This window comes from Variovorax sp. OK212, from assembly GCF_900112425.1.
In the GTDB taxonomy this organism is placed as follows: Bacteria; Pseudomonadota; Gammaproteobacteria; order Burkholderiales; family Burkholderiaceae_C; genus Variovorax.
Genome location: NZ_FOLP01000011.1, coordinates 1 through 223,802 on the forward strand (window position 1 = coordinate 1; position 223,802 = coordinate 223,802).

Sequence of the window (223,802 nt, forward strand, 5' to 3'; positions counted from 1 at the left end):
ATGTCGGAGATCTGGGCCACGTCCAGCTTGGCGGCCACGCGCGGGGCGACGTTCTTGCCGTTGGCGGTCGAGGGGAACAGGATGTGGCTGTAGTTGCCAGCGATGGCGAGGACTTGGGCCGCAACGTTCTCGGCGAGGTTTTCAGCCAGGCTCGGGCTGTCTGCGGCGATTACCTTGGTCACGCCGGCGATCTGCGCTGCGGCCTTGGCAGCTTCGGCTGCATTGGCGCCTGCGACAAGAACGTGCACTTCACCACCGCACGCCAGTGCAGCAGTCACGGTGTTCAGGGTCGCCGGCTTGATGCTGGCGTGGTCGTGTTCGGCAATAACAAGTGCGGTCATGTTCAGATCACCTTCGCTTCGTTCTTCAGTTTGTCCACCAGCGCTGCAACGTCAGGCACCTTGATGCCGGCACCGCGCTTCGGCGGCTCGGCGACCTTCAGCGTCTTCAGGCGGGGCTTCACATCCACGCCGAGGTCTTCGGGCTTGAAGACATCCAGCTGCTTCTTCTTGGCCTTCATGATGTTGGGCAGCGTCACGTAGCGTGGCTCGTTCAGGCGCAGGTCGGTCGTGATGACGGCCGGAAGAGTCAGCGACAACGTTTCCATGCCGCCGTCGACTTCGCGAGAGACGGTGACCTTGTCGCCAGCGACTTCGACCTTGGAGGCGAAGGTGGCCTGGGGCAGGTCGGCCAGCGCAGCCAGCATTTGGCCGGTCTGGTTGGCGTCATCGTCGATGGCTTGCTTGCCGAGGATGATCAGCGACGGCTGCTCCTTGTCGACCAGCGCCTTGAGCAGCTTGGCGACCGCCAGGGGCTGCAGCTCTTCGGTCGTCTCGACCAGGATGCCGCGATCCGCGCCGATGGCCATCGCCGTGCGCAGCGTTTCCTGGCACTTCGCATCGCCGCAGGAAACCGCGATCACTTCCGTGACCACGCCCTTTTCCTTCAGCCGCACGGCCTCTTCGACAGCGATCTCGTCGAAGGGGTTCATGCTCATCTTCACGTTGGCAATGTCCACCCCGGTGCCGTCGCTCTTCACGCGCACCTTCACGTTGTAGTCGACGACCCGCTTCACGGGCACAAGAATCTTCATGGTGATGGCCTCACAGTTTGAAAAGGAAGTTCGTGTTCATTCGGTGCCCAGCTCCTTGATGACCGGTGCGAAGGCGCCGATCTCGCGGGCGATGCGTTCGCTGTAGGCCTTGCCGTCCAGCGGTGCGGCCTCCATGCCCATGGTCGCCAGCTGTTGCCGAAGGGCCGGGTCCGACAGCGCGGTGGTGAAGGCATGGCCGATCTTCTCGACCACGGCCGGCGGCGTGCGTGCCGGCGCCACCAGACCGGTGTAGACCACGGCATCGAAACCCGGCAGCGCCGACGCGATGGGCGGCACGCCCGGCACCAGTGCGCTGGGCCCGGCGGTGGCCACGCCCAGCGCCTTGATGCGGCCGTTCTTCAGGTAGTCGTTCATCGGCCCCGAGAGGATGGTGAGCTGCACCTTCACCTCGCCGGAGAGCAGCGCGGTGGTCGTCTGCGCATTGCCCTGGTAGGGCACGGGCAGCATGCGCACGCCGGCCTGCCGCTGGAACAGCGAGGTCGCCACGTCGCCATAGGCGCCCTTGCCGACCACGGCGTACTCGAGCTTGCCGGGGTTGGCCTTGGCGTAGTCCAGGAACTGGCGCAGGTCGGCCACGGGCACCGACGGGTGCACCAGCAGCACCGACGGCGCGCTCGACAGCCCCGCCACGGGCGCGAAGCGCCGCTGCGGGTCGATGCCCGCGCTCTTCTGAACGAAGGGCGTGATGGCGATCAGCCCGGTGTTCACCACCAGCACCGTGTAGCCGTCGGCCGGCGCGTCGGCCACCAGGCGCGCGGCGATCATGCCGGCCGCGCCGGGCCGGTTGTCGATGATGACGGGCTGCCCCAGGCTGCGGCCCACGGGCTCCTGCAGCAGGCGCAGCATGGCGTCGGTCACGCCGCCGGCCGCGAAGGGCACGACGATGCGAACGGGCTTGTCAGGAAATGCGGGCTGGGCCGCCGCTGGCGTGGCCTGAACCAGCGCCAGGGCCATCGCCCCGGTGCCGGCCAGCCACGCGATCGTGGTGGTGTTCATTGCGTCTTGTCTCCATGGCCTTGTGACCTTTTTTGTTTTCTTGGCGGTTCGCTCGCGTGCCGTGAGAGGAGCTATCCGCCCAGCACGCCCGCCTCGCGCAAGCGCGCGATGCCGGCCGTGTCCTTGCCCAGCAGCTCGCCGAGGATCGCGGGGCCGTCGGCGCCGAGCACCGGCACATGCGCGCGCGGCCCGGCGTTGCCGTGCGCCATGCGAAAGGGCGTGCCCGCCACCATGAAGGGGCCGGCGCCGTCGTCGATCTCGCACATGGTTCCGCGCTCCTTCACCACCGGCAGCTGCATCGTCTCGCCGATGTTCAGGTAGCGCGAGCAGGGCACCTGGTGCGCGTCGAGGATGCGTTCGCACTCCTCGGCGGTGTGCTGCAGGGCCCACTTGGCGAGTTCCGCCAGGAAGGCGTCCCAGTGCACCTGCCGGCCGCGGCCGGTGGCGAAGCGTTCGTCCTCCAGCCATTCGGGGTGGCCGGTGGCCTTGCACAGCGCCACGAAGTTGTCTTGCGTGGTCGGCGCCACCACCAGGTGGCCGTCGCGCGCGGGCGTGGGCTTGTAGACGAAGTGCAGCGGCTGCTCTGGGAACTGCGCCTCGCCGACCTCGCACACCAGCAGGCTCACCATCGCGTCGAGCAGCGACAGGTCGACCAGGTCGCCCTTGCCGGTGCGCTGGCGCTGCACCAGCGCGGCCTGGATGCCGCCGAAGGCCAGCGAGCCACCGAGCACGTCGGCCACGAAGATGCCGGTGTTGGGCGGGCGGCTGGCGTCGTCCTGGTAGCCGCGCATGGCGTCGTCGAAGCCCGAGAGCGCGTGCAGCGTGGGCGCATAGGCACCCTTGCCGTCGCCCGACTTGCCCTGGCCGAAGCCGGAGATCGAGCAGTACACCAGTCGCGGGTTGATCTCGCTGAGCGCCTCGTAGCCCAGGCCCAGGCGCTTCATCACGCCGGGGCGGAAGTTTTCCACCACCACGTCGGCCTGCTTGACCATGTCGTGCACGATGTCGCGCGCCTCGGGGCTCTTCAGGTCGAGCACGATGCTGCGCTTGCCGCAGTTCAGAGACGCGTAGTAGCTGCTGCGCCCGTCGCGAAACGGCGGCCGGCTGCGCGTGAGGTCGCCGTTCTTCGATTCGATCTTGATGACCTCGGCGCCAAGGTCGGCCATGAGCCGCGTGCAGTAGGGGCCCGACATCACGAAGGTGAAGTCGAGCACGCGAATGCCGGTGAGCGCGCCGGGCGTGCCGGCGGGAACGGTTGCCATGGGGCTGCTCAACGGAAGCCGAGCGCGCGGCGCGCGATGACCATGCGCTGGATCTGGTTGGTGCCTTCGTAGATCTGCAGCACCTTGGCGTCGCGCATCATGCGCTCCACATGGTTGCCGCGGATGTAGCCGTGCCCGCCCAGGATCTGCACCGCGTCGGTGGTCACCTTCATGGCCATGTCGGTGCAGAAGCACTTCACCATGGAAGCCATTTCGGTCAGGCGGTCGTGCTGGCCGGCGTCGATGGCGCGGGTGCACTTGTAGAGCAGGGCGCGCGCCGCCTCGATCTGGATGTGCATGTCTGCCAGCATGAACTGCAGGCCCTGGAACTCGCCGATGGCGCGGCCGAAGGCCTTGCGCTCCTTGGCGTAGGCCACCGCGATGTCGAACGCGCCCTGCGCCACGCCCACCGCGCTGGCCGCCACGGTGGGGCGGTTCAGGTCGAGGATGTGCATGCACGAGATGAAGCCGCGGCCTTCCTCGCCCATGCGGTTGTCCACCGGCACGCGCACGTTGTCGAAGAAAATGTCGGCATGCGGCGTGCCGCGCTGGCCCATCATCTTCTCGCTGCCGCCCAGCGTGATGCCGGCGGACTTCATGTCGACGATGAAGCAGCTGATGTTGTCCACGCCGCGCTTGTTGACGTCGCCGGTCTTGGCGAAGAGCGTGATGTAGTCGGCCAGCGGCGCCATGGTGATGAAGCACTTCTGGCCGTTCACCACGTAGTGGTCGCCGTCGCGCACGGCGCTGGTCTTCATGGCGCCCACGTCGGAGCCCGCGTGGGGCTCGGTGATGGCCACCGAGCTCACCACGCCGCCCTTGGCCACCAGCGGCAGCCACTTCTGGCGCTGCGCGTCGGTGCCGAAGTGCAGCAGCGGCAGCACGAAGGAAATGGTGTTCTGGTTGATGAGCTGCGCGCCGGTCATCGAGACCCGGGCCACGAGTTCCTTGGCCATGCAGGTGGTGGTGAGGTCGAGGCCGGGGCCGCCGTATTCCTCGGGCACGCGGGCCTGCATGAGGCCCATTTCTCCGAACACCTTGATCAGGTGCTCGGGAAACTTCTCTTCCTCGTCCATCTGCTGGGCGATGGGCGCGATTTCCTTGTCGACCACGCGTTGCAGGCTGTCGAGCAGGGCGGCCTGCAGTTCTGTGCGTTCTTCCATGTTGTCTCCGTATCGGCCGTATCGGCGGTGGGGAACGGCGTGCGGCGAATGCCGCTGCCGGATGCCGATATCGTGCGATCAGGGGGAGGGGATGAAAAGAACGCGGGCTGCACATCATCTGTGAATCTGCTTCACGACTGGACGCATCCCATCATGCGGCGCAAACGGGCCGCGGGCGCAGCGGGTCAATCCGATTGACGCATGTCGTACGCATGTGTAAGGTTGTTGACGCATATCAAAAGCAACTGCGAATTCAACCAACGGCGACCGGATCGCCCCACCTAGGAGACGCTCTCTTGGACTACCAGTTCCCCCCCGAGATCACGGCCAAGCTCGCCGAACTCGATGCCTTCATCGAAGCCGAAATCAAGCCGCTGGAACGCGAGCACATGCAGTTCTTCGACCACCGCCGCGAGCATGCGCGCACCGACTGGGAGAACGACGGTTTCCCGCGCAAGGAATGGCACGATCTGATCGCCGAGATGGAGCGCCGCGCCGACAGGGCCGGCCACCTGCGCTACGGCCTGCCCAAGGCCTGCGGCGGGCAGGCGGCCTCCAACCTGGCGATTGCGGCGATCCGCGAGCACCTTGCGGCCAAGGGCCTGGGGCTGCACAACGACCTGCAGGACGAGTCTTCCATCGTCGGCAACTTCCCGATCGTGCCTGTGATCAACGCCTACGGCACCACCGAGCAGAAGCGCTACATCGACGGCATCATCAAGCGCGACCGGCACCTGTCCTTCGGACTGACCGAGCCCAACCACGGCAGCGACGCGACGTGGCTGGAAACAGTGGCGGTGCGCGAGGGCGACGGCTGGGTCATCAACGGCATGAAGCGCTTCAACAGCCAGGTGCAGCGCGCGCACGCCAACCTGGTGTTCGCGCGCACCTCGGGCAAGCCGGGGGACGCGCTGGGCATCACCGCCTTCATCGTGCCGACCGACACGCCCGGCCACCGCATCGCCTACAACCACTGGACCTTCAACATGCCCAGCGACCACGCCGAGGTGGAGCTGAAGAACGTGCGCGTGCCGAACAGCGCGATCCTCCACGAGGAAGGGCAGGGCCTGGTGCTGGCGCAGCGCTTCATTCACGAAAACCGCATCCGCCAGGCGGCGGCCAGCGCCGGCGCGGCGCGCTACTGCATTGCGGAATCGGCCAAGTACGCGGTGAACCGCATCGCCTTCGGCGAGCCGCTGTCGAAGAAGCAGGCGATCCAGTTTCCGCTGGTCGAGCTGTATGCGGAGTGCGAGATGGTGCGCAACTTCATCTTCCAGGTGGCGGCCCGCATGGACCAGCAGGACCCCCTGGAAATCAGCGACCTGGTGTCGATCTGCAACTTTCGGGCGAACCGTCTGTGCTGCGAAGCGGCGGACCGCGCGATTCAGGTGCACGGCGGCATCGGCTACACGCGAGGCTTGCCGTTCGAGCACATCTACCGCCATCACCGCCGCTACCGCATCACCGAGGGCTCCGAGGAAATGCAGATGCGCCGCGTGGCACAGCACCTGTTCGGCTTCGCGGGCAAGCGCGCGACGGCATGAGCGCGCCGGTGGAAGCCGCGGCGGGGCGCGGCATCGACTTCAACCCCGAGCGGCTCGACGAGTACCTGCGCGAGGCGCTGCCCGCCGAGGGTGGCGCGCTGGAGGTGGAGCGCACGGTCGGCGGCATGTCGAACCCGACCTACTTCCTGCGCCGGGGCGCATGGCAGGCCGTGCTGCGCAAGCAGCCCAACGCCACGCTGATGCCGTCCGCGCACGCCATCGACCGCGAGTACCGCGTGCTCACGGCCCTGCGCGACAGCGCGGTGCCGGTGCCGGCGCCGCTGCTGTACTGCACCGACCGCGAGGTGGTCGGCACGCCGTTCTATTTGATGGAGCGCGTCGACGGGCGTGTGTTCGACGGCTTCGAGATGGCCGGTGTGCCGCCGGCCGAGCGGCGCGCGATGTACGAATCGATGGGCGCCACCATGGCGGCGCTGCACAGCCTGGACTTTCGCGCGCTGGGGCTGGGCGACTACGGCCGGCCCGGCAACTACTTCGCACGGCAGCTCAGCCGCTGGTCGCAGCAGTGGACCCAGTTCCGCCGCGGCGATGACGACAACCCCGAGCTCGACCGGGTGGTGGCCTGGCTCGCGCAGCGCGTGCCGGAGAGCGACACGCTGGCGCTGTGCCATGGCGATTTCCGCATCACCAACATGATGTTCCACCCGAGCGAGCCGCGCGTGGTGGGCGTGCTCGACTGGGAGCTGTCGACGCTGGGCCATCCGCTGGTGGACGTGGCCTTCAACAGCCAGGCCTGGCGCATGGCGACCGACGAGAACGGCGGCCTGCTCGGGCTGCCGCTGGCGGAGATGGGCATTCCCACGGAAGAGGACTACCTGGCGCGTTACTACCGCCTGGCCGGGTCGAAGGAGCGCATGACCACCTTCCACCAGGTGTTCGCGATGTTCCGCGGTGCCGTGGGCAGTGCGGGCGTGGCCGTGCGAGGGGAGGCCGGCAACGGCTTCCTGCCCGACGCCGCGCGTGTCGGCCGCAAGCTGGCGCAGGCTTACGCGCGGCGCGGCGCGGCGTTGATCGACGGCCGTTGAATCCAACCCTGATTTCCTTTTCTTCTCATGCTCTCTGTCGACGAAGCCATCCTCCAGCGGCGCTCCGTGCGCGGCTTCCTGCCTGAAGAGGTGCCGCAGCGCACGCTCGACGAGGTGTTTGCCATCGCGCAGCGTGCGCCGTCCAACTGCAACGTGCAGCCGTGGGTACCGCATGTGGTCTCTGGCGAGGCGCTGCGGCGGTTGCGCGCGGCGCTGGTGGCGGCAGGCACGCAGAACGAGCCCATCAGGCCCGACTGGCCGGCCGAGTCGAAGTTTCACGGCATCTACCGCGACCGGCAGGTCGACGCCGCCGCGCAGCTCTACGGCGCGATGGGCGTGGAACGCAGCGACCTCGTGGGGCGGCGCGCCGCCTACGTGCGCAACCTCGATTTCTTCGGTGCGCCGCATGCGGTGTTCGTGTTCATGCCGCACCCCTTCGACACGCGCGAGGCGACGGACATCGGCATGTATGCGCAGACGCTGATGCTGGCGCTGACGGCGCGCGGCATCGCGTCGTGCGCGCAGGGTGCGCTGGGCCTGTACCCCGGCATCGTGCGCGAGGTGCTGGGCTTGCCTGAAGAACAGCGCCTGCTGTTCGGCGTGTCCTTCGGCTACGAAGACCCGGCCAACAAGGCCAACGCGGCGCGCGTGGGGCGTGCCGCGTCGCACGAAGCGGTGCGCTTTCACCGCTAGCGGCGTACACCGCCATCGGTCGTCGCCAAGGCGACTCCGTACTTACGATAAGTAGTACGCATGCATATTGTCTTGTATGCTGATTGTATAAATCGGCAGCATTGACCGCCACCCGCCGCCGCCCCAAGTGGAGACAAGCCGCACACCATGAATCTGCAGAACGTCATCGCGCGCCGCTTCGCGCCCGCGGTACAAAGCTACGACTGGCGCGATTCGGCGCTGTATGCGCTCGGCTTGGGCATGGGCTCCGACCCGCTCGACGAAGACGAGCTTCTTCACGTCTACGAGGGCCGCGGGCAGCGCGCCGTGCCCAGCCAGTGCATGGTGCTGGGCTGGCCTGTGTTCTGGCATGCGGACCCGGCCACGGGCATCGACTGGGTGAAGATCCTGCACGGCGAGATGCGCTTCGAGCTGCACCGCCCGCTGCCGCACGAAGGCGCCGTGCGCGCCAGCTACGGCATTCGCGCGGTGCAGGACAAGGGCGTTGGCCGCGGCGCGCTGATTCATTTCGACACCGAGATCACCGATGCAAACACCGGCGAGGCATTGGCCAGCCTGCGTTCCGTCGAGTTCCTGCGCGGCGACGGTGGTTGCGGCAGCCACGGCACAGCGCCATCGGGCACGCGCGCCTTGCCTGAAGGCGCCGTGCCCAGCGCGCGCATCGACTACCGGACCGCACCCCAGGCGGCGTTGCTCTACCGCCTGGCGAGCCGCGACTACATGCCGATCCACGCCGACCCCGAGGTGGCGCGCCGCGCGGGCTTCGAGCGGCCGATTTCCCACGGGCTGAACACCATGGGCCTGGCCTGCCGCGCGCTGCTCAAGCACTGCAGCCCGCGCCGCCCGGAGCGCCTGCACTCGATGGCGGTGCGCTTCGCCCAGCCGGCGTACCCGGGCGAGACCATCCGCGTCGAACTCTTCGAAGAGGGCGACACCGTGCGTTTTCGCGCGCTGGCCGTCGAGCGCGGCGTGACCGTGCTCGACCGCGGCGAATGCCGCTTCATCGACCGCTGACCCGGAGCCGACCCCATGGACTTTTCACAGGCACTCAACATCGCGCAGCTGGCCAACGCCCTGGCGCTGGCCTCGCTGCTCACCATCCTGGCGAGCGGGCTGGCGCTGATCTTCGGGCTGCGCGACGTGATGAACTTCGGCCACGGCGCGCTGTTCATGCTGGGCGCGTACCTGGGCTACACCTTCTCGGGGCTCTTCAACTTCTGGGCGGCGCTGGTCATCGTGCCGCTGCTGCTGGCGCTGCTGGGCGTGCTGTTCGAGTACGCGGCCATTCGCCCGTTGCAGCGCCGCTCGCACATGGACGTGGCGCTCGTCACCTTCGGGCTGGCGTTGATCCTGAGCCAGGTCGTCATCAAGGTCTGGGGCACGGCGCCGCTGTCGGTGTCGGCACCGCCTTCGCTGGCGGGTTCGCTCGACCTGTTCGGCCATGCCTATCCGGCGTACCGCATCTTCCTGATTGCGATGGGCTTCGGCACCTGCGTGCTGCTGGCGGCGTGGCTCAAGTGGACGCGCTCCGGCATGCATGTGCGCGCCGTGAGCCAGCAGCCGATGGTGGCGCGCATGATGGGCGTGAACACCGACCGGCTGAGCCTGCTGGTGGTGTGCCTGGGCACCGGGTTCGCCGGGCTGGCCGGTGTGCTGGCGGGGCCCTACCTGTCGGTGGACCCGGCGATGGGCTCGTCCATTCTCATCAGCTGCCTGATCGTGGTGGTGATCGGCGGGCTGGGCAGCATCGGCGGGGCGATTGCCGCGGCGGTGGTGTTCGGGCTGATCCAGGTGATCGGCGCGCTGATCTCGCCCACGCTGGCGGTGATGGCGCCTTACCTGTTGCTGTTCATCGTGCTGCTGTGGCGGCCGCAGGGCCTGGGCCGCGGGAGGGTCGCATGATGGCAGCGGTACCTGTTTCGCCCGCGGTAGCGCCGCGTGTATCCGGTGTTTCGCAAATGGCAGGCGCTGCATCGGCTGGAAGCACGAAGGGCGCCGGGCTGCTGAAGCCCGGCCTGGTGGTGGCGGTGCTCATCGTGCTCGGGCTGTTCGTGCCGAGCGTGCTCAAGAGCACCTTCTATCTCGGGCTGCTGGTCAACGCGATCACGCTCGGCATCGCGGCCCTGGCCATCGGCTTCCTGGCGCACCAGAGCGGGCTGATGATGTTCGGCGCGGCCGCCTTCACGGGCAGCGCGACCTACCTCTTCGCCATTGCCGTGACCCGCTTCGGCTGGAACGCCATGACGGCGGCCGTGTTCACGCTGGTGGCCGCGACGCTGCTGTCCGCGCTCATCGGCATGCTGGTGGTGCGGGCCCGGCCATTGCCGTTCGCGATGCTCACGCTGGCGCTCGCGCAGATGCTGCGCTCGATGGTGATGATCACCGACTTCCGCCCCATCACCGGTGGCGACGACGGGCTGGCGCTGAATTTCAGCGGGACCTTCTTCGGCCTCACGCAGGCACAGCTCTCCAAGCCCGAGGGCTTCTGGCCGGTGGCCTGGCTCGCGCTCTGCGGCGTGATGCTGCTGGCCTGGGCGGTAGGCCGCTCGCGCACCGGCAGCGTGTTGCGCGCGATTCGCGCGAACGAGGAGCGCATGCGTTTCTCGGGTTTCAACACCTACCTGCCGCGCGTGCTGGCGTTCACGCTGTCGGGCTTCATCGCGGCCGTCTCGGGCCTGTTGACGGGGCTGTACACGGCCTTCGCATCGCCCGAGCTGCTGGACTTCGCGACGGGTGGCAACGGGCTGGTGTCAACGCTGATCGGCGGCGTCAGCACCGTGGCCGGGCCGGTGCTGGGCGCGCTGCTCTATGTGATCGGGCAGGACCAGTTCGGCGCGACCGGGCACCTCGAGTTGCTGACGGGCCTGGGCGTGGTGCTGGTGATCGTGGCGTTCCCGGAGGGGATCATGGGTTTCATCCGCAACGCCATGGCGCGGCTGTTCAAGCGCGGCGCCGCGGCGGGTGCCAACGAAGGGAGCGGCCATGCTGCGCGTTGAAGACCTGAGCGTGTCCTACGGCAGCGTGAAGGCGCTGGAGGGCGTGAACCTCGAAGTGGCGCAGCGCGGCGTGCTGCACGGCGTGATCGGGCCGAACGGGGCGGGCAAGTCCACGCTGATGGACGCCATCACCGGCCGGCGCAAGCCGACACGTGGGCGTGTGTTTGTCGACGGGCAGGACATCACGAACCGCTCGGTGGCGCAGCGCCGCCGCCTGGGCATGTCGCGCTCGTTCCAGCGCACCAGCATCTTCCCGGGCGTGCGCGTGGGCGAGCAGCTGGAGCTGGTCGCCTCGCAGCTCGGCGAACCCGACCTGGCGGGCATCGTCGACACGCTGGCGCTGGGCCCGGTGTACGACGAGATCGCCGACAGCATTGCCTACGGCGACCAGCGCCGCGTGGACATCGCGCTGGCGCTGGTCGGCCAGCCCACGCTGATGCTGCTCGACGAACCGGCCGCGGGCCTGTCGACCAGCGAGACCGTCACGCTGTTCCAGCATCTGGCCACCGTGGTGCGCCAGCGCAACGTGACCGCGCTGGTGGTGGAGCACGACGTGGACGCCGTCTTCCGTTTCTGCGACACCATCACCGCGCTCGACCTCGGGCGCCTGCTGGCCAACGGCTCGCCCGCGCAGGTGCGCAGCGACCCGAAGGTGATTGCCGCCTACCTGGGGACCGCCGCATGAGCTTCATCGACGTCAAGGGACTGCGTGCCGGCTACGGCAAGTCGGTGGTGCTGCGCAATGTCGACCTGCAGGTCGAAGAGGGCGAGGCGGTGGCCGTGGTCGGCAAGAACGGCGCGGGCAAGTCGACGCTGCTGCTGTCCTTCTTCGGCGGCACCACGGTGAGCGGCGGCAGCATCGAGGTGGGCGGCGTCGCGCTGCAGAAGCTGCCGGCCTACCGTGCGGCCATGCAGGGCGTCACGCTCTCGCCGCAGGGCCGGATGATCCTGGCGCACCTCACGGTCGGCGAGAACCTGCGCCTGGGCATGGCCTGCGGCCGCAAGGGGCACTGGACCATGGACACCGTCTACAAGCTCTTTCCCGTGCTGCACGAGCGGCGAGACCGCATGGGCAACGAGCTCAGCGGCGGGCAGCAGCAGATGCTGGCGGTGGGCCGGGCGCTGCTCGGCAACCCGCGCGTGCTGCTGCTCGACGAACCTTCTGAAGGGCTCTCGCCCGTGCTGGTGGACGGCCTGGCGGACGTGTTCAACAAGATCCGCGCGGCCGGCACCGGCGTGCTGATGGTCGAGCAGCACCTGAACCTGGTGCGCCGCGTGAGCCAGCGCTTCGTGGTGATGGCCAAGGGCGAAATCATCGACCGCGGCCGCACCGCCGACATCGACACCGAGCAGCACCGTGCTGCCCTGGCCTTTTGAACCGAGACAAGGAACGCAGATGATCAAGAAGTTGCTGGCGGCCGTGGCCGCCGCCCTGGTGCTGCAGGGCGGCGCGATGGCGCAGAACACCATCAAGCTCGGCGTGGTGAACATCGACACCGGACCCTTCGCGGTGAGCGGTGCGTACGTGAACGACGGCGCGGCCTTCGCGGTGGAGCAGCTCAACGCGCAGGGCGGGGCGCTGGGCCGCAAGTACGAGCTGGTCACGCAGAACCATGCGGGCACGCCGGCCTCGGCCATCGCGGCGGCAACGCGGCTGGTGGAGCAGCAGGGCGTGTCGTTCTTCACCGGCCTCAACCCCTCGGGCACTTCGCTGGCCATCGCGTCGAAGATGCCGGGGCTGAACGCCCTGTTCATCGACGCCACGGCCGCCTCCGACGACCTGACGGGCAAGAACTGCGGCGCCAACTACTTTCGCGTGGGCATCACCGACGGCATGATGGTCAACAGCTTCCGCGAGCAGACCAAGGCCAGCGGCATCAAGAACTGGGACCTGCTGATGGCCGACATCGCGGTGGGCCACGACACCGCGAAGCGCTTCACCGCCGCCATGCAGGAAAGCGGCGGCAAGGTCAACAAGACGCTGTTCGCGCCCATCACCGCATCGGACCTCGGCAGCTACATTGCGCAGCTGCTCGACAAGCCGGCCGAAGGCCTGCTGATGTACTACCCCTCGTCGGGCGGCATCGCGCTGGTGAAGCAGCAGCAGGCGTTCAAGCTGTTCGAGAAGTACAAGACCGTGCTGTCGGCCTCGATGGTCAACGAGATACTGATCGGCGCGCACGGCGATGCGAGCGTGGGCCTGTGGTCGGCGCAGAGCTACTTCTGGACCATGCCGGGGGAGCGCAACGCCGCGTTCGTGAAGGCCTTCGAGGTGCGCTACAAGCGCAAGCCGACCTACATCGACGCGGACGCGTACATGTCCTTCGAGTTGGTGCACCAGGCGATCCTGAAGGCCAAGTCGGCGGACGTGGCGGCGGTGCGCACGGCGCTGTCGGGGTTGAAGACCACGACGGTGGTGGGCGATGTCGAGATGCGCGCGGCGGACCACCAGCTGCTGCGCCCGCTGGTGGTCGTGCAGGCTGCGAAGGCCGGTGAAGGCAAGGGCGAGATCGTGATGAAGTCGATCGAGCCGACGGCGCAGGTTGCGCCGCCGGTGAATGCCGAATGCAAGATGTAGGAAGCGCGACGCGGCCCGCCACGCAGATCGAGGAACTGCTGTCGCAGGACTTCGGCACGGTCGCGCAGCTGATCCACGCGCACGCGCTGCGCGAGCCGGCGCACACCGCGCTCTTCCTCGAAGGCGAGGGCCTCGGTTACGCGGCGCTCGACGCGTGGATGGACCGCGTGGCCGCCGCCCTGCAGCGCGACGGCCTCCGGCCAGGCGACGTGGTGGCCATCAGCGCGACGACGTCGCTGGCCTACGCCGCGGTGTTCCTCGGGAGCGTGCGCGCCGGCGTGGTGGTGGCGCCTCTTGCGCCAGATGCCACGCCCGAAGGGCTGGCCGCGATGGTGGCCGATTCGGGCGCCAGGCTGTTCTTCCTGGACCATGCGGTCGCGCAGTCGATGGGCGATGTGGCGGCCAGCGTGTCCGCGCGCCTCGTCGCGCTGGACGACGCCGACCACGCCACGGCGCTTTCCGCCTGGCTGGCGCCTGCCGGAGCGACGCCCGAAGCGGTGACGCTGCACCCCGAGGCGCCCTTCAACATCATCTATTCCTCGGGCACCACCGGCACGCCGAAGGGCATCGTGATGCCGCATGCCTTCCGCTGGGCGCAGGTGAAGCTGTTCACCTCGCTGGGCTACGGGCCGGACGCGGTCACGCTGGTGTCGATTCCGCTGTACTCGAACATGACGCTGTCGAGCTTCCTGCCGGCGCTGTCGCTGGGCGCCAAGGTGGTGCTGATGCGCAAGTTCGACGCGGCCGGCTACCTCGCGCTGGCGCAGGCGCATCGGGTGACGCACAGCATGATGGTGCCGGTGCAGTTCCAGCGGATCATGGCGCGGCCGGATTTCGGTGCGTACGACCTGTCGTCGTTCCGCATGAAGTCCTGCGGCAGCGCGCCGTTTCCGGCGGCGCTCAAGGCCGACGTGCTGGCGCGCTGGCCGGGCGGCCTCACCGAGTACTACGGCATGACCGAGGGCGGTGGCGTGTGCGCGCTGCCCGCGCACGACAGGCCCGACAAGCTGCACACCGTGGGCCAACCCGCGCCGGGCCACGACATGCGCGTGATCGACGAAGAGGGGCGGGAGCTGCCGCGCGGGGAGATCGGCGAGATCGTCGGGCGCTCCGGCACCATGATGGTCGGCTACCACAACCTGCCGGCCAAGACCGCCGAGGCGGAATGGTTCGACGGCGAGGGCCGGCGCTTCATTCGCAGCGGCGACACCGGCCGCTTCGACGAAGACGGCTACCTGGTGCTGCTGGACCGCAAGAAGGACATGATCATTTCGGGTGGCTTCAACGTGTACCCGGTCGATCTCGAGGCGGTATTGCGCGGCCACCCCGACGTGGCCGAGGCAGCGGTGTTCGGCATCGCCTCCGCGCAGTGGGGCGAGTCGCCGATGGCTTGCGTGGTGCTGCGCGAGCAGGCGGCGGTGACGGCCAGCGCCCTGATGGCATGGGCCAACGAACGCCTGGGCAAGGCGCAGCGGCTGGCGGACCTGCGCGTGGTCGACAGCCTGCCGCGCAGCGACATCGGCAAGGTGCTCAAGCGCCAGCTGCGCGACACCTACGCCGCGGCGCGCTGAACCTCCGTTCATCGAGACAACCGGAGCGAAACCCATGGGACCCCTGCAAGGAATCAAGGTCGTGGAGATGGCCGGGCTCGCGCCCGGTCCGTTCGCCGCGATGATGCTGGCCGACATGGGCGCCGAGGTGCTGCGCATCGAGCGGCCCGCGCAGGCCGTGCCGCCGGGGCACCCGCGCGTGGCCTTGCTGGACCGCAGCCGGCGCGCCGTGGCGCTCGACCTGAAGTCGCCTGCCGGCGCCGCCACGCTGCACCGGCTGCTGGGCGGCGCCGACGCGTTCATCGAAGGCTTTCGCCCGGGCGTGATGGAGCGGCTCGGTTTCGGCCCCGACACCTGCCTGGCCGCGAACCCGCGCCTGGTCTATGGCCGCATGACCGGCTGGGGACAGGACGGCCCGCTCGCGCAAGCGGCGGGCCACGACATCAACTACATCGCGCTCACCGGCGCGCTGCACGCGATCGGCCCCAAGGGCGGCGCGCCCGCGGTGCCGCTGAACCTGGTCGGCGACTTCGGCGGGGGCGGCATGTACCTGGCGTTCGGCATCGTCTGCGCGCTGCTGGAGGCGCGGCGCTCGGGGCAGGGGCAGGTGGTCGACGCCGCGATGGTCGACGGCGCGGCCTCGCTCATGACCTACATGCACGCCTCCCGCGCGACCGGGCAGTGGAGCGACACGCGCGGCGAGAACGTGCTCGACGGCGAGACGGCCCCCTGGTACGGCGTGTACCAAACCGCCGACGGGCTGTACGTGAGCATCGCGTCGGCGGAGCCACAGTTCTATGCCGAACTGCTTCGCCTGACCGGTCTTGCAGGCACGGCGTTGCCCGACCAGCTCGACCGCGCCAGCTGGCCCGCGTTCCGAGAGAAGCTGGCCGGCGTGTTCCGCGGCAAGACCCGCGCCGAGTGGTGTGCGTTGCTGGAAGGCAGCGATGTGTGCTTCGCGCCGGTGCTCACGTTGGACGAGGCCGTGGCGCACCCGCACAACCGCGCGCGTGGCACTTTCGTCGAGGTGGGTGGCGTGGTGCAGCCCGCGCCGGCGCCGCGCTTCAGCCGAACGGTGCCCGCCACGCCGACCTTGCCCGAGGCAGCCGCCGAAGACCCGTCGCAAGCGCTGGCAGCTTGGGGCATCGATGCGCGCGAGGTGGCCGCCTTGCGTGCCGAAGGCGCGTTCGGACCGCCCAACCCGCTCAGGGCGTCGACTCGTTGAGCGTGCGCACCCGCGCGTCGTCGAGCGAGGCGCCGACGACCCGCGTCACCGAGCAATGGTCGAGCGAGAAGGTGTCGGTGCCGGGCATGCGCATGGCATGCGCGACCAGCGTCTTGATCGGCATGCCGTGGGAGAACACCGCAATCGTGCTGCCCCGCGCGTCGGCCAGCAATGCGGCGAAGGTGTCGAGCACGGTCTGGCGGAAGGCGTCGGGGTCGATGCCCAGGAAGCGCGGCGGCGACGCGAGAAATTCGGCCCAGCGGTGCGGCTCCTCGCGGCGGATGGTGTCCGGCGAGCGATAGCGGCTGGTGTGGCGGTCGCACTCCGCGAGGCCGTCGATGACTTCGATTTCCAGCCCCAGCAGGCGCGCCAGCGGTGCCGCGGTGTCCAGCGCGCGCTGCTGCGGGCTGCACACGATGCGGTCGATCGGCTCGAACGCCAGGCGGCGCAGGGCCAGCGTGCGGGCCTGCGCGTGGCCCTTGGCATGCAGCGGCGGATCGCCGGGCTGCAGCGCGTGGCCTTCGTCGGGCAGGCCGTGCCTGACGAGAAGAAGCTGTTTCATGCGTGTGTCGTGAACCGGCCCGCGCTCAGGCCATCGTGACGACGAGCTTGCCGAACTGGCTGCCGTCGGACAGCGCGTCGAATGCCGACCGGATGTCGTCGAGCGCAAAGCGGCGGTCGATCACCGGGCGCACCGCCCCGCTGGCGAACAGCGCAATCAGCTGCCGGCATTCCTCGACACTGCCGCCCGTGGAGCCGTACACCTCGAGCTGACGGATGAAGATGCGCTGCAGATCCGCCGGGGGGTTGGACCCCGTGGTCGCGCCGCAGGTCACGAGGCGGCCGCCGCGGCGCAGCGAACGCAAGGAGTCGTCCCAGCTCGCGGCGCCGGAGCTGTCGATGACCATGTCGACGCCTTCGCCGCCGGTCATCTCCAGCACGCGTTTGGCGACCTTCTCGCGCCGGTAATTGATGGCGCCGCTGGCGCCCAATGCTTGCGCGCGCGCCAGCTTCTGGTCGCTCGACGATGTCACCAGCACCCGCGCGCCCGCGTGCACCGCGAGTTGCAGGCAGGCCACGGCCACGCCGCCGCCCACGCCGGCCACCAGCACGGTTTCGCCGGGGCGCAGCGCGCGCTTGCCGAACAGCATCCGCCAGGCCGTCAGGTATGCGGCCAGCAAGGCGCCGGCCTCCGCCAGGTCGACGTGGTCCGGCAGCGGCAGCACGCAGCGCGCGGGCATTGCCACGTACTCGGCGAACCCGCCGTCGCGGTGCTCGCCCATGATGTGCGCGCGCAGGCACAGCGGCTGGTCGCCGGCCAGGCAGTAGCGGCACTGGCCGCAGAAGGCGTTCGAGTAGATGACGGCCTTCTGCCCGGGCACGAGCCCGCTGTCGGCGTCGGCTTCCACGACCACGCCCGCGGCCTCGACGCCCAGCGTCTGCGGCAGGCTGTGCGTGATGCCGCTGCCGTTGTCGCGCATGTACAGGTCGACGCGGTTCAAGGCCGCGGCGTGCACACGCAGCAGCACCTCGCCGGCGCGGCGCACCGGCACGGGAACGTCGCGCACGCAAAGACCGTCTCGGCCTCGCTCTCGAAGAACAGCTGCTTTCATCATCGTCAGCATATAGACCGTTCACTACCATACGAATAATGGAAAACACCGAACACAAGCCGATGCGAAGCGGTTGACCTCCGGTCTTCGCCGTCTTCATAATCGATTTGGTACGGTAGTGAATCAATTCGAAGGAGCTGCGATGTCGGGACCGCTCAGCGGAGTTCGCGTGCTGGAGCTGCCAGCCATCGGCCCTGCGCCGTTCTGCGGTGCATTGCTGGCCGACATGGGCGCCGATGTGGTGCGCATCGACCGCGCCACCGCCATCGACCTCGGCACACCGGTGCCGCCGCAGTTCGACTTCTACAACCGGAACAAGCGCTCGGTGGCGCTCGACCTGAAGGCCCGGCCGGCCGTGGAAGCCGCGTTGCAACTGGCGCGGCACGCCGACATCCTGATCGAAGGCTTTCGCCCTGGCGTGGCCGAACGGCTCGGTCTTGGGCCCGAGCCATGCCTTGCCGTGAATCCCCGGCTCGTCTACGGCCGCATGACCGGCTGGGGCCAGCAAGGGCCGCTGGCGCAGGAGGTCGGCCACGACATCAACTACCTCGCGCTCAGCGGTGCGCTGCATTGCATCGGCGAGAAGGGCAGGCCGCCGGTGCCGCCGCTGAACCTTGCGGCCGACCTTGGCGGTGGCGCCATGTACCTGGCCGTGGGCGTGCTCGCGGCGCTCACCGAGGCGCGGCGTTCGGGCCAGGGGCAGGTCGTCGATGCCGCGATGGTCGACGGACTCGCGAACCTGATGTCGGCCTTCTCTGCGTTCCGCCAGATGGGCGAGTGGACGGCCGATCGCGGAGAGAACGTCGTCGACGGCGGCGCGCCGTACTACGGCACTTACGAGACGCGCGACGGCAAATACATTGCGGTGGGCGCCATCGAGGAGCGTTTCTACCGGGCATTACTTGCGGGCATGGACCTCGACGCGACGCAACTTCTCGCGCAGAACGACCGCACCCATTGGCCCGCGATGCGCGAACGTTTCGCCCGGGTCTTCAAGACACGCTCGCGCGACGAATGGATGGAGGTCATGCGCGGACGCGATGCCTGCTTCTCGCCCGTGCTGGACCTCGACGAGGCCCCCGCGCACGCGCACATGCAGTCGCGAGAGGTCTTCACGCGCTTCGACGGCGTGCGACACGCCAGCCCCGCGCCGCGCTTCACGCGCACGCCGTCGACCTTGCGCCGGCCAGCGCCCGCGAGCGGGCAGCACAGTGGCGAAGTGCTCGCGGAATGGGGCGTAGCGGCGGCCGACATCGCGGCCCTGCGCGACAGCGGCGCGATGCTGCAAGCCGGAGCACAGGCGCAATGACGGAACCTGCCGTGCCGGTAGCGCGCCGCCTCCTGGGCACTGTCTGCGTGGTGACCGGCGCCGCGCGCGGCATCGGGCTTGCGATAGCCGAGCGTTTCGCCGCGGAAGGCGGGCGCATCGCGTGCCTTGACGTCGGCGCCGCGCGGCTCGACACGGCCGTGGAGAAGCTGCGCGAGTCGGGCGCCGAAGTGCGGGGCTACACGGCCGACGTGGGCCGCAGGGAGTCGGTTGCCGCGGCATTCGAAGCCGTCGAACGCGACTTCGGCGCGCCGGTCGGCGTGCTCGTCAACAACGCGGTGTGGGCGCGCTTCCAGCCGCTGGCCGATGTGGACGAGGAGAGCGTCGGCCGCATGTTCGACGTCGGCCTGAAGGGCCTGATCTGGACCACGCAGGCCGTGGCGCCGCAGATGAAGCGGCGCGGCGGTGGTGCCATCGTCAACCTCAGCTCCACGTCGGCGCTGCAGGCGCTGACGCACTCCATCGCCTATGCCGCCATGAAGGCCGGCGTGCTGGGCCTGACGCGGGCGTCTGCCGTCGAACTCAGCCCGCACGGCATTCGTGTGAACGCGATCGTGCCGGGCATGGTGGGCACGCCCGCGTCGGTGGCGCAGTTCGACGAGGCCACCGTGGCGGCGCGCCTGTCGGCCATGCCGCTCGGTCGCTTCGGCGAGCCGGGCGAGATCGCGTCGGTCGCGGCCTTCCTGGCGAGCGACGACAGCCGGTACGTGCAAGGCGCGGAGATCGTGGCCGACGGCGGCTGGACCATCGCCACGCGCTGAAGCTCTTTGCCGGCACGCATTCGTTCATTCAATTCGAAGAGGTGGCCATGAACAGACTCGAAGGCAGGCGCGCGGTGATCACCGGCGCGGGCAGCGGCATCGGCCGCGCGAGCGCGCTGCGCTTTGCGCAGGAGGGCGCCGCGGTGCTGGTGGTCGGGCGCAGCAGCGGCAATACCGAAGAGACCGCGGCGCTGGTGCGCGCGGCAGGCGGGCGCGCCGAAGCGATGGTGGTCGACGCCACGGTCGAGGCCAATGTCGAGGCCATGGTGGCGCGTTGCGTCGCCGCCTTCGGCGGGCTCGAGGTGTTCTTCGCCAACGCCGCCACGCCCGGCACCAACACACCGTTGCTCGAGCAGAGCGTGGACGAGTGGAACGAGGTCTGGCGCGTCAACACGCTCAGCTGCTTTCTTGCGGTGAAACATGCGGGGCGCCACATGACGGCGCAGGGCAGCGGCTCGATCATCCTCACCTCGTCGGCCGCATCGCTGAGGGCCAATGCGGGCGCCATCTCGTACAGCGCGAGCAAGGCGGCTGTCAACAGCCTGGTGCAGACCTCGGCCAACGCCTTCAGCGGCACCGGCGTGCGTGTGAACGCGATCCTGCCGGGCCTGGTCGAGACGCAGATGACGCGCAAGGTGTTCGAGCAGGCGCGCGAGCGCGGCGTGGAAGCGCGCATCGGCCACATGACGCCGATGAAGCGCGCCGGCCGGCCCGAGGAGATTGCGGCCATGGCCGCGTTCTTGGCGAGCGACGACAGTTCGTTCGTCACGGGCCAGTGGTATGCGGTCGATGGCGGCGTGAGCAGCACCCACCCGCACGGACGGATCGCGCTCTAGCTTTCCTGCAAGGCGCCGCGCTCAGTGGCCTTCAGTGACGCTGGCCCGGCATCGGGTGGCTGAACAGGATGTCGCAGAACGCCACCGCGGCCGGGCTCAGCTCGCGGCTCTTGCGGTGCGTGCAGTAGATCGGCCGCACCATGCTGTGCGACTGAAGCCGCACGGCCACGGTCGGCAGCAGGCTGAACTGGGGCAGTGAGGCTTCCGGCGACAGGCAGACGCCGAAGCCGGCCGCCACCAGCCCGGCCAGCGTGGAGAGGTTGTTCACCTCGAGCCCGGTGTTCACCACGCCCGCCTTGAGCAGCACCTGCTGCGCCATCTCCAAGCCATTGGCGGTGCGCACCAGCATGCCGCTCATGCCGTTGAGCTGCAGCAGGCGTGCACCGCGCAGGGCCTGCAGCGACAGGCTCCTGCGCTTGGCCAGGGCGTGATCGAGCGCGCACACCACGTACATCGGTTCATCGAAGAGATGGCGCGCCTGCAGCTCACCGGGGCGGCCGGGCAAGGAGTTGAGCGCGATGTCGACCACGCCTTGCTGCACGAGCTCGTTGCAGCGCACGGAGGACACGTCGTGAAGCTGCACGCCCACGCCCGGGTACTGCCCGCGAAAGTCATGCAGCACGCCGGGCAGCCACGTGCCCGCGAGCGAGGGCACCACGGCCATCGACACATGGCCTGTTCGCAGGTTGGCCACGTCGCGCAGGTCTTCGAGCGCATGGTCGAGTTCGAGCGCGATGCGCCGGGCGCTCACCACGAAGCGGCGGCCCGCGTCGGTGAGCGTGGCCGAGCGGTTGCCCCGGTCGAAAAGCCGTACGCCCACACGCTCTTCCAGCCGCGAAATCATCTGGCTCAACGCCGACTGGGTCAGGTGGCAACGTTCCGCCGCCGCGGTGAATTGACCCGTCTCCGCAAGGGCCAGGAAGCAGCGCAAGGCGTGGTCGGAGACGTGCATGAATATTCTTAATGGGTCGGCCTGGAAAATTAATTTTACGAGTCATCGCGAGATATCCAGAATCCCTTGCATGACGATTTCTCCTCGCGATGCACATGTGCAGGGGCCGCTCGCCGGTACCCGGGTTCTCGATCTTTCACGCGTGCTTGCGGGCCCGTTGTGCGCCCAGTACCTCGGCGACATGGGGGCCGATGTGATCAAGGTCGAGACGACCGGCGCGGGCGACGACACGCGCTCGTGGCCGGAGTTTCGCGCGGGCGCCGAAGGACATCGCGTGTCGGGCCCCTTCCTCAGCGCCAACCGCAACAAGCGCAGCATCGCGCTCGACCTGAAGAGCGACGCCGGCCGCGAAGTCGTCCACAAGCTGGCCGCGAACGCGGACGTGGTGATCGAGAGCTTCGCGCCGGGTGTGGCCGCGCGGCTGGGCGTGGATGCCGCCGCGCTGCGCGCGATCAATCCGCGCCTGGTGTATTGCGCGATCTCGGGTTTCGGTTCGGTCGGGCCGATGCGCGAGGGCAAGGGCTACGACCTGATCCTGCAGGCCTTCAGCGGCATGCTGTCGATCACCGGCGATGCGAACAGCCCGCCGATGCGCAGCCCCTTCTCTCCGGTGGACCAGGGCACCGGCCTGCATGCGCTGATCGGCATCCTGGCCGCCTTGCTGCGCCGCAGCACGACCGGCGTGGGCGGCACGGTCGAGGCGTCGTTGTTCGACACGTCCGCCGCCTTCCTGGGCTACTTTCTCCAGAACTACTGGGAGACGGGCCGCGAGCCGGTGAAGGCCGGCGTGGGCCATGCGTCGCTGTGCCCCTACGGCGCATTCGAGACGGCCGACAAGCTGCTGATCGTCGGTGTGGCGAACGATGTGCTGTGGGCCAAGTTCTGCGCCATCACCGGCCTGGACAACAACTTCGCGCTGCGCGTGCTGGCCACCAACGCCGAGCGCGTGAAGCGGCGCGCCGAAACCGAGGCGCTGGTGCGCCAGGCGTTGAGCACGCACGAGCGCGCCCACTGGATACCGCTGCTCGACGCGGCCGGCATTCCGTGTTCCGCGGTGCACAACCTGGGCGAGATGTCGGCGCACCCGCACTTCGAGGCGTCGGGCATGCTGATGCGCCACGAGCACCCGCTGTTCGGCCAGCTCAAAGGCGTGGCGCAGCCGCTGCGCTTCGACGGCGAGCGCGGCGCGCAGCGGCGGCCGCCGCCGTTGTGCGGCGAGCACACCGTCGAGATCCTGCGCGAGATGGGAATGCCCGCGCCCGCCATCCAGGGCCTGCTGGACGAGGGCGTCGTCTCCGTCCCCCGCGCCGCCGCCGTGCCAGCCGACGCCACCGCCTGAAGCCTGAACCGGACGCCACCATGAACACCCTTCGCCGCCTTCTTTCGCGACTTGTCCCGCGCCTTCTTTGCCTCGCCGTGCTCGGCAGCACCGCGCTGTGGGCCCATGCCGAAACCTACCCGAGCAAATCGATCCGAATGATCGTGCCGTACGCGGCCGGGCAGGGCACCGACATCGCCGCGCGCTATGTGGCCGACGCGCTCGGCAAGGAGTTGAACCAGCCCGTCTACGTGGAGAACCGTGCCGGTGCGGGCGGCAACATCGGCGCCCAGCTCGCGGCGCGCTCGGCGGCGGACGGCTACACGCTGTTCGTCGGCACCAACGCCACGAACGCGGCCAACTTCTTCCTGTACTCGCGGCCCGGCTACGAGCCCGGAGACTTCGAGCCCGTGGGCATGATCGGCATCCTGCCGCTGGTCTTCGTGGCGAATGCCGGCAGCAAGATCAACGATGTCCAGGGCCTGATCCAGGCGGCGAAGGCGCGGCCCGAGAAGCTCGACATTGCCGTCTCGACCACCACCAGCCGGCTGGCGTACGAATCGCTGAAGCGAGACGCGGGCGTGACGATGTTCCCGGTGGACTTCAAGGGCAGCGGCGAGGCGGTCACGGCCGTCATCGGCGGCCAGCTGGAGTTCATGGTCGACACCATCACCTCGCTGCGGGGCGCGATACAGGCGAAGCAGGTGAAGGCGCTCGGCATCACCGCGGCGCATGCCAGCAACCTGCTGCCGGGCGTCAAGTCGGTGGCGGAGCAGGGTGTTGCGGGCTACGAGCTTTTCGGCTGGACGGTGGTGTACGCGCCGAAGGGCGTGCCGGCCGAAACGACGCGGGTGCTGTCGGCCGCGCTGGCCAAGGTGCTGGGCAAAGAGGCGGTGCGCGAGCGCTTGCTGGGGCTGGGCATCGACCCCGTGGTCAAGTCGGGCGAGGAGCTCAAGGCCTTCGGCGCGGCCGAGAAGCAGAAGTGGGGGCACCTGATCCGCAGCGCCGAACTGCCGGTCAACTGACGCGCGGCGTGCCCGTGAAGGGCGATGTCAGGGCAAGGGCTTGACGCGCCCCAGGCGGAGCGCGCCTTTTCGCTCCAGCCGCCGGATGATGGCCGCCAGCGTCGAATAAGGAATGCCGAGGTCCCTGCGCATCAGTTCGAGCACGGCGGCCGTGGGGGTGTGGCATTCGGTCGGGAGCGTCGACACGGCATTCAGCACGATGAGTTCTCGTGCCTGCAACGAGGGACGCAATTGAATGAACTGGTCGCCTTGCCTGGAAGCTTGAGCGCGCTTCGGTCCGAGCAAGGCACCCCGGTGGTCGCCCGGATTTTTCTGCGGCTTGTTCGGCGTGGTCATGCCCGGAACTGTGCTTGGCCGACCTGAACGTTTTCTGAATGCTTGCGTAAGCGACCCCTTCGAAGCACTTACAAAATGTCGCGGCCGTGTCCGATATTCCGGTAACGGATCGGGGCGAAGATGGCATGGCCCACACCATGGCACCGCCCCGGTTGCCGTTGTGTTCGGGAGTTCCAAGATGTCCGATTCCACCGTCGTCCGCGGCTGTTCTGGCAGGGCTGATTCGCCCGGGATTCGAAGGGCGCCGCTGTGGGCCACGGCAATGGCGCTGGTGCTGGCCTGGCAGGTCTGCGATGCCGGGCAGGACCGCAGCATGGCCGACGAAGCCGCGCTGCAGCAGGAAGCGGACTACCGCGTGATCGCGGCGCGATGCGGCACCCCGGGTTACGAAAAGCAGTTCTACAAGCAGTCCAAGGCGGCCGTTGCCGCGGGTCTCGTCGCGGGTGACAAGGACCTCGAGAAGGCAGAAAAGTCGATCGAGGCGCGCCGGCGCAATCCGCTGCTCGTCGTGGCCACGACGGCCGACTGCGGCGAGAAGCTGGTGACCTTGAAAGCATTGCAGAAAGACCGTGCCGGCCGGCTTGGGCATCGGCGCCGTTGACGCGCGCGGCGTTGGGCGCGTCGCTGCTGCGGCGGACGCGGACGCTCAAGGAACGTCGAGTTCGATCCAGGCCGGCGCATGGTCGCTCGCGCCGGTGCGCCCCCGCACGTCGCGGTCGACACCGGCCGCGCGAAGCATCGGCGCGAGTTCGGCGTTGAGCAGAAGGTGGTCGATGCGAAGCCCGGCGTCGCGTGGATAGCGGTTGCGCCAGTACGTCCAGAAGGTGAAGGGCGCGCGCTCCGGATGGCAGGCGCGAATGGCATCGGTCCAGCCCTGCTTCAGCAACTGCGCGAACGCCTCGCGGCTCTCGGGTTGCAAAAGCGCGTCTTCGCGCCACGAGGCCGGGTTGTAGATGTCGGCATCGGTCGGCACGACGTTGTAGTCACCCGCCAGCACCACGGGCATGCCGCTTGCAAAAAGCTTCTTCGCATGCCGGTTGAACGCCTTGAACCATTCGAGCTTGTAGTCGAACTTCGGCCCCGGTTGCGGATTGCCGTTGGGCAGATAGAGGCAGCCGACCAGCACGCCGTTGACCACCGCCTCGATGTACCGGCTCTGCGGATCGGCTTCCATGCCGGGCAGGCCGCGGCCGGTCTCCACGGGTTCGCGTCCGCGCGCGAGGATGGCGACGCCATTCCAGGCGCGCTGGCCGTGGGCGACGACGCCGTAGCCGGCGCTTCGGATCGCATCGAGCGGCAGCTTCTCGTTCGGCGACTTGAGTTCCTGCAGGCAGGCGACGTCGGGCTTCGTCTGTGCCAGCCATTCGAGGAGGCGTTCGAGCCGGCTGCCGATGCCGTTGACGTTGAAAGTGGCGATCTTCATGGGAGCTGACCTGCGGGCGCCGTGCTGCCCCGGCGTTGCGCTACGGCGAGCAACACATCGTCGGTGTTCAGCACGATCTCGCGCGCGCGGCGCGCGGTGTCGTACTGATGCAGCACCGAGCGCATCCGCGGCTCGCTGGCGACGGCGTCCCACACGGGCGCCAGGCACGCCGCGTCCGGCGATGCACCGGCGCCGATTGCCGCGGCGAAATGCAGGCTCGCAGCGTCGGCCAGCAGCAGGGTCTTGCTCGACGCGTCGAGCACCGGCGTGCGTGGCTCCACCGGCGCCGAACACAGGTAGATGACCTGGGAGGGAACGGCTTCATCGCTCGGCTGCAGCGCCCGCAGCGAGCTGCCGCTGAGTCGCACGTTGCCCTCGTCACAAGCGAAGGCATAGGCGGCACCTGCCTGCGCGTTCGCAAGCTGTGCCAGGCCGCGCACAAGCCGGGACAGGTCGGTGGTGGCGGCCGTGGGCGCCGCCTTGACTTCGGCCATCAGGACGAGCTCGTTCACGTCGGTGCCCATGTTTCTCACGATGGCCACGTCCCACTCTTCCTTGGCGTACGGGGCGCCGTCCGTCAACTCGCGAGGGGTGCGAAGGCTGCGCAGCACGCGGTAGGGCGCATGGCCATGGTCCGCACCGGCGTTCAGGAAGTCTGCTGCCTGTTGCATCGCAAGCGCAGCCGCCTCTTCGGCCTGCTCGCCTTCGTGGGCGGCGGCCCGGCCGCGCGCCAAGGCGGCGTCGCTGCCCGCTGCCGGTGTGCGCTGCGCACGCAGGGCCTGGTAGCGCCGCACCGCTTCCGATGCGGCCAGCACTTGCGCCTGGCCTCGCCGCTGCAGCAGGGCGCTGTCGACAAGCGCTTGCTTGCTGGCACGTAACGAGGGGTCGCCGGCCGGCGTGGCCGCGAGGGACCGGGCCTTGGCGGCGAGCCCGAGCCAATCGCCGGCACGGGCCAGCGCATGGAGGCCGGCAAGCGCCTCCAGACCCGGGCCCTGCGGCATCTCGTGCAGCTTGCCCGGATGCGCGAAGGCATCCACCAGGCCGCGCACATTGCGAGCGTCGCTGATGGCGAATGCTTCGAGTGCCAGCCATTGCTGGACCTGTGCGTCCTGCGACTGCAAGACCGCGGCCTGGAACATGGGATCGCCGTGCGCCGGTGATATTGCGCGCCGAATGGTGGCCGCAAGCGCAGCTTCGAACGCTTCGCGCAGGTTCGTCGCGGGTGCGGCGCCTTGCGACACGGCGACCCGTGCCGCCTCGAGTGCGAAGGCGATCGTGGCGTCGTTGCCGGTACGCACGGCGGCAGCCAGGTCGGGCGGCAAGGCCGGCATCCGATACCGGCGCGGCAACGCAAGCAGGCGTTCCACAAGCGCGCCGGCCGCGGCATCGGGTGGGTTGGTCATGCGTGAATTCTGCGGCCCGCCGAGGGCGTCATCGAACGCACATCAAGCGGGCATCAGTCGTTCTCTTCGTCTTCGGGCTCGCCGTCTGTGTCCGCCAGGTCCGCGGCGCTTGCCGCTTCGGGGTCTTCAGGGGACGTGGCCACTTCCGATGCGGCATCGGGGAACACGCCCACGCGGTCGGGGAGGATGTCCGCGTTCGTCGCTTCCTCGAGCCCTCCCTCTGAAGACGCACGGTCTTCGGTGCCCGCGGCGTCGCTGCCGCTGTCGCTGGAGTCGCTCGGGCCCAGGCTGTCCACGCCGGTGCCCTTGGGTTCGTTGGGCGGAAGATCGCCGCCCAGGATGCTGCTGGTTGCCATGTCGCAAGTTCCTCGATGGGTGAGTCGTCTGCGAAGAGTGGCCGCATCCGAATGCGAGCGAAGTAGGCGCAGGGCGCGTCCGGAACGCCGGCGTGTCTGCGCCGCGGCACTCAGCCCGTCATCACTGTGCCGAGGGGTGCAAGCTGTGGGCCAGGAAGAAGCGGATCATTTCGCCGCTCGCGTCGATGCCGCCGGGCGCCGTGTAGCTGCCCTGTGCGCTGCCGCCCGACCATGCGTGGCCTGCCCCGTGAAGGCGCCAATGCTCGGCATCGCCTTGGCCCGGGGCGGCGGCGTATGTCGTCCGTGTGTAGCGCTGGCCCGCCGGCGACTGGCCTTCGGCGGCTTCGCCCGGCTGCGCGCCCGCCAGGATGGCCGTTCCGTTGCTCGCGTGAACGGTGGCGTCCGCATCGCCATGAAAGACGATGACGGGCGGCGAGACCGATGCGGGGTCTGGCGCGGGGTCTGACGGCGATGCGGGCGAGCCCGCCCGCATCGCCGTCAGCGCGCTCATCATGTCGTGCGCCGCCCCGTGCGGAAGCCCCGAGTGCACGCCGACCGCGGCATACAGGTCGGGGTAGCAACGGCCCAGCACATGCGCCATGGCGCCGCCCGCCGACAGGCCCGCCACGTAGATGCGCGCGCGGTCCGCATGCTGCTGCTCCGCGATGTGCAGGGTGAGGGCGGCCAGCAGCGCGGGCTCGCCCCGGCCGCGTTGCTGATGCTGGGTCTTGAACCAGTTCCAGCATTTCTGGGCATTGGCCCGCTGTACCTGTTCGGGGTAGAGCACCATCGCGCCGCATGCGCGGGCGTGCGCGTTCATGCGCGTGCCCGCCGCGAAGTCCGCGGCGTCCTGGGTGCAGCCGTGCAGCATCACGACCAGCGGGCGCGGCGTGGCGGGCTGCCCGGCCGGGCGCGCCGGCACGAAGAGCATGTAGTCGAGGGTGCGGCCCTGGTGGGCGAAGGTGCCCCTGGTCCATTGGTCGACACCGTCGGGCTCGGGCGGCATGGAGGTCTCACGCTCGGTCTCGATCACGCGCGCCTCGATGTCGATCACGTCGGCATCGGCCATGGACGGCGCTGGCGCGGCAGGCGGTGCCGGCTGGGGCTCGGCCTCGCCCCGCAACGCGCGCTGGATCGCTTCGGTGGCCTCGCTCAGGCGCCCGTTGCGCGTGAGGTGGGCCGCCTCTTTCATCAGCCCTGCAAAGAGTGGATTCATGTGGGGCCTCAAGGGTTGTCGGGTGGTCAGCGGATGCGCTCCGCCAGGGCGGCCTTGACGGCCGGCGACGCGTGAAGGGCGCCGAGCACGGTGAGCGACTCGATGGTCGCGGCGGCGAGCGCGGGCGGCACGTCGGGCGCGATGACGGCGAGGCCGAGAACGCGGATCTGCAGCGTCTCGCCCGCGGCGCGCACGGCCTCCAGGTCTTCGACCGAAAAGCTCTGCAGCCCCAGCACCAGCATCTTTCGCGACACCGCCTGGCGCAGCACATCGGCGTGCTGCGCCAGGTGGGTGCGGATGGCGGTGCGGATGAAGTCGGTCCGGTTCGAATAGAAGCCTTCCGCCACCAGCAGGTCGATGTTTCCCAGGTCGACGAAGCCCATGTTGATGGTGATCTTCTCGGACTCGGGGGTCTTGGGGGCGACGGGTGCGGGCGGCTTTTTGGCTGGCATGCGCCATCCTATCACCATCTGTGTGGATGGTAATGGGATGGTTGATGGATTCCCTCAGGATGGCAGGGAGTTCATGGCGCCGCGACAGGCGCGCCTACTTGCTCGTGAATACCAGCACCGAACGCCCCGTGACCAGGTAGTCGCCGACGCCTGCTGCTTCGTCGGTGCCCAGCGCCGGGTCGGCCGTGTCGAGCTTCAGCGTCCAGGCCCCGGCGGGCGCCGGCGGCAGCACGAAGGGCACCGGGTCGTGCCAGGCGTTGAACACCAGCAGCACGCTGGCGTCGTGCGCTTCGACCGGAATCGCGGAGACGGGCGCGCGGCCGTCGAGCAGCAGCGCGAACGAGCGCGTCTGTGGATCTTCCCAATGCGGCGCCTGCATTTCCTCGCCCGCCGGCGTGAACCAGGTGGCGTCCTTCGCGCCGATGCCTTCGTAGTAGGCGCCGGCCAGGAAGCGGCTGCGGCGCAGTGCGGGCAGTTCCTTGCGCAGCGCCAGCAGCCGTGAAGCAAAGCCGGCCAGCGCCTGCGCCGCCTCGCCCTGTGCAGCGGTCCAGTCGACCCATGAAATCTCGTTGTCCTGGCAGTACGCGTTGTTGTTGCCCTGCTGCGAGCGGCCGAACTCGTCGCCGGCCAGCAGCATCGGCGTGCCTTGCGACAGCAGCAGCGTCGCGAGCAGGTTGCGCTGCTGGCGCGCGCGCAGGGCGAGCACGGCTTCGTCGTCGGTGGGGCCTTCGACGCCGCAGTTCCACGAGCGGTTGTCCGAATGGCCGTCGCGGTTGTCCTCGCCGTTGGCCTCGTTGTGCTTGTCGTTGTAGCTCACGGTGTCCGCCAGCGTGAAGCCGTCGTGCGCGCTGATGAAGTTGACGCTGGCCCACGGGCGGCGCCCGCGCTGGTTGAAGCGGTCGCCGCTCGCGGTCAGGCATTGCGCGAGCTTGCCGGCCATGCCTTCGTCGCCTTTCCAGTAGGCGCGCACGGTGTCGCGGAACTGGTCGTTCCACTCGGCCCAGCCGGGCGGGAAGCCGCCGACCTGGTAGCCGCCGGGGCCGATGTCCCAGGGCTCGGCGATCAGCTTGACGCTGGAGAGCACCGGGTCCTGCCGGCAGCTCTTGAGGAAGCCGCCGCCTTCGTCGAAGCCGTGCGGCTCGCGCGCGAGGATGGTCGCCAGGTCGAAGCGAAAGCCGTCCACGCGCATCTCGGTGACCCAGTAGCGCAGGCTGTCCATCACCATCTGCAGCACGCGCGGATGGCTCAGGTTCACGGTGTTGCCGGTGCCCGTGTCGTTGATGTAGTAGCGCGGCCCCGGTCCGTCGCCATCGGGCAGCAGGCGGTAGTAGCTGGCGTTGTCGATGCCCTTGAACGAGATCGTCGGGCCGAGCTCGTTGCCCTCGGGCGTGTGGTTGTAGACCACGTCCAGGATCACCTCGAGCCCGTGCGCGTGGAAGCGGTCGACCATGTGCTTGAACTCGTCGATGTGCGGCCCGTCCATGTAGCGCGGGTCGAGCGCGAAGAAGCCGATGGTGTCGTAGCCCCAGAAGTTGGTCAGGCCCTTCTCGAGCAGGGACGACTGGTTGAGGAACATCTGCACCGGCAGCAGCTCGACGCTGGTCACGCCCAGCGCGCGGATGGGCGCCAGCACGTCGTCGCGCGCCATGCCGGCGAAGGTGCCGCGAAAGTGCTCCGGCACCGCGGGGTGCCGCATGGTGAAGCCGCGCACGTGGGTTTCGTAGAAGACGGTTTCCTTCCAAGGCACGCGCAGCGCGTCGGTCTGCGTCCACTCGAAGCGCGAATCGACCACCACGCACTTGGGCATGAAGGGCGCGCTGTCCCGCTCGTCGAAGCTGAGATCGGCGTCGGCATGGCCCACCGTGTAGCCGAACACCTCGGGGCCCCATTTGAGCTCGCCCATGTAGGCCTTCGCATACGGGTCGAGCAGCAGCTTGTGGTGGTTGAAGCGATGGCCCTTCTCGGGCTCGTACGGGCCGTGCACGCGCAAGCCGTAGCGCGCACCGGGCTGCAGGCCCGGCACGAATCCGTGCCATATCTCGTCGGTGTACTCGGGTAGCGTCACGCAACCGACCTGGGTGGTTCCGGCCTCGTCGAAGATGCAGACCTGCACCTTCGTGGCATGGGCCGAGAACACGGCGAAGTTGACGCCGTCGCCGGTGAAGCTCGCCCCCAGCGGGTGCGAAGAGCCCTCCAGTACCGTCAGGGAAGGAGGGCTGGATGTTGGAGCAGGCATGGGGTGGGACAGGCTTGGTAGGTTGCAGGAGGGGACAGCAGAGTCTCCACACTTGCATGTCGCTACCGCGTAGTAGTTTGCGCAGCCGGATGTAGGCGGCTTGCCGTACGCGCTTGGCTGGCGCGGCCTGATGGCGGTGGCCTACACCGGCCGGCGTGCGGAATCGGGACAGTCAGCGGCGCCACATGAGGCGCTGTTTCGACACCGGAGTTCAAGCCATGCAAGAAGACCCCAATCCCGCCTTCCTGGCCTGGATGACCGCGGAGACCGAGGCGTACACCGCCGTCCATCGGCTGCACCAGTTCACCTGCGGAGGGCGCAAGGCGGTTCCTCTCCTGGAGATCGAAAGGATCATGGGATTGCGCAAGGAGGCCGACACCCGCTTTGCCGCCTTGCGAGGCGAGTTGGGCGTTCCCGCGGCTTCGGTTGCCCCGATCGTTGCCACCGCCACCCGGCTGCGCAAGGAGCCGATGCTGGATCTGCTCGCTACCGCGCACCTGGCGATGAACGCCTCATCTGCGAACGCATCGGCGCGATCGACGACGTCTTGATCGCCAAGCCGGCCTTGTCCGGTCGACGCTGAATCCGGCAGCGTCGGCGGTGCGAAAAAATATTTGCACCGCGCATCGCTTTCAAATGAGAAGTATTTGCATTTGTTGTAAGATACGTTCATCGAAAGACGCAGCGGCTTCGCTGCCTTTCCATCGCTTTCATCGTGGGGCGACCCGAGACCTTCAAACGTCTCCAAGGTCGTTTTTTGCTAGCCATCGGTTCTCCGGCCAGCCATGCATTTTTTCCACGCACCCTCCCCAGCGTTTCCTTCCCTTTCCTCCTGCGCGACCGACCCCCATGGAGCACGCCGACAGACTCAAGCACACGGGCCTGAAGGCCACGCTGCCGCGGATGAAGGTGCTCGAGCTCTTCGAGCGCAGCGAGCAGCGCCACCTGGCCGCCGAAGAGGTGTACCGGCAGATGGTGATGGTGGGCATCGACTTCGGCCTGGCCACCGTCTACCGGGTGCTGGCGCAGTTCGAGCAGGCGGGGCTCCTGAAGAAGAGCCAGCTCGGCGCGGGCAAGGCCGTGTACGAGCTCAACGACGGCGAGCAGCACCATGGCCACCTGGTGTCGTTGGCCGACGGCGCGGTGCACGAGTTCTTCGACCCGCGCATCGAGGAGCGGCTCGCGGCCATCGCCGGTGAAAAAGGCTTCGACCTCGACGGCTACGTGGTGACGGTGTTCGGCCGGCCGCGCGCGTAGCGGCCGCGCAAAAAAAAACGGCCAGATCGCTCTGGCCGCTTCTTCATTCCCGGGCGCTCAGAGCGCGCTGATGTTCTTGTCCTTGGCGATCTTGGTCCAGCGCGCGCGGTCGGCCGCGAGGCGCTTGCGCATGGCTTCGGCCGGCTGGTAGGCGGCAATGGCGCCAGCGTTGACCAGCTTTTCCTGCACTTCCTTGTCCTTGGAGAGGATGTCGGCCAGTTCCTTGTTGATGCGCGTCACCACGCTGGCGGGCGTGCCCAGCGGCGCGATGAGGCCGCCCCACGAATCGAAGTCGAAGTTGGGGAAGCCCTGCGCCGAGACCGTCTTCACGCCGGGCAGCAGCACGTTGGCACGGGCCGAGCTGACGGCGATCGCGCGCAGCTTGCCGCTCTTGATGTGCGGCAGCGCCGCGACCACGTCCGCGAACATGATGCCGAGCTGGCCGCCGAGCAGGTCGGTCACGGCCGGCGCGCTGCCGCGGTACGGCACGTGCTGCATGTCGAACTTGCCCAGGTCCTTCAGTTGTTCCATGGCCAGGTGGCCGAAGCTGCCCGCGCCCGAGCTGGTGTAGTTCAGCGGCGTCTTGGCGGCCTTGGCCTGCGCGATGAGGGTCTGCACCGAGTCCACGCCCGGCATCACCGTTGGGTTGACGACGATGGCCATCGGCAGGTCGTACACGGTGGCCACGCACATGAAGTCCTTCTCCACGTCGTAGGCGTTGTTGCCGTACAGCAGCGGCGCCAGCAGCGCGGGCATGCCGAACATCGACAGCGTGTTGCCATCGGCCGGCAGCTTGATGAAGGTGGCGGTGCCGATGGAGCCCGATGCGCCGGGACGGTTGTCGACCATGATCGACACGCCCAGGCGTTCGCCCAGCTTCTGCGACACGATGCGTGCGGCGGTGTCGGTCGGGCCGCCCGCGGGGAAGGCCACGACCATCTTGATGATCTTGCCGGGCCAGGCGGCGTCGGCGTCGGCGGCGAAAGCCGGCAGGCCGAGGGTCGAGAGCGCGCCTGCGGCACCGGTGGCCAGCATCTGGCGGCGGGAGTATTGAGCTTGTGTCATGTCTGTCGGTCTGTCTGTCTGCGTGAAAGTCGGGTTCGAAAAGTCGTGATCAGATGGCCTGCTGCGCGCGTGCCGCGGCAATGGCCTCGTCGTCCATGGCGAGCACCTCGCGCAGCACCTCGTCGGTGTGCTCGCCCAGGTGCGGCGGCACCCTGCGCACGGGGGCGCGTTCGCCGTCCAGCACGTAGGGCGGTGCAAGCACGCTCTGCGGGCCGGCCTCGGTGTCCTCGAAGCGGTGCAGCAGCTTGGCGTCGCTGGTGCGCGCGGAGCTCAGTGCCTCGTACATGCCGAGCACTTCGCCGCAGGGAATCTGCGCGTCGCTGAGTTTCGCCAGCAGCTCGCGGCGGCCGAACGCGCGCAGCGCCTCGCGCACCAGCGGCAGCAGAATTTCGCGGTTGGCCGAGCGCGCGGTGTTGGTGGCAAAGCGCTCGTCGGCCGCCCACTCGGGCTTGCCCAGCACCTGTTCGCAGAAGCGCACGAACTGGCCGTTGTTGCCCACCGTGATGACCAGCGGGCCGTCGGCGGCATCGAACACGCCGTAGGGAACGATGGATGGGTGCGCGTTGCCGAACTTGGGCGGGTCGCCGGCCTTCAGCATGGCTTCCATGCCGTAGTACGAGGTGATCATGAGGCCGCTGTCGTACAGCGCCATCTGCACGTGCCGGCCGCGCTGGGTGGTGTGGCGCTCGTACAGCGCCGCAAGAATGGCCTGGCCCGCGTACATGCCGGTGAACATGTCGACCGCCGCCACGCCGAACTTCAGCGGGCCCTGGCCGGCCTCGCCGTTCATGGCCATGATGCCGGCCTCGCCCTGCACCAGCAGGTCGTAGCCGGGCCGCTCGGCTTCCGCGGTCATGCGCGAATAGCCCGAGATCGAGCAATACACCAGCCCGGGGTTCGCGGCGCTGAGCTGCGCGTAGCCCAGGCCCAGCTTGTCGGCGCCGCCGACCTTGAAGTTCTCGATCACCACGTCGGACCGCGCGGCGAGGTCGCGTGCGATCTCCACGCCCGTGCTGGACTGCAAGTCGATGGTGATGGAGCGCTTGTTGCGGTTGGCGCTGTTGAAGTACGAGGTGTTGCGCGTGCCCACGCGCACGCCCCAGTCGCGCGTGTCGTCGCCGCGGCTGGGGTGCTCGACCTTGATGACGTCCGCGCCGAGGTCGGCCAGCGCCATGGCGCACATTGGCCCGGCCAGCACGCGGGAGAGGTCGAGAACACGCAGGCCGGCCAAAGGCTGGACCGAAGAGGCTTGGGACATGGACACGTGGGGGGAGGTGGGGGTCGGAACGAGGGATGCGCACCCCGTTTCCAGGAATGCATGCGAACTGCTTACTGGGTACGAATTATTCGCATGTTCATGGGAATTGACAATCGTGCAGAATTTGCAGCCACTGTGTAAACCAAGAATTGACAATGGATGTTCAAGCCCTCGGCCTGCTGGTCGACATCATCGAAGCGGGCAACCTGAGCAAGGCGGCGGCCAAGCTGGGCATGAGCCGCGCCAACGTGAGCCAGCGCATCAACCGCTTCGAGCGCGAGCTGGGCGCGCAGCTGCTGCGGCGCACCACGCGGCAACTGGAGCCCACCGAGCTCGGGCGCAAGCTCTACGAGCACGGCCTGGCCGTGCGCCACGAGGTGAAGGCGGCTTCGGAGGCCGTGAGCAGCCTGGGCAAGGGCCTGCGCGGCATGATCCGCCTGAGCGTGCCCAGCGGCTACGGCCAGTTGCGCATGTCGGGCTGGCTGGCGGAGTTCATGCAGCTGCACCCCGAGATCACGCTGCACGTGATCTTCGACAACGACATCGAGGAACTCATCAAGGGCTCGGTCGACTTCGCCGTGCGCGTCATGGCCGATCCGCCGGCGCACTTGGCGGCCCGCGCCCTGGGGCAGGTGCGCTACGTGGCGTGCGCCACGCCCGCCTTCATCGCGCAGAACGGCCGGCCCGAGAACCTGGACGACCTGAAGCAGCTGCCGCTCATCACCTCGCCGCAAACCGGCGAACGCGTGATCACCGCGGGCACGCACGAGGGCGGCCACCGCTACCTGCGCATCCGGCCGCGGCTCATCTCCACCAACTTCCACTTTCTTCGCGATGCGATCGCCCAAGGCCTGGGCGTGGGCCTGGTGCCCGACTACATGGTGGCCGCCTCGCTCGCGCAAGGAGAACTGCAGGCCTTCCCGCTGAAGAAGGGCGAGCTCGACTTCCTGGCCACGCAGAAATTCCTGCTCTACGTTCCCAGCCGCTTCCAGACGCTGGCGGTGCGCACGCTGGTCGACTTTCTCGTGGAGAAGGAGCGCCAGTAGCGCAGGCTAGGCATGCAGCCCCTGCGCGTCCCCGGCCAGCGCCTGCACCCGCGCGGCAAGTTGCGTGCGGTTGTCGACGTGCAGCTTGCGGAAGGCATTGCCCAGGTGAAAGCGCACGGTGGGCAGGCCCACTTCCATGCGCTTGGCGATGAGCTTGTCCGGGCAGCCCGAAAGAACCAGCGAGGCGGCCTCGGCCTCGCGCTGGCTCAGCGACGACTTGCGCTGCAGCAGTTCGCTCACGCCCTCGCGGATCACCGCCGTCGAGGCGCCCTGCGCCTGCCAGCGCAGGCGGCCGAGCGCCGCGGCGAACACGGGCTCCACCATGCGCAGCACCTCGATGTCGTTGGCGTCGAAGTTGCCGCGTTCGCGATGGCGCCAGATCCGCATGTCGCCCGTGCAGTCGCCGTTGGCGAACACATACACGTTCACGCCCCAGTGCATGCGGTCGCGCGCAAGAAAGTCGTTGAAGAACTCGGTGCGCGAAAGGTCCTGCTGGCAGAGGATCTGCGTGGCCAGCGTCGGGTGCTTGCGCGCCATCATCGGGAACGTGAGCGGGTCGATGAAGCGGTAGTACTCGTCCCAGCTGCGCAGGTTGTCGATCGACATGTTCAGCGCCTGCACGCGCCCGAAGCGCTGCGCCGCGCCGTCCCACGCGAACGACACATAGGTGTCGGCGCGCATCAGGTCGAGCATGGGCAGCGCCAGGTCGTTTCGCAACGCATCGGCGTCGTTCGCTTCGACCAGCAGACGCATGACGTCGCCCATGGCGCGGGTCTGGGTGGTGGAGAGATACATGGCTCCGGCGAAGCAAAGATCGTGCAAGGTTGGCGAGAGGCCGATGCTAGTCGGCATGCATGGCTTGCCTATCGGTGCCGACCCTAGACACCCCTATCAATCGTGCTAGGTGTGCCGGCGCGCAGCGCTTCCTAGCATCCGTGTCACTGACAGGGGAAGCTCATGCACATCACTGAACTTGGCGTTGCCGGCCTGCGGCGCGCCTTCCGAAGCGGCTCGCTGACCAGCGCCGAACTGGCCGAGGCGCTCATCGCCCGCACCGGCGCGCAAGCGGCGCTCAACGGCTACGTGGCCTTCGACGCCGACGCGCTGCGGGCCCAGGCACGCGCCGCCGATGCGCGCATCGAGGCCGGCGAAGACCTGCCGCTGCTGGGCGTGCCGATTGCGCTGAAGGACAACATCGACGCCGCCGGGCTGCCGTGCTCGGCCGGCACGCGCGCCTTGCTGGGCCTGCATCCGCCGCGCGACGCGGAACTGGTGCAGCGGCTGCGCGATGCCGGTGCGCTGATCGCCGGCAAGGCGAACATGCACGAGCTCGCCATGGGCATCACCACGCACAACGAAGTGACCGGTGCCTCGCGCAACCCGTGGAATCCCGAGCGCATTCCGGGCGGCAGCAGCGGCGGCTGCGGCGTGGTGGTGGCGGCGGGCCTGGTGCCGGCGGCCATCGGCACCGACACCGGCGGCTCGGTTCGCGTGCCCGCCGCGCTGTGCGGGCTGGTCGGCCTGCGGCCCACGGTGGGGCGCGTGTCGGGCCGCGGCATTGCGCCGATCTCGCTGACGCGCGACACCGCCGGCCCCATCGCGCGCAGCGTGGAAGACTGCGTGCTGCTCGACAGCGTGCTCACCGGCAGCACGCAGCCCGTGGTGCCGGCGTCCTTGCAGGGCGTGCGGCTGGGCCTACCGGGGCCGGGTTTCTGGGACGACCTCGAGCCCGGCGTGCGCGACGTGGCGCAGGACGCGGTCGAGCGGCTGCGTGCCGCGGGCGCGCAGTTCGTCGAAGTGCCGCTGCCGGGGCTCGCGGGCTTCAACGAGGCCGCGGGCTTTCCGATTGCGCTGTACGAGTTCGTGCGCGACATGGGCGACTACCTGCGCAGCGCGGAACGCGGTGTCGACCTCGCGAGCCTGGTCGAGGCCGTCGGCAGCCCCGACGTGGCCGCCATCGTGCGCCCGCTTGTCGGCAGCGGCGCGGTGCCCGCCGCGGTCTACAGCCAGGCGCTGCAGGCGCGGCGCGAACTGCAGGCGGTGTACGCACAGGCCTTTGCCGCGCACGGCGTCAGGGCGCTGGTGTTCCCGACCACGCCGCTGACTGCCGCGCCCATCGGCCACGACGAGACGGTGCGGCTCAACGGGCGCGACTGCCCGACCTTCCCGACCTTCATCCGCAACACCGATCCCGGCAGCAACGCCGGCATTCCGGGCGTCACGCTGCCCGCCGGCGTGGCGGGCGGCCTGCCCGTGGGGCTCGGCCTCGACGGGCCGGCGCACAGCGACCACGGGCTGCTGTCGCTGGCGCTGGCGGTCGAGGCCGTGCTGCCGCGGCTCGCGTCCGCGCCGTGGATGCGCTGAGCGCGTTCGCCCCTTTTTCCCGCTAGCCGATTCGCTGTCGTCCAAACCAGGAGTTCACATGGACCGTCGTACCTTCCTCCACGGCATTGCCGCCGCGGCCGCCGCCAGTTCCACGGGCGTGCGAGCGGCATCGCCGCTCAACGTGGCGGTCATGCTGCCCATGAGCGGCCCCGCCGGGCTGTTCGGCCCGTCCGCCAAGGCCTGCGCCGAACTGGCGGTGCAGACGCTGAATGCGCGCGGCGGCATCCTCGGGCGCAACATCAACGCGCTGTTCGGCGACGCGGGCCTGCCGCCCGCCGAAGCCTCGCAGACCGCGCTCAAGCTCTGGAAGGGGCAGGGCGCGCAGGCGGTGATCGGCATGCACGACAGCGCGGTGCGCGGCGCGCTCGTGGGCCTGTTCAAGGGGCAGCTGCCGTACTTCTACACGCCGGTCTACGAAGGCGGCGAGTGCGCGCGCGGCACCTACGTGAACGGCGAGACGCCGCAGCAGCAGCTCGCGCCGGTCATCCCCTGGCTGGCCGCCGAACGCAAGCCGAAGAAGTGGTACATGATCGGCAACGACTACATCTGGGGCCGCAACACCAACGCGGCGGCGCGCGAGTACATCCTGAAGACCGGCGCGCAGGTGGTCGGCGACGAGTACCTGCCGTTCACCGCCGACAACTTCGACTCCAGCCTCGCGCGCATCCGCGACAGCGGCGCCGACGCCGTGCTGGTGTCGCTGGTGGGCGGCGCGTCGGTCACCTTCAACAAGGCCTTCGCCAGCTTCGGCCTGGCCGACAAGGCGATTCGCCTGGGCAGCCTGATCGAGGAGAACACGCTGGCGGGCATCGGCCTGGCCAACGCGCGCAACCTGTATTCGAGCGCCGGCTACTTCGCCAACATCGAGACACCTGCGGCCAGGGCCTTTTCCGACGCGTACTTCAAGCGCTCGGGCGCGCAGGCGCCCGCGCTCAACGGGCTGGCCGAGTCGGTGTACGAAGGCTTCCTGATGCTCGAGGCCATTGCCGCGCGCGCCAAGTCGCTCGAGGTCGCGAAGATGGAGCCGGCCAGCGAAGGCGCGAGCTACAACGGCCCGCGCGGCGCCGTGACCATGCACGCGCGCCATGTCGACCAGGACATCTACCTGGCCGACGTGGGCGAGAAGGGCTTCCGCGTGGTCAAGACCTTCCCGCACATCGCGTCGGGCCAGAGCTGCAAGGTCTGACGGCGCCATGGACACCAGCTGGCTGCTGCATGCGCTGAACCTCGCCTACGCGCTGGCGACGCTGGGCCTCACCACGCTCGGCCTGGCGGTGGTGTTCGGCATGCTCGGCGTCATGAACATGGCGCACGGCGAGTTCGTGATGCTGGGCGCCTACGCGGTGGTCACGGTGCAGTCGTGGGGCTGGCCGATCGCCACCGCGATGCCGCTGGCCATGCTGGTGTGCGGCGTGCTGGGCTACGCGGTCGAGCGCTGGCTGATCCGCCCGCTCTACGCACGGCCGTTCGACACGCTGCTCGCCACCTGGGGGCTCGCCATGGTCATGCGCAAGACGGTGGAGGCGGTGTACGGGCGCGACTACCGCAACATCGAGAGCACGCTGGGTTCGCCGGTGTCGCTGGGCGACGTGCAGTACCCGGGCTACCGGCTCGCGCTGATCGCGCTGGCCGTCGTGCTCATGGTGGCGCTGGCGCTGTGGTACCGGCGCAGCACCATGGGGCTGCGCGTGCGCGCGATGACGGGCAACCCCGTGCTGGCACGCGCGCTGGGCATCGACACGCGCCGGCTGGCCTCGCAGACCTTCGTCATCGGCGTGGTGCTGGCCGGCGCGGCCGGCGTGCTGCTGGCGCCGCTGGTGCGCATCGAGCCCGGCATCGGTGTCGACTACCTGCTCGATTCCTTCTTCGTGCTGGTGGTGGGCGGGCTGGGCACGCTCGGCGGCTTCGGCGGCGGCGTGAGCGTCATCGGCGGCACGCAGTCCGTGGTGAGCAGCATCGCGGGCCAGACCAGCGGCTATGCGGTGGTGCTGATTCTTTCGATCCTCTTTCTCTGGCTGAAACCGAATGGACTCTTTGGACGCCGTTGATTCTTCGCTGGCGCCCCTCGGTGCCGCGGCCGCAGCCGCGCCCGCGCGGCGCTGGCGCCTGCCGCCCGCGGGGCCGTGGCTGTTCGGCGCGGCGCTGGTGGCGGTGCCCTTCGTGTCCAGCGATTTCGTGGCCTACCAGATCGCGCTGTTCCTGATCTACGGCATCGCCACGCAGGGCGTGGCGCTGTGCTGGGGACGGCTCGGCTTCCTGCCGCTGGGGCATGCGCTGTTCTTCGGGCTGGGCGCGTACCTGGCCGGCGGCACGCTCAAGGCCGCGCAGCAGCAGCCCGGGTGGTTCGCCGCGCTGCCGCTGGCACTGTTGCTGCCCGCCGCGCTGGCCTACCTCACGGCGCGGCTGGTGTTCGCGCGCAGCCACCGCAGCGGGCCGTTCTTCTCGCTCATCACGCTGGCCATGACCATGCTGGGTTTCCTCGCGGCGCAGCAGTGGAGCCCGGTCACGGGCGGCTTCAACGGCATGGCCGACATTCCCGAGCTGCCCGGCACCGAGCGCTACAGCACCTTCTACTGGGCGGTGGCCGCATGCGCGCTGTGCACCACGCTGCTGCTGGGCGGCGTGCTGCGCCGGCCGCTCGGCCTGCTGTGGAGCGCGCTGGCGCAGAACGAGGAACGGCTGCAGCTCTTCGGCTACGCCACCGACCGCATCAAGGCGGTGGCCTTCGCGTGCTCCGCGATGCTCGCGGCGCTGGCCGGCATGCTGTTCGCGCTGCACCAGGGCATCGTCACGCCGCTGACCATGGGCTTCGTGCTGTCGACCGAGTTCGTCATCTGGGCCGCGGTGGGCGGCAAGGCCAGTCCGCTCGGTGCCTTGCTGGGCGCGGTGTTCGTCGGCTATGCCTCGTCGGAGCTGCGCGACCACTTCGCCTACTGGGAGGTGCTGGTCGGCGCGATCTTCATTGCGGTGGTGCGCTTGCTGCCGGAAGGGCTGGCCGGCCTTGCCAACCTGGTGGCCAAGGGCCGGCGTGCCGCGCCGCCGCCAGCTGCACACCCCCGCACGCCGGCGCCGCCGGTGCGCGTGCCCGACGGCGAAGTGAGCCTGGCGTTCGAGCAGGTGGCCTCGTCGCAGGGTGGCGTTCGCATCCTCGACGGGCTGAGCTTCGACCTGCGCGGCGCCGGCCTGCGCTGCGTGATCGGGCCCAACGGTGCCGGCAAGACCTCGGCCTTCAACGTGATGACCGGGCGGCTGCCGCTGCGCGCGGGGCGCATCCTGCTCGACGGCGCGGACATCTCGGGTGCCACCGCCTGGCGCGTGGCGCGCCAGGGCGTGGGCCGCAAGCTGCAGATTCCTTCGGTGTTCCCGGGTCTGAGCGTGAGCCAGAACCTCGACGTGGCCCTGTGGGCCGGCCGCCTGCACCCTGCCGCCTCGCTGCGCCGCGAGGCGCTCGGCTGGGACAGCCCGCTGCGCGGCGAACTGCTCGCGCTCTTTCCCGCGCTGGCGCGCCAGCTGCACGCGCCGGCGGGCAGCCTGTCGCAGGGCGAGCGGCAGGCGCTCGAATTCGTCATGACCATGCTGCCGCAGCCGCGCCTGGTGCTGCTCGACGAACCGTGCGCGGGTCTTTCGCCCGGCGAGACGCACCACATGATCGACGCCATCAAGACCGCCACGCACCGGCTCGGCGCGGCCGCGCTGGTCATCGAGCACGACATCAGCGCCGTGGCGTCCATCGGCGGCGAGGTCTACGTGCTGCACCAGGGCAAGCTGCTCGCGCGCGGCGCGCTCGCGCAGATCCAGGCCGATCCGGCGGTGCGCGCCGTCTATGCCGGAGCACGCAAGTGAACGCGCAAGTGAACACGCAAGTGGACGCGCAAGCGCGCATGCCAACGAACCCGCAACTCTTGACATTCACCGACGTGGTCTGCGGCTACGGCGACACCATGGTGCTGCGCGGCCTGAGCGGCGGCGTGGCACCGGGCCGCGTGCTCGGCGTGCTGGGCCGCAACGGCGTCGGCAAGACCACGCTGATGCGCGCGCTGACCGGGTTCCTGCCGCTGCGCAGCGGCCGCGTGCTGCTCGGCGGCGGCGACCTGGCGCGCGTGCCGCCGCAACAGCGGCTGGCGGCCGGCATGGCCTATGCGCCTCAAGAGGACGTGGTGTTCGGCGACCTCAGCGTGGGCGAGAACCTGTGGCTGCACCTGCGCGCGCGCGACAGCACGCGCTATGCGGCCTGCCTCGAGGCGTTCCCGCGGCTGGCCGAGCGCATGCAGCAGCGCGCCGGCTCGCTCAGCGGCGGCGAGCGCAAGCTGCTGTCGTTCACGCGCACCCTCGGGCTGGGCGCGGCGCTGAGCATCCTCGACGAGCCGACCGAGGGCGTGCAGCCCGAGAACATCGAGCGCATGGCCATGCTGGTGCGCGCGCGCAAGGCGGCGGGCGCGGCCTTCGTCATCGTCGAGCAGAACCTCGAGTTCCTGCTCGCCGTGGCCGACGACCTGCTGGCGGTGGACCACGGCGAATGCTCGCTGTCGGGCGCGGCGGCCGACCTGCCGCGCGAGACGCTGGAGCGCCACCTGGTGGTTTGACCCGAGGCCGCGGCGTGCGCCCCTGTGGCACATTCCAGCCTCGCCCCACGGCAAGACCCATGAGCCACCTCGACCTGAATCTCGTTCGCGTGTTCGTCGCGATCTACGAAACGCGCAGCGTGACCCATGCGGCCGAGCGGCTCGACGTCACGCAATCGACCGTGAGCTACGGGCTGGCCAAGCTGCGCAAGGTCTACGTCGACCGCCTGTTCTCGCGCGGCAGCGACGGCCTGGTGCCCACCGGCATGGCCGAGCAGCTGTTCCAGCGTTTTCGCGAGGCGCTCACCACCGTCGAGGGCACGCTCGAGCAGAACACCGCCTTCGACCCGCAGCGCTCCACGCGGCGCTTCCGCCTGGCGATGTCGGACATCGGCGTGCTGTATTTCGTGCCGCCGCTGCTGCGCCGCTTCCAGGAGGCGGCGCCGCGCATCGAGATCGACATCGTGCAGATCTCCGACACGCTGGGCGAAGACCTGTCGACGGGGCGGCTGGACATGGCCATCGGCAACATTCCCTCGCTGGGCTCGCCGGTGCACAGCGCGCTGCTGTTTCGCGAGCACTACGTGTGCCTGATGTCGGCCAACCACCCGACCATCGGCGACAGCATGAGCCTGGAGGCGTTCTCGGCGGCGCGCCACGTGATGGTGTCGTCGCCGCGCTCGGGCCATTTCCTCATCGAGGACGCGCTGGCCGAGCGGGGCATCAACCGCAACATCGTCGCGCGCGTGCCCCAGTTCACCGTGCTGCCGCAGCTGCTGTCGCAAAGCGACCTGCTGGTGCTGCTGCCTTCGCGCGTGGCCAGCCTCTACGTGCACCAGGGCGGGCTGAAGGCGCTGGCGCTGCCCGTGCCGCTGCCCGACTTCCAGGTGCAGGCGCACTGGCACGCGCGGCACGAGTACAGCGCGGCGCACCGCTGGCTGGTCGAGGAGATCGTGCCCACGCTCGGCAAGCTCTGAAAGTCGGATGGGCTGAAGCGCCGGCGTCGGCAGGCCGGGAGCGCAGCTACACCAGGTAGCGCCGCACCGCGTCCTCGTTCCACGCGATGCCCGTGCCCGGCTCGGCCGGCGCCGTGGCCATGCCGTTCTCGAAGGCCAGCGGTTGCGCCAGCACCGGCGCCGCCAGGTCCATGCGCTCGAGCAGGTGGCGCGTCGGCGTCACGGCCAACAGGTGCACGCTGACCTCCTGGAAGATGTGGCTCGACATCGGCACGCCGTGCGCCTGCGCCAGCGCCGCGGCGCGCAGCCAGCCAGTGACGCCGCCGATCTTCATCGCGTCGGGCATCGCCAGGTCGCAGGCGCCGGCCTGCAGCGCCTTGGCCATCTCGTCGGGCCCGCACCAGTTCTCGCCCATCTGCACCGGCAGGCGCACGCGCTCGCGAATGCGCGCGTGGCCCGCGTAGTCTTCCTGCAGCGTGGGCTCCTCCACCCAGCCGATGCCTTCGCCTTCGAGCGCATGGATGCGGCGCACCGCCTCGGGCACCGTCAGGCCCTGGTTGTAGTCGACCAGCAGCTGCGTGCCGTCGCCGATCACGCGGCGCAGCGCGCGCACCACCTCGAGGTCTTCGCCCAGCGTGGCGTAGCCGACCTTGGTCTTGATGGCGCCGAAGCCCTGTTCCATGGACAGCGCGGCGCGCCGCACGCCGAGCGCAACGCCGTCCATGCTGTGGCTGTCGTAGGCCGCCACGGGGCGGCGCGTGCCACCCAGGAGCTCGACCAGCGGCACGCCGCGCACCTTGGCCAGCGCGTCCCAGGCGGCCATGTCCAGCCCCGCGCTGGCCATCTGCGCGATGCCGGTGCGCCCCAGCAGCCGCAGCCGCTGCGCCAGTGTCTGGTCGAGGTCGAAGGGTGCCAGCGGCTGGCCCGCGAGGGCGCCGCCCAGCGTCAGCAGCATGCGCCGCGTGGCGCGCAACGCCAGCGGCGTGTAGGTGAAGACGTAGGCCCGGCCCACGGTGCCGTCGCTGGCGTACAGGTCGACCAGCACCAGCGGCGCCGTGGCCACCACGCCCACGCTGGTGCGCACGGGGTGCTCGAGCGGCACGTTGACGCAGCGCGCCTGCACGTCGGCCACCAGCAGGCCGGTATCGGGAAGGGTGTTCATGGGTGTGGTTCCTTCACAGGCCGAGGTAGGCCGCCTTCACGCGCTCGTCGCCGAGCAGTTGCGCGGCCGGCCCGCCGAGCGCGATGGTGCCGGTCTCCAGCACGTAGCCCCGGTCGGCCACCGACAGCGCCGCGTGCGCATTCTGTTCCACCAGCAGGATGGGGATGCCGCGCGCCTTGAGCCGCGCGATGACGTTGAAGATCTCCTTCACCAGCAGCGGCGCCAGGCCCATCGAGGGCTCGTCGAGCAGCAGCACCTTGGGCTCGCTCATCAGCGCGCGCGCAATGGCCAGCATCTGCTGCTGGCCGCCCGAGAGGGTTCCGGCGGCGAGCAGGCGCTTCTCCTCGAGCACCGGGAACAGCGCGTACATCTCGGCCAGCCGCTCCTGGCGGCGCGCGGGGCGGGTGTAGCTGCCCAGCAGCAGGTTGTCCTGCACCGAAAGCGGGCCGAACACCTGCCGGCCCTCGAGCACCTGTGACAGCCCGGCGCGCACGCGCGCGTCGGCGCTGTCGCGCGCGATCTCGCGGCCGAACAGCGTCACGCTGCCGGCGCCGGCGCGAATGAGCCCCGACACCGCGCGCAGCAGCGTGGTCTTGCCCGCGCCGTTCGCGCCCACCAGCGCCACCAGCTCGCCCTGGCCGACGCGCAGGTCGATGCCGTGCAGCGCCTCGATGCGGCCATAGCCCGCGAACAGGCCCTTCACCTCGAGCGCGGCGCTGCTCATGCGGCCTCCGCTTCGGTGCCGAGGTAGGCCGCGATCACCTGCGGGTTGGCACGCACCTCGGCGGCCGTGCCTTCGGCGAGCTTGCGCCCGTAGTCGAGCACCAGCAGGTGGTCGGAGATGTTCATCACCAGCTTCATGTCGTGTTCCACCAGCAGCACCGTCACGCCCGAGGCGGCGATGCCGCGGATCAGTTCGGTGATCTCCTGCGTCTCGGTGTCGTTCAGGCCGGCGGCCGGCTCGTCGAGCAGCAAGATTCGGGGCTTGCTCGCCAGCGCGCGTGCGATCTCCAGGCGCTTGAGCAGCCCGAACGACAGCTGCGTGGCGTGCGCATGGGCATGCCGCCCCACGCCCACGCAGTCGATGAGCCGCAGCGCCTCCTCGCGCAGTGCGGCGTCGGCGCGGCGCGTGGCGCCGGTCATGCCGCCCAGCAGCGAGCTGCGCGTGTGCAGGTGCGCGCCCAGCATCACGTTCTCGCAGGCGGTCATGTTCATGCACACCTGCAGGTTCTGGAAGGTGCGGCTCATGCCGCGGCGCGCCAACTGCTCGGGCGCCATGCCGGCCACGTTCTCGCCGTCGAGCAGGATCTCGCCGCGCGTGGGCTCGTAGACGCCGCTGATCAGGTTGAACAGCGTGGTCTTGCCCGCGCCGTTGGGCCCGATCACCGAATGCACCGAGCCGCCGCGCACACTGAAGCTCACGTCCTGCATGGCGTGCACGCCGCCGAAGGACTTGCCGAGGTTCTTCACTTCGAGCATCTCAACCTTTCCTGCGCAGCCGGAGCGCGAGCGTGGGCACCAGCCCCTTGGGCAGGAACATCATGGTGAGCATCAGCACGAGGCCGAAGAACACCATCTCGTAGCCGTGCAGGCCGCCCAGCAGCTGCGGCAGCGCCGTCAGCAGCGCGGCGCCCAGCACCGCGCCGAAGGTGGAGGCCATGCCGCCGAGCACCACCATGGTGGCCAGCTCCACCGAATGCGTGAAGGCCGCGAGCGACGGGCTGATGAAGCCCAGGTAGTGCGCCGTGAGGCTGCCCGACACGGCGGCGAACACGGCCGAGACCACGAACGCGCGCACCTTGAAGCGCGCCACGTCCACCCCCATCACGCGGGCCGCCACCTCGGAACCGTTGAGCCCGCGCAGCGCGCGCCCCGCGGGCGACTGGTGGAGGTTGAGCGACAGCAGCACCGACAGCCACAGCAGCACCGCGGCCAGCGCGTACCAGTGCAGCACCTTCGCGAAGGTGAAGCCAGCCACCGCCAGCGGCGGCACGGCCATGCCGTCGGGCCCGCCGGTCCAGTCGACCTCGTTGATCAGCACGATGTTGACGATCACGCCCAGCCCCAGCGTGGCCATGGTCAGCGAATGGCCCTTGAGCCGCAGGATGGGCTTGGCGATGAGCCAGGCCACCGCCGCCGCGCCCACGGCCGCGCCGCAGATCGCCAGCAGCGGCGGCCAGCCGAAGCGCACCGTGACAATGCCGCTGCCGTACGCGCCGATGGCCACGAAGGCCGCGTGGCCGATGCTGATCTGCCCGGCGAACCCCATCAGCAGGTTCAGCCCGATGGCCGCAATGGCCGCCAGCGCGATGCGCACCGCGACGTCGGCCACGTAGTTGTTGGGCATGGCCATCGGCAGCAGCGCGAGCACCAGCGCCAGTACCAGCAGGGAAGGGCGCAGCAGCGCATGCGAGCTCGCCTTCATACGCGCTCCGCCGCCTTGCTGCCGAACAGGCCGTGCGGCATGACCAGCAGGATGAACACGATCAGCACGAACGGCACCGCGTCCTTGTAGGCCGACGACACGTAGCCCGCCATCAGCGCCTCCAGCAGCCCGACGATGAGCCCGCCCACCACCGCGCCGCCCGCGCTGCCGAGCCCGCCCAGCGTGGCCGCGACGAAGCCCTTCATGCCCAGCATCAGCCCGATGTCGTACACCGTGGTCGTGATGGGCGCGGCCACCACGCCGGCCACCGCGCCCAGCAGCGCCGACAGCCCGAACGACAGCTGCAGCACGCGCGAGGTGGGAATGCCCACCGCGCGCGCCGCCAGCGCATTGGCCGCCACCGCCAGCATCGCCTTGCCGACCATCGTGAAGCGGAAGAACGCGAAGCACAGCGCGACCAGCACCGCCGCCGTGCCCAGCACCCACAGGCTCTGCGGCAGCACGTAGGCGCCGAGGATCGACAGCGACGCGTCGCCGCTGAAGGCGGGCAGGGTCTGCTGGTTCTTGCCGAGCACGATCTGCACCACGCCCTGGATGAAGATCGACGCGCCGATGGTGATGATGATCAGCGACACCACGCTGGCTTCGCCCGCGGGCTTGATGGCCAGCCGGTACAGCAGCAGCCCGGCCGCCACCGTGGCCAGCACGCCGCCCGCCACCGCGATGCCGTACGGCATGTTGGCGCCGAGCAGGGCGGCGGTGATCATCGCGCCCAGCATCAGGAAGTCGCCCTGCGCGAAGTTGATGACGCCGCTGGCGTTGTAGATCAGCGAGAAGCCCAGCGCGGCCAGCGCGTAGATCGCGCCGGTGGTGAGCCCCGAGAAGACGAATTGCATGAAGTCAGCCACGGCGGTCTCCGGTCTGAATGGCCTGGGCCGTTGAAAGAGGGGTGAGCAGGTGCCGCGGCGACACGTCCGCCACGCGGTCGGCACCGATCAGCACCATGGTGCGGGCGATGTCGTCGGCGAGGCCGGCAAGCACGCCGCGCGCGCCCGCTTCGCCGCCGGTGGCCATGCCCCACACCGCGGCACGGCCGACGAAGGCCGCGGTGGCGCCGGCGGCCAGCGCCTTCACCACGTCGCTGCCGCGGCGAAAGCCGCCGTCCACGAACACCGGAATGCGGTTCGCCACGGCGTCCACCATGCGCGGCAGCACCGAGATGGTCGAGGGCGCCGCGTCGAGCTGGCGCCCGCCGTGGTTCGACACCACGATGGCGTCGGCGCCGTGGTGCACGGCCAGCGCGGCGTCGTCGGGGTGCAGCAGGCCCTTGACCACCAGCGGGCCGTCCCACAGGCGGCGCAGCCAGGCCAGGTGCTCCCACACCAGGGTGCGGTCCATGGTGCGCGACAGCAGCGCGGCCTGCAGCTGGGGCGAGGTGGCGCCGTCGTCGGCCTCGCTGAGGTTCACGAACGACGGCGAGCGCCCCTGCAGCGCCATGCCGAGCGACCACGCCGGGTGCAGCGCCAGGTCGAGCAGCGTCGACGGCGTGAAGCGGAACGGCAGCTTGAAGCCGTTGCGCACGTCGCGCTCGCGCTGGCCGCTGACGGCGGCGTCCACCGTGAGCACCAGCGCGCCGTAGCCGGCCTCGCGGGCGCGGCGCACCAGCTGCTCGGCAATGGCGCGGTCGCCCATCACGTAGAGCTGCATCCACTGCAAGGCCGCGGGGTTGCGGCGCAGCGCGGCCTCGCGCACCGCCTCGAGCCGGTCGTTCGACGGCGTCGACAGCACGTGCGGCACGCCCGCCGAGGCGGCGGCGCAGGCCAGCAGGGTGTCGCCGTGCGGGCGCACCAGGCCCGAGAAGCCGACGGGCGCCACGCCCAGCGGCGCCGACCAGCGCTGGCCGAACACGGTGATGCCGGTGTCGCCATGGCTTGTGTCGCGCAGCGCGGTGGGCACCAGGTGCAGACCGGCCAGGTCCGCGACGTTGCGGCGCAGGCAGTCTTCGTTTTCCGCGCCGCCGTCGACATAGTCGAAGACGAAGCGGGGCAGCCGCCGGCGTGCATGCCGGCGGTGGTCGTTCGCATTGAGCTTCATGCGCTTCCTTGGGTGACGCGCGCCGCTTCAGCGAACTTCCGCGAACTTGCCTCCCTGCACCTCGACCATGCGGAACGCGGACACGTCCAGGCCCATGTGGTCGGTGGCCGACATGCGGTAGATGCCGCTCACGCCGACGAAGTCTTTCGTGGCTTCGATGGCGTCGCGCACCTTCTGCTTGTCGGTGCCGCCGGCGCGCTTGATCGCATCGACCAGCAGGAACAGCGCGTCGTGGGCGTAGCCGCCGAAGGTGGACACGTCCATCTTCGCGGTGCTCTCGTAGTCCTTCGCGTAGCCCACGCTGACCTTCTTCTGCGGGTCGCTGTCGGGCAGCGCCTGCGCAACGAGCAGCGCGGGCGAGGGCATGCGGATGCCTTCGGACGACTTGCCCGCGATGCGGATGAACTCGGTGGAGGCCTGGCCGTGCGAGGTGTACAGCGGCTGCTTCATGGCCAGCTGCTGGTAGTTGCGCGCGATGATGGCCGGCGCCTGGCCCGTGCCGAACACGAAGATGGCCTGCGCGCCCGACGACTTGATGCGCGTGAGCTGCGGCGTGACGTCGGTGTCCTTCTCGCCGTAGGTCTGGTCGTCGGACACCTTCAGGCCGAGCGTTGCGGCGAGCTTGAGCGTCTCGGTGCGGCCCGACTTGCCGAAGCCGCCGGTGTCCGACAGCAGCGCGAACTGCGTGAAGCCGCGCTTCTTCATTTCGCCGAGCACCTTCTCGGCCGCCATGCGGTCGGAGTGCGGCATCTTGAACACGTAGGGCTTGACCGGCTCGACGATGACCGAGGCCGCGGCCAGCGAGATCATCGGCACCTTCGACGCCTCGGCCTGCGGCAGCATCGCCATGGTGGAACCGGTGGTGGACGCACCGAGGATCACGTCGACCTCGTCCTGCATGATCAGGCGCCGCGTGAAGGCGTTGGCCTTGTTGGCATCGCTGGCGTCGTCGTACAGCACCAGCTCGAGCTTGCGGCCCAGCACGCCGCCGGCCGCGTTGATCTTGCCCACGTACATCTCGAGCGTCTTCTGCTGCGGGTCGCCCAGGAACGAGGCCGGGCCGGTGGCCGAGACCACGGCGCCGATCTTGATCGGGTCGGCCGCATGCACCAGCGACCCCAGCGACGCCAGTGGCAGCAGCAGGGTGGCCGCGAGCAGCGAGTTCACGGCGCGGCGGCCGAAGGGTGTGAAGGTCGTGAGGGGGATGGAAGTCTTCTTGTGTTTCATCGTCTTGTCTCCTGTCGTTCTAGGTTGAAAAATCGCTCGGCTCAGCGCGCCGGCCTTCGCCGCACGATGTGGATCGGGTGCACGCGCGGCGCGGGCGCCGGCAGGCCGAGCGCGCGCGCCAGCGTGCGGCCCTCGGGGTCGGCCAGCGCGGCTTCGCGCGCGGCGCGCACACGGGCCGCGGCCTGCTCGAGCGCGGCGGCATCGCGCACCGGCGGTGAAAGCACGGCCTGCATGTCGTCGAGCACCGCGCCAAGGTTGCGGTGGCCGCGTTCGCTGGTCTCGCCGTAGCCTTTCACCAGGTTGCCGCACAGCGCGAGCTCGTAGGCCAGCCGCGGGCTCATCGCCAGCGCGCGGCGCACCGTGTCTAGCCAGCGCTTGATCATTTCCTGCTCGGCGGCGTAGCGCGCGCTGCCGCGGCGTATCACGCGCAGCGAGCGCAGGCCGCACAGCATCGCGAAGCCCAACACCGTGTCGGTGCGCATGTGCAGCCCCACGTTGAGCTTGTGCGCCTTGTGCGCCAGCCGCTTGCGCAGCCAGGCCGAGGCGCCCGGCGGCAGCAGCGAGCAGACCTCGTCCAGGCCCGGCTTGAGGTATTCGGTGAGCCGCAGCGGCTCGTTGCCGCGCGCGCCCACCTCGTCGCGCACGCGCTGCAGGCGCTCGCCGCGCGTCTTGAGGTCGGCCACGCGGATCACGTCCTCGTAGCTCATCCACAGCGCGAGGTAGCGCGCGGTCTCGCGCGTCACGGGCAGGTCGCCGCCGAAGGGCTGCTCCAGCGCCAGCACCGATTCCACGCGCTGCATGTAGAGCTCGCCGTAGCGCGCGTCCTGGTAGTCGGCGACCTGCTGCAGGCCGTGGCCTGCGAGCTCGCGCAGCGGCTCGGGCAGGGCGGCGATGCGAGGGTGCACCGGCGTGGCGGCTGGCGCCTTTGCATCGTCGGCGGGTGCTGCCGCGGCCACCGCCGCACCGGTCACATGGTCGAAGCCCGCCGCGAAACCTTTCAGGCTGGCCTCCACCGCCTTGCCCGATTCGCGGATCGCCTGTTCGCAGGTCTCGCGCGAGAACGGAATGGCGCCGCTGCCGGCCATGGCGCCGAACATCACGGTGTTGATCACCGTGCCGTTGCGCCATGCGAGCGCGCGCATGTCGAACAGGAAGCTGCGCTGCGCGAGCTCGGTGGCCGCGTCGATCACGCGCTGGCCGTCGTAGCGCCCGTCGCCCATGGCGGACTTCTCGACCACCGCGTATTCGCGGTGCGTGGAAGCCGCGAGCGTGGTGCGCCGCGGATGCACGAAGCCGCCCTGCAGCATGCGGCCGGCCTCCACCAGTTCGGAGGCGGCGACGATGTCGACGTCGCCCGGGTTCGGCGTGAGCGAGAACACCGGGCGTGCACCGCCCAGCTGCCCGGCCGGCACGGGGTAGATCTCGATGTAGTAGTTGGTGGCGCCGGTGCGCTGCGCCACGCCGGGCACCGAGGTGCTCTGCACCGGGAAGCCGCAGGCCGTGGCCGCGGAGATGAGCCAGTCGGCCAGCACGCCGCCGCCTTCGCCGCCCATGGCGGCCACCAGCACGGTGACGATGCGCGGTGTTGCCGCGCCTGCGGGTGTCGTCGTGTTCATGCCGCCAGTGCCTCCGAGCGGTCGCGCGCCTTGCCGGCCATGAGGCCGATGACCCCGCCGCGCAGCCGGTGCAGCAGCCGCTCCCAGGTGCCGGCGTTCTGCACGATCTCGGCCTTGTAGAACGACGGGCAGAGAATGGCCGCGTGCGCGTTCTCGCCGCACAGGCCGCAGCCCACGCAGCCCTGGTTGACGGTGGCCACCGGGTCGGTGCGCAGCGCGCTGGGGTTGGGCTTGACGGTGAGCGACGGGCAGCCCGACAGCCGGATGCACGAGTGGTCGCCGGTGCACACGTCGTCGTCGATGCCGAAGCGCGTGCGCACCACGCGTTCGCCGCGCTTGAGCCTGGCGGCCTGCACCGGCTTGATGCGGCGCTGCCGCTCGAGCTGGCATTCGCCGTCGGCAATGATCACCTTGAGGCCGCCTTCTTCGGTGGTCATGGCCTCCTGCAGCGTGTCGCGCATCTCGGCGACGCTGTAGCTCCTGACCTTGCGCACCCAGGCCACGCCCACGCCCTTGAGCGCGGCCTCGATGTCGAGCGTCAGCGGCTTGGCCGCGGGCTGCGTGGGCGAGGAGGGAATGGCCTGCGTGCCGGTGGCCGAGGTGTAGCCGTTCTTCAGGATCACCAGCACCGAGTCCTGGTTGTTGTAGACCGCGTTCACCACGCCGCTGGTGAAGCCGTTGTGCCAGAAGCCGCCGTCGCCCATGATGCTCACCACGCGGTTGCCCATGAGCGGCGCGATGCCCGACGAGCTCGCCAGCCCCAGGCCGTAGCCCAGCACCGTGCTGCCCGTGTTGAAGGGCGGCAGCGTGCCGAAGGTGTGGCAGCCGATGTCGGCGCTGACGTGCACCGCGCCCAGCTCCTTCTGCATCAGCTTGATGGCCGCGAACACCGGGCGCTCGGGGCAGCCGATGCAAAAGCCCGGCGGGCGGTTGGGCACCGGCACGCCCAGCGCGGCCACGGCCTGCGGCTTGAGCGCGCCCAGCGGCGCGGCGGCCTCGACCACCTGCAGCGCGCCGTCTTCGCCCAGCGCCTGCGGGCGGGCCTGGCGGATGAACTCGGCCAGGCTGCGCACCAACACTTCACCGGTGTATTCGCCGGCCATGGGGAAGATGTCCTTGCCGTGCAGGCGCGTGTCGCAGCCGGCCTTGCGCAGCATCGCGTGCAGCGCGTCTTCCAGGTAGTTGGGCTGGCCTTCCTCGACCATCAGCACCGCGCGCTTGCCGCTGCAGAAGCCGACCAGCTCGTCGGGCACCATCGGGTAGACCACGTTGAGCACCTGCAGCGGAATGCGGCTGTTGCCGAACGCGTCGGCCAGGCCGAGCTGTTGCAGCGCGCGGATCGTGCCGTTGTAGAGCCCGCCGGGCAGGATCAGGCCGATGTCGTCGCAGTCGCCGTCGAAGCGCTCGTTGAGCTTCTCGCGGCGAATGAATTCCAGCGCGGCCGGCCAGCGCGACTCGATCTTCATGCGCTCCTGCGCGTAGATCGACGGCGGCAGGTTGATGTTGGCGAAGTCGAAGTGCGGCTGTGCGATCGACGCGCGCGTGGAGATGGCCGGCGCGCGGTTGTCCTTGCACACGAAGCTGCCGTGCACGTGGCAGGCGCGGATGCGCAGCTGCAGCATCACCGGCGTCTGGCTCGCTTCCGACAGCTCGAAGCTGCGCTCCACGGCATCCACGATGGACGGGAGGTTGGGCCGCGGGTCCATGAGCCACATCTGCGACTTCATCGCGAAGGCGTGCGTGCGCTCCTGGATGATGCTGGAGCCCTCGCCGTAGTCTTCGCCGAGGATGATCAGCGCGCCGCCCTTCACGCCGGCCGACGCGAGGTTGGACAGCGCATCGGACGCGACGTTGGTGCCCACGGTGGACTTCCACGTCACCGCGCCGCGCACCGGGTAGTTGATGGACGCGCCGAGCATCGCGGCCGCGCCGGCCTCGGAGGCGCTGTTCTCGAAGTAGATGCCGAGCTCGTCGAGCAGGCCGCGCGCATCGCCGAGCACGTCGATCAGGTGCGACACCGGCGCGCCCTGGTAGCCGCCGATGTAGCTCACGCCCGACTGCAGCAGCGCCTTGGTGACGGCGAGGATGCCCTCGCCATGAAATTCCTCGTCGGCGCCCAGCGAAAGGCGTTTGACTTCTTCGGCGAAAGATCGCTCCATGGCTTTTGTGTCTCCGGCTGGCGCCCGGTCGGGGCGCTGGCTTGTGTCGTGGGATGGCTTGCGGGGTTGGACTTTAGGGGGGTACTTTCAGCAATCCAATCGATGCGACTGGCGTTACACATCGATGAATTCGATGCAGCTGTCGATCGACAGCGTCGATGCGTAACACCGGCCGGCTCGATAGGACTGGCGCGGGGGCGAACCTAGAGTCGCGATTCCCACAACGAAGAACCCAGGACCGATGCCATGACCGCTTCACAGAAAACCCGGTACAAGGTTGCCGTCGTCCAGGCCGCGCCCGCGTTCCTCGACCTGGCCAGAGGTGTCGACAAGGCCATCGGCCTGATCGAGGAGGCCGCGCGCAACGGCGCTTCGCTGGTCGCGTTTCCCGAGGTCTGGTTGCCCGGCTATCCGTGGTGGATCTGGCTCGACTCGCCGGCGTGGGGCATGCAGTTCGTGCAGCGCTATTTCGAGAACGCGCTGGTGGTCGACAGCCCCGAATGGGAGCGCCTGAAGGCCGCCGCCGCGGCGAACCGCATCCACGTGGTGCTGGGCTACAGCGAGCGCGCCGGCGGCTCGCTGTACCTGGCGCAGGCCATCCTGGACGACCACGGCCAAGTGGTCGCCACGCGCCGCAAGCTCAAGCCCACGCACGCCGAGCGCACGGTGTTCGGCGAGGGCGACGGCAGCCATATCGCCGTGCACGAGACCGCGCTCGGGCGCATGGGCGCGCTGTGCTGTGCCGAGCACATCCAGCCGCTGACCAAGTACGCGATGTTCTCGCAGCACGAGCAGGTGCACATCGCCGCATGGCCGAGCTTCTCGGTCTACCGCGGCGCCGCGTTCCAGCTCAGCGCCGAGGCCAACAACGCCGCGAGCCAGATCTATGCGCTGGAAGGCCAGTGCTTCGTGCTCGCGCCGTGCGCCACGGTGTCGAAGGAGATGCTCGACATGCTGATCGACACGCCCAACAAGCGCGACCTGCTGCTGGAGGGCGGCGGCTTCGCGATGATCTACGGCCCCGACGCGAAGCCGATGTGCGAGCCCTTGCCCGAGACAGCCGAGGGCCTGCTGTACGCCACGCTCGACCTGGGCCTGATCGGGCTCGCCAAGGCGGCCTACGACCCGGTCGGCCACTACTCGCGGCCGGACGTGCTGCGCCTGTTGTTCAACAGCAAGCCGGCGCCGCGGGTGCATGCCTTCGAGCCGGACCCCGTGGAACGCTCGGCGCTGGCGGGCGATTTCCAGTCACCGGACGGACAGGATTCGCCTGGGGTGTGAGCCGCGTCCGGCAAGGGGAGGAGAACTCTCCTAATGGGCGCGCGCCGAACCCCGCGCACCCTGCCTGCGGCCGAGGTAAGGCTGCACGAACAGGTAGAGACCCGTGAACAGCAGCAGCGCCAACGGAAGCAGGGGCGCGTACGTGATCCAGGGCGGCGGTGCGCCGGGCCTGGTGGCCATGGCCACGAAGTTGGCGATGACGGTCAGCGTGAACGCGATGGACACCCAGCGGTGGAAGGTCCGAATGCCGGTGCCGGTGCCGGTGCCGGCGTTCGCGGCGTGAATGCCGCTCATGCCTTGCTCCCGGGCGCCTGGATCATCTTCCAGCCGTTGCCCGCCGGGTCGCGAAAGCTCGCGTCCACGCTGCCGAAGCGGCTCACAGGCTCCTGCGTGAACTCCACGCCACGGTCGCGCATCTGCAGGTAGGCCGCATGGCAGTCGGCCACGTTCAGCACCAGCGGCGGCATCGCGCCCTTGGCCACCATGCTGCGCAGCGTTTGCGCGGTGGCCTCGTCGTGCACCGGCGGGCCCGGCTTGAACAGGCCGAGCTCGAACGACGGCTGCTCGGGGTGCAGCACGGTCAGCCAGCGGTAGTCGCCGTTGCGCACGTCGGCCTTCACACGGAACCCGAGCTTGTCGACGTAGAACGCAAGCGCTGCGTCCTGGTCGTCCACATACAGCCCCACCACACCCACACCCGCACCCACACTAATACCCTGGCTCATCGCGACATCTCCTTGGTTGAAAGCCGCTTTGTACCGTCGGCCCCGCGGCGGCGCTTCTCCGAAACTGCTTCGGTGAGATCGGGCCGCTGCGCGGCCTTGAGGAAACAGGGCGGCACGCGCTCGAGCTGCTGCGCCGCGGCCCGCAGGCGCGGGCGCAGCGCGCTGGGGTTTTCGCCGGTGATGTCGCGGAAGGTGCGCCCGAAGGTGCCCAGGCTTTCCCAGCCGGTGGCGAAGGCGATCTCGGTGACGGACAGCTCGGTGTCGCGCAGCAGCGCGGTGGCCTGCTCGATGCGGCGCGTCAGCAGGTAGCGGTGCGGCGGAATGCCGAAGGCCTGCTTGAACGAGCGCGCGAAATGCGCTTCGGACACCCCGCTGACCTCGGCCAGCCGCAGCACGGGCCAGGCCTCGTGCGAGGCGGCGTCCATGCGGTCCTTGGCGCGCAGCAGGCGGCGCAGCAGTTGCGGGTCTTGAGAGGCCACGGTGCTGGCCGAAGCGACGGCTGGCGTATGAGGGTCTTGGCGGGATGGCATGGGTTCGAGGTGGGGCTTGCGCAGCTTAGCCGGACTGCGCACTCGTTGCGCTTGTCCAGTCGATTCGACAGTAAACGTCGAAATGACGTGGTTTGAAGGGGAGTCAATTTGACGTTGAAGCGCGCCAAGCCATTGATTCATAAGGGTTCACGAGCCGGCACGCCGGTTGCAATGAGCAAGGCACCCAAATCAACGATTCACCGAGGTTCCATGATCACCGCCGCCCAACGCGCCATCGTCTCGTCCACCGTGCCCCTGCTCGAACAGGGCGGCGAAGCCCTGACCACCCATTTCTACAAGATGCTGCTGGCCGAGCATCCCGAGGTTCGCCCCTTCTTCAACGAGACCCACCAGGCCAAGGGCGACCAGCCGCGTGCGCTGGCCAACGGCGTGCTGATGTACGCCAGGAACATCGACCGCCTGGAGGCGATGGGCCCGCTGGCCACGCAGATCGTCAACAAGCACGTGGCGCTGCAGGTGATGCCCGAGCACTACCCGATCGTCGGCGGTTGCCTGCTGCGCGCGATCCGCGAGGTGCTGGGCGCCGAGATCGCGACCGACGAAGTGATCGAGGCCTGGGCGGCCGCCTACGGTCAGCTCGCCGACATCCTCATCGGCGCCGAGAGGCAGCTGTACGACGCGCAGGCCGCGGCGCCCGGCGGCTGGCGCGGCGCGCGCGCCTTCACGGTGGCGCGCAAGGTGGCCGAGAGCGCGGAGATCACCTCGTTGCATTTCGCCCCGGCCGACGGCGGCGCGCTGATGGGCTTCGCGCCCGGCCAGTACATCGGCCTGCTGCTGCGGGTGGACGGCAAGGACATTCGCCGCAACTACTCGCTGTCGGCCGCGCCCAACGGCAGGACCTACCGCATCAGCGTGAAGCGCGAACCCGGCGGCGTGGCCTCGAACTGGCTGCACGACCACGTGCAGGTGGGCGACACGCTGCAGCTGCTGCCGCCCTCGGGCGAGTTCGTGCTGGCCGAGAGCGGGCGGCCGGTGGTGCTCATCAGCGGCGGCGTCGGCATCACGCCGACGCTGGCGATGCTCGAGCAGGCGCTGGCCACCGAGCGCGAAGTGGTGTTCATCCACTGCGCGCGCAACGGCGACGTGCATGCGTTCCGCGAGCAGATCGAGGCGGCCGCGGCGCGCCACCCGCAGCTGCAGCGCTTCTATTGCTACGACGAGGTGAGCGACGCGGCGGCACCCGCGCCGCACGCGGTCGGCCGGCTCGACCTCGACCGCCTGAACGAGTGGCTGCCGTCGCACACGCGCGACGTCGACGCCTACTTTCTCGGGCCGAAGCCTTTCATGCAGCAGGTGCGCCGCGGGTTGCGCAGCTGGGGCGTGCCGGACGCGCAGTCGCGCTTCGAATTCTTCGGACCGGCCTCGGCGCTGGAGTAACCGCGAACCAGGTCGCGGGCCTCAGGCCCGCGCGACACCCAGCCGCTTCGCCATGCGCGCGAGGTTGGCCGGGTCGATCTGCAAGGCCCGCGCGGCGGCCGCCCACTGGTTGTCGTTCTGCGCGAGCGCATGCAGCACCATGCGGCGCTCCAGGTCGCTCACGGCGTCGCGCAGGCCGAGGCCTTGGGCCTGCACGGCGGCTGCGATGTCGGCGCTCGCGCCCCTGGGCTGCTGCGCGCTTGCATCGCCGGCCGTGCCCGCTGCACCGAGCCCGAGGTCGTCCGCGCCCAGCGTCAGGATGCGCGGCCTTTGCGCATGCCGGCCCAGCGCCTTCACCACGCTGCGGCCCAGCAGGTGCTCGAGCTCGCGCACGTTGCCGGGCCAGTCGTAGGCCAGCAGCGCGGCCTGTGCGCCGGCATCGAGCCGCACCGCGCCCAGGCCCATGCGCGAGCGCGCCTCCTCCAGGAAGAAGCCGCCGATCGGCAGCACGTCGCGCCCGCGCTCGCGCAGCGGCGGCACCACCAGCGGGTACACGCTGAGCCGGTGATAGAAGTCCGCGCGCAGCCGGCCCGCGCGCACCTCGTCGGCCAGGTTGCGGTTGCTCGCCGCGATCACGCGCACGTCGACGCGGTGCTCGCGGTCGGAACCCAGGCGCTGGAGGTGGCCGCCCTGCAGCACGCGCAGCAGCTTGGCCTGCACCTGCAACGGCAGCTCGGCCACTTCGTCGAGGAACAGCGTGCCGCCATCGGCCAGTTCGAACTTGCCGCGCCGGTCGCCCACCGCGCCGGTGAAGGCGCCGCGCACGTGGCCGAAGAGCTCGCTCTCGACCAGGTTGTCGGGCAGCGCCGCGCAGTTGATGCTGACCAGCGGGCGCTTCGCGCGCGCCGATGCGGCGTGCAGCGCCTGTGCCACCAGTTCCTTGCCGGTGCCGGTCTCGCCCTGGATCAGCACGCAGAGGTCGGTCGGCCCGGCCAGCGCGATTTCTCTGAGCAGCCGCTTGTGCGCGGCGCTGTGGCCGATCAGCTGGCGCGGGCCGTGGCCCGTGGCCTGCGCATAGCTGTCGGCGCGCAGGCGTTCGTCTTCCGCGCGCGCGGCCAAGCCGTGCATGCGCGTGGCCAGCCCGACGGTGGCGGCCGACAGGCTCGCGAAGGCCTGCAGCACGTCGAGCTCCACGCGCGAGAAGCGGCCGACCTCGAGCGCGTCGAGCGTCAGCACGCCCCAGGGGCGGCCGTCGACCTGCAGCGCGCAGCCCATGCAGTCGTGCACCGGCAGGTGGCCCTGCACGCCGTCGACCAGGCCGTCGAAGGGGTCGGGCAGGCCGCAATCGGCCGGGAAGCGCACGGGGCCCGGTGCCGCGAGCAACTGCTCGAAGCGCGGATGCTCGGACACGCGAAAGCGCCGGCCCAGCGTGTCGCCGCTCAGGCCATCGACGGCCAGCGGCACCAGCCAGTCGCCGTCGAGCCGCAGCATGGCGGCGGCGTCGCAGGGCAACAGCACGCGCAGGGTTTCGAGCAGGCGCCGGTGGCGCTCGGCCTCGGGGAGGTCCTGCGCCAGGTCGGCCATCAGGGGAAGCAGGGCGGTGAGCAGGCTGGGCGGGGTCATGGGCCGGTCATTTTGACTGCCATGAAGAGTCCCCGTTCGCCGCACTGTCAGCCACCGGGCGTGGCGAGGCGCCGCACCCGCCCGCCCGCCCGCCGCGGCTTACTTCGCCGCGACCTTCACGAACACCGGGTTCGAGTAGAACCACAGGTCGCTGTAGTTGCGCACGTTGATGGCGTTGAAGCGCGCCACGTTGTCGGTGCCGGTGCTCTGCGCATCGAACAGCGGCTCGCCGCCCGCGGTTTCGTTGGGCACGTCGGTGCCCAGGTTGGTGCCGCGCAGGCGGAAGTACTGGTTGTTGCCGGCCTTCACCGTGTAGCTGACGGCGAAGTAGCCGTCGGCGTCGAGCTTCCAGTCGCTGTGCGTGAAGCGCTTGAGCACCCGGGTCGACGCGTTGGTGTCGCGCGCATAGCCCGGCGTGCCCGGCGCTTCCGCACCGGTGACGTCGCCCACGATCAGGTCGACGTGGTCGACCACCGGCTTCACGTTGGCGAAGTTGCCGCTGCCCAGCTGGTACTCGAAGTTGTTGCGCTCGGGGCTCTTGAAGCGGATGGTGATGGTCAGGTCTTCGCCCGAGGTGGCCGCCACTTCGGAACCCATGTCGCCCGCGCCCTTGGCGCTCTTCACGTTGAAGTCGAGCGCATCGATCAGGTCGCCGTTGACCGCGAAGAGCTTGCCCGAGCGCATGGCGGCAAGCAGCGACTTCGGGTCCTTCACGTCGCCCCACAGGTGGTTCTTGGCGTACTCGCCGGGCGCGTAGCCGCTGCTGTACAGGCCCTTGGAGGTGGTGAAGTGGTAGTCGGAGTCGGCCACGTTCCAGATGTGGCGGCCTTCTGACAGCAGCGCGTCCCAGGTGCCGCCGAGCTTGGCGACGAGGTAGTCGACGCCGCCGTAGGTGCGCGAGGGCAGGTTGGCCGGAATGTAGGCGCTGGTGTAGCCGCCGCGGTCGGGCTCCATCTGGTTGCCGACCATGCCTTCGAGCGAGAACACGATGTTCGGCGCGAGGTCGTTCATCTCGCGCAGCTGGGCGGCGGTGTACTTGCCGGGGTTGCGCGAGGGGTGGTTGATCTGCAGGTAGCTGCTGTCGGGGTAGTTCGCCTTGAGCCAGGCGATGGCCGCGAGCGTCTCGGCGTGCGTGCTGTAGGTGGTGCCGGCCTTCGCGCCCCAGGCCGCGACGTCGCCGGCCGGGAAGAGGGCCGCCGCGCGGTCGGTGAAGAGGTACTCGAACTGGCTCACCGCCTTGAGTGCCGCGTCCGACATGGGCTTGTCGCTCAGGATGCCCACGTTGCCGTGGTCGTGCGAGGGCATGTCCCACTCGAAGGCCGCGAAGATGGTCTTGTCGGCGTACTTGCCCGCGGCCTGCAGCGCCTTGATGCGCGGCACCTGGTACTTGGCCATGCCTTCGGAGAACGGAATGGCCGCGGCCAGCTTGTTGCCGTCGTTGTCGTAGTTGGACAGGCGCAGGTGGTCGGAGATGGCGGCCCAGTCGAGGCCGAACTGGTCGAAGGCCTTGGCCAGCACCTGGTCGAGCGTGGAGATCTGCTGGGTGTCGTCGGACTGCATCGTGTGGATGTGCAGGTCGCCAACGGTCCAGCGGCCGGCCGGCGCCACCGGGGCGGGCACCGGGGCCGGTGCCACGGCCGCCGGGGGTGCGGGTGCGGGCACTATGGGCAGGAAGGCGGCGCCGTTGGAGCTTCCGCCGCCGCAGCCGGCCAGCATCAGGGTGCCGAGGGCGAGGGTCGAGAGCAGGGTCCGGGCAAAGACCGGAGGAAGGGCGGAAGGAAGGGCCGAAGGAACGGTCGAGGGCGTCTGGAGATGGGAGGACATGGCAGGCAAAAAAAGACGCGCACGTCTCGCACGCGTCGAAGCAAAGCGGCCGAGTCTGGATTCCGGCGATGACGTCTGGATGAAAGACAAACGAAAGTTCGTTGTTCCGCCCCCCGAAATTTGCGTGCCGCGGGCGGGAACGGGGCTCGGAGCCTCGCGCCGTCTATAAACTGTGACCCTTCCATGAATGCCCGCGCACCCACCCCTTCGCTCACCGCTTCCGTCGATGGCGATGTGCTGTACCGCATGGTGCGCACCGACCAGCTGGTGGTGGTCCGCCGCAGCGTGATGTCGGCCATTTCGATCAATGTGGTGCTGAGCTTCACCGCGACGCTGGTGGCCCTCAACGCGGGCCGGGCCTTCGAAGGGCTGATCTGGCTGCTGCTGTCGCTCGCGGTGAACGGGGCGCGCAGCTACATCTGCCGCTGGCCCTTCGCCCCGTCGCCCGGCGTGATCGTCGAAGAGGGCGTGGCCGTGTCGCCCACCGGTCGTCCGGTCGAATGGCACCTGCGGGTGGCGGCCACGATGGCCGCGGCCTCGGGCTGCGTCTGGGCGCTGATTCCGCTGCTGTGCAACGGCTACTCGTCGCCGCAGGCGATCTTCTATCTGACGGTGGTGTGCGGCATCTGCGCCGGTTCGGTCACCTACGGCATCGCCTACGCCTTCGTGCCCATCAGCTTCATCACGCCGGCGCTGCTGTCGGTGGTCGGCTGCCTCGTGTATGCGGGCGGCTTCGACAACGTGGCCCTGGCCGCGATGGTGCTGCTCTATCTTGGTGCGCTGGCGCGCGGCGCGCTGCAGAGCGACAAGGCTTTCCGCGAAGGCAGCCGCCTGAAGAACGAGGCCACGGCACTGGCCTCGCAGCTTCGCCAGGTGCATGCGCTGTCGCTCGACGCGACGCAGCAACTGGCCTTCCGCGCCTCGCACGATTCGCTCACCGGCCTGCTCAACCGCGAAGGTTTCACCGAGGCGGCCACCTTGCACATCGCCGTGCCCGACGGCCGCCAGCACGGGCTGCTGCTGCTCGACCTGGACGGCTTCAAGGCGGTGAACGATGCCTTCGGCCACAAGATCGGCGACCGCGTGCTGCAGGACGTGGCCGGCTGGCTGCAGCGCGAGCTCGCCGGCATGAACGCGACGCTCGGGCGCTGGGGCGGCGACGAGTTCGCGGTGCTCTACACCCTGCGCGCCGACCGGCAGGCGCCCACAGCCATCGCGCAGGCGCTGATCCGCTCGATCTCTTTCGCCACGGCGCACTACGGCGGCCACCTGGGCGTGAGCATCGGCATCTCGGTGGCGGGCGACGCCGACGTGGCCGACATGATCAGCTTTGCCGACGAGGCGCTCTACGAAGCCAAGCGCACCGGGCGCAACCGCTTCCAGATGTTCGACAAGGCGCTCAACCAGCGCCTGGCCACGCGCCGCGACGTCGAGCGCGACCTGCTGCACGCCATCGAGGCGCGCGCCATCGGCGTGTGGTACCAGCCGATCATGGCCTGCGACAGCAACGAGGTGCACAGCCTGGAAGCGCTGATGCGCTGGCACCACCCGCGCCACGGGCACATCTCCCCCGAAGAAGTGATCTTCGCGGCGGCGAACACCGGCCTGGCCGAACCGCTGCTGCGCCACCTGGTCGACGAGGTCTGCCGCGGCATGCGCCAGTTCGAAGCCGCGGGCTCGAGCCTGGCGGCGGTGCCGGTGGCCATCAACGTGTCGCCGCGTGAAATGGCGCAGCTGGCGGTCGACGACATCGTGCTGGGCATGCTGAAGTCACGCGGCATCGCGCCGCGCCGGCTGCAGATCGAGATCACGGAAGAGGTCGCGCTCGACACCCACGCCACGCGCAGCCGCCTGAGCGCGCTGTCGGCGGCGGGCGTGGCGATCGTGGTGGACGACTTCGGCGTGGGCTATTCGTCGCTGGCGTCGCTGCGCAGCGAGTACGTGCGGCAGGTGAAGATCGACCGCAGCTTCATCCTGGGGCTGTCGTCCTCGCCGGGCAACGTGGTGCTGGTCGACTCCATCGTGCAGCTGGGCCGCTCGCTCAACCTGCAGGTGGTGGCCGAGGGCGTGGAAACGCAGGAAGAACTCGACGCGCTGCGCGCGCTGGGCTGCAAGCTGGTGCAGGGCTACCACCTTGCGCGGCCGGCACCGCTGCCCGACGTGATGGCGTGGGCCGTGTCGCTCGCCGCTGCCGGTGTGGCCGCGGGGGCGGCCTCGGGTGCGGTTGCAGCCACTGCTGCCGTGGCGCCCGCCAACGCGGCCTGAGCCGCACGGCGAAACGCCGGAAAAAACAGGCTCAGGCCAGCAGGTCGCTCAGCGTGCGCGCGATCACCTTGGTGGCGCGGCGCAGGTCTTCGAGCACCACGCGTTCGTCGCTGCGCTTGGCGTGCGACTCGAGCACGGTGCGCGGGCCGGCACCGTAGATCACGCCCGGAATGCCGGCTTCGCCGTACAGGCGCACGTCGGTGTACAGCGGCGTGCCCATGGCCTTGATGGGCTCGCCGAACAGCTCGCCGCCGTGCTTCTGGATCGCCTCGACCAGCGGCTTGTTGCCCGCCAGCGGCTTCATCGAATTGGCCAGCAGCATGCGCTTGATGTCCACCGTGATGCCTTCGCTCTCGGCGGCGGCATCGGCGATCACCTGGCGGATGTTGGCCTCGACCTCGACCGGATTCTCTTCGGGGATCATGCGGCGGTCGAGCTTGAACACCACCTTGCCGGGCACCACGTTGGTGTTGGTGCCGCCTTCGATGCGGCCCACGTTCAGGTACGGGTGCGTGATGCCCGCGACCTTCGACGTCACCTTCCGGTAGAGCGTGTTCTGCGCGTAGAGCGCGTTCAGGATCTTCGTGGCGCCCTGCAGCGCGTCGATGCCGGTGGTCGGAATGGCCGCGTGGGCCATCTTGCCGTTCACCGTCACCTCCATCTGCAGGCAGCCGTTGTGCGCGGTGACCACTTCGTAGCTGAAGCCGGCCGCAATCATCAGGTCGGGCTTGGTCAGGCCGTTCTGCAGCAGCCAGCCCGGGCCGAGGAGGCCGCCGAACTCTTCGTCGTAGGTGAAGTGCAGCTCGACGCTGCCCTTGCTCGGCTTGGCAACGGCCTCGAGCGCGCGCAGCGCGAAGGTGAAGCTGGCGAAGTCGCTCTTGCTCACGGCGGCCGCGCGGCCGTAGAGGCTGCCCTCGGCAATCTCGCCGCCGTAGGGGTCGTGCGTCCAGCCGTCGCCGGGGGGCACCACGTCGCCGTGGGCGTTGAGGGCCACGGTGCGGCCGCCATCGCCCTCCTTGCCGTACTTGCGGCGCACGATCAGGTTGGTGATCGACTCGAGCCCGTAGTCCTTCACGTCCTGCGCGGGCACGGCGTGCTTCTCGGCGTCGAGGCCGAAGTCCTTCAGCAGCTCGGCGGTGCGCTCGGCGTGCGGCGCGTTGTTGCCGGGCGGCGTGTCGGTGGGCACCTGCACCAGTTGCTGCAGGAACTTCACTTCTTCGTCGAAGTGGGCGTCGATCCAGGCGTCGAGTTTGGCGTAGTCGGTCATGGTTGTTCTTCTGTTTGCGTGAATCAGTGGGCGTGCTCGGTGGCGAGGTTGTCCAGCAGGAGCTGGAAGGCCTGCACGGCGAGCTGGATGTCGTCGTTGGTGCTCGATTCGAGCGGGTTGTGGCTGATGCCCGAGTTGATGCCGCGCACGAACAGCATGGCCTGCGGCATCACCTCGTGCAGCTTCATGGCGTCGTGGCCGGCGCCGCTGGGCATGCGGAACAGCGGAAGGCCCAGCGCGTCGACGGCCTTTTCCCAGCGCTGCTGCCAGGCGGGCGCGCTCGGCGCGGCGGCGGCGCGCATGGTTTCCTCGAGCTCGTAGCGCACGCCGCGGCGCTCGCAGATGTCCTTCAGCGCATCGACCACGTCGGTGGCCAGCGCGTCGCGCTGCGCGTTGTCGGGCGCGCGCAGGTCGAGGCTGAACTTGCAGCGCCCCGGCACCACGTTGATGGAGCCGCTGGGCACCTCGAGCATGCCCACGGTGCCGACCGAGTCGCCGTCTTTGGCGGCGCGCTGCTCGGTGTAGAGGATGAGTTCGGCCACCGCGGCCGCAGCGTCGCGGCGGCGGTCCATGGGCGTGGTGCCGGCGTGGCTGGCCATGCCGATCACCTCGCCCACATAGCGCACGCTGCCGTTGATGGAGGTGACGATGCCCAGCGGCAGGTCGAGCTCGGTGAGCACCGGGCCCTGCTCGATGTGCACCTCGACAAAGCCGAGGTAGCGCGTGGGGTCGCGCTGGATCTTCGGGATGTCGGCCTCATCGAGACCCGCATGCCGCATGGCCTCGCGCATGGTGATGCCGTCGGCGTCCTGCTGGTCGAGCCAGCGCGCATCGAAGTGGCCGATGAGCGCGCCCGAGCCCAGGAAGGTGGCCTTGTAGCGCTGGCCTTCCTCCTCGGCGAAGCCCACCACCTCGAAGGCGAAGGGCAGGCGCCGGTTCTGCCTGCTGAGCTCGCGCACGCAGGCCATCGGCACGAAGATGCCCAGGCGCCCGTCGTACTTGCCGCCGTTGCGCACGGTGTCGTAGTGCGAGCCGGTGAGCAGGGTGCGCGCGCCGGGCTGCGTGGCCTCGTAGCGGCCCACCACGTTGCCGACCGCGTCGATGTGCACGGAGTCGAAGCCGCAGTCGCGCATCAGGCCGGAGATCTGCGCGGCGCAGGCGCGGTGCGCGTCGGTCAGGTAGGTGACGGTGAGCTGGCCCTTCTCGGCATAGCCCGGGTCGGTGTGCACCGAGAGCTGCTCCTGCCAGTCCCACACGTCGTTGCCCAGCGTGACGTCGGCGGCGAACTTGTCGTTCAGGCGGATCTCGGCAATGCGGTGGATGTTGCGCAGCGCCTCGCCCAGCTCGAACGACGGGTGGTTGTGCAGCCGGCGCGCAAAGGTGTCGATGATCTCGCGCTTGGCCAGGCCCGTGCCGCGCGGGCCGCGCACCGCCAGGATGAACGGGAAGCCGAACTTCGCGTTGTAGTCGGCGTTGAGCTGCTGGATCTGCGCGAACTCCTCGGGCGTGCAGTCGGTCAGGCCGGCCTTGCTCTGCTCGTTGGTCGACTCGGCCGTCAGCGTCTTGCTGACCATGGCCTTGCCGGCAAGCTCGGGGTGGGCGCGGATCAGGCCGATCTGCTCGTCGGCGGTCGATGCCGCAAGGGCCTGCACCAGCGAGTGCTTGAGGTGCGCGAGCGAGCGGAACGGGCGCGAGGCCAGCGCGCGCTGGGCGATCCACGGCGAGTGCTCGTAGACGCCGTCGAGCAGCGCGACGGCTTCGGCGGGCACGGCCGCGTTGAGTCGGGAGATGGTCAAGCTCATGGTGCGGCTCCGGCGTCAGATGGGTGCGAAGGGATGCGCCTGTTTCCAGTGGCGCGCGATGTCGACGCGGCGGCAGACCCACACTTTGTCGTGGGTGGCGATGTGGTCGAGAAAACGCTGCAGCGCGGTGATGCGCCCGGGCCGTCCGAGCAGGCGGCAGTGCATGCCGATGCTCATCATCTTCGGGCTGTTGTCGCCGGCGGGGTCGCCTTCGGCGTAGAGCGCGTCGAAGGTGTCCTTCATGTACTGGAAGAACGGGTCGGCGTGCGAGTAGCCCTGCGGCAGCGCAAAGCGCATGTCGTTCACGTCGAGCGTGTACGGCACGATGAGCTGCGGCACCACGCTGCCGTCGGTCTTCTGCACCTTCATCCAGAAGGGCAGGTCGTCGCCGTAGTAGTCGCTGTCGTACTCGAAGCCGCCGTAGTCGGCCACCAGGCGGCGCGTGCGCGGGCTGTCGCGGCCGGTGTACCAGCCCAGCGCGCGTTCGCCGGTGAGTTGCTCGATGGCTTCCATGCCCAGGCGCATGTGCTCGCGCTCGGTGGCTTCGTCCAGGTTCTGGTAGTGGATCCAGCGCCAGCCGTGGCAGGCGATCTCGTGGCCCAGTTCCTTGAAGGCCGCGGTGAGCTCGGGGTAGCGCTGCAGCGCCATGCCCACGCCGAACACGGTGAGCGGCAGGCCGCGCTTTTCGAACTCGCGCAGGATGCGCCACACGCCGGCGCGCGAGCCGTACTCGTAGATGCCTTCCATGCTGATGTGCCGGTCGGGGAAGCTCGCCGGGTTGAACATCTCGGAGAGGAACTGCTCGGAGCCCGCGTCGCCGTGCAGCGTGGCGTTCTCGCCGCCTTCTTCGTAGTTCAGCACGAACTGCACCGCGACGCGCGCGCCGCCGGGCCATTGCGCATGCGGCGGGTTGCGGCCGTAGCCGGCCAGGTCGCGGGGGTAGGGCAGGGTGGTGTCGTAGACGGTCATAGGCTTTTCAGGACAGCGCCAGCGAGATGTCGTTGGTCGGGACCTTGCGGTCGAACGTGAGGTTGGCCTCGACATGCTCGAGGTGTTCGGTCATGAGGCGCACGGCGCGCTCTTCGTCGCGCGCGGCCAGCGCCTTCACGATGTCGGCGTGCTCGTCGTTGGAATGCTCGGCCGCGCTGGTGCTCTGGTACATCAGCGTGATGAGGGCGCAGCGCGAGATGAGCTCGCCCAGGATCTGCGCCAGCACCGTGTTGCCCATGAGCTCGGCCATGCGCACGTGGAAGTCGCCGAGCAGCTCGGTGCGACCCGAGATGTCTTCGCCCGACACGGCGGATTTCTCCAGCGCCACGTGCTCCTTCAGCGCCTTGATCTTGGCGGGCGTGACGGTGCGCACGAACTCGCGCGTCATCTCGGCCTCGAGCATGCGGCGCACGGCGAACACCTGCTTGGCCTCGTCGACCGCGGGCGCCGCCACGAAGGCGCCGCGCGCGGGCTCCAGGCGGATGAGCTTGTTCTGCGAGAGCTGAAAGAGGGCTTGGCGCACCAGCGTGCGGGATACGCCGAAGTGGTCGGCCAGCTTCTGCTCGGCCAGCTTGGTGCCGGGCTGAAGCCGGTGCTCGACGATGGCCTTCGTGAGGGCATCGACGATCGAACGGGTGGTGGAGGACTCCATGTTTTTCATGATAGACTCAAAGGCGTGAACTGTATACACTTTTGTCCACCGGAATATCCCGCACCTCCCCATCCGACTTTCGGACTTTTCAAGGAGCCCCCCATGGGCCTGAGCACACACGTACTGGACACGATGCATGGCGGCCCGGCCGCGGGCATGGAGGTGGCGCTGTACACCACCGACGGCGACGCCGCGACGCTGGTGAAGCGCTTCACGCTGAATTCGGACGGCCGCAGCGACGGGCCGCTGTACGACAACCACTCGCTGAAGGCCGGCACCTACCGCCTGGTGTTCGACGTGGCGAGCTATTTCAAGGCCCGCGGCGTGGAGCTGCCGCAGCCGAACTTCCTGAACAAGGTGTCGCTGGACTTCGGCGTGGCGCACACCGACCAGCACTACCACGTGCCCCTGCTCGTGAGCCCGTGGAGCTACTCCACCTACCGCGGCTCCTGATGTGTCAGTCGCCCTGCTGCTGACCTTCGGTCAGCGTGTCGAGCTGGAAGCGCCCGCTCTTGTCCCACAGCCAGGTGTCGGTCCACGTGACCGCGCCCAGGCGGGTGGCGGCGGGGAAGGGCGCGGCCTGCAGCACGGCGCGCTCGATCTCGGCGATGACCTCGGGCGCATGCTGCGGCGCGCGCAGCCAGTGCAGCGAGACCACCTTGCCGCCCGCGTCCAGGTTCACCTGCAGCGTGCCGACCGCGTACAGGATCGGCGGCAGTTGCCCGCCGTAGATGCGCGAGCGGTTGATGTCGTAGATGTGGCGTGCCGCGTCGCGGCGGTACTCGCGCGGCGTGGCGGCGCTCGAGGCGCGCGGCACGCGGCCGGATGCGCCGGCGCCCGGCGCGGACGCGCTGCTCAACTGGCCGGGAACAGCCCCCGGGCCGGTGCTGCCGCAGCCGGCGAGCCACAGGGCGGAAAGAACGGAAGCCGCCAATCCAAGGCGGGCGAAGCGGCGGGGCGTAAGCTGGCGATTCATCGCCGGGTTTATACCGTGAGTCTTCGCGGGCCGGGCAACCGAAGGTATCGACAACGATGAGCGGCGCGGTCGACCAATTGCTGGCGCGTCTTCGCCATGAAGACGGCGTGCTGGTGCGCGTGGCGTCCACGCAGGGCTCGGCCCCGCGCGAGGCCGGCACGTGGATGGCGGTGTGGGCCGACGGCCTCACGGCCACCATCGGCGGCGGGCAGCTCGAGTTCCAGGCCACCAAGGAAGCGCGCGATCTGCTGGCCGGCGCGCGCGCACCGTTCGACGGCATCCAGCGCTATCCGCTGGGCCCGAGCCTGGGGCAATGCTGCGGCGGGGTGATGTACCTGTCTTACCAGCGCATCACGTCGGCCGATGCAACGGCGCTGCAGCGCGAACTTGTCGCGCAGCTCAAGCCCGTGGCGCTGTTCGGCGGCGGCCACGTGGGCGCCGCGCTGGCGCGCCTGCTGGCCGCGCTGCCGTTCGCGGTGCGCTGGATCGACAGCCGCGACGGCGTCTTCCCCGACGCGCTGCCCGCGCAGATCGACACCGAGCATTCCGAGCCCGTGCAGGACGCCGTGGCCGCGCTGGCGCCGGGCAGCCGCGTGCTCATCATGAGCTTCAGCCATGCCGAAGACCTCGACATCGTCATCGCCTGCCTGAAGCGCCTGCGCGAGCGCGACGACCTGCCGTACATCGGCCTGATCGGCAGCAAGACCAAGTGGGCCACCTTCAGCCACCGGCTCGAGGCGCGCGGTTTCACGGCTGGCGAGCTGGCCCGCGTCACCTGCCCGATCGGCGTGCCCGGCATCACCGGCAAGGAGCCCGAGGTGATCGCTGTGGCGGTGGCGGCACAGTTGTTGCAATCGCTGGGCTGAACAGGGTTTTCCCGGCGGCATCGCCTCAAAAAACCATCCCGTCCCTTGCCAAAACTGTATACACTTTCAGTCCACAACAAGCCGCAGCGGAGCGAGGCCCATTTCATGGAGCCTGCGTTCGCGGCACTTTCTCTGCTTACAGTGCCCGCGGTGGTGAGCAGGCTGAAACCCCTCCTTGGCGCTCTCACGCGCCAACAGGGTTGAGAGAGAAGCACATGGAAAGCTACTACCTCGACTGGGCGAACCTGCTGCTGCGCTGGGTCCACGTCATCACCGCCATCGCATGGATCGGCGCCTCCTTCTACTTCGTGATGCTGGACAACAGCCTCGAGAAGCCGCAGGACCCCGAGTCGCTCGACAAGGGCGTGGGCGGCGAGCAATGGGCCGTGCACGGCGGCGGCTTCTACAACATGCAGAAGTACGCGCTGGCGCCCAAGAAGCTGCCGGACCACCTGCACTGGTCGTACTGGGAGAGCTACAGCACCTGGATCACCGGGTTCTCGCTGTTCACCATGTCGTACCTGTGGAACGCGAGCACGTACCTCATCGACAAGTCGAAGATGGACTGGCAGCCCGGCGCCGCCATTGCCGTGGCGCTGGCCTTCTTCGTCGTGTTCTGGATGGTCTACGACGGCATCTGCCAGATCTTCGGGCGCCGCAAGAACGGCGACACCATCGTCGGCGTGCTGATTGCGCTGTTCATCGTCTTCGCGACCTGGCTGGCCTGCCAATGGTTCGCGGGCCGCGCGGCCTTCCTGCTGGTGGGCGCCATGATGGCCACGACCATGAGCGGCAACGTGTTCTTCTGGATCATTCCCGGCCAGCGCAAGAACGTGCAGGCCCTGCGCGAAGGCCGCCCGGTCGACCCGGTGCACGGCCAGCGCGGCAAGCAGCGCAGCGTGCACAACACCTACTTCACGCTGCCGGTGCTGTTCGCGATGCTGAGCAACCACTACAGCTTCACGTACACGCACAAGTACAACTGGATCGTGCTGCTGCTGATCATGCTGGGCGGCGCGGCCATTCGGCAGTTCTTCGTGGTGCGCCACCGCTTCAAGCTGGGCAATGCGGGCAACCCGCTGCCCTACGCGCTGGTCGGCATCGTGGTGCTGGGCCTGACCATCGTCTGGATGAAGCCCGAGCCGGCCGCCGCACCGGCGGTGGCTGCTGTCGCCGCGCCGGCCGTGCCTTTCGCCGACGTGCAGAAGGTGCTGGAGCAGCGCTGCTTCATGTGCCACGGCGCGGCCGTGCAGATGAAGAACGTGCGCGTCGACTCGCCCGAGCAGGTGGCCGCGCATGCGCAGGCGATCTACCAGCAGGTGGTGGTCACGAAGATCATGCCGATGAACAACGCGACAGGCATCACCGACGAAGAGCGGGCGCTGATCAGCCGCTGGTTCCAGGCTGGCGCCAAGACCAACTAGCGCACAGGGACAGACCGCAAGAAGACCGCCATACAGGCCGTACAGGCCGTACAGGCCACCACGGATTGGCGATTGGCGGGCCTACGGCCCGCAGCACAATCGCAGGACTGGAGACAAAGCAGCCATGACCGCACCGACCCCCGCCTTCGGCCCCACCCCCGATCCGCGCGAAGCACCGCGCGCCTTCCTCGAACATCTCTACCGCGTGGCGGTGGACCGCGCACTGCCGCTGTCCACCCTCGGCGCCCACCTGCCGAAGCCGCCCAAGGGGCGCACGGTGGTGCTGGGCGCCGGCAAGGCCGGCGGCTCGATGGTGCAGGCCCTCGAAGCCCTGTGGCCGGCGGATGCGCCGCTCTCGGGCCTCGTCGTCACCCGCTACGACCACATTCCGCCGCGCCCCGAGGGCCTGGCGCAGCGCATCGAGCTCGTCGAGGCCGCACACCCCGTGCCCGACGCGGCCGGCCAGCAGGCCGCCGAGCGCATCCTGGCGCTCACGCAAGGCCTCACGGCCGACGACCTGGTGCTGTGCCTGATCTCGGGCGGCGGCTCCTCGCTGCTGGTGCTGCCCGCCGACGGGCTGACGCTGGCCGACAAGCAGCGCATCAACAAGCAGCTGCTCGAAAGCGGCGCGGGCATCGGCGAGATGAACTGCGTGCGCAAGCACCTGTCGCGCATCAAGGGCGGCCGCCTGGCTGCCGCCTGCGCCCCGGCCCGTGTGGTCACGCTGACGATCAGCGACGTGCCCGGCGACGACCCGGCCGTCATTGCCAGCGGCCCGACCGTGCCCGACGCCACCACCTGCGCCGACGCGCTCGCCATCCTCGACCGCTACGGCATCGAGGTGCCCGCGCCGGTGCGCGCGCAGCTCGAAAGCGGCGCGCTCGAGACGCCCAAGCCGGACGACGCCGTCTTCAAGGGCCACGAGACGCACATGATCGCCACGCCCCAGCAGTCGCTCGAAGCGGCCGCCCAGGCGGCGCGCGAGGCGGGCATCGAGGTGCACATCCTGAGCGACGAGATGGAAGGCGAATCGCGCGAGGTCGGCAAGGTGCATGCCGCGCTGGCGCGCGCCGTGGCGCACCGCGGCCAGCCCTTCGCGCGGCCGTGCGTCATTCTTTCGGGCGGCGAGACGACGGTGACCATCCGCCCGCGCCAGCCCGGCCAGGCCAAGGGCCGCGGCGGGCGTGCCGGCGAGTTCTGCATGGGGCTGGCGGGTGCGCTCATGGGCCAGCCGCAGGTGTGGGCGCTGGCGGCGGACACCGACGGCATCGACGGCGTGGAAGACAACGCGGGCGCCTTCGTCACGCCCGACACGCTGGCGCGCGCCGCGGCCGCCGGGCGCAAGCTGTCGGACCACCTCGACCGCAACGACGCCTACGGCTACTTCGACCCCATCGGCGACCTGTTCGTGACGGGGCCCACGAACACCAACGTCAACGACTTCCGCGCGCTGCTGGTGCTGTAGGGCCCGGCCCGCTCCGGTGGGGACGGGGGCGGCTCATGGCCGCCGGACCGTCACTCCTTGAGGACCATGTCGATGCACATCACCGCCGCCACGATCAGCAGGCGGCGGGCATCGTCGGCCGGCACGCCCGGGTCGATCGACAGCATGTAGTTGTCGGCGGTGGTGAACAGCTCCTTGCCCAGCCCGGCCCATTTCTTGGACACGGCGGCGAGTTCGCTGCTGCCCTGCACGAAGCGGAAGTCCCAGCTGGTCCACTTGCCCTTGAGCGTGCAGGCCATGCGCTCCTGCGCGTCGAGCACGTCGAACTTGCCGCCGATCGAGAAGAGCTTCTGCTTGAAGTAGCCGACGACCTGGTCGTTGCCGTCGAGCACCTCGACCTTCGACAGGAAGATGGACACGCCGCGGCGCACCGACAGCACCTTCTGCCCCTCGGGCGTCGACACCACCACGTCGAACGGCGTGAAGCGCTTGTAGTCGGTGAAGCGCAGCAGCTTGCTGAAGAAGCCGAGGTTGGGCTCGCGGCATTCCAGGATCTTCTGCTGCGAATGCGGCTCGAAGATGTCGTAGTTGTTGGCGGCCTTGAAGATGCCTGCGTGTTCTTTCACGAAGAACAGGTTGTTGCTGAGCGCTGCGTGCATGGATTTCCCTCGGTCCTCTGTTGGTGTTGGTTTGGCGGGGATTATGTTCGGCGCGCATGACCCGCCCGTGCCGCTCCGCTGGCCGTGCCGTGACCCTGCCCGTAACCGGCGGCGGACGGGGTTTGCGAACTCGGGTTAATCTATGCCCCCGGCGGCCTCAAGGCCGCTGTTGTTGCCGTTGTCGCCAGCGCACCCCCGGGTGCCGCGCCGTACACCCAGATTTCCCCTTTTCATCCCCAGTCCTCGAAGGAAAAAGTTCGCCATGACCGCCACCTACACCGACACCCGCCTGCTGATCGACAACGAATGGGTCGACGCCACCGGCGGCAAGACGCTGGACGTCGTGAACCCCGCCACCGGCAAGGCCATCGGCAAGGTGGCGCATGCCAGCATCGCCGACCTCGACCGTGCCCTGGCCGCCGCCCAACGCGGCTTCGACACCTGGCGCAACACCCCCGCCAACGAACGCGCCGCCGTCATGCGCCGCGCCGCCGGCCTGATCCGCGAACGCGCCGGCGACATCGCGAAGCTGCTGACGCAGGAGCAAGGCAAGCCGCTGGCCGAAGCCAAGGGCGAAACCCTGGCCGCCGCTGACATCATCGAGTGGTTCGCCGACGAAGGCCGCCGTGTCTACGGCCGCATCGTGCCCTCGCGCAACCTGGCCGCGCAGCAGCTCGTGCTGAAGGAGCCGCTGGGCCCCGTCGCCGCGTTCACGCCGTGGAACTTCCCCATCAACCAGATCGTGCGCAAGCTCGGCGCGGCACTGGCCACCGGCTGCTCGTTCCTGGTGAAGGCACCCGAAGAAACCCCGGCATCGCCCGCCGCGCTGCTGCAGGCTTTCGTCGACGCCGGCATTCCGCCCGGCACCGTGGGCCTGGTGTTCGGCAACCCCGCCGAAATCTCGAACTACCTGATCGCCCATCCGATCATCCGCAAGGTCACCTTCACCGGCTCGACCCCGGTGGGCAAGCAGCTGGCCGCGCTGGCCGGCTCGCACATGAAGCGCGTCACGATGGAACTGGGCGGTCACGCCCCGGTGATCGTGGCCGAAGACGCCGACGTCGCGCTGGCCGTGAAGGCCGCCGGTGCGGCCAAGTTCCGCAATGCCGGACAGGTCTGCATCTCGCCGACCCGCTTCCTGGTGCACAACAGCCTGCGCGAAGAATTCGCCCGCACGCTGGTGAAGTACACCGAAGGCCTGAAGCTCGGCGACGGCCTGGCCGAAGGCACGACCATCGGCCCGCTGGCCAACGCCCGCCGCCTGACGGCCATGGCCCATGTGCTGGAAGACGCGCGCAAGAAGGGCGCCACCGTGGCCGCCGGCGGCGAACGTGTCGGCGACACCGGCAACTTCTTCGCCCCCACCGTGCTGACCGACGTGCCGCTGGACGCCGACGTGTTCAACAACGAACCCTTCGGCCCCATCGCCGCCATCCGTGGCTTCGACAAGCTCGAAGAAGCCATCGCCGAAGCCAACCGCCTGCCGTTCGGCCTGGCCGGGTATGCCTTCACCAAGTCGATCAAGAACGCGCACCTGCTGAGCCAGAAGCTCGAGCTGGGCATGCTCTGGATCAACCAGCCCGCCACGCCGTCGCCGGAAATGCCTTTCGGCGGCGTGAAGGATTCGGGCTACGGTTCGGAAGGCGGCCCCGAGGCACTCGAGGCTTACCTGAACACCAAGGCGGTTTCGATCCTGGGCGTTTAAGCCGGCTCACTCATCGCTCATTCCTCGGCGGTGGCATTCCAGAAGGCTTGCTGCACGCCGTCGAGCGATTCGAGGTCTTCAATGACACGGTCGAGCTCCGCGGGCTCGACCGCTGTCGCGTACAGCGTCGCACCGATCTCGGTGTCGGCCGGCCCGAACGGGTGCTGGTCGACATCGCGCACCGGGTAGTTCGCGGCTTCGAGCAACAGCAGCAGCTGGTCCATCACCTCGGGCCGCGCCGCGCGTGAGCAGATCACGCGCACCACGTACGTCGCTTCACTCGCTTCCTCGCTGATCGGCTGGCGGTTGATGCGGTTCACCACGGGCCGCAGCAGCGTGTTGCTGGCCAGCACGAACAGCGCCGCAATCACCGCTTCCCCCAGCAGGTCCGCGCCCGCGCAGGCGCCCACCGCGGCCGACCCCCACAGCGTGGCGGCCGTGTTCAGCCCCGTGACGTTGGCGCCTTCCTTCATGATCGCGCCCGCGCCCAAAAAGCCGATGCCCGACACCACGTAGGCCACCACGCGCACCGCGCCGCCGCTGCCGTCGAGCCGGTTGGCCATGTCGACGAACACCGCGGCACCCACCGCCACCAATGTGTTCGTGCGCAGGCCGGCGGTGCGTTGCCGAACCTGGCGCTCCAGGCCGATCAGCGAACCGAGGATGAAGGCGGCCGCCACGCTGATGAAGGTGTCGACCAGCGAGAGCAGGTTGATGTTCTGGATGGCTTGCATCGATGGTTCCCTCTTGTCGTTATGTCTTCATGCCGATGTTCGATCGGCCGGCGGCGGCGTGCCGGCCTGGCTCTGCATGTGCTCGCGCCAGTTGCGCTTCTCGACGCGCCTGACGTTCGGCACGCCCGCCAGGTGCGCCAGGTACGCCGCCAGCAGAGGCAACTCCGCATCGCTCCTGTCGCCCACGAACTCGCGCACCGTCACCAGGTTGCCGTAGCTCCTGGCGTACTTGGCCGGCGTGTCGTCGACCGCAATGATCGATTCGAGCGCATAGCCCCTGGACTTCAGTTTCTGCAGGTTCTTGACGCTCTGGTACTCGCCCGTCGTCCAGTCCCGCGTCGTGGTGCAGCGCCCGCTCGACCAGACGAACTCCAGCGCGCCGGCCGGAAAGATGCGTTCGACGACCTGCGCCGCATAGCTCTCGCCCGACGCGGTCCAGACGCCGACCCTGAACTGCGCAAGCACGGTGCTCACGAAGCCGGCAAGGTGCGGTCGCAGGTGAACGCGGTAAGGCCCGACGCGGAAGTCCTCGTCGTGCGCGAGCGTGCTTTCGGTCGCGTGGATCAGCGTCTCGTCAAGGTCCAGCACGAGCAGTTTGCGGGTCTGAAATGTCATGTGCGTGTCGAAGGGGCTCGCAATGGCGGTCGACGCATATTAGGGGCGATCGGGGCGGGCGCGTCACTGCCACCCGTACCGCCGCGCGTACCACCCCTTCACCGCCTGCGTCAGCAGCGCGTAGCCGACCAGCATCGCGACCAGCCACGGGAAGTACGCGAGCGGCAACGCCTGCAGCTTGAAGTAGTGCGCCAGCGGCCCCATCGGCAGCCAGATGCCCACGGCCGCGATCGCCCCACCCATGATCAGCAGCGGCCACGCCGCGCGGCTTTGCAGGAACGGAATCTTGCGCGTGCGGATCAGGTGCACGATCAGCGTCTGCGACAGCAGCCCTTCGACGAACCAGCCCGACTGGAACAGCGTCTGGTGGTCCACCGAATTGGCCGCGAACACGTACCACATCACCGTGAACGTGAGGATGTCGAACACCGAGCTCAGCGGCCCGAAGAACACCATGAAGCGCCCCAGGTCGGCCGGATTCCAGCGCTGCGGGCTCTTCAGGAATTCCTCGTCCACGTTGTCGAACGGAATCGCGATCTGCGACACGTCGTACAGCAGGTTCTGCACCAGCAGGTGCAGCGGCAGCATCGGCAGGAACGGAAGAAACGCGCTGGCCACCAGCACCGAGAACACGTTGCCGAAGTTCGAGCTCGCCGTGAGCTTGATGTACTTGAGCATGTTCGCGAAGGTGCGGCGCCCCTGGATCACGCCTTGCTCCAGCACCATCAGGCTCTTCTCCAGCAGGATGATGTCGGCCGACTCCTTGGCCACGTCCACCGCGCCGTCCACCGAGATGCCGATGTCCGCGGCGCGCAGCGCGGGCGCGTCGTTGATGCCGTCGCCCATGAACCCGACCACGTGGCCGTTGGCGTGCAGCGCGTGCACGATGCGCTCCTTGTGCGCGGGCGTGAGCTTGGCGAACACCTGGTGCGCCTCGACCACCAGCCGCAGGTCGGCGTCGATCATGTCCTCGATCTCCCGGCCGAGCACGATGCGCCCCACCGCCAGGCCCACGTCGGCGCACACCTTGCGCGTGACCAGCTCGTTGTCGCCCGTCAGCACCTTCACCGCCACGCCGTGCTCGGCCAGCGCGCGCAGCGCGGGCGCGGTCGATTCCTTCGGCGGATCGAGGAAGGCCACGTACCCCAGCAGCGTGAGGCCCGATTCGTCGGCCACGCCGTAGGCCGGCTTCTGCGCCTCGGTCTTCAGCGCGCGGCTGGCCACGGCCACCACGCGCAGGCCCAGCGCATTGAGCTCCGACGCCACGCGATGGATGCGCGCCATCACCTCGGCGTCGAGCGCCAGCACCTCCGCGCCGCGCTCGACCGACGTGCACACCGACAGGATCTCTTCCAGCGCGCCCTTGCAGATCAGCAGGTGCTCGCTGCCGCCGTTGGCCACCACCACCGACATGCGGCGGCGCGAGAAGTCGAAAGGCACTTCGTCGATCTTGCGGTAGGCCGTCTGCAGGCGCGTCTCGAGCTGCATCTCGGCGTGGCTCAGCACCGCCTTGTCGAGCAGGTTCTTCAGCCCCGTCTGGTGGAAGCTGTTGAGGTAGGCGAACTGCAGCACGTGGTCGGAGTCTTCGCCCCACGCGTTGGTGTGGCGCTCGAGCACGATGCGGTCCTGCGTCAGCGTGCCGGTCTTGTCGGTGCACAGCACGTCCATCGCGCCGAAGTTGTGAATGGCCTCGAGCCGCTTGACAATCACCTTCTGGCGCGACATCACCACCGCGCCCTTGGCCAGCGTGGCCGTCACGATCATCGGCAGCATCTCGGGCGTGAGGCCCACCGCGATCGACAGCGCGAACAGCGCCGCCTCCCACCAGTCGCCCTTGGCCACGCCGTTGATCACCAGCACCAGCGGCGCCATCACCAGCATGAAGCGGATCAGCACCCAGCTCACGCGGTTGATGCCCGCCTGGAACGCGCTGGTGCCGCGGTCGGTGGCCGTCACGCGCTGCGCGAGGGCGCCGAAGAAGGTGCGGTCGCCCGTGTGCACGATGAGCGCGGTGGCCGTGCCGCTGATCACGTTGGTGCCCATGAAGAGCAGGTTCTCGCGCTCGAGCACGCCGGCGTCGTGCGCGCCGCGGTCCACCACGAACTTCTCTACCGGCATCGCCTCGCCCGTCAGCGCCGACTGGCTGATGAACAGGTCCTTGGCCGTGAGCAGCCGGCCGTCGGCCGGGATCATGTCGCCGGCCGACAGCGCGATCACGTCGCCGGGCACCAGGTCGCGCATCGGCACCTCGACGCGCACCGTGCCGGTGTGCGCGGTGTCGAAGCCTTCGTCGCTCGCGGCGCCGGCCTTCTGTCCGGGCGCGGGGCGCAGCACCGTGGAGGTGTTGCTCACCATCGCCTTGAGCCGGTCGGCCGCCTTGTTGGAGCGCGACTCCTGCAGGAAGCGCAGCACCGTCGACAGCACCACCATGCTGCCGATGACGAGCGTGGCCTTCATGTCCTCGGTGATGTACGAGACCAGCGCCAGCACCGTCAGCAGCAGGTTGAACGGATTGCGGTAGCACTGCCACAGGTGCTGCCACCAGGGCAGCGGTTGCTCGTGGCGCACCTCGTTGCTGCCGAGGCGCTTGCGCAGCACCTGGGCGTGGCCTTCGCTCAGGCCGCGCGGCGAGCTGTCGAGCTTGACGAGCATCTCGCCGGCATCGGTGCGCGAGGCGGTGCTCAGTGCCTTGGCGATGTCGGGCGGCATGCTGAGCGAGCCGGCGGCGACGGGTTTCGAGCCCAGCAGCGATTGCCAGCGCTCGAAGTGATGCAGCATGTGGCGGCTGCGCAGGAAGCTTTCGAAGAAAGACTTCAGGACGTTTTTCATGGGGTTCTCCTTCGGGGCGGCCGCCGCCCGCCCAGGGAGAACCGCGGGCCTCAACAGGCCAGGGTCAACCCTTTGCGAAGCGCGGCGGCGGGCCGCGGTGTTGCTGCAATCGATCGAAGCGAAGGGGGCGCGCTAAGGCGCCAACAAGAGGCTGGGTCCATGGTGTGCTCCTGGGTTGCTTGCAGGTTGAAGGGAGGCCGAGCGGGCGGGCGGCTCAGCGGCGCGGCGCGCTGGCCGGCTGGAGCACCAGGAAGCTGCGGATGCGGCGCGTGGTCCAGAGCGCGGCGGCCTGGTCCAGCGCGGCATCCACGACCGGTTCCAGCGCGTTCGCGGTGGAAGCGCCGCTCGGCACGTGCGCCGAGGGGCGAACGCGCTGCGGTTCGTGAGGCTGACGACGAAGATGAAAGTGACGCATGACAAGGCTCCTTCGCGTTGAAGGGCCTCGCGCGCGAACACGCCAAGCTGACTGAAAAAGTCAGCAACGAGAACGACGGGAATCGGAAGGGGAGAACCGCTCGCCGCGAAGGGCAAGAGGGTCACGCTGCGTGCACGACGGCAACACAGCGCGAGGGAGCCTGCGCTAGAGAGCCGGGTGTGTCACGCCTGCCGAGGCACGCGTCTTGTCACTGATCCAACTGGCACTGTCCACGCACGGGGCTCCGAAATGAAGATTGCCAATTGTTGCACTGCGGCATGCGTGCGGTCAACCCTTGGGGTGCGGTTCCAGAGCAGGCCGAAAGGTCTTGTCGCGCCTGTCGCACGGTTTGCCGAAGGCACTGAAATCGGATGGCCAGAACCCACTGATGGAACCGTGGCGTTGCTGTCGTTACTCACGATTGCGTCGATGTTGGCGTGGCTTCGAGGGGTACAAAGAATGTCTACAGTCTCTTCCCAGATCGGGACCCAGGCGCTTGCACAGCAGACGCTGAGCGATGTGCAGGGTTCGCCATTGCCGCGCACGACAGTCGTGGCCGGTGGGAACTCCTACGTCTACGACGCTCACGGTCTTATCGCGTCAGGGGCCGACGGCAAGGTCTTCCTTGGCAAGGACGCGCGCGATGGCGATGTCTGCATCAAGGTCGCCAAGGACAGTGGGTTCGCTGCCGCGGGCACTGAATACCGGGCGCTGTCCCTGCTTGCGCCACATGCTTCGATCGTCGCGTCGCTGGACTATGACGAGACTTCGCACACGCTCGTCATCGAAAGATGCGATACCAAGATCGACAAGGCGGAAGAGCTTTCGAAGGGGATCAACGTCAAGGCCGGGTGGATCGCCTCTCTCAAGGAGGGTGTCGACTTCATGCATGCGAAGAGCGTGGCGCACGGCGACCTGAACATGAAGAACATGCTGCTGAAGAGCGATCAGGCCTTGATCGCCGATTTCGGCGGAGCAAAGATTTTCGGTGACCAGCTCTCGTTGACCCTGCCACTGGACCCTTCTCTAGAAGGTCTGGGAATAGATGCGCCGACCATCACGAAGCAACAGGCGATGGAGGACGACAAGAAGGACTTTCTCAAGATGTCCTTCAACATCCTGGCGGCAAGGCTGGGGGACAGAGAGCTGCCCACAGGGGCGGAGCGAGATACGGCCCTGGCAGACTTGCCGAGCTCGGCACGCGAGATCTTCTTCGGCGACGCTTCCGTCAGTGATCGCTACCAGCGCTTGCCTGGGTTGCTGGCGCAGCTGAAATCTCCGCAGGAGGTCGTAGACCTGTCGAAACTGGCATGAGGCCTCGCGGGGCGGCTGGGTCTGCTCCTGTGTGAATGGAGCGCCATGTCGGATCAAGGCGATTGAGGCTTGAGCAAGCGTTGAACCGCTTTCGCTTCCTTCTCGGCCTCGCGGCGCCTGAACTCGGCGCCTGCAAGAAATTCGATGTCGCAGATTGCCAGTTTCGTTGGGCAGATCAGTTGGATCACCACCTCTGCTTTGGCCCATTGGGTGAAATTGCCGTTCGGGTAGCGGCCGGAATCGCTTGGTCCACCAAATCGACGTTCGATCGATGAACTGATCAATGACTCCTGGCTCATGGGCAGCCTTCCGACCGTGACGCTTTCCAGGATTCCCCTCGAGTCGATCGTGAGCTTGGATTCGCCGAGCCCAACCCATGCGGGCGACTTGTCGTCCGGAAGCATGACGCGTCCGCTTTGCTTCTTGTTCTGGTCTACGGATGGCTGAACGAGCCAGCACGCGACGCTGGAAGCCTTGGCATTCCTGGCGCATGACTTGATGGCATAAGGTATCTTTGCTCCGAGCGGGAGTCCGAAGATCTGGAACTGCTCCTGCGCCATTGCCGTGCCAGCTAAACCTGCAAGCGCGATAAGCGCGATGCATCTTGCTACTCTCATCTTTCAGATCACTCTCTGGTTGCGAAAACGCGAACGATTATGTCGTCTCCGACGCGGGCCCCGAGGATGCGAAAGGAATGAGGGCTCAAGCGATGGATCTCGTTGACGTGAAGATACCGCTGCTGCATCTGCAGCTTCTTCGGACTGGTCAAGACTATTGATATTTTCGTTTTTCCGCATGAAAAAGACAGCGATCCTGTTCGTTTGCACAGGCAACATCTGCCGCTCCCCCACAGCCCACACCCTCCTCATGCACAAGGCCCGCGCCGCAGGCTTCGACGTCGAAGTCGACAGCGCCGCCATCTCCGATGAGGAGCGCGGCAACCCACCCGACCGGCGCTCCGTGGCCGAGGCCAAACGCCGAGGCATCGAGATGCATGCCCATGCCGCGCGGCAGGTTCGCAGCTCCGACTTCGCGCGCTTCGACCTGATCATCGGCATGACCGCCCAGCACTGCGCCGCGTTGCGCAGGCTCGCGCCCGCAGGAACGCAAGACACGATCCACCTCTTCACCGAATTTGCCGACGGCATCGAGGGCGACGTGCCCGACCCGTGGTACGGCGGCCAGCAGGACTTCATCGAGGTCTTCGACCTGATCGACCACGGCGTCGACGGCCTGCTTGCGAAGCTGCAGGCCGAAGCACGCTGAAGGCCTACTCGCAGAGCGCCCGGATCGACGGCGGAATCTGCACCGCGCGAATACCACCCCCTTCGCGCTTCGCCCCGAAGATCCGCACCTCCTCGCACTCGAGGATCAGATCGTCCCCGCGCGTCACGCGGTACGTCTGCACGAAGCTCTTCTCGCGCCACTCGGTGATCCGCACTGCAATCTGCAGCGTGTCCCCATAACTCGCCGCCTTCACGAAGCGCGTGTGCGTGTCGACCAGTGGCGTGCCGATCACGCCGAGCGTCTCGGTGGTTTCCTCCCAGCGCGGCACGCCGCACTCGGCGAAGAAATGCCGCGAGGCCGCATCGATCCAGCGGAAGAAGTTGGGAAACCAGACGATGCCGGCGGGGTCGCAGTCGCCGAATTCGACGCGGGCGGTGTAGACGACTTCCTTGATGGCGGTGGTGTTGCTCATCAGCCCATTCTCGTCGGCAGCCACAAGGCAATGACAGGGAACGCGATCAGGATCACCAGCCGCACGATGTCGGTCACGATGAACGGCAGCACGCCCTTGAAGATGGTGGTGAAGCTCACGTCCTTCACCACGCTCTTGATGACGAACACGTTCATGCCCACCGGTGGATGGATCAGCCCCAGCTCCACGGTCATGACGATGATCACGCCGAACCAGATGGGGTCGAAGCCCAGGTGCACGATCACCGGGTAGATGATGGGCACGGTCAGGATGATCATGGCCATCGCGTCCATCAGGCAACCCAGCACCAGGTACATGAGCATGATGAGCGCGAGCACGCCGTAGCGGCCGATGCCCAGGCCGGTGAGGAACTCGGTGAGCTTCTGCGGGCTCTGCGTGATGGTGAGGAAGTAGCCGAACAGCAGCGCGCCGATCAGCACGGTGAACACGGCCGCCGCGGTGCGCGTGGCCGACAGCAGCGCCTCGCGGATCTTCGGGCCGTCGAGCTTGCGCCGCACGAGGCCGAGGATGAACGCGCCGCTCGCGCCCACGCCGCCCGCTTCGGTCGGCGTGAAGAAGCCGCCGTAGAGCCCGCCGATGACGAACACGAACAGCACCAGCGGCGCCCACACGTTCTTCAAATCCTTGAAGCGTTCCGACCACGGCTTGACCTCGCCGCCGGGCAGCCAGTCGGGCCGCAGCTTGACGATGATGGCAATGGTCAGCACGTACATGGCCATCGCCAGGATGCCGGGCACGATGCCCGCCATGAAGAGCTTGCCGATGTCCTGCTGCGTGAGGATGGCGTACACGGCCAGCACGGTCGAGGGCGGCAAGATCGCGCCCAGCGTGCCGCCCGCGGCAATCACGCCGGTGGAGAACGACTGCGGGTAGTTGAAGCGCCGCATCTCGGGGTACGCCACGGCCGAGAACGTGGCGGCCGTGGCCACCGACGAACCGCAGATGGCCGCGAAGCCGCCGCACGCGACCACGGTGGCCACGCCGAGCCCGCCGCGCAGGTGGCCGATCATCGAGTTCGCGGCCTTGAAGAGCTCGCGGCTCACACCCGACACCGACACCAGCGCGCCCATCAGCATGAACATCGGGATCACGCCGAAGGTGTAGTCGGTCACGGTGCGCATCGAGGTCTGGCCCACCAGCTTCAATGCGGGCCCGGGCCCCACGAGGTAGCTGTAGCCGACCACGCCCACCAGGCCCATCGCCATGCCGACCGGCACGCGCAACAGCATCAGGACAAACAGGGCGACGAAGCCCAGCACTGCAACTGCATCGGGGCTCATTCGTCGGCCTTCTGTTCTGCGTGAACTTCTTCGAGTTGTTCGGGGTGAAAGATCAACCGGTAGGTGCGAATGGCGATCAGCAGCACGGCGCACACGTCGCCGGCCCAAGCCACCGCATAGAAAGGCCAGGTCGGAATGTTCAGGTCGTAGGTCTGCACGTTGTCGACGTAGGTGCCGCGCACCTTGTCGAACAGCATGGCGGTCTGCACTGCCACCACGAACAGCAGCACCAGCGTGGCGAACACGTCGATCACGCGCTTCATGCGCGGGCTCGCCGCGGTCCACACCAGGTCGACCGTGATGTGGCCGCCCCGGTAGCTGGTGGCCGCAATGCCCCAGAAGATCAGGATGCCCAGCAGCATGCGGCCGAAGTCGTACGCGTCGGGGATCGAGGTGTCGAAGAACTTGCGCAGCACCACGGCCACGAAGATGTTGAGCGCGACGATGCCCACGAAGATGGCGGCGAGCCATTCGATGGTGTTGATCGCGCGGTCCATGTAGCTGGCAGATCGGCTGGCCATGTGTCTCCGTCTTTCCTGTCTTTCTTGTGTTTCGGTCTTTCCTGCAAAAAGCCCCGCACTCGGCGGGGCGTGAAGCGTCAAAGTGCCGACTTGTATTTGGCGAGGCTGGCCTTCAGCGCATCCATCACGGCCTTCGGGTCTTCGCCGACCTTCTTCACGCTCTCGGCCCATTGCGCCTCCGACGGCGCGGCGGCCTTGCGCCACGCATCGAGCTGCTCCGGCGTGAGCTTGTAGATTTCGTGGCCCGGCAGCGCGGCCATCTTGGCGTGGCCCGCGAACTCGAAGTCGGCCCACGGCCCGGCCACCTTCTGCGCCCATTCGCTGGTGCAGTGGTCGTCGATGACCTTCTTCTGCGCGACGGACATGGCGTCGTACTTGCCCTTGTTCATCACCCACACGAAGGGCGTGACGTACAGCGGCGCGTCCATGTGGTACTTCACCACCTTGTCGATGCCGAACAGGCCGATGGAGCCCCACGGGAAGGTGATGGCGTCGGCCACGCCGCGCTCCAGCATGTCGCGCGACTCGGGCGCGGAGGCCTGCACGTTGGTGCCGCCCAGCGAGGTGATGAGCTGGCCCACGGTGCTGGTGGCCGGGCGCACCTTCATGCCCTTGATGTCGCCGGGCACGGTGATCTTCTTGCGCGCGTGGAAGGTGCCGGGGTCGTGCACGAACGCGAAGCAGTACTTCACGTCCTTCATTTCCTTGGCCGCGTAGTTGCGGTACCAGGCGTCGATGGCGGCGGAGCCTTCCTTGCCGTTGGCGAACAGGAAGGGCAGCGACGCGCCCGCCATCACCGGGAAGCGGCCCGGCTGGTAGCCGGGGTTCACGTACGAGAAGTCGGCGATGCCGTCGCGCGCCATGTCGTAGTGGTCGAAGGCCTTGCCGAGCTGCTCCGACGGAAACAGGATGGCGGTGAGGGTGCCGCCCGATTCCTTCTTGATGTCGTCGGCCCACGCCTGCAGCGCGGGGTTCAGCGGATGCTGCGCGGGCACCCAGCTCGAGAGCTTGAGCTGCACGGGTTTGTCCTGCGCCTGCACGGCGGAGGTGCCGAGCGTGAGCGCGGCGCCGGCTGCTGCAAGCGCAAGGGCCAGCACGGTCGGGTGAGGGTGGCGGGTGGTTTTCATGGTCTCCTTCGTTATGTCTTTTGAACTGGTTGCGCAATCTAGGCAGTCGCGTGCACGGGGTAAATGGAGGGTTTCCCGTGCGTGTTTTCCTTGAGCTGTGCCGCGGCATGTTCTTGTTCGGTGGGCGAACGGATTTCGGGCCGATCGACATGGCGCGGGCCGAGTTCGCGCGTGTGCGTGGCGCCCAGCAAGGTCATCGTGCGTTCGGTTTCCTGCGCCAGCAGCTGCAGCACCGACAGCGCGCCTTGTTCGCCGCCGGACGCCAGGCCGTAGATGGGCGCGCGGCCGACCAGCGCGGCGCGCGCGCCTAGCGCCAGCGCCTTCACCACGTCGCTGCCGCGCCGCATGCCGCCGTCGACCAGCACCGGGATGCGGCCGTCCACCGCCTCGACCATGGCGGGCAGCGCCGCGATGCTGGCCGGTGCCGCGTCGAGCTGGCGGCCGCCGTGGTTCGACACCACGATGGCGTCGGCGCCATACCGCACGGCGCGCTTCGCGTCTTGCGCACCGAGCAGGCCCTTGACGAGCAACGGCCCGTCCCAGAGCTTGCGCAGCCAGCCCAGGCTGTCCCAGGTGAGCGAGCGGTCCATGGCGCGTGACAGCAGGGCGGCCTGTGTCTGCGCCGAAACGGGCGCGCCGTCGTCGTCGGGCAGCAGGTTCGCGAATTGCGGCATGCCACCGCGCGCCAGCCGCAGCAGCCACGCGGGGTGGCGCGCCATGTCGAGCAGTGTGCCGGGCGTGAGCCGCATCGGCACACGAAAACCGTGCCGCAGGTCGCGCTCGCGCAAACCGCTGACGGGCACGTCGACCGTGAGCACCAGCGCTTCGAAGCGGGCGGCGCGCGCGCGGCGCACGATGCGCTCTGCAATGGCGCGTTCGCCCATCACGTAGAGCTGCATCCACAGCAGCGCATCGGGCGCGGCGGCGCGCACGTCTTCGAGGCGCGTGTTCGATGCGGTCGAGAGGATGAACGGCACGCCCGCGGCTTGCGCGGCGCCGGCCAGCAAGGCATCGGCGCGCGGACGCACCAGGCCCGCGAGCCCAATGGGCGCGATGGCGAAGGGTGCGTGCCAGCGGCGTCCGAAGAGCTCGATGCCGATGTCCACCGTGCGGGTGTCGCGCAGGCACTCCGGAACCAGCGGCAGGGCCTCCAGCGCGTCGCGGTTGCGCCGCATGCAGCGCTCGTCTTCCGCGCCGCCGTCCACATAGTCGAACACCAGGCGCGGCAATACGCGCCGGGCGCGGCGGCGGTGGTCCTCGACGTTGAGCAGCAGGGTCATCGCGGCGCTTCCGTGTCAGGCGCCGCCGGTGGGCTTGCGCTTCATCCAGCGGATGGGCTGGGCCTTGACGGGGCGTGCCGGTGCGCCGTGCGCGAGCAGCGTGGCGTCGAGCGCGCGGCCGGCGTCGTCGGCCAGCGCCGCCGTGCGCGCGGCGGCCACGGCCTGCGCGCGTTCGGCCGGCGGCACACCGGCCTGCGCGCGTTCGGCCGGCGGCACACCGGCCTGCGTTGCGAGGTGGTCGGTCACGTGCAGCAGGTTCTCCTTGCCGCGTTCGTTGGTGCTGCCGTAGCCCTTGATGAGCCGGCCGCACAGCGCCACTTCATGCCCCAGCGCCCACGCCTCGCGCGTGCCGGCTTCCACCGCCGCGAGCCAGCGTTCGATCAGCGCCTGCTCCTCGGCGAAGCGGCTGCCGCGCCGGCGCAGCCAGCGCAGCGACGCCAGCAGCCGCAGCGAGGCCATGCCGGCCACCGAGTGGCTGCCCACCTTCAGCGGCAGGGCCCAGGGCGCGCGGCCGCGCGCCTGCCGGCCGCGGTCCCATGCCGTCACGCGGCGTGCGAGCGAGGGCGGCAGCAACGCGGCAAACTCGGCGGCGCCGGGCTTGAAGTGGTCGTAGACCTTCACGATGTCTTCGTCGCCGGCGCGCACTTCCTGCCGCACGCGCTGCGCTCGGCTCGCGCGGCCCTTGAGCGCGGCCACGCGCACGATGTCGTCGAAGGCCATCCACAGCGCGAGCCAGCGCGCGGCCTCGCGGGTGACGGCGAAACCCTGTGCACCGGCCGGGTCGGCGGTGCGCTCGGCGTCGAGCACGCGGCCCAGCCGCTGGGCGTACAGCGCGGCATAGCCGGCGTCCTGGTAGTCGAGCACGCGCGCATGGCCGAGCGTGAGCATGTCGTGCACCGCGGGCGGAAAGCGCCGCGCCAGCTCGGCGGGCAGGGCGCTGGCCGGCGGCGCATCGTGGCCTTCGCTTGCCAGCACACTGCTGACGAAGGCGGCCTGCGCGCGCGGTGCGCTCACGGCATCGAAGGCGGCCGCAAAGCCGCGCAGGCTGGCCGCGGCCATCTTGCTCAGCTTCTCGGGCGCGCGGGTGTCGCCGCCGCGCACCACATGTTCATAGGCTTCGCGCGGAAACGGGAACAGCCCGCTGCCCGCGATGGCGCCCAGCATCACCGCGCTGACCACCGTGCCGCTGTCGCGCGCAATGGCGTTCATGTCGAACACGTGGTGTTCGCGGCTGAAGGCCTTCACCACGTCGAGCAGGCGCTGCGAGTCGGTGCGTCCGTCGCCGGGCTCCATGCGTTCGGCCGTGGTGAAGATGCGCGCCGACGAGCTGATGACCAGCGTGCGCAGCGGCGCGCTCATGCCGTTGCCGATCTGGCGCGTGGTCTCCAGCAGCTCCGACGACACGATCGCGTCGAGCGCGCCCGGCACCGGGCTCAGGCTGAACACCGGCCGGCGCGCACCGAGCTGCGCGAGCGGCACCGGGAACACTTCCAGGTAGTAGGTGGTGGCGCCGGTGCGCTGCGCAACGCCGGGAATCGACGTGCTCTGCGCCGCGTAGCCGGCATGGCGCGCGATGTCGACCAGCCATTCGGTCAGCACACCGCCGCCTTCGCCGCCAAGGGCGCAGACGAGCAGGGTGGTGGGGCGGTTCTGTTCCATGGTGTTGTCGTTCTTTCCGCTCGTGCTGTTCTTCATGCGGGTTGCAGTGCACGCACCACCGCGCCGCGCAGCCCGTGCAGCAGCCGCTCGTGCCACTTCGGGTTCTGCACCACCTCGGCGCGGTAGAAGCTGGGGCACAGCGTGGCCGCATGCGCGTTGGCGCCGCACAGGCCGCAGCCCACGCAGCCGTCGATCACGGTGGCCACCGGGTCCACCTTCAGCGGATCGGGGTTGTCCTTCAAGGTGAGCGTGGGGCAGCCAGACAGGCGAATGCAGGCGTGGTCGCCGTTGCACACGTCTTCGTCCACGCCGTACTTCACGCGCACCACGCGCTCGCCCTTCTTCAGCAGGCCGGCGAGCCAGGGCTTGATGCGGCGCTGGCGTTCCAGCTGGCACTCGCCTTCGGCGATCACCACCTTCAGGCCGTTGAAGTCGCTGGTGAGCGCCTCGGTCAGCGTCTTGCGCATGCGCTCCACGTCGTAGGTGGTCACGGTGCGCATCCATTGCACGCCCAGGCCCTTCAGCGTGGCCTCGATGGTCTGGTTCTTGTCGACCAGGCTCTGCTGCTTGTCGACGGCGCGCTCCTTGATCTCGTCGTCGGGCGTGGAGATGATGTCCTGCGTGCCGGTGGCCGAGGTGTAGCCGTTCTTGAAGATCAGCAGCACCGCGTCGTCGTCGTTGAACAGCGCGCTCTGCACGCCGGTGAGCAGGCCGTTGTGCCAGAAGCCGCCGTCGCCCATGATCGACAGCGTGCGCCGGTTCATCATGGGCGCCACGCCCGCGCGGCTCGCGAGGCTCATGCCGTAGCCCAGGATCGAGTGGCCCATCGAGAACGGCTCGAAGGTGCCGAAGGCGTGGCAGCCGATGTCGGCCGCGATGTGCACCGGCCCGGTTTCCTGCTGCGCGAGCTTGAGCGCGGAGAACACCGGCCGCTCGGGGCAGCCGATGCAGAAGCTCGGCGGCCGGTTGGGCAGCGGCGCGCTCAGCTGGCGCGCCACCGCCTCGCGGCGCTCGCGGTTGCCGGCCAGCCAGGCCTGCGCCGAAGAAGCGGCGTCGCTCACCGCGAGGTACTTCGCGGCAAAGGCCGCGATGCCGCCCGACAGCACCTCCACGCCGTACTCGCCCGCCAAGGGCAGCATGTCCTTGCCGTGCAGCGGGGTCTGGATGTCGCGGCGGCGCAGCAGCGTGGCCATGTCCTGCTCGATGTACTCGGGCTGGCCTTCTTCCACCACCAGCACCGCGCGCTTGTCCAGGCAGAAGCCGGCGATCTGGTCGGGCACCAGCGGGCAGGTCACGTTGAGCACCAGGATCGGAATGTCCGTCTCGCCGAAGGCATCGGCCAGGCCGTGCTGCTGCAGGCTGCGCACCAGCGCGTTGTACAGGCCGCCCTGCACCACGATGCCCAGGTCGGCATGCCGCTGGCCCTGCATCAGCTCGTTGAGCCCGTGCTCGACGATGTAGCGCCGCGCCGCCGGAATGCGTTCCTCGCCCTTGAGCTTCTCGTGGCGGAAGGTGACGGGCGGATGCGCGAGGCGCATGTAGTCGAAGCCCGCCGGCTCGGCCATGAGCGCGCGCGTCGACACGGCAGGCGCCACGTTGTCCTTGCATTCGAAGCTGCCGCGCACGTGGCAGGTGCGGATGCGCAGCTCCATCAGGCAGGGCATGTTCGAGCTTTCCGACAGGCGAAAGCCTTCTTCCACCATGCGCACCATCACGCCCAGGTCGGGCCGGGGGTCGAGCAGGCACATGCTCGACTTCAGCGCATAGGCGTGCGTGCGCTCCTGGATCACGCTGGCGCCTTCGCCGTAGTCCTCGCCCACCACCACCAGCACGCCGCCCGTGACGCCCGGCGAAGAAAGGTTGGACAGCGCGTCGGCCGCCACGTTGGTGCCGACTATCGACTTCCACGTCACCGCGCCGCGCAGCGGGTAGTGAATGGACGCGCCGAGCATGGCCGCGGCCGAGGCCTCGTTGGAGCAGGCCTCCACGTGCACGCCCAGCTCGTCCATGTAGGCCTTGCCCTGGACCATCACGTCGAGCAGGTGCGACACCGGCGCGCCCTGGTAGCCGCCAACGTAGGCCACGCCCGACTGCAGCAGGCCCTTGGTGATCGCGAGGATGCCCTCGCCGTGGAAGGTGTCGCCGGCGCCGAGGCGCAGCATTTCCACTTCCTTGCTGAATGAAACTTCCAAGAGATTCGGCTCCGATGTCTGGTTGATGGGTGTCGCCGAGGGGCGGACTGGGGGGGCGGCGCTTGCCGCTCCCGCGCAGCGGGCGCCTGCCTGGCGTTTATCTGGGGGCGGCCTTTGCGGCGGTGCCGGAAAAACGCGCCACGTAGTACGCGAGGGTGTCGAGGTCTTCCGCCGGGATGCGGCTCACCGCCTCGCTCATCGCCTGCGTGTAGCCCGGCCGCTTGCCCGTGCGGAAACCCTGCAGCGCGAGCTGCAGGTAGTCCTCATGCTGCTGTGCGATGCGCGGCACCTGCTGGCCGCCGCTCATGTCGGCGCCGTGGCAGAGCACGCAGCGGTTCTCCTGCGCGAGCGCCTGGCCGCGTGCCATGCGCGCGGCATCCGGTGCCGCGGCGGGCGCCGGCGCGGGTACCGGCGCCAGGGTGCCGATGAAGTCGGAGAAGCCGCGCAGGTCCTCGTCCTTCATGCCCTTCGCAACGGCCGACATCGCCGGGTTGTCACGCCGGCCTTCGCGGAACAGGAACAGCTGCGTGATCGCATAGAACGAATGCTGGCCCGCGAGCACCGGCGTGCCCGCCATGTCGCCGCGGCCGTTGGCGCCGTGGCAGGACGCGCAGAGCTCGGCGTAGCGTTGCGCGTAGACACCGCCCTTGGCCCCTGCCGGGGCCTTCGTGCCCTCGGCCCCTGCCGGGGCCTTCGTGCCCTGGGCACCGGCCGTACACGCTGTCGCCACGACCCCCGCCGCCAGCGCGCACCGAACGATCAGCAAACGCGCGCCCTTCATCGGCCGCCGTAGCTGATGCGGTAGATCGCGCCGGCGTGGTCGTCGCTCACGAGCATCGAGCCGTCCTTGAGCACGAGAAAGTCCACGGGCCGCCCGAGGTAGGTGTTGTTCTCGACAAAGCCCGTCATGAACGGCTCGACCTTGGCGCCGCCCTTGCCGTCGGGCCAGGCCACCGCGATGTCGGCGTACTTGACGGTGCGGTTCCATGGGCCGTGGCGTGCGATGAACATCGCGCCGCGGTACTTGGCCGGGAACATGGTGCCCTTGTAGAAGTTGAGCCCCAGCGCGGCGGCGTGCGGGCCGAGCAGGGCGGCGGGCTTCACGTAGTCGCTGCAGCTCTTGCCCCAGCCGAATTCGGAGTCGGCGATGTTGCCCTGGTGGCAGTACGGAAAGCCGAAGTGCTGGTTGGGCGCGGTGACCACGTTCAGCTCGTCGTTCGGCAGGTCTTCGCTGAGCCAGTCGCGGCCGTTGTCGGTGAACCAGAGCTGGCCGGTCTTGGGGTCGAAGTCGAAGCCCACCGTGTTGCGCACGCCGCGCGCCACCGTCTCGATGCCGCTGCCGTCGGGGTTCATGCGGAAGATGCGCGCATGCGCGTCGTCGGGTTCGCACAGGTTGCAGGGCGCGCCCACGGCGTAGTACAGCTTATCGCCGTGCATGCGCAGGTAGCGCCAGCTGTGGTCCTGGCCGCCGGGCAGCTTGTCGTTGAGCACCACGGGCGTGCCGGGGTTGTCGAGCTTGTCCTCGATGCCGTCGTAGCGAACGATCTGCTTGTGGGTCGCCAGGTACAGCGCGCCCTTGTGGAACTCGATGCCGGTGGCGAACTCGGTCTTGTCGATGACCGTCTTCGGCTTGCGGTCGCCCTTCTCGGCAATCGCGTAGACCTTGTTGCCCACGAACAGCGTGCTCACGAACACCGTGCCCTTGGCACCCTGGCGCAGCTCGCGCGCGTCGAGCACGCCCGAGGCCCAGGTCTCGACCTTGAAGCCCGGCGGCAGCTTGAACCTGGCGGTGGGCAGCTGGTCGGCCGCGGTGGGAATCGGGAACGAGGGCACCGGCGCCATGCGCGTGGCGGCTTCGTTCTTGGGGCGGCCCTTGGCCCAGCCGGGCTCCTCGGCCGGGGGCTGCTGGGCCCAGGCGGTGACGGCCGCGCAGAGGAGGGTGGCGAGCGCTGCGCGCGCGCTGAACGGTGCGCTGAATGGCGCGCGGAAACGACGAAGTGCACGAATCATGGCCATGTCTTGTCTCCTTCTTGTCGTGGGGCTCGGGTCGCGGCATCGGCAGGGCCGGCCGGCGAACGCCCGCCAGTGTGCGTGGCGCTGCCGCGGCGCTCAATAAAATAATCGAGCTAAGCAATATGAATGGCATGCATATGGAAACACTCGACCTCAACCTGCTGCGCCTGTTCGACGCCGTCTACCGCGAGCGCAACGTGAGCCGCGCCGCCGAATCGCTGGGCCTCACGCAGCCCGCGGCCAGCCACGGGCTGGGCCGCCTGCGGCTGCTGCTGGCGGACGCGCTCTTCACGCGCGCCCCCGGCGGCGTGGCCCCCACGCCGCGCGCCGACCGGCTGGCGGTGGCGGTGCAGGCGGCGCTGAGCACGCTGGAGGAGGCGCTGCACGAGTCCGACCGCTTCGAGCCGCTGGTGTCGCGCAAGACCTTTCGCATCCACATGAGCGACATCGGCGAGGGGCGCTTCCTGCCGGCGCTGATGGCGCGGCTGCGCGAGCTGGCGCCGGGCGTGCGGGTGGAGACCCGGCCGCTGGCGCCGGGCGACATCGCCACCGCGCTGGACAGCGGCAAGGTCGACTTCGCCTTCGGCTTCCTGCCCCGCGTGAAGGACACCCAGAGCGCCCAGCTGCTGAGGGACCGCTACATCGTGCTGCTGCGCCAGGGCCACCCCTTCGTGAAGCGCCGGCGCAACGGGCAGGCCCTGCTGGAGGCGCTGCAGGAGCTCGACTACGTGGCCGTGCGCACCCATGCCGACACGCTGCGCATCCTGCAGCTGCTGAACCTGGAAGACCGGCTGCGCCTGACGACCGAGCACTTCATGGTGCTGCCGGCCATCGTGCGCGCCACCGACCTGGCGGTGGTGATGCCGCGCAACATCGCGCGCGGCTTCGCGGCGGAGGGCGGCTACGCCATCGTGGAGCCGCCGTTTCCGCTGCGCGACTTCACCGTGTCGCTGCACTGGAGCAAGCGTTTCGAGGCCGATCCGGGCAACCGGTGGCTGCGGCAGGTGATCGTGGCGCTGTTTTCCGAGCGGGCCTGAACAGGATGCCAAGATGCCCGATGCGCCCAGTTCATGTCCCGGTCAGGCTCGGCATGCGACCATGCGCGCGCACATGAAAAAACGAATCCCCTCCTTCCTGCGGCACGTGGGCCCCGGCGTCGTCACCGGCGCGGCCGACGACGACCCGTCGGGCATCGCGACCTACACCCAGGCCGGGGCGCAGTTCGGCACCGGGCTGCTGTGGACGGTGTTCCTGTCGCTGCCGTTCATGGTGGCCATCCAGCTGGTGTCGGCGCGCATCGGCCGGGTCACTGGCAAGGGCGTGGCGGCCAACCTGCGCGAGCACATGCCGCGCGGCCTGCTCATCGCGCTGGTGGCGCTGCTGGTGGTGGCCAACACCATCAACATCGCGGCCGACATCGCCGCCATGGGCGAGGCGCTGCAGCTGGTGGTGGGCGGCGGGGCGCACTTCCATGCGCTGGTGTTCGGCGTGGTCACGGTGCTGCTGCAGGTGTTCGTGCCCTACCGCAAGCTGGCCCACATCCTCAAGTGGCTGACGCTCACGCTCTTCGCCTACGTGGCGGCGGTTTTCGTGGTGCAGGTCGAATGGGGCCGCGTGCTGCACGACCTGGTGGTGCCCAGGCTGCAGTGGAAGGGCGACTACTGGATGATGATCGTCGCGCTGCTGGGCACCACCATCTCGCCCTACCTGTTCTTCTGGCAGGCCTCGCAGGAGGTGGAAGAGCTGCGCCTGAAGGGCGGGCGGCGCGGCACCGACGAGCAGGTGCGCCACGACCTGAAGCGCGTGCGGATCGACACCTGGGTGGGCATGACGTTTTCCAACCTCATCGCCTTCTTCGTGATGGTGGTGGGCGCGTCGGTGCTGTTCACGGCGGGCGTGCACGACGTGACCTCCGCCGCGCAGGCCGCCGAGGCGCTGCGCCCGCTGGCCGGCGACTTCGCCTTCTGGCTCTTTGCCGGCGGCATCGTCGCCACCGGCCTGCTGGCGGTGCCGGTGCTGGCCTCGTCGGCCGCCTATGCGGTGGCCGAGGCCTTCGGCTGGGAAGAGGGGCTGGAGCGGCACTGGCGCGAGGCCAAGGAGTTCTACGGGATCATCGCGGTGGCCACGCTGGTGGGCACCGCGCTCGACTTCACCCCCATCGACCCGATGAAGGCGCTCTACTGGAGCGCCGTCATCAACGGCGTGGTGGCCGTGCCGATCATGGCCGCCATGATGGTGCTGGTGACCCGCGAGAAGGTGATGGGCGTGTTCACCTCCGGGCGGCGCACCCGCTGGCTCGGCTGGGGCGGCACCGCGCTGATGGGGTTCGCCGCGTTGATGATGGGCTGGGACCTGATGCGCTGATGCACTGGCGGGCCGATCGGTCTGGCGAGCCTCAGGCCGCGGCCGTTTGCATCTCGGCCGGTGCCATCTCGGCCGTTTCCTGGCGCAGCGCCAGCTCGTTCGCGTCGAAGAAGTGCAGCGCCTCGGGCGCCAGCGAGAGCTGCAGGGTGCGCGGCAATGCGGTGTCGCCGCCCGGCGTCAGCAGCACCAGTTCGCCCAGCGACGAGCGCAGGTAGCAGAACGCGCGGTCGCCCAGCTGCTCCACGGCCAGCGTCTCGCAGTCCTGCAGGTCGAGCACCACCTGGCCCGGCAGCGGCGCGCCGATGCGCACCTGCTCGGCGCGAAAGCCCAGTGTGCGCACGTCGCCGCGCAGCCGCTGCGGCACCTGCAGCGTGGTTGTGCCGATGCGCAAGCGCGTGCCGCCGGTGCCCCGCTCGGCGGCGTCGACCTGGAACAGGTTCATGCGCGGCGTGCCGATGAAGCCCGCCACGAACAGGTTGGCCGGCGAGCGGTACAGCGCCAGCGGCGAGCCGACCTGCTCGATGCGGCCTTTGCGCAGCACCACGATCTGGTCGGCCAGCGTCATGGCCTCGGTCTGGTCGTGCGTCACGTACACCGCGGTGGCCTTCAGCGTGCGCTGCATGCGCGCGATTTCGAGCCGCAGCTTCACGCGCAGCTCCAGGTCGAGGTTGGACAGCGGCTCGTCGTACAGGAACACCTCGGGCTGGCGGATCATGGCGCGGCCCATGGCCACGCGCTGGCGCTGGCCGCCCGAGAGCTGGCGCGGGTAGCGCTCCAGCAGCGGCGTGAGCTCCAGCGTGCGGGCGATCTCGTCCACGCTGCGCTGCTGCTGCGCGGCGTCGACCTTGGCCATGCGCAGGGGAAAGGCCAGGTTCTGGCGCACCGTCTTGTGCGGGTACAGCGCGTAGTTCTGGAACACCAGCGCGCAGCCGCGCTCGGCCGGCGGCACGTCGTTCACCACGCGCCCGCCCACGAGCACCTCGCCGCCGCTGGGCGTTTCCAGCCCCGCGATCATGCGCAGCAGCGTCGACTTGCCACAGCCCGAAGGGCCGAGCAGCACCGTCACCTGGCCGTCGGGCATCGTGAGGTCGAGGCCGGGGATCACCTCGACGTCGCCGAAGCGCTTGCTGATGGATTGAAGCCGGATCTCTGCCATGGCGTGGGGTTCCTGTGCCTTTGTAGGGAAGGCGGTTGCGGAGGTAATTTCGTAAGGGTCAGCTGGAGGCCGCGGCGGCCGACCTGGCCACGCCGCGCTGGATGTTCGACTCGGTCAGCCCGAGCAGTTCTTCCATCGCGCGGCGCGCCTCGGCGGGCTTTCGCGCCCAGATCTGGTCGAGCACGGCACGGTGCAGCGGCAGGCTCTTGCGCGGCGCGCCGGGCTGGCGCGTCGAGAGTTCGAACGAGGTGCGCAGCGCGGCCTCGATGGTGGCGCCGAAGGCCACCAGGAAAGGGTTGCCAGTGGCGGTGAGGATCGCGCGGTGAAACTCCAGGTCGGGCCCGGCGTAGGCCACGGCGTCCATGCCGGCCGCGTCCATCAGCCGGTAGGCGCGCTCGATGGTCGCAATGGCCGCGTCGGGCGCCGAGGCCGCCGCAATCTCGCAGGCCGCGGGCTCCACGATGCGCCGCAGCTGCATCAGGTGCTGCGCCATCTGCACGCGGTCGTTGCCCGACCAGGTCCAGCGCAGCACGTCCTCGTCGAGCATGTTCCATTGGGTGCGCGGCAGCACGCGCGTGCCGGCCTTCTGGCGCGAGGCGATCAGGCCCTTGGCCTTGAGCCGGGTCAGCGCCTCGCGCACCGAGGTGCGCGCCACGCCGAGCTGTTCGGCCAGTTCCACCTCCGTCGGCAACGCCGCGCCATCCCCCCATTCGCCGGCCACCACACGGTGGGCCAGCGCCTCGGTCACGGCCAGCGGGCCACGCCGCGAGGCAGCCGGGCGGGCTTCGATGTGTTCTTTATGGTCGGACATATTATTTATGGAAATAAGGTTATCCCACGTGGATAGCCCTCAAGTTTCGGGTTTTCCATGAGAAATTGAAATCTATTTGTCTGTCATATTCAAGTCCAGACGCCATACGGATGATCCGGAAGAAAGAGACACGACCATGAGCCTCCCGCACTCTCCAGCCATCGACCCGCAGCGCCGCCGCCTCCTGAAGGCGGCCGCCGCAAGCGTAGCCGCCGGCGCCGGCGGCACGCTGGCCTTCCCGGCCATCGCGCAGGCCAAGCCCTTCGCCGGCGTGAAACTGCGCGGCGCGGCCTACCAGCACGGCTTCTTCAACATCCTGCGCAAGTACATCCCCGAGTTCGAGCAGCAGACCGGCATGACGGTCGACCTGCAGCTCTCGGCCTTCCCGGTCTACAACCAGCAGGCCGACCTGGAGCTGTCGTCCGGCGGCAGCGCATGGGACTTCTGCAACGTCACCTTCATCCTGGCCGCGCGCTGGGTGGCGGCGGGCCTGCTGGCCAACCTCAGCGACTTCGCCGCCGACCGCAAGCTCACGCCCGCCAGCTGGAACCCCGACGACTTCGTGAAGGGCGCGCAGCTGCCCTACCTCGACAAGGCCGGCAAGGCCTACGGCTTCGCCTGGGAGGGCGGGGCGATGCTCATGGGCATCAGCCGCACCGACCTCATGAAGAAGCGCGGCGTGGAAGCGCCGCAGACCTTCGACGAACTCATGAAGGTCGCCGAGGCCATCCATGGCCAGGACGGCGGCAGCGGCCCGGTGACCGGCTTCGTCAGCTCCAACCTGCACCACTGGTTCCTGCCGCCGTACGTGCAGGGCTTCGGCGGCGACTTCTTCGTGAACCCGCCGGGCGACATCAAGCCCGCGCTCGACTCGGCCGCGGCGGTGCAGGCGACCGATTTCTACGCAAGGCTCCTGTCCAAGTACAGCCCGCAAGGCGTGCTGGGCTACACCGAAGACCAGGCGCGCGCGGCGCTGATCGGCGGGCGCTCGAACATCTTCATTCACTCCAGCTCGTGGGTCAGCGCCATGCTGACCTCGCCCGACAGCAAGGTGAAGGACACGGCGCGCGTCATGCGCATGCCGGCCGGCCCCAAGGGCGACTTTCCGGCGTCGAACAGCCAGGGCCTGGGCATTCCGAAGAACGCCAAGAACAAGGAGGCCGCCTGGGAGTTCATCAAGTGGACGCTGAGCCCCGAGCTCACCGCGCGCATCGTGAAGGACACCGGCCATCCGTCGATCTGCCGCCGCTCGGTCATCGAGAGCGCCGAGTACAAGCGCATCAACACCATCAACGGGCAGGACCTGGGCAAGCTCTACCTCGAGGTGCTCGAGCAGCCCGGCAAGACGCGCAACTACATGGCCTACCGCACGGTGAAAGAGTTTCCGCTGGTGGGCGACGTGGTCAACAAGGCGGTCGAGCGCGTGGTGTCGGGCCAGCAGCCCGCGGCCGAGTCGATGAAGGCCGCGCAGGACGCGGCGCTCAACGCGCTGCGCCGCGCCGGCGCCAAGGTCTGACGCCCGCTTCCCATGCCCGCTGCTTCCTATGAAGGCCAGCGCCGCCGCTTCGTGCGGATGGCGATCGCGCCCAGCCTGATCTTCCTGCTCGTGGTGGCGGGGCTGCCCACGCTGTTCCTGCTGGTCACCAGCCTCACGCCCGGTGCGCTGGTCAACCCCGGCTCGCTGGGCGATTTCTCGGACCCGCTGCGCAACTACAGGCTGCTGGGCGGCGACGAGCGCTTCGTCGGCTCGCTCGTGGTGCAGGCGCGGCTGTCGCTCTACACGGTGGTGCTGCAGGTGCTGCTGGGCACGGGGCTCGCGCTGCTGGTGCATTCGGGACAAGACCGCTGGAAGTCGCTGCGCCACCTGTTCGTGATTCCGATGGTGCTGCCGCCGATCGTGGTGGCGGTGATCTGGAAGCTGGTCTACACGCCCGACATCAGCCCCATCTACCAGGCCGCGCGCGTGCTCGGCGTGACGCTGCCCGCGCTCACCACGCACGTCGACTTCGCGCTGTGGGCCATCGTGATCGCCGACACCTGGGAGTGGGCGCCGTTCACCTTCCTGATGGTGCTGGCCGCGCTGCAGACGCTGCCGGCCGAGTACGTGGAGGCCGCGCGCATGGACGGCGCCGACGCCTGGCGCGTGTTCGGCCACATCGTGCTGCCCTACATCGCGCCGGTGCTGCTGGTGTGCACGCTGTTCCGGCTCATCGACAGCATCAAGGCCTTTCCGCTGATCTTCCTGCTGACCGGCGGCGGACCCGGCTCGGTGACCGAGGTGACCAACTACTACGCCTACCTGGTGGCCTTCAACTTCGGCGAGCTCGGCTACTCGAGCGCCATCACGGTGGTGCTGCTGGTGGCCACCGTGCTCGTCAGCTGGGGCGCGATGCGCCTGAGCCGCAACGCGGGAGCCGCGGAATGACGCCCACATCACCGGTCCGCAAGACACCGCCGCGCAAAGTGCCCTGGCGCAAGCGCTGGCCGCTCGCGCGCTGGGCCGTGCCGCTCATCCTGGTGCTCATGCTGCTGCCCTTCCTGTGGCTGCTGCAGATGTCGTTCAAGCCGACGCCGTTCATCCTGGAGTTTCCGCCGCGCGTGTTCTTCGTGCCCACGCTGGAGCACTACGTGGGGCTGTGGCAGGCGGGGTTTCCGGAGTCGTTCGTCAACAGCCTGATCACGAGCATCGTGTCGACGCTGCTGGCGCTGCTGTTCGGCATTCCGGCGGCCTATGCGCTGTCGCGCTGGACCGGGCGCGGGCGCTTCGGGCTGGGCCTGGGCATCCTGCTCACGCGCATGGCACCGCCCATCGCGTTCACCATTCCGTTCTTCCTGGCCTACCGCTGGCTCGGGCTGCTCGACACGCGCACCGGGCTCATCATGATCTACATGACCTTCAACCTGCCGCTGGTCATCTGGATGATGCAGCCCTTCTTCGACGCCGTGCCCGCGTCGCTCGAAGAAGCCGCGCTGATGGACGGCGCGGGCTTCGGCACCGTGTTCCTCGAGATCGTGATGCCGATGGCCACCGCAGGCATCGCGGCCACGGCCATCCTGTGCTTCCTCTACGCGTGGAACGACTTCTTCTTCGCGCTCATCCTCACGCGAACCGACGCGCGCACCGCGCCGGTGGCGGTGGTGAACTTCATGAACTACGAAGGCTGGGAGTGGGGCAAGATCGCCGCGGGCGGCTCGCTGGTGATGGCGCCGGTGCTCGTGTTCTCGATGCTGGTGCGCCGCTACCTCGTGAGCGGCCTGACAGCCGGCGCGGTGAAGGGCTGAGGCCATGGTGCCCGTCACGCTCAGCGGCGCCACGCGCCTCGTTCCCATCCTCGCGCACCCGGTCGACCACGTGCGCGCGCCGCGCATCTACAACCCGGCCTTTGCGGCCGCCGGCCTCGACTGGTGCCTGGTGCCGATGGGCGTGCACCCGGGCGACTTCGCGGCCACCGTGGCGCAGCTTGCGCGCGTGGGCAACCTGCAGGGCCTGAACCTCACGATTCCGCACAAGGCCGCGGCATATGCGCTGTGCGCGCGGCGCGGACCCGAGGCGCTGCGCACCGGCGTGGTCAATACCATGCGCATCGACGCCGACGGGCAGTGGTCGGGCGAGAGCTTCGACGGCGTGGGCTTCGTGGAAGCCGCGCGCGCGCACGGCGTGCTGTGGCCCGATCGCCCCGTGGTGCTGGTGGGCGCGGGCGGCGCGGGCACGGCCATCGCGTTCGCGCTGGCCGCGGCCGGTGTGCGCGAGCTGCACGTGATCAACCGCGAGCCCGAGCGCGCCGGGCACCTGGTGGCCGAACTGCGCAAGGCCTTCCCGGGCATCGGCGCGCGCATGCCGCCCGACAGCGACCACGCCAGCGCCCTGCGCCGTGCGGGCCTGGCGGTCAACGCCACCTCGCTGGGCCTGCACGAAGGCGAGCCGATGCCTTTCGATGCCGCGCTGCTGCCGGCCGATGCGGCGCTGTTCGACATCATTGCCGCGCGCGACACCGAGCTCATGGCCGCCTGCAGCGCGCGCGGGCTGCGGGTGGTGGGCGGCAAGCCCATGATCGACCACCAGGTTGCCGCGCAGATCGCGTTTTGGCGCGGCGGCGGCGCGTGAACGCCTGAACAAGGAGACCCGATGAAGAAGTTCGCAACGCTCGTGTTCGCCGTCTGCGGCAGCTGCATCGCCGCGCTGGGCACCGCGCCGGCGCTGGCGCAGCCGAAGGCCGACTATCCGCACAAACCCATCGTGCTGGTGGTGCCGCAGCCCGCGGGCGGCGCCGCCGACCAGTTCGCGCGGCCCTTCGGGCAGGCGCTCTCGCAGCGGCTCGGCCAGCCGGTGATCATCGACAACCGGCCCGGCGCCAACGGCAACATCGCGGCCGCGTACGTCGCGCGCAACCAGCCGGCCGACGGCTACACCGTGTTCTTCGGCTCGGTCAGCACGCTGGCCGTGAACCCGCACCTGTACAAGGCCACGGGCTTCGACGCGCTCAAAGACTTCCAGCCCATCACGCTGACCAACCAGACGCCCAACGTGCTGGTGGTCGGTGCCGGCACGCCCTACAAGACGGTGGCCGACGTGGTCGCCGCCGCGAAGAAGGCGCCCGGCACGCTGAGCTTCGGCTCGGCCGGCAACGGCAACACCATGCACCTCACGGGCCTGCAGTTCGAGGCCAGGACCGGCACGCAGCTGATCCACGTGCCCTACAAGGGCGGACCGGCCGCGCTCAACGACGTGATGGGCGGGCAGATCCCGATGATGTTCCACAACCTCTCGGCCGTGCTCGGCCAGGAGAAGGGCGGCCGCGTGCGGGTGCTGGCCGTGGCCGACACGCAGCGCTCGAAGCTGCTGCCCAACGTGCCGACCATGGCCGAGGCCGGTGCGCCCGGCGTGGTGCAGCTCGCATGGAGCGGCATGCTCGTGCGCGCCGGCACGCCGGCGCCGGTGGTCGAGCGGCTGCACAAGGAGATGGCCGGGATCCTCGCCGACCCGGCGTTCCGCAAGCCGCTGGAGGAGCAGGGTTTCGATGTGCTTTCATCGACGCCGCAGGCCTTCACCGAGCGCCTGAAGGCCGACCACGCCACCATGGGCGAGGTCATCAAGGCCGGCAACGTGCAGATCGACTGAACACACCGCAAGACACAGACACAGGACAACCATGCCTTCACGCAACGCATTCAAGCACGCCCTCGCGGCCAAGGTGCCGCAGATCGGGATCTGGTCGACGCTGCCCGACCCCTACATTTCCGAGCTGCTCGCGGGCGCCGGCTTCGACTGGATCCTGCTCGACGCCGAGCACACCCCCGGCGACCCGACCACCATGCTGCGCCAGCTGCAGGCGGTGCAGGCCGAGCGCGACCGGCCCACCAACGCCGTGGTGCGCCCGCCGTGGAACGACCCGGTGCTGATCAAGCAGTACCTGGACATCGGCGCGCAGACGCTGCTGCTGCCGTTCGTGCAGACGCGCGAGGAAGCCGAGGCCGCCGTGGCCGCCACGCGCTACCCGCCGCACGGCATCCGCGGCATGGGCGGCACGGTGCGCGCCTCGAAGTTCGGCCGCGACGCCCGCTACGTGGCCGAGGCCTCGAGCGAGATCTGCGTGCTGGTGCAGGTCGAGACCGCCGAGGCGCTCGAGCAGCTCGAGGACATCGCCAACGTCGACGGTGTCGACGGCGTGTTCATCGGCCCCGGCGACCTCTCCGCCAGCATGGGCGTGGCCGGGCAGGTCAACCACCCCACGGTGCGCGCCGCGGTCGACAAGGCCATTGCGCGCATCCTGGCCTGCGGCAAGGCGCCCGGCATCCTGATGAACGACGAGCCGCGCGCGCAGGAGCTGCTCGAGCTGGGCGCGCTGTTCGTGGCCGTGGCCAACGACCAGGTGCTGCTGCGCAAGAGCGCAGACGACGTGGCGGCGCGCTTCAAGGCGCGCGGCCTGCCGCCGGCACCGCGCCCGCCCGCCGCGCCCGCCACCTACTGACGCCCCGGCAACCCCCGAGATCCAGAGAAGAACACACCGCATGTCCACAGAAGGCGTCCGCCCCAAGACCGTCGAGCAACTGCGCAGCCAGCGCTGGTTCGCGAGCGACGACATCCGTGGCTTCGCCCACCGCCAGCGCATGCAGCAGCAGGGGCTGGCGCGCGAGGAGTTCATGGGCCGGCCCGTGATCGGCATCGTCAACACCTGGAGCGAGCTCTCGCCGTGCCACGCGCACCTGCGCGAGCGCGCCCAGGCCGTGAAGCGCGGCGTGCTGCAGGCCGGCGGCTACCCGCTGGAGCTGCCCGCGCTGAGCCTGGGCGAGGTGATGGTCAAGCCCACGACCATGATCTACCGCAACCTGCTGGCCATCGAATGCGAGGAGCTGCTGCGCAGCCTGCCGATCGACGGCGTGGTGCTCATGGGCGGCTGCGACAAGACCACGCCCGGCCTCATCATGGGGGCGCTGTCGATGGACGTGCCCGCCATCTTCCTGCCGGCCGGCCCGATGATGAACGACCGCTACAGGGGCCAGGCCGTGGGCGCGGGCACGCACACCAAGAAGTTCTGGGCCGAGCGCACCATCGGCAACATCGACCAGGCCGAGTGGATCCGCCTGGAGTCGCGCATGACGCGCACGCCCGGCACCTGCAACACTATGGGCACGGCCAGCACCATGACGGCCATTGCCGAGGCCATGGGCCTGTCGCTGCCCGGCGCCATGAGCATTCCCGCGGTCGACTCCGAGCACAGCCGCATGGCATGGCGCTGCGGCGAGCGCATCGTCTCCATGGTGTGGGAAGACCTGAAGCCCTCGCGCATCGTCACCAAGGCCTCGTTCGTCAACGCCGTCACCGCCTACATGGCGCTCGGCGGCTCCACCAACGCGGCGGTGCACCTGCCCGCCATGGCGGGGCGCGCGGGCATCGAGCTGAACATCGACGAGCTCGACGCCATCGCGCGGCGCGTGCCCGTCATCGCCAACCTCTATCCGTCGGGCGAGAAGCTGATGGAAGACTTCCACTACGCGGGCGGCCTGCCCGCGGTGCTGAACAGGATCGCCGCGCACCTGGACCTGTCGGCGCGCACCGTCACCGGCCGCACGCTGGGGGAGGACATCGCGAACTGGCCGGCGCAAGACGACGGCACCATCCTCGACCCGGCGGCGCCGCTCAAGCAAGGCACGCCCGAATGCCCCGAGGCCGGCATTGCGCTGGCCGTGCTGCGCGGCAACCTGTGCCCCGACGGCGCGGTCATCAAGCCTTCGGCCGCCACGCCGGGGCTGCTGCGCCACACCGGGCGCGCGCTGGTGTTCGACTCGAACGCCGAGATGCTCGCGGCCATGGCCGACGAAAACCTCGACTGCGACGCCTCGACCGTGCTGGTGCTGCGCAACGGCGGCCCGGTGGGCGGCCCCGGCATGCCCGAATGGGGCAACCTGCCGATTCCGAAGAAGCTGCTGCGCGAAGGCGTGCGCGACATGCTGCGCATTTCCGATTCGCGCATGAGCGGCACGCACTACGGCACCTGCGTGCTGCACGTGTCGCCCGAGTCGGCCATCGGCGGGCCGCTGGCGCTGCTGAAGACCGGCGACACGGTGTGCCTGGACATCGGCGCGCGCAGCCTGAACATGCTGGTGTCCGACGAGGAACTGGCCGCGCGCCGCGCGCATTGGAAGCCGCCCGTGCAGGCCTACACGCGCGGCTACACGAAGATCTTCCAGCACGAGGTGACGCAGGCGCACCTGGGGTGCGATTTCGCGAGCCTGGCCGGCAACGCGCCGACGCCCGAGCCGCCGATCTACTGAGGGCGCACGGCGCGCGGCATCGCGCGCACCGAATCGGGTCGCCCCGCGCCGAATGTCCGACTGCCGGGGCCGGAGTTAGCGCGCCCCGGCAGCGCCGCGCCCGCCGTTCGAGGGACAATGCGGGCCGTGACATCCGGGCCCGTTGCGGCCTCGTGGGTCACGCTCCTCCCTTTTCCCTTGCGGCAGGCCACGGCATCCACCCTGGCCACCACGCCGCGCATGGCGCAGCTCCCGCAGCGGCCAACTGACGATTCATATCCGGTGCAAGCGATTCTTTCCGAAGCCGGCCCCGTGCTGGTCTTCATGGCCTGCGTGGCGCTGGCCACCTACGCGCAGAACCTCACGGGGTTCGCATTCAGCCTGATCCTGCTGGGCCTGGTGTCGGTGTTCCACATCGCCAGCGTGAGCGACACCGCCAACGCCGCGACGGTGCTGAGCCTGATCAATGCCTGGACCTACTTCCGCGCCCGCCCCGGCGTGGTGCCGTGGCAGCTGATGAAGCCGGCGCTCAACGGCAGCACGCTGGGCGTGATCGTCGGGCTGGTGCTGCTCACGTGGCTCAGCGGCGGGGCGGTCAACTGGCTGCGCGGGCTGCTGGGCGTGTCGATCCTGGGTTGCGCGGTGCTGCTGGTGACGCAGGGCCGGCCGCTGCCCGTGGTGTCGGGTCGCACCAGCTTCGCCGTGATCGGCGGGCTGTCGGGCGTGCTGGGCGGGTTGTTCTCCAGCTCGGGCCCGCCCATCGTGTTCCACATGTACCGCCAGCCGCTGGACCGCGAACTGGTGCGCCGCGCGCTGCTGCTGATGTTCGCCTTCAACTCGCTGGTGCGGCTGGTGATCGTGTTGCCGACTGGCAACTTCTCGTGGTACTCGGCGCTGCTGGCCGGCTGCGCGATGCCGGTCGTCTACGTCGCGACGCGGCTGCACCACCGGCTGCCGAACAAGCTGCAGCCGCGCACGCTCAAGTGGCTGGTGGGCGGCCTGCTGGCGGCCGCGGGTTCGACACTGCTGGCCAGCGCGTGGACGGCAATCGCGCAGGGCTGACGCGCGCCGCGGCGGTGCCAGGCTACACGCCGACCACGCCGACCAGCGGAATCTCGACCACGAAGCCCTTGCACGCCGCCAGGTCCGGCGCCACGCCCAGCCCGGGCTCGTTCGACAGCTGCACCCAGCCGTCGTTCACGGTGAAGTTGGGCACCGCCAGCAGTTCGCGCAGCGGGTTCGGGTTGCTGTCGACTTCCACGTAGCCCGGCCCGCCCACGGCGGTCTTCAGGTGCATCGACGCGACAAGGCCGATGCCGCCGCCCAGCCAGTGCGGGCAGTACCACTTGCCGGCCGCCAGGGTCTGCTTCGCCACCTCGAGGCAGCCGCTGAAGCCGCCCCATTTGCCCAGGTCGGGCTGGATGACGGCCATGCCTTCTGTCGCAATGAAGTCGCGGTATTGCGCGAAGCCCGCGAGGTTCTCGCCGCCGGCCAGCGTCAGCGGCTGGCGCTCGCTCAGCTCCTTCCAGCGCTGCGCGGGCTGGTCGGCGCGCAGCGGTTCCTCGAGCCACAGCAGGTCGAAATCTTCCATGCGCCGGCCGGCCTGGCAGGCTTCGTCGAAGTCCCAGGCCTGGTTGGCGTCGACCATCATCGTGGCCTCGCTGCCGAGCGCATCGCGCAGGGCGCGCAGGTTGGCCAGGTCGCGCTCGGCGCCAAAGCCCACTTTGAGCTTGAAGGCCCGGTAGCCCTCGTCGCGCTTGCGCAGCGCCAGCGTCTCGGGGTCGGTCGGGTTCAGGCCCGAGGCATACACCTGCACCGGCCGGGCCTGCGCACCGCCCAGCACCTGCCACAGCGGCTTGCCCTGGCGGCGCGCGTGCAGGTCCCACAGCGCCGTGTCCACGCCCGCCACGATCTGGTTCAGCGTGCCGTGCTCGCCGGTCTGCAGCGCGAGCACCGCGAAACGCTTCGTGAGTTCGTCGAAGCACTCGCGCGGATGCGACCACGCGCGGCCGGTGACGGCCGGGCGGCAGTAGGCCAGCGCCATGCGCGCGCGGTGCTCCGCGCCCACCGTCGGAAAGTTGCACCAGATCTCGCCCCAGCCCACCGCGCCGTCGGCATCGGTGAGCCGCACCAGCACCGCGGGCCGGTCGCGCATGACGCCGAAGGAGGTCTGCACCGGCGGGTCGGCCGGGGCGCGGAACACGAAGACGTCGAGGCGCTCGACGGTGAGGGCGCTGGAGGTGCTGGAGGCCGCGGAATCCGGTGCGATGGATGTCATGCGCCGATTGTCCCGTGCGCGTTTGCCCCGCGCACGCCGTCAGGCATACGCCGCGCAGAGCTCGCCTTCGGCCTTCATGGCATCGAAGGCGCTGTAGTCCGCATGCCAGGCGTTGCCCGCGCGCAGCGTGAGCGCTTCCAGCTCGGCCAGCGTGGCGCTGCCGTCCTTGCGCAGCTGCTCGGCGCACAGCGCGAGGTCGGGGAAGTTCTGCAGCGCCTGCCACCACACCGCGCGGCCGGCCAGGAAGCCGTGCGCGCCCGCGGCGTAGGCGTACTCCATCACCCGCACGAACTGCGGCGAGGTCACGCCGGCCGACAGCATCACCCACGGAATGTCCGCGCCCTTGCAGATGGCGCCCATCTGGTCGAACCAGCCCTGCGCGGCGGTGTGCGCCGCGCCGCCGTCGCGCGCGGGCAGGGTGGCGCCGGGCAGCGGGCTCTCGAGCTTGAACAGGTCGACGCCGTACTCGGGCCTGGCGAATTCGCGCACGCTCTCGATGACCAGCTCGGGCATCTTCTCTGGCGACTCGATGTAGTCCACCGTGTGGCGCTCGCTCTTGGGAAAGGGGTACACCAGCAGCTCGAGCACCAGCGGAATGTCCCACTGGCGGCATTCCTCGCCGATCTTGCGCACGTAGTCCTGCTGGTGCGCGAGCACGTCGGGCTCGGCATCGGGGCGGTACCACGCCAGCACCTTCACGCCGTCGCCGCCGGCGCGCTTGATCTTCTCCACGCTCCAGTCGTTGATGGAGTGCGACAGCCGGCCGCCGGGCGTGTCGCGAAAGCGGTGGTCTTCGAGCGTGACGACCAGGCCGGTGTGCGCGGGCAGCTTCTGCAGCGCGGCCGGGAAGGCGTAGTTCGGGTCGAACAGCATGGCGCTGGCGTGTGCACCGAGCGTGTCGACCAGCGTGCGCTTGACGTCCACCATGTCGGCAAAGCTCACGTCGGCGGGCGCAATGCCGCGCTTGGCGCCGATCAGCTGCGCAATGGGTGGGCGCTGGTCGAGCGCGACCATGGTGAAGTGGCCTTGGGGCGTGGCCATGCGGCGCATGCCCCATTTCTTGCCGAGGTTCAGGGCAGGTGTTGTCATGAGAGGAATCACTCCTTGATGGAATCGACGAGGGACATCGCGGTGGCGAAGTCGGGCACGCCGGCGCGTCCGCCGGGTCGTGTGCACTTCAGGGCCGCCACCGCGGCGGAAAACTGGAGGGCGCGGCGCACGGGCCAGCCGGCGCCCAGCGCGAAGGCGAACGCGCCGTGGAACACGTCGCCGGCGCCGGTGGTGTCGACGGCCGTCACCTCGAAGGCGGGCAGCGCGTGCAGCCCGTCGGCGTCGGCCCAGCGCAGGCCGTGTTCGCCGAGCGTGACCGCGGCCAGGCGGCAGCCGCGCGACAGCGCGAAGTTCAACTGCGCGTCGACCGAGCGCGCGCCGGTGGCATAGCCGGCAAGGCCGGGTTCGGAGAACACGGCGTGGTCGGTGTGCGGCAGCAGCATGTCGAACACGGCGGCATCGGCCACGTCGCCGTCGAGCACGGTGGGCAGGCCGCGCTCGCGCGCCGCGCCGAACAGCGCCAGCGCGCCTTCGGGCCAGCGCGGGTCGGCCAGCACGGCGTCGGCTTCGGCCAGCGTGGGCAGGGGCAGCCATGCGGGTTCGGCGGGCAGGCCGGCGCCGCGGAAGTTGACGATCATGCGTTCGCCGCGCGTGTCGACCACGATGCCCGAGAGCGACGAGCGCGCCCCTTCGAAGAGGCGGAAGTGCACAACGTCGACGCCGAGCGCGGCGAGCTGCGCCTTCATCTCGTGCCCGGCGCTGTCTTCGCCGGCGCGGCCCCAGAACTGCACCGCCGCGCCGAGCTTCGCGGCGGCCGCGGCCGCATTGGCCGCCATGCCGCCGCCGCCTTCGCGCACGTCGCCAGCGCGGGTCTTGCCGCCGCCTTGGGGGAGGGTGTCGACCTGCCAGGTGATGTCGAGGGCGGACAGGCCGAGACAGACGACGCGCGGGGCCGGGCGTTGCGGGTGTCGCGGGTGGGGCGGAGGGTGCGAGGGCGTCATTTCAGCATCGCAGCACGGCACCGTCGGTCGTGCCGAACAGGTGGCTCTTGTCCATGTCGAAGGCCAGCGTGATCGTGTCTTTCGGCCGCACCTGCAGCTCGGGCGCCACGCGCGCCACATGGCGCTTGCCGCCGCGATCGAAGTACACCAGCGTGTCCGAGCCCAGCGGCTCGACCACGCTCACCTGCACGCGCAGGCCGGGCGCATCGGCCGGCAGCACCCGCATGTGCTCGGGCCGCACGCCCAGCACCGCGGGCCCGGTCACGCCCGCGCAGCGCGCGGGCATGGCGAACAGCGTGCCGTCGTCCATGCGCACGTTGCCGGCTTCGGCCTGCACGTCGAAGAAGTTCATGGTCGGCGAGCCGATGAAGCCGGCCACGAACTGGTTGGCGGGCGACTTGTAGACCTCCTCGGGCGTGCCGAATTGCTGCACCACGCCGGCCTTCAGCACCACGATGCGGTCGGCCATGGTCATGGCCTCGACCTGGTCGTGGGTCACGAAGATCATGGTGGTCTTCAGCTGCTGCGAGAGCGCCTTGATTTCGGTGCGCACCTCGCCGCGCAGCTTGGCGTCGAGGTTGGACAGCGGCTCGTCGAACAGGAACACCTTCGGGTTGCGCACCATCGCGCGGCCCATGGCCACGCGCTGGCGCTGGCCGCCCGACAGCGCCTTGGGCTTGCGCTCGAGGTAGGGCTCGATGCGCAGCATGCTGGCGGCGCGGTCGACGCGGCGCGCGATCTCGTCCTTCGGCGTGTTGCGCATCTCCAGGCCGAAGCCCATGTTGTCGCGCACCGTCATGTGCGGGTAGAGCGCGTAGTCCTGGAACACCATGGCGATGTCGCGCTGCGCCGGTGCCACGTCGTTCACGCGCGTGTCGCCGATGAAGAGGTCGCCGCTGTCGATGGGCTCCAGGCCCGCGATGATGCGCAGCAAGGTCGACTTGCCGCAGCCCGAGGGGCCGACGAAGACCACGAACTCCTCGTCGCGGATCTCCAGGTCGAGCGAGGGAATCACGGCCACGTCGCCGAAGCGCTTGACCAGTCCGTTCAGTCGGATGGACGCCATGCCTGTGCGTCCTCAGGCGAAAGCCAGCAGCGGCTTCACCAGCTCGCCCGCCACGAAGCGCCCGAACATCTCGGGCAGTTGCTCGATGCCGAACTGCGCGTCCACCAGCTTGCGGTAGCGCGCCTTCTCGCCGCGCAGCAGCTCCACGTTGAGCGCGAAGTCGCTCTTGGGGAAGTAGAAGGTGCGCACCATGTAGAAGTCCTTGCGGCGGATGGCCTTGTTCTCCTGCACCGGCCAGGGCTTGTCGCTCTCGCCGATGAGAATGAGCACGCCGCGCGGCAGCACGATCTCCATGCCCAGGCTGCGCGCGGCGTGCGCGCCGCTGCACTCCACGATCAGCTTGAAGCGCTTGCTGGCGTCGCCCACCGGATGGCGTTTGGCGCCGAACGACTCGGCCAGCTGCAGCCGCTCTTCCTTCAGGTCGGACACGTACACGTCGGTGTAGCCGATGTTCTGCAGCGCGATGAGCGCGCCGATGCCCACCGGGCCCGCGCCCGTCACCAGCACCGGGCCGGTGGTCTCGGGCGGCACCAGCGGCTTGACGAAGCGGATGCCGTGCGCCGCGGTGCCGATGGTGTCCAGCAGCAGCGGGGCGAGCTCGTCCTCGATGTCGTCGGGCACGGGCAGCAGGCACTGCTCGGGCACGGTCAGGTACTCGGCGTAGCCGCCGGGGCGGTTCCAGCCGACCAGCACCGACTCGTTGAGGCACATCTGCGTGTCGCCCGCGCGGCAAGAGTCGCAATGGCCGCAGTGCACCGGGATGTAGACCAGGCAGCGCTTGCCGTCCAGCGCATGGCCGGGCTGCTGCACCACGCCGAAGATCTCGTGGCCGGGCGTGAAGCTGGCGCCGTTGAACCACAGCTTGGTGTCCGAGCCGCACAGCGCGGTGCGGCGCACGCGCAGCAGCACCTCGCCCGCGCCGGCAACCGGCATGGGCGCCTCGCCGATGGTGATGTTCTTGTCGCCGTGAAAAATGGCAGCTTGCATGAGGAGTCTCCTAACCTTTGACGGCGCCCATGGCCAGGCCCGACACGAGCCTGCGCTGGACGATGAATGCGAGGGCCAGCGGCGGCAGCGCGATGAGGGTGGCCGCCGCCATGAGGGCGCCCCAGTTCGACGCGCCTTCGCCGATGAAGTTGAACGACGCCGCAATGAGCGTCTTGGTGTCGCCGTTCGACAGCACGAGCGCGAACAGGAAGTAGTTCCAGGAGAACACGAACGACAGGATCGACGACACCACCACGCCCGGCATGACCAGCGGCAGTGCAATGCGCCACAGGATGCGCGGCACGCTGCAGCCGTCGACCTGCGCGCTTTCGAGCACGCTGCGCGGAATGTTGTCGAAGAAGGGCAGCAGCACCCAGATGACGATCGGCATGGTGATGGCCGCGTGCGTGAGGATGAGCGCCCAGTAGCTGCCGATCATTCCGGCCTCGCGGAACATCACGTACCACGGCAGCAGGAACAGCGTGCCCGGCGCCATGCGCGCCAGCAGCGTGACCGTGGCCGGCCAGGTGATGCGCGTCCACGAGACCGCGAACGCCGCCGGAATGCCCAGCAGCAGGCCGATGGCGGTCGAGCCCACGGTGATGACCGTGCTGTTCCAGGTGTAGTGCAGGAACGGCGTGCTGCCGAAGAGCGTGCGGTAGTTCTCCAGCGTGGGCGAGAACATCAGCTTGGGCGGGTAGGCCGTCACTTCGGCCGAGGGCTTGAAGGACGACAGCGCCATCCACGCGATGGGCAGCAGGATCAGCAGCGCCACGAAGGCGATCTGCAGCAGGTTGAGGCGTTGCACGAGCTTGTCGTTCACGGCGTCTCCCGTTTCACCACGCCACGCGCTTGCGCGCCTGGGTGAGCACCATCACCGCGCCGAGCACGATGGCCGACAGCGTGATCATCAGCGCGCTCGAGTAGCCGATCTCGAACAGCTCGAAGCCCTTGCGAAAGCCGTAGATGTTCAGCGTGTTCGACGCGTTGCCCGGCCCGCCCTGGGTGGTGATGTAGATGATGTCGAAGAAGCGCAGCAGGTCGACGCTGCGCAGGATGGCCGCCGTGACCAGCGTGGGCATGAGCAGCGGCAGCGTGATGCGCCAGAAGGTCTTCCAGCGCGAGGCGCCGTCGATCTGCGCGGCCTCGTACACGTTGGGCGGCAGCGACTGCAGGCCGCCCAGCACGATCAGCGCGACGTAGGGCGTCCACTGCCAGGTGTCGATCATCGCGACCGTGGGAATCACCCACACGGGCGAGGCCAGCCAGTCGGAGCGCGGCAGCCCCACGGCCTGCAGCAGGTAGTTGGCGGCGCCGATGGACGGGTCGAGCACCACCAGCCACATCATGCCGACCACCACCGGCGGCAGCACGAAGGGCGAGATCATGAGCGTGCGCACGATGCCCGACAGCTTCTTCGAGCCGTGCAGCAGCAGCGCCACCCAGGTGCCCAGCACCAGCTGCAGCACCAGCGAGAGCACATACAGCACCAGCGTGATCTTCAGGCCGTTCCAGAACTCGCCGTCGGCCGCCATCTCGACGTAGTTCATGCCGAAGTTGAGCTTGGGCTTGCCGCCGAAGCTGTACTCGTGCAGGCTGAACCACACGGTGTAGGCGAAGGGGAAGGCGATCATCGCGGTCGTGAAGATCACGGCCGGCAGCGAGAGGAACGCGAGCTGGCCGCGCGTGCCGATGGATTGGCTCGGTGGGCTGGATTGGCTCATGCGTCGCCCTTTGCCTTCAGCCCGCGAGGAAGCCGCCGTCCACCGCGAGCACGGTGCCGGTCACGTAGTGCGCCGCGGGCGACGCCAGGAAAACGGCGCTGCCCGCGATGTCGCCGGGCTGCGCCCACTGGCCCAGCGGAATGCGCGAGCGGATGCGCTCGTAGTGCGCCTGGTCCTGCCGGCCGGCCGCGTTGATGGCGGTCTCCACATAGCCCGGCGCGATGGCGTTCACGCGCACGCCGCGCTCGGCCCAGGCCAGCGAGAGCGACTTGGTGAGCATCACCACGCCGCCCTTGCTCGCGCAGTACGCCGGGATGAAGGGCAGCGCGACGAAGGCGTTCATCGACGCCACGTTGACGATGCTGCCCTTGCTCTTTTCCAGCAGCGGCAGGCTCGCGTTGCACAGGCGGAAGGTGCCGGTGAGGTTGACGTCGAGCACGCGCTGGAAGGTCTCGATCTCGAACTCCTTGAAGCGCGCGAGGATGCCGGCGCAGTTGACCAGCGTGTCGAGCCGGTCGAGCCCGCCGACGAAACCGGCGACCTGCGCGTCGCTCGTCACGTCGAGCGTGCGCAGCGAAAGCTCCGGCGAAATCTCTTGCACAGGCGCCAGCGAACTGGCCGCGAGCGCGGCCTCGTCCACGCCGGTGGCGATGACGCTGCAGCCCATCTCCAGGAACGCGCGCGAGATGGCGGCACCGATGTCTCCGGCGCCCCCGACCACCAGCACGCGGTGGCCTGCGGAAAAGTCGAACACGGCCATCGGGTCAGTCTTTGGCGATGAGCGCGTCGAGCTGCTTGTCGGCGTCGGCGCAGGCCTGCGCCGGGGCCTTCTGGCCCAGCAGCAGTTCGGTGGCGGCCTGGCCGATGAAGTCGCGCGAAGCCGGGTTGGCCACGATGGGGTAGCCCACCTCCGAGGTGCCGGTGCGGCTCAGCTCGTTGACGGCCGCGACCCATTCGGCGCGCACCGGCTGCTCGTCGGTCCAGGCCTTGTAGCCGGGCGCCTTGGCCACGGCCGCGCGCGGCGGCGCCACGCCGTCGAGCGCCAGCCTGGCCTGCACGGCGGGACTGGTGGCCCACTGCACGAAGTACCAGGCGGCTTCCTTGTTCTTGCTGTGCGCCGACACCGACATGGTCCAGCCGATCACGGTCGGGTGCGAGCCGCCGGGGCCGGCCGGCAGCACGGCGACGGCGGTGTCCTTCAGGCGGGCGCCGCCGTCCATCACGTTGCGCAGCTCGTTGGAAGACTCGAAGGCCATGGCCGCCTTGCCCTCCTTGTAGAGCGAGGAGATCTGATAGAAGCTGTAGTTCACGACGCCGGGCGGGCCGTAGTCCTTCAGCAGCTTGGCGTACAGCGCCAGCGAGGCCTGGCCTTCCTTGCTGCACAGCTGCGACTTGCCGTCCTTCATGTACTGGCCGCCCATGTTGTGCAGGAACACGCTGTACGTGAAGGGCAGGGCGGGCTTCAGGCCGCGCGACACGAAGGGCGTGACGCCGGGCTCGCAGCTCTTGAGCTTGGCCGACACGGCCTCCAGCTCGGGCAGGCTCTTGGGCAGCGACACGCCGCACTTCTGGAACAGGTCCTTGCGGTAGTACAGCACCGGGCCCTCGACGTTCATCGGGATGCCGGTGAGCTGCTTGTCGTAGGTGGCGTCCTTGAGCATGCCGGCGCTCAGGTCGGCGAAGTCGTAGTCCTTGGCGCTGGCGCCCTTCACGAAGTCGTTGAGGTCGGCGTACCAGCCGGCCTTGGCGAACTGCATGCCCTCGCGCGAGGGCAGCGACATGAACACGTCGATCTCGTCGCTGCGCGAGTTCATCACCGTCACCAGGCGCTGGCGCATCTGCTGCTCCTGGTAGGAGTCGACCTTCAGCGTCATGCCGGTCTGCTGCTCGAAGTCGCCCTTGTACTTGAGCAGCGCGTTGGCCACGGGGTTGTTGTTGGCCAGGAAGGTCAGGGTCTTGCCCTGGTGCTTCTTCCAGTTGAACTCCTGGGCGAAGGCGGTGCCGGCGCAAGAAGCCGCGGCGAGCAGGGCGACGGCGCGAACGGATGCCGTGGCGCGAAAGGCTTGTCTCATTTCTTTGTCTCCTGTGACGTGTCAAAGGCGAGGTCATCACAGCGTGCGAATCGCCATGTAACCGTTTACAAAATTATCGGAACGAGGCCCATCGATGTCAACGCGGAGAAAGGCCGTTCACAGGAGAAATTGATAGGGGATTTCCCTCAAAATTGGCTGTAAACGGCTACGTATCGCTTCCTGTAAACTGTTTCATCATGAAGCCGAAATCAGTGGGAATCCGGGACGTCGCCAAGCACGTGGGCGTTTCCACGGCCTCGATTTCGCGCACGCTCAACAACCCCGAGTCGGTGAGTCCCGAGCTGCGCATGCGCATCGATGCGGCCATTGCCGAGCTCGGCTACATCCCCGACGCCGCAGCGCGCGCGCTGTCGTCGCGCCGCACGCGCACCATCGGCGCGATCATTCCGACGGTGGACAACGCCATGTTCGCGCGCGGCATCGAGGCGCTGCAGAGCTACCTGTCGCTGCAGGGCTACCTGCTGCTGCTGTCCACCAGCGGCTACGACCCCGAGACCGAGGCGCGCCAGGCGCAGAACATGGCCAGCCGCGGCATCGACGGGCTCATTCTTCGCGGCGACACCCACACCGACGCGCTGCGCCGGCTGCTGGCCTCGCAGCGCATTCCGTTCGTGAACGTGGGCGTATACCACCCCGACAAGCCCTACGCCTCGGTCGGCGGCAACAACGAGGCCGCGGCCTACCGCGCCTGCCGCTACCTGATGGAGCTGGGCCACACGCGCATCGGCATGGTGGCGGCGATCTCGTCGAACAACGACCGTGCCACCGCGCGCGTGTCGGGCGTGCGGCGCGCGCTGGCGGAAAGCGGCCTCGCGCTCAGGCCCGAGTGGTACATCGAGGTGCCCTACCACCTCGACGATGCGCGCCAGGGCGCGCGTGCGCTGCTGTCGTCGTCGCGCGAGCAGTGGCCCACCGCGGTGGTCTGCGGCAACGACGTGATCGCCTACGGCGTGCTGCTGGAGGCCGAGCGCCGCGGGCTCAATGTGCCGAACGACCTGTCGGTGATGGGCTTCGACGACCTCGAATGGAGCCGCCACCTGCGCCCCAGCCTCACCACCATGCACGTGCCGACCGACGAGGTCTGGACGCGCGCCGGCGAGTACCTGGTCAAGTCGCTGGCGGGACGGCCGGCCGCGCTGCACCATGAGGTCGACGTGTCGCTGGTGGTGCGCGAGTCGACCAGCCGGCCCCGCGCGTAGCGCGGTACGCTCCGCCGCACGGTCTGCCGCGCCCGGCATCACGGGCCATGGAGCGCCATGGCGCAAGAATTGCAGCATCCCCGCAAGGGTTTCCCCGTACGTGGCATACCGACCCCCACATACGCGTTATGGGCGACCCCGTATGCGCGACGCCGGACAAGCCGCTAACGTCCATGACTGACCCACAACGGGTCCCCCACGAGCCCAAAAAGCATGAGCACCGACAGCAGCCACCGCAGCCAGATCCAACCGATCCAACCCATCCGCTTCTTCCATCGCGGAAAGATCGTCGACGTCACCGGCGTCCACCCGACCCGTTCCGTGCTCGACTGGCTGCGCGAGGACGCCCGCTGCACCGGCACCAAGGAAGGCTGCAACGAAGGCGACTGCGGCGCCTGCACCGTCGTCATCGGCGAGCTGGCCAGCGACCCGCACGCGCCAGGCGCCGTCGGCGGGCTGAACCTGCAGACCGTGAACGCCTGCATCCAGTTCCTGCCCACGCTGCACGGCAAGGCGCTCTTCACGGTCGAAGACCTCAAGGGCCAGTGCAAGATCGAAAAAACCGCAGAGAAGAAGCCCCACGCCGTGCACACGCTGCACCCCGTGCAGCAGGCCATGGTCGACTGCCACGGCTCGCAGTGCGGCTTCTGCACCCCCGGCTTCGTGATGTCGCTGTGGTCCACCTACGAGCACCACCAGACCGAAGGCACGCAGCCCACCCGCCAGCAGCTGGCCGACGACCTGTCGGGCAACCTGTGCCGCTGCACCGGCTACCGGCCGATCCTCGACGCCGGCCAGCGCATGTTCGACCTGCCCGCCGTGCGGCTCGACACCCAGCCCGTGGTGGCGGCGCTCACCGCGCTGCAGAACGACGGCCTGGACTACGCCGCCCCGCTCGGCGCGCGCATCGACCATTTCCACGCCCCCAGGACCCTGGCCCAGCTCGCCGCGCTGCGCGAGCAGAAGCCGCGCGCCCAGTTGCTGGCCGGCTCCACCGACGTCGGCCTGTGGGTCAACAAGCAGTTCCGCGACCTCGGCGACATCATCTACGTGGGCGACGTGGCGGAGATGAAGACCATTGAAGACAGAGCCGATGAGCTCTACATCGGCGCCGGCGCCTCGCTCGAATCGGCCTTCGCCGCACTGGTCGAGCGCGTGCCCAGCCTGTCGGACGTGTGGCTGCGCTTCGCCTCGCCGCCGATCCGCCACGCCGGCACCATGGGCGGCAACGTGGCCAACGGCTCGCCCATCGGCGATTCGCCGCCGGTGCTGATGTCGCTCGACGCGCAGATCGAGCTGCGCCGCAGCGACGTGGTGCGCCGCATGCCGCTGCCCGAGTTCTACCTGGACTACATGAAGAACCAGCTGCAGCCGGGCGAGTTCGTGCAGGGCATGGCCGTTCCGCATGCCGCCATGCGCCGCCAGGTGCGCGCCTACAAGATCAGCAAGCGCTTCGACTGCGACATCTCGGCGCTGTGCGCGGGCTTCGCCATCGAGTTCGAGGCCGGCTCGGACACGGTGAAGGCCGTGCGCCTGGCCTTCGGCGGCATGGCCGCCACCGTGAAGCGCGCCGCGAGCGCCGAGGCCGCCATCGTCGGCAAGCCCTGGACGCAGGCCAGCGTGGCCACCGCCAAGCTCGCGCTGGCGCAGGACTTCAAGCCGCTGTCGGACATGCGCGCCTCGGCCGACTACCGGCTGCTGGTGGCGCAGAACCTCATCCAGCGGCTGTGGCTCGAAACCCGCGCCGACGACGCGCTGTCGCTCGAAGAAACCAGCGTCTGGAGCGTGATGCCCCACGCCACCTCCGCCACGACCCCGGCCACGGCCGCAGGAGTCTGACCATGAACAAACCCATCGACGCCCGCCTGCTGCAGCCCGCCGAGGCCTTTGCCGACTACCTGACCAACGCCGCCGCGCGCATCGACGTGGGCGCCGAAGCGCTGGCGCACGAGCGCGGCATGCGCGTGGGCATCAGCCGCCCGCACGAGTCGGCGCACCTGCACGTGGCCGGCGAGGCCACCTACATCGACGACATTCCCGAGCTTGCCGGCACGCTGCATTGCGCGCTGGGCCTGTCGCCGGCCGCCAACGGCCGCGTCACGGCGCTGTCGCTGGACGCCATTCGCGCGATGCCGGGCGTGGTCGCGGTGCTCACGGCCGACGACATCCCGGGCACCAACGACTGCGGCTCGATCATTCACGACGACCCCATCCTGCTGCCGGTGAACGACGGCGGAGAGATCCGCTACCTCGGCCAGCCGGTGTTCGCCGTGATCGCCGAGACCCGCGACGCCGCGCGCCGCGCCGCCGCCAAGGCGAAGGACGCGCTGACCATCGAGGCGCAGCCGCCCGTCATCACGCCGCAGGACGCCCATGCGCGCGGCCAGTACGTGGTGCCGCCGATGCACATCGTGCGCAGCGGCGGCGGTGCCAACGGGGGCGACGAGGCGGCAGTGCACGCCGCCATCGCGCAGGCGCCGCACCGCCACAAGTCCACGCTCGACGTGGGCGGGCAGGAGCAGTTCTACCTGGAAGGGCAGATCAGCTACGCCATTCCGAAGGAAGGCGGCGCGCTGCACATTCACTGCTCCACGCAGCACCCGAGCGAAATGCAGCACCTGGTGGCGCATGCCATGCACCTGCAGTCGAACGAGGTGCATGTGGAATGCCGGCGCATGGGCGGCGGCTTCGGCGGCAAGGAGTCGCAGTCGGCGCTGTTCGCCTGCGTGGCCGCCGTGGCGGCGCGGCAATTGCAGCGCCCGGTGAAGCTGCGGCTGGACCGCGACGACGACTTCATGGTCACCGGCCGGCGCCACTGCTTCTGGTACGAGTACGAGGTGGGCTACGACGACGAGGGCCGCATCCTGGGCGCGGAGATCACCATGGTCTCGCGCGCCGGACATTCGGCCGACCTGTCGGGTCCGGTGATGACGCGCGCGCTGTGCCACTTCGACAACGCCTACTGGCTGCCCAACGTGAGCATGCACGGCTTCTCGGGCAAGACCAACACGCAGAGCAACACGGCCTTTCGCGGCTTCGGCGGCCCGCAGGGCGCCATTGCCATCGAGAACATCATGGACTCGGTGGCGCGCGAGCTGAAGCGCGACCCGCTGGACGTGCGGCGCGTCAACTTCTACGGCAAGACGGAGAACAACGTCACGCCGTACCGCCAGACCGTGACCGACAACATCGTCCACGAACTCGTGGCCGAGCTCGAAGCCAGCAGCGACTACCGCGCGCGGCGCGAAGACATCGCGGCCTTCAACAAGAAGAGCACGGTGCTCAAGCGCGGGCTGGCGCTGGCGCCGCTGAAGTTCGGCATCTCGTTCAACGTGAAGCACTTCAACCAGGCCGGCGCGCTGGTCCATGTGTACACCGACGGCTCGATCCTGGTGAACCACGGCGGCACCGAGATGGGCCAGGGCCTGAACACCAAGGTGGCGCAGGTGGTGGCGCACGAGCTGGGCGTGAGCTTCGAGCGCGTGCGCGTCACCGCGACCGACACCACCAAGGTGGCCAACACCTCGGCCACGGCGGCCTCGACCGGCGCCGACCTGAACGGCAAGGCCGCGCAGGACGCGGCCCGCCAGATCCGCGAGCGCCTGGCCGATTGCGCGGCCGAGCGCCACGGCGGCAAGGCCGGCGACGTGCGCTTCGCCAACGACAAGGTCGAGGTCAACGGCCGCACGCTGGCCTTCAGCACCGTGGTGGGCGAGGCCTACCTGGACCGCAAGCAGCTCTGGTCCGACGGCTTCTATGCCACGCCCGGCCTGAGCTGGGACAAGGACAAGATGCAGGGCCGCCCGTTCTACTACTACGCCTACGGCGCGGCGGTGAGCGAGGTGATCGTCGACACGCTCACCGGCGAATGGAAGCTGCTGCGCGCCGACATCCTGCACGACGCGGGCAAGTCGCTGAATCCGGCGGTGGACATCGGCCAGGTCGAGGGCGCCTTCATCCAGGGCATGGGCTGGCTCACCACCGAGGAGCTGGTGTGGCACCCGCAAAGCGGCAAGCTCACCACACATGCGCCCAGCACCTACAAGATCCCGACGGCCAACGACTGCCCGCCGGTGTTCAACGTGCGCCTGTTCGAGGGCCAGAACTTCGAGGACTCCATCCACCGCAGCAAGGCCGTGGGCGAACCGCCGCTGCTGCTGCCGTTCTCTGTGTTCTTCGCGATCCGCGACGCCGTGTCGGCCGCGGGCGGGCACCGGGTCGATCCGCCGCTGAAGGCGCCGGCCACGAGCGAGTCGATCCTTCGCGCCATCACGATGGTGCAGGCAGCATCGGTCGAATGACAGCGGGCCGTGCTCGCACGGTCCGAGCTTCACTTCCAACCCCCGGTTCGCCAAATGCTGCGCTGTATAACTGTTCGCACAGACAAGAAAGGTGTGAACAGCCATGAGAGACCAAGCGCTTTTCGACAAGATCGACCTGCATCTGATCCGGGTGCTTCACACCGTGCTGACCGACCGCAGCGTCTCGCGCGCCGCCATTCGCCTGGGCATGTACCAGCCGGCGGTCTCGGCCGCGCTGAAGCGGCTGCGCGAACTGTCGGGCGACCCGCTGCTGGTGCGCTCGGGCTCGGGCATGGTGCCCACCGACGCGGGGCTGCGCATGATCGAGCCGGCCGCCAGCATCCTGCGTGCGGCCGAGATGCTGTTCTCCGATGCGCGCGGCTTCGATCCGCAATCGGCGGCCACCACCTTTCGCATCGCGGCCAGCGACTACATGGACCCGCTGTTCCTGCCGATGCTGGTGGCGCAGGTCAAGCGCGACGCGCCGCTGTGCCAGATCGAGATCCACGCGCTCTCGCCCGACTCCGACTACCACGGCCACCTGGCGCTCGGCCAGGTCGACCTGGTGATCGGCAACTGGCTCAAGCCGCCGGAAGACCTGCACATGGCGCGCCTGTTCGGCGACGAGGTGGTGTCGCTGGTGAACAAGGACCATCCGGCGGTGCGCCGCGGCTGGGACCTGGAGACCTGGCTGGCGGCCGAGCACATCGCGCCCACGCCCATGCACCCGGGCGGGCGCGGCATCATCGACCAGATGCTCGACGAACTGGGGCGGCAGCGCAACATCACGGCGCGCTGCGCGCACTTCGGCCTCATTCCCGACATGGTGGCCTCCAGCCTGCTGGTGCTGACCACCGGGCGCCAGTACTGCGAGCGCTTCGCGGCGCGGCTGCCGCTGAAGATCCTCGACTGCCCGGTGGCGTTGCCGCGGCTCATGTACTACCAGCTCTGGCACGAACGCACGCATTCGTCGAGCTCGGCGCGCTGGCTGCGCGAATGCATCAAGGACGTGGCGGCGTCGCTGCGCCCTCCGGTTTCCGCGATACCCGGCGGCGCCGCGGCGCGCCCGCCCACGGCGCCTGAAACCTCCGATCCCTGAGAGATCCCGCTCGCGCCGGCGTCGTGAGCGGGGCAACGATGAAGAAACCGCCACTACAACAGCTGGAGACAAGCGAAATGAGTACGTTTGAACAGGCGCCGAAAGGCGCCGAGCCCCGCACGCCGGGGCATGTCGAGTCCGCACGTCCGCGTGCGGCTGTGGGCAGCGCAAGCGGCTCGGGCCTGCTGGAACGGGTGTTCAAGCTCAGCGAGCACAACACCACCGTGCGCATCGAGCTGGTGGCGGGCCTGACCACCTTCCTCACCATGGCCTACATCATCTTCGTGAACCCCAGCATCCTGGGCGACGCGGGCATGCCCAAGGGCGCGGTGTTCGTGGCCACCTGCGTCATCGCGGCCTTCGGCACGCTGATCATGGGCCTGTATGCCAACTACCCGATCGCCATGGCGCCGGGCATGGGCCTGAACGCCTATTTCTCGTACGTGGTGGTGCTGGGCATGGGCTACACGTGGCAGGTGGCGCTGGGCGCGGTGTTCATCTCGGGCTGCCTGTTCCTGGTGGTCACGGTCACGGGGCTGCGCAAGCTGATCATCGACGGCATACCGCACTCGCTGCGAACGGCGATCACGGTGGGCATCGGCATGTTCCTGGCGCTGGTGGCGCTGAAGAGCGCCGGCGTGGTGGCGGCGTCGCCTGCCACTTTCGTGACGCTGGGCGACGTGCATTCGGCCCCGGTGATCCTGGCGACCATCGGCTTCTTCCTGATCGTGATCCTCGACCGCCTGAAGGTGCGCGGCGCCATCCTCATCGGCATCCTGGCCGTGACCGTGGCCTCGTTCTTCGTGGGCGGCAACAAGTTCGAAGGCGTGTTCGCGGCGCCGCCGTCGGTGGCACCCACCTTCATGCAGCTGGACGTGATGGGCGCGCTCAAGGGCGGCATCCTGAACGTGGTGCTGGTGTTCTTCCTGGTCGAGATGTTCGACGCCACCGGCACGCTGATGGGCGTGGCCAAGCGCGCCGGCCTGCTGGTGCCGGGCAAGATGGAGCGCATGAACAAGGCGCTGCTGGCCGACAGCGGCGCGATCTTCGCGGGCTCGCTGCTCGGCACGTCGAGCACCACGGCCTACGTGGAAAGCGCGGCGGGCGTGCAGGCGGGCGGACGCACCGGCCTCACGGCGGTGGTGGTGGCCGCGTTGTTCCTGGCCTGCCTGATGATCTCGCCGCTGGCGGCCTCGGTGCCGGCCTACGCCACCGCGCCCGCGCTGTTCTTCGTCGGCTGCCTGATGCTGCGCGACCTGACCGAGCTGAACTGGGAAGACACGACCGAGGTGATTCCCGCCGCGCTCACCGCGCTGGCGATGCCGTTCACCTACTCGATCGCCACGGGCCTGGCCTTCGGCTTCATCTCGTACGCGATCCTGAAGCTGTTCACCGGGCGGGCACGGGAAGTGCATGTCTCGGTGTGGATCATCGCGGCCGTGTTCCTCTTCAAGTTCGCCTATGTCGGCGCCCATTGACCTGATGTCAAGGCGGATATGACCGGGTGCTGAGGCGCTCGGGCCGGGGGCGGTGTCGCTATTAAACTTATAGCTGTACACCGCCTGCGATGTTGAACGAGACACTCACGAAAAACCCGGCATGACAACCCCCAGACTCCAGCTCGCGCACATCACCAAGCGGTATCCCGCGGTGGTGGCCAACAGCGACATCTCCCTGGCCGTGCAGCCCGGCGAAATCCACGCCGTGCTCGGCGAGAACGGCGCCGGCAAGTCGACCCTGATGAAGATCATCTACGGGTCGGTCAAGCCCGACGAAGGCACCGTCATGTTCGACGGCCAGGCCGTCAACCTGCGCAACCCGCAGCAGGCCAGGGCGCTGGGCATCAGCATGGTGTTCCAGCACTTCAGCCTGTTCGACACCCTCACCGTGGCCGAGAACGTGTGGCTGGGGCTGGACAAGTCGCTGCAGCTGGCCGAGGTCACGCGCAACATCACCGCCAAGGCCGGCGAATACGGCCTGGACATCGACCCCGCGCGGCCGGTGCACACGCTGTCGGTGGGCGAGATGCAGCGCGTGGAGATCATCCGCGCGCTGCTGACCAACCCCAAGCTGCTGATCCTGGACGAACCCACCTCGGTGCTCACGCCGCAGGCGGTCGTCAAGCTGTTCAACGTGCTGAAGAAGCTGTCGTCCGAGGGCTGCAGCATCCTGTACATCAGCCACAAGCTGCACGAGATCCAGGAGCTGTGCAGCGCCTGCACCGTGCTGCGCGGAGGCAAGGTCACGGGCGTGTGCAATCCGCAGAACGAAAGCACGCAGTCGCTGTCGCGCCTCATGATCGGCAGCGAGCCGCCGCCGCTGCAGCACCGCCCGGTGCACGCGGGCGCGGCGGCGCTGCGCGTGAAGGGCCTGACGCTGGCGCGCGAAGACCAGTTCGGCGTGGACCTCGAGGCCATCTCCTTCGACGTGCGCGCGGGCGAGGTGGTCGGCATTGCCGGGGTTTCGGGCAACGGCCAGAAGGAGCTGCTGTACACGCTGTCGGGCGAGGACGTGCGCGCCGACGCGGCCATGGTCCAGGTGTTCGACAAGCTGGCCGGCCGGCTGCGCCCGCGCGCGCGGCGCGCGCTGGGCCTGCACTTCGTGCCGGAGGAGCGGCTGGGCCGCGGCGCCGTGCCCACGCTGGGCCTGGCGCACAACCTGCTGCTCACGCGCAGCGACGCGGTGGGCCGCGGCGGGTGGATCCGCACCGGCGCGCTCGAGCGCCAGGCCAAGGCCATCATCGAGCGCTTCAAGGTCAAGGCCGGCGGCCCCAAGGCGGCTGCGCGCTCGCTGTCGGGCGGCAACCTGCAGAAATTCATCGTCGGCCGGGAGATCGACGCCAATCCCAGGCTCTTCATCGTCTCGCAGCCCACCTGGGGCGTGGACGTGGGCGCCGCGGCGCTCATCCATGCCGAGATCCTGGCGCTGCGCGACGCCGGCTGCGCCGTGCTGGTCATCAGCGAGGAGCTCGACGAACTGTTCAACATCTGCGACCGGCTGCACGTCATCGCCAAGGGGCGGCTGTCGCCCTCCATCGACCGCGCGGCGGCCACGCTGCCGCAGATCGGCGAATGGATGAGCGGCCTGTGGCAAGGCCGGCAGCATTCGGAGGCCACCCATGCTTAAGCTCGAACCCCGCCCGGAGCTCTCGCGCTTCTGGAGCTATGCCTCGCCGATCCTGGCGCTGCTGATCACCGTGTTGATCGGCGTGGCGCTGTTCGCCGCGCTCGGCAAGGACCCGGTGAAGGGCCTGCTGGTGTTCTTCTACGAACCCATCAAGAACGGCTACGCCATCGGCGAGCTGATGGTCAAGGCCACGCCGCTGCTGATCATCGCGCTGGGGCTGGCCGTGTGCTTCCGCTCGAACGTGTGGAACATCGGCGCCGAAGGGCAGTTCGTGTTCGGCGCCATCGCGGCCGGCGGCGTGGCGCTGCTGGCCGACAAGAACACGGGCCAGTGGATCGTGGCGGCCATCCTGGTCGCGGGCATCCTCGGCGGCATGGTGTGGGCGGGCATCGTCGCGTTCCTGCGCGACAAGTGCAACGCCAACGAGATCCTGGTGAGCCTGATGCTGGTCTACGTGGCCACGCTGCTGCTGGGCTACATGGTCTACGGGCCCTGGAAAGACCCGAACGGCTACAACTTCCCGCAGACCAAGACCTTCGAGGCCATCACGCAGATCCCGCGCCTGTTCAAGGGCTCGCGCGTGACGATCGGGCTGGTCATCGCGCTGGTGGGCGCGGGGGCGCTGTGGGTGTTCCTGTTCCGCACGCGGGCGGGCTTCGCGCAGCAGGTCGGCGGCCTGGCGCCGGCGGCCTCGCGCTACGCCGGCTTCTCGGCGCGCCGCGCCGTGTGGATCGCGTTGCTGACCTCCGGCGGCGCGGCCGGCCTGGCCGGCGCGCTCGAAGTGGCCGGCCCGCTCGGCCAGCTCACGCCGTACGTGCCGGCGGGCTACGGCTTCGCGGCCATCATCGTGGCCTTCGTCGGCCGGCTGCACCCGGTGGGCATGGTCTTCTCGGCCATCCTGATGAGCATGTTCTACATAGGCGGCGAGCTCGCGCAGTCGCGCCTCGGCCTGCCCAAGTCGCTGACCGGCGTGTTCCAGGGCCTGCTGCTGTTCACGCTGCTGGCCTGCGACACGCTCATTGCGTACCGCGTGCGCCGCAAGGCGGCCGCCAAGGCCGCTGCCGCCACCATGACGACGGCCTCGCTGCAGGCCAGCACGCCGATCACCGCACCCGTCGCGCGTGCCACCGAAGGGAGCCACTGACCATGGAAAGCTACGCACTCCTGCTCGGCTCCACGCTGAGCGCGGGCACCGTGCTCGCCATTGCGGCGCTGGGCCTGCTCATCAACGAGAAGGCCGGCATCGTCAACCTGGGCGCCGAGGGCCTGATGCTGTGCGCCGCCATCGCGGGCTTTGCCACGGTGGTCGTCACGCGCAACCCCTGGCTGGGCTTCCTGGCCGGCATGGCGGCGGGCGCGCTGCTGGCGGCCTTCTTCGGCGTGCTGGTGATCTGGCTCAACACCAACCAGTACGCGACCGGGCTGGCGCTGAGCCTGTTCGGCGTGGGCTTCTCGGCCTTCGCGGGCATCAACTTCGTGCAGGCCAAGCTGCCCGAGAGCGTGTCGTACGCCATTCCCGTGCTCGGCGACATTCCGCTGGTCGGCCCGGCGCTGTTCCGCCACCACCCGATGGTGTATTTCGCGGTGGTGCTCACCTTCGCGCTGATCTGGTTCCTGTACCGCACGCGCGCCGGCCTGGTGCTGCGCTCGGTCGGCGAATCGCCCGAGTCGGCGCATGCGCTGGGCTACCCGGTGCGGCGCATCCGCTTCCTGGCGGTGATCGCGGGCGGCGCGCTGTGCGGGCTGGCGGGGGCCTACCTGTCCACCGTCTACACCCCGCTGTGGGTCGAGGGCATGGTCGCGGGCCGCGGCTGGATCGCGCTGGCGCTCACCACCTTCGCCACCTGGCGGCCGGTTCGCGTGCTGCTGGGCGCCTACCTGTTCGGCGGCGTGACGATGCTGGGCTTTCACCTGCAGAGCAGCGGCATCGACGTGCCCGTGCAGTTCCTCAGCATGCTGCAGTACATCGCCCCCATCGTGGTGCTGGCGCTGATCTCGCGCAACCCGACGTTCATCCGCGCCAACATGCCGGCTTCCATCGGGAAACCGTTCTACCCCGGCTCATAATCGCGTTCTCGTTTTTCCGCCAACCTGTCCTTTTGAGGATTTCCGACAATGAATGATCTGAACAAGCGCTCCCTGCTCAAGCTGGCCGCCCTCACGGCGGTCGCTTCGGCGGCCCTGATCGGCTGCGGCAAGAAAGAAGAAGCGGCAGCACCGGCCGCGGCGCCCGCTCCGGCCCCGGCACCCGCCGCAGCGGCACCCGCCCCGGCAGCGCCGCTGAACATCGCATTCGCCTATGTCGGACCCGTGGGCGACGGCGGCTGGACCTTCGCGCACGACAACGCCCGCAAGGCGCTCGAGAAGGAATTCGGCGACAAGATCAAGACCACCTTCGTCGAAAGCGTGCCCGAAGGCGCCGACGCCGAGCGCGTGTTCCGCGACATGGTCGGCCAGGGCAACAAGCTGATCTTCGGCACCACCTTCGGCTACATGGAACCCATGCTGAAGGTCGCGGCCGACAGCAAGGACGTGAAGTTCGAGCACGCCACCGGCTACAAGACCGCCGAGAACATGCGCACCTACGACAGCCGCACGTACGAAGGCGCGTACATGGCCGGCGTGATCGCCGGTGCCATGACCAAGAGCAACACGCTGGGCGTGGTCGGCTCGGTGCCGATTCCCGAAGTGCTGCGCAACATCAACAGCTTCACGCTGGGCGCGCAGTCGGTCAACCCGAAGATCACGACCAAGGTCGTGTGGGTGAACGAATGGTTCAGCCCGCCGAAGGAAACCGAAGCCGCCACCGCCCTGATCAACGGCGGCGCCGACGTGCTGTTCCAGAACACCGACTCGCCGGCCGTGCTCAAGACCGCGCAAGAAAAGGGCAAGCGCGCCTTCGGCTGGGACTCCGACATGACCGCCTACGGTCCCAAGGCCCACCTGGCCTCGGCCACCATCAACTGGACCCCGTACTACATCAAGGCCACCCAGGAAGCCCTGGACGGCAAGTGGGCCACCGGCACCAGCTGGTGGGGCGTGAAGGAAGGCGCCATCGACCTCGTGTCGATCGCCGACGACGTGCCGGCCGAAGCCAAGGCCAAGGTCGAGGAAGTCAAGAAGGGCCTGAAGGACGGCAGCTTCGTGATCTGGAAGGGTCCGATCCTGGGCCAGGACGGCAAGGAAGTGATCGCCAAGGATGCCGTGGCCGACGACAAGTTCCTGTCGGGCGTGAACTTCTACGTCAAGGGCGTGGAAGGCAAGGTGCCGGGCGGCGACAAGAAGTAATTCTTCCGTCCGTACGATCCGAGGGCCGCCCGTGGGCGGCCTTTGTCATTTGAAGAAGGAAGAATGCGCACCATGAAATTCCAGGGCATTGCCGCTGCATGCACGGGGCTGTTGTCGGCCTCGTTCTTATCCATCGCCTGCGCTGCACCGGCCGCACCGACTGCACCGGCTGCATCGGCCGTGTTCACGCAAGACGAGCAACCCCTGCGCCAGGCCGTCGAAGACGCCGCCATGTGCTTCCACTTCGCGGGCGAGTTCTCGGGCGACGGCTCCGCGCGCGACAAGGAAGTGGCGCGCGCGCAGCGCAAGGTCTGCAGGAAGGACGGCCAGCGCCTCGTGATGCAGGCCTACAGGAAGAACCCGCGCGACGAGCGCCTGTACCCCGCCGTGCTGATGCTCGACGGGCTGGTGCCCGGGGCGCCGCTGCCTGCCGTCGAGAAGGCGCGCCTGTGCGCCGCCGCGAAGACGGAGCTGGTCTGCGAGTGACGCGCACCGGCGCCAGAAGCAGAGCCAGCACGGGCACCCGCATCGGCGACTAACATGCGCCCCATGCCATCTCCCTCCTGCGGCGACAGCCGCTTCGGCCAGCGCCTGGCGATGCAGTACGGCGTCGACGCCGTGCCCTCGCTCGTCGCCACCTCGCGCTGGGGCTCGGAGCTGGTCATTGCGCACATGCACTACGAGCAGCCGCACCTGTTCGTGCTGCCGCCGCTGCCCGCCGAGGACGCCTTCGTGCTCAGCGTGGAAATCGCCTCGGGCGGCAGCCGGCGCATCCGCAGCGGCGGCACCGAACTGCGGCTGGGCCTGCAGCAGGAGGGCGCCTTCCACATCGCCGACCTGTCGCAGTGCGCCAGCGCCTACGTGTGCAGCCCGTTCCATTCGATGCTGTTCCACCTGCCGCGCACCACCATCGACGCCTTCGCCGAAGAGATGGACGTGCCGCGCGTGGGCGCGCTGCGTTGCGACGCGGGCACGGTCGACCCGGTGGTGGCCAGCCTGGGCCGGGCCATGCTGCCGGCGCTGATGCAGCCCGAGACGGCGAGCACGCTGTTCGTCGACCACCTCACGCTGGCGCTGAAGGCCCATGTGCTGCACGCCTACGGCGGCGTGGCGGGCGCGGCCAGTGCCGAGCCGCGCGGCCTGGCGCCCTGGCAGGAGCGCCGAGCCAAGGCCTTCCTGATGGCGCACCTGGCCGGCGACGTGTCGCTGGCCGAGGTGGCGCGCGAATGCGCGCTGTCGCGCAGCCATTTCAGCAAGGCCTTCAAGCAGACCACGGGGCAGACACCGCACGCGTGGCTGGTGTCGCAGCGCGTGGCGGCGGCACGCCGTCTGCTGGCGCAACCCGAGCTGCCGATCGCGGAGATCGCCGCGGCCTGCGGCTTCTCCGACCAGAGCCACCTGACGCGGGTGTTTTCCGCGCATGTGGGGACGTCGCCGGCACGCTGGCGGCGCCTGAACGCGGATTGAGCGCCGGCTGAGCGCAGGTTGGCGCCGGCTGAGCGCCGATTGGGGCCGATCGAGCTTCGGCTGAACGCCGACCGATTCGCGCATCCGTCTTCCCATGAAAAAGGGATGGGCAGTGTCGCGGGCGGACGGGAACATCCACGCATCACCCCACCTGGCGACTCGCGCGCCGTCCTCTGCCCACCAGTCCATGCACCGCGCCACGCCGAACCTTCGCCGCCTCCTCGCCCTCGCCCTGGTGCTGCTGTGCACCCAACTGACCGGCTGCTTCACCGTCGCCCACGCCGTGCTCGACTCCGCCATCCAGGGCGCGGCCGAGGCCAACATGACGCCCGAGACCATGGGCATCTCCACGAGCCAGTACCGCGGCTTCGACTGCCGGCACCTGGGCGAGCTGGAACGCAACTTCATCGGCGAGAGCAACAGCGCCGCGAACGACGCCATGATGCGCAAGGCCATGGGCTGGCACGTCGACGCGATCCGCCAGGTGCGCCAGGAGCAGGGCTGCGGCGGGGCTTCCGCGACGGCGGGCACTGCGGCCGTTGCGGCCGCGCCCGCCGGCAACGCGAGCACGACCTTCTATTTCTACTGCTACGCCACCGACATGGACCCGAAGGTCCGCAAGACCGTCGCCAGCACCGTGTTCGAGCAATCCGTCCCGGCGATGGACCCCATGGCGCGCTTCAACTACGTCGGTGCCGCCGAAGAAGAGTTCAAGCGCAACGTCGTGCCGCAGCACGGCGTGCCGGATGCGCGTGCGACCTGTGCGGTCGAGGACACGCTGGCCAAGGCCAACAGCAGCCGGGCGCGCTACCGCGGCCTGTTCAGCGGTTTCAACCTGACCTTCATCGACCTGGCCTGGCGGCCCGTTGCCAAGGCCGTGGCGAGCGCCGCGCCAGCCGCGGGGGCGCCACCGGCCGGCCAGGCCGGCGCCGGCGACTCACGCGACTCACGCGGCGTGCGCGGCGCGCTCGGCATCAGGGCCGACGCGGTGAGCGATTCGGTGGGCCGGGCCATGGGCCTGCAGCCGGTTCGCGGTGCGCTGGTCGTCGAACTGGAGAAGGGCGCCGCCGCCGGACTCAAGCCGCTCGACGTGGTGCTCGAAGTTGCCGGCCAGCCGGTGAACCAGCCCGCCGACCTGAGCGCGATCGTGGCCCGCATGCGCCCCGGCTTCAAGGCGCCGCTGCGGGTCTGGCGCGACCGGGCCCTGCACGACGTCGTGGTGGAGGTGGGGTCGAGGGCGCAGTTTGCCGGTGCCGCCGCTGCACCCGCAGCGCCTGCATCGGTGCCGGCCCCGGTGGCGGCCGCCCCCGTCGCGCTCGACCCGGCCGATGTGCCGGGCAAGTACTGCGTCGTCTTCATGATGGCCGACGGCAGCGTGGGCAAGCCGGTCGACGTGGCATCGACGGTCTGGGAAACGCGCGCCGAGAACGACGTGCCGGCGCTGAAGGCCGCGCTGAGCTCCTTTGTCGCCCACATGCGCAGCACGCAACCCGGCGTGTGGCATGCGGACTTCAATGCGCCGGTCTGCTACCAGGACAAGTCGGGCTATTGCCAGGCGCGGGCCGTCCACATGTTCGGCACCTCGCAGGACGCCTACCTGCGGTGCGGCGCGACCCGGCGCGAGCTCGATGCGCGCTTCGAGTCGGAGCTTCGCGATCTGCTGAAGACGGACCCCGCGAAAGCGCAGCGCATCGCGTGGAAGCCCCAGCCCTGAACGGCTGAACGGCTGAACGCCGGCCGGTCAGTAGGCGATCGATCCGGCCTGCGCGGACTGCGCGGCCTGTGCGGCCTGCGTGGTCTTGCTCCGGTCCTGGAAGCGCGCCGCGGCCGCCTCGGCGCCGCGCGCCAGAATCTGCAGGTCCATCGCCACCGCCACGAACAGCGCGCCCAGCGCCAGGCACTCGCGCGCCCGGGCGTCGTCCAGCATCAGGATGCCGGGCGCCTTGCCCCTGGCGCGGATGCAGCGGATGGCGTCGTCGATGGCGCGCCGGACCTCGGGGTGGCCCGGGTCGCCCGGATGCCCGAGGCTGGCCGACAGGTCCGCCGGCCCGATGAAGACGCCGTCCACGCCGTCCACCGCGAGAATCTCCTCGAGGTGGTCGAGCGCCTCGCGCGTTTCCACCTGCACCAGCACGCAGAGCTCGTCCTGCGCGCGCTTCACGTAGTCGCCGATGCGCCCGAAGTTCGACGCCCGCACCGAGCCGCCCATGCCGCGCACGCCGTCCGGTGCATAGCGCGTGGCGCGCACCGCGGCCTGCGCCTCGGCCGCGCTCTGCACGAAGGGCAGCAGCAGGCTCTGCGCGCCGATGTCCAGGTAGCGCTTGATGAGCACCGTGTCGTTCCAGTCGGGCCGCACCACGGCCGAGGTGCGCCGCGCGGTGTCGGCCGGCACCGCGGCGGTCACGGCCTGCAGCTGGTGCAGCATGTGCGGCACGTCGGTGGGCGTGTGCTCGGTGTCCAGCAGCACCCAGTCGAAGCCCGCGCCCGCGACGATCTCCGACACGTACGGGTCGGGCAGCGTCGACCACAGGCCGATCTGCGGCACGCCGGCCGCCAGCGCGCGCTTGAAGTGGTTGGGCAGCACCGGCATGGCGCTCACCCGAAATGGCACGACACCGTGCCGAAGTCGCCGTAGTCGGCCACCACCGTGTCGCCCTTGCCGACCTCGATCGGCCGGATGAACGAGCCCGCCAGGATGACCTGGCCGGCCTGCAGCGTCACGCCGAAGCGGTGCAGCCGGTTGGCCAGCCACGCCACGCCGTAGCCCGGGTGGTTGAGCACGCCCGCGGCCAGGCCGGTTTCCTCGACCTCGCCGTTGCGGCTCACGATGGCGCCGATGCGCCGCATGTCCGCATCGGTCACGGCCGGCTTGAAGGGCCGCCCGCCCAGCACCAGCGCGGCATTGGCCGCGTTGTCGGAGATGGTGTCGAAGACGTTGCGCGTGCGCCCGGTGGCGGGGTCGACGCGCTGGATGCGCGCATCGAGGATTTCGAGCGCGGGCGTCACGTAGGCCGTGGCGTCGAGCACGTCGAACAGCGTGCAGTCGGGGCCCGACAGCGGCCGGGCCAGCACGAAGGCCAGCTCGGCCTCGATCTTCAGCTGCAGGAAGCGCTCGCTGGGAATCACCGCGCCGTCGCGGTAGAACATGTCGTCCAGCAGCGTGCCGTAGTCGGGCTCGGCGATGTTCACCGCGCGCTGCATCGCCTTGGAGGTCAGGCCGATCTTGTGGCCCTTCACCGTGCGGCCGTTGCGCAGCTTCAGCTGCATCCACGCATGCTGGATGGCGTACGCGTCGTCGATGCCCATGTCCGGGTAGTCGAGCGAGAACTGGCGGCACGCCACGCGGCTGTGCTGCGCCTGCTCGAGCCGCTCGGCGGCCTGCGAGAGGGTGGCGGCGTCCAGGCTCATGGCAGCGACTCCTCGGCGCGCACCACGTTGCGCAGCACGCCCACGCCGCTCACCTCGACCTCGACCACGTCGCCGGGCTTCAGGAATTTCGGCGGATCGAAGCGGATGCCGGCACCCGTCGGCGTGCCCGTGGCGATGATGTCGCCGGGCTCCAGCGTGGTGAAGGTCGACAGGTAGTGCACCAGGTAGGCGAAGTCGAACATCAGGTTGGCGGTGGTGTCGTCCTGGCGCGCTTCGCCGTTCACGCGGGTCTGCACGCGCAGCGCGCCGAAGCCCTGCGGGAACTCGTCGGCCGTGACGATCCACGGGCCGATGGCGCCCGACGCATTGAAGTTCTTGCCCTGCGTCACGTTGAACTTGGCGTGGTGCACCCAGTCGCGGATGGTGCCTTCGTTCATGCAGGTCAGCCCGCCGATGCAGGCCAGGGCTTCGTCGCCGCTCACGCGGCGCGCGCGGCGGCCGATGACGATGGCGATCTCGCCCTCGTAGTCGAGCTGCGTCGATTCGAGCGGCTGCTGCAGCGCCTCGCCGTGGCCCACGAAGGACTCGGCCACGCGCATGAAGATGCTCGGGTACTTCGGCAGGTCGCTGCCGTCCTTGTACTCGGCGTTGCGGTGCGCGTAGTTCACGCCGATGCAGAACACGCGCCGCGGCTGCGCAATGGGCAGCTCGAAGCGCACGTCGGCCAGCGCGTGGTCGGCGGCGGCACCTTCGGCCGCGGCGCGGGCCTGGGCCAGCGCGGCTTCACCGCCGGCCAGCAGCGCGGACACCGAAGCGAAGGCGCCCAGGCGGCGCCCCAGGTCGACGACGCCGTTGCCGTCGGCGGTGAGGCAGCCCCAGTGCGAGGCGCCGCCGTGCAGGTAGCTGATGAGTTTCATGCGGTCTCGAATCCAAAGAAGCGGGCGGGGTTGTCGACAAGAATCTTCTGCCGCGTGGCGGCGTCGGGTGCGAAGCGGTAGAGCAGCTCCAGCAGCGCGCCCTCGTTGGGCGGCTGCTTGACCGACACGGGGTGCGGCCAGTCGCTGCCCCACACGCAGCGCTCGGGCGCGGCCTCGATCAGGCGCTGCGCGAGCGGCACCACGTCGTTCCACGGCGCGCCGGTTTTCGAGATCTTCTCGGACAGCGACAGCATCACCCAGAAGTTGCCGCGCGCCAGCAGCTCGCGCATGCGCGCCAGGCTCGCATCGGCGTCGCCCAGCGAGGGGTCGGCGCGGCCCATGTGGTCCAGCAGCACGGGCACGTCGAGCGACTCGAAGGTGGCGAGCTGCTCGGCGATGCCGTGGGGCTCGGGCTGCACCTTGACGTACCAGCCCAGTTCCTTCACGCGGGCGAAGGCCCGTGCCTGCTCGGCCGCGCTCAGGCTGATGCCGAGCCCGCCGCGCGTGAAGCGCGCGCCGCGCACGCCGGCGTCGTGCAGCTTGTGCAGGTAGGCGTCGTCGCGCTCGGTCAGCACGGCGGCGTTGGCGCACGCCATGTAGCGGCGCGGCCCGCCGGCGTTCAGGCCCTCGAGCGCGTCGAGCACCACCGTGTGGTCGGCGCCGTAGGTGGTGGCCTGCACGATCACCCCGCGCTGGATGCCCAGCGTGGCGTGAAGCCGCTGCGCCACCTGCCAGGTGGCGCTGGGCATTTCGTAGGCGGCGTTGGGCCGCACCGGGTATTGCTCGCGCGGGCCGAAGACGTGGAACTGGCTGTCGCACGACAGCGCGGGCGGCAGCGGCACGGGCGCGCGCGGGTGAGGGTCGAAGGGGAGGTAGTCGGCCATGGGGATGAGGGATTGCAAGAGGGGCGAATGGATCGAAAGCGTCGAAAGGATCGAAGGAGGCGAACGGGTCTGTTCAGGCGATCCACGCGGTGAAGCTGCACTCGATGAGCTTCCCCATGTCCAGCTCGGGCGCGATGATCGCGTGGCGCGCGGGCCGCGAGGCGGCGTCGGGGAACATCTCGAGCCAGGGCACGTTGAGCGCGGGGCGCTGGCTGCGGTCCTTCATCCACACCGTGAGCTTCACGATGTCCTGCGTGCCGCCGCCCGCCGCCTCGACGATGCGGCGCACGTTGTCGAGCATGAAGCGGCACTGCGCCTCGATGCTCTCGGCCGGCTTGCCGGTGGCGGGGTCGTTGCCCTGGATGCTGCCGCTCTCCAGCAGCGGGCCGGCGCGGCAGGCCGCCGGAATCGGGTTCTTGTGGCCGAAGCCGTCGATGTAGACGCTGGCGCGCGCGGCGGGCGCGGTGCGCCCCAGGGTGGTGGTGGCACTCATCGGGTGGTCATTCGGCGGTGATGTTGGCTTGCTTGATGACGGGCATCCAGCGCGCGTCTTCCTTGGTCAGGAACTCGGCGAACTGCTTGGGCGTGCTGCCGCGGGCCTCGGAGCCCAGCGTCTGGAAGCGGGCCTGCACGGCCTTGTCGGCAAGGATCTTGCGCAGCGCCTCCGACAGGCGCGTCACCACTTCCGGTGGCGTTGCGCGCGGCGCCAGGATGCCGGTGAAGGTCTCGGTGCTGAAGTCCTTGAAGCCGGCCTCCTGCAGGGTCGGCACGTCGGGCAGCTGCGGCAGGCGCTTGGCCGAGGTGACCGCCAGCGCGCGCGTGCGGCCCTGCTGGATGAAGGGGCCGGCCACCGAGATCTGGTCGAAGTTGAACTGCACCTGGCCGCCCAGCAGGTCGGTGGTGGCGGGCGCGTTGCCCTTGTAGTGCACCGTGGTCCAGTGCGCCTTGCTCTCGCGCTGCAGGTACTCGCTCACCAAGTGGTTCTGCGTGCCCGCGCCGGGCGAGGCCATGGTCAGCTGGTTGCCGGGCTTCCTGGCTTCGGTGAGCAGGTCGGCCACGGTCTTGTACGGCGTGGAGGGGTGCACCTGCAGCACCAGCGGCGTGAACGACACCGAGCTGACCGGCGCGAAGTCCTTCTTCCAGTCGTAGGCGTTGCGCTTGAAGATGGTCGGCGAGAACAGGATCGGGCCGTTCGCGCCCATGAAGAAGGTGTAGCCGTCGGGCGTGGCCTTGGCCACGTACTCCGCGGCGATCATGCCGCCGGCGCCGGGCCGGTTGTCCACGATGAAGGGCTGCTTGAACACGGCCTGCAGCTGCTCGCTGATGATGCGCGCGGCACCGTCGACGTTGCCACCGGGCGGGTAGGGCAGCACGAGCTTCACGGGCTTGTCGGGCCAGGCGTCCTGCGCGGTGGCGGGCAGTGCGGCGAGGGCCGCGCATGCGGAAACCGCAATGGTCGCCGCGGTGGCAAGGGCCGGGAATGTGGCGCTGAAATTCTTCAAGTCATGTCTCCTGATTCGACACCGGCACCGCAAGTTGGCTGCGGTTTCATCGGCGACCCATGCACTCTAAGAATTTGCGCCCGGATGCTGCAATGCAATATCCTCCGGTTGTTCCATATGGTGGACGTTTTCCGAAAGTCCGCGCACGGCGCCGCCGAAGCGCTGCGGACAATCGAGGCCCAGCCACCTCACAAGGCCCTGCCATGTTTCTCGATGCCGGCGACCTGTCGCCCGAAGCCACCTACCGCCTGATGAGCGGCATCGTCGTGCCGCGTCCCATCGCGTGGATCACCACGCTGTCGGAGGCCGGCGTGGTCAACCTCGCCCCGTTCTCCTGCTTCACCTTCGTGTCGAACAAGCCGCCGCTGCTGGGCGTGAACATCGGGCGCAAGGCGGGGCAACGCAAGGACACGGGTGCCAACATCCATGCGCTGGGCGAGTTCGTGGTGAACATCGGCGACGCCTCGCAGATGGTCGCCATCCACGAGAGCAGCGCCGAGCACGCGCCCGACGTGAGCGAGGCCGAGCTGCTCAGCCTGGGCACGCTGGCCTGCCGCACGGTGCGCGTGCCGCGCCTGGCGGACGCGCCGGTCAGCATGGAATGCAAGCTCGAGCGCGTGATCGCCTTCGGCGAGACCGGCGCCGAGTTCATCGTCGGCGAGGTCACGGCCTTTCACATCCGCGACGGGCTGGTGCACAACGGCAAGGTCGACACGCGCGCGCTCGACCCGGTCTGCCGCATCGGCGGGCCCAACTACGCGACGCTGGGCGAGATCGTCACGCTGCGCGGCATGCAGCAGACGCCCAAGGCGGTGATGGATGGCGGCAGCGGCGGATAGGAAGGACACCGGCGCCGACACCTCGGCCACCGCCGGCGCGCAGAGCGTGCGCCGCGCGCTGGCGGTGCTGCGCGTGCTGGCCACCGGCCAGGAGCGCGGCGTTCGCCTGACCGACGTGGTGAGCCACACCGGCCTGAACCGGCCGACCGTGCACCGCCTGCTGAGCGTGCTGGTGGAAGAGGGCGCGGTCGAGCAGGACCTGTCCACGCGGCGCTACCTGGTGGGCGGCGAGGTCTCGCTGCTGGGCCTGGCGCGCGCGAGCCGCTTTCCCATCCAGGCCATTGCCGAGCCGCACCTGCGCTACCTCAGCGAGAGCCTGGGCGACACCGCGTTCCTCACCATCCGCAACGGCACCGACTCGGTGTGCATCGACCGCAGGACCGGCAGCTTTCCGGTGAAAGTGCTGTCCATCGAGATCGGCGCGCGCCGGCCGCTGGGCGTGGGCGTGAGCGGGCTGGTGCTGCTGGCCTCGCTGCCGGCCGACGAGGCGGCCGACGTGGTGCGGCGCAATGCGCGCAAGCTCAAGGCCCTGCACGTGGACCCGGCCGAATTGCTGGCGCGCGCGGTGCGCACCCGCGCGCAGGGCTATGCCTACGCGCCGGTCGGCGTGGTGCCGGGCTCGCGCGCGGTCGCGGTGCCGATCTGCCTGGCCGATGGCCGCACCGTGGCCGGCCTGGCCATCGCCACCATCACCGAGCGCCTGCCCGACGCGCGCGTGGAGAGCGTGGTCGCACAGATGCGCGCGCGGGCCCAGCTCATCGGGGCGCAGGCCGCGGAGCTGGCGCGCAGGAAGTCGGCGCGGAATCCCTGAGTTATGGCCCGCCTGGGCCGCGCCGCGGCGGTTTTCACTGGTTCTAGGGATTGGTGATCACCTGCTGCATCGCTAGCATCGGCACCATGCCGCGCGGCGCGTCTTGCTAAGCTCCCCGGCACCCGACCGCATGCTTCCGTACCCCCCTGAATCGACACCCCATGACCCCGCTTTGGCCCGAGACCCCGCACCGCTCCTTCCAGGGCCTGGCATGCCGCTAGGCGCCGGCGGCGCGGCCGCGCAGGCGCCATCGGCGCCCGAATGGCGCGAGGCCCTGCTGCCGGCGCCGGTGCTCGTGGTGGAAGACGAACCGCTGATGCAGCGGCGCATCCACACCCTGCTGACCCAGTTCGGCTACGAGGACGACGCGCTGGTCTTCGCCGGCACCTTCGCGCAGGCGCAGGCCTGCATGGCGGCCCAGCCGCATGCGCTGGCGCTGGTGGACATCGAGCTGCCCGACGGCAACGGCGTGTCGCTGATCGAACAGCTGCGCGCCGAAGACCCGGGCCTGAGCATCCTCGTGATCTCGGCGTGGAGCACCGAGGACGTGATCCTCACCGCGCTGCGCGCCGGCGCCACCGGCTATGTGCTCAAGGAACGCGACGACATCGAGCTGTCGCTGGCCATCCGCAGCGTGCTGCGCGGCGGCGCGCCCATCGACCCCTTCATTGCCAGCCGCATCCTCGAGCTGGTCCACTCGCCGGCCACCACGCCGGGCCATGTCGATGCCGGCGTGCTCAGCCGGCGCGAGGCCGAGATCCTGCAGCTCGTCGCGCTGGGCCTCACCAACCGGGAGATCGCGCAGCAGCTCTTCCTGTCCAAGCACACCGTCGAATGCCACATCAAGCACATCTACCAGAAGCTCGCCGTGTCGTCGCGCACCAAGGCGGTCTTCGAGGCGCGCTCGCGTGGCTTGCTGGCCTGATCCTTCTCGCCGCGGCCCCCGCCGTGGCCTGGGGCCAGTCGTGCCAGCCGCAGGTCGATCGCATCGAGGCAGCCCAGGCGCGCGCTGACGACGGCGCCCGGCCGGCCGAGGGGTGGAGCCCGGTCACGCTGCCCGACCTCTGGTCGGCGCGCTGGCCCGCGCACGACGGCACGGCCTGGTACCGCATCGACTGGCGCCAGACCTGCGGCGGCACCGCCGAGCCGCTGGCCATTGCCATCGACTACCTCAACATGGCCGGCGCGGTCTTCCTCAACGACGACCTGCTGTGGACCGACCGCCACCTGGCCGAGCCGCTCAGCCGCAGCTGGAACACGCCGCGCTACCTGGTCGTTCCGGCGTCCGCGCTGCGGCCCGGGAGCAATTCGCTGTTCATCAAGGTCGTGGGCAACCGCATCGACGGCGCGGGCCTGGGGCGCGTGCGCATCGGCACGGCCGACGTGGTGGAGCCGTTCTACAGCCACCAGGTGCTGCTGCGCCGGACGCTGCCCGCGATGAACCTCGTGATCTCCATGACGCTGGGCTGCTTCTTCCTGGTGCTGTGGCTCATGCGGCGCAGCGAGCGCTCCTACGGCTGGTATGCCCTCTCCTCGTTCACCTGGCTGCTGTTCGCGAGCAACGCGGTGGCCGCCACGCCGTGGCCCTTCGCCAGCAGCGAGGGCTGGACGCGCTGGATCATGGCGACGCTGCTGGCCTACACCTGCGCGTTCTGCACCTTCCTGTGCCGTTTCGGCGGCCAGCGTTTCGCGCGGGCCGAGGCCGCGCTGTGGCTGTCGTCGGGCCTGCTGGCCGCGGTGGTGGCGTTCGTCGGGCGCGAGGGGCTCGCCGCCGTGGCGGCCTTCGTGTTCATCGGCTGCGGGCTGTTGTTCATGGCGGCGTGCGTGCGCTTCATCTGGCGCGCGCTCTCGACCCGCAAGCCCGAGCACCTCCTGCTGGCGGTCTGCGTGCTGGGCTTCCTGGTGGCGGCCGTGCACGACCTGCTGATGGTGATGCGCGTGCTGGACGACGGCCTGGCCTACACCACGGTCTCGGCGCCGTTGATCATGGTGGGCATGTCCGCCATCCTGGCGTGGAGCTTCACGCGCAACCTGGGGCGCATCGAGCGCTTCAACCTCGAGCTGGAAGAGCGCATTGCCGCCACCCGCCACGAGCTCACCCAGACCCTGAAGCGCGAGCACACGCTGGAGCTGACCAATGCCCGGCTGGGCGAGCGGCTGCAGCTCGCGCACGACCTGCACGACGGCCTGGGCGGCTCGCTGGTGCGCTCCATCGCGCTGGTGGAGCAGTCGGCGCACGCGCTCGAGCCGAACCAGTACCTGTCGATGTTCAAGTCGCTGCGCGACGACCTGCGCCAGGTCATCGACAGCAGCTCCAGCGCGTCGGCGCGCGTGGCGGCCACGCCGACCGAATGGATCGCGCCGATCCGGCACCGCTTCAACCGCATCTTCGAGGAGCTGGGCGTCGCGGGGCGCTGGCAGGTGCCGGCCCGTTGGCCGTGCGAGATCTCGGCCAAGCAGATGCTGGGGTTGACGCGCTTCCTCGAGGAGGCGCTCACCAACGTCATCAAGCACAGCCGCGCGCGGGTCTTCGAAGTGACGCTGCGGGAGCTCGCGCACGACCGCTTCAGCCTGGCGATCGAGGACGACGGCGTGGGGTTCGATGTGGAGGTGATGGCCGGCGGGGGCGCGAGCGTGGGAGGGGGTGCGGGTGCGGCTGCCGTGGCCGGCATCGGCTTGCGCAGCATGGACGCCCGCATCGTGCGCATCGGCGGCACGCTGAGCATCGCGTCCTCGCCCGGGTGCACGCGGCTGGAGGCCCATGTGCGCGTCGTGCCTTCGGACGCGGGCCGATGAACGACGGCGCCTAGCGCTGCCCGTCGTTCGCCGCGATCTGCTCGGCCGCGAGGCCGCCCACCCGCGGATGGATGCGCCCGCCGTTCGACATCACCAGCGCGAACAGGATCTCGTCGGGCCGCGGCGCGTCCTGGATGCCGATCTCGACCGACGAGAAATGGCTGCGCACATAGGCCGCGTGCACATGGTGCAGCGGCACCATCAGCCGGTAGCCGGCACCGGCCACCGCCTTCACCGAAGGCACGATGGCCCTGGGCTCGCCCAGCGCTTCGCGCATGGCCCAGCCTCCGGCCTCGTGCCACACGGCGCCATGCTCCATCTCGCCGTTGACGCCGACGATGGCGGCCTTGCCGTAGGCCTCGACCTGGTCGCGGCCCAGCGAGCGCACCAGCTCTTCGGCCAGGCTTGCGCCGATGGGCTTCACGGCCTCCATGAACGGGAGCAGGTCGGGCTCGAAGCGGCCTGCACAGGGGTTGCGGATGACCGCGCAGGCCGAGGCCACGAGGATCGGCCGGCTCACGCGCGGCCCGCCCTCGTGGAAGATCATCTCGATGTTCAGGCTGCGCTTGCGGATGTCGATGGGCGGCAGGGCGGTGGCGGTCATGGTGTTCATTCCTTGGCCCGCGCCTCGGCGGGCGTCAGCTGCATGGGCATCATGTTGAGGTTGGCGTTGTGCATCACCCAGAGCGAGCCCGCGACCACGATGGCGATGAGCAGCGCGGTGCAGATGAAGATGCCCGTGTTGGAGCGCTGGTCCGGCGAGCTGCCCATGTGAAGGAAGTACACCAGCTGCACCAGCAGCTGCGCCACGCACAGCATGACGATGACGGGCAGGCGCAGCTGGCGCGGCAGCACGTCGAGCATGACCGCGCCGAACGACGCGAAGGTGAGCAGCAGCGACAGCGCGAAGCCGACGGTGTAGCTCTTCAGCGAACCGTGCGAACCGTGCGACCCGTGCGCGCCATGCGAGGGCGAGTCGATCGTCACGCCGCGCGAATCCACGGCAACGGCCGATGCGCGCGACTGCACCGAGATGGCGGGGCCGCGCGGGCGCACGGCGTTGGAAGCGGTCATGTGAACTCTCGCAGGTAGATGAAGGTGAAGACGCAGATCCACACCAGGTCCAGGAAGTGCCAGAACAGGCTCAGGCAGGCCAGGCGGCGGCGCGTCACGGGCGTGAGCCCGAAGTGGTGGATCTGGTGCAGCATCACGGCCAGCCACAGCAGGCCGAAGCTCACGTGCAGGCCGTGCGTGCCCACCAGCGTGAAGTACGCCGACAGGTAGGCGCTGGCCTGCGGCACGGCGCCGCGGTGGATCAGCTCCGCGAACTCGTACGCCTCCATGCCCACGAAGGCCGCGCCCAGCACGAAGGTGGCCAGCAGCCAGCCCGTGCCGTGGCGCAGCTTGCCCGCGTTCAGCGAGAGCGTGGCCAGGCCGAAGGTGAAGCTGCTGAGCAGCAGCAGCATGGTCTCGCCCAGCACGAACTCCAGCTCGAACAGGCCGCGCCCCGTGGGCCCGTTCGCCGTGGCACCCGCGAGCACGCCGAAGGTGGCGAACAGCACCGCGAAGATCAGGCAGTCGCTCATCAGGTAGATCCAGAAGCCCATGGTGGTCCGGGCCTCTCCACCGTGGCTGTCATGGCTGTCATGGCTGTCATGGCTGCTATGGCTGTCATGGCCACCGTGCGCGGCGTGGCCCTGCGTCATCTGCAGCGCGCTCATGCCGCGGCTCCCTTCAGTTGCGCGAAGCGCGCGCTCTCGATGCGCTCCACCTCCGAGGCGGGCACGTGGTAGTCCACGTCCCGGTCGTACGAGCGGAACACGAAGGCCGCGATGGCGCCCGCCAGTGCCGCCGCCGCCACGGCCCACATGTGCCACACCAGCGCGAAGCACATCAGCAGCGCGAACACCGACACGATGACGCCCGCGCCGGTGTTGCGCGGCATGTGGATGTCTTCGTACGCCGTGGGCTGCGCGTAGGCGGTGCCGGCCTCCTTGGCGTCCCAGTGCGGCTCGAGCGAGTCGATGCGCGGCACCAGCGCGAAGTTGTAGAACGGCGCGGGCGAGGCCGTGGCCCATTCCAGGCTGCGGCCGTCCCACGGGTCGCCCGTGAGGTCGCGGTGCTGCTTGCGGTCGCGAATGCTCACGTAGAACTGCACGCCGATCGCCAGGATGCCCATGCCGATCACCACCGCGCCGACCAGCGCCACGATGAGCCAGGGCTGCCAGCCCTCGACCACGTAGCTGTTCATGCGGCGCGTCATGCCCATGAAGCCCAGCACGTACAGCGGCATGAAGGCCAGGTAGAAGCCCACCAGCCAGAGCCAGAACGCGACCTTGCCCCAGTACTCGTTCAGCGTGAAGCCGAACACCTTCGGGAACCAGAAGCTGATGCCCGCGAGGCAGCCGAACAGCACGCCGCCGATGATCACGTTGTGGAAGTGCGCCACCAGGAACAGGCTGTTGTGCAGCACGAAGTCGGCCCCCGGAATGGCCAGCAGCACGCCGGTCATGCCGCCGATGGCGAAGGTCACCATGAAGCCGATCGTCCACATCGTGGCCGAGTGGAAGCGGATGCGCCCGCGGTACATGGTGAACAGCCAGTTGAACAGCTTCACGCCCGTGGGAATGGAGATGATCGAGGTCATGATCCCGAAGAACGCATTCACGTTCGCGCCCGAGCCCATCGTGAAGAAGTGGTGCAGCCACACGAAGAACGACAGCACGCCGATCGACGAAGTGGCGTACACCATCGACGTGTAGCCGAACAGCGGCTTGCGCGAGAAGGTGGCGATGATTTCCGAGAACGCGCCGAAGCACGGCAGGATCAGCACGTACACCTCGGGATGGCCCCAGACCCAGATGAGGTTGATGTACATCATGGCGTTGCCGCCCAGGTCGTTGGTGAAGAAGTGCATGCCCAGGTAGCGGTCCATGGTCAGCAGCGCCAGCGTGGCGGTGAGCACCGGGAAGATCGCCACGATCAGGATGTTGGTGATCAGCGCGGTCCAGGTGAACACCGGCATCTTCATCAGCGTCATGCCGGGCGCGCGCATGCGCAGGATGGTCACGATGAAGTTGATGCCCGTCAGCGTGGTCCCCAGGCCCGACACCTGCAATGACCAGATGTAGTAGTCCACCCCCACCGTCGGGCTGTAGCCCAGCTCCGAGAGCGGCGGGTAGGCCACCCAGCCGGTGGCGGCGAAGTCGCCGACGAACATCGACATCATCACCAGCGCCGCGCCCGCCACGCCGAGCCACAGGCTCAGCGAGTTGACGAACGGGTAGGCCACGTCGCGCGCGCCGATCTGCAGCGGCACGATGACGTTCATCAAGCCCACGATCAGCGGCGTGGCCACGAAGAAGATCATGATCACGCCGTGCGCCGTGAAGATCTGGTCGTAGTGGTGCGGCGGCAGGTAGCCTTCGTTGCCGCCGCTGGCCATGGCCTGCTGCACGCGCATCATGAGCGCGTCGGCAAAGCCGCGCAGCAGCATCACCAGCGCCAGCAGGATGTACATCACGCCGATGCGCTTGTGGTCCACCGAGGTGAACCACTCCGTCCACAGGTAGCCCCACTTGCCGTAATGGGTGATGGCGCCGAGCAGCGCCGCGCCCAGCAGGATCACCGCGCACAGCGTGCCCATGATGATGGGCTCGTGCAGCGGGATGGCGGAGAGGTCGAGTTTTCCGAGCAGGGACATGGGCTTACTCTCCGCCGGCCGGCACGGCTTGGGTGCCCAGGGCACCCAGGTTCACGGGCCGTGCGGCCTGCAGGCGCAGCGGGAACTCCGGCGTCTCGGGGCCGCAGATGTCGTTGGCGGCCATTTCTTCCACGCTCATGCCCATGTACTGGTTGGCAATGGCGTCGAACAGGCCGGTCTCCACCTTCGCGTAGGTGGCGGGCGTGTTCTTCACGCTGGGCACCTCGAGCTTGCGGTAGGCGGCGAGCGACAGCGTTTCGCTCGACGCGCGGGCCTGCGCGAGCCAGCCGTCGAAGTCGGCGCGCGTCATGGCCGCGGCCTTGAAGTTCATGCCCGAGAAGCCGTGGCCGCTGTAGGCGGCGGACATGCCGTCGTACGCGCCCGTGTGGTTGGCGATCAGGTGCAGCTGCGTCTGCATGCCGGGCATGGCATAGACCTGGCTGCCCAGCTGGGGAATGAAGAAGGAATTCATCAGCGAATGCGCGGTGAGTTTGAAAGCGATCGGCGTGTCCACGGGCACGGCCAGCTGGTTGACGGTGGCCACGCCGAGGTCCGGGTAGATGAACAGCCACTTCCAGTTCATGGCCACCACCTCCACGCGCAGGGGAGGCACCTCGGACACGAGCGGCTTGTAGGGGTCGAGCGAGTGCGTGGTGCGCCAGATCAGCACCGCCAGGAAGGCGACGATCACGCACGGAATGCCCCACACCACCACCTCGATGCGCGTGGAGTGCGCCCACTTGGGCGCGTAGGTGGCGCGCGTGTTGGTCTCGCGGTAGCGCCAGGCGAACCACAGCGTGAGCACGATCACCGGAATGACCACGGCCAGCATGATCGCCAGCGCCAGCACGATGAGGTGCTTCTCCTGCGCGCCGATGTCGCCCTTGGGGTCGAACAGCGTCATGCCGCAGCCGGAGAGCAGGAGCAGCGGGGCGAGCAGCCCGAAGCGGGCGAGCTGGGCAAGGCGGTGCGGGGTTGCTGGCCCGCGCCGGGTGGGTTGGGTGCTATTGGCAGGCATACAAGAAGGTCATATGTATGGATTTATATGGGGCTTCTTGTATGCTATTCGTCGCAGCCGACTCTGCGAACTAGGCAAAGTGACTCATACATGACCCATACATGACGCCATCGACTCCCCCCATCGAACGCAGCTGGGCCGAGGTCTTCGCCGCCGGCAAGGGCTCGCGCTACCTGCGCATCCTTTCGCTGGTCGAGCGCTCCGTGGCCGAAGGGCAGCTGCAGCCGGGCGACCGGCTGCCGCCGCAACGCCGCCTGGCCGAGCTGCTGGGCGTGGACCTCACGACCGTGACGCGCGCCTATGCCGAGGCCAAGGAGCGCGGCCTGGTGGAATCGCGCGGGCCCAGCGGCACCTTCGTGTCGGCGCCGGCGGTCGACTTCGCGCCGCGCATCGACCTGAGCATGAACATGCCGCCCGCGCCCGAGGGCTCGAACCTGCTGGCGCTGCTGCAGAAGGGGCTGGCCGAGGTGCTCGCGCGCAACAACGCCGACCTGCTAATGACCTACCACCCGGCCGGCGGCAGCCGCGCCGACCGCATGGCCGGCTGCCGCTGGCTCGCGCCGATGTTCGGCCCGCTGGACGTGTCGCGCGTGGCGGTGTGCCCCGGCGCGCAGTCGGCGCTGGCCGCGCTGGTGCTGGTGCTCACGCGCCCGGGCGATGCCATCCTGGCCGAGCCGCTGGTGTATCCGGGGCTGATCTCCGTCGCGGGGCGCCTGGGCCGCCGCGTGATCGCCGTGGCCACCGACGCGCTCGGCATGCGGCCCGACGCGCTGGCGCAGGCCTGCGGCGCGCAGGGCGCCACCGTGCTCTACCTGAACCCCACCATCCAGAACCCGGTGGCGCGCACCATGCCCGCCGCGCGCCGCCGGCAGCTCGCGAAGGTGGCGCAGCGCAAGGGCCTGCGCATCATCGAGGACGATCCGTACTGGTTGTTCGAAGCGAACCCGCCGGAACCCGTCGCCGCACTCGCGCCCGCGTCGACGTACTACCTGTCGACCCTGTCCAAGTGCCTCACGCCGGGCCTGCGCACGGCCTACGTGCGCCTGCCCGACGCGCAGGACGAGGCGGACTTTCTCGATGCGTTGCGCTCGTTCGCGCTCATGGCCTCGCCGCTGCCCACCGCGCTGGCCACGCAGTGGGTGCACGACGGCTCGGCCAAGCACCTGCTCGAGCAGGTGCGCGCGGAAACCTGGGCGCGCCACGACCTGGCCAGCGGCATCCTGGGCATGCCGCTGAGCGAAGCGGGCCGCGGCATCCACGTGTGGCACGTGCTGCCTCCGCGCTGGACCGCGCCCGAGCTGGCGCGCGCGGCGCTGGCCGAAGGGCTGTCGGTGACGCCGTCGGCATCGTTCGCGGTGGGGGGCGAGGCGCCGAACGCGGTGCGGCTGTCGCTGGGCGCCGTGCGCGGCCGTGCGCCGCTGGCCGATGCGCTGCACCGGCTGAAGGCACTGCTGGAGCGCGAGCCCGTGGTCGAGCGGCGCGTGGTGATCTGAGGACGGTGGGACTGGCGACGGGCGGAGCGAAAGAGAATCCAGGCATGAACATCCCCGCAAGACCGATCGTCGTGTTCGACATCGATGGCACGCTGACCGACACGGTGGTGCTGCACCAGCGCGCGTTCGAAGCCGCGCTTCGCACCTTCAACTTCCCGCGGCTTCGCACCGCGTGGGGCAACTACCGGCACCATTCCGACAGTGCCATTTTTCGGGAGGCGTGGGACGAAGCTGGCTTCGAGGGCGAGCCCCCTTTGCATATGCTGGAAGAACGCTATCGAAGCGAGTTCGACGTGCTGTGCGACGCGACGCCATGCGACGAAATCGCAGGTGCATCGCAGCTGCTGGCAGACGTCGAGCAGGCGGGCTGGATCGCCGCATTCGCCACCGGCAGCCTGCGGCATGGCGCGCATCGCAAGATGGCGCTGCTGAGCCATCCCTTCGACCACGACCTGCTTGCGACCGCCTCGGAACACGAGACCCGCGAAGAGATCGTTCAGGCGGCCATCGACAAGGCCAGGGCGAAGCACGGCGTTCCTTCAGGCGGCAGGGTCGTGTCCATCGGCGACGGCGTGTGGGACCTGCTCACCGCGCGGGCGTTGGGGCTGGAGTTTGTCGGTGTGGGTGACGAGGCGCGCGCGAGGCAGCTGAGGGAGATCGATGCCAGCGTGGCCGTGCATGGCGATCTCGTGGATGTGGGGCGGCTTCTGGGGTGCGTCGCTGACGTAGCCTGACAGGCGCATCCGGACCGCACCGCACCGCACCGCAAGCTAGCCGCCCGCCATCGCCTCGACCTGCGAGATCCAGCGCGACAGCGCAAGCATCTGCGCCGTCACGAATTCGCGCGTCGGCGTGTCGGTGCATTCACCGTTGCTCGAGAACTTTTGCTGTGCGGCACCAATGAAGATCTCCGGTTTGGCCAGGACCTGGGCGTTCATGCACAGCAGCACACGACGCATGTCGTACTGAACGCGTGCACCGCCGAGCGGGCCCGTGCTCGCCGACATCAGCGCGACCGGCTTGCCCGCAAGCGGCTGCGCCTCGCCTCGCGAGAGCCAATCCAGAAGGTTCTTCAGCATGCCCGGCACGGAGAAGTTGTATTCGGGTGTGGCAACGATCAATGCATGGGCGCGGCCGATGCGCTGGCGCAGCGCTTCGACCGGGGCCGGCATGCCCTGCGCGGCCAGCCGGCCGGCGTCGAAAGGCGGCACCTCGCGCCAGTCGAGGATGTCGAGCGACATGCCCTGCGGCATGCATTGCCCCGCCAGCCGCAGCGCCAGTCCGTTCAGCGAACCGGTCCGCAGGCTGCCGCACAGGCCGACGACATCGCGCCTGAAATCGCTTGCCGACGCACTCACTCGACCTTGATCCCGCGTCGCACCACCACGTCGCGCCAGCGCTCGATCTCGGCCCGGACCATCTCCTGCATGGCCAGCGGCGAACTGGGCGAGGCGGCGCTGCCGGCGTTCGCCAGCACCTTCTGCACGTCGGGCTGCTGCAGAAGCTGGCGCACTTGCGCATTGAGGCGTTGGACGATCGCGTCCGGGGTGTGGGCGGGCGCCGCCAGGCCGAGCCACGAGCGCACTTCGAAACCCGGCAGGGTCGCCGAGGCGGAAGGCACGCCGGGCAACGAAGGCCACGGCGCGGCACTGGTCACGGCCAGCGCGCGCAGCCGGCCCGACTGGATGTGCGGCGTTGCCACGGTCAAGGTGTCGGCCAGGACATCCACGTCGCCGGCGATCACGGCCTGTACAGGCGCACCGCCGCCGCGGTACGGCACGTGGAGCAGTTGCACGCCCGCGGCGGCCCCCAGCAGCTCGCCCACCATGTGCTGCGTGGAGCCGACCCCCACGGAACTGAAGCTGACCTTGCCCTTTCGCGCGATGTCGAGCAGCTCCGCGAGCGTTCGGGCGGGGTGCTCGGCGCGCACGGCGATCACGAAGGGAAAGGACGAGACGGTGGAGATGAAGGCAAAGTCTTTCACCGCGTCGTAGGGCAGGTCCTTGCGCAGCGCGGCGGACACCGTGTGGGCGCCCGTGAGCATCGCCAGCGTGCAGCCGTCCGGCGCGGCCTTGGCGACAAAGTTGCTCGCGATGATGCCGCCGGCGCCGCTCTTGATGTCGACCACCACGGGCTGTCGCAGCGGCTCCTGCAGTTTCTGCGCAACCAGGCGGGCCACCACGTCGGCGTTGCCCCCGGCGCCGAAGCCGTGGATGAGCTGGACGGGTTTTGCGGGGTACTTGTCCTGCGCGCTCGCGCCGAACGGCGCCAGCATGCCGGCGCCTGCCAGCAGCAGGTGGCGGCGGTAAAGGGAAGTCGTGGTCATGTGTGTCTCCTTGTCGAATGCGTGCAGCTTCTTTTCAGTCGATGGCTTCGGGGCCGAAGACGAACTGCGCCAGTTGGGCCACCAGGCGTCCCAGTTCGGCGGGGGTGCGGGCGGTCCCGTAGACGTAGCGGTCGGGGCGAACCACCGCCGCCTTGGCATTCAGTCGCTGGCGCGGGCGTAGCCCGTGCTGGCGCCGTAGAGCTTTTCGCGCTGCGACCAGTCGCGCGTTTCGTTCCACAGCGCCAGGACCTGGGGCGCCTCCGCTTCAAAGATGCGGTAGCGCGACGGGTCGCACGTGCGCGTCGTGAGCTCGAGCCGGTGGCCCGATGGATCGAAGAAATAGATCGAGGTGATGAAGTCGTCGTGGTTGGTCGGGCCCACCACGTCGATGCCCTTGGACTGGAGCGCCTGCTTGGCGGCCAGTACGGTGGCCACGCTGTCGACCTCGAACGCGAAGTGCTGGATCCAGTCGGGCGACACCAGGTCCTTCACGTCGCCCGGGTCCTGCGGGCATTCGAAGAAGGCGATGGAGCTGCCGTCTTCCATCTCGAAGAAGATGTGGATGTGCGGGCTGTACTTTCCGGTGGAAGGCACATGGTCCTCGCCCATGGCATGGGCGAACTTGAGGCCGAGCACCTCGGTGTAGAACTGGACGGTCTGCGCTGCGTCTTTGCAGCGGAAGGCGGCGTGGTGGAGCTTCTTGCACAACACGATGGATCTCCTGGGGATGAAAGTCTTGGGGTATCGGTATCCGGCGCGTTCACGCGCCGTGCCACAGCGGCTCGAAGAACGGTGCCGGCAGCAGGATGCGCGAGCTCTGGCTTTGCAGCAGGGGCAGCATGCGGGCCACGTAGCTGCGAAAGCCCGGGTCCTGCATCAGTCGCGCCCGGCGTTCGGCGCGCTCGTTCAGGTCTTCGTAGGCCCACAGATGAACGATCTGGTTCAACTCGCCGATGTCGGTGTGGTAGTAGCCCACCATGCGGCCCAGGATGCGGCGCTGAATGGCGAGGCCCTCGGCCTCGTACAGGGCCAGGTAGTCGCGCCACTTGCCCGGATGGGTGGTGTAGGTTCGTTCTTCGACCAGCATGGCTCAGGCCTCCACCGCCGGCAGCACCGTGGCACGGCATTCGCCGAAACCGATGCGTGCGTAGCCCGGCTTCTCGCAGAAGCCGCTCAGGCAGACCTCGTCGCCGTCGAGCAGAAAGCCGCGCTGTTCGCCCGAAGGCAGGGCCAGCGTCCGGGTGCCGTTGGCGGTGATTTCCAGCAGGCTGCCGAGTGCGCTGTCGTCGTCGCCGGAGATCGTCCCGGAGCCGAGCAGGTCGCCGGTGTCCAGCGCGCAGCCGTTGCTGGTGTGGTGCGCCACCATCTGTGCCACGGTCCAGTACAGCGTGGCGCTGTCCGAGCGCGACAGTCGATGCGCAGGCAGGCCCTGCCGGCGCATCTGCAGCGTGCTCAGGTGCGCGTCGAGGTGAATGCGCAAGGCACCCGAGGCCTGATCGCCCGCGTCGCTCAGGTAGGGCAGGGCGGGTGGGTCACCGGCCGGCCTGGGCGCCGCCGCCGTGCGGAACGGCGCGAGCGCTTCGGCCGTCACGATCCAGGGCGACACGCTGGTGGCAAAGCTCTTGGCCAGGAACGGCCCCAGCGGCTGGTACTCCCAGGACTGGATGTCTCGCGCCGACCAGTCGTTGAGCAGGCAGAAACCGAAGATGTGGTCCCACGCGCCCCCCACCGGCACCGGCAGGCCGGGCTGTGTCGCACGGCCGACGAGCACGCCCAACTCCACCTCGTGGTCGAGTCGCTGCGAGGGGCCGAACACCGGAGCGTCGCCCGGCAAGGCGGGCCGCTGCTGGCCATGCGGTCGCGTCACCGGCACGCCGCCGGGCCGGATGCTGTTGGCGCGGCCGTTGTATGCGATGGGCACGTGCTTGTAGTTCGGCAGCAGCGGTTGGTCGGGCCTGAACAGGCGGCCTGCATTGGTGGCGTGGTGGACCGAGGCGAAGAAGTCGGTGTAGCCCGCGATGCGAACCGGCAGTTGCAGCGCCACGCCTTCCATGGGCAACAGCGCCTCTTCCACCCGGCCGCGCGTCGAGGTCGCGTCCTGTGCCAGCAGGCCGGAGAGCTGCGCGCGCAGCGCCGAGGCGGCCTTCGGGCCGAGCGCCATCAGGTCGTTGAGTGCGGCTGCGCCGCAGGCCCGCGCCGCGGTGGCGGCTTCGCCGGTGAAGAGCGCGGCGAGGCGATGCACGTCGACAACCCGGTCGCCGATGGCTACGCCGCAGCGCGCCGCCTGATGAGGCGCATGGACAGGGAGGAACACACCGAACGGCAGGTTCTGGATCGGAAAATCAGTGCCGGGCGCGTTGGCGGATTCGACCCAGCTGCGCAGGCCCGCGTCGTGGGTGGCATTCAGCGCGCTCACAGGCTGTGCCCTCCATCGATCACAAGCCGCGTGCCCGTGGCCGTCTTCAGGTGCGTGGCGCAGGCCAGCACCGCGCGCGCCACGTCGTCGGGCGACACCACGCGGCCCAGCGGGGTCAGCTCGGCCTTCTTCTGCAGCTCGCTTCGGCTGCGGCCCGCCACGAAGTCCGTGTCCACCGCCGCCGGCGAAACGCTCAGGAAACGCACCTGCGGGCCGAACGCGCGCGCCAGCGACACCGTCAGGGTGTCCAGCGCCGACTTGGCGGCGCAGTACGCCACATTGCTGCCCGCGCCCGTGAACGCGGAGACGGAGGAGATGTTCACCACAAGACCGTCGCCGCTGCCGCGCAGCTGCGCAAGCAGCGCGCGGATGACCGAGAACGGGCCGCCGACATTCGCAACGAGGATCTCGTTGAAGAACGCACTGTCCATTGCGTCCAGGTCGTCGTGCGCCACGCGGCGCGTGTAGCCGGCCGAATTGACCAGGATGTCCACGCGACCGGTTTCATCCGCCAGTCTGCGTGCCAGCAAGGCATGCGCGGCGACATCGTCGAGCGGGATCGCGGCGCTGAGGTGGCCCGACCCGGGCAAGCGAGCGCACAGCGCCTCGGCCCGCTCGCGACCTCGGTGATAGCCGACGACCACCCGGGCCCCTTCATTTGCCAGCGCAAGCACGCAGGCTGCGCCGATGCCGCTGCTGCCGCCGGTGACGACCGCCACCTTGCCCGCCAGGGACTGTGAGTTCATATGCATGGCATGGACTCTAGGTGCCGCCGGCGGCGCTTGTATCGAAGTTGTCCGTTTAGCGGACACGACATTCCAGCCGGAGGATGGACTGCTTTCCCTCTCGTTCAAAGGATCGGATAGCCTCCGCGGATGCTTCAATCGCATGCCTCCGCGATGCGATCCATCCACTCTGTCCTTTAATCGAACATGTCATCTGCTTCCGACGCGGGCTCGCTCAAACGCGGCGTGCTCCTGCTCAAGCTGCTCGCAACTGCAGGTCCGCGCGGTCTTGCGCTCACGGAGATCGCCACGCGCACCGACCTGCCGCATCCCTCGGTGCATCGCGTGCTGCAGCAACTCGGCGCCGAGCGGCTGGTGGACCGCAACGAGGAGCTCAAGCGCTACCGGCTTGGCCCGCTGGCCTTCGAGCTGGGCGTGGCCGGTTCCGCCATGCACGACATCCGCGACCTGTGCGATCCCGCGATGGACGCTCTCGCCAAGGCGACCGAGGACACCGTCTACCTGGTCGTTCGCAGCGGATTCGACGCGGTGTGCATGCATCGGCGCGAAGGCTCCTTCCCCATCCGGACCTTGGTGCTGGAAGTGGGCAGCCGCAGGCCGCTCGGCGTCGGCGCCGGCGGGCTCGCCATCCTGGCGTCGATCGCGCAGCAGGAGCGGGAGGAGATCGTCCGGCGCGTGGCACCGAATCTCGCCGCGTTCGCAAGCCTCACGGCGCAAGCCGTCATCGATGCCTGCCAGCGCACGCACGAGCAGGGCATTTCGCTGATCCGGAACAAGATCAACCTGGGTGTGACGGCAATCGGGCACGCCTTTCGCGACCCGATGGGCCAGTCCGTGGGCGCACTCAGCGTTGCCGCACTGTCGCAGCGGATGACGGCGGCGCGGGTGCGCGCCATTTCCGCGCTGCTGCGCGACGCATGCGCGGATGTCGAGCGCCGTGCGCGCGCCCAGAGCCGCAACGGCTGGACGTCCGGCTAGAGGGGCTTGCGCCGACCCCGGCGCGCCTCGCTCACACCGATCGCGGCAGCAACGCCGGCACCAGCGGCCGGCCCAGCTGCTTCACCCACCACTGCAGCGCCTGCCCCTTGGCGCCGGTCTTCCAGGCCAGCCAGAAGGCCTCGGGCGCGCGCGGCTCCTCGGTCTGCAGCGCGACCAGCGTGCCGCGCGCCAGCTCGCCCTCGATGCACGCGCGCGGCAGGAAGCCGTGCCCCAGCCCCGCCACCTGGCAGGCGATCTTGGCGGTCATCGACGGCACCGCGATGCGCGGCTGGCCCGCCATCAGCCCGACGGTGCGGTCCGACAGCGTGCGCGCGCTGTCGCCCACCACGATGGCGTTGTGCGCCAGCAGGTCGCCGCGCTGCAGCGCGCGGCCCAGGCGCGTGAGCGCGTGCGTGGGCGCCACGCAGAACACGAAGTCGAGGCTGCCCACCGTGACGGCCTGGTAGCCCCCGCCGGCCGGGCCTTCGCCCGCGGCAATGACCACGTCGGCGCGCCCCTCGCGCAGCGCCTCCCAGCTGCCCGTGAGCGCCTCGCAGCCGATGCGCAGCCGCGTGCCGCAGCGCAAGTCCTCGAAGGCGCGCACGTCGTCGATGAGCGCCTCGGTGGGAATGAGCGAGTCGTGCACCAGCCGCAGCTCCGACTCGAAGCCGGTGGCGATCTGCCGCATGCGCGATTCGAGCTCGCTCGCGGCGCCGAGCAGCCAGCGCCCCTCCTTGAGCATCTCGCCGCCCGCGGCGGTGAGCGTCACGCGCGGGCCGTTGCGCTCGAACAGCTGCATGCCCAGTTGCTCCTCGAGCTTGGCCACCGCGTACGAGATGGTGGAGGGCACCTTGTTCAGGCGCGCGGCGGCCGCCGCGAACGAGCCGTGGCGGTCGATGGCGTCGACCACCTCGATGGCTTCCAGGCTGAGTTTGAGCACGCGCTACTCCTTCAGAGAACTTGAGAAACCTTGAAAAACCGATGTTCGAAAAATTCGATCATAGACGGCAAAAGGTTTCGCCAACAGACCCTCCTTGAAGTTCGATGATTCATTCCATGCCTCGGAAACAAGTTCCGAGACGAATTGTGAATTCAATCGAATTCGAACACTGCCAAGGAGTGAATCATGTTGGAAATTCGCAGCGCCACCGACCGCGGTATCGCCGACTTCGGTTGGCTCAAGTCCCGCCACACCTTCTCGTTCGGCCACTACCACGACCCGGAGCAGGAAGGCTTCTCGGACCTGCTGGTGATCAACGACGACCGCGTGACCCCGGGCCGCGGCTTCGGCACCCACCCGCACCGCGACATGGAAATCTTCTCGTACGTGCTGGACGGCGCGCTCGAGCACAAGGACTCGATGGGCACCGGCTCGGTGATCCGCCCCGGCGACGTGCAGATGATGAGCGCGGGCACCGGCGTGCGCCACAGCGAGTTCAACTCGTCGGCCACCGACGCGCTGCACTTCCTGCAGATCTGGATCGTGCCGGGCCGCAAGGGCGTGGCGCCGCGCTACCAGCAGGTGCACTTCGCGCCGGAAGAAAAGCGCGGCCGCCTGCGCCTGATCATTTCGCCGGAAGGCAGCGACGGCTCGCTCGCGGTGCACCAGGACGCCCGCGTCTACGCCGGGCTGTTCGACGGCGCCGAGCAGGCCTCGCTCTCGCTCGATGCCGGCCGCTATGCCTATGTGCACGTGGCCCGCGGCAGCGTGGAGCTCAACGGCCAGCGCCTGGCCGAAGGCGACGGCGTGCGGGTGCGCGACGTGCGCCAGCTCGAACTGGCCCGCGGCGAAGGCGCCGAGGTGCTGGTGTTCGACCTGCGCCCCAACGAGCTGCCCGCGTTCTGAGCCGCGCGACGGCAAATGTCCAAACCGCCTCATTAATCGACAAGACACGCACCCTCGCTCCCACGAGGATGCACGCCACGGGTCGACACCCCACTTTCTCTCTGCACCGCTTTCTCACCGTTCTCTCATCTACGTCATCACGGAGTCATTCATGTCCATCAAAGCCACCCCCACCGCCGGCGCCAAGTTGCTCACCCCCAAGGACCACACGCTGGTCATGATCGACTTCCAGTCGCAGATGGCCTTTGCCACGCATTCGATCGAAGCCATCACGCTGCGCAACAACGCCGCCCTGGTGGCCAATGCGGCCGCCGGCTTCGGCGTGCCGACCATCCTCACGACCGTGGCCGAGAAGAGCTTCTCGGGCCCGATGTTCAGCGAGATCAGCGATGCGTTCCCGGGCCAGAAGATGCTCGACCGCACCTCGATGAACACCTGGGAAGACGCGGCCGTGATCGATCGCATCAACGAGATCGGCAAGAAGCGCATCGTGCTGTCGGGCCTGTGGACCGGCGTGTGCATCGTGGGCCCGGCACTCTCGGCCATCGACCAGGGCTTCGAGGTGTACGTGATTGCCGACGCCTGCGGCGACGTGTCCACCGAGGCACACAACCGCGCGATGGACCGCATGGTGCAGGCCGGCGCGCAGCCCATGACCTCGCTGCAGTACCTGCTCGAGATGCAGCGCGACTGGGCCCGCACCGACACCTATGAAATGACCACCGGCATCGCGAAGAAGTTCGGCGGCGCCTACGGCCTGGGCGTGACCTACGCCAAGACCATGTTCGGCGCGCACGAAGGCTGAAGTCCGCGGTGAGCACGAAGATGAAGCCCTACGTCCTGTCGCTCGCGCTCGGCCTGCTGGTCGGCGTGATCTACGCACTGTTCCAGGTGCGCTCGCCGGCCCCGCCGGTCATCGCCCTCGTGGGGCTTCTCGGGATCCTGCTCGGCGAGCAGATCCCGCCGCTCATCAAGAGCGTGATCAAGCCCGACGCCGTGGCCACCTCGTGGCTGCAGCACCAGGTCAAGCCGCACGTGTTCGGCGAGCTGCCGCAATGCGCCAAGGCCGACCCATCCGCCACCCCCGACGCCCCGCGCAAGACGTCATGAGCGATTCGTTCGACGAACAACGCCGCCGGCTGTGCCTGGGCACGCTCGGCGCCGCCGTGGCCGGCACGGCCATGACCTCCTCCAACGCCCAGACGGCGCCAACCGCAAGAAGGACCTCCGACATGGCAGGCACCACCACCGCACCCGACCTGATCCTCCACAACGGCCGCTTCACCACGCTGGACCGCGCCAACCCCGAGGCCGGCGCCGTGGCCATCAAGGACGGCCGCTTCCTGCGCGTGGGCCGCAGCGAAGACGTGCTGCCGCTGGCCGGCAGCGGCACCCGCGTGGTCGACATGCAGGGCAAGCGCGTGCTGCCGGGGCTGATCGACAACCACCTGCACATCATCCGCGGCGGGCTCAACTACAACCTCGAGCTGCGCTGGGACGGCGTGCGCAGCCTGGCCGATGCCATGGGCATGCTCAAGCGGCAGGTGGCCATCACGCCGGCGCCGCAATGGGTGCGCGTGGTGGGCGGCTTCACCGAGCACCAGTTCGCCGAGAAGCGCCTGCCGACCATCGAAGAGCTGAACGCCGTGGCGCCCGACACGCCGGTGTTCATCCTGCACCTGTACGACCGCGCACTGCTCAACGGCGCCGCCATGCGCGCCGTGGGCTACACCAAGGACACGCCCGCGCCCCCCGGCGGCGAGATCGTGCGCGACAGCGCCGGCAACCCGACGGGCCTCCTGCTGGCCAAGCCCAATGCGTCCATCCTGTACGCCACGCTGGCCAAGGGCCCGAAGCTGCCGCTGGACTACCAGGTCAATTCCACGCGCCACTTCATGCGCGACCTGAACCGCCTGGGCGTCACCGGCGCCATCGACGCGGGCGGCGGCTTCCAGAACTACCCCGAGGACTACCAGGTGATCCAGCAGCTGGCCGATGCCGGCCAGCTCACCATTCGCCTGGCCTACAACCTGTTCACGCAGAAGCCCAAGCAGGAAAAGCAGGACTTCCTGAACTGGACCTCGACCTCCAAATACAAGCAGGGCGATGACTACTTCCGCCACAACGGCGCGGGCGAGATGCTCGTGTTCTCGGCCGCCGACTTCGAGGACTTCCGCCAGCCGCGCCCCGACATGGCGCCCGAGATGGAAGGCGAGCTCGAAGAGGTGGTGCGCGTGCTCGCGCAGAACCGCTGGCCCTGGCGCCTGCACGCCACCTACGACGAAACCATCGACCGCGCGCTCGACGTGTTCGAGAAGGTCAACCGCGACACGCCGCTGGCCGGCCTGAACTGGTTCTTCGACCACTGCGAGACCATCTCGGAGAAGTCGATCGACCGCATCGCGGCGCTCGGCGGCGGCATTGCCGTGCAGCACCGCATGGCCTACCAGGGCGAGTACTTCGTCGAGCGCTACGGTGCCGGCGCGGCCGAGGCCACGCCGCCCGTGAAGCGCATGCTCGAGAAGGGCGTGAACGTGTCCGCCGGCACCGACGCCACGCGCGTCGCGTCGTACAACCCGTGGGTGTCGCTGTCGTGGCTGGTCACGGGCAAGACCGTGGGCGGCATGCAGATCACGCCGCAGCGCAACTGCATCGACCGCGAGACGGCGCTGCGCATGTGGACCGAGAAGGTCACCTGGTTCTCCAACGAAGTCGGCAAGAAGGGCCGCATCGAGGCCGGCCAGCTGGCCGACCTGATGGTGCCCGACCGCGACTTCTTCGCCTGCGCCGAATCGGACATCGCCGACACCACCGCGCTGCTGACCATGGTGGGCGGCAAGGTGGTCTACGGTGCCGGCCCGTTCACCGCGCTGGACGAAGGCACGCCGCCGCCGGCCATGCCCGACTGGTCGCCCGCGCGCACTTTCGGTGGCTACGGCGGCTGGGCCGACACGGCCCATGGCGCAGATGGTGCTCCGATGCAGAAGGTCCTTCGCAACGCCGCCGCCGCCTGTGCCTGTGCCAACGACTGCAACGTGCACGGCCACCAGCACGCCACGGCCTGGAGCAGCAAGCTGCCCATTGCCGACCTGAAGAGCTTCTGGGGCGCGCTGGGTTGCGCCTGCTGGGCGGTGTGATGAAGACGATGCACTGGCAACCTTCACCCGTGCTGCGCTGGGTCGCGCTGCTGCTGCTGTGCGCGGCCTACCTGCAGGGCGGACTCAACAAGGCGATGGACTTCGGCTCGGCCATCGCCGAGATGAACCACTTCGGCGTGTCGCCCGCGGCACCCATGGCCGCGGCCGTCATCGTGCTGGAACTGGGCGCCTCGGTGCTCATCCTCACGGGCTTCTACCGCTGGCTGGGCGCCGTGGCGCTGGCCGCGTTCACGCTGTTCGCCACCTTCCTCGCGCTGCGCTTCTGGCAGATGCCGGTGGGCCAGGAACGCTTCATGGCCGCCAACTCGTTCTTCGAGCACCTCGGCCTGGTCGGCGGCTTCCTGCTGGTGGCCTGGCACGACCTGCAAGGGCGCAAGAATGACTGAGGCCGCGAAGAGCACGCAAGGCGCCGCCGGCGCCAAGGGTTCCGGCGGCTTTGCGCCGCTGCGCCAGCCGGTCTTCGCCGTGCTGTGGGCCGCCACCGTGCTGGGCAACATCGGCAGCTTCATGCGCGACGTGGCCAGCTCGTGGCTGGTGACCGACCTGTCTGCCAGCCCCACGGCGGTGGCGCTCATTCAGACGGCGGCCACGCTGCCTATCTTCCTGCTGGCCATTCCGGCGGGCGTGCTGTCGGACATCCTCGACCGCCGGCGCTTCCTGATCTTCGTGCAGCTGGTGCTGGCCAGCGTGAGCGGCACGCTGCTGGTGCTGTCGCACACGGGCGCGCTCACCGTCGAGTACCTGATTGCGCTGACCTTCGTCGGCGGCATCGGCGCGGCGCTGATGGGGCCGACCTGGCAGTCGATCGTGCCCGAGCTGGTGCCGCGCGCCGACCTGAAGAGCGCGGTGGCGCTGAACTCGCTGGGCATCAACATCGCGCGCTCCATCGGGCCGGCCGCGGGCGGGCTGATCCTCGCGAGCTTCGGCGCGGCCGTGACTTACGGCGCCGACGTGCTGAGCTATGTGTTCGTCATTGCCGCGCTGATCTGGTGGAAGCGCCCGGCCGCGGTCGACAGCGGGCTGTCGGAGAACTTCCTGGGCGCCTTCCGTGCCGGCCTGCGCTACACGCGCGCCAGCAAGGAACTGCACCGCGTGATGCTGCGCGCGGCCGTGTTCTTCCTGTTCGCGAGCTCGGTGTGGGCGCTGCTGCCGCTGGTGGCGCGCCAGATGCTGGGCGGCACCGCCGGCTTCTACGGCGTGCTGCTGGGCGCCGTGGGCGCGGGCGCCATTGCCGGCGCGCTGGTCATGCCGCGGCTGCGCGCGCGGCTGGACGCCGACGGCCTCGTGCTGCTGGCCTCGGTGATAACCGCCGCCGTGATGGGCGCGCTGGTGTTCGCGCCGCCCAAGTGGCTGGCCGTGGTGCTGCTGTTGCTGCTGGGCCTGGGCTGGATCATTGCGCTCACCACGCTCAACGGCGTGGCGCAGGCCATCCTGCCGAACTGGGTGCGTGGACGCGGCCTGGCGGTGTACCTCACCGTGTTCAACGGCGCCATGGCGGCCGGCAGCCTGGGCTGGGGCTTGATCGCGCAGGAAATCGGCGTGCCGTACACGCTGGTGGCCGGCGCCGTCGGCCTGGTGGTCGTGGCCTTGCTGTTCCACCGTGCCCGCCTGCCCACCGGCGAGTCGGACCTGCAGGCCTCCAACCATTGGCCCGAGCCGCTGGTGGCCGAGCCCATTGCGCACGACCGCGGCCCCGTGATGATCCAGGTCGAGTACCGCATCCGCAAGGACGACCGCCCGGCCTTCCTCGACGCGATGAAGCGCCTGTCGCTGGAGCGCCGCCGCGACGGTGCCTACGCCTGGGGCGTGACCGAGCACACCGGCGACGCCGAGCGCGTGATGGAGTGGTTCCTCGTCGAGTCGTGGGCCGAGCACCTGCGCCAGCACCACCGCGTGTCGCACGCCGACGCCGACCTCCAGAGCGAGGCCGTGCGCTTTCACATCGGGCCCGACAAGCCCGTGGTTCATCACTTCCTTTCCCTCTGACGACAGACAGACGGCATTTCGCCCACAACCCGGGCAACGCAGGCAACCAAGGAAAAGCATGGCTACTTCGAAATCCGCAAAGCCCACCAAGGCAGTCAAGGCCGCCAAGACCGTGACCGTCAAGGCCCTGGCCGACAGCACCAAGGCGCGCCGCGTCGCGTCGCTGCACACCCCGAGCGACCTGGGCGCCGACGCCACGCGCGACATCTCCGCGGCGCTGAACGTGCTGCTGGCCGACGTGTTCGCGCTGTACTTCAAGACCAAGAACTTCCACTGGCACATGTCGGGCCCGTCGTTCCGCGACTACCACCTGCTGCTCGACGAACAGGCCGATCAGATCTTCGCGACCATCGACCCCATCGCCGAGCGCGTGCGCAAGGTGGGCGGCACCACGCTGCGCTCCACTGGCCATGCCGCGCGCCTGCAGCGGCTGTCGGACAACGACGCCGACTTCGTGACCCCCATCGGCATGCTGGCCGAGCTGCGCGAGGACAACCAGCGCCTGGCCGGTTTCATGCGCGCCACGCACGGCGTGTGCGACGAGCACGGCGACGTGGCCACCGCCAGCCTGCTGGAGAACTGGATCGACGAGGCCGAGAAGCGCACGTGGTTCCTGTTCGAGTCGGTGCGCCAGAGCTGAACCGTCCCGCACTCACCTGCTTTCCCCCCCACCGCACTCTTCATTCCACAGGAAAACCATGACCACTCTCACCCTGCGCGACGGCACCGAGCTCTACTACAAGGACTGGGGCACGGGCCAGCCCATCCTGTTCAGCCACGGCTGGCCGCTGAGCGCCGACATGTGGGACGCGCAGATGCTGTTCTTCGCGGAACGCGGCTACCGCACCATCGCGTTCGACCGCCGCGGTTTCGGCCGCTCGAGCCAGCCCTGGACCGGCTATGACTACGACACCTTCGCCGACGATATTTCCGAGCTGATCGAAAAGCTCGACCTGAAGGACGTGATCCTGGCGGGCTTCTCGATGGGCGGCGGCGACGTCACGCGCTACATCGCGCGCAAGGGCACGGCGCGCGTCGCCAAGCTCGCGCTCATCAGCGCCGTGACGCCGCTGTTCGTGAAGACGGCCGACCACCCCGTGGGCCCCGACGCATCGCTGTTCGCGGGCATCCGCGCCGGCCTGGCGGCCGACCGCCCGCAGTTCCTGGACGACTTCAGCACGCTGTTCTACGGCACCAACCGTCCGGGCGCCAAGGTGTCGCAGGGCGTGTTCAAGCAGACGCTGCAGATCGCGCTGCAGGCCTCCATCAAGGCCACCATCGACTGCGTGACGGCTTTCTCTGAAACCGACTTCCGCCCCGACATGGCCAAGATCACCGTGCCCACGCTGGTGATCCACGGCGACGACGACCAGGTGGTGCCGATCGAGGCCACCGGCAAGCTCGCGGCCGAGATGATCAAGGGCAGCCAGTTCAAGGTGTACGCCGGCGCGCCCCACGCCACCTGCACCACGCACGCCGACCAGGTGAACGCCGACCTGCTGGCGTTCATCAAGGGCTGAACGGACGGTTGCCCGTGACGGGCGAGCAGGGCGAGCAGGGCGTGAAGGGGGTGAAGGGTGTGAGGAATGCGGCAGGTGCCTATGGCGACCTGCTGGGACGGTGCTTCGAGCTGCCGTCCGCGCCCGCGCTCGTCATGCTGCCGGCGCCCGGCGCGCCGGCCGTGTTCGCCGTCACGCGCATCACCTGCCTGCCCGGCCAGTTGGGCATGAAGCAGGAGATCCCCTGCGAAGACGCCTTTCTCGTCGCGCTGCACCTCGTGGGCATGCGCCACCACGAAACCTGGGTGCGCGGCCGGCCGGCGGTGGTGCGCGGCTATGCGCCGGGCGCGCTGAGCATCGTCGACCTGCGCGACGACGTGGCGAGCTACCTGGGCACGCCGCTGGACGCGCTGCACTTCTACGTGCCGCACGCGCTGGTGCGCGCCGTGGCCGGCGCGCAGGGCATGGCGGGCGTGAACGGCATCGCCTGCGCGCCCGGCCTGGTCGACCCGGTGATGTGCAACCTGGGCGCGGCCGTGCTGGCGCTGTTCGAGCGCCCGCAGCGCGTCGGCGCGCTGGTGCAGCAGCACCTGGCGCTCGCCATCTGTGCCCATCTGGTCCACCGCTTCGGGAACAATGCGCAGGCCGGGGTGGAAACGCCTCGCCTGGCACGGCACCTGCAGCGTTTGCATTGAAGCGGCCTCCACACCAAGAATCTCCCATGACAAATTCTTCTGCTCCTTCCATCCCTCCCACCTCTTCCATCTCTTCCGCTCCTTCCGCTCCTTCCGCCGTCGTGGTCCAAGACAACCCCGCGAAGCACCGCTTCGAGTACGCCGCGCAAGGGGAGCGCGCCGTCGCCATCTATTCGCTGGAAGGCAACGTCATCACCTTCATTCACACGCTGGTGCCCGAGGCGCTGCAAGGCCAGGGCATCGCGAAGCAGCTGGTGCTCGCCGGCCTGGCCTCGGCGCGCGAGCGCGGCCTGCGCGTGGTGCCGCAGTGCCCCGTGTTCAACGCCTACATGCGCGCGCACCCCGAGACGCACGACCTGCTGGCCGACGAAGGCCGCAAGCTGCTCGGCCTCTGAAGGGCGCACCGCACATGACCGCCGACGACCGCCAGCCCGGGCTGCGCAACGCCACGCTCGACGAGATCGCAGGGCGCGCCGTGCCGGGCGCCGAGACCGTCACCGCCGTGATCCAGCAGACCGTGCGGCGCGAGTCCGTCGCCGCCTACGAGCAGTGGCTGAAGAAGGTGGTGCCCATTGCCTCGCGCTTTCCGGGGCACCGCGGCGTCAACGTGATCCATCCGGCCGCGGGCGGGCTGCAGTACACCGTCACCATCCGCTTCGACTCGCTCGCGCATGCGCAGGACTGGTTCTCGTCCGAAGCGCGCCGCCAGCTGGTCGAGGAAGTCGCGCCGCTGCTCGACGCCGACGAGAAGGTGGAAACGCGCAGCGGCCTGGAGTTCTGGTTCCACCCGCCCGCCGGGCAGCCGCCGGCCAAGCGCTACAAGCAGTTCCTGCTGACGGTGTCGGTGATCTACCCGCTGACCATCCTGGTGCCGGCGCTGCTGCACCGCTTGCTGGCGCCGGTGCCCGTGGTGTCCACCTACTGGCTGGAGCACCTGGTGGCCTCGGTGGCCATCGTCGGGCTGATGGTGTACGTGATCATGCCGAGGTACACGCGCCTGATGGCGCGCTGGCTCTACAAGTGACGCGCGGCCGCTGCGGCTGCTGACGCCGGAGGTGCCGCAGGGTCGCCCTCGTGCGTGCTGCGCTGGAGCACCACCGCGCAGGCCGCCAGCACCGGCGGCACGGCGAAGCACCACACGTTCCACCGCGCATAGATGAGCGCCGCCGCCGCGCAGCCCGCGGCGAACCACGCCACCGCGGCCGCCATGCGCCGCATGCGCGCGCGGGCGGCCGCTGCTTCCTCGGGCGCCTGCCCGCCGCGCATCAGGTCGGCCAGGTCGACCATCACCTGCGTGGTGGTGCCCGTCATCAGCGTGGTCGGCGGCGCGCTGCCCAGGTGGATGCGGTGCACCGCGTTCTGGATGGCCATGGCCGACACCAGCACCAGGCCCGTGAGCATCGCGCTCGCGCTGTCGCCGTCGTCGAAGGGCCCGAAATGGATCGCCAGGATGCCGCCCGCCAGCAGCAGCGCGGCCTTGAGCACCAGCATCGTGCGCAGCACCGGCAGGCCCAGGTTCGGCAGGCCGTAGCTCAGCAGCCGCGCGAGCACCACCACCGCGCAGAACACCGGCAGCGCCAGCAGCTTGGTGATCGCGCCCGAGGTGCCATGCACCAGCGCCGCGCCGATGGTCACGAAGTTGCCCGTGACGTGCGCGGTGAACAGGCCGTGCAGCGCGAGGAAGCCGGCGGTGTCGACGAAGCCGCCGTTGAGGCTCATGAGCTGGGGCAGGGTGGGTTTCATGGCAGGCCGTGTCGTGGATCGTGTGGGAGCGCCATGGTGCACCCGGCGCGGCGCGCCGTCTTGTCGGGTTGGGCGCGGCTTTGCACATTCGGGCGCCAGCTACCAGGCGCTCAGGGTGTCCGGTCGGTTCAAAACAGGCCACTCTTGTTCAATACACGCTCGCCCATCGGCCCCACCATCCGGGCGAGACTCGATCCGGGAGATCGCCATGAACAAAGACAACCGGCCGCCCACCTTGACCACCACGGGCGGCGCCCCCGTGGCGGACAGCCGGCACTCCATCACCGCCGGGCCGCGCGGGCCGATCCTGCTGCAGGACTACCAGATGGCCGAGAAGCTGGCCTACCTGGCGCGCGAGCGCATTCCCGAGCGGGTGCTGCACGCCAAGGGCGCCGCCGCCTTCGGCACGCTGCGCATCACCGGCGACATCGCGCGCCACACCCGCGCGCGCGTGTTCCAGCCGGGGCAGCTCACGCCGGTGCTGGTGCGCTTCTCGGGCCTGACCGGCGAGCGCGGCTGCGCCGACGCCGAGCGCGACATGCGCGGCTTCGCCCTGAAGGCCTACACCGAGGAAGGCAACTGGGACCTCGTGGGCAGCCACCTGCCGGTGGCCTGCATCCGCGACCCGCAGAAGTTTCCCGACCTGGTGCGCGCGCTCAAGCGCCACCCCGTGAGCCACCTGCGCTCGCCCACCGCCATCTGGGATTTCTGGTCGCTCTCGCCCGAGAGCATCCACCAGATCCTGATGCTGTTCTCCGACCGCGGCCTGCCGCGCAGCTACCGCCACATGCACGGCTACGGCGCGCATGCCTTCGGCCTGATCAACGAGGCCAACGAGCGGGTGTGGGTCAAGTTTCATTTCAGGACGCGCCAGGGCATCCGCTGCCTGAGCGACGCCGAGGCGCGCGACACCATCGCCGAAGACCGCGAGAGCGCGCAGCGCGACCTGTTCGAGGCCATCGAGCGCGGGGAGCATCCGAGCTGGTCGCTGCACGTGCAGCTCATGAGCGACGCGCAGGCGGACGCGCTGCCCTTCAACCCCTTCGACCCGACGCGGGTGTGGCCGCAGGACGCGTTCCCGCTCGTCGAGCTCGGCCTGCTCACGCTCGACGCCAACCCCGACAACTACTTCGCGCAGGTGGAGCAGGCCACCTTCAACCCCGCGCACATGGTGCCGGGCCTGTGCGTCTCGCCCGACAAGCTGCTGCAGGGCCGGCTGCTGGCCTATGCCGACGCGCAGCGCTACCGCGTGGGCACGCACCACGCGGCGCTGCCGGTGAACCGGCCGCTGTCGCCGGTGCACACGTACCACGCCGACGGGGCCATGCGGCTGAACGTGCCGGCGCGCACCGACGCCTACTACGAGCCCAACTCATTCGGCGGCCCGCGCCCCGACCGCCGGCTGGCCGAGCCGGCGCTGCCGCTGGCCGGCGACGCCATGCGCTTCGACGACCGGCAGGGCCTGGGCGACTACGAACAGGCGAGCGCGCTGTACCGGCGCATGGACGACGGCGAGCGCGCGCGGCTGGCCGCGAACCTCGCATCGTCGATGGCCGGTGTGCCCGAGACCATCCAGCGGCGGCAGGTCGAGCATTTCCGGCTGGTGGACACGGGCTTCGGTGACAGCGTGGAAGCCGCCCTCGCGCGGCGCACGGCGGCCCGCCTGCCATAGGGATTGCTGCAGGGACGGCGCGGCGGTTCATCGCCGAGAATCGCCCGCGCCGTGCACCGCCGCACGAACGCCTTGCCACCCCCGCCTTCATGTCCAAAGACCGATTCCTCTCCGAGGGCCTGCTGCTGCCGCCAGCGCCCGCGGCCCTCGCCCCCGGCATCGTTCACAGCAGTTTCAGCGTGCAGGGCGACGCCCGCGGCAGCCTGCCGGCGTGGCAGGAGCGCATGAGCGTGGTCTACGACGTGCGCCCGGTGTCGCTGCGCGGCGAGCAGGGGGCGTTCGACGCATCGTTCGCGCGCTACTCGCTCGACGACATCACCTTCTTCGACATGCGCACCGGCCCCAACGTGGCCGTGCGCTCGCTGGGGCGCGTGTCCACCGAGAGCGTGCGCGACATTTCCTTCAACCTGTTCCTGGAAGGCGTGCCGGCCGAATTCCGCGCCCACGGCCAGCACACCGGCGCGCACCACCTGCCGCGCGTGCCGAGCATCCTGGCGCTGGACATGGACCAGCCCTGCACCATCCGCAGCCACGAAGGGCGGATGCTGATGTTCTTCGTGCCGCGCGCACTGGTGGAGAAGGCCTTTCCCGATGCCGCCTCGCTGCATGGCCGGAGGGTCGAGGCGACCACGCCGCTGATGTGCGTGCTGGTCGACCACCTGGTGGCGCTGAGCCGGCAGATCGTCGGGCTGGGGCGCGACGAGGCGGGCGAAGCCTTTCGCACCGCGGTGCAGCTGCTGGCGGCGGCGTTCAGCCGCGAGGCGGGGCTGTCGGGCGATGCCCGCGCGGCGGTGCGCGCGGCCGCTTACGGCCAGGTGCGCCGCCATGTCGATGCGCACCTGCACGACCCCGACCTGTCGCCCGAGAGCGTGCTGAAGTCGCTGCACCTGTCGCGCGCCAGCGTGTATCGCCTGTTCGCGCACGACGGCGGGCTGGCCTCGTACATCCGCGCGCGGCGCTTGCGCATGGCGGCCGACGAGCTGGTGCGGTTTCCGCACCTGGCGGTGCAGGACGTGGCCGCGGGGCTCGGGTTCAACAACGCCTCGAGCTTCACGCGGGCCTTCCGGCGCGCCTACGACATCGCGCCGCAGGAGCTGCATGCCTACGCGCCGCTGCTGCGGCGCGAGCAGACGCGCGCCGGGTTCAGGTAGCCCGGCGCCTCAGACGGCCGACACGGCGGCAGCCTGCGCGAGGCGGCTGTCGAACACCGGCGGTGTCTTGACGATCGACCTCAGCGCCGGTTCCGCCGCGCGCAGGGCAGCCAGGTCGGGCCGCGGCCGGCGCAGCGGCGCATGCGCCGAGAACGCCTGCTCCATGGCACGCGCCGCGCCCAGCACCCGGTGGTCGGTGCGAAAGCCGCCCACCACCTGCAGCCCGAACGGCATGCCCGCATGGTCGAGCCCGCAGGGCAGCGTGATCGCCGGGTGCGTGGTCAGCGTGACCACGTAGGTCAGCGCCAGCCAGCGGTAGTAGTTGGCCTGCGCCTCGCCGTTGATGTGGGTGGCGTACAGCTGCGTCCACGGGAAGGGCGAGACCGGCGTGGTGGGCGACAGCACGAGGTCGTAGTCGGCGAAGGTCGCCTGGAAGCGGTTGATGAGGCGGGTCTGCTCGGCCTGCGCCCAGGCGCTGTCGAGCAGGCTCATGCGCGCGCCCATCTCGTAGTTGGCGCGCGGGTTGGGGCCCAGGCTGTCGGGGTCGCGCTCGTAGGCCGCCTGCATGCCCGCCACGAAGGCCTCCGCGCGCAGCACGTCGAAGCAGCGGTGCGCCTCGCCCATGTCGAAGTCGACCCGGTCGCAACGCCGGAACAGGTGCCGCATGGCCTCGATCTTCCGGCGGAAGGTGGCGCGGATGCCGTCGTCCACCGCGCAGGTGCCGAAGTCCTCGGTCCACGCCACGCGCAGGTTGGCGAGGTCGACGTGCGCCGGCGCCAGGAACGACAGCGCATCGAGCGGGTAGCTCAGCGCGTCGCCCGCGTGCATGCCGGCCGATGCGGCCAGTTGCAGGCAGGCGTCGTCCACCGTGCGGCCCATGGGGCCGACGACGGAAATGGGCGTCCAGCCCAGCGGCTTGCGCACGCTGGGCACGATGCCCGGCGACGGGCGGAAACCCACCACGCCGCACTTGGCCGCCGGAATGCGCAGCGAGCCGCCGGTGTCGGAGCCGGTGCACACGGGCAGCATGTCGCAGGCCAGCGCGGCGGCCGAGCCGCCGGACGATCCGCCGGCGTTCAGGTTGGGGTCGAAGGGGTTGCCGGTGGCGCCCCACACGTCGTTGCGCGAATTGGCGCCCGCGCCCATCTCGGGCACGTTGGTCTTGCCCGCGACGATGGCGCCCGCGCGGCGCAGGCGGGCCACCAGCTCGATGTCTTTTTCCGGCACGTGGTCGCGGTACAGCGGCGAGCCCCAGGTCGTGAGCAGGCCTTCGGTCGGCTCCAGGTCCTTCACGCCCAGCGGCAGGCCGTGCAGCAGGCCGAGCGTGTCGCCGCGCACCACGGCGTTTTCGGCGGCCCTGGCCTCGGCGCGCGCGCGCTCGAAGCAGGTCGCGGTGACGGCGTTGACGAAGGGGTTCACGCGCTCGATGCGCGCGATGCACGCCTCGAGCAGCTCGACGGGCGACAGGGCCTTGCTGCCGATGAGGCGGCGCAGTTCGACGGCGGATTTCTCGACGAGTTCGCTGCTGGCGTCGAGCGGGGTGTTCGTGGGGTTCATCGGTTGGCGGGTCAGTTGGCGGGTGAGTCCGCGGGTCAGTCCGCGGTGATGTTGGCGCGCGCCGCCACGGCACGCATCACGGGCAGCTCGCGGTTGATGAGCTCGCTCGCGGCGGCGGAGTTGCTGTACGCCGGCTCCAGCCCCTGGGCGAGCAGCTTGGCGCGCGTGTCAGGGTCGGCGATGGTCACGGCCAGCGCCTTCTCCAGCCTGGCCTTCACGTCGGCGGGCAGGCCCTTGGGCGCGGCCAGCATCAGCCAGGTGTCCATGTCGATGCCGGCGTAGCCGCTCTCGGCCATGGTCGGCACGTCGGGCAGCAGCGCGGAGCGCTTGGCCGTGGTCAACGCGATGGCCTTGATCTTGCCGCTCTTGAGCTGCGGGATCGCCGCGCTCACGGTGTCGATGCTGAAGGGAATCTGCCCGCCCATGAGGTCGGTCATGGCCGGGGCGCTGCCCTTGTAGGGCACGTGCGTCATCTTCAGGCCGGCGGCGTGCAGGATGCTTTCGCCCGCGAACTGCGCGGTGGTGCCGGTGCCGAAGGAGCCGTACGAGTACTTGCCGGGCGAGGCCTTCACGTAGTCGACGAACTGTTTCACGGTCTGCACCGGCACGTCGCTGTTGGCCAGCAGGATCAGGCCGGTGCGCCCGGCGATGCCGATCGGGTCGAAGCCCTTCACCGGGTCGTACGGCAGGTTGGCGCGAATGGCCGGGTTGACGGTGAAGGTGGTGCCCGAACTCACGAGCAGCGTGTAGCCGTCGGGCGCGGCCTTGGACACATAGCTCGCGCCGATCACCGTTCCCGCGCCCGCGCGGTTCTCGATGACCACCGGCTGGCCCAGCTCCTTGCCCAGGCGCTGCGCGATCACGCGGCCGTTGACGTCGGTCGCGCCGCCGGGCGGGAAGGGAATGACGAGCGTGATCGGGCGCGAGGGATAGCCCGTTTCCGCGGCAAGGGCGGCCAGCGGCACGGCGCCGAGTCCGAGGCCGCACAGCAGTGCGATGCGGGCCGTGCGCGTGAGGCGGCTGGGACTCGGGAGAAGGTTCATCGGGGCTCCGGGGTTCGAGAGAGGTTCGAGCGAGTGGGATGGACAAACCCATCCTAGGAGTCGCGACACGATGCTACAAGCGCAATGTTTAGAATCCTGCGTTGCCGAATCGGCAATCGATGCGGTTGCTTCAGCCCTCATCCGGGCCGCGTCAACGGAGAATTTCATGACGCTTCGCGCCTTGCAGGAAACCGCGGTCCGTTACTTTCTCGAGGTGGTGAAGACAGGCTCGGTGAAGGAGGCCGCGCTCAAGCTCAACGTTGCGCCGTCGGCCGTGAGCCGGCAGGTGGCGCGGCTGGAGCGCGAGCTCGACACGCTGCTGTTCGACCGCCATGCGCGCGGCATGGTGCCCAACGCCGCGGGCGAGCTGCTGGCCGCGCATGCCAAGCGGGCGCAGCAGGACATCGAGCGCGTGGCCAACGACATCGCCGGCCTGCGCGGCCTGCGCAGCGGCCATGTGCGCGTGGCGAGCACCGAGGGCTTCGCCTTCGATTTCATTCCCACGCTCATTGCACGTTTTCGCCGCAAGCACGAGGGCATCCGCTTTCACCTGGAAGTGGGCGCGCCGGCCGACATCTCGCGCATGGTGCGCGACGGCGAGGCCGACGTGGGCATCACGCTGAGCGCGGCGCCCGAGCCCGGCATCGAGATCGCGCTGCGCCATCCGAGCCCCGTGCTGGCGGTGATGGCCAAGGACCATCCGCTGGCGCTGCAGCGCCAGCTCTCGCTGCGCCAGGTGGTGGCGTACCCGCTGGGGCTGCCGCAGGAGGACAGCTCGATCCGGCGGCTGCTCGACGCCAGCTGCACGCGGCAGGGGCTGCGCTATGCGCAGGCCATGTCGAGCAACCACGCGAACGCGCTGCTGAGCTTTGCGGCGGCCGGCGGCGGCAGCATCGCGTTCTACGGCGCGCTGTCGATGCGCACGCTGCTGCAGAGCAAGGCGCTGGTCGCCATTGCGTTGAAAGACCGCGAGATGAACGAGCGCCATCTCGAGGTCGAGACCATGGCGGGCCGCTCGCTGCCGGATGCGGGCAAGGCCTTTGTGCGCTACCTGGTCGAGGCCGTGAAGGCGACCTGAGGCAGGGGGCGAGGCTTGCTTCGCTTACTTCAGCGCGCGCTCGATCGCGTCGCGCAGCTGCTGCAGCCCGAACGACACGTCGGTGAACACGCCGTTCACGTAGAACGTGGGCGTGGCGCGCACGCTCAGGCGGCGGCCGAGCTCGACCTGCTCCTGCACGCGCTGGCGGTAGACGTTGTCCTTGAGCTCGTTCTCGAAGCGCGCCATGTCCAGGCCGAGCTGCCGGGCGTAGCCGTCGAGGTGGCTGGTGTCGAGGTGGTTCTGGTGGTTGAAGAGCAGGTCGGCGTACGGCCAGAACTTGCCCTGCGCGCCCGCGGCCTCGGCGGCTTCGGCGGCCATTTCCGCGTGCGGATGCACCTCGCGCAGCGGAAAGTGGCGAAACGCATAGCGCACCTGCGAGCCGAAGTGCGACAGCAGCATCTGCACGGCCGGGTGGGCCTGTCGGCACGACGGGCATTCGAAGTCGCCGAACTCGATGAAGGTGACCTTGGCCGAGTCGGGTCCGACCACATGCTCGGTGGCACGGTCGGGCGTCAAGAGCTGGAGAAGGGTGTTCGCTTGGGGGGCTGCGCTCATGGAAGGCTCCGGTTCGGTAGGGGGGCGTCGGGGGGAGGGTGTTGGGGGTGTCGGTTCACTTGTCCACCCGCATCTTGCGCCGCCAGGTGCCCGGCGGCGTGCCGGTGAACTGGGAGAACACGCGCGTGAAATGGCTCTGGTCGGAGAAGCCGCAGGCCGCGGCCACCTCGGCCAGCGGGCGCTCGAAGTCCATCAGCAGCGCCTGCGCGCGCTCCAGCCGCTGCGCGACCAGCCACTGGTGCGGGGTCTGGCCGGTGGTTTCGCGGAAGGCGTGGATGAAGTAGCTGCGCGACAGGTTGCAGGCGTCGGCGATCTCGGCAATGGAAATGCCGCCGTCCATCTTGCTGCGCAGCATCTCCTTGGCGCGCGCCTCGTGCGAGCGCGAGAGCACGCGGTGGGTGCGGGGCTCGGCCGCCGGCGCGGCCTGGCCGTGGGCGTCGACCAGGTAGCTGGTCATGGCCAGGCAGACCTGGTCGACGAACAGCATGCTGGCCTCGCTGGGGCGCTGCAGTGCCGGTGTCAGCGCGCCCGCGAGGTGGGCGAGCACGTCGTCCCTGACGGCCGTGGCCGGGGCGATGCCGCCCACGCGCGCACCCTGCTTGTCGTCGAAGGCGCGCTGCAGCGCGGCGTGCGAGATCTCGAGCAGCACGAAGTCGAAGCCGGTCTGCATGTCGGCGCGGTAGCGGTCGCAGAAGTCGCGGATGTAGACCGCGCCCTTGCCGAAGTCATGGCACTCGGCGTGGTGCTCGTGGAGCACCTTGCGGCGGTGCCCGTCGCGCAGCGAAATGCCCACCAGCACGCCGCGCCCGCTGGCGTCGGTTTCCACATGCTGGCGCTGCTGGGTGTCCACCGTCTTGCGGTACACGCGCACGCCGTTGGCCGACAGTTCCTGGTCGTTGTGCAGCGCGCCGGCCGAGCAGCCCAGGGTGTCCTGGGGCGGCGCGGCCGGCAGGGGCCGCGCGAGCGCGCAGGCCGGTATGCCAGCAGCTGGGGTTGCAAGGGGCCTGGTTTCGGCGCGCATGAACTGGCGGATGAAAAGCGAAGTGGTCGAGCATCCGATTGGCGATGCTGGGCGCGATTATGGATAGAAGTTTTGCACGTTTTCTTGAAGTTTCTTTGAGGAAATACGTACTTACACCCTTGCGCATTCACCTTGGCCTTCAGGCGAGCCGGTCGAGCAGGCTGTACCAGGCCACGCCGCCGGCCACGTAGAAGCGCTGCAGGCCGTGCATGGGAATCGGCCGGATCGGCGTCACCGGGTACGGAAAATCCGCCTGCGCACCGGCAAGGCGCGCCGCCACGTGCTTGCCCATGCTGGTGGCCAGCGCGATGCCGCGGCCGTTGTAGCCCAGCGCGATCGTCATGCCCGGCGCGGGCGTGTGCACGTGCGGCATGAAGTCGCGCGTGACGGCGATGCGGCCGGCCCAGCGGTACGCGTAGCGCAGCGGGCCCAGCTGCGGGAACAGCAGCTCGAGCGAGCGTTCGAGGTGCGCGAAGTCCGCGGGCCCCGACGGGTCGGCGAAGTGGCCGCGCCCGCCCATCAGCAGGCGGCCCTGCGCGTCCTTGCGGAAGTACAGCAGCAGCCGCTGCGAGGTGGAGGCGGTCTCGCCGCCGGGCAGGATGGCGTTGGCCGCCGCGCCCTTCAGCGGCTCGGTCGCCACGATGAAGCTGTTGGCGGCCAGCACGGTGCTCGAGAGCCTGGGCCACAGCGTGCCGGTGTAGCCGTTGGTGGCAATCAGCACCTGGTCGGCCGTGACGCTGGCGCCGGTCGACGTGGTGGCATGCCACTGCGTGCCGCGCCGCTCCAGCGCCGTGACCTCGGTGCCGCCGTGCACGGCCGCGCCCGCGGCCTGCGCGGCGCGCGCCAGCCCGCGCGTGTAGGCCAGCGGCTGGATGCTGCCCGCGCGGCCGTCGAGCCAGCCGCCGGCAAAGGCCCCGGTGCCCAGCCGCGCGCCGACGGCGGCGCGGTCCAGCTGCTGCGTGGGCACGCCCAGCCGGGCCCATTGCGCGGCGCGCGCGTGCAGGCCGGCCACGTCCTTCTGCGCATAGGCCACCTGCAGCCAGCCGTTGCGCACCGGCTGGCAGTCGATGCCGTGGCGCGCAATCAGCTCGAACACCAGGTCGGCCGAGCGCGACACCGCGTCGATCAGCCGCGCGCCGCGCTCCGCGCCGTGGATGCGCAGCAGCTCGTCGGGGTCGTGCTTGAGCGAAGGGTTCACCTGCCCGCCGTTGCGCCCCGAGGCACCCCAGCCGGGCTCGTGCGCCTCGAGCACGCAGGCCTGCACGCCGGCTTCGGCCAGGTGCAGCGCGGCCGACAGGCCGGTGAAGCCGCCGCCGACGATCAGCACGTCGGCCTTGCGCGATTCGGCCAGCGGCGGCGTCGGTGGCGCGGGGGGCGCGGTGTCGGCCCAGAGCGAGGGCGGCCATGCACCACCGCTCACGGGCGCACCTCCACGGACGCGACGGCACCGGAGGGGTGCAACACGCGCCGCAGGAAGTCCTGCGTGCGCGCCTGGCGCGGCGCGCCCAGCACCTGCGCGGCGGGGCCTTCCTCGACGATGCTGCCGCTGTGCAGGAAGCACACGCGGTCGGCCACCTCGCGGGCAAAGCCCATCTCGTGCGTGACCACGATCATGGTCATGCCCTCGTCGGCCAGCGCGCGCATCACGCCCAGCACGTCGCCCACCAGCTCGGGGTCGAGCGCGGAGGTGGGCTCGTCGAACAGCATGGCCTCGGGCTTCATGGCCAGCGCGCGGGCAATGGCCACGCGCTGCTGCTGGCCGCCCGAGAGCTGCGCCGGAAAGGCCTGCGCCTTCTCGGCCAGGCCCACCTTGGCCAGCAAGGCGAGCGCCTCTTCGCGCGCCTGCGCGGCGTTCTGGCGCAGCACGTAGACCGGGCCTTCCATCACGTTCTCGAGCACGGTGCGGTGCGGGAACAGGTTGAAGCGCTGGAACACCATGCCCATGCGGCTGCGCAGCCGGTGGATGGCGGGCGAGCCGCGGTCCACGCGCTCGCCGAAGGCGCGCACCTCGCCGCCTTCGTACGACTCCAGCCCGTTGATGCAGCGAAGCACGGTCGACTTGCCCGAGCCCGACGGGCCGATCAGGCACACCACCTCGCCCTTGTCCACCCGCAGGCTCACGCCCTGCAGCACGCGGTGCGTGCCGAAGCGTTTCTCCAGTCCTTCGACGTGGATCATGGTTGTTTTCTCCCGGCGGCAAAGCGCCGTTCGAGCCGGCGCAGGCCGTACACCAGCGGCAGGCTCATCAGCAGGTAGAGCAGGGCGACCAGCGTGTAGACCGTCATGTTCTGGAAGGTCGACGACGCGATGAGCTGGCCCGCGCGCGTCATCTCGGCCACCGTGATGGTGGAGACCAGCGAGGAGTCCTTCAGCATCATCACCAGCGTGTTGCCGTAGGGCGGCAGCGCGATGCGAAAGGCCTGCGGCAGGATCACGCGGCGCATGATCAGCGCCGAGCGCATGCCCATGGCCTGCGCGGCCTCGCGCTGGCCCGGGTCGACCGCCTCGATGCCGGCGCGGAAGTTCTCCGCCTGGTAGGCCGAGTAGGCGATGCCCAGGCCGATCACCCCGGCCTGGAAGGCCGAGAGCTGGATGCCGAACTCGGGCAGCACGAAGTAGATGTAGAACAGCTGCACGATGATCGGCAGCCCGCGGATCACGTTGACGATCACCGTGCCCGTCCATGCGAGCGCGCGCACGGGCGAGAGCTTCATCAGCGCGAGCGCGAGGCCGAGCACGCTGCTGAGCACGAAAGCGAGCACGGTGACCTGCACCGTGACCACCGCGCCCTGCAGGAGGATCGGCAGGAAGTCCTGCGCGTTCTGGAGAAAGGAGGCAGCCATGGATGCGATGCCTCAGATGCCCCACTTCTGCACGATCTTCGCCAGCGTGCCGTCGGCCTTGACGGCGGCAATGGCCTTGTTCAGCCGCGCCAGCGTCTCGGTGTCGCCCTTGCGCACCACCAGGCACACGTCGCCCACGTTCACCGGCTTGTAGCTGTCGACCAGCTTCACGCCGGGGAAGGTGTTCTGGCGGATCTGGTAGGCCATGATGGGTTGGTCGCCCAGGCCCGCCTTGATGCGCCCGAGCGAGAGGTCGCGCGTCATGTCGGCCACCGAGTCGTAGCTGCGCACCTCCTTGAAGATGCCCTTCTTGGTGAGCATGTCGAGAAACACAGTGCCCACCTGCGCGCCCACCACCTCGCCCTTGAGCTCGTCGAGCGACACATAGGCGCGCTTGTCGTCGCCCTTCACCAGCAGGCCTTCGCCGTATGAATACACCGGGTCGCTGAAGTCGACCACCTCCTGGCGCGCCGGCGTCTTCAGCATGGCGGCCGAGACGATGTCGATCTTGCGGGCCGTGAGCGAAGGAATGAGCGCGGAGAACACCGTCTGCTGCACGTTCACGCTGAAGCCGCCGGCCTTGCCCACGGCGGTGACGGTGTCGACCATCATTCCCTGGATGCTGTTGGTCTTCACGTCCAGGAAGGTGAAGGGCACGCCGGTGGCGGTGGCGCCCACGTTGTAGCTCGGCGCGGCAGCCTGCGCGGCGGCCAGCGAGGCGGTGCCCGCGATGCACAGGCCCAGGGCCAGGCGATGAAGGTGGCGAACGATGCGGTTCATGGAAGCACTCCTCGAGGAAAGAAGATGAAACGTTGAAAACAAGGCAAGGCAACGAAGAAAACCCGAAGCGGGCGGCTGCATCCGGCGATGCAACATGCATGCCAATAATCGATTCAATCGAATCTTCTTTCAATAAATGAAAACCACTAGTCGAATTGAAAGAATCGATATTCGATATTTCAGTTCGAGATGGCTATACTTCCCGGCCATGGACGCCACACCCCGATCTGCTGCCGATACCCCCGCCGCCCCCCCCGCCGACACCGCCCCCGAGGACAGCCAGAGCCTGCTGTTCAACCAGTCGCTGGAGAAGGGCCTGGCCGTGCTGCGCGCCTTCAGCGCCCGGCGCCGCACCATGACGCTGGCCGACGTGGCCGAGGCCACCGACATCACCAAGAGCTCGGCCCAGCGCATGGTCTTCACGCTCGAGAAGCTGGGCTACGTGCGCAAGCACCCCAAGACGCGGCGCTACCAGCTCACGCCGCGCGTGATGGAAATCGGCTTCAACTACCTGGCGGCCCACTCGCTGATCGACGTGGCCAACCCGTTCCTGTCGGAGCTCACCAAGGTGACGACCGAGACCTCGTGCCTCACCGAGCCCGACGGGCTGGACATGGTCTACGTGGCGCGCTTCGTCAGCGCGCAGTTCGTGCCGGTGCACATGCCCATCGGCAGCCGCATCCCCATGTACTGCACCGCGTCGGGCCGCGCCTTCCTGAGCGCGCTGCCCGAAGAAGAAGCGCGTGCGCTCATCGAGGCCTCCGACCGCGTGGCCCACACCATGCATACCTGCACCGATGTGGACGAGATCCTCCGGACGCTGCGCCAGGCGCGGCAGCAGGGCTTCGCCACCAATGCCGAGGAGCTGTTCCTGGGCGACATGACCATCGCCGCGCCGGTGCTGGGCAGCCAGGGCCGGCCGGTGGCCTCGGTGCACGTGGTGGCGCCGACCAGCCGCTGGACGATGGACGAGGCGGTGCGCAAGCTGGCGCCCACGCTGCTGTTGTTCGCGCGTTCGCTCACCAGCTCGGCGCGCAGCATCGACTGACGGCCGATCAGGCCCATAAGGTTTCGCGCATCGCGCGGGCGGCGGCAGCCCTTATGCTTTGCGGGATCACAACGCAGCAGCATCCGCCGCTCCCCACCATGACCGATTTCCGCCCCACCTACGACACGCGCTTCGACCGTATCGCCGCCGATCGCCTGCCCGACCTGCTGCGCGCCATGCCCAAGGCCGAGCTGCACATGCACATCGAAGGCTCGCTCGAGCCCGAGCTCATCTTCGCGCTCGCGCAGCGCAACGGCGTGTCCATTCCGTACGCCAGCGTCGAGGAGCTGCGCAAGGCCTACGCCTTCACCAACCTGCAGACCTTCCTGGACATCTACTACGCCGGCGCCAGCGTGCTGCTCGAGGAGCAGGACTTCTACGACATGGCCTGGGCCTACCTGGAGCGCGCCGCCGCCGACAACGTGGTGCACACCGAGATGTTCTTCGACCCGCAGACGCACACCGCGCGCGGCGTGGCGATGGAGACGGTGGTCAACGGCCTGCACCGCGCCTGCGTCGACGCGCAGCCGAAACTCGGTGTGAGCGCTTCGCTCATCCTGTGCTTCCTGCGCCACCTGAGCGAGGAGGAAGCCTTCGAGACGCTGGAACAGGCGCTGCCCTACCGCGACAAGTTCATCGGCGTGGGGCTCGACTCCAGCGAAGTCGGCCACCCGCCCGAGAAGTTCGCGCGCGTGTTCGCGCGCTGCCGCGAGCTGGGCCTGCACCTGGTCGCGCACGCGGGCGAAGAAGGCCCGCCGGCCTATGTGTGGAGCGCGCTCGACGTGCTGAAGGTCGAACGTGTCGACCACGGCGTGCAGAGCGCCAAAGACCCGGCGCTGATGCAGCGCCTCGCGCAGGACCGCATTCCGCTCACCGTGTGCCCGCTGTCCAACCTCAAGCTCTGCGTGTTTCCCGACCTGGCGCAGCACAACCTGGGCACGCTGCTCGACGCAGGCCTGGTCGCCACCGTGAACTCGGACGACCCGGCCTACTTCGGCGGCTACATGAACCAGAACTTCCTCGAGACCTTCGCGGCCACCGGCCTGGGCGTGCGGCACGCCTGGCAGCTCGCGGCCAACAGCTTCGAGGGCAGCTTCATCGACGAGGCCGCCAAGCGCGCTTACGTCGACCGGCTCAACGCAGTCTTCGCGAGCTTCTGATCTGAAACCACGGGCCGCGGCACCAGCAGCGGCATCGCCACCAGCGCGCACGCGCTGGCCGCCAGCCACACCAGCGGCCAGCCCTGCAGCGCCAGCAGGTGCGGAATGGAAAACGGCGTGATGAAGCACACCAGGAACACGCTGGTGTTGGCCATGCCCAGCGCGGTGCCGGCGCGCGCCGCGCCGGCCAGCGTGGCGAGCTCGGTGTAGGCCACGCCGTGCCAGGCCGACACGCACACCCCGCTCGCACCCAGCAGCGCCACCAGCGCGACGCGCAGCGCCAGTGAATCGGCCGCGTGTGCGCCGGCCGCCATCGCCAGCACCGCGAGGCCCGCGAACAGCAGCACGCTGAGCGCGCTGCAGGCCCGCAGGTAGGCCGGCCGGTTGCGCCGCCGGTCGGTCCAGCGGCCGCTCCACACGCGCATGACCATCGCGCCGACCTGCACGGACACCATCGTCGCGGTGATCGCCGCCAGGCCCGCGTGGCCGAAGTCGTGCAGGAACACCGTGCCGAAGGACAGCACCGCGAACTGCGGCGCGCAAAGAATGCCGATGCCGGCCACGATGCGCCACACGCGGGGGTCGCGCAGCGGGCCGGACTCGGGTGCCATGGCTCCTGCAGCCTTGGCGTGCGATGCGACCGGCGCGATGGCCGGCTCGTGCACCCAGGCCCAGCTCATCGCCGCGCTCAGTGCGCACAGCAGCGCGAGCAGCCCGTACAGCGTGGCAAAGCCGAAATGCAGCGCCACGAAGGGCAGCACCAGCGCACCGATGCCGCCGCCCAGCGGCACGGCCGTCTGGCGGATGCTCATGGCCAGGCCGCGCTCGCTGGCGTCGAACCAGGTCATCACCGCGCGCCCGCTCGCGCCGTTCACGCTGCCGCCCAGCAGGCCCACCAGCAGCAGGCCCGCACCGAGCCAGCCGAGCCCGGGGATGTGGCCCGCCGCCGGCGCAGCCCACAGTGCCATGGCAACCAGCGCGACGGCCGTGCTGCCCAGGCCCATCAGCAGCACCGGCCGATCGCCCCAGCGGTCGGTCAAGAGGCCCCAGGGCAGCTCGCTCACCGCGATGCCCAGGCCCATGAGCCCGAGCACCAGGCCGAGCGTGGCGTTGTCGAGCTGGTAGCCGGTGCGCATCAGCACGGCGGTCATGGGGATGCCGCTGAAGGCCACCGAGAACGCGGCATTGGCGGCCACGCCGGCGGCCAGCACCTTCCAGCGGTGGCGCGGCGACAGCGCCGTGGAAGCAGGAGAGGAACGAGATGAGGAAGTGGGCGAACGTGTCATGTTGCGGTGCAGTCTCCGCCGTTGCCAAGGTTTTGAAAATCAGAAAATAATGAGTGGATCGTCCTGAAAAACAGGACGGTTGAACCAAAGGAAATGCCATGAGCCAGGTGATGTTCGATCTCGACGTGCTGCGCAGCTTTGCCACCGGCATGGCGCTGGGCAGCTATGCGCGCGCGGCCGACAAGCTGGGCCGTTCGACGTCGGCCGTGAGCGCGCAGCTCAAGAAGCTGGAGTCGCAGGCCGGCACGGTGCTGTTCCGCAAGGCGGGCCGCGGGCTGGAGCTCACCGATGCCGGCGAGACGCTGCTGGCCTATGCCCACCGCATGCTCGAGCTCAACGAAGAGGCCAACGCCGCGATGCGCGGCGTCGATCTGCAAGGCTGGGTGCGGCTCGGGCTGCAGGAAGACTTCGGCGAGACGCTGCTGCCCGCCGTGCTCGGGCGCTTCGCGCGCGCGCACCCCAAGGTGCGCATCGAGGCGTGCGTGGCGCGCAGCGGCGAACTGCGCGAGCGGCTCGAACTCGGCCAGCTCGACCTGGCGCTGGCATGGGACGCGGGCGACCAGCCGCTGTCGCCGTATGCGGAGCGCGTGGCGCGGCTGCCGTTGTTGTGGATCGGGCCCAAGGCGCCCGACCGGGTCGATGCGCCGTGGTGGACCGAGCGCGAGCACCGCGCCCCCGGCGTGCGCCTGCCCAAAAGCAAGGAGCCGTTGCCGCTCATCATGCTGGACGCCCCGTGCCCGCTGCGCGAGATCGTCATCACCGCGCTCGACCGCGCCGGCCTGCCGTGGCGCCGCGCCTTCGGCAGCGCCAGCCTGGCGGCGCTGTGGGCCGCCACGTCGGCCGGGCTGGGCCTCACGGTGCGCACGCCGTTCGGGCTGCCTTCGCATGTGCGCACGCTCGACCGCGCCACGCTGTCGCTGCCGGCGCTGCCGCAGATCTCGCTGGTGCTCTACCGCGCGCAGGCGCACTCCGAGGCGCCGGCGAGCCGGCTCGCCACGCTGCTGCTGGAGGCGGTGCGCCAGCATGTGCAGCCCGTGGCGATGCCGATGCGTGAGAATCCGCCGCTGGAGACCAAGGCAAGAGCAAAAGAAAAGGCGAGACAGCATGGGCATGGGAACGAGCATGGGAACGGCAACGCACAACTTCCTGCATCTGTGGGATGACAGGTTCCTGTACATCACGCCGGCGATCCAGTCGGGCCTGACGGCGCGTTCGTCGGCCACGCTGCTGGCCTCGGTCAGCGGCCACCCCTTCACGCTCGAGGCCGAAGACGGCACCCGCGTGCGCTGCACCGCCGCGCTGATCGCGCCGCACGTCTCGCGCCGGCTCGACGTCGACGGCTGCGGGCTGCTCTCGCTCAATCTCGACCCGGCCTCCAGCGCCTATCGCATGCTGGCCAGGCGCATGGGCGGCCACGGCATCCAGCCGATCGACGCGCGGCGCTTCGGCCGGCTGCGCGACGACTTCGAACCCGCGCAATGCGGCGTGCTGCCCGACGAGCGGCTGCAGGCGCTCAGCGCGCAACTGGTCGAGTCCATCACCGAATGCCCCGAGCTGCAGCCGGCCATCGACCCGCGCATCGAGCGCGTGCTGCAGTCCATTCGCGCGCACGCGGGCCAGATCGCGCTGCCCGATCTCGCGGCCGTGGCCTGCCTGTCGCCCGACCGGCTCACGCACCTGTTCGCCGAGCAGGTGGGCGTGTCGGTGAAGCGCTATGCGCTGTGGACCAAGGTGCGCCGCACGGTGCAGCAGTTCACCGGGCAGAGCTCGCTGACCGAGGTGGCGCTGGTCAGCGGCTTCACCGACGCGGCGCACATGAGCCGCACCTTCCAGCGCTACTTCGGCCTGCCGCCTTCGTTCCTCGCGAGCCAGGTGTGCGTGACGGCGGACGAGCACGCTTCGCATGCGTGGGGCCAGCACGCGCCGCTGCACTAGACGCACATGAAGGCGCACACGTGGGCACACACGTCGGCGCACTCCAGCACGCACTGGCAACAACCCTAGGTCATCGCAGCGGCTGCGTACAAGCCGCGGCCCGACGCGCTGCCTAAGCTCCGGATTGCTCCGCCAATAGAGCATCAACTGGAGACACATCAATGAGACATTCGATCCGTCGCGGCGTGCTGCCGCTGTCGTTGCTCGCGCTCGCCACCGCGGCCGCCATCACCGCCTGCGGAGGAGGAGGCGGCGGCGGCAACGCAGGCTTCACCTTCCTTCCGCCCGCCACGCCGGCCAACCCGCCGCCCGACAGCACCTACAAGGCCGAGATCCGCCGCACGGCCATGGGCGTGCCGCACATCAAGGCCGACAACTGGCCCGGCGCGGGCTACGGCTATGGCTACGCACAGGCCGAGGACGACCTGTGCACCATGGCCGACTCGTTCCTCACCTACCGCGGCGAGCGCTCGCAGTACTTCGGCGCCACGGCCAAGCTGCTGGCCGGCAGCACCATCGGGCAGCCGGTGAACCTCGAGTCCGACTTCTTCCACCGGCACGTGATCTCGGCCGACGTGCTGAAGAAGATGATCGATGCGCAGCCCGACAACCTGAAGAAGCTGGTCGAAGGCTTCACCGCGGGCTACAACCGCTACGTGCGCGACGTGAAGGCCAGCGCCACGGCCCACGCGGCCTGCCGCGGCGAGGCATGGGTGCAGCCCATCACCACCGACGACATCTACCGCCGCATGTACGCGGCCAACCTCGCGGGCGGGTACAGCAATTTCCTGGCGAACATCTCCAGCGCCGAGGCCCCCGCCGTGGTGGGGCCGCTCAAGGTGTCGGCGCGCGGCCGCAGGAAGGCGGCCGCGGTGCAGCTCGCGGCGCTCGACGTCAAGGCGCCCGAGCTGCAGGTGGGCGGCCACGAGGGCGTGGGCAGCAACATGATCGGCTTCGGCACTGCGGCCACCGGCGACGCGAGCCCGCTGCTGTTCGGCAACCCGCACTGGTACTGGCGCGGGCCCGACCGCTTCTACCAGGCGCAGCTCACCATTCCGGGCGAGCTGAACATCAGCGGCACGTCGTTCCTGGGCATTCCGGTGATCCTCATCGGCTTCAACGACAACATCGCCTGGAGCCACACGGTGTCGACCGCGCGGCGCTTCGGCTTCTTCCAGCTCAAGCTGGCCTCGGGCGACCCGACCAGCTACATGCGCGACGGCGCCGCCGTGAAGATGCAGCCCTCGGAAATCACGGTGAAGGTGAAGGGCACGGACGGCGCCACGACACAGGTCACGCGCACGCTCTACAAGAGCGAGTACGGACCCATGGTCAACCTGGCGCCGCTGAACAGCGGGCTGGCGTGGAGCCAGACCATGGCCTTCGCGATCCGCGACATCAACGGCGAGAACTACCGCACCTTCCGCAACTGGCTGCGCTGGAACCAGGCCAGGTCGCTCGACGAGTTCGTTGCCATCCAGCGCGAGGAAGCCGCCATTCCGTGGGTCAACACCGTGGCCGTGGGCCGCGGCAGCGCCAAGGCCTGGTACGCGGACATCGGCGCGGTGCCCAACGTGTCGCCGGCCCAGGTGACGGACTGCACCACGGCCGTGGGCGCTTCGATGCAGGCGACGCTGCCGCGCGTGCCCATCTTCGACGGCTCGCGCAGCGCCTGCGACTGGCAGACCGACGCCGACTCCGCGCAGAAGGGCGCCATCGGCGCGTCGCGCATGCCCAGCCTGACGCGCGACGACTACGTGGCCAACATGAACGACAGCTACTGGCTGGCCAACCCGAAGGCGCCCATGACCGGCTACCCGGACATCATGGGCCCGGCCGGCACCGAGGCGGTGAGCTTTCGCACCCGCATGGGCAACGTGCTGGCGCAGGGCCGCGTCGACGGCAGCGACAGCTACGGTGCGAAGGGCGCGACGCCCGACACCGTCAAGCGCATGGTGCTGAACAGCCGCGTGCTGACGGCCGAGCTGTTCAGGGCCGAGGCGCTGCCGATGGTCTGCGACGGCACGCCGATCGCGGTCGCCAAGGACCCGCTGACCAACGAGGACATCGGCCCGAGCATCGACGTGAGCGCCGCCTGCGCCGCGCTCACGGCGTGGGACGGCACGGGTGTCACTGGCGCAAGGGGCGCGCACCTGTGGGACGAGTTCTGGAGCCGCGCGTCGCGGATTCCGGCGGCCTCGCTCTACAACGTGCCGTTCAGCGCGGCCGACCCGATCCACACCCCGCGCGAGCTGAAGAGCACCGCCGGCACGCTGCTGCGCGAGGCCTTCGGCGCCGCCGTGGCGCGCGTGCAGGCCAGCGGCTATGCGGTGGACGCGGTGCGCGGCGAGTACCTGTTCGCCACGCGCGGCGGCAAGAAGATCCCGCTGTACGGCGGCTGCGGCGGGCCGGGCTACTTCACCATCTCGTGCTCGGAGAACCGGCTCGACAAGGGCGGCTACACGATGGACGGCAACCCGAACGGCAACAGCTACATGCAGGTCGTGCGCTTCCCCGAAGGCGGTGTGGAGGCCCACACCTTCCTCACGTTCTCGCTGTCGGACGATCCGGCCTCCGCGCACAACGGCGACTACACGCGCGCCTACAGCGAGGGGAAGTGGCTCAAGGTGCCGTTCTCGGAAGCGGACATCAAGGCCGACGCGGCTTTCAGCAGCACGGCCATCGCCGAATAGCGCGCAAAGACAAAGGCAAAGACGAGGCGGTGCGCGGCGCGCGGCGCGCCCGTGGCGCCGGTCTTTTAAGATCGGCGCAGAACGCGCCACGCACGCCATGCGCCACGCAGCTGCGTTCCTCCAACCCAACAGGAACACAGCATGCGCGCGAAATCTTCGGGCGGCCTTCGGCCGCTTTTTCTTGTGCCCGTCGTCATGGCCCTCGCGGCCTGCGCCGGCACCGCCGACCGGCAGGCATCGCAGGGCCAGGGCCCGTACAAGGCGGAGATCCGCCGCACCGCCATGGGCGTGCCGCACATCAAGGCCGACGACTGGGCCGGCGCCGGCTACGGCTACGGCTATGCCCAGGCGCAGGACAACCTCTGCACCATGGCCGAGGGCTTTCTCACCTTCCGCGGCGAACGCTCGCAGTTCTTCGGCGGCGACGCGCAACTGCCGGCCAACAGCACCATCGGCCGGCCGAAGAACATCGACTCGGACTTCTTCCACCGGCACGCGATGGCGCCCGACGTGGTCGAGGCCTTCGCGAACGCGCAGCCCGACAGCATCCGCCGCATGGCCGAGGGCTTTGCCGCGGGCTACAACCGCTACGTGAGAGAGGTTCACGACGTGCGCGAAGTGCGCGACGTGCGAGAGCCTCGCGAAGTTCGCGACATGGAGGTCGACGGCGCCGCAGGCAACGCCCATGCGGCCTGCCGCGGCGAAGCGTGGGTGCGGCCGATCACCGCGGTGGACATCTACCGCCGCATGTACGCCACCAACCTGGCCGCGGGCTACAGCAACTTCGTCGCGAACATCGCGAATGCGGTGCCGCCGAACGCGGCAGCGCCGGCCAAGGTTTCCTCGGCCGGCGAACAGGGCGCGCAGCCGTTCGCGCTGGAGGTCGGCGGCAAGGCCGGCGTGGGCAGCAACATGATCGGCTTCGGCACCGCGGCCACCGGCGACGCGAGCCCGCTGCTGTTCGGCAACCCGCACTGGTATTGGCGCGGGATCGACCGCTTCTACCAGGCGCAGATCACGATTCCCGGGCAGCTCGATGTGAGCGGCACGTCGTTCCTCGGCGTGCCGGTGATCCTCATCGGCTTCAACCAGAACGTGGCCTGGAGCCACACCGTGTCGGCGGCGCGGCGCTTCGGCCTCTACCAGCTGCAGCTCGCGCCGAACGACCCGACCAGCTACATGCGCGACGGCCGCCCCGTGAAGATGCAGGCGCGCACCGTCACCGTGAACGTGAAGCAGGCCTCAGGGGCGGTCGAGCCGGTGACGCGCACGCTCTACACCTCGGAGTACGGGCCGCTGCTGAACCTCGGCACCCTCGAGCCGGCGCTGGCCTGGAGCCAGGCCACGGCCTTTGCGGTGCGCGACGTCAATGCCGGCAACTTCCGCACCTTTCGCACCTGGCTGCGCTGGGGGCAGGGGAAGTCGCTCGACCAGCTGATTGCCGCGCAGCGCGAGGAAGCCTCGATTCCCTGGGTCAACACCGTGGCCGTGGGCCGCGGCAGCGCGCAGGCCTGGTATGCCGACATCGGCGCGGTGCCCAACGTGTCGCCCGAACAGGTCGCGCGCTGCACCACGCCCGCCGGCCAGGCCATTGCCGCGGTGATGCCGCGCGTGCCGGTGTTCGACGGTTCGCGCAGCGACTGCGACTGGCGCACCGATGCCGACTCGGTGCAGAAGGGCGCCGTCGGCCCCGCGCGCATGCCAAGCCTGCTGCGCGGCGACTACGTGGCCAACATGAACGACAGCTACTGGCTGGCCAACCCGAAGGCGCCGCTCACGGGCTACCCGGCCATCTTCGGCCCCGCCGGCAGCGAGGCGCAGACCTTCCGCACGCGGCTCGGCCACCTGATCGCGCAGGGCCTGGGCCAGGGCGCGACGCTCGAAGCGGTGGAGCGCGCGACGCTCGGCAGCCGCGCCTACACCGCCGAGCTGTTCAAGGACCGCGCGCTGGCCATGGTGTGCAGCGTGCGCCGCATCGCGGTGAACGGCGATCCGCAGACGAAGGAGGCCTTCTCGCCGCCGCGCAACGCCGACACCGGCCCGGCCTGTGCCGCGCTCAGGGCATGGAACAACACCGGCGTGGCCTCGGCGCGCGGTGCCCATGTGTGGGACGAGTTCTGGGCGCGCGCCTTGCTGGTGCCCGCCGGCCAGCTCTACGCCGTGCCCTTCAGCGCGAGCGACCCGGTCGGCACGCCGCGCGGCCTGAAGACCTCGGCCGCGGCGCAGTTGCGGCAGGCCTTCGGCGCGGCGGTGCTGCGCGTGCAGGCCAGCGGCTACGCGCCCGACGCGCCGCGCGGCGACGTGCTGTTCGCCACGCGCAACGGCCGCAGGATCCCGCTGTCGGGCGGCTGCGACAACCAGGGCTACTTCACGGTGCTCTGCTCGGAGAACCGGCTCGACAAGGGCGGCTACACGATGGACGGCAACCCGAACGGCAACAGCTACATGCAGGTCGTGCGCTTCCCCGAAGGCGGCGTGGAGGCGCATACCTTCCTCACGTTCTCGCTGTCGGACGACCCGGCCTCCGCGCACAACGGCGACTACACGCGCGCCTACAGCGAGGGGAAATGGCTCAAGGTGCCGTTCTCGGAGTCGGACATCAAGGCCGACGCCGCGTACCGCAGCGTGACCATCCGGGAGTAGGCGAGCAGGGTTGAGGTGGGATGGTGGGGCGGGGCGGGGCAAGGCGGTGCAAGGCGGTGCCTCAGCGCCGCTTCGCCAGCCAGTTCCACCCGGCGCCAGCGGCCATCAGCACGCAGGTGCCGAGGAACACGGCGCGCATGCCGATGTGCCCGCCCACGAAGCCGCCCAGCAGCGGCCCGGCCACCTGGCCGGTGTACTGCGCCGAGGTCGAGTAGCCGAGCATGTTGCCGGCCACGCGCTCGGGCACGTTGTGGCGGATCACGCTGGCAATGCACGGCAGCAGCCCGCCAAGCGACAGCCCCATCAGGAAGCGCAGCACCACCAGCTGCCAGCCCGAAGTGACGAAGGCCTGCGGCACCAGCAGCAGCGCCGACACCGCGAGGCAGCCGACGATCACGTTCCAGTGGCCCACGCGGTCGGCCAGCTTGCCCAGCCGCGAGGCCGACAGGATGCTGCCGAGCGCGGCGGCCGACATCACCAGGCCCGCCATCATGGTCACGCGGTTCGGGTCTTCCACCAGCGTGGCCACGTAGACCGTGATGATCGGCTCGATCGACATGTTGGCCAGCATCAGCAGCATGCCGGTGAAGAGCATGGCGACCAGCGGGCGCTTGTCGGGCACGGCGGCCCAGCCGGCGCCGGCGGCCTGGTGCCTGGCCTTGTCGGCGGGCGCCTTCTTTTCTTCGCGGATCAGGAACGCGGTGGCCAGGAAGGCCACGAAGATCATGGCGCCCGCGGCGAAGAAGGTCGCGCGGATGCCGATGAGCGGCGGCAACACGCCGCCCACCAGCGGCCCGACCAGGTTGCCCGCCATGATGGCCGACGACATGGTGCCCAGCGCCCAGCCGGTGCGCGCCTTGGGCGTCTGCGTGGCGACCAGCACCATCGAGCCCGAGGCGTAGCCGCCCAGCAGCCCGGCCAGCAGCCGCAGGCCCACCAGCTGCCACACGTTGCCCGCGAGGCCGATCAGCGCCATCGCCACCGCCATGCCCAGGCTCGCGCGGATCAGCATCGGCTTGCGCCCGTAGCGGTCGGCCAGCCGGCCCCACAGCGGCGCGACCAGCGCCGCGCTGAGAAAGGTGGCGCCGTACGCCGCGCCCGACCACTGCACGATGGCCGCGTGGTCCTTCACGCCCAACTGCTCGACGTACAGCGGCAGGAAGGGCAGCAGCAGCGTCATCGCGATGATGGTGGTGAAGGAGCCGAACATGCACACGGCGAGGTTGCGCTGCCAGTGGAGGTGCGCAGGAGCGGCGGCAGGGGTGGGGGCAGGAGTGTCCGCCTCGGCTTGCGGGGAAGTGCTGGGTGTGGGATGCGTCATGGGGCCGGCCATTGTGTGGCGGCGGGGCCAAAGCCGCGCCTGCCGATTGGCGGTGACGGCCATCGCGGGGAGCGGGGGCGTGGAGGGCGCGGCGAGCGAGAAGGTGGGCGGGAAGGTGGGCGGGAAGGCGGGAAGGAAGGGCTGCCTGCGGCGGCAACAGTTTTCCGACCACCGCGGCTCGTTCCAGATGACCGCGCCAACCGAGTGACTTCCGGATGGAAATCAGCGCGCAGCTGTTCTCCGAGCCGATCGAAGCCGCCCTGGCTTCACAAAGAATCGATCAGCGGTTTCCTGGCGCAATCAACGAACGCAGCTTCCATCTGGCTTCGAGCAAGGTGCACCGCTTGCACCTGCTCTTTGACTTCTTCGTGCCTGCCCGTAGCGGACGAGCGCAAGGTCAGCATGGCGAGCGCGCTGGCCTCGGCTTGGTACCTGGCGGTCAATCGAGCCGCTGCCCGGCCCGCACGTTGACGCGCCTCGTGGCGCCAACCGTGCCGTTTCTTCAGGCTCCCAAGCAAGGCGACCTCGTGTTGAGCGACATGCCCCTCCTCGGCAATTCCTGGCAACGCGGCAACTATTGCCTTTTTCCGAAGCTGGCGCATTTTCAGCGCCAGGATCGCCAGCGCAAGAAAAAGAGGGAGCATGACGGCCACGTAGATCTTGTAGATCATGAAAGGGTCGCCGCTGGCCAGGCCAGCCCAATCCCATACGCCATGCAAAACCGTCGGGAAAATAAATCCCAGAAAAATAAAAGCCATCTGAATGGCGCGATTGCGCATGCCGGCAGCCGCCGCAACCCCCAAGCCAATGAAGGCGACGAAAAAGGAGTGCATGAACGGCACCATCAGTCCTCGCAACAGAAAACTCATGACCAGCGTCGCACCTGCAGCACCGTTTGCCGGGTCGCTCACGAGATAAGTGACCATTATTTTTCCGAAATACATGATCTGTTCGCTGGATGCGAATCCTGCGCCGATCAATCCACCATAAACGATGCCATCGAGCAGCCCACGGATTTGAGTGCGCCGATATACCAACATCCAGATGAGGAAAAGGCCTTTGAACAACTCTTCGGTCACTGGCGTAATAACCAGGGGGCCGAACCAATGGCCGAATTCGCTCCCGACCTGGGTGTCGACCAGGAGCTGCAAGCCCTCTTGTGACCAGATGGCGCAAAAGCCGGCCACGGAAGCGCCCCACGCAAAAGCCGAGAACAGCAGTCCCGGTCTGCCTTGCACCCAGCGGCCAAGCCACAGGAATGTCCCCGCCATTGGAAGCGTGACCAGAGCAGAGAGGTGAAACCCCCATCCCATTCCGGTCGTTCCAATTTTTGTCCAGATCCAGCCCAGAGCAGCAAGCCATGTAAAAAATGCCAGAAATGGCCACCCATACTGGATTTTCGTTTTCTTCATATTGAGAATTTGGGTGTCGTCTGGCTCGCAACTCGAACGAGATAAGTCTTTCATGGGTTGAAAGCTCATGGCGTCACTCATCATCATCCAGCCACGGAAGGTCCCCGGGCGGCCCAAAAATGTAGTTTCCCTGGACATAGAACTGGCCACCCTTCTTGGGTCCCCAGATGTAGAAGGGACCGAATTTTTTAGGGTCGTAGTCTATTTGAAGGTAATAGGCGCCATTGTTTCTCGGCCCGTAGATGTGCCGATTCAGTATGTAATATTTTCCCGACATCCTGGGCCCATAGATATAGCCGCTCTGGATGTAGTACTGCCCGACATTGCGCTGCATGCCTTCTCCATGGCCCGCGACGCAAGCGCAGCTGGAAAGCAACAAGGCCGTACCCAGGTTGAGTGAAACGGCAGCTGGCCTGAAGCGCATGAAAACCTCCGGTGTTATTGGCGCAAAACATCACGGCGCGGCGCTTTAACGGACCTGCCTGGGTGAATCAATTTGCTTGAACTGATAGTACACCATATCGGTCTAAGTTTTACCAGTTTGGTTGGTAATGCCGGAAACTCCAGGTTTGGGCACCTTCCGGTCAAGAAAGCAGTGGTCAGCGGCCGCGCCGGCGGTGTCTCGGTAGCCCCTGGTGCCGATGTGCAGCAGGTCACCAGGGCTTCGTGCTCGCAACGCACGACCGGCTTCGCGGGAACCTGGTTGCTCGGTTCGGACAGGGCTGTCTCGACGACATGGCTCGAACCGCAAGCAGCCTGGTGTCGCCGCGGAGACGATGTGGACAGGGGGAAGGGCTGGCAGGCCACGGGGGGTGTCGGCCACGCAACGGATGCGCACTTTCACGGGCCGGGGCGCACCGATCCTGTGTAATGATGAAATTTGTGAAATTTTTTGCGCTTTGGCGCAATACCAGACCGGCGAGACCGTAGCAATCGTGGCTTATCTGATCGGCCTCCTGATGTTTTTTGCATCGCTGTGCCATGCGCAGACGACGCCTGTCCAACGCCTGCGCATCGTCGGCGGGCTGGGCGGCGTGACCCAATACACCCGGCATGAGGAACAGTTCTGGACCCGGGACCTGGCCGCGCTGAGCGGCGGGCGCTACACCGCCAGCATCGTGCCCTTCGACCGCGCGGGCGTGCCGGGCCAGGAAATGCTCAACCTGATGCAGCTGGGCGTGGTGCCCTTCGGCACCGCGCTCATGAGCCAGATGTCGGTGCAATTCCCGGAACTGGGCGCGCCCGACATGGCCGGCCTGAACCCCGACGTCGCCACGCTGCGCCGCGTGGTGAGCGCCTTTCGCCCCTACCTGAGCGAGGCCCTGCGCGAGCGCTACGGCGTGGAACTGCTGGCCGTCTACATCTACCCGGCGCAGGAGGTGTTCTGCAACAAGCCGATGCGCCAGCTGTCCGACCTGTCGGGCCGGCGCACGCGGGTGTCCGGCGCGACGCAGGCCGACTTCGTCGCGGCCCTGGGCGGCACGCCGGTCTACACCGAGTTCTCGCAGATCATGGCCAACATGAAGTCGGGCAACACCGACTGCGTCATCACCGGCACCATGTCGGGCCACACGCTGGGCCTGCATGAGGTGACCAGTGCCATCTACGCCATGCCGGTGAGCTGGGGCGTGGCCGTGTTCGCGGCCAACCGCGAAAGCCTCAACGCGCTGCCGGCCGACCTGCAGGCCCTGCTGCGCAAGGAACTGCCGCGGCTGGAGGCCGCGGTGTGGGCCCAGTCGGAGTCCGAGACCGAAGAGGGCATCGCCTGCAACACGGGCGCGGCGGCCTGCACCAGGCCGATCAAGGGACGCATGGTGGCGGTGCGGCCGTCGCCGCAGGACGACGCCCGCCGCCGGGAAATCTTCGCCACCCGCGTGCTGCCCGGCTGGGTGGAGCGCTGCGGCCCGGTCTGCGCCACCGTGTGGAACCAGACGCTGGGACCGGTGGTGGGCTTGCGCGCCCAGACAACCCGGTGAAATCGCACTTTCCGCGTCGAGTGACGGCCATCGTGTATGGCGTGGCCGTGCTGTTCCTCGCCACGGTGGCGGCCGTGGCCAGCGCCATCATCTGGGAGGCGCGCCAGAAGGCGATCAGCGACCACGAGAGCCAGGCGGTGCGTTTCGTCGGCGGCTCCGAGGCGGCGCTCAACCGCGCGCTGCTGAGCATCGACATGCTGCTGGCGGGCGCCAACGAGTCGCTGCGCAGCGCCGCCCGCGAGAGCATGGGCACCGAAGCCGGCCAGCGCCAGATCCACCAGGTGCTGGACGACGTGGTGCGGCAGAACCTGCTGGTGCGCCACGTCGCCTTCGTCAACGCCGACGACACCGTGATGGCCTCGACCGACCGGCGCGGCGCACAGCTGCCGCTGGCACTGCCGAGCGGCTTCGTGGCGGGCGTGCTGGCGAGCCCGGTGTCCACGCTGGCGATCAGCCCGCCCGCCTCCAGCCTCGTCACCTCGCAGCGGGTGCTGTTCTTCGCGCGCGCCGTGACGCTCGCGGACGGCGCGCGCGTGCTGGCGGTGGCCGAGGTGCAGCTGTCGCTGCTGACGACCATCATGACGCAGGGCGCCGGCATCCGCGGGCTGGAGGTCACGCTGGAGCGCGACGCCGGCCCGATGCTCACCAGCCTTCCGCCGCGCGACGACCTCATCGGCCGGCAGATCGAGCCGCCCCTGCGCGAGCAGACCAGCGACGGCAGGCCCTCGCGCATGGCCGCGCGCCTGAGCGGCCTGCCGGCCATCGTCGTGGCCCGCCCGACCCTGCACCGCAACCTGCTGATTGTCGCGAGCATTCCCCTGAGTGCCGCCCTGCAGGACTGGCGCCGCGAGCGCGACCTGATCGCCTGGACCGCGCTGGCCATCGGGCTGATGATCCTGGCGGTGGCGCGCTTCACGCACGTGCAGCTGCGCCGCCAATGGCGCGCGCAGATGGCGCAGGTGCGTTCCAAGGCCACGCTCGACCAGGCGCTGGAGTCGATGATCGACGGCTTCATCCTGCTCGACGCCGACACCCGCGTGCTCACCTGGAACCGAAGTTTCGTGGCGATGTTTCCGTGGACCGAGCCCCTGATCGCGCCGCGCGTGCCGTTCAGCCGCATCATGGACGAGACCGCGCAGCACGTGGTGCACCACCGCGGCCCGGCCGACTGGACGGCCCTGAACATGCCGCAGATGAGCCAGCCGCACTCCGAGCAGGAGGCGCTGCTGCAAAGCGGCCAGGTGATCCGCGCCACGCGCAGCCGCACGCCCGACGGCGGCACCGTCTGCGTCTATCAGGACATCACCGAGAAGCGCCGCCACACGGCCGCCATCGTCGAGAGCAAGGCGCAGCTGCAGGCCACGCTCGACGCGCTGCCCGACCTGCTGCTCGAAGTGGGGCTTGACGGCTGCTGCCACGGCTACCACTCGCCGCGCGCGCCGTTCCCGGGTGCCGAGATCGGCATCGGCAACGAGGACCCGGTCGGGCGCATGCTGTCGCAGCTGCTGCCGGTCGACGCGGCGGCCGAAGTCATGAGCGCGTTGCACGAGGCGCATGTCACGGGCTCTTCCAGCGGCCGCCAGTTCGAGCGGCGCGGCCTGCACGACAAGGCCTGGTTCGAGATCTCGGTGTCGCGCAAGTCGGTGGGCGGCGAGATCGACGCGCGCTTCATCGTGATCCTGCGCAACATCACCGAGAGCAAGCTCGCGGCGCGCGAGATCGAGCACCTGGCCTTCTACGACACGCTCACCGGCCTGCCCAACCGGCGGCTGCTGCTGGACCGCCTGAACCAGGCCATCGGCTCGACCGTGCGGCGCTCGCGCCTGTGCGCGCTGCTGTTCCTCGACCTGGACAACTTCAAGACGCTGAACGACGCGCTGGGCCACGACATCGGCGACGTGATGCTCAAGCAGGTCGCGCAGCGGCTGAAGGACTGCCTGCGCGACGGCGACATCGTGGCGCGCCTGGGCGGCGACGAGTTCGTGGTGATGCTGGACGACCTGAGCGCGCAATCGGTCATTGCCACCTCGCAGACCGAGACCATGGGCGCGGCCATTTTGGCGCGGCTCAACCAGCCCTACCAGCTCGGCTCGCAGCAGCACCACAGCACCTGCAGCATCGGCGCGACGCTCTTCAACGCGCAGGACGCGTCGATGGAAGAGGTGCTCAAGCAGGCCGACATCGCGATGTACTACGCCAAGACCGACGGCGGCAACGCGCTGCGTTTCTTCGAGACCGGCATGCAGACCACCATCACGGCCAGGGCCGCGCTGGAAAGCGAGCTGCACACCGCCATCGCCGGTCGGCAGTTCGTGCTGTATTACCAGAGCCAGATCACCTGCGCGGACCGCGTGATCGGCGCCGAGGTGCTGGTGCGCTGGCGCCACCCGGTGCGCGGCCTGCTGCTGCCGCGCGAGTTCATCGACGTGGCGGAAGACACCGGGCTCATCATCCCGCTGGGGCTGTGGGTGCTGGAGACCGCCTGCATGCAGCTGGCCGCGTGGAGCGGCGACCCGCGCCGCAGCGCGCTGCAGCTGTCGGTGAACGTGAGCGCGCGGCAGTTCCGCGAGGAAGATTTCGTCGACCAGGTGCGCCTGGTGCTCAAGCGCAGCGGTGCCGACCCGGCCAAGCTCAAGCTGGAGCTCACCGAGAGCCTGCTGCACGACAAGGTGATCGACACCATCGGCAAGATGGAGGCGCTGGCCGGGCTGGGCATCCAGTTCTCGATGGACGACTTCGGCACCGGCTATTCGTCGCTGTCGTACATGACGCAGCTGCCGCTCAGCCAGATCAAGATCGACAAGTTCTTCGTGCACAGCATCGGGCTGAACCAGAAGGTCGAACTGATCATCCAGACCATCATCGGCATGGCGCGCAACCTCGAACTGGAGATCGTGGCCGAAGGGGTGGAGACGCAGGAGCAGTGCGACTTCCTGGAGCGCAACGGATGCGGCGTGTGGCAGGGCTACCTGTTCGGGTTGCCGCAGCCGCTGGAGACGTACGAGATGGAGCTGGAGCGGCAGTGAGGGGCGCGAGCGCCCGGTCCTGAGGCCTGGCCGGCGTCCACGCCGCAGGCGACGGACTGGCGCGGAACCATGGTGGATGCGGATGCGCTCCGCCCCGCTTCACCTGCATTGCTGCAGGGGCCGGGGCTGTGCGTCAGGCCGCGCCGGGCCGCATCAGTCCGATGGCCTCCAGCGCCAGCGCGTCGATCGAATCGGTCAGCACCACGCCGAGCGCGGCGCGCCGTGACGGCGGTACCGCCAGCGGCAGTTCGGTGCAGCCCAGCACCACGGCTTTGGCACCTTGCTGCACGAGCAGGCGAATGCCCTCGGCCGCCGGCGCGAAGGCCTCGTCGATGCAGTTGGCCTTCACGGCGGCAATGGCGGGCACGCACAGGCGCTGCACGTCGTCGGGCGAAGGCTCGATCGGCTCGTAGCCCGCGGCGCGCAGGTGGCGCTGGTACAGCCCCATGGCAATGGTGGCGGGCGTGCCCAGGATGCCCACCTTGCCGTGTGTCACGCCCTGGCGGCGCAGGTCGGCCACGACCGACTCGACGATGTGGAGCAACCGCGTCGGGCTGGCGGCCTGCAGTTCGTCGAACCACAGGTGCGCGGTGTTGCAGGGAATCGCGATGCAGTCGGCGCCGCCGGCCACCAGCGTCCGGATGCCGCGCAGCATGGCGGGCAGGGGGCTCGGGCCGTCGCCCATGCAGGCGGAGGAGCGGTCGGGAATTGCGGGGTCGTTGCACAGCAGCACGGGAATGTGCTGCTGGTCGCTGTCGGCGGGCGTGAGCTGCACCATGCGCAGCGCAAACGCGGCGCCCGCCAGCGGGCCCATGCCGCCGAGCACGCCCAGGCGTTGCGGCACGGCGCTCATGAGGCGAGCCCGTCGCGGTGCGCGCGGGCCAGCCGGGCCGCCAGTTCGGCGGCTGCCTCGCACGGGTCGATCACGGGCACGCCCACCGCCGCCTCGAGCGGTGCGCGCAGGTCGGCCATGCCGGCGCAGCCGAGCAGCACGACGTCGGCCCCGTCGACGTCGACCAGCAGTCGGGCCGCGGCGATCATCGGTTCGAGCGCATGCGCGGCGTCGCCCGAGAGGTGCACCGGCAGGTCCAGCGGTCGCTCGGCCGCCACGCGCTCGCGCACGCCCAGCGCCTCCCAGTAGCGCAGGTGCCGAGCGATGGCCGCGCTGGCAATGGCGATCACGCCCACGCGCTGGCCGCGCGCCAGGGCGGCGCGCATGCCCGCCTCGCCCAGGCCGACCACGGGCTTGTCGCAGCGCGCGCGCGCCGCGGCCACGCCGGGGTCGCTGAAGCAGGCGAGCACGAAGGCGTCGGCCTGCGCGGCATGCGCGGCCACGTCGTCGGCCGCGATGCGCGCGCCCTGTTCGAAGTCGGCCTGCGTCACGATGCCCGGCGGGCCGTCGTGCGCGGTGACGCAGTCGAACTCGCACTGCGCGGGCGGCACCGTCGCGCGGAAGGCGCGCGCCACGGCATCGGTCACGTTGGTGCTGCTGTTGGGGTTCAGCACGCGCACGCGCGGAGGAACATGCGGGGTGCTCATGGCGTGTCCTCCCCGAGGCCGATCAGCGCCTTCAGCACGCGGCCATGCGAGCGGTTCTGGCGGTCTGTACCCGGGACCGGCGCGCGGCGCGGCAGGTCGGGCGCGCCGCGGCGCAGGTAGGCGCCGCTGCCGCGTTCGGCGTGCAGGGTGTTGTCCTCGACCACCACGCGCCCGCGGCTCACCACCACTTCGGGCCAGCCCTGGATGGTGCGGCTCTCGTAGGGCGTGTAGCCCGCGTTGTCGTGCAGCATGGCGGCCGTGATGGTGGTTTCGCGTTCGGCGTTCCACACGGCGATGTCGGCGTCGGCACCCAGGGCGATGGCGCCCTTGCGTGGCGCCAGTCCGTACAGCTTCGCGTGGTTGGTGGCCGTGAGCGCCACGAACTGGTGGATGTCGATGCGCCCCTTCAGGAAGCCTTCGCTGAACAGCAGCGGCATGCGCAGCTCGATGCCCGGCACGCCGTTGGCCATTTCCTTGAAGGTGGTGGCGTCTCCCTTGGGCAGCTTGCCGGTCTCGTCGAAGCGGTAGGGCGCGTGGTCCGACGAGTAGGTGGCCAGCGTGCCGTCGATCAGGCCGCGCCAGATGGCTTCCTGCGCATCGGCGTCGCGCGCGGGCGGCGAGCAGCAGAACATGGCGCCCTCCAGGCCGGGGCGGTCCATGTCGTCGGCGGTCAGGAACAGGTACTGCGGACAGCTTTCGGCCAGCACGTTGGCGCCCAGCAGCTGGGCCTGGCGGATCACCTCGACCGTGTCGCCGCCGGCCACGTGCACCAGCAGCAGCGGCACGTCGACCAGGCGCGCCAGCGCAATGGCGCGGTAGGCGGCCTCGGTCTCGGCCAGCGGGTCGTGCGCCACGCCGTGGAACTTGGGCGCCGTGTGGCCGCGGTCGATCAGGCGCTGCGCGATCCAGCGGATCATGTCGTTGTTCTCGGCATGCACCATCACCAGCGCGCCCTCGGCGCGGGCCAGGGCCAGCACGTCGAGCAGCTCGATGTCCTCGAGCTTCATGCGGTCGTAGGTCATGTAGACCTTCAGCGAGGTGATGCCGTCGCGGATGGCCGCGGGCAGGTCCTGCGAGAGCGTGGCGGCGTCGGGGTTCGCCAGGATCAGGTGGAAGCCGTAGTCGATCACGGCCTTCTCGGCCGCGCGCTGGCTGTAGTCGGCCAGCACCTCGGGCACCGACATGCCGCGGTGCTGCGCCGCGAACGGCACGATGGTGGTGGTGCCGCCGAACGCGGCGGACACCGTGGCCGAGTAGAAGTCGTCCGCGCACATCATGCCCATGCCCGAGCGCTGCTCGACATGGCAATGGCTGTCGATGCCGCCCGGCAGCACCCAGCGGCCGGTGGCGTCCACGTCGCGCAGGCCCGGCGGCAGCGAGCCGCCGATGGCCGCGATGCGCCCGTCGCGCACGCCGAGGTCGCCCTCGATCACACGGCCGTCGGTGACGATGCGGCCGCCGCGGATCGTCAGGTCGAAGCGTTCCTCGCCGATCAGCGAAGCGATGGTGGTGTCCATGCGGGGCTCCGTGCGTGCGTTCAGACCAGGGGCTCGCCGGCGCCGGTGCGCTCGACGATCAGGCGGTAGTGCTCGGGGCGGCGGTGCTTGGCGAAGTTGAAGACGTGCTGGCGGAAGTACTCGCCCAGCGACATGTCGGCCTTCACGCTGATCACCTCGTCTTCTTCGGTGAGCGAGCGCGCGACGATCTCGCCCGTGGGCGCCACGATGGCCGAGCTGCCGATCATGTGGTGGCCGTCTTCGGAGCCGCACTTGGCCGCGGCCGCCACCCAGATGCCGTTCTGGTACGCATTGGCCTGCAGCGACACCAGGTGCGTGGTGGTGCGCAGGTGCACCGGTTCGTTCCAGTGGATGTTGAGCGACGGCGTGTTGTAGCCGAGCACCACCACCTCGGCGCTTTGCAGCGCCATCACGCGGTAGGTCTCGGGCCAGCGGCGGTCGTTGCACAGGCACATGCCGAAGCGCGTGCCCATGGTGTCGAACACCCGGAAACCCAGGTCGCCCACTTCGAAGAACTTCTTCTCCAGGTGCTGGAAGGGCGCGTCGGGCTTGTGGTCGGAATGGCCCGGCAGGTGGATCTTGCGGTACTTGCCGACGATGGCGCCGGTGCGGTCCACGATGATCGAGGTGTTGTAGCGCGTGCCCTCGGGCGTGCGCTCCGCATAGCCGAGGTAGAAGCCCACTTCGAGCTTGCGCGCCTCGTCGAACAGCGGCTGCACCTGGGCGTTGGGCATGGTGGCCTCGAAGAAGCGGGCTTCGGCCTCGGCCTCTTCCATCCAGTAGCGCGGGAAGAAGGTGGTGAGCGCCAGTTCGGGGAACACCACCATCTCGGCGCCGCGGCCCTTGGCGTCGCGCATCATCTCCACCAAGCGGCGCACGACCGCCTCGCGGGTGTCCGACAGGTGCACCGGGCCCATCTGGGCCACGGCCAGGCCCAAGGTACGTTTGGTTGTCATCTTTGCTTCCTCAATCAGGGTTGGTGGTTGTTGGGGGGGCGGCCTGCTGCATGCGTCATGCGATATGGATCAGGCGGCCTTGGGTTGGGCGCGGCGCTGGCGTTTTTCCAGCCGGCCCAGCAGCACGACCAGCGGCCACAGCAGCGCGAGATAGATCAGCGCGGCCAGCACGATGGGCGTGGGGTTGTAGAGCATCGATTGCGCGGAGCGCGCGGCGTACAGCATCTCGGGCACCGAGACCACGCTGGCGATGGTGGTGAGCTTCACCACCTCGATCATGTTGCTCACCAGGTCGGGGAACACGTTGCGCACGGCCTGCGGAATTTCCACGTACAGCAGGCTGGCCACGCGGCCCATGCCGGTGGACAGCGCCGCCTCGCGCTGGCCGCGAGGCACCGACTCGAGCCCGGCGCGCAGGATCTCGCCGAAGTAGCTCGAGTTGTTCAGCATGAAGCCCAGCGCCACGCAGGCCATGGGCGACAGCTCCACGCCCAGGTAGGGCAGGCCGGTGTACAGGAAGATCAGCAGCACCAGCGGCGGGAACGCGCGAAAGAAGTCGATGTAGATCACCAGCAGCGCGCGCACCAGCCGGTTGCGGATCACGAAGCCGGCCACCGCCAGCACCATGCCGGCCGCCAGGCCGAGCGGGATCACCCAGGCCGACAGCAGCAGCGTGTTGAGCAGGCCGCGCAGGATGTACGGCGTGACTTCGCGCACCACGCCGAGGTTGAAGAAATACTGGAGGATGAGTTCCATGGGGGGCTCCGTTCGGCGGCCTCAGTGGCGGCCCGCGCCGTGGCGCCGTTCGATGTAGCGCCCGGCAATCACCACGGGCAGGAAGATGATCAGGTAGCCCAGCGCGCCGAGCATCAGCGGCGTGGGGTTGCCCGCGAAGCTGGTGGCCGAGGTGGCCTGGTTCAGGATTTCATTCAGCGCGGCCACCGAGCCGTAGGCCGTGCCCTTGGTGATGGCAATCACGCGGTTGGTCAGCGGCGCCACCATCAGCCGGCACGACTGCGGCAGCAGCACATGCACCATGGCCTGCGTGTGCGTGAGGCCGGTGGAGCGCGCGGCCTCCATCACGCCGCGCGGCTGCGACTCGATGCCGGCCCAGAACACCTCCTCGGAGAAGGCCGCGAGCACCAGCGTGAGCGCCAGCCAGGTCGAGGCGAAGGCTCCCAGCGACAGGCCCAGGAAGGGCAGCGCGTAGTACAGCAGGATGATGAGCACCAGCGGCGGCAGCGCGCGAAAGATGTCGACCAGCGTCGACACCGCCAGCGGCAAGCCGCGAATGGGCAGGCTGCGCAGGTAGGCCAGCAGCATGCCCAGCGCCAGGCCGGCGGCGATCACCGCCAGGCCCAGCTCGATCGTCACGCGCGCGCCGTCCAGCACCTGGGGCAAGTAGCGCGCGGCGATGTCGCCGTTGAAGAAAGTGAAGACGAGCTTGTCGAGCTGCATGCGGCGTTTCCGTTCGGGCGCTCAGAGCGCGCGGCTGCCGATGCTGGCAATGAAGGCTTCGGTGCGTGCATGCGTGGGCGCCTCGAACACCTGCGCGGGCGAACCCTGCTCGACGATGGCGCCGCCGTCCATGAACACCACGCGGTCGGAGGCGGCCTTGGCAAAGCCCATCTCGTGCGTGACCACCACCATGGTCATGCCGTCGGTGCGCAGCTCGCGCATGACCTGCAGCACGCCGCCCACCATCTCGGGGTCGAGCGCGCTGGTCGGCTCGTCGAACAGCACCAGCGCGGGCTTCAACGCGATCGAGCGCGCAATGCCCACGCGCTGTTGCTGTCCGCCCGACAGCTGCGTGGGGCGCACGCGCGCCTTGTGCTCCATGCCCACGCGCGCCAGGGCCTGCATGGCGGTGTGCTCTGCCGCGTCGCGCGCCATCTTCTTGACCTTGCGCAACGCCAGCGTCACGTTGCCGAGCACGTCCAGGTGCGGGTAGAGGTTGAAGGCCTGGAACACCATGCCCACGCGTTCGCGCAGCCGGTTCAGGTTGGCGCCCGGCGCATAGATGTCGTGCCCCTCCACGCGCACCTCGCCCCGGGTCGCGTCTTCCATGCGGTTGCAGCAGCGCAGCAGCGTGCTCTTGCCCGAGCCCGAGGGACCGATCACCGAGACCAGTTCGCCCGCCTGCACATCGAGGTCGATGCCGTTGAGCACGGGCACGCTGCCATAGGATTTGTGCAGGTTGCGCACCTGCAGGAGCGAGGAAGGCGTCACGGCGGTCATCGGTGGGTTGGGAAGGGCGGTGGGCGGCGGCGCTGGGCGCTCACTGGCACACGGGCTTGGCGGCGGTGGCCTCGTAGCCGAACAGGCCCGGAATGCCGTGGCCGGCCGGCGAGACGACGGTGGCCGAGTCGGCCGCGGGCGCGGCGCCGAACCACTTGGTGTGCATCTTCTGCAGCGAGCCGTCGAGCTTCATGCACTTGAGCACGTTGCTCACCTGGTCGCGCCCGGCCTTGTCGTCCAGGCGGAACGGAATGGCCCAGACCGAGCCGGTCTTGATGGTGAAGGTGGTCTTGATGGCCGGCGTGCTCTTCACCGCCCAGGCCGACGGCGTGACGCCCGCGAGGTTGGCGTCGCCGCGCCCGGAGATCACGGCCTGCACCGCGTCGGCGTTGGTGCCGTACACGGCGATCTCGTAGCCGTACGTCGCCTGGTTGTTGCGCGCCCATTCCTCGGGGCCCGAGCCCTTGTTCACGGCAATGGTCTTGCCCTTGAGGTCTTCCAGGCGCTGGATGTCGTTGCGGTCCTTCTTCATGACCAGCGTGAAGTTGTTCTCCAGGTAGCCCTCGGTGAACAGCACCGATTTCGCACGCTCGGGCGACACCGTGGTCGGCGCCATCAGGAAGTCGAACTTGCCTGCGTTCAGCGCGGGAATCAGCGCCGAGTACTGCGCGCCCTCGATCTCGATGCGCCGGCCCAGGCGCTTTGCGATTTCCTCGCCCAGCTCGACGTTGAAGCCCTGGTAGCCGCCGCTGAGCTTCGGAAAGGCATGCGGCGGAAAGTTGGGGTCGATGCCGGTGCGCAGCGGCGCGGTCTCGGCGACGGCGGTGCCGAGGGCCATGGCGAAGGCCAGGGGCGCCAGCAGGAACTTGAGGGAACGGGACATGGGCATTTCTCCAGAAAAAATCGCAAGGCGGATGGAGGCGGCCCCGGGGGGCGGCCCGCACCGCAGTGGTGTGCTGCGGCGATGCGATGAATTATTTCGAGGGAGAAAAGCCGCGTCGATTGATGCTTTGTGCGGCGTCGTTACGCGTGTGTTAACACCTGGCCCCGCGCTGGTGCGCCATGTCGGTGCATGCCTATCCGTGGTGCGAAACGCATGCTATTGGGGCATTCCCGGGTAAGACGGGCCGGCCGAAGCCTCGGCCGCGCGATCAGCCTTCCTGCGGTTGCGGCGCGGCCAGCCCGCGTTGCATGAGCACGCTGCGCAGGGTGCGCACGAAGGCTTCGGCGGCCGGCGAGAGCGGGTCGGTGCGCAGGTGAACCAGGTGCGCGACCAGCGGCTCCAGCCCCTCGACCGGCAGGATGCGAAAGCGCGCGTCGGGCCAGGCCTGCAGCGAGAACTCGTCGACCAGCGCGATGCCCGCGCCCAGGTGCGTGAGCGCGCAGGCGTTCTGCGGCGAGCCGACTTCCAGCGTCATGCGCGGCGCGTCTTCCAGCGGCGCGAAGAAGTTGCGCACCAGTTCGCCGAAGGGCGTGCCGCGCGGGTAAGACATCAGGTCGTGCGGCAGCAGGTCTTCGGCGCCCACCGCGTTGCGCGCGGCCAGCGGATGCGTGCGCGGGCAGATGCACACGATGCGGCAGCGCGCGATCGGCACGGTGATGAGGTTCGGGTGGTCCACCGCCTCCAGCGAGATGCCCAGGTCGAAGTGCCGGCTCAGCAGCCGCTCGCGCAGCAGGTCCTGGTTGAGGCACTTGAAGTGCACGCGTGTCTCGGGGTTGGCCTGGTGGTAGTGCGCAATGGCCATCGGCACCAGCATGTGGCCGATGCCGGGGCTCGACACCACGCTGACCAGCCCCGAGCGGCGCGCCATCAGTTCGTGCGTGAGGTCGCTGATGCGCTGCACGCCCTGGTACACGTCCTCGACCTCGTGGTACAGCCGGCGTGCCTCGGCGGTGGGCGACAGGCGGCCCTTGATGCGGATGAAGAGGGGGAAGTTCAGCTGGGTCTCGGTGTGCGAGAGCACGCGGCTGATGGCGGGAACGGACACATGCAGCAGGCGGGCGGCATCGCTGACCGACCCGGTGGCCATGATGGCCCGGAACACTTCGATTTGACGCAGATTCATGGTGTACAACTTTAGCGGCACCCCTTGGGGCGCCACTGGCGCGGGCCGCACGGCGAGGAACGGTGGCCAGGAGCGGTGGCCTGAGCGGCGGGCATGAACGGCGACCTGCGCGCTCAGTCCTGGACCGCCGTGGAGGCCTCGGGGCCTGCCACCTCCCTGCCGGCCACTCGGCGCCTCACACCGCCCGTACCTGCCACGCCGAATCCGGCCCGAAAAGCGCCTGGCACTTCGGGCATTCCTCGGAGAAAAACGGAATCTCCTTCCTGCAGGCCGGGCACACGCCCATGCGCACCGGTGCCTCGAACGCGCTGGCCGTCGACGGGTCGGTGGGCAACCCGGTGAACGCGCCGAAGGACGAAGGGGAAGGGGTCGGTGCCTCGGGCACCAGCGGCTGGAGCAGCCGCGCCCTCAACGCGACGCGCGTCTGCTCGTCGAGGGCTTCGCGCTCCACATAGGCATCGACCGACTTGCGCCGCTTCTCCAGCCACTCCGGCTGGTGCTGCCGCCAGACGGCAAAAGCCTCGGCCAGCACCATGCGCAGCATCGCCGGCGCCAGGCCGGTATAGACGAGATGCAGTTCGCCAAGGTGCGTGACCAGCGAGATGAAGGTCTGTGCGGCCGGCTGCGTGGTGGAGGTGGAGAACTCCTCGTTGGTGGACTGGCCGGAAAGCAGGCCGCCGAAGAGTCCGAAGTCGGGCATGGTGTGGCCGGTGGTCGTGACGGCGGAGTTCGACAGCGTGAACTCGGCCAGTTCGAAGTAGGGCACGGGCACCGGCTCGCGGCCCTCCACCATCAGGACCAGGCAGGTGGTGCCAAGACCCAGCGTGACCTTCTCTTCGCGGAAGAAGCCGTAGCCGGCCGCGCTCATGACGAGGCATTCATGCAGCAGCGGCGTGTTCGGCAGCGATGTGAAGACGAGGTTCAGGTTGAGCGTCATGGGTTGCAGTGCTTGCAGTGGCTGCAGTGGGGTTGAGGGGGCTGGCGGATTCAGCCGGTGGATGTGGAAGTTACCGCAGGCCGGCACACCACCGCATCGCCCACGCGCACCACGCCGCCCTGCAGCACCCGCGCCGTCAGCCCGCCGTGCCCGCGCAGCGCGTTGTACGCGCCGGGCCCGAGCGCCTCTTCCATGCGCGAACACGGCTCGCACGGCCCGCTGATTTCCAGCACCACGTCGGCGCCGATGTGCAGCACCATCGGCTGGTCGCGAAACAGCGGGCGCGCGGCGATCAGGTTCAGGCCGGACACCACGAGGTTGCGGCGCAGCACGTGCGCCCCGACCTGCGCCAGCGCGCAGAGCGAGGCGATGACGGGCAGGTGCTCGGCCTGCAGCAGCGTGACCTGCCGGCGCCCGCCGGGGCGCGCCGCGCTGCTGCTGCGGTCGCCCTGCAGGCCGCGGCCTTCGAGCACCACCGCCTCGTCGACCGGCTGCACCGGGGCACGGTGCGCCGGGCGCAGCAGGATGGTGTCGAGCCGGCCGGGGCGGGGGAACTGGCGGGTCAATTCGCGGAGATCGGGCATGGGGCGATTGTGCGCAAGGGCCGCGCGGAGCCCCTGGCGCCCGCGCGGTCAGGCCGGGGCGGTTAGCCTTGCGTCCGCCATTCAGCAGAAACCTCTTTTCAGGACATCGCCATGAAGCGCATCGGCGTGCTCGTGTTCCCCGGCTTCCAGATCCTCGACCTGGCCGCCATTGCCGCGTTCGAGCTGGCCAACATGCATGCGGGCCAGCCGGTCTACAAGGTCGAGCTTCTGTCCGAGGAAGGCGGGCTCGTGCCCAGTTCATCGGGTGTTTCCACCGACAGCAGGCGCTTCAGTGCGGCGAAGTTCGACACGCTGCTGATGACCGGCGCGCTCAGCGTCGCGCCCACCTCCGAGAAGATGTGCCGCTTCCTGCGCGCCGGGCTGCGCAACGCGCGCCGCGTGGCCAGCATCTGCACCGGCGCCTTCGGGCTGGCCGACGCGGGCGTGCTCGACGGCCGCCGCGCCACCACGCACTGGGCCTTTGCGCAGGAGCTGCAGCAGCGCCACCCCGGCATCAAGGTGCAGCCCGACCGCATCTTCATCAACGACGGGCCGGTGTGGACCTCGGCCGGCATGACCGCGGGCATCGACCTGGTGCTGGCGCTGGTGGAGGAAGACATGGGCGTGGAGGTGGCGCGCTTCATCGCGAAGAAGCTGGTCGTGTACCACCGGCGCGCGGGCGGGCAGTCGCAGTACTCGGCGCTGCTCGAGCTGGAGCCCAAGTCCGACCGCATCCAGCAGGCGCTGGTGCATGCGCGCGCCAACCTGCGCGACACGCTTTCGGTGGAAGAGCTGGCCGAGGTGGCGCACCTGAGCCCGCGCCAGTTCAGCCGCGCCTTCAAGGCCGAGACGGGCCAGTCGCCCGCGCATGCCGTGGAGAACCTGCGCGTGGAAGCCGCGCGCGGGCTGATCGACGAAGGCCGCCTCGCGCTGGGCGTGGTGGCGCGCGAAACCGGCTTCGGCGACCCCGAGCGCATGCGCCGCGCGTTCCTGCGCACGCTGGGCCAGCCGCCGCAGAGCGTGCGCCGCGTGGCGCGCCAGCAGGTGGCCGCGGCCTGAGGCGCTGAGTGCGGGGCGCGTGGCGCTGTGTCCTGAAAGGTGGCTTATATGACATTTACGCCATAAGCTCCCAGGAGGAAACTTCCCCCATGCCACACAACGACGTGGCGACAAAGGAAGTTTTCATGACTGCAACGACCCAGGGCACCGCCCTCATCACCGGCGCATCCTCGGGCATCGGCGCCGTGTACGCCGACCGCCTGGCCCGCCGCGGCTACGACCTCGTGCTGGTGGCGCGCAACGGCGAACGCCTGCGCGCGCTGGCCGACCGGCTCGTCACGCAAACCGGCCGCAAGGTCGAGACGCTGGCGGCCGACCTGACCGACGCGAAAGACCTCGCGCGCGTCGAGGCGGTGCTGCGCACCAACGCCGGCATCACGCTGCTGGTGAACAACGCCGGCGTGGGCGCCACCGCGCCGCTGCTCGCGTCGGACATCGACAAGATGGAAGACATGATCGCGCTCAACGTGAACGTGCTCACGCGGCTCACCTATGCCGCGGTGCCGGCCTTCGTGGCGCGCGGCGCGGGCACGCTGGTGAACATCGCCTCCATCGTGGCGGTCTCGCCCGAGACGCTGAACGGCGTGTACGGCGCCAGCAAGGCCTTCGTGCTGGCGCTGAGCCAGTCGCTGCAGCACGAGCTCGCCGGCAAGGGCGTGCGCGTGCAGGCCGTGCTGCCGGGCGCCACGGCCACCGAGTTCTGGGGCATCGCCGGCCTGCCGGTGCAGCACCTGCCGAGCGAGATCGTCATGACGGCCGAAGACATGGTCGACGCCGCGCTGGCAGGGCTCGACCTGGGCGAGCAGGTGACGATTCCGTCGCTGCCCAGCCAGGAGGAATGGAATGCCTTCGAGGCCGCGCGGCGCGCGATGTCGGGCCGGCTGTCGAGCACCAGGCCGGCCGCCCGGTACGGCGTGAGCGTGAGCGTGGGCGTGGGCGTGGGCGCCGGCGTGGCCGTCTCAGGGTAAGCCTGTCCCCATCGCGGCGGACAGACGCCGCCGCCGCGCCTGCTTACGCTCCCTGTCAGAACTTCGCCCGGCCACGGGCTTCCCCTGACATGGAGCGCGCGTTTGAAAGCAGCAGCTGGCATCGGTGATTTGCAGGACATCCGCGCGATCGAAGCCGCGCCGTACGCAGGCTTCATGCCGCATGCGGACGTGCTCGACGCGCTGGAAGACGCGGCGCGCCGCCACCCGGCGCGGCCCGCCATCACCTACATCCGCAGTGCCGACGCGTCGGTGCCGCCCGCGCGCTGGACGCACGCGGACATGGTGGCGCAGGTGCGCCGCGCCGCGCGCGCATTCCAGCGCCTGTGCGGCGATGCCGAGCCGCGCGTCGCGTTCCTGCTGCCGGCCATTCCAGAGGCCTACTTCACGCTGTGGGGCGCCGAGGCCGTGGGCGTGGCCTGCCCGATCAACTACCTGCTGGGCGAGGAGCACATCGCCGAGCTGATCGACGCCGCGCGGGTCAACGTGCTCGTGGCGCTGGGGCCGACCGCCGAGCTGGACATCTGGCGCCGCGTGCCGGGCTTGCGCCAGCGTTGCAAGTCGCTCGCGCATGTCGTCGCCGTGAACGCCGTGAACGCCATAAGCGCCGTAAACGCCGGCGGGGGCGCCGTGGAAGGCGCGCTCGACTTCGATGCGCTGCTCGCCGCTCAATCGGACGCACCGCTCGAACGCGCGCGGCACCCCGACGCCCACCGCATCGCCGCGCTGTTCCACACCGGCGGCACCACCGGCCGGCCCAAGCTCGCGCAGCACACGCACGGCAACCAGCTGCATGCGGCCTGGGGCGCGGCGCGCATGTACGGCACGTCGGAGCGCGACGTGGTGCTCAACGGCTTTCCGCTGTTCCACGTGGCGGGCTCGTTCGTGTACGGCCTGTCCACGCTGCTCGCGGGCGGCGAGGTGGTCCTGCCGACATTGCTGGGCCTGCGCAACACGGCCTTCATGCAGGCCTACTGGCAGTTCGTGGCGCTGCACCGCGTGACGCTGCTGGCGGCGGTGCCCACGGTGATGTCCACCTTGCTGGGCGTAGCGCCGAATGGCGAAGACCTGTCGCGCGTGCGCTGCCTGCTCACCGGCGGCTCGCCGCTGCCGTCGGACCTGGCCGAGGCCTTCGAGCAGCGCCTGGGCATCGCGGTGCGCAACATCCTGGGCATGACCGAGTGCGGCGGCGTGATCGCCATCGAACCCGCGGGCGCGCCGCGCGTGGCGGGCTCGGTCGGCTGGCCGCTGCCGTTCACCCGCGTGCGCGTGGCCGACGAAACCGGCACGGCGTTGGCGGCGGGCGAGGAGGGCATCCTGCAGATCCAGGGCCCGAACGTGGGGCCGGGCTACACCGATGCGGACAACAACGCCGGCGTGCTGATCGGCGGCGGCTGGCTGGTGACTGGCGACGTGGGCCGCATCGACGCGCAGGGGCGCGTGTTCGTCACCGGGCGCTCGAAGGACCTGATCATCCGCAGCAGCCACAACATCGACCCGGTGGTGATCGAGGACGCGCTCATGGCGCACCCCGACGTGCTGCTGGCCGCCGCCGTCGGCGCACCCGACGAGTACGCGGGCGAAGTGCCGGTGGCCTATGTGTCGCTGCGCCCCGGGCGCACGGTCGGTATCGAACAGCTGGCCGAGTTCGCGCAGGCGCGCATTCCCGAGCGGCCCGCGTTCCCGAAAGCCATCTTCATCCTCGACGCATTGCCGGTCACCGCGATCGGCAAGCTCTACAAGCCCACGCTGCGCGCCATGGCGATCCGCTGGGTGGTGGAAGACCGCATTGCGCGCAGCACGCTGGCGTCGAAGGTGACAGTCGATGTGCGCGCGGAAGGCAAGGGGCTGGTGCTGCACTGCGCGACGACCGATGACGACCCCGGCACCGCCGCGCAAGTGCGAAAACTGCTTGGCGTGTTCGCGCTGACCTGCCGTGTCGGTGCGGCCGAAGGAGCGACGCCATGAGCGACCCCATCCGCTACGAGAAGCGCGGCCACGTCGCCATCCTCACGCTCGACCGGCCCGAGGCACGCAACGCGCTCACGCCGCGCATGCTGTGCCTGCTGGCCGATGCCTTCGTCGACTTTCGCGCCGACGCCGCGTTGCGCGTGGCGATCCTCACCGGTGCGGGCGACATCGCCTTCTGCGCGGGCGGCGACCTCGCGACCACGCTGCCGCTGATGACCGGCGCGCGCGCACCGGCCGACGCTTTCGAGCAGCGCATGCTCGACGACCCGCTGGTGCTGGCGGCATCGTCGCTGCGCGACTTTGCCTTGCACAAGCCGGTGGTCGCCGCCATCAACGGCGCCTGCATGGCCGCGGGCTTCGAGACCATGCTGGGCACCGACATCCGCGTTGCCGCGGAGCATGCGAGCTTCGGCCTGCCCGAGGTGCAGCGCGCGCTGATTCCCTTCGCCGGCTCGATGGTGCGGCTGCCCCGGCAGATCGGGCATGCGCGCGCGATGGAGTTCATGCTGACGGGGCGGCCGATGAAGGCCGAGGCCGCGCTGCAGTGCGGCCTCGTCAACCACGTGGTGCCGGCCGCGCAGCTGATGGCCAGGGCCGAGGAGATCGCCCTGCAGATCGCCGCCAACGGCCCGCTCGCCGTGCAGGCCGTGAAGCAGACGGTGATGGAGGCCAACGGCGTGCCGCTCGACGTGGGCTACCGGCTCGAAGACCGCGCGAAGAAGGCCGTGTTCGCCAGCGCCGATGCGCGCGAAGGGCCGCGGGCCTTCATGGAAAAGCGCAGCCCCGGCTACACCGGGCAGTGAGGACCCGGTGGCAGGCGCACCGGCAAACGCATTCGATTCGAAACCAACGGAGACAAACCCATGAACGACAAGCAGATGACCCGAAGAGGCTGCCTCACTGCCGGCGCCGCGGCGTCCCTGGCGCTGGCCTGCCCGCAGTTCGCCCTCGCGCAGGCCTCGCCGCAGGCGTACCCCTCGCGGCCGGTGCGGCTTGCCGTGGGCTTCGCGCCCGGCACCGGTCCCGACGTGCTCACGCGCGTGCTCGGCCAGCGGCTGGGGGAGACCATCGGCCAGCCGATGGTCATCGAGAACCGCGCGGGCGCGGGCGGGCAGATTGCCGCGCAGTTCGTCGCCAAGAGCGCGGCCGATGGCTACACGCTGCTCATCGCCGACGTGGGCGCCATCAGCATCGCGCCGGCCGCGTTCTCGAGGCTGCCATACGACCCGGCACGCGAACTGCTGCCGGTGTCGGAGGTGGTGCGCACCGACTTCATCCTGGTGGTGCCCAACAGCTCGCCCGCGAAGTCGGTGGCCGACTTCGTGAAGATGGCCAGGGCGGAGAAGGACAAGGTCAACTTCGGCACCTTCGGTGCGGGCACGCCGGGCCACTTCGGCGCCGAGATGTTCGCGGAGCAGGGCGGCTTCAAGGTGGAGCCGGTGCACTTTCGCGCCACCGGCGACGCGGTGACGGCCATCATCGCGGGCGATGTGCAGGCGGCCTTCGTGTCGACCGCGCTGGCCATGGCGCAGGTCAAGGGCGAGAAGATGCGCGCGCTGGCCACCACCGCGCCGCAGCGCTCGCCGCTGCTGCCGGCCGTGCCCACGTTCGCGGAAACGGGTTTCCCCAAGGCCGACTTCTCCGCCTGGTTCGTGCTGTTCGCGCCGGCCGGCACGCCCGAGGGCGTGGTTGCCAAGCTCAACGCGCAGGTGGTGGCCGCGGTGCAGTCGCCCGAGGTGCGCCGCCGGCTGGAGGAGGCCGGCTTCAGCATCCTGGGCAGCAGCGCGGCCGATGCGCGCCGCATGATCGCCACCGACTCGGTGCGCTGGCAGAAGGTGGTGGCCTCCACCGGCTTCAAGGGCGACTGAGCGTGGTGCGCCGCATGCACCTGTCATGGCGTCCCGTCGCGCTCGCCGCGTTCGTTGCGGCCGCCGGGCTGGCGGCCGGCTGCGGCAGCGTCGACCGCGGCGTGCCCGTGCCGCAAGGCCGGGCGGGCACGCCGCTGGCCTGCGCCGGCCTGGCCTCCGCCGTGCCGGCCGGCACGCGGCTCACGCTGAGCGAGAGCGTGCCCGCGGGCGAGATCCAGCTGACCGGCGTGCAGCCCGGCGCGCCCGGCTCGAAGGCGCCGGTGCCCGCGCATTGCCACGTGCAGGGCAAGATCGACGAGCGCACCGGCATCGACGGCAAGCCCTACGCCATCGGCTTCGACCTGCGCATGCCCACTGCGTGGAACGGCCGCTTCTTCTTCCAGGGCGGCGGCGGCACCGACGGCACGCTGCGCGATGCGGTGGGCCAGCTCACCGGCGGCGGCAACACCGGCAACGCGTTGCTGCAGGGCTACGCGGTGGTGTTCACCGACACCGGCCACCTCGACGAGCCGGGCGCCGATGGGCCGTACCGCTTCGGCCTCGACCCGCAGGCGCGGCTGGACAACGGCTACAACTCGATGGCGCAGACCGGCCGCGTGGCCAAGGCGCTGATTGCCGCGCACTACGCGAAGGCGCCCGAGCGCTCCTACTTCGTCGGCTGCTCCAACGGCGGCCGGCAGGCCATGATGATGGCGCAGCGCTACCCCGACATGTTCGATGGCGTGATCGCATCGGCACCGGCGTACCGCGTGCCGCTGGCCTCGGTGCAGGCCGTGTACGACACGCAGCTCTATGCGAAAGCCGCGGCGGAGAACGCGCCGCTGGTCGGCGGCCGGCCCGTGCTCTCGGCCGCCTTCTCGCCCGCCGACATGAAGCTGCTGACGACCGAGGTGCTCAACCAGTGCGACGCGCTCGACGGGCTGAAGGACGGCATCGTCGACAACTGGCCCGCCTGCGGGTTCAGGCCCGAGGCACTGCGCTGCACCGGCGCCAAGACCGCCGAGACCGCCAAGACCGCGAAGATGGCGCGGACCGCGCAGACCACCAAGACGGCCCAGTGCCTGACGGGCACGCAGGTCGATGTGTTGGCGAAGTCGTTCGCCGGCCCCAAGGATGCGAACGGCCGCGCGATCTACAGCGACTGGCCCTTCGACGCCGGCCTGCACTCCGCGGAGTGGACGCGCTGGAAGTTCGGCGATGCTCCGGGCGCTGCGCCGAACGCGCGCAACATCACGCTCATGACCGGCGCGCTGGCCATGGTCTTCAGCACGCCGCCCACGGTCACGGCCGACTTCTACGGCCACGCGCTCGGCTACGACGTGGCGCGCGACAGCGCGAAGGTGTCGGCGGTCGACGCCGCCTTTCCCCAGTCGGCCATGCAATGGGAGGTGCCCGACTCGCCCGACGTCGATGCCTTCGCGCGGCACGGCGGCAAGATGCTGTTCTTCCACGGCGTGAGCGACCCGGTGTTCTCGGTGAAGGACACGGTGCGCTACCTCGGCCTGCTGCGCGAGCGCTACGGCGAGCGCACCGACGCCGTGGCGCGCCTGTTCACCGTGCCCAACATGGCGCACTGTTCGGGCGGCCCGGCCACCGACCAGTACGACGGCCTGAGCGCGCTGGTGAACTGGGTCGAGAAGGGACGGCCGCCCGAGCGCATCGTGGCGCGCGCCCGGCCCGAAAACCGCGACGTGACCACGCCGGGCCGCACGCGCCCGCTGTGCGCCTGGCCGAAGCAGCCGCGCTACAAGGGCAGCGGCAGCATCGACGATGCGGCCAGCTTCGGTTGCAATTGAAGCGGCCTGAACAGGGTCAACCCCGATGGAAGATCGCCCCGCCGCCGGTAGCTTGAGCGCATGGACCTGATTCCCCTCAAGCAGCCACCCGCGCACCGCACGCACGCGGCGCCGGGCGGCGGCGCGCCCGAGCGCGCCAGCCTCGCGCTGGCCGGCGTGATCGGCTGCACCGGCCAGCCCGACTTCAGCGCCAAGGCGCTGGCCGAACTCAACAAGATGCTGCCGATGTGCTGGATGTCGATCTACAGGCTGTACCCGCACGCGCCGCCCGAGAGCTACGGCGGCGGCGCCTTCGGCATTGCCGACGGCACGCGCGATTCCTGGCGCGTGTACCGCCGCGGCCTGTACAGCCGGGACCGCACCTTTCTCGCGGCGCGCGAGGTCACCGAAGGCGGCGATGCGGTCGTCACGCGCTGGCATGCGCGCGAGATCCCGCTGGAGCACCGCAAGGCGATCTACATCCGCCACGGCCTGCGCGAGCGCGTGTCGCTGGTCGAAGGCGACCCGTCGGGCGGGGTGCTGGCGGTGAACCTGTACCGCGGCATGGCGCAGTCGTCGTTCCGCGACGACGAGGTCGACCTGCTGTGCAGCCTGGCGCCGCCGCTGCTTGCGACGGTGCAGCTGCACCTGCGGTTGACGGCGCCGCAGCACGTGGGCGAGCTGCCGGCCGACGACGTGGTGGCGCTCAGCCCCGAGCCTTCGGCGCTGTCCGAGCTGCCGCGCCGCGAGCGCGAGGTGTGCCAGCGGCTGCTGCGCGGCTGGACCTACGACGGCATCGCGGCCGACCTCGGCATTTCGGCCGGCACGGTCAAGACCTACCGCAACCGCGCGTTCGAGCGCATGGGCCTGCACCACCGCAACGAGCTTTTTGCGAAGGCGCTGGCCGAGGTGGCCGCCGCGCCGGGCGTGGCTGGTGCGCCTGCTGCACCGGCTGCACTGGCCGTACCGGCTGTGGCGTAAGGGCCATAAAGCAGGCCGTTTCGGCCCGTTTCAGGCCAATTGGAGGCCCGCAGCGGCCTTGCTGCTCCGATTTCTGATGTGCAATTGTCAACTCGTGAAACAATCTGGTCAGGAAGGGACGTGCATGGCGCGCGGCTCCAAACAGCTAGGCGTGGACGAATCAGATGTTTTCCGGCACAGAATTTCTGGCGCAGGTGTTGATGGCGCACGGCGCATCGGCCGTGTGCGGCTACGACGCCGAGGACCGAGTCACGTTCTGGAATGAGCGTTACCTGGCCTTCTTCCCCGAGGTGGCGCCCTTCCTGCGCGTGGGTACCCCGTTCCTGGAAACGCTGGAGCCCTTCCTGGCGCTGCAGCAGCCCCAGGCCTCGGCGCAGGAACGCGCCGACGCGATGACCAACGCCGTCTTCAGGCACAGCCAGGAGGAAGGTCCCGTGCAGTACCAGCGTGCCGACGGGCGCTGGCTGGAGCTGCGCATGTTCCCGCAGCCGGACGGCGGGCGCTTCAAGGTCTGGTCCGACGTGTCCGCGCAGAAGGCGCCCGGCGCCGAGGGCAGCCTGCTGCAGGGCCTGATGGCCGTGGCCAACGTGGGCCTGATCGTGCACGACGCCGCGGGGGTGCTGCGCTACGTGAATTCGAGGTTCTTCTCGGAGCACTTCATGAGCCTGATCCGGCGGGTGCCGGCGCTCGAGCGCCGCGGCGCGGAGCAGGGCAGCTACTGGAAGAAGTTCGCGGACATCTTCGGCGACGACGAGGCCTACGAGCAGCTGTGCCTGAGCACCGAGCACGGCCCCATTCCGGCACCGCTCACGATGCGCGCGCGCACCGGCCGCTTCTACCGGGTGCAGGAGCAGGCCTGGGACGCGGGCGGCACCGCCTGCGTCTGGACCGACGTGACGGAGCTGATCCAGCGCGAGAACGCCCTGCGTGCCGCGCACCGGGAGCTGTCGCTGCTGAACCGGCGGCTGATCGACCTGTCCGAGACCGACGCGCTGACCGGCCTGCCCAACCGCCGCCGTTTCAACACGGCCATGCAGTCGGCCCAGGCGGTGGTGCGCGGCGGGGCGCATGCGTCCGTGGCCATCATCGACCTGGACTATTTCAAGTCGATCAACGACCGCTTCGGCCACGACGTGGGCGACGTGGCGCTGGTGGAGGTCTCCCGGCGGCTGCGCGCGCTGGTGCCCGGCCAGGTGCCCATTGCACGGCTGGGCGGCGAGGAATTCGGGCTGGTGTTCGAGGCGATGCCGCTGGCGGAGGCCCATGCCTGCGTGGAGGCGCTGCGCCAGGCGTTTTCGGACAACCCGTTCGTGACCGGCGCGGAAACGATGCCGCTCACCATGTCGATCGGCATTGCGCCGTTGAGGGCCGATCGCGACTCGAGCGCGTCGCTCAAGGAAGCCGACATGGCGCTGCTGCGGGCCAAGGCGCGGGGCCGCGACTGCGTGGTGCTCGCGGGCCAGGGTGCCACGACGGGCCGCGAGCATGCATTTGCCGACATGCCGGGTTCGAACACCACGCTCTTCTCGCTGAGTGCCTATGCCGACGAGGTCGCCCTGGACGCCGCCGCCCTGCGCGACAAATACGCCCCCGCCGCGGAGCACCCGGCCTTCGCCCTCGCCAACTGGGAAAAGGCCGTGCGCGACGGCACCACGCTCGACCACTACTGGGGCTGGGTGGAGTACCAGATCTCGGCCAGCCTGCAGGCGCCCGAGATCGACTGAGCCCGGCGCGGGGCTCGTCTTTCGGTCGTTTCAGTTGCTTCAGTCGCTGGGCCCTTCGGTCCTGCGCAACCAGCCGCCCAGCGTGCGCCCCAGCAGGCCGGGGCTGCGCGGGCTGCGCGGGCTGCGTGCTTCCGGCATGTCCCGCAGGCCTTGCCGTGCCTGCGCGCCGTCGTCCGGCGGCATGGTGCGCACCGCTGCCGCCATCGACGAGGCGGCGATCTGCCCGAGGGTCTCGAACAGGTAGCGCTGCGGCGCCACGCGGTAGCCCAGCAGCAGCTCGGTCTGCTGCACCGCGCGCTGCGCCAGCAGCGAGTCGCCACCGAGCTCGAAGAAGTTGTCGCTCGCGCGAATGTCCGAGACGTCGATGCGGATCACGTTGGCCCACACCTGCGCCAGCTTCGCCTGCTCGGGCTGGACCAGGTGCGGCAGCGTTTTTTCGGCAGCGAAGGCCGGCACGTTCTGAGCGCCCACCACGCTCGTTGAATCGACAGGCGCGAGCCGCTGCAGGTATGCCGCGCTGGCCGAGCCCTCGGCGCTGGCGATGTAGGCGAGCGTGGCTTCGGGCCGGTCGGCGGCGCGGTGCAGCAGCTCGAGGTAGCGCTCGCGCAGCTGGGCGCCGGTTTCGCGCAGGTAGAGGCCCGCGTTGTAGACCAGCGCGCCTTCGAGGCCGAGCGGCCCTTCCACCAGCCGCAGCGCGATGTCCTCGGTGGCGCCGCGCTGCATCAGGTGCATCTGCCGCGTCTGCAGGCCGGCGAAGCGATGCGTCGGGTCGCTCGCCGCCCGGAACGAGAACTTCCACGGGCTAGGCGCCATGAACTGTTCGACCGGCGCGTGCTGGTAGTTCGCGAGCGTGAGCAGCTCCTGCTTCACGCCGCGCACGAACTGCGGCAGCGACTGGCGCATGTCGAGGTTCAGCGACACCGGCAGCACGTTGTCGAAGAGGCCCATCACGTCCTGTGCCTCGGGCTGTACGCGCCCTTGCGCCGGGTGGGCGATGGCGATCGCGTCGGCGCCCATCGCCTGGCCCAGGGTGAGCGCGTAGATGCCGAAGGCCAGCTCGCCGAGCGTCACGTCCAGCCCCTGGGCCACGCCGCGCAGGCGCTGCGTGGTGGCGAGGCCGATGTCGATCGGCTGCGTGCCGCCCTGGCCGTTCCTGCCTGCGCGGCGGGGCATGTCGGTGCGGGGCTCGGGCGGGAGGACGCGGGCCGTGCCGTCCGTGCCAGCCGCGGCAACTGCGCCAGCTGCACGTCGGCGCCAGAAGCCGAGCTGTTCCTCGAAGGCCGGTTCCTCCATCCACCGTGCCAGCCATTCCGCATGGTCGCCGGGCGCGAGGGTGATCGGCGGCGCGTGCCCGGTGGCGTCGTAGTGCGCCGGGAGTTCGCGCTGCAGCAGGTCGAACGATCCGTCGTCCCACACCAGGTGGTGCGGCACGAACACGAAGGCGTGGTCTTCCTCGCCGAGCCGGAACAGCGCCGCGTGCGCCATCGGTGCGCGGTGGATGTCGATGGGCCGGTCGGCCAGCTCCTGCATGCGGTCGACAAGCTCGGCCTCGCGCTGGTCGGCCGGCAGGCCGCGCAGGTCGAACGCCGGCAGGGAGAACGCCGCGTGCGGCGCGATCGACTGCATCGCCATGCCGCTGCCCGGATCGACCGCGATGCGGGTGCGCAGCGCGGGCTGGCGGCGGATCACTTCCCGCAGCGCCTGCTCGAAGCGCGCCGCGTCCAGCGTGCCCAGCAGCCGCTGCGCCAGGGGCAGGTTGTGGAACGCGCGGCCGGGGTGCTGCTGTTCCTTGAGGCGAATGCGTTCCTGCGGCGGTGTCAGCGGCGCGCTCTGCCGGCCGGGGCGATAGGTGGGCGAGGGCCGCTGCGCGTGCGATGCCATCGACCTGTCGCGCGGCGCCGCATGCGGCGCCGGCAGCGAGGCGCGGTCGACCTTGCCGTTGGGCAGCGTCGGCAGCGCCGCGAGGGCGACCACATGCTGCGGCACCATGTACGACGGCAGCCGCTCGCGCAGGTGCTGCATCAGCGCGCGGCGCTCGAGCGCGGCACCGGGCACCAGCGCCAGGTAGGCGACCAGGCGCACGTCGCCGGGGTGGTCTTCGCGCGCCACGACCACGCTGCGCGACACGCCCGCATGCTCGTTGCAGCGCGCCTCGATCTCGCCGGGCTCGATGCGGTAGCCGCGCACCTTCAGCTGGAAGTCGAGCCGGCCCATGTGCTCCAGCAGGCCGTCGTTGCGCCAGCGGCCACGGTCGCCGGTGCGGTACACCTGCGTGGCGGTGCCCATGATGTCGACGCTGACGAAGCGCTCCGCGGTGAGCTCGGGGCGCTCCAGGTAGCCCAGCGTCAGGCCCTGGCCGCCGATGCAGATCTCGCCCGGCACGCCGATGGGGCAGGGCTGCAGCGCGGCGTCGAGGATCCACACGTCGGTGTTGGCAATGGGCTGGCCGATCGACACGCCGCGCGACGCCACCACGTCGCGCTGCATGCGCCATGCGGTCGACCACACGGTGGTTTCGGTCGGCCCGTAGAGGTTCCAGAGTTCGCTGCAGCGCTCCAGCAGTTCGAGCGCAAGGCGCGCGCGCACCGGTTCGGCGCCGATCCAGCCGCGAAGCGCCGGGCCGCCGTCACGCACGCCCTGCCATTGCGCCTCGAGCAGCAACTGCCACATGCCGGGCGTGGCCTGCAGGATGGTGATGCGTTCCTGCTCGAGCATCGCGCGCAGGCGGTGGCCGTCCATGGCCACTTCGCGCTGCACCAGCACGATCTGCGCGCCGGCCGCCAGCGGCAGCAGCACTTCGGGCACCGCCATGTCGAACGACAGCGTGGTCACGGCCGCGAGCCGGTCGCCCGGGCCAATGCCTGGCGCCTGCTGCATCGACTGCATCAGGTTGGCCACGGCGCGGTGCGGCACGCACACGCCCTTGGGCTTGCCGGTGGAGCCCGAGGTGTAGATGACGTAGGCGGCGTCTTCGGGCTGGGCGTCCTGCTCGCCCGGTGCGAGCGCAACGGCGGGTGCGGTGCGCCAGCCGGTCTCGCGGTCGATCTCGAACAGGCGGGCGGCCGCGTCGGCGCACCACGAACGCGGTGCGCACGCCACGTCCGAGGTGGTCAGCAGCAGGCTGAAGCCCGCGTCTTCGGCGTAGTAGTCGAGCCGGGCCTGCGGGAAGCTCGGGTCCAGCGGCACATAGGCCGCGCCCGACTTGAGCACGGCCAGCAGTGCCACGAACATGTCGATGCCGCGCTCCAGGCACAGCCCCACGCGCTGGCCGCGGCCGACGCCGCGTTCGCGCAGCGCATGCGCCATGCGGTTGGACAGCGCGTCGAGCTCGCCGTAGCTGCAGCTGCTTTGCCCGTCGCGCACGGCGGGTTGCGTGGGCGCCAGCGCGGCGCGTGCCACGAAGCCGGCATGCGCAAAGGGTTCGCCCACAAGCACAGTGCGCGGCGGCTGCAGCGCGGCCAATGCGAAGGCGGCGTCCTGCGAGAGCACGTCGAGCCGGCCGATGGGCTGCGCCGGGTCTTGCGCGGCCGAGCGCAGCACGCACTCGAACATCTCGAGCCAGCGCTGGACGCTGGCCTCGTCGAACAGGCCGGCGTCGTAGTGCGCCTTGGCCACCAGGCCGGCATGGGACGACCGCAGGTCCAGGAAGAGCTCGAAGTCCGCGCCGTCATCGACGTCCGCGTCGAGGCTGAAGCGCACGCTCATCGGCGACGGCCGGCTTGGAAGCGTGCCGCTTGCCGCCGCATGGCATTCGGCCATCAGCGCGTCGAATGGCAGTTGCGCATGCGTGGCGATGCACACAGGCCGCATGGGCGGCGAGCCCTGCGCTGGCGGCCCTGCCGCGGGAATGCCCACCACGACGAAGTCCTGCCCCGTCAGCCGGTAGAGCGTGGCCACGAAGGCGCCGAGCAGGCCGGTGAACAAGCTGCTCGACGGGCCGCTTGCCGCGTGCACGGCCGCCGCCAGGGTAGGGTCGAGCGCGCGTTGCGTGCGCCGTACGTCGGCAGCAGGTACCGCGGGCCGGGGGCGGTCCAGCGGCAGTTCGAGCACGGGGAGTTCCGTGGCGATGGGGGTGGGGTGTGGAACGGCGCTCATGCGCCCGCCCTCTCATTGAAACCGCTTGCGATCGACACAGACTGATCCTCCATGCGGGTGGACAAGAAGAAACCGGGTGGGGTCTTGAGCACACGCGTCGTCGTGTCGCTCCCTCGTTTTTTCGCATCGTAGGGTGTTTGATACGAAGGATGTACTACTTAGCGAGGGCGTTACATCGAGAAAAATTCCTTGCGGAAACGTACTACCCCGTCGACATGGCCTGGGTACCCGGTGCCGCCCAGCCAAACCCGCGAGAGGGTGGGCGCGGGTCGCGCAGGGCGGTCCGGCCAGCTTCGGGGTTCTGCTTTCCGGCGCCATGCAGAGGAGCGCCATTGCCCCGGAACTGGCGGGTATGGACACGCACACCAGAGTCTTGTCTCCATGGACATGGGGCAGGGCAGGGTCCGGCCAGGAGTCGGCCTTGCCTTGTGACCACCAGCATCGACCTCAGGCTGACTTCGGCCCTTCGGGCAGAAGGCGTGTCTTCGCGAGCAGCGCAGCCCCCGACAGGCAAAGCAACGCGAGCATGAACAGCGCATACCTCGCACCCTGTGTGAACAGCGCAACATCGAATGCCGAAAGCCCTGAGCCACCGTGCCCCAGGACCATGCGCTGCGAGCCCTCGGGCAGTTGCATCATGGCCACGCTCAGCGTCAACGCGGTTCCCACCATGATTCCCGCGTTCTGGAGCGTCGAACGCACACCATTCGCAATGCCTCGACGTTGAGGGCGCACGCTCTGCAGAATCGACGCGTTGTTGGGCGTCACGAACCCCCCTATGCCCCAGCCCAGCATCAAGAGGCAAACGGCGAGCTGCCCCGCGCTGATCGTTGGCTGCAACAGCGCGGCCAGGAGCGCCAGCGCGCATCCGGCAAGCAGCATCGCCGCCACGCAGATCGATTCCGGCCTGAAACGGTGCAGCAGGCTGCCCGAAACCGGCGCAGCCGTCAGCATCCCAAGGGCCACAGGTGCAATGCGCAGCCCGACATCCGAAGCGGAGAGACTCGTGCAAGCCTGCAGATACAGCGCAATCAGCAACAGGGGGGCGGCCTGCGTCATCGACAGAAGCAGGATGCAGACGTAAGCAGTGCGGCGTCGCGGATCGCTGAAGAGCTCCGGGTCGACCAGCGGGCTCGCCGCGCGCTTTTGAACCCAGGCGAACAACAGGATTCCTGCAACACCCGCAAGCAGGAAGGCCCACACGGACATGCTTGCCCACCCGTGGCTCCCCGCCATCGACAGCGCGTAGGTCACGCACCCGATTCCGACAAGGGACAGCACGGCGCCCACCAGGTCGAAGCGCTCGACCCGGACCACTGCCGTCTTCGGAAGAATCCGCCACGACCACACCAGAACGAGAAGGCCGGCGGGAACGTTGAGCATGAAGAGAACCCGCCATCCCCACCACGAGACGACAAACCCGCCTGCCAGCGGGCCAACGACCTGAGCAAGCGCGGCCACCATCGCGAGCACGCCAAGGGCAAGCCCCATCCTGCGGCGGCCGAACGCGTCGCCCACCAGGGCGCTGGTATTCGCCATGACGCCCGCGGCACCCACGGCCTGGCAAACCCGGAAGACGAGCATCGTCTCGGCAGTTGTCGCGACCGCACAGGCTGCGCAGGCGACCACGAAGAGGCCCAACCCCGCAAGGAAAAGGTGCCGCCGCCCCCACAGGTCGGCAAGCCTGCCGAAGCTGAGAATGCACACGGTGCTCACGAGCATGTAGGACAGCAGAATCCAGCTCGCCTGCGCTGGCGACGCCTGCAGGCTGCGCCCTACCGCGGGGAGCACCACGTTGAGCGCGCTGAGATTCAGAAAACACAACAGCGCGCCGAGGCATGCCGCAACGAGCACGGCCCATCCGGCCTTGTCCTCGTCATCGGCGGCCGCCTCGGTGCCCGGATGGCCGGCGATGAATGTGGCCGCCACCGGTTCAGTCTTCGCTCTTGAATCCCGAAGCCTTGACGATGGGGCGCCAATACTCGCGATCCTCGTTCATGACCCGGGTCACTTCCGCGCCGGGAAGCCCGGTCGGCTCAAGGCCCATGCGATCGAGTTGTCCGCGCACCCGAGGGCTGCGAATGGCGGCCAGGAATGCGCTTTCAAGTTTCGCCACCACGTCCTTCGGTGTGCCCGCCGGCACGAACGCAGCATAGGCGGCGTTGGCCCGATCGAACGCGTCGTAGCCCGATTCCTTGATCGTCGGAACATCGGGCAACCAACTCAGCCGCCTGGTTCCCGCGACGCCCAGGATGTGCAGCTTTCCGGCGCGGTGAAGCTCCAACTGGCTGGCCAGCGCGTCGGTGCCGAGCGGCACGTGGTCGCCGATGATGTCCGTCGCAAGCGGCGCCCCGCCCCTGTAAGTGACAGCCGTGAGAGGCACGCCGATGGCCTTGGACAGTTGCAGCACGCTGAAGTGAAGCCCGCCCCCCAGGTTGGTCATGCCCACGCTGGCCTGGCCGGGGTTCTTCTTGAGCCAGGCCACGTATTCGGGAATCGTCTTGTACGGCTGGCCCGCGCAGGCGGAGACGATGCTGGGGACGTTTGCCAGATGGGCGACGGGAATGAAGTCTTTGTCGGCGTCGTAGTTCAGCCGCGCATAGGTCATCGGAAAGAACACGAACGGCGGCGTCGCGCCGATCAGAATCGTGCGCCCGTCAGGCCGTGCGGTCTTGACCGCTTCGATGGAAATGCGGGTGGACGCACCGGGCCGGTTCTCCACCAGCACAGGCTCCTTGAGCGTCGTGCGCAAGTCCTCGGCCACCGCCCGCGCCAGGTTGTCGAGCGCGCCACCCGGCGGGAATCCCACGATCAGCCTGATGGGCGTGTTGCTGTCGGCATGCGCAAAGCTTGCGCTCAGTGCGACCAGCGCACTGAGCACGAATGTCTTTAGGAACGAGGTCATGGTGAGATACCTGCAAGGTTGATTGACGAAAAAAAGGAAGGGACAACGCGTGCTCAGAAGGCCACGACCGGCAGCGGGTTCGCCGGCCGGTGGTTGGCTTCGAAAGCCGACGCGGCCTGCAGCAGATGCAAGTCTTCGCGGAACCTGCCAACGAGCTGCATGCCGATGGGCAATCCGTCGCTGCCTGCGCCGCACGGCAGGCTGATGGCCGGATGCCCGGTGAGGTTGAACGGCATCGTCCAGGGGAACCAGTTGGGACGCACCTCGGCAAACGCCTGGCCGTCGATCTCGATGCTTCCGAAGAGGTCCTGGTCGATCGGCAGCGCCGTGCGCGACAAAGTCGGCGTGAAGATGAAGTCGTGCGTCTCCAGCTGCGCCTGGACCTTTCGAAAGAGCGCTGTCCTCGCGAACATCGCCTGCTGAAAGGCGACCCCGTCGACGTGCTCCACCAGCGCGAGCTGTTGCAGCAGCGAAGGACTCAACTGATCGGCATGCGCCTCAGCCAGCGGAGCGAACCGGCCACGCCAGCTTGTGTGATTGATCACGCGCCACACCGGCTCGACGTCATAGCCCTCGCCCGACATCTCCTCCAGCTCTGCGCCCATCGACCGCAGGGTTGCAAGGGCGGCCTCGAAAGCGGCGGCGACGTCGGCGGCAATCGGCCGCCCCGCCGGCGTTGCGCTGAAAAGAATCCGCTTGCCTCGCAGGTCGCCGCCGGGCTGCAGGTCGTCGAAGTAGCGCTGGGCCGGTACGCCCAACGACCAGGGGTCGGACCCATGGGCACCGGTCATTGCCTGCAGCATGAGCGCCGTGTCTCCCACGTTGCGCGTGGTGGGCGTCACGTAGGTGTAGTTGCCGAACGCGTCCTGCACCTGGCTGTGCGGCACCACACCCAGGCTTTGCTTCAACCCGACCACGCCGTTGCACGCGGCGGGAATCCGGGTGGAGCCGCCCCCATCGGTCGCAATGGCAAGCGGTGCGATGCCAGCCGCCATCGCCGCCGCCGCCCCGCCGCTGGAGCCACCGCTGGTGCGCGCGGGGTCCCATGCATTGCGCGTGGTGCCGAAAAGCGGCGCATCGGTCATGCACTTGGCGCCGAACTCCGACGAGGTCGTCTTGCCGATGAGGATGCCGCCCGCCTGGCGCACGCGCGCCACGGCCAGGGCGTCGTGCGCGGGAACGTGATCGCG

203 protein-coding genes and 1 pseudogene (1 of these 204 running past the window's edge) are annotated in these 223,802 nt (G+C 69.3%); 95 read left to right on the forward strand and 109 right to left on the reverse strand.

The features are described from left to right. From BM004_RS26175 to BM004_RS26195, 5 genes and pseudogenes are all read right to left on the reverse strand, one after another. Nucleotides 1–341: pseudogene (locus BM004_RS26175) on the reverse strand (electron transfer flavoprotein subunit alpha/FixB family protein); the annotation flags it as partial. A gap of 2 nt (nucleotides 342–343) precedes the next feature. Next, nucleotides 344–1,093 (reverse strand): electron transfer flavoprotein subunit beta/FixA family protein, encoded by a 750-nt coding sequence (locus BM004_RS26180; RefSeq protein ID WP_093130120.1) that lies wholly within the window; start codon nucleotides 1,091–1,093, stop codon nucleotides 344–346. Nucleotides 1,094–1,129: 36 nt separating this feature from the next. Next, nucleotides 1,130–2,110 (reverse strand): Bug family tripartite tricarboxylate transporter substrate binding protein, encoded by a 981-nt coding sequence (locus tag BM004_RS26185; protein WP_093217972.1) that lies wholly within the window; start codon nucleotides 2,108–2,110, stop codon nucleotides 1,130–1,132. A gap of 71 nt (nucleotides 2,111–2,181) precedes the next feature. Next, on the reverse strand, nucleotides 2,182–3,372 hold the full coding sequence (locus BM004_RS26190; protein WP_093129254.1) for a CaiB/BaiF CoA transferase family protein: 1,191 nt from the start codon (nucleotides 3,370–3,372) through the stop codon (nucleotides 2,182–2,184). An 8-nt stretch (nucleotides 3,373–3,380) separates the two neighbouring features. Then, complete coding sequence (locus tag BM004_RS26195; RefSeq protein ID WP_093129255.1) at nucleotides 3,381–4,535, reverse strand: acyl-CoA dehydrogenase family protein; 1,155 nt, start codon at nucleotides 4,533–4,535, stop codon at nucleotides 3,381–3,383. Nucleotides 4,536–4,831: 296 nt separating this feature from the next. Here BM004_RS26195 and BM004_RS26200 point away from each other — a divergent pair, with 296 nt between their 5' ends. From BM004_RS26200 to BM004_RS26250, 11 genes are all read left to right on the forward strand, one after another. Beyond that, on the forward strand, nucleotides 4,832–6,079 hold the full coding sequence (locus tag BM004_RS26200; protein WP_218152730.1) for an acyl-CoA dehydrogenase family protein: 1,248 nt from the start codon (nucleotides 4,832–4,834) through the stop codon (nucleotides 6,077–6,079). Continuing rightward, a complete protein-coding gene (locus BM004_RS26205) occupies nucleotides 6,076–7,125 on the forward strand; it encodes a phosphotransferase family protein (protein WP_093217975.1) in 1,050 nt (349 codons plus the stop codon). Before BM004_RS26200 ends, BM004_RS26205 begins: the two co-directional genes overlap by 4 nt. Before the next feature lie 27 nt (nucleotides 7,126–7,152). Next, the gene (locus BM004_RS26210) at nucleotides 7,153–7,818 is read left to right on the forward strand and encodes a nitroreductase (RefSeq protein WP_093217977.1); all 666 of its coding nucleotides are present in this window, start codon (nucleotides 7,153–7,155) and stop codon (nucleotides 7,816–7,818) included. A 147-nt stretch (nucleotides 7,819–7,965) separates the two neighbouring features. Continuing rightward, on the forward strand, nucleotides 7,966–8,832 hold the full coding sequence (locus tag BM004_RS26215) for a MaoC/PaaZ C-terminal domain-containing protein (RefSeq protein WP_093217978.1): 867 nt from the start codon (nucleotides 7,966–7,968) through the stop codon (nucleotides 8,830–8,832). Between the two features lie 15 nt (nucleotides 8,833–8,847). Further along, nucleotides 8,848–9,720 carry a branched-chain amino acid ABC transporter permease gene (locus BM004_RS26220; protein ID WP_093129260.1) on the forward strand — a complete coding sequence of 291 codons (873 nt, stop codon included), beginning with the start codon at nucleotides 8,848–8,850 and terminating at the stop codon, nucleotides 9,718–9,720. Between the two features lie 56 nt (nucleotides 9,721–9,776). Next, nucleotides 9,777–10,814 (forward strand): branched-chain amino acid ABC transporter permease, encoded by a 1,038-nt coding sequence (locus tag BM004_RS26225; protein WP_177206609.1) that lies wholly within the window; start codon nucleotides 9,777–9,779, stop codon nucleotides 10,812–10,814. Beyond that, a complete protein-coding gene (locus BM004_RS26230) occupies nucleotides 10,801–11,499 on the forward strand; it encodes an ABC transporter ATP-binding protein (protein WP_093217982.1) in 699 nt (232 codons plus the stop codon). Before BM004_RS26225 ends, BM004_RS26230 begins: the two co-directional genes overlap by 14 nt. After that, nucleotides 11,496–12,191 carry an ABC transporter ATP-binding protein gene (locus tag BM004_RS26235; RefSeq protein ID WP_093217984.1) on the forward strand — a complete coding sequence of 232 codons (696 nt, stop codon included), beginning with the start codon at nucleotides 11,496–11,498 and terminating at the stop codon, nucleotides 12,189–12,191. Before BM004_RS26230 ends, BM004_RS26235 begins: the two co-directional genes overlap by 4 nt. A gap of 19 nt (nucleotides 12,192–12,210) precedes the next feature. Further along, a complete protein-coding gene (locus BM004_RS26240) occupies nucleotides 12,211–13,392 on the forward strand; it encodes an ABC transporter substrate-binding protein (protein WP_093217986.1) in 1,182 nt (393 codons plus the stop codon). Then, nucleotides 13,380–14,963 carry a class I adenylate-forming enzyme family protein gene (locus BM004_RS26245; RefSeq protein ID WP_177206610.1) on the forward strand — a complete coding sequence of 528 codons (1,584 nt, stop codon included), beginning with the start codon at nucleotides 13,380–13,382 and terminating at the stop codon, nucleotides 14,961–14,963. The genes BM004_RS26240 and BM004_RS26245 overlap by 13 nt, the downstream gene beginning before the upstream one ends. 34 nt (nucleotides 14,964–14,997) lie before the next feature. Next, on the forward strand, nucleotides 14,998–16,167 hold the full coding sequence (locus BM004_RS26250; protein ID WP_093217987.1) for a CaiB/BaiF CoA transferase family protein: 1,170 nt from the start codon (nucleotides 14,998–15,000) through the stop codon (nucleotides 16,165–16,167). Here BM004_RS26250 and BM004_RS26255 read toward each other — a convergent pair. Beyond that, nucleotides 16,148–16,729: a histidine phosphatase family protein gene (locus tag BM004_RS26255; RefSeq protein ID WP_093217989.1), complete on the reverse strand. Its 582-nt coding sequence runs from the start codon at nucleotides 16,727–16,729 to the stop codon at nucleotides 16,148–16,150. The two genes, BM004_RS26250 and BM004_RS26255, sit on opposite strands and share 20 nt — an antisense overlap. Nucleotides 16,730–16,754: 25 nt before the next feature. Further along, nucleotides 16,755–17,735: a zinc-binding dehydrogenase gene (locus BM004_RS26260; RefSeq protein ID WP_256220054.1), complete on the reverse strand. Its 981-nt coding sequence runs from the start codon at nucleotides 17,733–17,735 to the stop codon at nucleotides 16,755–16,757. A gap of 187 nt (nucleotides 17,736–17,922) precedes the next feature. On the opposite strand from BM004_RS26260, the gene BM004_RS26265 reads away from it, so the two are divergent. From BM004_RS26265 to BM004_RS26275, 3 genes are read left to right on the forward strand one after another with little or no spacing between them, the layout of a single operon-like run. Continuing rightward, nucleotides 17,923–19,089: a CaiB/BaiF CoA transferase family protein gene (locus tag BM004_RS26265; protein ID WP_093217990.1), complete on the forward strand. Its 1,167-nt coding sequence runs from the start codon at nucleotides 17,923–17,925 to the stop codon at nucleotides 19,087–19,089. Continuing rightward, a complete protein-coding gene (locus BM004_RS26270) occupies nucleotides 19,086–19,868 on the forward strand; it encodes an SDR family NAD(P)-dependent oxidoreductase (protein ID WP_177206611.1) in 783 nt (260 codons plus the stop codon). Before BM004_RS26265 ends, BM004_RS26270 begins: the two co-directional genes overlap by 4 nt. A gap of 47 nt (nucleotides 19,869–19,915) precedes the next feature. Beyond that, a complete protein-coding gene (locus BM004_RS26275) occupies nucleotides 19,916–20,704 on the forward strand; it encodes an SDR family NAD(P)-dependent oxidoreductase (protein WP_093217993.1) in 789 nt (262 codons plus the stop codon). A 31-nt stretch (nucleotides 20,705–20,735) separates the two neighbouring features. On the opposite strand, the gene BM004_RS26280 is transcribed toward BM004_RS26275, so the two are convergent. Further along, nucleotides 20,736–21,656, reverse strand: coding sequence for a LysR family transcriptional regulator (locus BM004_RS26280; protein ID WP_093217995.1), 921 nt, complete (start codon nucleotides 21,654–21,656; stop codon nucleotides 20,736–20,738). A 70-nt stretch (nucleotides 21,657–21,726) separates the two neighbouring features. Here BM004_RS26280 and BM004_RS26285 point away from each other — a divergent pair, with 70 nt between their 5' ends. After that, on the forward strand, nucleotides 21,727–22,995 hold the full coding sequence (locus BM004_RS26285; protein WP_093217996.1) for a CaiB/BaiF CoA transferase family protein: 1,269 nt from the start codon (nucleotides 21,727–21,729) through the stop codon (nucleotides 22,993–22,995). Nucleotides 22,996–23,015: 20 nt separating this feature from the next. Beyond that, nucleotides 23,016–23,999: a Bug family tripartite tricarboxylate transporter substrate binding protein gene (locus BM004_RS26290; RefSeq protein ID WP_093217998.1), complete on the forward strand. Its 984-nt coding sequence runs from the start codon at nucleotides 23,016–23,018 to the stop codon at nucleotides 23,997–23,999. Between the two features lie 27 nt (nucleotides 24,000–24,026). On the opposite strand, the gene BM004_RS40830 is transcribed toward BM004_RS26290, so the two are convergent. Beyond that, nucleotides 24,027–24,335 carry a BlaI/MecI/CopY family transcriptional regulator gene (locus BM004_RS40830; RefSeq protein WP_143072517.1) on the reverse strand — a complete coding sequence of 103 codons (309 nt, stop codon included), beginning with the start codon at nucleotides 24,333–24,335 and terminating at the stop codon, nucleotides 24,027–24,029. A 178-nt stretch (nucleotides 24,336–24,513) separates the two neighbouring features. Between BM004_RS40830 and BM004_RS26300 the strand changes: the two genes are divergently transcribed. Further along, nucleotides 24,514–24,936 (forward strand): hypothetical protein, encoded by a 423-nt coding sequence (locus BM004_RS26300; protein WP_143072518.1) that lies wholly within the window; start codon nucleotides 24,514–24,516, stop codon nucleotides 24,934–24,936. A 45-nt stretch (nucleotides 24,937–24,981) separates the two neighbouring features. Here the strand turns inward: BM004_RS26300 and BM004_RS26305 are convergent, their stop codons facing one another. The 6 genes from BM004_RS26305 to glgX all read right to left on the reverse strand — a co-directional run bounded on the left by BM004_RS26305 (nucleotide 24,982) and on the right by glgX (nucleotide 31,421). Beyond that, nucleotides 24,982–25,758 carry an exodeoxyribonuclease III gene (locus BM004_RS26305; RefSeq protein WP_093218001.1) on the reverse strand — a complete coding sequence of 259 codons (777 nt, stop codon included), beginning with the start codon at nucleotides 25,756–25,758 and terminating at the stop codon, nucleotides 24,982–24,984. After that, nucleotides 25,755–27,161 carry a hypothetical protein gene (locus tag BM004_RS26310; RefSeq protein WP_093218002.1) on the reverse strand — a complete coding sequence of 469 codons (1,407 nt, stop codon included), beginning with the start codon at nucleotides 27,159–27,161 and terminating at the stop codon, nucleotides 25,755–25,757. The genes BM004_RS26305 and BM004_RS26310 overlap by 4 nt, the downstream gene beginning before the upstream one ends. A 53-nt stretch (nucleotides 27,162–27,214) precedes the next feature. After that, nucleotides 27,215–27,517, reverse strand: coding sequence for a hypothetical protein (locus BM004_RS26315; protein ID WP_093129277.1), 303 nt, complete (start codon nucleotides 27,515–27,517; stop codon nucleotides 27,215–27,217). Nucleotides 27,518–27,638: 121 nt separating this feature from the next. Beyond that, complete coding sequence (locus BM004_RS26320) at nucleotides 27,639–28,733, reverse strand: extracellular catalytic domain type 1 short-chain-length polyhydroxyalkanoate depolymerase (RefSeq protein ID WP_093218004.1); 1,095 nt, start codon at nucleotides 28,731–28,733, stop codon at nucleotides 27,639–27,641. A gap of 26 nt (nucleotides 28,734–28,759) precedes the next feature. Then, nucleotides 28,760–29,185 (reverse strand): CopG family transcriptional regulator, encoded by a 426-nt coding sequence (locus tag BM004_RS26325; RefSeq protein ID WP_093218005.1) that lies wholly within the window; start codon nucleotides 29,183–29,185, stop codon nucleotides 28,760–28,762. A gap of 94 nt (nucleotides 29,186–29,279) precedes the next feature. Further along, nucleotides 29,280–31,421, reverse strand: coding sequence for a glycogen debranching protein GlgX (glgX, locus tag BM004_RS26330; RefSeq protein ID WP_093129280.1), 2,142 nt, complete (start codon nucleotides 31,419–31,421; stop codon nucleotides 29,280–29,282). Between the two features lie 218 nt (nucleotides 31,422–31,639). On the opposite strand from glgX, the gene BM004_RS26335 reads away from it, so the two are divergent. Together BM004_RS26335 and BM004_RS26340 are read left to right on the forward strand one after the other, a co-directional pair. Continuing rightward, nucleotides 31,640–31,972, forward strand: a complete 333-nt coding sequence (locus tag BM004_RS26335) for a hypothetical protein (protein WP_093218007.1) — start codon at nucleotides 31,640–31,642, stop codon at nucleotides 31,970–31,972. 298 nt (nucleotides 31,973–32,270) lie between these two features. Continuing rightward, a complete protein-coding gene (locus BM004_RS26340) occupies nucleotides 32,271–32,678 on the forward strand; it encodes a ferric uptake regulation protein (RefSeq protein ID WP_093218008.1) in 408 nt (135 codons plus the stop codon). A gap of 57 nt (nucleotides 32,679–32,735) precedes the next feature. Here the strand turns inward: BM004_RS26340 and BM004_RS26345 are convergent, their stop codons facing one another. Next, entirely contained in the window at nucleotides 32,736–33,743 is a 1,008-nt protein-coding gene (locus BM004_RS26345) for a Bug family tripartite tricarboxylate transporter substrate binding protein (RefSeq protein ID WP_093129283.1), read from the reverse strand. A gap of 49 nt (nucleotides 33,744–33,792) precedes the next feature. Further along, nucleotides 33,793–35,001: a CaiB/BaiF CoA transferase family protein gene (locus BM004_RS26350; protein ID WP_093218010.1), complete on the reverse strand. Its 1,209-nt coding sequence runs from the start codon at nucleotides 34,999–35,001 to the stop codon at nucleotides 33,793–33,795. 155 nt (nucleotides 35,002–35,156) lie between these two features. On the opposite strand from BM004_RS26350, the gene BM004_RS26355 reads away from it, so the two are divergent. Continuing rightward, nucleotides 35,157–36,047: a LysR family transcriptional regulator gene (locus tag BM004_RS26355; protein WP_093129285.1), complete on the forward strand. Its 891-nt coding sequence runs from the start codon at nucleotides 35,157–35,159 to the stop codon at nucleotides 36,045–36,047. Between the two features lie 6 nt (nucleotides 36,048–36,053). On the opposite strand, the gene BM004_RS26360 is transcribed toward BM004_RS26355, so the two are convergent. After that, nucleotides 36,054–36,842 (reverse strand): helix-turn-helix transcriptional regulator, encoded by a 789-nt coding sequence (locus tag BM004_RS26360; protein WP_093218011.1) that lies wholly within the window; start codon nucleotides 36,840–36,842, stop codon nucleotides 36,054–36,056. A 162-nt stretch (nucleotides 36,843–37,004) separates the two neighbouring features. On the opposite strand from BM004_RS26360, the gene iaaH reads away from it, so the two are divergent. Genes iaaH through BM004_RS26390 form a run of 6 tightly spaced genes read left to right on the forward strand, consistent with a single transcriptional unit; the run spans nucleotide 37,005 to nucleotide 43,971 of the window. Next, the gene (gene iaaH / locus BM004_RS26365) at nucleotides 37,005–38,411 is read left to right on the forward strand and encodes an indoleacetamide hydrolase (protein ID WP_093218013.1); all 1,407 of its coding nucleotides are present in this window, start codon (nucleotides 37,005–37,007) and stop codon (nucleotides 38,409–38,411) included. A gap of 58 nt (nucleotides 38,412–38,469) precedes the next feature. Beyond that, nucleotides 38,470–39,618, forward strand: coding sequence for a substrate-binding domain-containing protein (locus tag BM004_RS26370; RefSeq protein WP_093218014.1), 1,149 nt, complete (start codon nucleotides 38,470–38,472; stop codon nucleotides 39,616–39,618). A 7-nt stretch (nucleotides 39,619–39,625) separates the two neighbouring features. Further along, nucleotides 39,626–40,480, forward strand: coding sequence for a branched-chain amino acid ABC transporter permease (locus tag BM004_RS26375; protein WP_093129289.1), 855 nt, complete (start codon nucleotides 39,626–39,628; stop codon nucleotides 40,478–40,480). Then, nucleotides 40,458–42,275, forward strand: a complete 1,818-nt coding sequence (locus BM004_RS26380; RefSeq protein ID WP_093218016.1) for a branched-chain amino acid ABC transporter ATP-binding protein/permease — start codon at nucleotides 40,458–40,460, stop codon at nucleotides 42,273–42,275. Before BM004_RS26375 ends, BM004_RS26380 begins: the two co-directional genes overlap by 23 nt. 59 nt (nucleotides 42,276–42,334) lie before the next feature. Next, on the forward strand, nucleotides 42,335–43,015 hold the full coding sequence (locus BM004_RS26385; protein ID WP_256220055.1) for an ABC transporter ATP-binding protein: 681 nt from the start codon (nucleotides 42,335–42,337) through the stop codon (nucleotides 43,013–43,015). A gap of 59 nt (nucleotides 43,016–43,074) precedes the next feature. Beyond that, nucleotides 43,075–43,971, forward strand: a complete 897-nt coding sequence (locus BM004_RS26390) for a LysR family transcriptional regulator (RefSeq protein ID WP_177206613.1) — start codon at nucleotides 43,075–43,077, stop codon at nucleotides 43,969–43,971. A 46-nt stretch (nucleotides 43,972–44,017) separates the two neighbouring features. Here BM004_RS26390 and BM004_RS26395 read toward each other — a convergent pair whose 3' ends face one another. The 9 genes from BM004_RS26395 to BM004_RS26435 are packed head-to-tail and all read right to left on the reverse strand — an operon-like array spanning nucleotide 44,018 to nucleotide 54,594. Then, complete coding sequence (locus BM004_RS26395; RefSeq protein WP_093129292.1) at nucleotides 44,018–45,112, reverse strand: enolase C-terminal domain-like protein; 1,095 nt, start codon at nucleotides 45,110–45,112, stop codon at nucleotides 44,018–44,020. 13 nt (nucleotides 45,113–45,125) lie between these two features. After that, nucleotides 45,126–45,836: an ABC transporter ATP-binding protein gene (locus BM004_RS26400; protein ID WP_093218019.1), complete on the reverse strand. Its 711-nt coding sequence runs from the start codon at nucleotides 45,834–45,836 to the stop codon at nucleotides 45,126–45,128. Beyond that, on the reverse strand, nucleotides 45,833–46,591 hold the full coding sequence (locus BM004_RS26405; RefSeq protein WP_093129294.1) for an ABC transporter ATP-binding protein: 759 nt from the start codon (nucleotides 46,589–46,591) through the stop codon (nucleotides 45,833–45,835). Before BM004_RS26405 ends, BM004_RS26400 begins: the two co-directional genes overlap by 4 nt. Before the next feature lies 1 nt (nucleotide 46,592). Beyond that, a complete protein-coding gene (locus tag BM004_RS26410; RefSeq protein WP_093218021.1) occupies nucleotides 46,593–47,537 on the reverse strand; it encodes a branched-chain amino acid ABC transporter permease in 945 nt (314 codons plus the stop codon). Then, entirely contained in the window at nucleotides 47,534–48,406 is an 873-nt protein-coding gene (locus tag BM004_RS26415) for a branched-chain amino acid ABC transporter permease (RefSeq protein ID WP_093129296.1), read from the reverse strand. The genes BM004_RS26410 and BM004_RS26415 overlap by 4 nt, the downstream gene beginning before the upstream one ends. Further along, nucleotides 48,399–49,592 (reverse strand): alpha-hydroxy acid oxidase, encoded by a 1,194-nt coding sequence (locus BM004_RS26420; RefSeq protein ID WP_093218022.1) that lies wholly within the window; start codon nucleotides 49,590–49,592, stop codon nucleotides 48,399–48,401. Before BM004_RS26420 ends, BM004_RS26415 begins: the two co-directional genes overlap by 8 nt. A gap of 27 nt (nucleotides 49,593–49,619) precedes the next feature. Next, nucleotides 49,620–50,819 (reverse strand): ABC transporter substrate-binding protein, encoded by a 1,200-nt coding sequence (locus BM004_RS26425; RefSeq protein WP_093218024.1) that lies wholly within the window; start codon nucleotides 50,817–50,819, stop codon nucleotides 49,620–49,622. A gap of 41 nt (nucleotides 50,820–50,860) precedes the next feature. Continuing rightward, the gene (locus BM004_RS26430; RefSeq protein WP_093218026.1) at nucleotides 50,861–52,435 is read right to left on the reverse strand and encodes an indolepyruvate oxidoreductase subunit beta family protein; all 1,575 of its coding nucleotides are present in this window, start codon (nucleotides 52,433–52,435) and stop codon (nucleotides 50,861–50,863) included. Continuing rightward, complete coding sequence (locus BM004_RS26435) at nucleotides 52,432–54,594, reverse strand: thiamine pyrophosphate-dependent enzyme (RefSeq protein ID WP_093129300.1); 2,163 nt, start codon at nucleotides 54,592–54,594, stop codon at nucleotides 52,432–52,434. Before BM004_RS26435 ends, BM004_RS26430 begins: the two co-directional genes overlap by 4 nt. A gap of 246 nt (nucleotides 54,595–54,840) precedes the next feature. Here BM004_RS26435 and BM004_RS26440 point away from each other — a divergent pair, with 246 nt between their 5' ends. Continuing rightward, on the forward strand, nucleotides 54,841–55,875 hold the full coding sequence (locus BM004_RS26440) for a carbon-nitrogen hydrolase family protein (protein WP_093218027.1): 1,035 nt from the start codon (nucleotides 54,841–54,843) through the stop codon (nucleotides 55,873–55,875). A 30-nt stretch (nucleotides 55,876–55,905) separates the two neighbouring features. Here the strand turns inward: BM004_RS26440 and BM004_RS26445 are convergent, their stop codons facing one another. From BM004_RS26445 to BM004_RS26455, 3 genes are read right to left on the reverse strand one after another with little or no spacing between them, the layout of a single operon-like run. Beyond that, nucleotides 55,906–56,169, reverse strand: a complete 264-nt coding sequence (locus BM004_RS26445; protein ID WP_093218029.1) for a hypothetical protein — start codon at nucleotides 56,167–56,169, stop codon at nucleotides 55,906–55,908. After that, entirely contained in the window at nucleotides 56,166–56,600 is a 435-nt protein-coding gene (locus BM004_RS26450; RefSeq protein ID WP_371270654.1) for a VOC family protein, read from the reverse strand. Before BM004_RS26450 ends, BM004_RS26445 begins: the two co-directional genes overlap by 4 nt. After that, nucleotides 56,597–57,130 (reverse strand): helix-turn-helix transcriptional regulator, encoded by a 534-nt coding sequence (locus BM004_RS26455; RefSeq protein WP_093218030.1) that lies wholly within the window; start codon nucleotides 57,128–57,130, stop codon nucleotides 56,597–56,599. The genes BM004_RS26450 and BM004_RS26455 overlap by 4 nt, the downstream gene beginning before the upstream one ends. Nucleotides 57,131–57,340: 210 nt before the next feature. Between BM004_RS26455 and hmpA the strand changes: the two genes are divergently transcribed. After that, nucleotides 57,341–58,528, forward strand: a complete 1,188-nt coding sequence (gene hmpA, locus BM004_RS26460) for an NO-inducible flavohemoprotein (protein ID WP_093218032.1) — start codon at nucleotides 57,341–57,343, stop codon at nucleotides 58,526–58,528. Nucleotides 58,529–58,549: 21 nt separating this feature from the next. Here the strand turns inward: hmpA and norR are convergent, their stop codons facing one another. Continuing rightward, nucleotides 58,550–60,130, reverse strand: a complete 1,581-nt coding sequence (gene norR, locus BM004_RS26465) for a nitric oxide reductase transcriptional regulator NorR (RefSeq protein ID WP_093218033.1) — start codon at nucleotides 60,128–60,130, stop codon at nucleotides 58,550–58,552. A 99-nt stretch (nucleotides 60,131–60,229) separates the two neighbouring features. Next, nucleotides 60,230–61,846, reverse strand: a complete 1,617-nt coding sequence (locus tag BM004_RS26470; RefSeq protein WP_256220069.1) for a CehA/McbA family metallohydrolase domain-containing protein — start codon at nucleotides 61,844–61,846, stop codon at nucleotides 60,230–60,232. A 291-nt stretch (nucleotides 61,847–62,137) separates the two neighbouring features. Here BM004_RS26470 and BM004_RS26475 point away from each other — a divergent pair, with 291 nt between their 5' ends. Next, complete coding sequence (locus BM004_RS26475; protein WP_093218035.1) at nucleotides 62,138–64,219, forward strand: putative bifunctional diguanylate cyclase/phosphodiesterase; 2,082 nt, start codon at nucleotides 62,138–62,140, stop codon at nucleotides 64,217–64,219. Nucleotides 64,220–64,250: 31 nt separating this feature from the next. Here the strand turns inward: BM004_RS26475 and BM004_RS26480 are convergent, their stop codons facing one another. From BM004_RS26480 to BM004_RS26495, 4 genes are read right to left on the reverse strand one after another with little or no spacing between them, the layout of a single operon-like run. After that, on the reverse strand, nucleotides 64,251–65,486 hold the full coding sequence (locus BM004_RS26480; RefSeq protein WP_093218036.1) for a M20 family metallopeptidase: 1,236 nt from the start codon (nucleotides 65,484–65,486) through the stop codon (nucleotides 64,251–64,253). Nucleotides 65,487–65,509: 23 nt separating this feature from the next. Continuing rightward, nucleotides 65,510–67,288 carry a 2-oxo-4-hydroxy-4-carboxy-5-ureidoimidazoline decarboxylase gene (gene uraD / locus BM004_RS26485; RefSeq protein WP_093218038.1) on the reverse strand — a complete coding sequence of 593 codons (1,779 nt, stop codon included), beginning with the start codon at nucleotides 67,286–67,288 and terminating at the stop codon, nucleotides 65,510–65,512. A gap of 15 nt (nucleotides 67,289–67,303) precedes the next feature. Next, nucleotides 67,304–68,257, reverse strand: coding sequence for an allantoinase PuuE (gene puuE, locus BM004_RS26490; RefSeq protein ID WP_093129310.1), 954 nt, complete (start codon nucleotides 68,255–68,257; stop codon nucleotides 67,304–67,306). Between the two features lie 7 nt (nucleotides 68,258–68,264). Further along, the gene (locus BM004_RS26495) at nucleotides 68,265–68,930 is read right to left on the reverse strand and encodes a GntR family transcriptional regulator (RefSeq protein WP_233101840.1); all 666 of its coding nucleotides are present in this window, start codon (nucleotides 68,928–68,930) and stop codon (nucleotides 68,265–68,267) included. A gap of 102 nt (nucleotides 68,931–69,032) precedes the next feature. Between BM004_RS26495 and uraH the strand changes: the two genes are divergently transcribed. Next, the gene (gene uraH / locus BM004_RS26500) at nucleotides 69,033–69,383 is read left to right on the forward strand and encodes a hydroxyisourate hydrolase (protein WP_093218039.1); all 351 of its coding nucleotides are present in this window, start codon (nucleotides 69,033–69,035) and stop codon (nucleotides 69,381–69,383) included. A 4-nt stretch (nucleotides 69,384–69,387) separates the two neighbouring features. On the opposite strand, the gene BM004_RS26505 is transcribed toward uraH, so the two are convergent. Then, nucleotides 69,388–69,906, reverse strand: coding sequence for a hypothetical protein (locus BM004_RS26505; protein WP_093129312.1), 519 nt, complete (start codon nucleotides 69,904–69,906; stop codon nucleotides 69,388–69,390). 56 nt (nucleotides 69,907–69,962) lie between these two features. On the opposite strand from BM004_RS26505, the gene xdhC reads away from it, so the two are divergent. From xdhC to BM004_RS26520, 3 genes are all read left to right on the forward strand, one after another. Then, a complete protein-coding gene (gene xdhC, locus BM004_RS26510) occupies nucleotides 69,963–70,772 on the forward strand; it encodes a xanthine dehydrogenase accessory protein XdhC (protein ID WP_093218041.1) in 810 nt (269 codons plus the stop codon). A 215-nt stretch (nucleotides 70,773–70,987) separates the two neighbouring features. Next, a complete protein-coding gene (locus BM004_RS26515) occupies nucleotides 70,988–72,196 on the forward strand; it encodes a urate hydroxylase PuuD (RefSeq protein ID WP_093129314.1) in 1,209 nt (402 codons plus the stop codon). A 124-nt stretch (nucleotides 72,197–72,320) separates the two neighbouring features. Beyond that, the gene (locus tag BM004_RS26520) at nucleotides 72,321–73,661 is read left to right on the forward strand and encodes a glycerate kinase type-2 family protein (protein WP_093218042.1); all 1,341 of its coding nucleotides are present in this window, start codon (nucleotides 72,321–72,323) and stop codon (nucleotides 73,659–73,661) included. A gap of 50 nt (nucleotides 73,662–73,711) precedes the next feature. On the opposite strand, the gene BM004_RS26525 is transcribed toward BM004_RS26520, so the two are convergent. Further along, complete coding sequence (locus BM004_RS26525; RefSeq protein ID WP_093129316.1) at nucleotides 73,712–74,299, reverse strand: LURP-one-related family protein; 588 nt, start codon at nucleotides 74,297–74,299, stop codon at nucleotides 73,712–73,714. A gap of 262 nt (nucleotides 74,300–74,561) precedes the next feature. Between BM004_RS26525 and BM004_RS26530 the strand changes: the two genes are divergently transcribed. Further along, a complete protein-coding gene (locus tag BM004_RS26530; RefSeq protein ID WP_093129317.1) occupies nucleotides 74,562–76,004 on the forward strand; it encodes an NAD-dependent succinate-semialdehyde dehydrogenase in 1,443 nt (480 codons plus the stop codon). Nucleotides 76,005–76,021: 17 nt separating this feature from the next. On the opposite strand, the gene BM004_RS26535 is transcribed toward BM004_RS26530, so the two are convergent. From BM004_RS26535 to BM004_RS26550, 4 genes are all read right to left on the reverse strand, one after another. After that, a complete protein-coding gene (locus BM004_RS26535; RefSeq protein WP_093129318.1) occupies nucleotides 76,022–76,738 on the reverse strand; it encodes an MgtC/SapB family protein in 717 nt (238 codons plus the stop codon). 27 nt (nucleotides 76,739–76,765) lie between these two features. Next, nucleotides 76,766–77,353, reverse strand: a complete 588-nt coding sequence (locus BM004_RS26540; RefSeq protein WP_093218044.1) for an HAD family hydrolase — start codon at nucleotides 77,351–77,353, stop codon at nucleotides 76,766–76,768. A gap of 63 nt (nucleotides 77,354–77,416) precedes the next feature. After that, nucleotides 77,417–80,182 (reverse strand): magnesium-translocating P-type ATPase, encoded by a 2,766-nt coding sequence (mgtA, locus tag BM004_RS26545; protein WP_093218045.1) that lies wholly within the window; start codon nucleotides 80,180–80,182, stop codon nucleotides 77,417–77,419. Nucleotides 80,183–80,396: 214 nt separating this feature from the next. Continuing rightward, on the reverse strand, nucleotides 80,397–80,597 hold the full coding sequence (locus tag BM004_RS26550) for a hypothetical protein (protein ID WP_093218047.1): 201 nt from the start codon (nucleotides 80,595–80,597) through the stop codon (nucleotides 80,397–80,399). Nucleotides 80,598–81,056: 459 nt separating this feature from the next. Between BM004_RS26550 and BM004_RS26555 the strand changes: the two genes are divergently transcribed. Continuing rightward, nucleotides 81,057–81,911 (forward strand): protein kinase domain-containing protein, encoded by an 855-nt coding sequence (locus BM004_RS26555; RefSeq protein WP_177206614.1) that lies wholly within the window; start codon nucleotides 81,057–81,059, stop codon nucleotides 81,909–81,911. Nucleotides 81,912–81,964: 53 nt separating this feature from the next. Here BM004_RS26555 and BM004_RS26560 read toward each other — a convergent pair whose 3' ends face one another. After that, nucleotides 81,965–82,528, reverse strand: coding sequence for a hypothetical protein (locus BM004_RS26560; protein WP_177238192.1), 564 nt, complete (start codon nucleotides 82,526–82,528; stop codon nucleotides 81,965–81,967). A gap of 178 nt (nucleotides 82,529–82,706) precedes the next feature. On the opposite strand from BM004_RS26560, the gene BM004_RS26565 reads away from it, so the two are divergent. After that, on the forward strand, nucleotides 82,707–83,177 hold the full coding sequence (locus BM004_RS26565) for a low molecular weight protein-tyrosine-phosphatase (RefSeq protein WP_093218052.1): 471 nt from the start codon (nucleotides 82,707–82,709) through the stop codon (nucleotides 83,175–83,177). A 4-nt stretch (nucleotides 83,178–83,181) separates the two neighbouring features. On the opposite strand, the gene BM004_RS26570 is transcribed toward BM004_RS26565, so the two are convergent. From BM004_RS26570 to BM004_RS26610, 9 genes are all read right to left on the reverse strand, one after another. Further along, nucleotides 83,182–83,610 carry an acyl-CoA thioesterase gene (locus tag BM004_RS26570; RefSeq protein WP_093129325.1) on the reverse strand — a complete coding sequence of 143 codons (429 nt, stop codon included), beginning with the start codon at nucleotides 83,608–83,610 and terminating at the stop codon, nucleotides 83,182–83,184. Next, a complete protein-coding gene (locus tag BM004_RS26575; RefSeq protein ID WP_093218053.1) occupies nucleotides 83,610–84,911 on the reverse strand; it encodes a TRAP transporter large permease in 1,302 nt (433 codons plus the stop codon). Before BM004_RS26575 ends, BM004_RS26570 begins: the two co-directional genes overlap by 1 nt. After that, complete coding sequence (locus BM004_RS26580) at nucleotides 84,908–85,432, reverse strand: TRAP transporter small permease (protein WP_256220056.1); 525 nt, start codon at nucleotides 85,430–85,432, stop codon at nucleotides 84,908–84,910. The genes BM004_RS26575 and BM004_RS26580 overlap by 4 nt, the downstream gene beginning before the upstream one ends. Nucleotides 85,433–85,509: 77 nt before the next feature. Further along, on the reverse strand, nucleotides 85,510–86,559 hold the full coding sequence (locus BM004_RS26585; RefSeq protein WP_093218055.1) for a TRAP transporter substrate-binding protein: 1,050 nt from the start codon (nucleotides 86,557–86,559) through the stop codon (nucleotides 85,510–85,512). Between the two features lie 38 nt (nucleotides 86,560–86,597). Next, nucleotides 86,598–87,839 carry an alpha-hydroxy acid oxidase gene (locus BM004_RS26590; protein WP_093218057.1) on the reverse strand — a complete coding sequence of 414 codons (1,242 nt, stop codon included), beginning with the start codon at nucleotides 87,837–87,839 and terminating at the stop codon, nucleotides 86,598–86,600. Nucleotides 87,840–87,854: 15 nt separating this feature from the next. After that, entirely contained in the window at nucleotides 87,855–89,498 is a 1,644-nt protein-coding gene (locus tag BM004_RS26595) for an indolepyruvate oxidoreductase subunit beta family protein (protein ID WP_093218189.1), read from the reverse strand. A 32-nt stretch (nucleotides 89,499–89,530) separates the two neighbouring features. Then, a complete protein-coding gene (locus BM004_RS26600; protein ID WP_093218059.1) occupies nucleotides 89,531–91,690 on the reverse strand; it encodes a thiamine pyrophosphate-dependent enzyme in 2,160 nt (719 codons plus the stop codon). 97 nt (nucleotides 91,691–91,787) lie between these two features. After that, complete coding sequence (locus tag BM004_RS26605) at nucleotides 91,788–92,420, reverse strand: c-type cytochrome (RefSeq protein WP_177206615.1); 633 nt, start codon at nucleotides 92,418–92,420, stop codon at nucleotides 91,788–91,790. A gap of 47 nt (nucleotides 92,421–92,467) precedes the next feature. Then, nucleotides 92,468–93,706 carry a PQQ-dependent sugar dehydrogenase gene (locus BM004_RS26610; protein WP_256220057.1) on the reverse strand — a complete coding sequence of 413 codons (1,239 nt, stop codon included), beginning with the start codon at nucleotides 93,704–93,706 and terminating at the stop codon, nucleotides 92,468–92,470. Between the two features lie 128 nt (nucleotides 93,707–93,834). Between BM004_RS26610 and BM004_RS26615 the strand changes: the two genes are divergently transcribed. Together BM004_RS26615 and BM004_RS26620 are read left to right on the forward strand one after the other, a co-directional pair. Continuing rightward, nucleotides 93,835–94,740, forward strand: coding sequence for a LysR family transcriptional regulator (locus BM004_RS26615; protein WP_256220058.1), 906 nt, complete (start codon nucleotides 93,835–93,837; stop codon nucleotides 94,738–94,740). 73 nt (nucleotides 94,741–94,813) lie between these two features. Further along, nucleotides 94,814–96,067, forward strand: a complete 1,254-nt coding sequence (locus BM004_RS26620) for an Nramp family divalent metal transporter (RefSeq protein WP_177206616.1) — start codon at nucleotides 94,814–94,816, stop codon at nucleotides 96,065–96,067. 31 nt (nucleotides 96,068–96,098) lie between these two features. Here BM004_RS26620 and BM004_RS26625 read toward each other — a convergent pair whose 3' ends face one another. Beyond that, a complete protein-coding gene (locus tag BM004_RS26625; protein ID WP_093218065.1) occupies nucleotides 96,099–97,223 on the reverse strand; it encodes an ABC transporter ATP-binding protein in 1,125 nt (374 codons plus the stop codon). Between the two features lie 58 nt (nucleotides 97,224–97,281). Then, nucleotides 97,282–98,034 carry a FadR/GntR family transcriptional regulator gene (locus BM004_RS26630; RefSeq protein ID WP_093218067.1) on the reverse strand — a complete coding sequence of 251 codons (753 nt, stop codon included), beginning with the start codon at nucleotides 98,032–98,034 and terminating at the stop codon, nucleotides 97,282–97,284. A gap of 136 nt (nucleotides 98,035–98,170) precedes the next feature. Between BM004_RS26630 and BM004_RS26635 the strand changes: the two genes are divergently transcribed. From BM004_RS26635 to BM004_RS26670, 8 genes are all read left to right on the forward strand, one after another. Further along, nucleotides 98,171–99,550: an ABC transporter substrate-binding protein gene (locus tag BM004_RS26635; protein ID WP_093218068.1), complete on the forward strand. Its 1,380-nt coding sequence runs from the start codon at nucleotides 98,171–98,173 to the stop codon at nucleotides 99,548–99,550. Between the two features lie 12 nt (nucleotides 99,551–99,562). After that, a complete protein-coding gene (locus BM004_RS26640; RefSeq protein WP_093129336.1) occupies nucleotides 99,563–100,459 on the forward strand; it encodes a carbohydrate ABC transporter permease in 897 nt (298 codons plus the stop codon). After that, on the forward strand, nucleotides 100,456–101,316 hold the full coding sequence (locus BM004_RS26645) for a carbohydrate ABC transporter permease (RefSeq protein WP_093129337.1): 861 nt from the start codon (nucleotides 100,456–100,458) through the stop codon (nucleotides 101,314–101,316). Before BM004_RS26640 ends, BM004_RS26645 begins: the two co-directional genes overlap by 4 nt. 4 nt (nucleotides 101,317–101,320) lie before the next feature. After that, on the forward strand, nucleotides 101,321–102,139 hold the full coding sequence (locus tag BM004_RS26650) for a shikimate dehydrogenase family protein (RefSeq protein ID WP_093218070.1): 819 nt from the start codon (nucleotides 101,321–101,323) through the stop codon (nucleotides 102,137–102,139). 21 nt (nucleotides 102,140–102,160) lie between these two features. After that, nucleotides 102,161–103,153, forward strand: coding sequence for a Bug family tripartite tricarboxylate transporter substrate binding protein (locus BM004_RS26655; protein ID WP_093129339.1), 993 nt, complete (start codon nucleotides 102,161–102,163; stop codon nucleotides 103,151–103,153). Between the two features lie 31 nt (nucleotides 103,154–103,184). Then, on the forward strand, nucleotides 103,185–104,003 hold the full coding sequence (locus tag BM004_RS26660) for an HpcH/HpaI aldolase family protein (RefSeq protein WP_093218072.1): 819 nt from the start codon (nucleotides 103,185–103,187) through the stop codon (nucleotides 104,001–104,003). 40 nt (nucleotides 104,004–104,043) lie between these two features. Further along, nucleotides 104,044–105,807, forward strand: coding sequence for an L-arabinonate dehydratase (gene araD / locus BM004_RS26665; RefSeq protein ID WP_093129341.1), 1,764 nt, complete (start codon nucleotides 104,044–104,046; stop codon nucleotides 105,805–105,807). Between the two features lie 261 nt (nucleotides 105,808–106,068). After that, nucleotides 106,069–106,848: a sulfite exporter TauE/SafE family protein gene (locus BM004_RS26670; RefSeq protein ID WP_093129342.1), complete on the forward strand. Its 780-nt coding sequence runs from the start codon at nucleotides 106,069–106,071 to the stop codon at nucleotides 106,846–106,848. Nucleotides 106,849–106,870: 22 nt separating this feature from the next. On the opposite strand, the gene BM004_RS26675 is transcribed toward BM004_RS26670, so the two are convergent. The 9 genes from BM004_RS26675 to BM004_RS26715 are packed head-to-tail and all read right to left on the reverse strand — an operon-like array spanning nucleotide 106,871 to nucleotide 115,964. Next, nucleotides 106,871–108,064 (reverse strand): mandelate racemase/muconate lactonizing enzyme family protein, encoded by a 1,194-nt coding sequence (locus BM004_RS26675; RefSeq protein WP_093218073.1) that lies wholly within the window; start codon nucleotides 108,062–108,064, stop codon nucleotides 106,871–106,873. 39 nt (nucleotides 108,065–108,103) lie between these two features. Beyond that, complete coding sequence (locus BM004_RS26680; protein WP_093218075.1) at nucleotides 108,104–109,153, reverse strand: tagatose 1,6-diphosphate aldolase; 1,050 nt, start codon at nucleotides 109,151–109,153, stop codon at nucleotides 108,104–108,106. 8 nt (nucleotides 109,154–109,161) lie between these two features. Continuing rightward, nucleotides 109,162–110,115, reverse strand: coding sequence for a PfkB family carbohydrate kinase (locus BM004_RS26685; RefSeq protein ID WP_093218076.1), 954 nt, complete (start codon nucleotides 110,113–110,115; stop codon nucleotides 109,162–109,164). 1 nt (nucleotide 110,116) lies between these two features. Continuing rightward, nucleotides 110,117–111,181, reverse strand: a complete 1,065-nt coding sequence (locus tag BM004_RS26690; RefSeq protein WP_093218078.1) for an ABC transporter ATP-binding protein — start codon at nucleotides 111,179–111,181, stop codon at nucleotides 110,117–110,119. 12 nt (nucleotides 111,182–111,193) lie between these two features. After that, nucleotides 111,194–112,168, reverse strand: coding sequence for an alcohol dehydrogenase catalytic domain-containing protein (locus tag BM004_RS26695; protein WP_093218080.1), 975 nt, complete (start codon nucleotides 112,166–112,168; stop codon nucleotides 111,194–111,196). A 10-nt stretch (nucleotides 112,169–112,178) separates the two neighbouring features. After that, nucleotides 112,179–112,991 carry a carbohydrate ABC transporter permease gene (locus tag BM004_RS26700; protein WP_093218081.1) on the reverse strand — a complete coding sequence of 271 codons (813 nt, stop codon included), beginning with the start codon at nucleotides 112,989–112,991 and terminating at the stop codon, nucleotides 112,179–112,181. Nucleotides 112,992–113,004: 13 nt separating this feature from the next. Continuing rightward, entirely contained in the window at nucleotides 113,005–113,892 is an 888-nt protein-coding gene (locus BM004_RS26705; RefSeq protein WP_093129349.1) for a carbohydrate ABC transporter permease, read from the reverse strand. 16 nt (nucleotides 113,893–113,908) lie between these two features. Further along, nucleotides 113,909–114,652 (reverse strand): SDR family NAD(P)-dependent oxidoreductase, encoded by a 744-nt coding sequence (locus BM004_RS26710; protein ID WP_093218083.1) that lies wholly within the window; start codon nucleotides 114,650–114,652, stop codon nucleotides 113,909–113,911. Between the two features lie 4 nt (nucleotides 114,653–114,656). After that, on the reverse strand, nucleotides 114,657–115,964 hold the full coding sequence (locus tag BM004_RS26715; protein ID WP_093129351.1) for an ABC transporter substrate-binding protein: 1,308 nt from the start codon (nucleotides 115,962–115,964) through the stop codon (nucleotides 114,657–114,659). 197 nt (nucleotides 115,965–116,161) lie between these two features. Between BM004_RS26715 and BM004_RS26720 the strand changes: the two genes are divergently transcribed. The 12 genes from BM004_RS26720 (at nucleotide 116,162) to BM004_RS26775 (ending at nucleotide 132,179) form a co-directional block, all read left to right on the forward strand. Next, entirely contained in the window at nucleotides 116,162–117,184 is a 1,023-nt protein-coding gene (locus BM004_RS26720; protein WP_093129352.1) for a LacI family DNA-binding transcriptional regulator, read from the forward strand. A gap of 213 nt (nucleotides 117,185–117,397) precedes the next feature. Then, nucleotides 117,398–119,023, forward strand: a complete 1,626-nt coding sequence (gene xdhA / locus BM004_RS26725) for a xanthine dehydrogenase small subunit (RefSeq protein ID WP_093218085.1) — start codon at nucleotides 117,398–117,400, stop codon at nucleotides 119,021–119,023. Between the two features lie 2 nt (nucleotides 119,024–119,025). Then, the gene (gene xdhB / locus BM004_RS26730) at nucleotides 119,026–121,485 is read left to right on the forward strand and encodes a xanthine dehydrogenase molybdopterin binding subunit (protein WP_093129354.1); all 2,460 of its coding nucleotides are present in this window, start codon (nucleotides 119,026–119,028) and stop codon (nucleotides 121,483–121,485) included. A gap of 103 nt (nucleotides 121,486–121,588) precedes the next feature. Then, on the forward strand, nucleotides 121,589–122,584 hold the full coding sequence (locus tag BM004_RS26735) for a LysR family transcriptional regulator (protein WP_093129355.1): 996 nt from the start codon (nucleotides 121,589–121,591) through the stop codon (nucleotides 122,582–122,584). A 77-nt stretch (nucleotides 122,585–122,661) separates the two neighbouring features. Then, entirely contained in the window at nucleotides 122,662–124,062 is a 1,401-nt protein-coding gene (locus tag BM004_RS26740; RefSeq protein WP_093129356.1) for an NCS2 family permease, read from the forward strand. A 121-nt stretch (nucleotides 124,063–124,183) separates the two neighbouring features. Next, entirely contained in the window at nucleotides 124,184–125,710 is a 1,527-nt protein-coding gene (locus BM004_RS26745; protein WP_093218087.1) for an ABC transporter ATP-binding protein, read from the forward strand. Next, the gene (locus BM004_RS26750) at nucleotides 125,703–126,854 is read left to right on the forward strand and encodes an ABC transporter permease (protein WP_093129358.1); all 1,152 of its coding nucleotides are present in this window, start codon (nucleotides 125,703–125,705) and stop codon (nucleotides 126,852–126,854) included. The genes BM004_RS26745 and BM004_RS26750 overlap by 8 nt, the downstream gene beginning before the upstream one ends. Nucleotides 126,855–126,856: 2 nt before the next feature. Beyond that, nucleotides 126,857–127,777, forward strand: a complete 921-nt coding sequence (locus tag BM004_RS26755; RefSeq protein ID WP_093218088.1) for an ABC transporter permease — start codon at nucleotides 126,857–126,859, stop codon at nucleotides 127,775–127,777. Nucleotides 127,778–127,825: 48 nt separating this feature from the next. Then, nucleotides 127,826–128,998, forward strand: coding sequence for a BMP family ABC transporter substrate-binding protein (locus tag BM004_RS26760; protein WP_093218090.1), 1,173 nt, complete (start codon nucleotides 127,826–127,828; stop codon nucleotides 128,996–128,998). Nucleotides 128,999–129,061: 63 nt separating this feature from the next. After that, the gene (locus BM004_RS26765; protein ID WP_143072519.1) at nucleotides 129,062–129,484 is read left to right on the forward strand and encodes a hypothetical protein; all 423 of its coding nucleotides are present in this window, start codon (nucleotides 129,062–129,064) and stop codon (nucleotides 129,482–129,484) included. Nucleotides 129,485–129,547: 63 nt separating this feature from the next. After that, nucleotides 129,548–130,465, forward strand: coding sequence for an AraC family transcriptional regulator (locus BM004_RS26770; RefSeq protein WP_093218093.1), 918 nt, complete (start codon nucleotides 129,548–129,550; stop codon nucleotides 130,463–130,465). A 187-nt stretch (nucleotides 130,466–130,652) separates the two neighbouring features. Next, nucleotides 130,653–132,179 carry a S1C family serine protease gene (locus tag BM004_RS26775; RefSeq protein WP_093218095.1) on the forward strand — a complete coding sequence of 509 codons (1,527 nt, stop codon included), beginning with the start codon at nucleotides 130,653–130,655 and terminating at the stop codon, nucleotides 132,177–132,179. Between the two features lie 27 nt (nucleotides 132,180–132,206). Here BM004_RS26775 and BM004_RS26780 read toward each other — a convergent pair whose 3' ends face one another. The 6 genes from BM004_RS26780 to BM004_RS26805 all read right to left on the reverse strand — a co-directional run bounded on the left by BM004_RS26780 (nucleotide 132,207) and on the right by BM004_RS26805 (nucleotide 137,137). Then, on the reverse strand, nucleotides 132,207–133,055 hold the full coding sequence (locus BM004_RS26780; protein ID WP_093218192.1) for an HpcH/HpaI aldolase family protein: 849 nt from the start codon (nucleotides 133,053–133,055) through the stop codon (nucleotides 132,207–132,209). Nucleotides 133,056–133,060: 5 nt separating this feature from the next. Further along, nucleotides 133,061–133,873: a 2-oxo-hept-4-ene-1,7-dioate hydratase gene (gene hpaH, locus BM004_RS26785; protein WP_093129364.1), complete on the reverse strand. Its 813-nt coding sequence runs from the start codon at nucleotides 133,871–133,873 to the stop codon at nucleotides 133,061–133,063. Next, nucleotides 133,870–134,751, reverse strand: coding sequence for a fumarylacetoacetate hydrolase family protein (locus BM004_RS26790; RefSeq protein WP_093218096.1), 882 nt, complete (start codon nucleotides 134,749–134,751; stop codon nucleotides 133,870–133,872). The genes hpaH and BM004_RS26790 overlap by 4 nt, the downstream gene beginning before the upstream one ends. After that, nucleotides 134,748–135,635, reverse strand: a complete 888-nt coding sequence (locus BM004_RS26795; protein ID WP_093129366.1) for an amidohydrolase family protein — start codon at nucleotides 135,633–135,635, stop codon at nucleotides 134,748–134,750. The genes BM004_RS26790 and BM004_RS26795 overlap by 4 nt, the downstream gene beginning before the upstream one ends. A 73-nt stretch (nucleotides 135,636–135,708) precedes the next feature. Further along, nucleotides 135,709–136,128, reverse strand: a complete 420-nt coding sequence (locus BM004_RS26800) for a RidA family protein (RefSeq protein WP_093129367.1) — start codon at nucleotides 136,126–136,128, stop codon at nucleotides 135,709–135,711. Between the two features lie 7 nt (nucleotides 136,129–136,135). Then, nucleotides 136,136–137,137, reverse strand: coding sequence for a Bug family tripartite tricarboxylate transporter substrate binding protein (locus BM004_RS26805; RefSeq protein WP_256220059.1), 1,002 nt, complete (start codon nucleotides 137,135–137,137; stop codon nucleotides 136,136–136,138). A 203-nt stretch (nucleotides 137,138–137,340) separates the two neighbouring features. Between BM004_RS26805 and BM004_RS26810 the strand changes: the two genes are divergently transcribed. The 4 genes from BM004_RS26810 (at nucleotide 137,341) to BM004_RS26825 (ending at nucleotide 141,583) form a co-directional block, all read left to right on the forward strand. After that, nucleotides 137,341–137,976, forward strand: a complete 636-nt coding sequence (locus tag BM004_RS26810) for a flavin reductase family protein (RefSeq protein WP_093218098.1) — start codon at nucleotides 137,341–137,343, stop codon at nucleotides 137,974–137,976. Beyond that, nucleotides 137,957–138,787, forward strand: a complete 831-nt coding sequence (locus tag BM004_RS26815; RefSeq protein WP_093218099.1) for an IclR family transcriptional regulator — start codon at nucleotides 137,957–137,959, stop codon at nucleotides 138,785–138,787. The genes BM004_RS26810 and BM004_RS26815 overlap by 20 nt, the downstream gene beginning before the upstream one ends. 211 nt (nucleotides 138,788–138,998) lie before the next feature. Then, nucleotides 138,999–139,712: a response regulator transcription factor gene (locus tag BM004_RS26820; RefSeq protein ID WP_093129370.1), complete on the forward strand. Its 714-nt coding sequence runs from the start codon at nucleotides 138,999–139,001 to the stop codon at nucleotides 139,710–139,712. Between the two features lie 23 nt (nucleotides 139,713–139,735). Further along, entirely contained in the window at nucleotides 139,736–141,583 is a 1,848-nt protein-coding gene (locus tag BM004_RS26825; RefSeq protein WP_256220060.1) for a sensor histidine kinase, read from the forward strand. Between the two features lie 10 nt (nucleotides 141,584–141,593). Here the strand turns inward: BM004_RS26825 and BM004_RS26830 are convergent, their stop codons facing one another. From BM004_RS26830 to cyoA, 5 genes are read right to left on the reverse strand one after another with little or no spacing between them, the layout of a single operon-like run. Next, nucleotides 141,594–142,172, reverse strand: coding sequence for an amino acid synthesis family protein (locus BM004_RS26830; RefSeq protein ID WP_093129545.1), 579 nt, complete (start codon nucleotides 142,170–142,172; stop codon nucleotides 141,594–141,596). A 20-nt stretch (nucleotides 142,173–142,192) separates the two neighbouring features. Beyond that, entirely contained in the window at nucleotides 142,193–142,657 is a 465-nt protein-coding gene (gene cyoD, locus BM004_RS26835) for a cytochrome o ubiquinol oxidase subunit IV (RefSeq protein ID WP_093218103.1), read from the reverse strand. Further along, complete coding sequence (cyoC, locus tag BM004_RS26840) at nucleotides 142,654–143,304, reverse strand: cytochrome o ubiquinol oxidase subunit III (protein ID WP_093218105.1); 651 nt, start codon at nucleotides 143,302–143,304, stop codon at nucleotides 142,654–142,656. Before cyoC ends, cyoD begins: the two co-directional genes overlap by 4 nt. Beyond that, on the reverse strand, nucleotides 143,301–145,280 hold the full coding sequence (gene cyoB, locus BM004_RS26845; RefSeq protein ID WP_093218194.1) for a cytochrome o ubiquinol oxidase subunit I: 1,980 nt from the start codon (nucleotides 145,278–145,280) through the stop codon (nucleotides 143,301–143,303). Before cyoB ends, cyoC begins: the two co-directional genes overlap by 4 nt. Before the next feature lie 10 nt (nucleotides 145,281–145,290). After that, nucleotides 145,291–146,304, reverse strand: coding sequence for a ubiquinol oxidase subunit II (cyoA, locus tag BM004_RS26850; RefSeq protein ID WP_093218107.1), 1,014 nt, complete (start codon nucleotides 146,302–146,304; stop codon nucleotides 145,291–145,293). Nucleotides 146,305–146,405: 101 nt separating this feature from the next. On the opposite strand from cyoA, the gene BM004_RS26855 reads away from it, so the two are divergent. Together BM004_RS26855 and BM004_RS26860 are read left to right on the forward strand one after the other, a co-directional pair. After that, entirely contained in the window at nucleotides 146,406–147,797 is a 1,392-nt protein-coding gene (locus BM004_RS26855; RefSeq protein WP_093218109.1) for an aminotransferase-like domain-containing protein, read from the forward strand. Between the two features lie 44 nt (nucleotides 147,798–147,841). Further along, entirely contained in the window at nucleotides 147,842–148,531 is a 690-nt protein-coding gene (locus tag BM004_RS26860) for an HAD family hydrolase (protein WP_093218110.1), read from the forward strand. A 36-nt stretch (nucleotides 148,532–148,567) separates the two neighbouring features. Here BM004_RS26860 and BM004_RS26865 read toward each other — a convergent pair whose 3' ends face one another. The 6 genes from BM004_RS26865 to BM004_RS26890 all read right to left on the reverse strand — a co-directional run bounded on the left by BM004_RS26865 (nucleotide 148,568) and on the right by BM004_RS26890 (nucleotide 153,285). Then, nucleotides 148,568–149,155, reverse strand: a complete 588-nt coding sequence (locus BM004_RS26865) for an NADPH-dependent FMN reductase (RefSeq protein WP_093218112.1) — start codon at nucleotides 149,153–149,155, stop codon at nucleotides 148,568–148,570. Then, nucleotides 149,152–150,123: a tripartite tricarboxylate transporter substrate binding protein gene (locus BM004_RS26870; RefSeq protein ID WP_093129378.1), complete on the reverse strand. Its 972-nt coding sequence runs from the start codon at nucleotides 150,121–150,123 to the stop codon at nucleotides 149,152–149,154. The genes BM004_RS26865 and BM004_RS26870 overlap by 4 nt, the downstream gene beginning before the upstream one ends. Nucleotides 150,124–150,282: 159 nt before the next feature. Beyond that, nucleotides 150,283–150,834: a VOC family protein gene (locus tag BM004_RS26875; protein ID WP_093129379.1), complete on the reverse strand. Its 552-nt coding sequence runs from the start codon at nucleotides 150,832–150,834 to the stop codon at nucleotides 150,283–150,285. Between the two features lie 49 nt (nucleotides 150,835–150,883). Continuing rightward, nucleotides 150,884–151,210, reverse strand: coding sequence for an NIPSNAP family protein (locus tag BM004_RS26880; RefSeq protein ID WP_093218114.1), 327 nt, complete (start codon nucleotides 151,208–151,210; stop codon nucleotides 150,884–150,886). Nucleotides 151,211–151,213: 3 nt separating this feature from the next. Then, nucleotides 151,214–152,539 (reverse strand): fumarylacetoacetase, encoded by a 1,326-nt coding sequence (gene fahA / locus BM004_RS26885; RefSeq protein ID WP_093218116.1) that lies wholly within the window; start codon nucleotides 152,537–152,539, stop codon nucleotides 151,214–151,216. Further along, nucleotides 152,536–153,285 carry an SDR family NAD(P)-dependent oxidoreductase gene (locus BM004_RS26890; protein WP_093129382.1) on the reverse strand — a complete coding sequence of 250 codons (750 nt, stop codon included), beginning with the start codon at nucleotides 153,283–153,285 and terminating at the stop codon, nucleotides 152,536–152,538. Before BM004_RS26890 ends, fahA begins: the two co-directional genes overlap by 4 nt. Before the next feature lie 186 nt (nucleotides 153,286–153,471). On the opposite strand from BM004_RS26890, the gene BM004_RS26895 reads away from it, so the two are divergent. Beyond that, a complete protein-coding gene (locus BM004_RS26895) occupies nucleotides 153,472–154,263 on the forward strand; it encodes an IclR family transcriptional regulator (protein WP_093129383.1) in 792 nt (263 codons plus the stop codon). 31 nt (nucleotides 154,264–154,294) lie between these two features. Here the strand turns inward: BM004_RS26895 and BM004_RS26900 are convergent, their stop codons facing one another. Next, a complete protein-coding gene (locus BM004_RS26900; protein ID WP_093218118.1) occupies nucleotides 154,295–155,203 on the reverse strand; it encodes a LysR family transcriptional regulator in 909 nt (302 codons plus the stop codon). A 186-nt stretch (nucleotides 155,204–155,389) separates the two neighbouring features. Between BM004_RS26900 and BM004_RS26905 the strand changes: the two genes are divergently transcribed. The 11 genes from BM004_RS26905 (at nucleotide 155,390) to BM004_RS26955 (ending at nucleotide 164,471) form a co-directional block, all read left to right on the forward strand. Beyond that, nucleotides 155,390–156,109 (forward strand): pirin family protein, encoded by a 720-nt coding sequence (locus BM004_RS26905; RefSeq protein WP_093218120.1) that lies wholly within the window; start codon nucleotides 155,390–155,392, stop codon nucleotides 156,107–156,109. A gap of 151 nt (nucleotides 156,110–156,260) precedes the next feature. Continuing rightward, complete coding sequence (locus tag BM004_RS26910) at nucleotides 156,261–156,914, forward strand: hydrolase (RefSeq protein ID WP_093218122.1); 654 nt, start codon at nucleotides 156,261–156,263, stop codon at nucleotides 156,912–156,914. 20 nt (nucleotides 156,915–156,934) lie between these two features. Continuing rightward, entirely contained in the window at nucleotides 156,935–157,219 is a 285-nt protein-coding gene (locus BM004_RS26915) for a DUF1427 family protein (protein WP_093218195.1), read from the forward strand. A gap of 122 nt (nucleotides 157,220–157,341) precedes the next feature. Further along, complete coding sequence (locus tag BM004_RS26920) at nucleotides 157,342–159,246, forward strand: amidohydrolase (protein WP_093218197.1); 1,905 nt, start codon at nucleotides 157,342–157,344, stop codon at nucleotides 159,244–159,246. Further along, entirely contained in the window at nucleotides 159,246–159,653 is a 408-nt protein-coding gene (locus BM004_RS26925; RefSeq protein WP_177206617.1) for a DoxX family protein, read from the forward strand. The genes BM004_RS26920 and BM004_RS26925 overlap by 1 nt, the downstream gene beginning before the upstream one ends. Continuing rightward, complete coding sequence (locus BM004_RS26930) at nucleotides 159,646–161,253, forward strand: MFS transporter (protein ID WP_093129387.1); 1,608 nt, start codon at nucleotides 159,646–159,648, stop codon at nucleotides 161,251–161,253. The genes BM004_RS26925 and BM004_RS26930 overlap by 8 nt, the downstream gene beginning before the upstream one ends. 58 nt (nucleotides 161,254–161,311) lie before the next feature. Then, nucleotides 161,312–161,893, forward strand: coding sequence for a Dps family protein (locus BM004_RS26935; protein WP_256220061.1), 582 nt, complete (start codon nucleotides 161,312–161,314; stop codon nucleotides 161,891–161,893). Nucleotides 161,894–161,951: 58 nt separating this feature from the next. Then, on the forward strand, nucleotides 161,952–162,773 hold the full coding sequence (locus BM004_RS26940; protein WP_093218124.1) for an alpha/beta fold hydrolase: 822 nt from the start codon (nucleotides 161,952–161,954) through the stop codon (nucleotides 162,771–162,773). A 14-nt stretch (nucleotides 162,774–162,787) separates the two neighbouring features. Next, nucleotides 162,788–163,447 (forward strand): AraC family transcriptional regulator, encoded by a 660-nt coding sequence (locus tag BM004_RS26945; protein WP_256220062.1) that lies wholly within the window; start codon nucleotides 162,788–162,790, stop codon nucleotides 163,445–163,447. A 101-nt stretch (nucleotides 163,448–163,548) separates the two neighbouring features. Then, nucleotides 163,549–163,842 (forward strand): GNAT family N-acetyltransferase, encoded by a 294-nt coding sequence (locus BM004_RS26950; RefSeq protein WP_256220063.1) that lies wholly within the window; start codon nucleotides 163,549–163,551, stop codon nucleotides 163,840–163,842. 14 nt (nucleotides 163,843–163,856) lie between these two features. Beyond that, on the forward strand, nucleotides 163,857–164,471 hold the full coding sequence (locus BM004_RS26955) for an antibiotic biosynthesis monooxygenase (protein WP_093218125.1): 615 nt from the start codon (nucleotides 163,857–163,859) through the stop codon (nucleotides 164,469–164,471). Here BM004_RS26955 and BM004_RS26960 read toward each other — a convergent pair. Further along, nucleotides 164,462–165,190, reverse strand: coding sequence for a DUF1275 family protein (locus BM004_RS26960; protein WP_093218127.1), 729 nt, complete (start codon nucleotides 165,188–165,190; stop codon nucleotides 164,462–164,464). The two genes, BM004_RS26955 and BM004_RS26960, sit on opposite strands and share 10 nt — an antisense overlap. Nucleotides 165,191–165,398: 208 nt before the next feature. On the opposite strand from BM004_RS26960, the gene BM004_RS26965 reads away from it, so the two are divergent. Both BM004_RS26965 and BM004_RS26970 read left to right on the forward strand, forming a co-directional pair. Beyond that, nucleotides 165,399–166,862, forward strand: coding sequence for a catalase (locus BM004_RS26965; RefSeq protein ID WP_093218129.1), 1,464 nt, complete (start codon nucleotides 165,399–165,401; stop codon nucleotides 166,860–166,862). A gap of 89 nt (nucleotides 166,863–166,951) precedes the next feature. Next, nucleotides 166,952–168,013, forward strand: a complete 1,062-nt coding sequence (locus BM004_RS26970; RefSeq protein ID WP_093218131.1) for a helix-turn-helix domain-containing protein — start codon at nucleotides 166,952–166,954, stop codon at nucleotides 168,011–168,013. A gap of 9 nt (nucleotides 168,014–168,022) precedes the next feature. Here the strand turns inward: BM004_RS26970 and BM004_RS26975 are convergent, their stop codons facing one another. Next, complete coding sequence (locus tag BM004_RS26975) at nucleotides 168,023–169,570, reverse strand: amidase (RefSeq protein ID WP_093218133.1); 1,548 nt, start codon at nucleotides 169,568–169,570, stop codon at nucleotides 168,023–168,025. Between the two features lie 35 nt (nucleotides 169,571–169,605). Continuing rightward, nucleotides 169,606–170,613, reverse strand: coding sequence for a Bug family tripartite tricarboxylate transporter substrate binding protein (locus BM004_RS26980; RefSeq protein WP_093218135.1), 1,008 nt, complete (start codon nucleotides 170,611–170,613; stop codon nucleotides 169,606–169,608). 166 nt (nucleotides 170,614–170,779) lie between these two features. On the opposite strand from BM004_RS26980, the gene BM004_RS26985 reads away from it, so the two are divergent. After that, nucleotides 170,780–171,691: a LysR family transcriptional regulator gene (locus BM004_RS26985; protein WP_093218137.1), complete on the forward strand. Its 912-nt coding sequence runs from the start codon at nucleotides 170,780–170,782 to the stop codon at nucleotides 171,689–171,691. 24 nt (nucleotides 171,692–171,715) lie between these two features. On the opposite strand, the gene BM004_RS26990 is transcribed toward BM004_RS26985, so the two are convergent. The 6 genes from BM004_RS26990 to BM004_RS27015 all read right to left on the reverse strand — a co-directional run bounded on the left by BM004_RS26990 (nucleotide 171,716) and on the right by BM004_RS27015 (nucleotide 176,911). After that, entirely contained in the window at nucleotides 171,716–172,267 is a 552-nt protein-coding gene (locus tag BM004_RS26990) for a DsbA family protein (protein ID WP_093129398.1), read from the reverse strand. A gap of 55 nt (nucleotides 172,268–172,322) precedes the next feature. Beyond that, nucleotides 172,323–173,288 (reverse strand): helix-turn-helix domain-containing protein, encoded by a 966-nt coding sequence (locus BM004_RS26995; RefSeq protein WP_093218139.1) that lies wholly within the window; start codon nucleotides 173,286–173,288, stop codon nucleotides 172,323–172,325. 139 nt (nucleotides 173,289–173,427) lie between these two features. Beyond that, complete coding sequence (locus BM004_RS27000) at nucleotides 173,428–174,708, reverse strand: NAD(P)/FAD-dependent oxidoreductase (RefSeq protein ID WP_093218141.1); 1,281 nt, start codon at nucleotides 174,706–174,708, stop codon at nucleotides 173,428–173,430. Then, nucleotides 174,705–175,466: an amino acid ABC transporter ATP-binding protein gene (locus tag BM004_RS27005; protein WP_093218143.1), complete on the reverse strand. Its 762-nt coding sequence runs from the start codon at nucleotides 175,464–175,466 to the stop codon at nucleotides 174,705–174,707. The genes BM004_RS27000 and BM004_RS27005 overlap by 4 nt, the downstream gene beginning before the upstream one ends. Further along, nucleotides 175,463–176,131, reverse strand: coding sequence for an ectoine/hydroxyectoine ABC transporter permease subunit EhuD (ehuD, locus tag BM004_RS27010; protein ID WP_093129402.1), 669 nt, complete (start codon nucleotides 176,129–176,131; stop codon nucleotides 175,463–175,465). Before ehuD ends, BM004_RS27005 begins: the two co-directional genes overlap by 4 nt. Before the next feature lie 12 nt (nucleotides 176,132–176,143). Beyond that, nucleotides 176,144–176,911, reverse strand: coding sequence for an ABC transporter substrate-binding protein (locus tag BM004_RS27015; RefSeq protein WP_093218145.1), 768 nt, complete (start codon nucleotides 176,909–176,911; stop codon nucleotides 176,144–176,146). Nucleotides 176,912–177,119: 208 nt separating this feature from the next. On the opposite strand from BM004_RS27015, the gene BM004_RS27020 reads away from it, so the two are divergent. After that, nucleotides 177,120–177,959 carry an IclR family transcriptional regulator gene (locus BM004_RS27020; RefSeq protein ID WP_177206618.1) on the forward strand — a complete coding sequence of 280 codons (840 nt, stop codon included), beginning with the start codon at nucleotides 177,120–177,122 and terminating at the stop codon, nucleotides 177,957–177,959. Nucleotides 177,960–178,057: 98 nt separating this feature from the next. After that, nucleotides 178,058–179,119 carry an adenosine deaminase gene (locus BM004_RS27025; protein WP_177206619.1) on the forward strand — a complete coding sequence of 354 codons (1,062 nt, stop codon included), beginning with the start codon at nucleotides 178,058–178,060 and terminating at the stop codon, nucleotides 179,117–179,119. Here BM004_RS27025 and BM004_RS27030 read toward each other — a convergent pair. Continuing rightward, on the reverse strand, nucleotides 179,080–180,405 hold the full coding sequence (locus tag BM004_RS27030) for an MFS transporter (protein WP_093218149.1): 1,326 nt from the start codon (nucleotides 180,403–180,405) through the stop codon (nucleotides 179,080–179,082). The genes BM004_RS27025 and BM004_RS27030 overlap by 40 nt on opposite strands. Before the next feature lie 98 nt (nucleotides 180,406–180,503). Here BM004_RS27030 and BM004_RS27035 point away from each other — a divergent pair, with 98 nt between their 5' ends. The 4 genes from BM004_RS27035 to BM004_RS27050 all read left to right on the forward strand — a co-directional run bounded on the left by BM004_RS27035 (nucleotide 180,504) and on the right by BM004_RS27050 (nucleotide 187,676). Continuing rightward, nucleotides 180,504–181,568: a LysR substrate-binding domain-containing protein gene (locus tag BM004_RS27035; RefSeq protein WP_256220064.1), complete on the forward strand. Its 1,065-nt coding sequence runs from the start codon at nucleotides 180,504–180,506 to the stop codon at nucleotides 181,566–181,568. Continuing rightward, nucleotides 181,528–182,340: a helix-turn-helix domain-containing protein gene (locus BM004_RS27040; protein ID WP_093218151.1), complete on the forward strand. Its 813-nt coding sequence runs from the start codon at nucleotides 181,528–181,530 to the stop codon at nucleotides 182,338–182,340. Before BM004_RS27035 ends, BM004_RS27040 begins: the two co-directional genes overlap by 41 nt. Nucleotides 182,341–182,501: 161 nt before the next feature. Next, entirely contained in the window at nucleotides 182,502–185,033 is a 2,532-nt protein-coding gene (locus tag BM004_RS27045) for a penicillin acylase family protein (protein WP_093218152.1), read from the forward strand. Between the two features lie 141 nt (nucleotides 185,034–185,174). Beyond that, nucleotides 185,175–187,676: a penicillin acylase family protein gene (locus BM004_RS27050; RefSeq protein ID WP_093218154.1), complete on the forward strand. Its 2,502-nt coding sequence runs from the start codon at nucleotides 185,175–185,177 to the stop codon at nucleotides 187,674–187,676. Between the two features lie 61 nt (nucleotides 187,677–187,737). Here the strand turns inward: BM004_RS27050 and BM004_RS27055 are convergent, their stop codons facing one another. The 3 genes from BM004_RS27055 to BM004_RS41560 form a co-directional block, all read right to left on the reverse strand. Beyond that, entirely contained in the window at nucleotides 187,738–188,997 is a 1,260-nt protein-coding gene (locus BM004_RS27055; RefSeq protein ID WP_371270716.1) for an MFS transporter, read from the reverse strand. A gap of 266 nt (nucleotides 188,998–189,263) precedes the next feature. After that, nucleotides 189,264–190,478, reverse strand: a complete 1,215-nt coding sequence (locus BM004_RS27065; RefSeq protein ID WP_177206620.1) for a PrsW family intramembrane metalloprotease — start codon at nucleotides 190,476–190,478, stop codon at nucleotides 189,264–189,266. A gap of 4 nt (nucleotides 190,479–190,482) precedes the next feature. Beyond that, nucleotides 190,483–190,833, reverse strand: a complete 351-nt coding sequence (locus BM004_RS41560) for a hypothetical protein (RefSeq protein WP_177206621.1) — start codon at nucleotides 190,831–190,833, stop codon at nucleotides 190,483–190,485. A gap of 535 nt (nucleotides 190,834–191,368) precedes the next feature. Here BM004_RS41560 and BM004_RS27070 point away from each other — a divergent pair. After that, entirely contained in the window at nucleotides 191,369–192,385 is a 1,017-nt protein-coding gene (locus BM004_RS27070; protein WP_093218206.1) for a TRAP transporter substrate-binding protein, read from the forward strand. Then, nucleotides 192,382–195,411 (forward strand): bifunctional diguanylate cyclase/phosphodiesterase, encoded by a 3,030-nt coding sequence (locus BM004_RS27075; protein WP_093129412.1) that lies wholly within the window; start codon nucleotides 192,382–192,384, stop codon nucleotides 195,409–195,411. The genes BM004_RS27070 and BM004_RS27075 overlap by 4 nt, the downstream gene beginning before the upstream one ends. Nucleotides 195,412–195,544: 133 nt before the next feature. Here BM004_RS27075 and BM004_RS27080 read toward each other — a convergent pair whose 3' ends face one another. The 11 genes from BM004_RS27080 to BM004_RS27130 form a co-directional block, all read right to left on the reverse strand. After that, complete coding sequence (locus BM004_RS27080; RefSeq protein WP_093218162.1) at nucleotides 195,545–196,264, reverse strand: cysteate racemase; 720 nt, start codon at nucleotides 196,262–196,264, stop codon at nucleotides 195,545–195,547. Continuing rightward, a complete protein-coding gene (locus tag BM004_RS27085; RefSeq protein ID WP_093129415.1) occupies nucleotides 196,261–196,950 on the reverse strand; it encodes an aspartate/glutamate racemase family protein in 690 nt (229 codons plus the stop codon). The genes BM004_RS27080 and BM004_RS27085 overlap by 4 nt, the downstream gene beginning before the upstream one ends. Beyond that, nucleotides 196,947–198,467, reverse strand: a complete 1,521-nt coding sequence (gene hydA / locus BM004_RS27090) for a dihydropyrimidinase (RefSeq protein WP_093218163.1) — start codon at nucleotides 198,465–198,467, stop codon at nucleotides 196,947–196,949. The genes BM004_RS27085 and hydA overlap by 4 nt, the downstream gene beginning before the upstream one ends. A 20-nt stretch (nucleotides 198,468–198,487) precedes the next feature. Beyond that, nucleotides 198,488–199,423 carry an N-carbamoyl-D-amino-acid hydrolase gene (locus BM004_RS27095; protein ID WP_093129417.1) on the reverse strand — a complete coding sequence of 312 codons (936 nt, stop codon included), beginning with the start codon at nucleotides 199,421–199,423 and terminating at the stop codon, nucleotides 198,488–198,490. A gap of 69 nt (nucleotides 199,424–199,492) precedes the next feature. Beyond that, complete coding sequence (locus BM004_RS27100; RefSeq protein ID WP_093218165.1) at nucleotides 199,493–200,179, reverse strand: amino acid ABC transporter permease; 687 nt, start codon at nucleotides 200,177–200,179, stop codon at nucleotides 199,493–199,495. Nucleotides 200,180–200,200: 21 nt separating this feature from the next. Beyond that, complete coding sequence (locus BM004_RS27105; protein WP_093129419.1) at nucleotides 200,201–200,881, reverse strand: amino acid ABC transporter permease; 681 nt, start codon at nucleotides 200,879–200,881, stop codon at nucleotides 200,201–200,203. A gap of 21 nt (nucleotides 200,882–200,902) precedes the next feature. Continuing rightward, nucleotides 200,903–201,661, reverse strand: coding sequence for an amino acid ABC transporter ATP-binding protein (locus BM004_RS27110; protein ID WP_093129420.1), 759 nt, complete (start codon nucleotides 201,659–201,661; stop codon nucleotides 200,903–200,905). Between the two features lie 40 nt (nucleotides 201,662–201,701). Beyond that, nucleotides 201,702–202,544: a transporter substrate-binding domain-containing protein gene (locus BM004_RS27115; protein ID WP_256220066.1), complete on the reverse strand. Its 843-nt coding sequence runs from the start codon at nucleotides 202,542–202,544 to the stop codon at nucleotides 201,702–201,704. Nucleotides 202,545–202,812: 268 nt separating this feature from the next. Then, on the reverse strand, nucleotides 202,813–203,727 hold the full coding sequence (locus BM004_RS27120; RefSeq protein WP_093218166.1) for a LysR family transcriptional regulator: 915 nt from the start codon (nucleotides 203,725–203,727) through the stop codon (nucleotides 202,813–202,815). A 175-nt stretch (nucleotides 203,728–203,902) separates the two neighbouring features. After that, nucleotides 203,903–204,664 carry a hypothetical protein gene (locus BM004_RS27125; protein ID WP_093218168.1) on the reverse strand — a complete coding sequence of 254 codons (762 nt, stop codon included), beginning with the start codon at nucleotides 204,662–204,664 and terminating at the stop codon, nucleotides 203,903–203,905. A gap of 50 nt (nucleotides 204,665–204,714) precedes the next feature. Then, nucleotides 204,715–205,248 (reverse strand): MOSC domain-containing protein, encoded by a 534-nt coding sequence (locus tag BM004_RS27130; protein ID WP_093218170.1) that lies wholly within the window; start codon nucleotides 205,246–205,248, stop codon nucleotides 204,715–204,717. A gap of 111 nt (nucleotides 205,249–205,359) precedes the next feature. Here BM004_RS27130 and BM004_RS27135 point away from each other — a divergent pair, with 111 nt between their 5' ends. The 8 genes from BM004_RS27135 (at nucleotide 205,360) to BM004_RS27170 (ending at nucleotide 215,612) form a co-directional block, all read left to right on the forward strand. Beyond that, nucleotides 205,360–206,307, forward strand: coding sequence for a GlxA family transcriptional regulator (locus BM004_RS27135; protein ID WP_093129425.1), 948 nt, complete (start codon nucleotides 205,360–205,362; stop codon nucleotides 206,305–206,307). Between the two features lie 125 nt (nucleotides 206,308–206,432). Further along, nucleotides 206,433–207,275, forward strand: a complete 843-nt coding sequence (locus tag BM004_RS27140; protein ID WP_093218207.1) for an SDR family NAD(P)-dependent oxidoreductase — start codon at nucleotides 206,433–206,435, stop codon at nucleotides 207,273–207,275. A 102-nt stretch (nucleotides 207,276–207,377) separates the two neighbouring features. Beyond that, a complete protein-coding gene (locus BM004_RS27145; protein ID WP_177206622.1) occupies nucleotides 207,378–209,261 on the forward strand; it encodes an acyl-CoA synthetase in 1,884 nt (627 codons plus the stop codon). Beyond that, on the forward strand, nucleotides 209,258–210,067 hold the full coding sequence (locus tag BM004_RS27150) for an enoyl-CoA hydratase-related protein (protein ID WP_093218173.1): 810 nt from the start codon (nucleotides 209,258–209,260) through the stop codon (nucleotides 210,065–210,067). The genes BM004_RS27145 and BM004_RS27150 overlap by 4 nt, the downstream gene beginning before the upstream one ends. Nucleotides 210,068–210,127: 60 nt before the next feature. Next, nucleotides 210,128–211,132 carry a Bug family tripartite tricarboxylate transporter substrate binding protein gene (locus tag BM004_RS27155; protein ID WP_256220067.1) on the forward strand — a complete coding sequence of 335 codons (1,005 nt, stop codon included), beginning with the start codon at nucleotides 210,128–210,130 and terminating at the stop codon, nucleotides 211,130–211,132. A 14-nt stretch (nucleotides 211,133–211,146) separates the two neighbouring features. Beyond that, nucleotides 211,147–212,928: a tannase/feruloyl esterase family alpha/beta hydrolase gene (locus BM004_RS27160; protein WP_093218211.1), complete on the forward strand. Its 1,782-nt coding sequence runs from the start codon at nucleotides 211,147–211,149 to the stop codon at nucleotides 212,926–212,928. Between the two features lie 60 nt (nucleotides 212,929–212,988). After that, nucleotides 212,989–213,888, forward strand: coding sequence for a helix-turn-helix transcriptional regulator (locus BM004_RS27165; RefSeq protein ID WP_093218174.1), 900 nt, complete (start codon nucleotides 212,989–212,991; stop codon nucleotides 213,886–213,888). A 164-nt stretch (nucleotides 213,889–214,052) separates the two neighbouring features. Beyond that, nucleotides 214,053–215,612: a sensor domain-containing diguanylate cyclase gene (locus BM004_RS27170; protein WP_093129429.1), complete on the forward strand. Its 1,560-nt coding sequence runs from the start codon at nucleotides 214,053–214,055 to the stop codon at nucleotides 215,610–215,612. Between the two features lie 39 nt (nucleotides 215,613–215,651). Here the strand turns inward: BM004_RS27170 and BM004_RS27175 are convergent, their stop codons facing one another. The 4 genes from BM004_RS27175 to BM004_RS27190 form a co-directional block, all read right to left on the reverse strand. Further along, nucleotides 215,652–219,707, reverse strand: a complete 4,056-nt coding sequence (locus BM004_RS27175; RefSeq protein WP_093218176.1) for a non-ribosomal peptide synthetase — start codon at nucleotides 219,705–219,707, stop codon at nucleotides 215,652–215,654. A 447-nt stretch (nucleotides 219,708–220,154) separates the two neighbouring features. Continuing rightward, on the reverse strand, nucleotides 220,155–221,636 hold the full coding sequence (locus BM004_RS27180; protein ID WP_256220068.1) for an MFS transporter: 1,482 nt from the start codon (nucleotides 221,634–221,636) through the stop codon (nucleotides 220,155–220,157). 4 nt (nucleotides 221,637–221,640) lie between these two features. Next, a complete protein-coding gene (locus tag BM004_RS27185) occupies nucleotides 221,641–222,612 on the reverse strand; it encodes a tripartite tricarboxylate transporter substrate-binding protein (protein ID WP_093218177.1) in 972 nt (323 codons plus the stop codon). 53 nt (nucleotides 222,613–222,665) lie between these two features. Beyond that, nucleotides 222,666–223,802 carry the 3' portion of an amidase gene (locus tag BM004_RS27190; RefSeq protein WP_093218178.1) on the reverse strand. The gene runs 315 nt beyond the window's last position, so 1,137 of the gene's 1,452 nt are visible here — the last part of the coding sequence; the start codon falls outside the window, past its right edge; its stop codon occupies nucleotides 222,666–222,668.

What these genes read in the sequence shown, in the direction of transcription:
- BM004_RS27040 (WP_093218151.1), top strand. Translation starts at nt 181,528, where the DNA reads ATGGGAACGGCAACGCACAACTTCCTGCATCTGTGGGATGACAGGTTC.
- BM004_RS26520 (WP_093218042.1), top strand. Translation starts at nt 72,321, where the DNA reads ATGACCGCACCGACCCCCGCCTTCGGCCCCACCCCCGATCCGCGCGAA.
- BM004_RS26340 (WP_093218008.1), top strand. Translation starts at nt 32,271, where the DNA reads ATGGAGCACGCCGACAGACTCAAGCACACGGGCCTGAAGGCCACGCTG.
- BM004_RS26455 (WP_093218030.1), bottom strand. Translation starts at nt 57,130, where the DNA reads ATGCCATCCCGCCAAGACCCTCATACGCCAGCCGTCGCTTCGGCCAGC.
- BM004_RS26750 (WP_093129358.1), top strand. Translation starts at nt 125,703, where the DNA reads ATGCTTAAGCTCGAACCCCGCCCGGAGCTCTCGCGCTTCTGGAGCTAT.
- BM004_RS26585 (WP_093218055.1), bottom strand. Translation starts at nt 86,559, where the DNA reads ATGAAAACCACCCGCCACCCTCACCCGACCGTGCTGGCCCTTGCGCTT.
- BM004_RS26925 (WP_177206617.1), top strand. Translation starts at nt 159,246, where the DNA reads ATGAAGACGATGCACTGGCAACCTTCACCCGTGCTGCGCTGGGTCGCG.
- BM004_RS26960 (WP_093218127.1), bottom strand. Translation starts at nt 165,190, where the DNA reads ATGAAACCCACCCTGCCCCAGCTCATGAGCCTCAACGGCGGCTTCGTC.
- cyoC (WP_093218105.1), bottom strand. Translation starts at nt 143,304, where the DNA reads ATGAGCGCGCTGCAGATGACGCAGGGCCACGCCGCGCACGGTGGCCAT.
- BM004_RS26425 (WP_093218024.1), bottom strand. Translation starts at nt 50,819, where the DNA reads ATGAAACACAAGAAGACTTCCATCCCCCTCACGACCTTCACACCCTTC.
- BM004_RS27135 (WP_093129425.1), top strand. Translation starts at nt 205,360, where the DNA reads ATGAAGCGCATCGGCGTGCTCGTGTTCCCCGGCTTCCAGATCCTCGAC.
- BM004_RS27005 (WP_093218143.1), bottom strand. Translation starts at nt 175,466, where the DNA reads ATGATCCACGTCGAAGGACTGGAGAAACGCTTCGGCACGCACCGCGTG.
- BM004_RS26515 (WP_093129314.1), top strand. Translation starts at nt 70,988, where the DNA reads ATGGAAAGCTACTACCTCGACTGGGCGAACCTGCTGCTGCGCTGGGTC.
- BM004_RS26720 (WP_093129352.1), top strand. Translation starts at nt 116,162, where the DNA reads ATGAAGCCGAAATCAGTGGGAATCCGGGACGTCGCCAAGCACGTGGGC.
- BM004_RS26765 (WP_143072519.1), top strand. Translation starts at nt 129,062, where the DNA reads ATGCGCACCATGAAATTCCAGGGCATTGCCGCTGCATGCACGGGGCTG.
- hmpA (WP_093218032.1), top strand. Translation starts at nt 57,341, where the DNA reads ATGATCACCGCCGCCCAACGCGCCATCGTCTCGTCCACCGTGCCCCTG.
- BM004_RS27105 (WP_093129419.1), bottom strand. Translation starts at nt 200,881, where the DNA reads ATGCAGCTCGACAAGCTCGTCTTCACTTTCTTCAACGGCGACATCGCC.
- BM004_RS26290 (WP_093217998.1), top strand. Translation starts at nt 23,016, where the DNA reads ATGAACACCCTTCGCCGCCTTCTTTCGCGACTTGTCCCGCGCCTTCTT.
- BM004_RS26870 (WP_093129378.1), bottom strand. Translation starts at nt 150,123, where the DNA reads ATGACCACGACTTCCCTTTACCGCCGCCACCTGCTGCTGGCAGGCGCC.
- BM004_RS27085 (WP_093129415.1), bottom strand. Translation starts at nt 196,950, where the DNA reads ATGAGCACCCCGCATGTTCCTCCGCGCGTGCGCGTGCTGAACCCCAAC.
- BM004_RS26275 (WP_093217993.1), top strand. Translation starts at nt 19,916, where the DNA reads ATGAACAGACTCGAAGGCAGGCGCGCGGTGATCACCGGCGCGGGCAGC.
- BM004_RS26550 (WP_093218047.1), bottom strand. Translation starts at nt 80,597, where the DNA reads ATGCGTCACTTTCATCTTCGTCGTCAGCCTCACGAACCGCAGCGCGTT.
- BM004_RS26495 (WP_233101840.1), bottom strand. Translation starts at nt 68,930, where the DNA reads ATGGAGTCCTCCACCACCCGTTCGATCGTCGATGCCCTCACGAAGGCC.
- BM004_RS26530 (WP_093129317.1), top strand. Translation starts at nt 74,562, where the DNA reads ATGACCGCCACCTACACCGACACCCGCCTGCTGATCGACAACGAATGG.
- BM004_RS26695 (WP_093218080.1), bottom strand. Translation starts at nt 112,168, where the DNA reads ATGCAAGCTGCCATTTTTCACGGCGACAAGAACATCACCATCGGCGAG.
- BM004_RS26580 (WP_256220056.1), bottom strand. Translation starts at nt 85,432, where the DNA reads ATGGCCAGCCGATCTGCCAGCTACATGGACCGCGCGATCAACACCATC.
- BM004_RS27020 (WP_177206618.1), top strand. Translation starts at nt 177,120, where the DNA reads ATGGACGCCACACCCCGATCTGCTGCCGATACCCCCGCCGCCCCCCCC.
- BM004_RS26555 (WP_177206614.1), top strand. Translation starts at nt 81,057, where the DNA reads ATGTCTACAGTCTCTTCCCAGATCGGGACCCAGGCGCTTGCACAGCAG.
- BM004_RS26420 (WP_093218022.1), bottom strand. Translation starts at nt 49,592, where the DNA reads ATGAAGCTCAATGCGAACGACCACCGCCGGCATGCACGCCGGCGGCTG.
- BM004_RS26325 (WP_093218005.1), bottom strand. Translation starts at nt 29,185, where the DNA reads ATGCCAGCCAAAAAGCCGCCCGCACCCGTCGCCCCCAAGACCCCCGAG.
- BM004_RS26540 (WP_093218044.1), bottom strand. Translation starts at nt 77,353, where the DNA reads ATGACATTTCAGACCCGCAAACTGCTCGTGCTGGACCTTGACGAGACG.
- hpaH (WP_093129364.1), bottom strand. Translation starts at nt 133,873, where the DNA reads ATGAGCCTGGACGCCGCCACCCTCTCGCAGGCCGCCGAGCGGCTCGAG.
- BM004_RS26375 (WP_093129289.1), top strand. Translation starts at nt 39,626, where the DNA reads ATGGACACCAGCTGGCTGCTGCATGCGCTGAACCTCGCCTACGCGCTG.
- BM004_RS26450 (WP_371270654.1), bottom strand. Translation starts at nt 56,600, where the DNA reads ATGAGCCAGGGTATTAGTGTGGGTGCGGGTGTGGGTGTGGTGGGGCTG.
- BM004_RS26305 (WP_093218001.1), bottom strand. Translation starts at nt 25,758, where the DNA reads ATGAAGATCGCCACTTTCAACGTCAACGGCATCGGCAGCCGGCTCGAA.
- BM004_RS26440 (WP_093218027.1), top strand. Translation starts at nt 54,841, where the DNA reads ATGACCGCTTCACAGAAAACCCGGTACAAGGTTGCCGTCGTCCAGGCC.
- iaaH (WP_093218013.1), top strand. Translation starts at nt 37,005, where the DNA reads ATGCACATCACTGAACTTGGCGTTGCCGGCCTGCGGCGCGCCTTCCGA.
- BM004_RS27035 (WP_256220064.1), top strand. Translation starts at nt 180,504, where the DNA reads ATGAGCCAGGTGATGTTCGATCTCGACGTGCTGCGCAGCTTTGCCACC.
- BM004_RS26970 (WP_093218131.1), top strand. Translation starts at nt 166,952, where the DNA reads ATGTCCAAAGACCGATTCCTCTCCGAGGGCCTGCTGCTGCCGCCAGCG.
- BM004_RS26310 (WP_093218002.1), bottom strand. Translation starts at nt 27,161, where the DNA reads ATGACCAACCCACCCGATGCCGCGGCCGGCGCGCTTGTGGAACGCCTG.
- BM004_RS26705 (WP_093129349.1), bottom strand. Translation starts at nt 113,892, where the DNA reads ATGAGCCAATCCAGCCCACCGAGCCAATCCATCGGCACGCGCGGCCAG.
- BM004_RS26210 (WP_093217977.1), top strand. Translation starts at nt 7,153, where the DNA reads ATGCTCTCTGTCGACGAAGCCATCCTCCAGCGGCGCTCCGTGCGCGGC.
- BM004_RS27080 (WP_093218162.1), bottom strand. Translation starts at nt 196,264, where the DNA reads ATGAGCGCCGTGCCGCAACGCCTGGGCGTGCTCGGCGGCATGGGCCCG.
- BM004_RS26745 (WP_093218087.1), top strand. Translation starts at nt 124,184, where the DNA reads ATGACAACCCCCAGACTCCAGCTCGCGCACATCACCAAGCGGTATCCC.
- BM004_RS27170 (WP_093129429.1), top strand. Translation starts at nt 214,053, where the DNA reads ATGTTTTCCGGCACAGAATTTCTGGCGCAGGTGTTGATGGCGCACGGC.
- BM004_RS26205 (WP_093217975.1), top strand. Translation starts at nt 6,076, where the DNA reads ATGAGCGCGCCGGTGGAAGCCGCGGCGGGGCGCGGCATCGACTTCAAC.
- BM004_RS26240 (WP_093217986.1), top strand. Translation starts at nt 12,211, where the DNA reads ATGATCAAGAAGTTGCTGGCGGCCGTGGCCGCCGCCCTGGTGCTGCAG.
- BM004_RS27065 (WP_177206620.1), bottom strand. Translation starts at nt 190,478, where the DNA reads ATGAGCTTTCAACCCATGAAAGACTTATCTCGTTCGAGTTGCGAGCCA.
- BM004_RS26620 (WP_177206616.1), top strand. Translation starts at nt 94,814, where the DNA reads ATGAAAAAACGAATCCCCTCCTTCCTGCGGCACGTGGGCCCCGGCGTC.
- BM004_RS26410 (WP_093218021.1), bottom strand. Translation starts at nt 47,537, where the DNA reads ATGAAGGCGAGCTCGCATGCGCTGCTGCGCCCTTCCCTGCTGGTACTG.
- BM004_RS26990 (WP_093129398.1), bottom strand. Translation starts at nt 172,267, where the DNA reads ATGAGCGCAGCCCCCCAAGCGAACACCCTTCTCCAGCTCTTGACGCCC.
- BM004_RS27015 (WP_093218145.1), bottom strand. Translation starts at nt 176,911, where the DNA reads ATGAACCGCATCGTTCGCCACCTTCATCGCCTGGCCCTGGGCCTGTGC.
- BM004_RS26445 (WP_093218029.1), bottom strand. Translation starts at nt 56,169, where the DNA reads ATGAGCGGCATTCACGCCGCGAACGCCGGCACCGGCACCGGCACCGGC.
- BM004_RS26815 (WP_093218099.1), top strand. Translation starts at nt 137,957, where the DNA reads ATGGCGGCAGCGGCGGATAGGAAGGACACCGGCGCCGACACCTCGGCC.
- BM004_RS26185 (WP_093217972.1), bottom strand. Translation starts at nt 2,110, where the DNA reads ATGAACACCACCACGATCGCGTGGCTGGCCGGCACCGGGGCGATGGCC.
- BM004_RS26190 (WP_093129254.1), bottom strand. Translation starts at nt 3,372, where the DNA reads ATGGCAACCGTTCCCGCCGGCACGCCCGGCGCGCTCACCGGCATTCGC.
- BM004_RS27160 (WP_093218211.1), top strand. Translation starts at nt 211,147, where the DNA reads ATGCACCTGTCATGGCGTCCCGTCGCGCTCGCCGCGTTCGTTGCGGCC.
- BM004_RS26390 (WP_177206613.1), top strand. Translation starts at nt 43,075, where the DNA reads ATGAGCCACCTCGACCTGAATCTCGTTCGCGTGTTCGTCGCGATCTAC.
- BM004_RS41560 (WP_177206621.1), bottom strand. Translation starts at nt 190,833, where the DNA reads ATGCGCTTCAGGCCAGCTGCCGTTTCACTCAACCTGGGTACGGCCTTG.
- BM004_RS26345 (WP_093129283.1), bottom strand. Translation starts at nt 33,743, where the DNA reads ATGACACAAGCTCAATACTCCCGCCGCCAGATGCTGGCCACCGGTGCC.
- araD (WP_093129341.1), top strand. Translation starts at nt 104,044, where the DNA reads ATGTCCACAGAAGGCGTCCGCCCCAAGACCGTCGAGCAACTGCGCAGC.
- BM004_RS26300 (WP_143072518.1), top strand. Translation starts at nt 24,514, where the DNA reads ATGTCCGATTCCACCGTCGTCCGCGGCTGTTCTGGCAGGGCTGATTCG.
- BM004_RS26355 (WP_093129285.1), top strand. Translation starts at nt 35,157, where the DNA reads ATGGATGTTCAAGCCCTCGGCCTGCTGGTCGACATCATCGAAGCGGGC.
- BM004_RS26935 (WP_256220061.1), top strand. Translation starts at nt 161,312, where the DNA reads ATGGCTACTTCGAAATCCGCAAAGCCCACCAAGGCAGTCAAGGCCGCC.
- BM004_RS26755 (WP_093218088.1), top strand. Translation starts at nt 126,857, where the DNA reads ATGGAAAGCTACGCACTCCTGCTCGGCTCCACGCTGAGCGCGGGCACC.
- BM004_RS26980 (WP_093218135.1), bottom strand. Translation starts at nt 170,613, where the DNA reads ATGAACCTTCTCCCGAGTCCCAGCCGCCTCACGCGCACGGCCCGCATC.
- BM004_RS26625 (WP_093218065.1), bottom strand. Translation starts at nt 97,223, where the DNA reads ATGGCAGAGATCCGGCTTCAATCCATCAGCAAGCGCTTCGGCGACGTC.
- BM004_RS26895 (WP_093129383.1), top strand. Translation starts at nt 153,472, where the DNA reads ATGTCATCTGCTTCCGACGCGGGCTCGCTCAAACGCGGCGTGCTCCTG.
- BM004_RS27070 (WP_093218206.1), top strand. Translation starts at nt 191,369, where the DNA reads ATGTTTTTTGCATCGCTGTGCCATGCGCAGACGACGCCTGTCCAACGC.
- BM004_RS26775 (WP_093218095.1), top strand. Translation starts at nt 130,653, where the DNA reads ATGCACCGCGCCACGCCGAACCTTCGCCGCCTCCTCGCCCTCGCCCTG.
- BM004_RS26740 (WP_093129356.1), top strand. Translation starts at nt 122,662, where the DNA reads ATGAGTACGTTTGAACAGGCGCCGAAAGGCGCCGAGCCCCGCACGCCG.
- xdhA (WP_093218085.1), top strand. Translation starts at nt 117,398, where the DNA reads ATGAGCACCGACAGCAGCCACCGCAGCCAGATCCAACCGATCCAACCC.
- BM004_RS27140 (WP_093218207.1), top strand. Translation starts at nt 206,433, where the DNA reads ATGACTGCAACGACCCAGGGCACCGCCCTCATCACCGGCGCATCCTCG.
- BM004_RS26565 (WP_093218052.1), top strand. Translation starts at nt 82,707, where the DNA reads ATGAAAAAGACAGCGATCCTGTTCGTTTGCACAGGCAACATCTGCCGC.
- mgtA (WP_093218045.1), bottom strand. Translation starts at nt 80,182, where the DNA reads ATGAAAAACGTCCTGAAGTCTTTCTTCGAAAGCTTCCTGCGCAGCCGC.
- BM004_RS26220 (WP_093129260.1), top strand. Translation starts at nt 8,848, where the DNA reads ATGGACTTTTCACAGGCACTCAACATCGCGCAGCTGGCCAACGCCCTG.
- BM004_RS26400 (WP_093218019.1), bottom strand. Translation starts at nt 45,836, where the DNA reads ATGAGCAGCGCCGCGCTCGAGGTGAAGGGCCTGTTCGCGGGCTATGGC.
- ehuD (WP_093129402.1), bottom strand. Translation starts at nt 176,131, where the DNA reads ATGGCTGCCTCCTTTCTCCAGAACGCGCAGGACTTCCTGCCGATCCTC.
- BM004_RS26690 (WP_093218078.1), bottom strand. Translation starts at nt 111,181, where the DNA reads ATGGCGTCCATCCGACTGAACGGACTGGTCAAGCGCTTCGGCGACGTG.
- BM004_RS26195 (WP_093129255.1), bottom strand. Translation starts at nt 4,535, where the DNA reads ATGGAAGAACGCACAGAACTGCAGGCCGCCCTGCTCGACAGCCTGCAA.
- BM004_RS26430 (WP_093218026.1), bottom strand. Translation starts at nt 52,435, where the DNA reads ATGAACACGACGACACCCGCAGGCGCGGCAACACCGCGCATCGTCACC.
- BM004_RS26975 (WP_093218133.1), bottom strand. Translation starts at nt 169,570, where the DNA reads ATGAACCCCACGAACACCCCGCTCGACGCCAGCAGCGAACTCGTCGAG.
- BM004_RS26770 (WP_093218093.1), top strand. Translation starts at nt 129,548, where the DNA reads ATGCCATCTCCCTCCTGCGGCGACAGCCGCTTCGGCCAGCGCCTGGCG.
- BM004_RS26715 (WP_093129351.1), bottom strand. Translation starts at nt 115,964, where the DNA reads ATGAGACAAGCCTTTCGCGCCACGGCATCCGTTCGCGCCGTCGCCCTG.
- BM004_RS26800 (WP_093129367.1), bottom strand. Translation starts at nt 136,128, where the DNA reads ATGAGTGCCACCACCACCCTGGGGCGCACCGCGCCCGCCGCGCGCGCC.
- xdhC (WP_093218041.1), top strand. Translation starts at nt 69,963, where the DNA reads ATGAGCGGCGCGGTCGACCAATTGCTGGCGCGTCTTCGCCATGAAGAC.
- BM004_RS26505 (WP_093129312.1), bottom strand. Translation starts at nt 69,906, where the DNA reads ATGAATCGCCAGCTTACGCCCCGCCGCTTCGCCCGCCTTGGATTGGCG.
- BM004_RS26635 (WP_093218068.1), top strand. Translation starts at nt 98,171, where the DNA reads ATGAGCCTCCCGCACTCTCCAGCCATCGACCCGCAGCGCCGCCGCCTC.
- BM004_RS26225 (WP_177206609.1), top strand. Translation starts at nt 9,777, where the DNA reads ATGGCAGGCGCTGCATCGGCTGGAAGCACGAAGGGCGCCGGGCTGCTG.
- BM004_RS26370 (WP_093218014.1), top strand. Translation starts at nt 38,470, where the DNA reads ATGGACCGTCGTACCTTCCTCCACGGCATTGCCGCCGCGGCCGCCGCC.
- BM004_RS26820 (WP_093129370.1), top strand. Translation starts at nt 138,999, where the DNA reads ATGCCGCTAGGCGCCGGCGGCGCGGCCGCGCAGGCGCCATCGGCGCCC.
- BM004_RS26860 (WP_093218110.1), top strand. Translation starts at nt 147,842, where the DNA reads ATGAACATCCCCGCAAGACCGATCGTCGTGTTCGACATCGATGGCACG.
- BM004_RS27030 (WP_093218149.1), bottom strand. Translation starts at nt 180,405, where the DNA reads ATGACACGTTCGCCCACTTCCTCATCTCGTTCCTCTCCTGCTTCCACG.
- cyoD (WP_093218103.1), bottom strand. Translation starts at nt 142,657, where the DNA reads ATGACCGCTTCCAACGCCGTGCGCCCGCGCGGCCCCGCCATCTCGGTG.
- BM004_RS26265 (WP_093217990.1), top strand. Translation starts at nt 17,923, where the DNA reads ATGTCGGGACCGCTCAGCGGAGTTCGCGTGCTGGAGCTGCCAGCCATC.
- BM004_RS26920 (WP_093218197.1), top strand. Translation starts at nt 157,342, where the DNA reads ATGGCAGGCACCACCACCGCACCCGACCTGATCCTCCACAACGGCCGC.
- BM004_RS27155 (WP_256220067.1), top strand. Translation starts at nt 210,128, where the DNA reads ATGAACGACAAGCAGATGACCCGAAGAGGCTGCCTCACTGCCGGCGCC.
- norR (WP_093218033.1), bottom strand. Translation starts at nt 60,130, where the DNA reads ATGACCCCGCCCAGCCTGCTCACCGCCCTGCTTCCCCTGATGGCCGAC.
- BM004_RS26535 (WP_093129318.1), bottom strand. Translation starts at nt 76,738, where the DNA reads ATGCAAGCCATCCAGAACATCAACCTGCTCTCGCTGGTCGACACCTTC.
- BM004_RS27150 (WP_093218173.1), top strand. Translation starts at nt 209,258, where the DNA reads ATGAGCGACCCCATCCGCTACGAGAAGCGCGGCCACGTCGCCATCCTC.
- BM004_RS26905 (WP_093218120.1), top strand. Translation starts at nt 155,390, where the DNA reads ATGTTGGAAATTCGCAGCGCCACCGACCGCGGTATCGCCGACTTCGGT.
- BM004_RS26470 (WP_256220069.1), bottom strand. Translation starts at nt 61,846, where the DNA reads ATGCTGGCCGGCTGCGGCGGCGGAAGCTCCAACGGCGCCGCCTTCCTG.
- BM004_RS26315 (WP_093129277.1), bottom strand. Translation starts at nt 27,517, where the DNA reads ATGGCAACCAGCAGCATCCTGGGCGGCGATCTTCCGCCCAACGAACCC.
- BM004_RS26435 (WP_093129300.1), bottom strand. Translation starts at nt 54,594, where the DNA reads ATGGAGCGATCTTTCGCCGAAGAAGTCAAACGCCTTTCGCTGGGCGCC.
- BM004_RS26280 (WP_093217995.1), bottom strand. Translation starts at nt 21,656, where the DNA reads ATGCACGTCTCCGACCACGCCTTGCGCTGCTTCCTGGCCCTTGCGGAG.
- BM004_RS26360 (WP_093218011.1), bottom strand. Translation starts at nt 36,842, where the DNA reads ATGTATCTCTCCACCACCCAGACCCGCGCCATGGGCGACGTCATGCGT.
- BM004_RS26575 (WP_093218053.1), bottom strand. Translation starts at nt 84,911, where the DNA reads ATGAGCCCCGATGCAGTTGCAGTGCTGGGCTTCGTCGCCCTGTTTGTC.
- BM004_RS26255 (WP_093217989.1), bottom strand. Translation starts at nt 16,729, where the DNA reads ATGAAACAGCTTCTTCTCGTCAGGCACGGCCTGCCCGACGAAGGCCAC.
- BM004_RS26395 (WP_093129292.1), bottom strand. Translation starts at nt 45,112, where the DNA reads ATGAACACCCTTCCCGATACCGGCCTGCTGGTGGCCGACGTGCAGGCG.
- BM004_RS26985 (WP_093218137.1), top strand. Translation starts at nt 170,780, where the DNA reads ATGACGCTTCGCGCCTTGCAGGAAACCGCGGTCCGTTACTTTCTCGAG.
- BM004_RS26180 (WP_093130120.1), bottom strand. Translation starts at nt 1,093, where the DNA reads ATGAAGATTCTTGTGCCCGTGAAGCGGGTCGTCGACTACAACGTGAAG.
- BM004_RS27175 (WP_093218176.1), bottom strand. Translation starts at nt 219,707, where the DNA reads ATGAGCGCCGTTCCACACCCCACCCCCATCGCCACGGAACTCCCCGTG.
- BM004_RS26940 (WP_093218124.1), top strand. Translation starts at nt 161,952, where the DNA reads ATGACCACTCTCACCCTGCGCGACGGCACCGAGCTCTACTACAAGGAC.
- BM004_RS26790 (WP_093218096.1), bottom strand. Translation starts at nt 134,751, where the DNA reads ATGAAACTCATCAGCTACCTGCACGGCGGCGCCTCGCACTGGGGCTGC.
- BM004_RS26525 (WP_093129316.1), bottom strand. Translation starts at nt 74,299, where the DNA reads ATGCACGCAGCGCTCAGCAACAACCTGTTCTTCGTGAAAGAACACGCA.
- BM004_RS26795 (WP_093129366.1), bottom strand. Translation starts at nt 135,635, where the DNA reads ATGGCCGACTACCTCCCCTTCGACCCTCACCCGCGCGCGCCCGTGCCG.
- BM004_RS26480 (WP_093218036.1), bottom strand. Translation starts at nt 65,486, where the DNA reads ATGACCGACTACGCCAAACTCGACGCCTGGATCGACGCCCACTTCGAC.
- BM004_RS26560 (WP_177238192.1), bottom strand. Translation starts at nt 82,528, where the DNA reads ATGAGAGTAGCAAGATGCATCGCGCTTATCGCGCTTGCAGGTTTAGCT.
- BM004_RS26235 (WP_093217984.1), top strand. Translation starts at nt 11,496, where the DNA reads ATGAGCTTCATCGACGTCAAGGGACTGCGTGCCGGCTACGGCAAGTCG.
- hydA (WP_093218163.1), bottom strand. Translation starts at nt 198,467, where the DNA reads ATGGACACCACCATCGCTTCGCTGATCGGCGAGGAACGCTTCGACCTG.
- BM004_RS26915 (WP_093218195.1), top strand. Translation starts at nt 156,935, where the DNA reads ATGAAGCCCTACGTCCTGTCGCTCGCGCTCGGCCTGCTGGTCGGCGTG.
- BM004_RS27045 (WP_093218152.1), top strand. Translation starts at nt 182,502, where the DNA reads ATGAGACATTCGATCCGTCGCGGCGTGCTGCCGCTGTCGTTGCTCGCG.
- BM004_RS27125 (WP_093218168.1), bottom strand. Translation starts at nt 204,664, where the DNA reads ATGACGCTCAACCTGAACCTCGTCTTCACATCGCTGCCGAACACGCCG.
- BM004_RS27055 (WP_371270716.1), bottom strand. Translation starts at nt 188,997, where the DNA reads ATGACGCATCCCACACCCAGCACTTCCCCGCAAGCCGAGGCGGACACT.
- BM004_RS26930 (WP_093129387.1), top strand. Translation starts at nt 159,646, where the DNA reads ATGACTGAGGCCGCGAAGAGCACGCAAGGCGCCGCCGGCGCCAAGGGT.
- BM004_RS27050 (WP_093218154.1), top strand. Translation starts at nt 185,175, where the DNA reads ATGCGCGCGAAATCTTCGGGCGGCCTTCGGCCGCTTTTTCTTGTGCCC.
- uraH (WP_093218039.1), top strand. Translation starts at nt 69,033, where the DNA reads ATGGGCCTGAGCACACACGTACTGGACACGATGCATGGCGGCCCGGCC.
- BM004_RS27025 (WP_177206619.1), top strand. Translation starts at nt 178,058, where the DNA reads ATGACCGATTTCCGCCCCACCTACGACACGCGCTTCGACCGTATCGCC.
- BM004_RS26735 (WP_093129355.1), top strand. Translation starts at nt 121,589, where the DNA reads ATGAGAGACCAAGCGCTTTTCGACAAGATCGACCTGCATCTGATCCGG.
- BM004_RS27115 (WP_256220066.1), bottom strand. Translation starts at nt 202,544, where the DNA reads ATGTCCCGTTCCCTCAAGTTCCTGCTGGCGCCCCTGGCCTTCGCCATG.
- BM004_RS26285 (WP_093217996.1), top strand. Translation starts at nt 21,727, where the DNA reads ATGACGATTTCTCCTCGCGATGCACATGTGCAGGGGCCGCTCGCCGGT.
- BM004_RS26650 (WP_093218070.1), top strand. Translation starts at nt 101,321, where the DNA reads ATGGTGCCCGTCACGCTCAGCGGCGCCACGCGCCTCGTTCCCATCCTC.
- BM004_RS26890 (WP_093129382.1), bottom strand. Translation starts at nt 153,285, where the DNA reads ATGAACTCACAGTCCCTGGCGGGCAAGGTGGCGGTCGTCACCGGCGGC.
- BM004_RS26880 (WP_093218114.1), bottom strand. Translation starts at nt 151,210, where the DNA reads ATGCTGGTCGAAGAACGAACCTACACCACCCATCCGGGCAAGTGGCGC.
- BM004_RS27165 (WP_093218174.1), top strand. Translation starts at nt 212,989, where the DNA reads ATGGACCTGATTCCCCTCAAGCAGCCACCCGCGCACCGCACGCACGCG.
- BM004_RS26230 (WP_093217982.1), top strand. Translation starts at nt 10,801, where the DNA reads ATGCTGCGCGTTGAAGACCTGAGCGTGTCCTACGGCAGCGTGAAGGCG.
- BM004_RS26910 (WP_093218122.1), top strand. Translation starts at nt 156,261, where the DNA reads ATGTCCATCAAAGCCACCCCCACCGCCGGCGCCAAGTTGCTCACCCCC.
- BM004_RS26645 (WP_093129337.1), top strand. Translation starts at nt 100,456, where the DNA reads ATGACGCCCACATCACCGGTCCGCAAGACACCGCCGCGCAAAGTGCCC.
- BM004_RS26640 (WP_093129336.1), top strand. Translation starts at nt 99,563, where the DNA reads ATGCCCGCTGCTTCCTATGAAGGCCAGCGCCGCCGCTTCGTGCGGATG.
- BM004_RS27095 (WP_093129417.1), bottom strand. Translation starts at nt 199,423, where the DNA reads ATGACAACCAAACGTACCTTGGGCCTGGCCGTGGCCCAGATGGGCCCG.
- BM004_RS26610 (WP_256220057.1), bottom strand. Translation starts at nt 93,706, where the DNA reads ATGGCCATGATTCGTGCACTTCGTCGTTTCCGCGCGCCATTCAGCGCA.
- BM004_RS26675 (WP_093218073.1), bottom strand. Translation starts at nt 108,064, where the DNA reads ATGACATCCATCGCACCGGATTCCGCGGCCTCCAGCACCTCCAGCGCC.
- BM004_RS26380 (WP_093218016.1), top strand. Translation starts at nt 40,458, where the DNA reads ATGGACTCTTTGGACGCCGTTGATTCTTCGCTGGCGCCCCTCGGTGCC.
- BM004_RS26965 (WP_093218129.1), top strand. Translation starts at nt 165,399, where the DNA reads ATGAACAAAGACAACCGGCCGCCCACCTTGACCACCACGGGCGGCGCC.
- BM004_RS26995 (WP_093218139.1), bottom strand. Translation starts at nt 173,288, where the DNA reads ATGCGCGCCGAAACCAGGCCCCTTGCAACCCCAGCTGCTGGCATACCG.
- BM004_RS27185 (WP_093218177.1), bottom strand. Translation starts at nt 222,612, where the DNA reads ATGACCTCGTTCCTAAAGACATTCGTGCTCAGTGCGCTGGTCGCACTG.
- BM004_RS26810 (WP_093218098.1), top strand. Translation starts at nt 137,341, where the DNA reads ATGTTTCTCGATGCCGGCGACCTGTCGCCCGAAGCCACCTACCGCCTG.
- uraD (WP_093218038.1), bottom strand. Translation starts at nt 67,288, where the DNA reads ATGAGCTTGACCATCTCCCGACTCAACGCGGCCGTGCCCGCCGAAGCC.
- BM004_RS26320 (WP_093218004.1), bottom strand. Translation starts at nt 28,733, where the DNA reads ATGAATCCACTCTTTGCAGGGCTGATGAAAGAGGCGGCCCACCTCACG.
- BM004_RS27100 (WP_093218165.1), bottom strand. Translation starts at nt 200,179, where the DNA reads ATGGAACTCATCCTCCAGTATTTCTTCAACCTCGGCGTGGTGCGCGAA.
- BM004_RS27130 (WP_093218170.1), bottom strand. Translation starts at nt 205,248, where the DNA reads ATGCCCGATCTCCGCGAATTGACCCGCCAGTTCCCCCGCCCCGGCCGG.
- BM004_RS26475 (WP_093218035.1), top strand. Translation starts at nt 62,138, where the DNA reads ATGAATGCCCGCGCACCCACCCCTTCGCTCACCGCTTCCGTCGATGGC.
- xdhB (WP_093129354.1), top strand. Translation starts at nt 119,026, where the DNA reads ATGAACAAACCCATCGACGCCCGCCTGCTGCAGCCCGCCGAGGCCTTT.
- BM004_RS26570 (WP_093129325.1), bottom strand. Translation starts at nt 83,610, where the DNA reads ATGAGCAACACCACCGCCATCAAGGAAGTCGTCTACACCGCCCGCGTC.
- puuE (WP_093129310.1), bottom strand. Translation starts at nt 68,257, where the DNA reads ATGACCGTCTACGACACCACCCTGCCCTACCCCCGCGACCTGGCCGGC.
- BM004_RS26780 (WP_093218192.1), bottom strand. Translation starts at nt 133,055, where the DNA reads ATGCCGGTGCTGCCCAACCACTTCAAGCGCGCGCTGGCGGCCGGCGTG.
- BM004_RS26630 (WP_093218067.1), bottom strand. Translation starts at nt 98,034, where the DNA reads ATGTCCGACCATAAAGAACACATCGAAGCCCGCCCGGCTGCCTCGCGG.
- BM004_RS27110 (WP_093129420.1), bottom strand. Translation starts at nt 201,661, where the DNA reads ATGACCGCCGTGACGCCTTCCTCGCTCCTGCAGGTGCGCAACCTGCAC.
- BM004_RS26615 (WP_256220058.1), top strand. Translation starts at nt 93,835, where the DNA reads ATGCATATGGAAACACTCGACCTCAACCTGCTGCGCCTGTTCGACGCC.
- BM004_RS26335 (WP_093218007.1), top strand. Translation starts at nt 31,640, where the DNA reads ATGCAAGAAGACCCCAATCCCGCCTTCCTGGCCTGGATGACCGCGGAG.
- BM004_RS26245 (WP_177206610.1), top strand. Translation starts at nt 13,380, where the DNA reads ATGCAAGATGTAGGAAGCGCGACGCGGCCCGCCACGCAGATCGAGGAA.
- BM004_RS26955 (WP_093218125.1), top strand. Translation starts at nt 163,857, where the DNA reads ATGACCGCCGACGACCGCCAGCCCGGGCTGCGCAACGCCACGCTCGAC.
- BM004_RS40830 (WP_143072517.1), bottom strand. Translation starts at nt 24,335, where the DNA reads ATGACCACGCCGAACAAGCCGCAGAAAAATCCGGGCGACCACCGGGGT.
- BM004_RS26760 (WP_093218090.1), top strand. Translation starts at nt 127,826, where the DNA reads ATGAATGATCTGAACAAGCGCTCCCTGCTCAAGCTGGCCGCCCTCACG.
- BM004_RS26250 (WP_093217987.1), top strand. Translation starts at nt 14,998, where the DNA reads ATGGGACCCCTGCAAGGAATCAAGGTCGTGGAGATGGCCGGGCTCGCG.
- BM004_RS26595 (WP_093218189.1), bottom strand. Translation starts at nt 89,498, where the DNA reads ATGGAACAGAACCGCCCCACCACCCTGCTCGTCTGCGCCCTTGGCGGC.
- BM004_RS26680 (WP_093218075.1), bottom strand. Translation starts at nt 109,153, where the DNA reads ATGACAACACCTGCCCTGAACCTCGGCAAGAAATGGGGCATGCGCCGC.
- cyoA (WP_093218107.1), bottom strand. Translation starts at nt 146,304, where the DNA reads ATGCCTGCCAATAGCACCCAACCCACCCGGCGCGGGCCAGCAACCCCG.
- BM004_RS26350 (WP_093218010.1), bottom strand. Translation starts at nt 35,001, where the DNA reads ATGTCCCAAGCCTCTTCGGTCCAGCCTTTGGCCGGCCTGCGTGTTCTC.
- glgX (WP_093129280.1), bottom strand. Translation starts at nt 31,421, where the DNA reads ATGCCTGCTCCAACATCCAGCCCTCCTTCCCTGACGGTACTGGAGGGC.
- BM004_RS26655 (WP_093129339.1), top strand. Translation starts at nt 102,161, where the DNA reads ATGAAGAAGTTCGCAACGCTCGTGTTCGCCGTCTGCGGCAGCTGCATC.
- BM004_RS26855 (WP_093218109.1), top strand. Translation starts at nt 146,406, where the DNA reads ATGACGCCATCGACTCCCCCCATCGAACGCAGCTGGGCCGAGGTCTTC.
- BM004_RS27120 (WP_093218166.1), bottom strand. Translation starts at nt 203,727, where the DNA reads ATGAATCTGCGTCAAATCGAAGTGTTCCGGGCCATCATGGCCACCGGG.
- BM004_RS26660 (WP_093218072.1), top strand. Translation starts at nt 103,185, where the DNA reads ATGCCTTCACGCAACGCATTCAAGCACGCCCTCGCGGCCAAGGTGCCG.
- BM004_RS26270 (WP_177206611.1), top strand. Translation starts at nt 19,086, where the DNA reads ATGACGGAACCTGCCGTGCCGGTAGCGCGCCGCCTCCTGGGCACTGTC.
- BM004_RS26405 (WP_093129294.1), bottom strand. Translation starts at nt 46,591, where the DNA reads ATGCTCGAAGTGAAGAACCTCGGCAAGTCCTTCGGCGGCGTGCACGCC.
- BM004_RS26685 (WP_093218076.1), bottom strand. Translation starts at nt 110,115, where the DNA reads ATGACGCCCTCGCACCCTCCGCCCCACCCGCGACACCCGCAACGCCCG.
- BM004_RS26215 (WP_093217978.1), top strand. Translation starts at nt 7,966, where the DNA reads ATGAATCTGCAGAACGTCATCGCGCGCCGCTTCGCGCCCGCGGTACAA.
- BM004_RS26590 (WP_093218057.1), bottom strand. Translation starts at nt 87,839, where the DNA reads ATGACCCTGCTGCTCAACGTCGAGGACCACCGCCGCCGCGCCCGGCGC.
- BM004_RS26710 (WP_093218083.1), bottom strand. Translation starts at nt 114,652, where the DNA reads ATGGCCGTGTTCGACTTTTCCGCAGGCCACCGCGTGCTGGTGGTCGGG.